Source organism: Serratia sp. PL7 (assembly GCF_945957435.1).
Window position 1 is genome coordinate 455,437 of sequence record NZ_CAMFLB010000001.1, and the last position, 229,204, is coordinate 684,640.

Below are 229,204 nucleotides of genomic sequence, written 5' to 3' on the forward strand. Positions count from 1 at the left end.
GCACCCTTATCCTTTCGCCCGCAGATTGTCGACGCTTGATCACCTGACCAAGGGGCGTATCGGTTGGAATATCGTCACCTCTTACCTGGAGAGCGGCGCGCGCAATATTGGCCACCGGGCGCAGACCGATCACGATGCGCGCTACGACTACGCCGATGAATACCTGCAGGTGGTTTACAAGCTGCTGGAGGGCAGTTGGGAAGACGGCGCGATTTTGCGCGATCGTCAGCGGCGCATCTTCAGCGATCCGGCGAAAATTCATCCGATCAACCACAAAGGCGAGTTCTTCCAGGTGCCGGGCATTCACCTGAGCGAGCCTTCGCCGCAGCGCACGCCAGTGTTGTATCAGGCCGGCGCTTCCAGCCGTGGCAAGCAATTTGCCGCGGAGCACGCCGAATGCGTGTTTGTCGCCTCTCCTTCGAAAACCTTGCTGAAAAAAACCGTGGCCGATATCCGCCGCCGCGCCGCCGAGGCCGGGCGCGACCCGCGCAGCATCCTGATCTTCAACCTGCAGACGGTGATCGTCGGTGAAACTGACCGGCAGGCGCAGGAAAAATGGCGGGAATACAAATCCTATGCCAGCTACGAAGGCGCGCTGGCGCTGGTGTCCGGCTGGACCGGCATCGATTTCGGTCAGTATCAGCCGGATCAGGTGCTGAAGCATCTGCACACCAATGCCATTCAGTCGGCGGTGGAAACTTTCTCCAGCGCCGATCCCAGCCGTGAATGGACCGTACAGGGCATCGCCGAATGGGTCGGCATCGGCGGTTTCGGCCCGCTGTTGGTGGGCGGCCCGCAAACCGTGGCCGACGAACTGCAGGCGTGGGTGGAGGAAACGGATGTTGACGGTTTCAATTTGGCCTACGCCGTTACCCATGAAACCTTCACCGACGTGGTGGAACTGCTTATCCCCGAGCTGCAAAAACGCGGAGTGTATAAGCGCGACTACACAGCGGGCACTCTGCGAGAAAAATTGTTCAATCAGGGGCCGCGCCTGGCAGAGCCGCACCCGGCGGTGGGCTACCGCTGGCCGGCCGGCGCGCTCTTGGCCGATGCACTGAGCGTCAAGTGAGGATGCGATGATAGAGATTGAAGGATTGCACAAGGCTTACCGCGCGCCGGACGGGCGACGGATTGAGGTGCTGAAGGGCGTTTCGCTGCAGGTGCCGGCCGGATCGATTACCGCCGTGGTCGGCCCCAGCGGGGCGGGCAAATCGACGCTGGCGAAATGCATCAGCCTGCTGGAGCGGCCGAGCAGCGGCAGTATCCGGGTGAACGGCCAGGACTTGTCGCGGCTTGCGGGCGAGGCGCTGCGCAGGGAGCGGCGGGCGATAGGCACGGTGTTCCAGTCTTCCGCGCTGCTGCAGCGTAAAACCGCCTGGCAGAATGTGGCGCTGCCGTTGACCTATCTGGGCGTGGTGCCGCGCGATATCGACAAGCGGGTAAAGAGCCTGCTGGCAGCGGTAGGGTTGGCGGACAAGGCGGAGTTTTACCCGGCTCAACTGTCCGGCGGCCAGCGCCAAAGGGTCGGCATCGCCCGCGCGCTGGCGCTGAATCCGTCGGTGCTGCTGGCGGATGAGGCCACCTCCGGGCTGGATCCGGACGCCACCGGGGCCATTCTCAGCCTGCTTAAACAGCTGCGCGATCGGTATGGCCTGTCGATCATCCTGATCACCCACGAGATGGATGCGGTGCGCGACGCCGCCGACGCGGTGGCCGAGATCCGCGACGGCGTGATTGTGCAGCAAGGGCCGGTGCGCGAGCTGTTGGCGGCGCCCGATTCCTCGCTGGGCCGCCAGCTGTTCCCGCTGAAGACGCTGGCGTCCGACGCCGCGTTGCGGTTGCAGGTGACCTATTCCGCCCGTCAGCCGGCGGCCACCGACTGGATCAGCCGCATCAGCCGCCAACTCGACCTGCAGATCGATCTGCTGGGCGGCCACGTTGAAGTGGTGGGCGGCAGCCTGGCCGGGCGGTTAGAGATTGCGGTGCGTTTTGGCGGCGGTTCGCGTTCGGTGGCTGAACTGCAGGGCGAGCTGCGGCGGTTGGGCATTCTCGCCGAGGTGCTGGAACAGCCGGCGGCCTTGCAGGAGGCGGTATGAAAAATCTGTCTGACAGCGTGATGAGCCAGGACACACCCTGGCGCGAGATCCATCGGTTGATGCTGCCGGCCTACGGCGAAACCTGGCTGATGGTCGGCATCGTGATGCTGTTTGTGGTGGCGATCGGCGGCGCCGTCGGCGTGGTGTTGTTCAACACCTCATCGCGCGGCTTGTTTCCGCGTCCGGCGCTGAATCGCGCGCTGAGCTGGTTAGTGAACATGGGCCGTTCGCTGCCGTTTCTGGTGCTGATGGCGGCGATTATTCCGTTCACCTTCTGGTTGACCGGCACCACCATCGGCATTCCGGCGGCGGTGATCCCGATGATCGTCGCCGGCATTCCGTTCTTTGGCCGGCTGGTGGAGAACGCGCTGCGCGAACTGCCGCCGGAGGTGACGGCGGTGGGGCTGGTGTCCGGCGGTTCGATCTGGCAGATAGTCACCCGCGCGCAGCTCAGCGAGGCGCTGCCGGCGATCGTCGCCGCCATCACACTGAACGTCATCTCGATGATCGAGTATTCGGCCATCGCCGGCACCATTGGCGCGGGCGGCATCGGCTATCTGGCGGTGGTGTACGGCTACCAGCGTTTCGACAATCACATCATGATCGCCACCATTGTGGTGCTGATCGCCACGATTCAACTGATTCAGTTTATTGGTGACCGCCTGGTCGCCGCGTTGCGTCATCATCAGGAAACCTTTTAATCATGCCTAATCACGATTTTGAGATAGTGAAGAAGAAACGCTGGCCGTGGCCGGTGGGTATCGCGGCGGTGGCAATTATCGCCGCCGCGGTTTGGCACTTCAGCGCCGGCCAGCAGCAGACGGTGCAGTTCGGCAGCACGTTGAAAGTGCACTTTGAGCCGGCGATGGCCGGAGAGCAGCGGGTGATCGAGTACGTCGGCGACCATATCGCGCCGGATTACGGCCTTAGGCTGGAGGCGGTTGGCCTGCAGGATCCGGTGCAGGCCGATCGTGCGGTGGCGCAGGGGCAGTACGCCGCCACGATCTACCAGCACCAATGGTGGCTAAAACAGGTGGTAGATGCCAATGGTTTTAAGCTGACCCCGACGCTGCCGGTGTTTCAGTGGGCGTTTGGCATTTATTCCGACCGCTATAGGTCGATCGCGGAGTTGCCGGACGGCGCGGAGATCGTGGTGCCCAACGACGGCGCCAATCAGGGGCAGGCGTTGTGGCTGCTGCAGCGCATTGGACTGATCGGGCTGGATCCGGCGATCGAGGCGCGCACCGCCAGGCTGAAAGACATTCGCGAGAACAAACGCCATTTTAACTTCAAGGAGCTGGATTTGCTGACCATGCCGCGCGCGCTGAATTCGGTAGATGCGGCCATTGGCTATGTGTCGCAGTTCGACGCCGGCAAGGTGCCGCGTGAGAAGGGCATCTTGTTCCCACCGGCGCCGAAAACCTTCGCCTCGCAGCTGGTGATTGGCACGCCCTATCTGCAGGACGAAAATATTCGCAAGCTGCAGCGGGCGTTTGCCGATCCCAGGTTGCAGGCGTGGCTGAAAAGCACCGACGACCCGCTGGTGAAAGGCGTGCTGGTGCCGGTCTCGGCAGAATAATCCCCGCCCGAAATGACCGTGATAAAGACCGGATTAACGCGCGTTAATCCGGCGTTTTTGTTACGCTGTAACTGTGTTTAATTTATTGATATTAATGATATTTATAGAAGAAATTGTTGTTTGTCGGCGTAATTTTTTCACCCTATAAACGAGGTGTCACCTGCCAATTACAACGAGGAAGCTATGAGTACCTTAAATATCGATACCGCGCCGCCGTTATCTGCGCCCATCGGCTCGGCCAGCGATGTGGCGCGTTTGATTAACCAGCGCAGCGAGAAAAATACCCATGCGCGCATGATCGTGCTGTTGGCGCTGGGCGGTGTTTTTCTCGATGCCTATGACCTGACCACGCTGTCTTACGGCATCGATGACGTGGTGCGTGAATTCAGCCTCAGCCCGCTGCTGACCGGGGTGGTAACTTCTTCGATCATGGTCGGGACCATTCTCGGCAACCTGGTCGGCGGCTGGTTGACCGACAAGTACGGCCGCTATCAGGTGTTTATGGCCGATATGCTGTTTTTTGTGGTTTCCGCCATCGCCGCCGGGCTGGCGCCCAACGTCTGGGTGCTGATCGGCGCGCGCTTTTTGATGGGGATCGGCGTTGGCATCGATTTGCCGGTGGCGATGGCCTATCTGGCCGAATTCTCCAAATTCACCGGCAAGGCCAACAAGGCGTCGCGCCTGGCGGCCTGGTGCCCGATGTGGTACGCCGCTTCGTCGGTGTGTTTTCTGATCATCTTTGCGCTCTATTTTCTGTTGCCGGCCGAATATGCGAACTGGTTGTGGCGCGCATCGTTAATTTTCGGCGCCGTGCCGGCGTTGCTCATCATCATGGTGCGCAGCAAGTTTATGAACGAATCGCCGCTGTGGGCCGCTAACCAGGGCGATCTGAAAGAGGCGGCGCGCATCCTGCGCGAGTCATACGGCATTGCCGCCCATGAGGCGGAACCTGACGCCGCCCAACCGGCGGCGCCGCCGAAGGTCAGCTTCCGCGTGCTGTTCCGCAAGCCGTACCGCGAGCGCACGCTGGTCGCCAGCGTGATGAACGTTTGCATTTCCTTTGAATACACCGCCATCGCCTTCTTTCTGCCGTCGATTCTGGCGCAGTTTCTCGGCGCCGGGGTGTTTGAAACTATCTCCGCTTCGCTCGGGCTGAACGTGCTGTTCGCCTTTACCGGTGGCCTGCTCGGCATGCGTCTGGCATGGAAGTATCCGTCGCGCCAGGTGGCGATCGCCGGATTTGCGCTGCAGTTTATCGCGCTGATTGCCCTGGCGTTGATCGGACATCCGCAGGCGGCGTTCGGCGTTGGGCTGGCGATCCTGATGTTGGGCCTATGGCTGTTCGCCGAAGGATTCGGCCCCGGCGCGCAGATGATGATTTACCCGGCGCTCTCTTACCCGACGGCGATCCGCGCCACCGGCGTCGGTTTCGGCCGTTCGCTGTCCGGTATCGGCAGCGCGCTGGCGCTGTTTATTCTGCCGATTTTGCAGGCGCGCTTCGGCACCGACATGTTTTGGATTGTTTCACTGGCGGCGGCGATCCCCATCGTCTTCCTGCTGATCATTCGCTTTGAACCGACGGCGCACGATATCGACGATCTGGCCGATCGCGCTTAACCACAGAGGACACTGACATGACGCAACACCTGTTATCCACCGGAGCAGACTACGCACAGCTGGCCGCGCGTTTTCGGCCGATCTTCGCCGAAATCGCCGCCGGGGCGGTGGAGCGAGAGCTGTCGCGCACGCTGCCGCATGAACCGATCCGTTGGCTGAAAGAGGCGGGGTTCGGCAAGGTGCGCCTCCCGCGTGAAAAGGGCGGCGACGGCGCTTCGTTGCCGCAGCTGTTCGAACTGCTGGCCGAACTGGCGGAGGCGGACTCTAACCTGCCGCAGGCGCTGCGGGCGCATTTCGCCTTCGTGGAAGATCGGCTGAACGCGCCGGACGGCCCGGAACGCGATCGCTGGTTCGAACGCTTTCTCGACGGCGAGCTGGTCGGCAGCGGTTGGACCGAGATCGGCGGCGTGAAGCTGGGGCAGGTCAATACCCGGGTAACGCCGCAGGCCGACGGCTGGTCGCTCAACGGCGAGAAATTTTACAGCACCGGCAGTCTGTTTGCCGATTGGATCGACGTGTATGCCGAGCGTAGCGACAACGGCGGCCCGGTGATCGCTTTGGTGAACGTCACCCAGCCGGGCGTAGAGCGCGACGACGACTGGGACGGATTTGGCCAACGCACTACCGGCAGCGGCACCACGCGTTTTATTGATGCACAGGTCGAGCAGGCGCACGTCTACGCCTTTGCCGAGCGCTTCCGTTACCAAACTGCGTTCTATCAGCATGTGTTGCTGGCGACGCTGGCGGGGATCGGTCGCGCGGTGCTGCGAGACGTCGGCGAGGGCGTGAGGCAACGTAAAAGGATCTATAGCCACGGCAACGCCGGTTGGGTGAAGGACGACGTGCAGATCCAGCAGGTGGTGGGGCAAATCAGCGCCTGGGCCTATGCGGTTGAGGCGACGGTGCTAAAAGCGACTTCCTCGCTGCAGCAGGCTTACGAGGCGCATCGATCCGGCGATGAAGCGCTGCTGCAGGCGCTTAACGTGACGGCGGAGCTGGACGCCGCCAGGGCGCAGGTCATCGCCGGGGAGTGGGTGCAGCGCGCCGCCGGTGAATTGTTCAATGCGCTCGGCGCTTCAGATACCCGTACCGGCAAGGCGTTGGATCGCCACTGGCGCAATGCGCGCACGCTCTCTTCACATAATCCGGTGATCTACAAGGCGCGCAATATCGGTGACTGGGAAATTAACCGCCATACGCCGACCTTTATCTGGCAAATCGGCAGTGGCGGTTGAGGCCGTGGCTATTCCGTCCAAACTTGCGTGCTGCGCGGGCTGTCCATCTGATAATCCGAGTAGGGGCGGGTGAAGAACTCGCGCCCCAACTCGCGGGCGGCCTGCAGCGGGTTGCGCGGATCGCGGGCGATCTCACCGCGCTGGTTGCCGGTGCCGTGCACCAGCCCGACGAAGGCGGAATGGGTGTAACGGCTGAACTCCTGGATCTGATGCACGATGCCCAGCGCCGCGCCAGGATAAGTTTCTTCCGACGCCACCGCCAGCCCGATGCGTTTGCCGCTCATGCGTTGGTGCACCTGTTCCGCCTGAGGGTAGGCGTTGGAATAGAAGCTGAACGAGCGATCGAAAAAGGCCTTGGTTTGCGCCGACATGCCGTACCAGTAAATCGGCGTGCAAAATACCGCGCCGTCGGCCGGCAGGAAGTGCTCCAGGAACAGCTCGGCGTAGCGATCGCCCGGCGGCGGCGTATGGCGTTCATCGCTCAGAAAACCGCTCAGGTAATCATCGAGAAAATGCAGGCTGGCGACGGTGCCGGCTTCGGCGGCGCCCACCAGGATCGCCTGCGCCAGCGTGGCGCTGTTGCCGTCACGGCGCGGGCTGCCGACCAGCACAACCAGACGTTTGGATTGATGAGTTGTATTCATGTCATGTTCCTCGGTATGAAGTGAATTCAACCCTACTTTAGAAACAAGTGACGGCAGGCGACAAATGACGGCTTTTCTGCCAGGATGAATTCAACTCACCTAGAGGGATTTCGCCATGTTCGCTACGCTGCCCGTCAACGCATTACGCACCTTTGAATCCGCCGCTCGCCTGCGCAGCTTCAAGTTGGCGGCGGCCGAGCTGGCGGTGACGCCGACGGCGATCTCGCACCAGATCAAAGCGCTGGAGCAGCAGTTGGGGTTTGCGCTGTTCGAGCGAGTGCCGCGCGGCGTGCGGCTGACGGCGAAGGGAAAAACGCTGTTCGCCGGGGTGCACGGCGCGCTGCTGGACGTCGCCGCCACGCTCGAAGGCCTGCGGCCGCAGCCCAGCAGCGGCTCGCTGTGCGTCTCGGTGACGCACTCGTTCGCGGCGCTGTGGTTGGTGCCGCGCCTGGGGCGTTTCTACCAGGCGTACCCGCACTATCTGGTGCGCCTGGAGGCCTGCGCCGAGGTGATCGATCTGCAGCAGGACGCCAGCGTGGATGTGGCGGTGCGTTACAGTCGCGCACACTATCCCTCGCTGCATCAGACGGCGCGGCTGGAGGAGAGCTTTGGCGTTTACGCCGCGCCGGGGCTGGCTGCCGCCGAACCGGAAAATCCGGTGCTGATCACCGTGAAGTGGGGGGATTCTGCGCTGTACGACAGCGGTTGGCATGACTGGTGCCGGGCCGCCGGCGTGGACTGGTGGCAGCGCCATGCGGCGATGCGCAGCTATCACGAGGAACATTACGCCCTGCAGGCGGCGGTGGCCGGGCAGGGGTTGGTGCTCGCCAGCTCGGTGATGGTGTCCGAGATGGTGGACAACGGTCTGCTGGTGGCGTACCGGCCGGAGGTGCGCGTTCCGGGTGCCGCGTACAGCGTGTTGTGCGCGCCGGGACGCGAGCGGCACCCGCCGGTCAGGGCGTTTCTCGCCTGGCTGCAGCAGGAACTGCCGCAAGGCAATGGCACGAAATAAAAGTTTTACCGTCCTAAGCTGTGGGAATATCAGCGAACTTTTGTTTTTACTTCACTGCGAGAACCTATCATGAGCCAGCCAAGAACCTCCGATTACCCGATTGACGCGCAATTTATCGAGCGCTGGTCGCCGCGCGCGATGACCAACGACGCCATCGACGATCAAACGCTGCTGAGCTTCTTTGAAGCGGCGCGCTGGTCGCCTTCGGCCTACAACATTCAGCCGTGGCGCTTTGCCTACAGCAAGCACGGCTCCGACAGCTGGGAGAACTACCTGGAGTTCCTGATCGACTTCAACCGCGGCTGGGCGCAGCACGCCTCGGCGCTGGTGGTGATCGTCTCCAAAACCACCAGCCTGAACGGCGAGCGGCTGGTGGACAACCCGACCCACGCGTTCGACACCGGCGCCGCCTGGGCCAACCTGGCGCATCAGGCGCACCTGAAAGGCTGGCTGACCCACTGCATGAGCGGCATTCACCACGACAAGATCAAAGCGGCGTTGCAGCTGCCGGACGACTATGCGGTGCACGCCATGGTGGCGATCGGCAAACCGGGCGACAAAGCCCGCCTGCCGGATTTCCTGCAGGAAAAAGAGGCGCCGTCGGGCCGCCTGCCGCTGGGCAATACCGTCAGCGAAGGGCTGAATTTCACGCTGTGATTGCCCGCGTTCTCGCCGAGGCCCGCTTTGCGGGCCTTTTTTATGCGGCGAGTAAAACTTTGGGAGTATGTTCGCGTTCGCTTATTCGCTGTATATTTTGTTATATAGCGATTGCGTTAATGAGGAGGAACCCGTGGGAGATCATTTTGGCAAAGGGTTGTTGGCGGGGTTAAAGGCGGAGAACCTGAAGCCGGAGGCGGAGCTGTCGCGCTTTTGCTCCGACTACAAGCGTGGCTTTGTGCTCGGCTATGCGCACCATTTAGCGCAGCGCTGCGGCGACGAGAACCGGGCGGCGTTCGAAGCCGGTCAGCTGAGCCGTGCCTATGGCCTTGGCAGTGAGCCGATGAGCGAGTTCTTTTCCGGCGGCGACAGCCGGCTGGCGGAGAAGTTTTTCCGCGCCGGCTATAACCGACCGGCGCAGGGGTAGCGCAGACGGCCGTCAGGCGGCGCTCAGCACCGCCACCATATACACGCACGGTTGGTCGCTCTGGTTTTCAAAGCGGCAGTCCGCCGGTGGGCCGAGCTCCAGACAGTCGCCTTCGGCCATTTCATGGCGCGCCTCACCCTCAAGAAAGACCAGCTCGCCGGATAAAACCCAGATCAGCTGACGTTTGAACGCGTACACCGAAGCCGGCATCGGGATCGCCGCGCCGGCCGGCAGTTCAATGCGCACCAGATCGAGCGGCAGATCGGTGCGCGGCGACACGTGGCGCCGCACGTAGCCGCTCTCCGGATCGACCCAGACCGGTTGATCTTCCCGGCGCAGCAGCCGGCCTTCCTGCGTTTCCGCCCGGGCGATCAGCTTGGACATGCTGAGGCCGAACGCCCCCGCCAGCCTGCCCAACAGCATCGCCGTCGGGCTGCTCTCGCCGCGCTCGATCTTATGAACCATCGCCCGTGAGACGCCCGCCCGTTCGGCCAGATCGGACAGCGACCAGTGGCGCGCCTCGCGCTCAATGCGAATGCGTGCGCCGATCAGCTGATTTAGATTGTCTAATTTAATATTCATATCGTAGTATTATAGTGGACAATTGGCCGGGGTAAACCATGATTATACGAAATGCGACGCTCAACGATAGCGCGGCGATTGCCGCTATCTATAACGACGCGGTGTTGAACAGCACCGCCATCTGGAATGAACAAACCGTGGATGCGGCCAACCGCGCGGCGTGGATCGGCGAGCGGCAGGCGGCAGGTTACCCGGTGCTGGTGGCGGTGAACGGCGCGGACGAGGCGATCGGCTACGCGTCGTTCGGCGATTGGCGAGCCTGGGACGGCTATCGCCATACCGTAGAGCACTCGGTGTATGTCCACCAGGCGCATCGCGGCGCCGGGATTGGCAAGGCGCTGTTGATCGCCTTGATTGCACGGGCGCGGGAGATCGGCAAGCATGTGATGGTGGCCGGCATCGAATCCGGCAATCAGGCGTCGATTAAGCTGCATCTGGCGCTGGGGTTCCGCGACGTGGGGCGCATGGAGCAGGTGGGCGCCAAATTCGGCCAATGGCTGGATCTGACGTTCCTGCAGCTGACGCTCGACGAGCGGGTAGCGCCGCCGACGCGCTGACCCCGGGAGGCAGGGCGATGAATATGCTGTTACTGCTGATCGCGGCGGGGATGGGGCTGGTGGTGCAGAATCTGTTGATGGTGCGTATTACCGAAAGCGTTTCGACCATCCTTATCACGCTGGTGATCAACTCCAGCGTCGGTTTGTTGCTGCTGGTGGGGTTGCTGCTGGCCAAAAACGGCCTCGGCGCGGTGGCGGAAGTGACCGGCGCCGCCAGGTGGTGGATGCTGTTACCGGGGCTGCTGGGATCGCTGTTCGTGTTCGCCGGCATCCTGGGCTACCAAAAACTGGGCGCGGCGGCCACCATCTCGATCCTGGTCGCCAGCCAGCTGTGCATGGGGCTGCTGGTGGACGTCTACCGCGCCGGCCCGGCGGCGCTGCGCGAGAATCTGCCGGCGCTGTTCGGCGCCCTGCTGCTGGTGGCGGGCGCTTATCTGGTGGCGAAACGCAGCTTTTGAGGGCGGCTGACATGCAAAAAGCCCGCTCAGGTTTCCCTGAGCGGGCTTCTCTAAATATGGCTCCTCTGACTGGACTCGAACCAGTGACATACGGATTAACAGTCCGCCGTTCTACCGACTGAACTACAGAGGAATCGTGTGAACGGGGCGAATAATAGCGGGGCGGTTGCGGCTTGTAAAGCGCGAAAACGTCCGAGGCGCCCGTTTGCTGCAAGATTGCCCAACCTGCTGCTTTTTCTCGCTTTTATCGCTTATCCCGCGCGCAGCACCGCCGGGTTGCCCGTTGTTTGGCGCATTTGCCTGCCGATGGTGCAACGCCTGCCCTACGTTGTGGCGCGCGCCGTCCGGCGAACGGCCGTTTGCCGCCGTGTATCCCGCCTCCGTGGCCGTTTACCGACTCTGGCCCGGATCTTGCTGCGCTTGAATAACCGGATTTCGGCATTCTCAATTTAGCGGCTCGCTGGAGGCACTATGAATTTCAGACGTCTGAAGTACTTCGTGAAAATCGTCGATATTGGCAGCCTGACCCAGGCGGCGGAAGTGTTGCACATCGCCCAGCCGGCGCTCAGCCAGCAGCTGGCGACGCTGGAAGGGGAACTGAAGCAACAGCTGCTGATCCGCACCAAGCGCGGCGTGCAGCCGACCGAGGCCGGCAACATTTTGTATGCCCATGCGCAGACCATTCTGCGCCAGTGCGAGCAGGCGCAGAGCGCGGTTAACAGCGCCGGACAGGCGATGAGCGGCCAGGTGTCGCTCGGGCTGGCGTCGGGCAGCACCGCGGCGCAGCTGGCGCTGCCGTTGCTGCAGACTCTGCGCGATCAGCAGCCGGGCATCCTGCTCAGCCTGCATGAAAACGGCGGCACGACGCTCACCGGGCAGGTGGCTAACCAGACGCTGGACATGGCGATGGTCTACGGCGCCAAAATGCCCGCCGGGCTGCACGCCATCGCGTTGATGCGGGAAGATCTCTATCTGGTGGCGACGCGCGCGGTGCCGCATCCCGGCAACAGCGTCGAGCTGCTGGACGTGGCGCGGCTGAACCTGTTCCTGCCGCGCGAGGGCGATGCGGTGCGCAACCAGCTGGAGGAGGCGATGGCGCTGCGCAAGCTGGCTGCCAACGTGGTGGGGGAGATCGAATCCTCGGGTGCGTTGAGCGCCGCGATCGCCAGCGGGCTGGGGGCGACCGTGCTGCCGGAATCGGTGGCGCGCGCGATGATCGGCCCGGCCAAGGCCTGGATGGCGCGCATCAATGCGCCGACGATGTCGGTGCCGCTGGCGCTGTGCATGTCGGGTCAACAGGCGCTGTCCGCCCCGGCGCTGCTGGTCAAAGACCTGCTGCTGTCGATCGCCGGCGGCAGCAGCCAGGAAAAACGCGCACTGGCACTGGTGCGTTGAGGAAAAAACGGCCCGCCGCAGCGGGCCTGAGCACCGTTACCGGAACGGCGGTTCGTTGAAGGTGCGCAGCTTGCGCGAGTGCAGACGATCGCCCTCGGCGCGCAGCAGATCGATGGCGCAGATGCCAATCTGCAGGTGCTCGGAGATCGCCCCTTCGTAGAAGCGGTTGGCCTGGCCCGGCAGTTTTATTTCACCGTGCAGCGGTTTGTCGGAGACGCACAGCAGCGTGCCGTACGGCACCCGGAAGCGGTAACCCTGGGCGGCGATGGTGGCGCTCTCCATATCGACCGCCACCGCGCGGCTGAGGTTGAAGCGCCGCGCCGAAGCGGAGTAGCGCAGCTCCCAGTTGCGATCGTCGGTGGTGACCACGGTGCCGGTGCGCAAACGCTGTTTGACCTCTTCACCGGGCATGCCGCTGACCATCTTGGTGGCGTCGTACAGGGCGCGCTGCACCTCGGCGATGCTGGGGATCGGGATATCCGGCGGCAGCACCGCATCCAGCACGTGATCGTCGCGCAGATAGGCGTGGGCCAGCACATAATCGCCGATCTTCTGGCTTTCGCGCAGGCCGCCGCAGTGGCCGATCATCAGCCAGGCACTCGGGCGCAGCACCGCCAGGTGATCGCAGATGGTTTTGGCGTTGGACGGCCCGACGCCGATGTTGATCAGCGTGATGCCCTGACCGGTGCGTGAAATCAGGTGATAGGCCGGCATCTGGTGGTTTTTCCACGCCAGATCGGACACCGCCTGCTCGGGCGCACTGGTTTCCGGCGTGATGTAGGTACCGCCGGCGCTGGAGAGCGCGATGTACGGGCTAGCCGGATCGGCGATCTGCGCGCAGGCCCAGCGCACGAACTCATCCACATAGCGGGTGTAGTTGGTGAACAGCACGAACGGCTGGAAATGCTCCACCGGGGTGCCGGTGTAGTGCCGCAGACGCGCCAGCGAGAAATCCGCGCGCAGCGCATCGAAATGCGACAGCGGGAAATGGTTGTCGGTGGTGTGATACAGGCCGTCGGCGGTCTCGTCACCGATCTGCGCCAGCTCGGTGGTGGGGAAATGCTGCGCGATGCCGGCGCTCATTGAGCGATCGAGCGCCAGGCTGGAACCGTCGATCACGTAAGGGAACGGGATCTCCTGCTGCGACGGCGCCACTTCAATATGGGCGGCGTAATCGTGTTCCAGCATCGCCAGCTGTTCGGCCAGATAGTGGCGGAACAGCTGCGGCCGGGTCACGGTGGTGCTGTAGCTGCCGGGATGGGTAAAGCGGCCGAAGGCGCGGGTTTTGTTTGGGCCGGATTGCTGCCCGTCCCAGCTGACGCGCAGCTCGGGATACACGAACAGCCCGGCGGCGCGCGCCTGCGCATCCGGCAGGGTGCCGTGGCTGATAAAGTCGCTGACCGCCTGACGCAGCGCGTCTACCGCGGCGTCATACAGGGCTTCCAGTTGATCGAGTGCCTGATCGGCGCTGAGGCCGCTGCGAGGTGGGGCATAGCTCATACTTTCTCCTTCGATGTCCCGGCTCTGGCGGGATTGGCGGCGTTTCACCGTCACAGGTTAGCCGAAGAAGGGCGTAAAAGCTTGGTCGAAATGACGGGCGCGGCAAAGAAAACGCCGCGCCCGTAGCGTGCCGGGGGTCAGGAGGCGGGCGCGGCCGCTTCGACCTTCAGCGACACCAGCCCGATGCCCAGCTTCTTCGGCGTGAAGCCGCCGCTGGCGCTCTCTTTCGGCTCGGTGGGGGCCGGCGGGGTAATGCTGATCTTCTGCGCGCCGCGCGGGTTGTCGAAGCGCAGGGTGACGGTGCTGTCCTGCTCGCCGAGCGACACGAAGCGCTCTACGTCGCCGACGCGCACCGAAATCGGTTCGCCGACGTTGTTGCCGTAGGCGCGGGCGCGCAGCACCAGATCAAAGGTCTTCGGCAGCGGGTCGACATAATCGATGTCGACCGCCGGCGCCAGGTTGGCGTCGGACCAGCGGCCCCACTCCTCGACGGCGGAAACGCCGGTAATGGCTTTCACCTGTTCCGGCAGGCCGGGCAGCATGAACTCGATGGCGTCCGCCCGGTATTTCACCGCCGCATCGTCCACCTGCAGGCGAGCGACGGCGTTTTGGTACTCGGCGACGCTGTCCGCCGCCGGGCCGGTGAAGTTCACCTTGCCGTTGAAGCGTTCGCCGCTGGCCTGCGCGATCTGCGGCGGCGAGGCCAGGGTGCCGGAGGCCACGCAGATGTCGGTGCTCAGCGCCAGCTGCGGCGCCCAGACCCGGCCGATCTCGTAGCATTTATCGACCCAGACGAATTTCTCCCCCGCGCCCAGCCCGGCCAGCTGTTTGCGCAGCGGGGTGGAGAGGTAGACGTTGAACATCGGTTCGATGCGGTTGTCGCCCACCCGCAGGATGAACGGCACCTTGTAAGTGACGCCGGAGAAGCTGAAGCTGCGTTGGCGCGTGTCCACGCTGTAGTCGCTGATGCGGTTCGGCAGGCCCCACTGGTTGATCACCGCCGGTTTCCAGCCGTTAATTTTCTCTTCGATATTCAGGAACACCGTAGACAGCGACGGCGCCGACAGGCTGCTGCGGCCGAGGCCGATGTAGTTGTCGCCGCCCATCACGTCCAGCACCGTGGCGCCGTTGTCCAGCGTGCTGCGCTTCTCGTTGCGCTGCTCCGCCTGCGGCCGGGTGCCGTCGATGATGAAGAACAGGTTGCGGCGCTTCTGTTTGGTCAGAATGTCGTAGGCGGTGTTGTTCATCGCCAGATGATCGGAGGACACCACGATCACGGTGTTGCTGAAATAGGGCGAGCGTTTGATTTTGTCGATCAGCGCGGCGATGTGTTGCTGGCTGCAGGCCACCGCGCTCAGCGAGCGGTTTTCCTTGTTCTGCCAGGCGTAACTTTTCTTGCTGCAGCCGGCGGAGATAAAGCCGTCCGGGTGATGGGTATCGACGGTCAGGGTAAACAGCGAGAACGGTTGGCGCTGCTTGGACAGCTCGACGAACTTGCCGTACACCACGTCCAGCACGCTGTCGTCGTACCAGCCCCAGTCGTTTTTGTAGCTCGGATCGGCGACCTGTTCGCGCAGCTCTTTGAAGCCGTAAACGTGGTCGAAGCCGTGGGATTTCAGGAAGGTGTCTTTGCCGGCGAACGCCAGCTCGGCGCCCTGATAGAAAGAGTTGCTGTAGCCGGCGGCCTTCAGCACGTCGCCCAGGCAGACGTTCTCCGGATAGAAGGTGGAGACCGCGCTGGAGGCGTTGCCGTCGAAGGGCGCGAACAGCGGAATGCCGCACTGTGAGGCGACCATGCCGGCGATGGTGTAACCGGTGCCCGGCAGCTGCTGGGTGTTGCTGAAATCGATGCTGTCCGCGCGCAGGGCGTTCAGCTCGTCGGCCAGGCCGGGAAACAGCTCGGTATCGAAGTAGGTGCGCTCCAGGCTCTCGGCATAGATGTACACCAGGTTCGGCCGCTTGCCCTGCACGGTCTTTTTCGGCGCCTTGTAGTAGGTGGTGAAATCGGCGGTATCGCCGACGATCTGGCTCTTGACCAGCAGCGAGATGTCCTGAAATGCCGGGGTGGTGCCGACCGAAAACAGCGCCAGCAGCACGGCGACGAGGCTGTAGGCCACGCTGCTGCCTTTGGCTTTGCGGCGCAGCAGGCTGCGGGCCAGCACCGCGAAGATAAGCCCCAACGCCGCCAGCAGGCCGATGAACGGCAGCACGTATTTGCTGATGCCCGCGCCTTTGAGGCTGCTGGTGACGGTGTAAATCACCGCGTCGGTGATGCCGTCGCCGGTGAAGTAGTTGCTGGCGATCAGGATGACGTTCAGCACCAGATAGCTGCCGAGCAGCGTCAGCAGAATGGCGAACCACCAGCGGTTGGCGGCGGCCCGGGTGCGATAAATCAAAATCGACGCCAAAAAGAGAACAAAAGAAACGACTGCTAAAACCATCCGCCAAACCCTGTCTGATTGAAAAAACGTTGCTGCCCTGGTCTGCGCCGCCGACCGTGCCGCGGCGCGAAAAGTGAAGGGTATAGCCTATTGCCGGCGGCGGAACAACGCGCGATCTCCCGCTACGGCCGACGAACGGCGGCTATTGTACATTTTTATGACAATAGTGTGACGTTAATCACGCCGACGGCGGCCTCGGCGGCGAAAGCTTGCTGGTCGGAGGTTTCGCTCTACGCTTAATGAGCGCCACGAACGGTGCGCCCATCAGCCCTTCACAGGAGGAAGTATGCAGACGATTCCCGCCGCGGTACTCGACGATCTGGCCCCGCAAGGCGTGTTGCGCGCGGCGATCAACTACGGCAATCCGGTGCTGGCGCAGGCCGGGGCCGGCGGTAAACCGCAAGGCGCTTCGGTGGAGCTGGCCGCCGCGCTGGCCCAGGAGCTGGGCGTGGCGCTCGAACTGGTCACCTATGACGCGGCGGGCAAGGTGTTTGCCGACCTGGACAGCGGCGCCTGGAACCTGGCGTTTATGGCTATCGAACCGGTGCGTGCGGCGCAAATCGCCTTCAGCGAACCCTATGTGATCATCGAGGGGACTTACCTGGTGGCGAACGACGCGCCTTACTTTGAGGTGGCGCAGCTCGACAGGCCGGAGGTGCGCATCGCGGTCGGCCAGGGGGCGGCGTACGATCTGTTTTTATCGCGCACGCTGCAGCAGGCGCAGCTGGTGCGGGCGGCAACGTCCGCCGAGGCGATCGCGCTGTTTTTCGAACGGGGGCTGGAGGCGGCGGCCGGCGTGCGTCAACCGCTGCTGGCCGCCGCGGCCGCCCATCCCGGCTACCGGGTGCTGGACGGGCATTTCACCGCCATCCACCAGGCGATGGCGGTGCCGCGGCAAAAAACGCAGGGCGCCGCCTACGTGAACGCGTTTATCGAACGCTGCAAGGCCAACGGGCTGGTGAAGGCGGCCTTGCAGCGCAGCGGCCAGGGCGAGGTGACGGTGGCGCCGCCGGCCGCCTCGGCGTGATCAGTCGAGCTCCACCGCGTACTGTTCCACCGGGGTGATTTTCTTGATCAGCTTGTTGTCGAACAGGAACTGTTCGTAAGCCTGGTAGCGCGCGCGATCCAACTTGGCCGGATCGCGGGCGAACAGCGGCAGGCTGGCTTGCCACGCCTGTTTGTTCAGCTCGGTATTCAGCTCTGGGTGCGCCTTGGCGAATGCCAGCCAGGTGTCCTGCGGGTGGGCGTGCAGGTAGTCACTGCCTTGCTTCAGCGCGGCGAGAAATTTGCGGATTTTCGGCTCGTTCACCGCATCGCGGTTGGCGACGATGATCAGCTCGTCATAGGCCGGCACGCCGTAGTCTTCGACGTTGAACACCACCGGTTCTTTACCCTGCAGCTTCAGCTCCAGCGCTTCGATGTTGCGGTAGCCGCCGATCACCGCATCGACCTGGCCCGCCAGCAGGGCGCTGGTCAGCTGGAAGTTGACGTTGATAAGCTTGATGTCCTGCGGCTTGAGGTGCTCGTGTTCGACCATGGTGGCCAGCGTCGCCTGTTCGATGCCGCTGACCGAGTAACCCACCGTTTTGCCCTTGAGATCCGCCGGCGACGTGATGTTTTTGTCCAGCGCGATCACCGTATTCAGCGGCGTGTTGATCAGGGTGCCGACGCGCATCAGCGGCAGGCCCTGATCGGCGAAGAAGTGCAGCTGCGGCTGATAGGTAATGGCGAGGTCGGCCTGTTTGGCGGCCACCAGCCGCGGCGGCAGCGCCGGATCGGACGGCGGCACGATCTTGACGTCCAGCCCTGCGGCCTTGAAGGCGCCGATCTGCTCGGCCACCATAATTGGCGCGTGATCGGGGTTGATGTACCAGTCGAGCACCAGCGTCAGCTTCTCGGCCGCACCGGCCTGGCCGGTGAGGGCAGCGCCCAGCAGCAGTCCGCAAACGGTTTGTTTGATCATGGTCGTTCCTTTATCCCTGGTTATGGTTGCAATCATCAGTCGTTTTCCGGCGCCCAGGCGATCAGACGCCGCAGCAGCGCATCCACCGCGGCCCACAGCAGCACGGTCATCAGCACCAAAATAAACAGCGCGGCGAAGCAGACGTCGGTCTGCATGCGCGCGTTGGCGTTCAGCATCACGTAGCCCAGCCCTTCGGCCGAGCCGACCCATTCGCCGATGATGGCGCCGATCGGCGCGACGGCGGCGGCCATGCGCAGGCCGGAGCCGAAGGCCGGTAGCGCCGCCATCAGCCGCACGTGCCGCAGCTGCGCCCAGCGCGAAGCGCGCATCGTGCGCGCCAGATCGAGATAGTCGTTGTTGACCCGGCGCAGCCCGTCGAAAAAGGCCGACACCACCGGGAAGAAAATCACCAGCACCGCCATCGCCACCTTGGCGCTCATGCCGAAGCCGAACCACAGCACCAGCAGTGGCGCCAGGGCGAACACCGGTATCGCCTGGCTGGTGAGCACCAGTGGCATCAGCCAGCGCTGCAGCCGCGGCGAGAAGATCATGCACAGCGCCAGCGCCGCGCCGAGCAGCACGCCCAGCACCAGCCCGCTGACGATCTCCGAAGCCGTGACCAGCGTGTGCCAGGCGAGATAGCCGCGCCCGTCCCACAGCGCCTGCGCCACCGCGCCCGGCGTGGGCAGCAGAAAGGCCGGAATGCCGCTTTGCGCCGCCAGCCACCACAGCAGCAGCAGGCCAGCAAACACCGTCAGCCCACGCCGCAGGCGGGTGAGGCCACGCTCTTCGGCAATCTTCATTGCGCGGCCCTCACCAGCTGTTGCAGCAGCTCGGCCTGGCTTTTCAGCAGGTCGGCGTCATCCGGCGCGCGCGGCGGTTGCCCGCTGATACGGTGGGTATCGTCGAGGCCCAGCGGCCAGGGCGACAGTACCAGCAGCCGGTGGCTCAGGCGGCAGGCCTCCATCGGATCGTGGGTGATCAGCAGTACGGTATTTTGCGCCAGCAGCTCGGCGGCCAGGCTTTGGATCTCGGCGCGGGTAATGGCGTCCAATGCGGAGAAGGGTTCGTCCATCAGCACGATCGGCTGGCGTTCGTAGAGCGTGCGGGCGATGGCGGCGCGCTGGCGCATGCCGCCGGACAGCGCGGCGGGCAGGCTGCGGCCATGCGCGGCCAGGCCTACGCGTTCGAGCAGATGCGCCACCCACGCCCGATCCGCCACTTCGCCGCGCAGCCGCGAGCCGAGGGCGACGTTCTCTTCGACGGTTAGCCACGGGTAGAGCAGGTCTTTTTGCCCCATGTAGGCGATGCGCCCGGCGATCGGCAAACCGTCGCTGCCGGTCACCGTACCCGAACTGGCCTGCGCCAGGCCGGCGATGATCTTCAGCAGGCTGGTTTTGCCGGCGCCGCTGGCGCCGAGCAGGGCGACGAAGCTGCCGCCGGCGATGTCGAAGCTCAGCCGGTCGAAGACGATTTGCTGACCGAAACGCAGGCTGAGATCCCGCACCTGGATGCCGGGCGGGAGAAGCGGGGAGGTCATGAGGCGTTCAGCCCCATCTGCCAAAATGCCGATTCCAGCTGGGTGGCGGTGGTGAAAATCTGCGCCAGCTCGGTGAAGCGGCCTTGTGCGCCGCGCTGGTGGCCGACGGTTTCCAGCAGTTCGATGGCGGCACGCACGCCGGCCAGATAGCCCTCGTCGCCGTAGTTGCGGATCCAGGAGGCGTAAGGATTGCCCTCCATCTGAGTGGCGGGATCGTGCAGCAGCCGCAGGCCGATTTCGGCATAGCCGGCCACGCAGGGCAGCAGGCCGGCCAGCAGATCGAGGGCGTCGCCGGCATGGCCGATATCCAGCACGTAGCGGGTGTAGTTCATGGTTTCCGCCGCTTCCGGCTGGGCGGCGATCTGCGCTTCGCTCAGCCCCCATTCGGCGCAGTAGGCCACGTGCAACGGCAGTTCGGCGACGATGCCGTTGAGCGAGGCGGTGGCGGCGCGCATCTCCGGCAGGGTGCGTAGCTTGCTGACCAGCAGCGCGTAGGCGCGGGCGAAGTGCAGCAGAAACAGATAGTCCTGGGTCAGGTAGCGGCGAAAAGCGCGTTCAGGCAAGGTGCCGGCGGCCAGCTGCTGCAGAAATGGATGATCGACGTAATCTTGCCAGTGGCTGCCGGCATGGTGGCGCAGCCGGCCGTAAAGACCGCTTTCGAACAGGGTAGTGATGGACATGGGACCTCCTTGAGTCAGTGGAGATCCGGGCACGCTGGGGTATGAACAGGCAACGGGTGAGAGCGTTGTTGCCTAACCGTCCCTTCGCTGGCATGACCCAGATCAGGTTCAAAGGGTTCGGCTTGCGCCATCTCAGCCCGTAACAGGACACCCCTCGGAGCTGCTTGTTATACGACATTTGTTTTTTGATTACAATCGCCGGGCGGTGCGGCGGCAATCGGTTCGTTTAGTGCGATCGAGGGTGATTTTGCTGGCGCAAGGCGCGCGGTTTTTGTCACTGTAGGCTCATGTTTTGCCTCTGAGGATGATGCCCGATGAAAAAGATTGGTTTTCTCTCGTTTGGCCACTGGTCGCCTTCCGCCCAGTCCGGCACCCGTTCCGCGGCGGATGCGCTGCTGCAGTCCATCGATCTGGCGGTCGCCGCCGAAGATCTGGGGGCGGACGGCGCCTATTTTCGCGTGCACCACTTCGCGCGCCAGCTGGGATCGCCGTTCCCGCTGTTGGCCGCCATCGGCGCCAAAACCCAACGCATCGAGATCGGCACCGGCGTGATCGACATGCGCTATGAAAATCCGCTGTACATGGTGGAGGACGCTGGCGCGGCGGATCTGATCGCCGGCGGGCGGCTGCAGCTCGGCATCAGCCGCGGCTCGCCGGAGCAGGTGATCGACGGCTGGCGCTATTTCGGCTATGCCCCGGCCGACGGCGAAACCGATGCGGACATGGCCCGCCGCCATACCGAAGTGTTCCTGGAAGCGCTGCGCGGCGAAGGGTTCGCCGAGCCCAATCCGCAGCCGATGTTCCCGAATCCGCCCGGGCTGCTGCGGCCGGAACCGTTTTCCGCCGGGCTGCGCGACCGCATCTGGTGGGGCGCCGGCTCCAATGCCACCGCCGTCTGGGCGGCGAAGCTCGGCATGCACCTGCAAAGCTCGACGCTCAAGAACGACGAGACCGGCGAACCCTTCCACATCCAGCAAGCCAAGCAGATCCGCGCCTACCGCGCCGCCTGGCAAGAGGCCGGCCACACGCATGAGCCGCGGGTTTCCGTGAGCCGTAGCATCTTCGCGCTGGTGGATCAGCGGGATCGCAACTACTTCGGCGGCAGCGGTAAGGAAGGCGACCAACTGGGGTATATCGATGCGCAAACCCGGGCGATCTTTGGCCGCAGTTACGCCGCAGAACCTGACGCGCTGATCGAACAGCTGGCGCAGGACGAGGCCATCGCCGAAGCGGATACCTTGCTGCTGACCGTGCCTAACCAACTGGGCGTGGATTACAACGCCCACGTTATCGAATCGATTTTAACCCATGTCGCGCCGGCGCTTGGCTGGCGCTAAACGGAGGAGCTGGATGTCACGCATTTTCATTACCGGCTCGGTGGACGGGCTGGGCCGCGCCGCCGCGCAAACGCTGTTGGACGAAGGACATCAGGTGATTCTGCATGCGCGTGAGCCCGGCCGTCTGGACGCGGTGCGCGATCTGCTGGATCGCGGTGCACAGGCGACGATCGGCGATCTGTCCGATGTGCAGCAGATCCGGCAGCTCGCCGAGCAGGTCAATCGCCTCGGTCGCCCGGACGCGGTGATCCACAATGCCGGTATGTTTACCGGACCGCAGGTGATGCCGGTGAACGTCATAGCGCCCTACCTGCTGACGGCCCTGATCGAACGCCCCAAGCGTATCGTCTATCTGAGCAGCAGTATGCACTTTGACGGCGTGGCGGAACTGAACGGCGTGGATTGGCTTGGCGGCGCCGCAGGCTCTTATTCGGACAGCAAACTGTTCGTCACCGCGCTGGCCGCCGCCGTGGCGCGCCTGTGGCCTGACGTGATCAGCAGCGCGGTCGATCCCGGTTGGGTGCCGACAAAAATGGGCGGCGCGGACGCGCCCGACGATCTGGCGCTGGGGCATGTGACGCAGGCGTGGCTGGTGAGCAGCGATGAACCGCAGGCCCTGGCGTCCGGCGGATATTGGCACCATCAGCAGCGCCTCGAACCCCATGCAGCGGTACACGACGAGGCGTTTCAAACGGCGCTGCTGGCGCAATTGGCGCGCGCCGGCGGGGTGAGCTTGCCGCAGGTTTGAATGGTTATTCCTTCCAGGCCCGTCGAGGTTATCGGCGGGCTTTTTTATGCCCGCAGGGTGAACCCGTGGCGCTTTTCTTATACAGTGGTTGTCTGGCCTGTTTTGCTCTTTCTTGTAATTATCGCCATGCATACATTCCTGATTATCGTCCCTGAAGGGGGCATGCTGTTCGAAGCGGCGGGCATCGCCGATATCCTGATGCAGGCTAATCGCCTGAGTTCCGCCGAGACGCCGCTGTATCAGATCGCGGTCGCCACTACGCAATCTCACCGGGTGGTGCACGGCCTGTCCGGGCTGAGCCTGTTGGCTGACCATCGCCTGGCGGATCTCGATCCGGCCCAGCCGCGCGATACCGTCATTGTTGCCGGCAAGGGGGCAACCGAAGAAGAGGGCGCCCTGGTGGCGGATTGGCTGCGCCGCGCGGCGCCGCAGACGCGCCGTATCGCCTCGGTTTGCGGCGGGGCTCTGCTGCTGGCCGAAGCCGGATTGCTGGACGGGCGGCGGGCGACTACCCACTGGCGGCTGGCGGAAACGCTGCAGGCGCGCTTCCCGCGGGTGCAGGTTGAAAACGGCCCGATCTACGTGCAGGACGGGCCGATTTGGACCTCCGGCGGCGTCAGTTCCGGCTTCGATCTGACGCTGGCGCTGGTGGAGGATGATTACGGCTTCGTGCAGGCGCGCGAAGTGGCGCAGGATCTGGTGATGTTTCTGCGCCGCCCCGGCGGGCAGGCGCAGTTCAGCCGCTACCCGCTCAACCAGGCCAAATCGCCGGGCCCGATCCGCGACCTGCAGTCCTGGATCCTGGAAAACCTCGCCGACGATCTCAGCGTCGATCGGTTGGCCGAACGCGTGGCGATGAGCCCGCGCAACTTTACCCGCGTATTCACCCGCGAGACGGGCATTTCTCCCGCCAAATTCGTCGAAGAAGGCCGGTTGCATACCGCCAGGCAGCGCCTGGAGCAGAGTGCGCAAGGCATCGAGCAGATCGCCCTGGCCACCGGCTTTGGCAACGGCCTTAACCTACGGCGGGTGTTTGAGCGCAAACTGCAGCTGACCCCGAGCGAATACCGCGAACGCTTCCATGCGCGCAATTTGGCGTAAATTGATCGGTAAACGTCATTTACGCCGCCTCGGGGCAGGGCTAGAGTCGAGGCAAAGCCCAAAACGAGGAGTGCATCATGGTGAGAGTAGGCATTAATGGATTTGGCAGGATCGGACGCAACGTGCTGCGCGCGGCGCTGGGGCGCAGCGATTTTGAAGTGGTGGCGATCAACGATCTGACGGACAGCAAAACGCTGGCGCACCTGCTGAAATACGACACGCTTTCCGGCACGCTGGCGGCCAGGGTGGAAGCCGGCGACAACCAACTGCTGCTGGACGGCCGGCCGATTCAGGTGTTTTCGCAGCGCGACCCCGCCGAGATCCCCTGGAGCAGCGTGGGCGTTGACGTGGTGATCGAAGCGACGGGCTTCTTTACCGACAAGGCCAAGGCGGAAGTGCACATCACGCACGGCGGCGCCAAGCGGGTGATTATCTCGGCGCCGGCCAAGAACGACGACATCACCATCGTCATGGGGGTTAACGACCAGCTTTACGATCCGGCGCTGCATAAAGTGGTCAGCAACGGCAGCTGCACCACTAACGGGCTGGCGCCCGCCGCGCAGGTGCTGCATCAGGCGTTCGGCATCGAATACGGGCTGATGAACACTACTCACGCCTATACCAATAGCCAGGCGCTGCACGATCAGCCGGAAAAAGATCTGCGCGGCGCGCGGGCGGCGGCGGAATCGATCGTGCCTTATTCCAGCGGCGCGGCCAAGGCGCTCGGCAAGGTGATCCCGGATCTCGACGGCAGGTTGACCGGTTACTCGCTGCGGGTGCCGGTGCCGGTCGTCTCGATCGTCGATCTGACGGTGACGCTGAAACGCCCGGCGACGGTGGAAGAGATTAACGCCGCTTTCCGCGCGGCGGCATCCGGCCCGCTGAAAGGGATCCTGGGCTACAGCGATGAACCGCTGGTGTCGAGCGACTACCGGGGTGATGCGCGTTCGTCGATCATCGACGGGCTGTCCACGCTGGTGATCGGCGGCAATCTGGTGAAAGTGCTCGCCTGGTATGACAACGAATGGGGCTTCTCCAATCGGTTGGTCGATCTGGCGCTGCTGATGGAAAAACGCGGGCTGTAAACGCCCCATAGCAAAAAGCCCGCTTAAGTTTCCTTAAGCGGGCTTCTCTAAATATGGCTCCTCTGACTGGACTCGAACCAGTGACATACGGATTAACAGTCCGCCGTTCTACCGACTGAACTACAGAGGAATCGTGTGAACGGGGCGCATGATATCCAGCGGCCCCGGGTGTGTCAACGCTAAATTGCCCCAGGCGGTGCGACTGCTCGGTATCTGAGCAATAAGCCCGTCAATCAGCCCATTGCGCGTCGTTTTCCACCTGGCCGCGCAACAGGCGCGCCAGCGGATCCTGGCGGTAGAAGCGGCAAAAGTGCTGATACAGCGCCGGGAAGCGTTCGGCCAGCAGCTCGGGAGCGCTGAAGAAATACTCCGACAGCACGGCGAAGCACTCGGCCGCATCGGTGGCGGCATAGGCATCCATGCTGGCGGCCTCTTCACCGACCATGTCGATCTCGTCCTGCAGGCTTTCCATCGCGGCGTGCAGATCGTGCTCCCAGGCGGCCACCTCGCGCAGTGGGATCGGCGGTACGCCGGTGGCGACGCCGCCGTTGCGCATATCCAGCTTGTGCACCGCTTCGTGGATCACCAGATTGAAACCAGAGAGATCGAAAGAGTCCTGCACGTCTTGCCAGTTGAGCACGATCGGCCCCTGTTCCCAGCTTTGGCCAGACTGCACCACTGGCCCCGAGTGCACCAGGCCGATCTCGTCCTGCCATTCGTCTTCCACCACGAACGGGGTGGGGTAGAGCAGAATTTCGTTGAAGCCGTCGAGGCACTCCGCGCCGAGTTCCAGCACCGGCAAGGCGAACAGCAGGGCGATGCGCGCCTGCATTTGCGATGTGAGCTGCAGCCCCTGCAGCGGCACGATGCGCTTTTGCTGCAAGATCTGCCCGGCAACGGCCACCAGCCGCTGCTGCTCCTGCTCATTCAGCGGCGAGAGCAGCGGGATCGCCAGCGCGTCCTGCCACTGGGCCTGAGTGTCTGCCTGGGGTTGAGAGGGTTGAGTCGCTTTCCACGGCCATTTAATCATCAGGTTGCTCGTAAAGTCGTCACTTGAACGTTCAGCGGTGTGCTAATGCTGTAAAAATGCCGTAAAAGCGGGCATGATAGCAAGCGTTGTTAGGAGAGATGCCGGAGCGGCTGAACGGACCAGTCTCGAAAACTGGAGTAGGGGCAACTCTACCGGGGGTTCAAATCCCCCTCTCTCCGCCACTTTACCCCTCGTTGTTCCCTATCGAATCAAAATCCTTTTCTTTCGCTAATGCTTGTAAACCGTTCGATCTGAAACCGGTTTGCGTTGGCCGAGATCCTTTTCCGCATTATAACCCGTGCAATATCAACGAATAGCATTTTGCGATTATGTTCTTCATTTTGTGAGCCATGTTGCGCTTAAACCCGGTGCGGCGCTTGTGGTAAGCCCAGTGCCAGGCGCAGGCCAATCATGCTGAAGGTGTGAAACCGCCACGGTGATAATGCCTGCCGGCAGGGGCGTGCATGGCCTGACTCCGCTATCCCTTGAAGAGTTTGCCAGACTGACAACATGCCCAACATCTCCAGGGTAGCGTGTATTTACACGCGATTTTTCGTGCACTAATATGTGTGCACATGCACATAAAAACGGTCTCCTCTCCGCCGCGATGGGAATAGAAGGGACTGAACGCCCGGAAACTGGAGGATTTGCCATGAGTTTGCTCGATTGCGCACTGGATTTTCGTCACTTCATTGAGGAGTTGCGTCGCCGAAACGATTTGGTCGACGTGCATCAGCAAGTTTCCGCCGACCTGGAGATAGCGGCTGTCTGCCGCCGGGTCTATGAGCAACGGCTTTCGGCTCCGCTATTTCATCATGTGGCGGGCGCGATGCCGGGGGCTCGCATTCTTGGCGCGCCGGCCGGCATGCTCGCTTCTGCGGAACATGCCTATTCTCGCCTCGCCCTCCATTTTGGCCTACCGCCAGAGAGCTCCCCGCGAGATATCGTGGCGGCGATTCGCCGGGCGGTGAAGGCGGAACCGCTTGCCCCCGATTACTGTTCGACCGGCCCGGTGAAAGAGAATATTTGGCGAGGTGACGAGGTTGATCTGGCACGCTTCCCGGTGCCTCTGCTGCATGAACGGGATGGCGGGCGCTATTTCGGCACCTACGGGTTCCATGTCGTGCAATCCCCGGACGGGAAGTGGCACAGCTGGGGCATCGGCAGGCTCATGATGCTCGATCGCAATCGTCTCACCGGCCCGGCAATCCCCACCCAGCACATCGGCATGATCCGTGAAATGTGGCGTCGGGAAGGGAAACCTACGCCGTGGGCGATGGTGCTCGGGGCGCCGCCTGCCGCGGTGGCGGTCGCGGGGATGCCGTTGCCGGCCGGCGTCAGTGAGCCTGACTATGTCGGCGCGTTGCTCGGTAAAAGTGTCACGCTCACCCAAGCGGAAACCAACGATCTCTGGGTGCCGGCCAATGCGGAAATTGTGCTGGAAGGTGAAATCAGCCTGACGGAGACGGCGCTGGAAGGGCCGATGGGGGAGTATCACGGCTATCAACACCAGCAGGGCCATGAACAGCCGGTGTTCCATGTGCACGCGATGACGTTTCGCGATGACCCCATTTTGCCGATTTGCGTCGCCGGCACGCCGCCGGAGGAAAATCATACGATCTGGGGCACCATGATATCGGCCCAACTGCTGGAAACCCTGCAGAGCGCGGCATTGCCCGTCGACTTTGTCTGGTGTTCCTATGAGGCGGCAACCTGTTGGGCGGTGGTGTCCGTCGATATTGAAAAACTGGCCGACATGAGGACCAACGCGGCGGATTTTGCCGGTAAGGTGGCGGAAGTAGTCTTCGGTTCGCATGCGGGCTACCTGATCCCCAAACTGATTCTGGTCGGCAATGACATTGATATTGTCGATATCAATCAGGTGGTTTGGGCGTTGGCTACGCGCTCACATCCGGCGCGCGATCATTTTATTTTCCCGGACGTACGCGAGTTCCCGATGGTGCCGTACCTGTCGGAAGAAGACAAGGCGCGCGGCAGCGGCGGCAAAGCCATCATCAACTGCCTGTTCCCCGAGCAGTTCAGCGGCGTAACACGTGCGGGTACCGCCTCTTTCAGGCACTCGTATCCGGAACAGGTCAGGGTAAAAGTCGAGGCTAATTGGAAACAGTATGGGTTCTGAAAAAAAAGACAGGCATAGCGGCCGACAGGGAATGGGATTGCCCGACGGTGCGCTTTACAGGATGACGGAGGTGGTGCGTCACCGCGAAAAACGGCTGTCTGCGTTACTCGCATTGCAAGGGCTCAGCCTCCATGAGTGGCGCGCGTTGCGTATTCTCTACAGTTTTCCGGGCGACGTGGCCATGAGCGAGGTGATAGCGCATTCGCAGACCGATCGCACCGCGCTAGGCCGTACGATCACCCAACTGGTTAATCGGGGGTGGGTCGCGCGCTTCCCCGATCCGGAAGATAAGCGCGCGGTATATCTGCGCGTCATGCCGGCGTCTCGCCCCATTTTTGACCAGGCGAGGCAATGGGTGGCGGATTATGACGCCCAGCTGATGGCCTGCCTGGATGACGCGGGGCTCAGTGCCCTGGATGACGCTTTGCAACGCATGATGTTGTTTATCGATACCCCTTAGCTATTCCGGTCCCAGTTGCGGAGAAAACGCTCGGTGGCGGGGGCGCCGTTTTATCCCGCTTGACCGCATTCTGCTGCACGATGCGGTGTTGTACTGTTGACCGCAGGTAAGGTAATTTGCTGATGGCAATGATGACTGACGCGGGGGCAACGGACATGAACGAAAGAATCGACTACCACATCGAGAAATACCATTTCGCGCCGCTGGATGAAGCCCCGCGGCTCGCGCACCAGTGGAGCGAGGTGTTGAACGAGTGCCGCGAGACGCAGGCCGGGGCGGAAGAGCGTCTGCGCATTGCGCTGCTCAATGTGGACTACGTGACCAGTTTCGAATTGCCATTTCGCTTATTGCTGGTGCGGGCACCGCAGCTGATTGCCGGCCTGCGTGATGAGTTGTCGATCAGTCAAAAAAATGTGGTGTTCAACGGCAAGCGCTTTGGCTGTGTCTACAGCCTGAAAAGCGATTTGAGCGGCGTGCCGGAGGCTTTCCAATACGGCCTGTCGACCCGTATTCACCGAACATCTGCGTCGGGCGTGGATGCGCTGCCTTACCGGGAAATTGCCAAAGCGCTCAAGGCGCCGCGTGAGCGGCTTAAGCTGGCGCTGGAGCAAGGGTTGCCGGTGACGGCGCTGGATGGCTTGTTCTGGTTCGGCATCCAGCGCATTGCTGCCGAGGTGCGCAGGCTAAGAAAAACTGGCATGGCGATCGTGACGGCGGAAACGGAGATCTTCGACACCCTGACCGGCACGACGCGCAAGGTCCCAGTGTACCGCCTGGCCGAGAGTTAAACGCCGTGTCCGCACCGAGGAGGTTCAAACCAAAAACCTCCTTATGGAATGCGCGGCTTACCGATAGGCTTCATTACGCGCGATCGTGTATTTGCCGCTGCCCAGCAGCAGAATGGCGAGCCCGCCCATAAAGAACACCAGTTCGTTTTCAATGCCCCAGGCGCCGACGTCAGTGACGCTGAACACCTTGCCGGTGCCCACCATCAAAAATGCCACCACCAGCGTAAAGGCGTAAACCAGCGCGGCGGGGCGGGTGAACAGTCCCAAAATGATCAGTATCGGCGCCAGGATCTCCCCTACATACACGCCGTAGGCGATGAAGGCGGGCAGCCCCTGTTCCTGCAACGCACCGGCAATCCAGCCGACGCCGTGCTGAATTTTCGCCACGCCGTGAAACAGCATCAGTCCGCCAAAGGTCAGTCTGAGTGCCAGCTTGCCGGCGTCCGGACGATCAAAAAGGCGCGTGAACACTGCATTCAATGACTTAACCATGGCCCTTCCTCCTGAATAGGAATGATTTTCAATCAATATATCAATAAGGTGAATGCGAAAGATGTTCTGGATCAGTAAAACGGCGGACTTTACGCCGAATCACCGGGTGAGATTTAGCGGGCGCTTCACACGGCAACGCAGGCTGTCCCCGCGACCCAAATCGGGGTAAAATGCAGCAGTTCACCTTATCGCACGTCATCAGGCTGTCGTACTCGCTATGAAAATGCGCAAACCCCGTCGTCCGCCCGGGCGGTGGATTTATTACATCCTGCATGAAGACATGCTGTGGCCCTGCCCGGTCAAATGGGAGTGGGAGAGCGGCTATAACGCCTGGCTGCCGTTTTATTATTCCCCTACGCTGGAATTCGTCGCCGGCAACCCCGCTCGCGCCACCAAGGTCAGCAGCGGCCGGCGCTAAGCGCGCTGCCCGCCTTGCCGCCCGGCATCCGCTCACCTAAGATCATTGCATCACCCACAGGTTTCCGGGAGCGCCCATGTCTACTCTGTTTCGCACGTTTCTTTGCGGCGCGGTGGCGTTGCTGCTGCTTGCGGGTTGTCAGCAGACGGCGCATCGACCGGCGCCGCCGCTGCAGGCGCAATTGGATCACATCGCTCTGATGCTGGCCGGCGGGCATTTCCTGCGCGTGGACTGCGGGCGCAGCGACGTGCCGGACGACGTGAAATTGCAACGCACCGCGATGCGTGCGGCGCAGCATCGCGGCTGGGATACGCATGCGGTAGGGTATCGACAGTTGCCGACGCTCACCCAGGCGCGTTACCTGACTCTGCAGCAGGACAATCAGCTGCTGACGGACAAATGCGCCACGCTCAGCCGCAGTACCGCGCGTTTTATCGCGGCGGCGCAGGCCGATCAGGAAGACTACATGGAGTAGCGTTGGGTAAGCCTGTCGGGCGCTCGTTACGGGCGCCTAAAAATTCTTTGCAGGATAACGATTTATCGATCATCATTTGAAATGATGTTTCACTTTTATCCATCGAGCCCACCTTGAATCTGTATGCCGCACTGCGTCAGCGCGTGGAAAATACGCCCAGGTACGCCAAACGGAAAAGCTACCGCGTGCTGTTCTGGCGCGAAATCACGCCGCTGGCGGTGCCGATCTTTCTGGAGAATGCCTGCGTTTTGCTGATGGGGGTGCTGAGCACCTTTCTGGTGAGCTGGCTCGGCAAAGAGGCGATGGCCGGGGTGGGGCTGGCGGACAGCTTCAACATGGTGATCATTGCCTTTTTTGCCGCGGTGGATCTCGGCACCACCGTGGTGGTGGCCTTCAGCCTCGGCAAGCGCGATCGCCGGCGTGCGCGGGCGGCGGCGCGTCAGTCGCTGGTCTTGATGACCGGCGTGGCGGTGCTGTTGGCGGCGGGCATTCACCTGGCGGGCGAATCGATCATCGATGTGATCGCCGGCGCGGCGTCGCCGGAGGTGAAAGCGCTGGCGCTCTCTTACCTGCAGACCACGGTGTGGAGCTACCCGGCGGCGGCGATTGCGCTGATCGGCAGCGGCGCGTTGCGCGGCGCGGGTAATACCAAGATCCCGCTGCTGATCAATGGTGGCATGAATATCCTCAATATCATCATCAGCAGCATCCTGATTTACGGCATGCTCGGCTGGCACGGGCTGGGCTTTGTCGGCGCCGGGCTGGGGCTGACGATTTCCCGCTATATCGGCGCCATCGCCATCCTCTATGTGCTGGCGATCGGCTTTAATCCGGCGCTGCACATTACGCTGAAAAGTTATTTCACGCCGCTCAAGATGAGCATCCTGTGGGAAGTGTTGGGGATCGGCATTCCCGCCAGCGTCGAATCGGTGCTGTTCAACGGCGGCAAGCTGTTGACGCAGATGTTCGTCGCCGGCATGGGCACCAACGTGATCGCCGGCAACTTCATCGCCTTCTCCATCGCTTCGTTGATTAACTTGCCGGGCAACGCATTGGGATCGGCCTCGACCATCATCGTCGGTCGGCGGCTCGGCAAGGGCGAGATCGGTCAGGCGGAACGGCAGCTGCGCCATATTTTCTGGCTATCGACCCTTGGGCTGACCGCCATCGCCTGGGGCACGGCGCCGCTGGCCGGGGTATTCGCCGCGTTTTATACCTCGCAGGATGATGTGAAAACGGTGGTGAAAACCCTGATTTGGCTCAACGCTGCTTTTATGCCGATCTGGGCCGCTTCATGGGTGTTGCCCGCTGGGCTGAAAGGCGCGCGCGACGCCCGCTTTGCCATGTGGGTGACGATGCTCGGCATGTGGGGCTGCCGCGTGGTGGCTGGCTATGTGCTGGGTATCGAACTGGGCATGGGCGTGGTGGGCGTCTGGTTGGGGATGTTCTTCGATTGGGCGGTGCGCGGCGCCTTGTTCTACTGGCGCATGATCAGCGGGCGCTGGCTGTGGAAATATCCGCGGGCCAAACGCCGGGAGGCCGAGTAACGTCGGCCGCGGGGCACCGGCGAGATGGCCTCAGTATAAAAGCGTCATCGCGCTGAAGAACAACAGCGTCAACGCGATAATAATGACGTTTTGCGTGGCCTTGCGCACCAGTCTGCTGGCGCTCAGTCGGCTGTCGATGACGTAGAGCAGCGGCACCATCAGCAGCACGTAGGCGAACATCAGCATGGCGGTAAAGGGTTGCAGGTTCATTTATGCTTCTCCTGTACGTCATCATGGCCGACCAGGTGCACCAGCACCGCCTCCGTCTGATGGGCCAAGCCAATAAAGGGCGGGGCGACAGGGGGATCCGCTGCGAACGGCAGGCCGGCGCGCCGCGTGTTCACCGCCGCTTGCAGAATTTTCTTTCTATGCTTCCGAGTATGGTCGACCATGCGCCTCCGAATAAGGCCGCCCGCAGGCGGCTGATCGTAGTATTACCATTAAGCTGGAGTAGGATTGCAGGCCGCTGCCGGGGCCATGCATTCATAATATTGCGAATGATAACCATTATCAATAATGAAAGTGAAAAAATTAAGGGTATTGCGAGAGGGGTGTCAGCGGGGAGGGAAAAGAAAAAGCACGCCTTGCGGCGTGCTTTGCGAGGTACTAACGGCGGTGGTTACTTCTGATCGGGCAGGGCGTAAGCGATCACATAGTCGCCCAGCTTGGTGCCGAAGGAACCGTGGCCGCCGGCGTAGATCAGCACGTACTGCTTGCCATTGACCTCATAGGTCATCGGCGTCGCCTGGCCGCCGGCCGGCAAGCGTGCTTCCCACAGTTTTTCACCGTTGGTCACGCTGAAAGCGCGCAGGTAGTTGTCAGCGGTGGCGCCGATGAAGAACACGTTACCGGCGGTGGTTACCGGGCCGCCCAGCATCGGCATGCCCATTTTGAACGGCAGTGGCAGCGGTGAGCTGTCGCGCACGGTGCCGATGCGTTTTTTCCACACGATGTCGTTGGTTTTCAGATCCACGGCGGAAATGTAACCCCAGGCCGGCTGTTTGCACGGCAGGCCGAACGGTGACAGGAACGGGTTCAGGGTAACGCCGAACGGCACGCCATATTGCGGCTGTACGCCGGACTCGGTGCCGCTGCCGCCTTTGTCGCCTTCCGGCGGCTCAATCGGGTTGCCTGGGCCGCGCGGGATCAGTTTAGAGACGAACGGCAGCGCGATCGGGTTGGCGATGGCGATTTCGCGATCGGTATCGACGGCCAGGCCGCCCCATTCGAACATGCCCAGGTTACCCGGGAACACCAGCGTGCCCTGCTCGGAAGGCGGGGTGAAGGTGCCTTCATAACGCAGGCTGTGGAACATCACGCGGCAGACCAGCTGGTCATAGATGGTCGCGCCCCACATGTCCGCACCGGTCAGCTTCTTCTCAGGACGGAAGGTCAGCTCGGAGAACGGCTGGGTCGGTGACAGGCGGTCGCCTTTGGCCGGGCCCTGAGGTACCGGTTTCTCCGGCGCCGGCACCACCAGCTCGCCGTTGGTGCGGTTCAGCACGAAGATGTTGCCGGTTTTGGTCGGCACATAGATCACCGGCACTTTTTTACCGCTCTTGTCGGTAATGTCCGCCAGGGTCGGCTGCGCCGGCACGTCCATATCCCACAGGTCGTGGTGGACCGTCTGATAGAACCAGGCCAGTTTGCCGGTGGAGGCGTTCAGCGCCAGCAGGCCGCTGGCGTAGCGCTCCATTTCCGGGGTGCGGTTGCCGCCCCAGATGTCCGGCGTGGCGACGCCCATCGGCAGATAGACGATATCCAGCTTGGCGTCATAGGCGGCCGGCGCCCAAGAGTTCGGCGAGTTCGGCACGAAATGGTGCTCGTCCGCCGGGATGGCGTTCGGATCTTTCGCGCCCGGATCGAAGGCCCACAGCAGCTTGCCGCTGTTGATGTCGAAGCCGCGGATCACGCCGGAAGGCTCACGGTTGGAGTAGTTGTCGGTCACGGCACCGGCAACGACGATCACGTTATCGGTGATCACCGGCGGCGAGGTCGGCTCGTAGTGGCCCGGCGTCGCATACGGCATGTTGCTCTGCAGGTTCAGCTCGCCGTTGTTGGCGAAGTCCGGGCACGGTTTGCCGGTTTCGGCGTCCAGCGCGAACAGGCGGCCGTCGTTGACCGGCAGAATGATGCGGCGTGCGCACATCGCCGGTGCGGCATCGCCGGCGGCGCCCGCGGCTGCAGCGGTTTCGTGGTAAGACACGCCGCGGCAGGTGATGTGCTGGAAGGTCGGGTTGTACTTCAGCTGCGGATCAAATTTCCACTTTTCTTTACCGGTGGCGGCATCCAGCGCGAACAGCTTCTGGTGCGGCGTACACATGTAAAGGGTATCGCGGATCTTGATCGGCGTGACTTCGTTGGTGATCTCACCCGGATCGTTGGCGGTCTTCAGATCGCCGGTCTGGAAACGCCAGGCTTCTTGCAGCTGGCCAACGTTTTTGTCGTTGATCTGGCTCAGCGGCGAGTAACGGGTGCCTTCCTGGGTGCGGCCATAGGCCGGCCAGTCGGCGCCGGTGGCGTCTTTCGGCTGGACCTGCGCGGCGTCAAGGGTGCCGTTGATCTCTTGCGGATCGTTGAATACGGCATAGGCCAGTGCGATGACGGTGATCGCCAGCGCCGCGCTCAGCGCACCGTAGGCGAATTTGCCGTTGGCGACCAGCTTACGGTAGATAAACGGCAGCACCAGCCACAGGCCGAAGAAGAAGGTGACGTCCAGGCGCGGCGTCAGCGCCCAGAAGTCCGGGCCGACTTCCCACAGGGCCCAAATAGTGGTGCCCAGCAGGAACACCGCGTACAGCAGCAGCGCGGTGGCGCGGCGGCGGAACAGCAGCCAGGAGGTCGCCAGCAGCACCAGCCCGGCGATGATGTAATACAGCGAACCGCCCAACTTGGCCAGCCAGATGCCGCCGCCGAGCAGATAAAGCCCGCTCAGCGCGGCAAACAGCGCCGTTATGACGATAAGCGGCGATAGTGACGCTTTATTTTGCATAGCAATACCCTTACCAAAAATGAAAGTCCCCGATTTAGAGATTAAGCCAAATCGGAAAAAACACGCGGTTTCTCCCTATTATTTCAGCGGGAAGCCGCTAGGGTGACGTAAAACCCATCCCGTCTTTTAACCTTAAGGTGCTTTGCCTTATTCAAAGCGGTAAGACAAGGTGGCGCCGCCACCCCAGTTGCGACCCGGCGCCGGCTCGAAATAGCGGCCATTGCCTTCGTTGACGATCACCGAACCGACGTAACGGCGGTCGAAAATATTGTCCACCCGGCTGAACACGTCCAGCGCCCAGCGGTTCCAGGTAAAGCGATAACCGGCGTTTACGCCGGCCACGGTGTAAGAGGGGGCCTGCGCGCTGTTGGCGTCGTTGGCCTGAATGTCGCTCATGTAGCGCAGCTCCGCGCCGGCGTGCCAGCCTTCCGGCGGTGCAAAGGCCAGCGAGGCGTAGCCCATGTTGCGGGCGATGCCTGGCAGGTGATTGCCGGCGGGGGTACAGCCGGATTTACCGCACATTTCGCTGCGGTAGGTGGCGTCCAGCAGCGTCCAGGCCATATGCAGGCGCCAGTCCAGTGCGAACTCTTGATCCAGCGCCAGCTCCAGGCCGCGCCGCCGGGTTTTGCCGGCGTTGGCGTAGCTGGTGCGTCCGCCGCTGCTTTCCGCCACCACCAGCTCGTTGTCGGTATCGGTCTGGAACAGCGCAGCGCTCACCAGGCCGTTGCCGAGGCGCAGCTTGCTGCCCAGTTCGACGGTATCGCTGGTGGACGGCTGCAGGCCGATATTGAGGCCCGTCTGGCCGTCGGGGCGGTAGGAGAGTTCGTTGATGGTCGGGGTTTCAAAGCCGCGGCCGGCGGAGATATAAACGTTCCACGCCGGGTTGATCTTGTAGTTGAGCGAGCCCATCGGCAGCCACTGGTGGTAGCGTTTGCTGCCGCTGTCGTCGCCGTTGCGCGGCGTGATGTAATAGTCGGTCGAGTCGAAGCTGACGGTGCTGTAGCGCAGGCCGGCGTCCAGCGTCCAGCGCGGCGTCAGTTGCCAGGAGGTTTGCAGGTAAGGATCCAGGTTCCAGATACGGTTCTTCTCGTTGCGCCGCTGGTCGCCTTTCTCGCCGTAGTCCACAGTGCCGTCTCGCAGAATAAAGTTTTCGAACCCCTGGCGGCGTTCGGTCATGGTTTCATAATCCAGACCGCCGATCAGTGTTACCGGTAACGATGCGAGAGTATCCTCATGCTTCCAGCGAGTGTCAATGCCCTGATATTTTCTTTCCAGCACGATCACCCCGCCGGCGTGGGTGGGGTTGAGCTGCGGCCCCATCGGGATGGACTGGTACTGCGTGGTGTGGCGCTCGCCGTGGTAGGCAGTCAGCGTCAGTTCGTCGCGCTCGCTCATCTGGCGCTGATAGCGCAGGCCGGCCTGGGTCTGATCGAGCGACTTGCGGGTGTTAAATTGATCCGCGCGCGGCGCCTGGCGCGGGTTTTCCTTCCACTCTGCCTCGGTCAGGCCGCCCGGATCGCCGGCATCGATTGAGACGCTGTTGAACATCAGCGTCAGGGTGCTGACGTCGTCCAGCCGCACACCGAGCTTGCCGTTGCCGAGGTTTTTCCGCGCGGCGCTGTGATCGCGGTAGCCCTGAGTGGTGAAGCGGGTGCCCGAGATGGCGTAGTTGACGTCGCCGGCCTGGGTACCGTCGCCGGTGGCGCCGGTCGCTTTCACCCCATAGCGCCAGGTATTGTCGCTGCCGAAATAGCCGCCGGCCTCCAGCGTTGGCGGCTGGGTGCCGGTCTGGGTGTCAACGTTGATCACCCCGCCCGAAGCGTTGCCGTACAGCGCGGAATAGGGGCCGCGCAGCACCTCGATGCGCTCGACGGAGTTGATGTCGATGTTGGAGGTTTGTCCCTGGCCGTCGGGCATGGTGGCGGGAATGCCGTCGACGTACATGCGCACCCCGCGCACGCCGAACATCGATCGGCTGCCGAATCCGCGTATCGACAGCTGCAGATCCTGCGCATAGTTTTGCCGGTTTTGGAGCTGCAGGCCCGGCACGCTGCCGAGGTTTTCCGACAGGTTAATCTGCGGTGCGGCGTTGCGCAGGTCCTGGCCGTCGATCACGCTGACGGACACCGGCGATCCCAGCTCGGTCAATCCGGTGGGTTGCGCCATCACCACCAGGGTGTCGCTTTTCTCTTCATTATTTTCTGCCGCCAGTGCCTGACTGGCAAACATGGGATGTAGCAATAGCATTGCAGCCGGGGTAAGCACGGCGCTTTTCTTATTGGTCATGGAATAAATCTGCCACTGGTATTGAAAGGGAATTGCAAGTCGATTCAGAGTTAGCCATCTGTCGCTCCATCTACATGACGCTAAACGAAAAGGGTAAGGCATCCTGATATCAGTATAGAGTATCTCGGGCAGGAACGTTCCCGCAAAAACTCCGGTCCCAGCGACGGTTAACGGATTCATGAGCCTGGCTCATAAGCTCAAGCGTATTTCGCCCCATAGTCATGGCGGCAGTCGCGTTTTACAGTCACCACACCGGAACGGCTCCGCGTCACGCGGGGCCGGTATCAATCAGTGGGAGAGTGAAGATGCAAACACGCAAATTGGGGCGCGAAGGGCTGGAAGTCTCGGCGTTGGGGTTGGGCTGTATGGGACTGAGCTTTGGCTACGGCCCGGCCACCGACAGACGGCAGGCGGTCGATCTGATCCGTGCCGCGGTTGACGAGGGCGTGACGTTCTTCGATACCGCCGAGATTTATGGTCCGTTCACCAACGAGGAATTGTTGGGCGAAGCGCTGGCGCCGGTGCGCGACCGGGTCGTCATCGCCACCAAGTTCGGTTTCGATCTGCCGCAGCCGGCGGGGCAACAGGTGTTGAACAGCCGTCCGGAGCATATTCGCCAGGCGGTGGAAGGCTCGTTGAAGCGCCTGCGGATAGAGACGATCGATTTGCTGTATCAGCACCGTGTCGATCCTGAGGTGCCTATCGAGGAGGTGGCCGGTACGGTGCAGCAACTGATTCGCGAAGGGAAAGTGAAGTATTTCGGCCTGTCGGAAGCCGGCGCGCAAACCATTCGGCGAGCTCACGCGGTGCAGCCGGTCACGGCGCTGCAAAGCGAATATTCGCTGTGGTGGCGCGAGCCGGAGCGTGAAATCTTGCCGACGCTGGCAGAGCTGGGTATCGGTCTGGTGCCGTTCAGCCCGCTCGGCAAAGGCTTTCTCACCGGCGCCATTACCGAGGACACCACCTTTGACAGCGGCGATTTTCGCAACCTGGTGCCGCGCTTCAGCGCCGAAGCGCGCCGGGCCAATCAGGCGCTGGTGAGCGTGCTGGGGCAGATAGCGCAGCGCAAAGGCGTGACGCCGGCGCAGATCGCCCTGGCCTGGCTGCTGGCGCAACAGCCGTGGATCGTGCCGATCCCGGGAACCACCAAACGCCATCGGCTGCAAGAAAACCTTGCGGCGGCGTCGGTGGTGTTGGCGGCGGACGAACTGGGCGCGATCGAGCGTGCGCTCTCCGCTATCGACGTGATCGGCGATCGTTACCCGGCGCATCTGCAGAAGAACGTCGGGCGTTAAGCCCCGCGCCGCAGCGCCTCAATCAGCAGCGCAAAGGCGGTAGTGTGTTGCCTGCGGCTTGGATAATAGAGGTAATAACCGGGAAACGGCGGGCACCAGTCGTCCAGCGCCATCAGCAACCGACCGTCGGCCAGCGGCTCGGCGACGGTATCTTCCGGCACAAAGGCGATGCCGAGGCCGAGCTGCGCGGCGTCGATTCGCTGGCGCAGGCTGTTGAAGGTCAGTTGCCCCTCCACCCGCACTTTAATCTCCCGGCCATCGCGGGCAAATTCCCAGGCGTACAGCCCGCCGAGGGTGGGCAGGCGCATGTTGATGCAGCGATGGTTTTGCAGCGCTTGCGGCGTAGCGGGGAGGCCGTAACGGGCAAAATAGTCAGGGGAGGCGACGGGCACCATGCGCATGTCCGGCCCGATGCGCACCGCGACCATGTCCTTCGCCACCTGTTCCCCCAGGCGGATTCCGGCGTCGAATCGCCCGGCGACGATGTCGGTCAGGCTGTTGTCGACGGTGATTTCCACGTTGATATCCGGGTAATCGACGAGAAAAGTGCGCAGCACCGGCCACAGTACCGCATCCACCGCGTGTTCGCCGGCGGTGATGCGGATATTGCCGGCGGGCCGATCGCGCATTTCACCCAGCGCGTTCAGCTCGCTTTCAATCTCCGCCAAGCGCGGGCCAATGCTGTTGAGCAGCCGCTCACCGGCCTCGGTGGGGGCGACGCTGCGAGTGGTGCGCGTGAGCAAACGCAGCGCCAGGCGTTCTTCCAGGCCGCGAATAGCGTGGCTGAGTGCCGATTGGGAAACCCCAAGCTGCGCCGCCGCTTTGGTGAAGCTGCGCTCCCTGGCCACCATCAGGAAAGCGATCAGATCGTTAAAGTTTTCTTTCAACATACCGGCACCGGAGAGCAAAGTTGGGGCGCTGTCGCGCGTAGATTTATGAATTGAGCTCATAGCTCCTTGCGCATTTTACCCGCTAGTCGCCGGAAAAGCATGGCGCTATCTTGGCATCACTCACTCATGATTATCAGCGCCGGCTGTGAGAGCCGGCGCGGAGGACACGGCAGATGAAAATACAACGCAGCGGTTCTATCCCATCACAGCGCGGTTCGGCGGATTACTTTACCGGGCAGGTACGCATCGACGCGCCGTTCGCCGGTGACGCGCCGGCCAGGGTGGGCGGCGCGACCGTCACCTTCGAACCCGGCGCCCGCACGGCATGGCATACGCATCCGCTCGGCCAGACGCTGATCGTCACTCAGGGGCGCGGGTGGATCCAGATGTGGGGCGAGAAGACGCAGGAGATGCATCCCGGCGATATCGTTTGGATACCGGCTGACGTCAAACACTGGCACGGTGCGACACCGGACACTGCCATGACCCATATCGCCATCGCCGAAGCGGTGGACGGCAGCCCGGTGACCTGGCTGGAGCCGGTCAGCGAGGCGGACTACCGGCCATAACGCCGATCAGGCCGGGGGGCTCTGTTCGCAAAACCGCAGGCGGTTGCCGAACGGATCGGTGAGGTTCAGCTCTTTGCCCCAATCGACAATCTCCAGGCCCGGCCGGGCATAGCGATAGTTTTTGGCCGTGAGCTCCCGGTGCAGCGCGTCGATATCGTGCACCGGGATGAAAATGGCGGCGCCGGGCGTGCTGTCGCCATAGTGTTCGCTCAGGTGCAGCGTCAGCCCGGTGCGGGTCACCTGCATGTACAGCGGTAGGTCTTCGCTGAAGCGGTGCTCCCACGCCAGCGTGAAACCGAGAAAATCCAGATAAAACTCTTTGGCCTTGTCGACGGAAAAGATACGCAGGATCGGAATGGCGGGGGAGAGCGTCATCATTGTTGACCTCACTGTCGCGTTAGCGGCAGCCGATATGGATATCGACCGCGTCGGGGCCGGTATAGGCTTCGAAGTCGGTCAGGAAGCGACGTTCGATTTCCGGGTGTTGCTCGAAGTAGGCCCAGATGGCTTGCCAGCCTTCGATGACCGCCGCCGGCATGGCGCCTCGGGCCTGGAACACCAGATAGCGGCCAGGTTGGATGTGCAAACCGCTCTGTGCCTCACTGCCGGCGGTGACATCAAACGGCCCGCTGGCGTCGGAGGCGTAGTTGGAGTAGACCCCGTAAACCGGCATGGCGGGCGAGGTGGCGAAAAAGTCTGACCACAGCGCGGGGATTTTAGCCGTCTCGGGCTGGGTTTCGTCCTGATTGGTGGTTCTGATTGTCTGGCCGGCGACGTAAAAACCGGGCAGGTGTACCGAGAGGGGCTGCATAGAGGCAATTCCTTTTAACCGCTGAAAAGATGCCTAAAGGTAGCAAAGGCTCCCCAAAACCGCCAGACAGGGCCCCCGCAGGCGCGGAGGCCCCTCACATCAGGCGCCCAAACCGCCGAGGCACAGGTATTTGATTTCGAGATAGTCCTCGATGCCGTATTTTGAGCCTTCGCGGCCCAAACCGGAGTGCTTCATGCCGCCGAACGGTGCCACCTCGGTGGAAATCAACCCTTCGTTGATACCGACAATGCCGTACTCCAGCGCTTCGGCCACGCGCATCACCCGGCCGATGTCGCGGCTGTAGAAGTAAGCGGCCAGGCCGAACGGCGTGTCGTTGGCCAGTTCGACGGCGTCGGCCTCCTGGCTGAAGCGGATCAGGGGCGCCACCGGGCCGAACGTCTCCTCACGGAAGATTTTTGCCGTGCGCGGTACATCGGTCAGGATGGTCGGGGTGAAGAAATTACCGCCCAGCGTGTCAGGCTTACCGCCCAGCAGCACCGAGGCGCCGTGCTCGACGGCGTCGGCGATATGCTCGCGCACTTTCTCCACCGCGTCCGGGTTAATCAACGGGCCGATGGTGACGCCGTCATCCAGGCCGTTGCCGACTTTCAGCTTGGCGACGGCGGCTTTCAGCTTGGCGGCGAAGGCGTCGTACACGCCGTCCTGCACCAGAAAACGGTTGGTGCAGACACAGGTCTGGCCGGCGTTGCGGTATTTCGAGGCGACCGCGCCGGCCACGGCGGCGTCCAGATCGGCGTCGTCGAAGACGATAAACGGCGCGTTGCCGCCCAACTCCATGCTGGTTTTCTTGATGGTGGGCGCACACTGGGCCAGCAGCTGCGCGCCGACTTCGGTGCTGCCGGTGAAGGAGAGTTTACGCACATCCGGGTTGGCGGTGAGTTCGCCGCCGATGCCTTTGCTGGGGCCGGTGATTACGTTGCACACCCCGGCGGGCAGCCCGGCGCGCTCCGCCAGCACGGCGATCGCCAGCGCCGAGAACGGGGTCTGGCTGGCGGGGCGGATCACCCCGGTACAGCCCGCCGCCCAGCCGGGGCCGGCTTTACGGGTGATCATCGCCGCCGGGAAGTTCCACGGGGTGATGGCCGCGAACACGCCGATCGGCTCTTTTTGCACGATGATGCGGCGACCGGCCTGCGGCTGTGGAATGGTGTCGCCATATACCCGTTTGCCTTCTTCGGCGAACCATTCGATAAAGGAGGCGGCATAGGCGATTTCACCGCGGCTTTCGGCCAGCGGTTTGCCCTGTTCCGCCGTCATGATGCGCGCCAGATCTTCCTGATTTTCCATCATCAATTCAAACAGCCGCCGCAGCTTGCCGGCGCGCTCTTTGGCGGTCAGCGCGCGCCAGGCGGGCAGCGCTTTTTTGGCGGCGGCGATGGCGCGAGCGGTTTCTTCGGCGCCGAAGGCCGGTACGTGGCCGACCCGTTCGCCGTTGGCGGGGTTATGAATGGCGATCGAACGGCCTTCCTGGGCCGGCAACCATTGCCCGTCGATGTAGTTGGCCTCGCGGAACAGCGTGGGATCCTTGAGGGTAGCGCAGATGCTGGTGCTCATGAGTCTCTTCCTTCTTTCCTGAGTTCAACAGAGTGGTCTATCCCATACGGCTACCCTTTACCCTAGCAAATTTTGCCGCCGCCGTTTGCCCGCGCGGCAACAAGATGGTCGTTTTCTTTATGCGCACCTTCTGTACAAAAAATATCCTCTGTCGGGCCGATACTGAAAGAGCAGGCATATGACCCTTTTCGATGTAATTAAAAGGAGTGTGCGAATGATGAAATCAGTGGACAGACATCTCGCGGCCTACGGCAGCGAAATGGATTTTTTGGCGTCGAGCATCGCTCTGATGGAATGGCAAGGGCGGCAGATTGACGCCGGGCAGGTGGCCGGCAATATGTCGGAGCAGCAAAGCCGCCTGTTCTTTGCGCGGTTGAATTATTTTCGTCAGCTTTATCAGGCCGCATCGGCGGCCGAACACAGCCTGTAATTTCCGATCCAGCCCCGCCGCAGCGGGGCTTTTCATTTCAGCGGTGCCACACCCCGGTCGCCAGCGTTGCCGGCGAATACTCCAGATTTCGTCCCCGCCACGGCAGCGCTGCCGCAAAACGCCAGGCGCGGCGCACGTCAAACCGCCAATAGCGTTCTGCGCCTTCAACGGCGGGATGCCCCTCCGTTTGCCAGAGGATCTGCGTTTCCCCCTGCAGATGCAGCACGTCGCCGCGTTCAAAATCGATGAACAGCAGCGCCGCCCGCGGTTCGGCCAGCAGATTACCCAGCGTGTTCATGTAGCGGTTGCCGCGAAAATCCGGCATCCACAGCGTGTCGCCTTCCAGATGGATAAAGCCGGGGCGGCCGCCGCGATGGGAAATATCCACGCCGCCCTGCGCCAGTGTCAGGTGCGCGCCGCTGGCGACGAAGCAGGTGTCCGCGGCGCGGATCAGCGCCTGCGCCGCCGCATCCAGCGAGGCTAAATGCTCAACCGGCTGCGGCCGGCTGTCCACCGGGTAGAGTTCTCGGCGCTGAATGTACTGCGGGCAGTTGCCGAAGCTTTGCTGAACGAGGATTTCCACCCGGTTTTTGTCGGTGCGGCTGACGGCGCCGTTGGCGCGGTTGCGCCGCCGGTTGCTGAAATCCAGCCCCAGCGCGCCGACCGGCTTGCCGGGCAGCAACAGCGCCTGGGCGGGATCGTCGCTGCGGCGCGGCGCGCTGATGCGTAAATGCGTGTCGTCCGGCGTGCGTAAAAATCCGGGCGGGCCGGTAAACAGGGTGGCGATGGGCCAGCCTTGTTCATCCAGCGTGGCGACGAACAGGTAGGGCAGCGCGGCGAAAAACGCGCGGTGCTGATCCGGCATCGCGGGGTAGATGCCGCCGCCTACGCCGCCAAACCCGGCCAGCGTCTGTGCGCGCAGCTCATCCGGATGGAACAGTTGCGGGATCATGGCGTCAGCTCGCCGCCGGTTCCGGCAGGGCCGGCATGGCAAAGAAGCCGGGCAGTGCAACGATGCGCGCCGCCCAGCGCCGTATCGCAGGGTAAGGCGCCAACGAAATGCCGCCTTCGGCCGCGACCGCTACGTAGCTGTGGCAGGCCAGATCGGCGATGGTGGGCTGTTCGGTGGCCAGGTAGTCCCGCTCGCTCAGATGCTGTTCCATCTGCGGCAGAAAACGATCGCTGACCGCCCGCGCCGCCTGATAATCCTCCGGCACCGCGAATTGGGCGATCAGTCGGCAAGAGGCCGGGCCGTAGCGAACTTCACCGGCGGCTTTGGAAAGCCAGGCCTGCACCCGCGCGGCCGCCGCCGGCTGTTCCGGCAGCCAGTGACTGTCCGCCGCATAGCGCTTCACCAGATAGACCAGAATGGCGTTGCTGTCGGCCAGCGTCAGATCGCCATCCTGTAAGACCGGGATCTGGCCGAACGGATTGAGCCGGCGGAAGGCTGCGCTCTGCCGTACGTCCGCCGAGGCTTCGACCCATGCATAGGGCAGCGCCAGCATACGCAGCAGCAACGCCACGCGATGAACGTGGCCGGAAAGCGGGGTGCCGTAGAGTGTGATGGTGGACATGGCGTTTCTCCTCAGTGCTTTTTGTCAGCATACTCTTGCGTTGAACGAGCGAAATCCGGCAATGTGGAAATTGATAATTTCACTTTTCGGAAGAATCTATGGATCGGTTAGACGAGTTGGCGATCTTCGTGGCGGTGGTGCAGCAAGGCAGCCTGGCGGCGGCCGGGCGCAAACTGCGGCGTTCGGCGCCGGCGATCACCCGGGCGATCGCCGCGCTGGAACAGCGTTTCGGCATCCGATTGGTGGAGCGAACGACCCGGCGGCTGGCGCCCACCGAAGCGGGTATGCGGCTGTTGGAACGCGCGCAACAGCTGCTGCAGGATTATCAGGCGGTGGTGCAGGATACCGCCGAAGCGCAGCTGAGCGGCTTGCTGCGCGTCACTTCGCCGGTGCAGTTCGGCCGCCGCTACGTGGCGCCGGTGGTGATGGCGTTTCTCGATGATTACCCGCAGATGCAGATCGAAATGGTATTGAACGATCGCAATCTCGATCTGATTGACGAAGGGTTGGATATCGCGGTGCGCATCGGTCATCTGCAGGACTCTTCGCGCGTGGCGCGGCGGCTGGGGCAGGTCAGCCGGGTGACGGTCGCCAGCCCGGATTACCTGGCGCGCTGCGGTGAACCGCGTTCGCCGGCGCAACTGGCGGATCATGCCACCATCGTCGGCACCCAGCGGCCGTCGCTGCGCGAATGGCGCTTCGGCCCGCAGGAAAACGGCGAGCGCGTGCGATTGGCTCCCCGGCTGTTGCTCAACGACGTGGAAGCGCAACTGCTGGCGGTGCGCGCCGGCAAGGGCGTCGCCCGGTTGCTCTCGTATCAGGTGGCGGACGATTTGGCCGCCGGTACGCTGGTGCGGCTGTTGACGGATTACGAGCCGTTGCCTATGCCGGTACAGCTGGTGGCGCAGCAGGCGCAGCACATGCCGCTGAAGGTGCGCGCCTTTTGGGATTATGCATTTGAACGGCTCAGCGCCTTGCCGCAAATTCATCCGGGTGTGCGGGGGAAATAAGCGCAAAAAGTTTCATGGGTTAAACTTTTTCATTATTCATCAGGTTTTATTTTACCGGGCGCGCATTGCTGATGCGCCCGTCTTGACAATAATGTTGCCGGTGCTAATAGTTAATTCACATCTTAAATAATAAACGAAGTTTAATATATGAAACCACTTGCGGGGAGTTATGACAACGGCGCCACGGTGGATAATGAATCGGCTATTTTGACTTCATTTCAAACCCGCAGTGCGGCTGTTTATAAACAGACGCGCCATGAAAACAATATTGCTTATGGCAACGGCGAACGCGAAACATTGGATTGGCTCTATTCTGCAAAGCAGCATCAGGGGACGTTAATTTTTATTCACGGCGGCTATTGGCAATTCTGCGATAAGGCAGATTTCGCCTTTATCGCCGCCGGGCCGTTGGCGTTGGGTTTTGACGTGGTGTTGGTGGAATATGCGCTCGCGCCGGCGGTGGATCTCGACGAAATATGCCGACAGATCGGTGTGGCGTTGAATGCCATTCAGCGCCGCCTACCGCCGCACTATGCCTATCCGGTGCATCTGTGTGGCCATTCCGCCGGCGGCCATCTGGCGGCGTTTTGGCAGCAGCATGCGTTGGTGGATGCGGTCTTTCCCATCAGCGGCCTGTTCGAGCTGGCGCCGCTGCAACAAAGCTATGTCAATCGGGCGCTGCAGCTGACTGCGCGGCAAATTGAAACGCTCAGCCCGGCGCGCCACCTGCCGACGCGCGGCAAGCCGCTTACGCTGTATTACGGCGCATTGGAGCTGCCGGAACTGAGAGGCCAGTCGCAACACTATCATGCGGCGCTGCGCCAACGCGGGTTGTCGGCAGAACTGGTCGCGGTGCCCGGCGCCAATCATTTCACCATTCTGGATGCGTTGTTCGCCGCCGACGGCGCGCTGCTTCGCCAACTTAACCACCACGGGAACCACTGACATGCGCGAGATCGTAGATACCGGGCTGCCGGAGATCGGCCAGCCTTTTTCCTGGGCCACCCGGGGCGGCGGCATGCTGTTTACCGCTCACGGCCCGGTGCGGGCGGACGGCAGCATCGACACCGGCGCGCCGGAGCGACAGATTACGCTGACCTTCGATAATCTGGCGCAGACGCTGAAGGCGGCGGGCAGCCACAGCGATAAGGTTCTGCAGGTGATCGTGTATCTCACCGACGTCAACGACGTTAAATGTCTCGATGATATTTACCGGAAATACTTTAATTATCCTTATCCCAATCGCTCCACGGTCATTGTCGAAAAATTGGTGGTGCCGGGAATGAAAATAGAAATTACCGTCAGCGCCATCGCCTGATTTAATTTCTTCTTAAGTTCGCCTTTATATTAATTCAATAACGAGTTAAGGATGTGTCATGTTTAAACAGATTGCACCTTCCGCGGCCGATCCTATTATGTCGCTGATGGAAGCCTATTTGCAGGACCCCAATCCGCAAAAAGTGAATTTAGGCATTGGTCTGTATTACGACCGACAGGGGAATATTCCGCTGATGCGCGCGGTTGAGGCGGCCGAACAGCGATTGTTGGCGCTGCGTCGCCCACATGGCTATCCGCCGATCGAGGGTTCGTCGCAGTTTGCTCGCCAGGTGCAGACGCTGCTGTTCGGTGAGCAACAGGCGGCCGAGATCGCCACGGTGCAGACCGTCGGCGGCTCCGGCGCGTTGAAGCTGGCGGCGGATTTTTTGCGCCACTTTCTGGCGCGCGGTGAAATTTGGGTGTCCGATCCCACCTGGGCCAATCACTGGGCGATTTTCGAAGGCGCCGGGCTGCGGGTGAATACCTATCCCTACTTTGATGAAGCGGCGGGCGGCCTGCGTTTCGCCGCCATGCTCGACGCGTTGGACAGCCTGCCGCCGGGCAGCGTGGTCCTGTTGCATCCTTGTTGCCATAACCCGACCGGCACCGATCTGACGGCGGAGCAGTGGCGCGCCACGCTCGCCGTGCTGCAGCGACGCAGCCTGCTGCCGCTGTTCGACATCGCCTATCAGGGCTTCGGCGACGGGCTGGAGGAGGACTGCTTTGCGTTGCGCGAAGCGCTGAAAACCGATCTGCCGTTTTTGGTCTGCAATTCGTTTTCCAAAAACGTCGCGCTGTACGGCCAGCGTCTGGGCGCGCTGTCGGTGCGCTGCGCCGACGCGGAAAATGCCGCCAACGTCAAAGGGGCGTTAAAAACGCTGATCCGCCGCAGCTACTCCTGCCCGCCGACGCACGGCAGCCAGATCGTGGAAACCCTGCTCGGCGACGCCGAACTTGGCGAGCTTTGGCGCAATGAGCTGGCAGAAATGCGCTCGCGCATCAAGCAAATGCGTGAACAGCTGGCCGCCGGGCTGGCGCAGGGTGGCTCTTCGCTGGATCACCGGCGTATTCGCGATCAGCGCGGCATGTTCAGCTATACCGGCCTGAACGAAGCGCAGCTGCAGACCCTGCGGCAGCGCTATGCCATCTATCTGGTCTCGCCCGGCCGCATGTGCCTGCCGGGGCTCAATCCCGGCAACATTGACTATGTGACCGCCGCCATTCTCGACGTCACCCGTACCGCCTAACTCCGCTCGGGAACCCAGCCATGCCACAGATGAATGATTTTGAGCATATCGCCCGCCGTCAGGGCGGGTTGAACAAGCATCTTACCGCCGGGCAGATGTCGATGCTGGCGATCGGCGGCGCCATCGGCACCGGGCTGTTTCTCGGCAGCGCCTACGCCATTCAGATGGCGGGGCCGTCGGTATTGTTGAGCTACCTGATCGGCGGCGTCATTGCGCTGCTGCTGATGGGCAGCCTGGCGGAGATGACCTCCGAACACCCGACGCCCGGCTCGTTCGGCGACTACGCCGAATTCTATCTCGGCCCGCTGTTCGGTTTTCTGGTGCGTTATTCTTACTGGTCCTGTGTGGTGCTGGCGGTGGGTACCGAAGTCACCGCCATCGGCATGTACATGCAGTTCTGGTTCCCGGCGACGCCGACCTGGCCGTGGGTGCTGCTGTTCTCGGCGGCGGTGATCGTCGTCAACGTGATCGGGGTGAAGTCGTTCGGCCAGGTGGAATACGCGCTGTCCACCGTCAAAGTGACGGCGATCGTGGCGTTTATTCTGATCGGCATCGGCATTCTGGCATTCTCGGGCAACCCGGCCTACGGCCTGCGCAACCTGACCGCCGGCGGCTTCATGCCGTTTGGCGTCAAGGGCATGTGGTTCGCGGTGATCGTGTCCATCTTCAGCTACCTGAGCATTGAAATGATTGCGGTGGCCGCCGGCGAGGCGAAAAATCCGGTGATTGCGGTGAAGGCGGCGTTCAAGGGCACCATCGTGCGGCTGTTCATCTTCTACATGCTGTCGATCGCCCTGATGCTGGCCATCGTGCCCTGGCGCCAGTCCGGCACCGGCGAAAGCCCGTTCCTGATGGCGATGAACGTGATCCATCTGCCCGCCGCCGCCGGTATTTTCAACTTTATCGTGCTGGTGGCAGCGCTGTCGGCAATGAACAGCCAGCTGTACATCACCACCCGCATGATGTTCTCGCTGTCGCGTGCCGGGCAGGCGCCGGCGGCATTGGGGCGCGTCAGCCGGCGCGGCATTCCGGTCAATGCGTTGGCGATGTCGTGCATCGGTATCGTGGTGTCCATCGTGCTGAGCCTGGTGGCGCCGGAAACCTCGTTCGCCGCCATGATGTCTATCTCGGTGTATGGCGCCTGCTTTACCTGGCTGATGATTTTCGTCACCCACCTGTTCTTCCGCCGCCGGCATCGGCAGACCCACCTGAAGTTCCGCATGTGGGGCTTTCCCTATACCACCTTGCTCGGCGCCGGGCTGATGGCGGCGCTGATGATCTCGACGGCGTTTACCGAATTCTTCCGCATGACGCTGTGGTTCGGCATTCCGTTCACCTTGCTGCTGGTGGTGGCTTATCACTTCCAGAGCCGCCGCGCGGCTACACCGTCGCCGTTCAAGGCGCCGGAGGTGGAGTAATGAGGTGGAGTAATAAGGGGAGGGGCTGAGGCGCATCTCAGCCCCGGGGATTAAAGCTGGCTTTTCGGGATCAGGTGGTCGCCGAAGCTCAGGCGTTGGCGGCCCGGTTCGATTTCGGTCAGCGGCGCCACTTCGTGCAGCGAGGATTTGCAGCGCTGTACCAGATCCTGATACTCGCGGGTGCCGGCGATCTTCCAGGCCAGCTCCTGTTCGGTCAGATCGCGCAGCACGCGCGCCGGGCTGCCGACCACCAGCTTGTTGGCTTCGATCACCGCCGCGGCTTTGACGAACGCCATCGCGCCGACGATGGTGTTCTCGCCGATCTCCGCACCGTCCATCACCACCGCGTTCATGCCCACCATCGCGTTGCGGCGAATGCGGCAGCCGTGCAGGATGGCGCCGTGGCCGATATGGCCGTCTTCTTCCACCACCGTGTCCTGCTGCGGGAAGCCGTGCATCACGCAGTTGTCCTGAATGTTGGCGCCGTCGCAGATTACCAGGCGGCCAAAATCGCCGCGCAGGCTGGCGTTCGGGCCGATATACACGTGTTTGCCGACGATCACGTCGCCGATCAGCACCGCCGTCGGGTGCACGTAACTGCTGGGGTCAACGACCGGCGTCAGGCCGTCAATCTGATACACAGGCATAGCGTGAGTTCCTTAAAATGTAGGGTCGCGCGGCAGGCCGCCGAAGCGCCGATAGTAGCCGGCGGCCGGCGCGGGCAGGGCGCCGATGGTGGTCTCCGCCAGCGCACTGACGTACTCCGTCGCGGCGCGATCGACCTGCTGATAGAGATTGATGCACAGATTACGGGCGATTTGGCCCTCCCACTGGGCGGGCAGCAGCGCGTCCGGCAGCAGCGGATCTTTCAACACCACGCGACGGAAGAAGTGAATCAATAATAGCTTAATCTGGAAACCGCGCAGCGGCGTCAGCGCCGCCGGGTCGACTTCGCGCAGCAGCGCCATCAGCGGCCGGAAGGAGACGATAAACTCGTGATAGCCGGCCGCCACATCGCTGAGCGACCAGCAGTCGGCCACCAGTTTCTGCAGCGTTTGCTCGGAGCGGTTGTAGGGGTAATCGGCGCGAAAGTAGATCACCTGCTCACTGGCGTTCAATTCGCCGAGCAGCGCCGTCACGTCGGTTTGCGCATGGGTGGGGGCGGCCATCAGATTGTTGGCGATCTGCCCGAACCCGAGCCAGCCCAGCTCTTTTTTCAGCCGCGCGCGCGCGTTTTTTTCGGCGCATTCCAGCAGCAACAGCTCCCACTTGCCGTCCCAGGCGGGCTGCTCGCGCAGATAGATTTTCGATTCGGCGTGGCGGAACTGGCGCATTCCCTGCTCGGTCACGCGGTAGAAGCTGCGGCGGCCGATTTTCTCCACCGCCAGCCAACCCTCTTTCTGCAGGCGGAACACCGAGGTGCGCACGAAGCGATCGCCGAAACCGAAGGCCTCCAGCAGCGCGCTCAGGCTGCCGAGCCACACTTCGCCGCCGCGGTGGCTGAGCGCGTCGCCGTACAGCGAAATGATCAGCGAGGTGCCGCTGATCGGCTGCGCGTCGACGGCATGGCGAATGAACTCATCCAGTTTATGTTCCATATTTTTCCATGGGTTAGCCTTCGATGAGCCATAACATTACGCCTAATTTGGGGCGGCGTCATCCGTGACGCCGTGCGCCTCAGCGCGGCCGCAGATCGACCACGCGCTGCGCCTTGCCTTCCGAGCGCGGAATATCGCCGCAGTTGGCGATGCTGACGTCGGTGCTGACGCCCACGATCGATTTGATGTGGTGGCGCAGCTGGTGGCAGATATCGCAACGCTGCTGGTGGCTGAGGCTGAGCGCCGACTCCTTGAGCTCGACGCGCACCGCCAGCGTGTCCAGATGCCCGCTGCGGCTGACCTGCAGCTGGTAGTGCGGCGACAGCTGCTCGAACTGCATGATCTGCTCTTCCACCTGCGACGGGAAGACGTTGACACCGCGAATGATCAGCATGTCGTCGGAGCGGCCGGTGATCTTGCCCATGCGGCGCATCTGGCGCGCGTCGCCCGGCAGCAGCCGAGTAAGATCGCGGGTGCGGTAGCGGATAACCGGCAGCGCCTCTTTAGTCAGGGTGGTGAACACCAGTTCGCCGTGCTCCCCGTCCGGCAGGGCAATGCCGGTTTCCGGGCAGATGATCTCCGGCAGGAAGTGGTCTTCCCAAATGGTCGGGCCACCGCCGCTCTCCAGACACTCCATCGCTACGCCCGGCCCCATCACTTCCGACAGGCCGTAAATATCCAGCGCCTTGATGCCCATGCGGGTTTCGATTTCGTGGCGCAGGGCTTCGGTCCAGGGTTCGGCGCCGAACACGCCGAGCCGCAGCGAGCAGCCGCGCGCATCGCCGCCCATTTTGCGCTCCAGTTCGTCGATCAGCGTCAGGCAATAGGACGGCGTCACCATGATGATGTCGGGCTTGAAGTCGAGGATCAGCTGCGCCTGGCGCTCCGTCTGGCCGCCGGACATCGGGATCACCGTCGCGCCGAGCCGCTCTGCGCCGTAGTGCGCGCCGAGGCCGCCGGTGAACAGGCCGTAGCCGTAGGCGACGTGCACCTTGTCTTTGGCGGTGGCGCCGCCGGCGCGCAGGCAGCGGGCGACGATATCGGCCCAATTGTCGATGTCGCGCTGGGTGTAACCGACCACCGTCGGGCGGCCGGTGGTGCCCGAGGAGGCGTGGATGCGCACCACCTGTTCCATCGGCACTGCGAAGGTGTCGAACGGGTAGTTGTCGCGCAGATCCTGCTTGGTGGTGTAGGGGAAGCGCGCCAGATCGCTCAGCTGTTTGAGATCGTCGGGGTGTACGCCGGCCTGGTCGAATTTGCGTTTGTACATCGGCACATTGTCGTAGGCGTGGTGCAGCGTCCACTTCAGACGCGCCAACTGCAACGCTTCAATCTCATCGCGCGAGGCGAATTCGATCGTTTCGAGGGGCTGTGGATTTATTGTCATGGTTAGCCTCAGGGGTCAGACACGCTCAATGATCATGGCGATGCCTTGGCCTACGCCGATGCACATGGTGCACAGGGCGTAGCGGCCGGCTCGCCGTTCCAGTTCAAACAGGGCGGCTAGCGCCAGGCGCGCGCCGCTCATGCCCAACGGATGCCCCAGAGCGATCGCGCCGCCGTTGGGGTTAACCTGTGGGGCATCGTCCGGCAGGCCAAGCTGGCGCATCACCGCCAACGCCTGGGCGGCGAACGCTTCGTTCAATTCGATGACGTCCATCTGCGCCAGGCTCAGCCCGGCGATCTCCAGCACCTTGCGGGTGGCCGGCAGCGGGCCGATGCCCATCAGCCGCGGCTCTACGCCGCAGGTGGCGGTGGCGACGATGCGCGCCCGCGGCGTCAGCCCCTGGCGTGCTGCCATCGCTTCAGAGGCGACGATCAGCGCCGCCGCGCCGTCGTTCAGGCCCGAGGCGTTGCCGGCGGTGACGCTGCCGGGCTGACGGAACGGGGTTTTCAGCGCCTGCAACTGCTCGAAGGTGGTGTCGGCGCGCGGGTGTTCATCCTGGCTGAACAGGGTGACCGCGCCTTTTTTGCCGGTGAGGCTGACCGGCGCTATCTCCTGCGCCAGGTGGCCCAGCGCCTGCGCCCGGGCGGCACGCTGCTGGCTGCGCAGCGCAAAGGCGTCCTGATCGGCGCGGCTGATGTTGAACTGCGCCGCGACGTTTTCGGCGGTCTCCGGCATCGAATCGGTGCCGAACTCGGCCTGCATCCGCGGGTTGACGAAGCGCCAGCCGAGGGTGGTGTCGTACAGCTGCGCCTGGCGGCTGAAGGCGCTGTCGGCCTTGCCCATCACCAGCGGCGCACGGGTCATCGATTCCGCGCCGCCTGCCAGCAGCAACCCGGCGTCGCCGGCCTTGATGCTGCGCGCCGCCATCGCCAGCGCATCCAGGCCCGAACCGCACAGGCGGTTCACCGTGGTGCCGGAAACGCCGATCGGCACTCCGGCCAGCAGCAGCGCCATGCGTGCCAGGTTGCGGTTGTCTTCCCCGGCCTGGTTGGCGCAGCCGAGGATCACGTCGTCCAACTGCGTCCAATCCACCTGCGGATGGCGTTCCAGCAGCACGCGCAGCGGCAGGGCGGCGAGATCGTCAGCGCGCACCTGGGCCAGCGCGCCGCCATAGCGACCGATCGGGGTGCGCACGCCGTCGCAGATAAATGCCTGATTCATGCCTGATCTCCTAAAATACTGTGGCCGAGGCGGTGCGCACGGCCGCGGAACCAGGCGACGGTTTTGCCCAGTTGGTTGACGATCTCGACGTCGTACAGCCCGGTGGCTTTGCCCTGGTGGCGCACCGCCGCGCTGGCGGTGAGGCGATCGCCGGCCAGTGCCGGGCGGACGAAATCGATGCTGCAGCCGGAGGCCACCGCCGCCAATCCCTGGCTGTTGCAGGCGTAGGCGAAGGCGGTATCCGCCAGGCTGAACAGCTGGCCGCCGTGGCAGGTCTGGTGGCCATTGAGCATCTGCGGGCCGACGGTCATGCTGACCTGTGCGTACCCGGCGTCGACGGCATCAATATGCATCCCCATCGCCTGAGCGCAGGTATCTTGCTGAAACATCTGTTCGGCGCAGCGCTGAGCCAGCGCGCGCGGCGTATTGGCGTTCATCGTTCGGCTCCTGGGAAAGTGGCGGGGGAAGCATAGCAGCGCAGCAGCGGCATCGGGCGATAGCGCGCCTCGCCGTAATAGCGTTGCAGGTTTTCCAGCGTCGTCAGAATGTGGCGCCAGCCGAGCGCAGCGCCCCAGGCCAGCGGGCCGCGCGGATAGTTGACGCCGCGCAGCATCGCCAGATCGGTATCTTCGGCGCCGGCGACGCCTTTGTTCACCACGTCGAGCGCTTCGTTGGCCAGCATGGCCAGGGTGCGCATCGTCAGCAGGCCGGGATAATCCGGCAGTTGAATGACCTGCTTGCCGAGGGACTGCAGCAGGCGAATCGCGTTGGCATTGTGTTGCGCGCCGTTTTGCGCAGCGCAGCTGATGGCGATGGCGGAGGCATGCGCATAGTCGGCACAGAGATCGAACAGCACCACGGGCGTTCCACGTTCGTCGGCCAGTTGGCCGGCGGTTTTACCATTGGTTAACATCATTGTAACGTCGTCGATCGTGAGGTACGGGCTGGTCTGGCCAGGTTGTTTGATCCCCCCCGCATTTTCGATCAACAGTTCCGCCAAATCGGCCAGCGAAGACCAGTCGCCATGCAGCGTGACGCGTTGCGGCGGCGCGGCCTGCGCCGGCGGCGCAAAGGCGATCATCTCTGCGGCGGGCCGTTGCGCGTCGTAGCGGTAGAAGCCGCGGCCGGATTTGCGGCCGAGATGTCCGGCGGCCACCAGCTCCTGCTGCACCAGTGAGGGGGTGAAGCGCGGATCCTGGTAGAAGGCCTGATACACCGAGTCGGTCACGGCGTAATTGACGTCCTGGCCGATCAGATCGGTCAACTGCAGCGGGCCCATGGCGAAGCCGCCGGCGTCGCGCATGACTGCATCCAGGGTGGCGGCGTCGGCCACCCGTTCCTCCAGCGCGCGCAGGGTTTCGGCGTAGAATGGCCGCGCCACGCGGTTGACGATGAATCCCGGCGTCGAGCGGCATACAACGCTCTGCTTACCCCAGCGCTGCGCCAGGGCCTGCAGCGCGGCGAGGGTCTCTACCCCGGTCTCCAGACCGCTGACGATCTCCACCAGCTTCATCAGCGGCGCCGGGTTGAAGAAGTGCAGCCCGGCCATGCGCGCCGGGCGCTGCAGTGCCCCGGCGATGGCGGTGATTGACAGCGAGGAGGTATTGCTGGCGAACAGCGCCGTGGGCGAGCAGACCGCTTCCAGATCGCGGAACAGGCTCTGCTTGATCGCCAGATTTTCCGCCACCGCTTCAATCACCAGTGCGCAGTCGGCCAGCTGCTCGAGCGAATCGGCGCATTCGAGGCGCGCCAGCAGCGCTTCGGTGGTCGCGGCGTCGGCCTTGCCGCCGTCTACCCGCTGGCGCAGGCGGCGAGCGAGATCGTCGATCGCGCGCTGGGCGGCGGCGGGCGCGATATCGAACAGCCGCACCGGATGGCCGGCGGCAGCGGCCACCTGGGCGATGCCGATGCCCATGGTGCCGGCGCCGATCACCGCCATCTGGCCGTTAAGAAGGGGCGCGTTCATGGCTATTTCCCGCTGAAATTTGGCGTGCGTTTGGCGAAGAACGCGCTGACGCCTTCGCGATAGTCGTCGCTGCGGCCCCCCAATCGCTGCAGATCGCGCTCCAGATCGAGCTGCTGATCGAGGCTGTTGGTGGCCGAGCTGTAGAGGGCTTTCTTGATTAGCCCCAAACCGTAGGTCGGCTGGGTGGCCAGATGGCGCGCCAGCGTTTGCGTGCGGTCGGCCAATTCATCCGCCGGCACCACCTGCCAGATCATGCCCCACTCCAGCGCCTGCTGGGCGCTGATTTTGTCACCCAGCAAGGCCATGCCCATCGCGCGGGCGTGGCCGGCCAGCCGCGGCAGGAACCAACTGCCGCCGGAATCCGGCACCAACCCCAGACGGCAGAACGACTGAATAAAGCTGGCGTTGTCGGCGGCGATGACGATATCGCACGCCAGGGCCAGCGCGGCGCCGGCGCCGGCCGCCACGCCGTTGACCGCGCATACCACCGGTTTGGGCAGGGCGGTCAGGCGACGGATCAGGGGGTTGTAGAAACGTTCGACCGACAGGCCGAGATCCGGCGCCTGTTGATCGGCGCTGACGTTGCGATCGTTGAGATCCTGCCCGGCGCAGAAACCGCGCCCGGCACCGGCGATCAGCAGGCAGCGCACGCTGTCGTCGCGCTCGGCTTGCGTCAGCGCTTCGCTCAGCTGGCGATGCATCTCGTCGTTAAAGCTGTTGAGCCGATCCGGCCGGTTGAGGGTCAGCGTCAACACGCCGGCGTCGAGATGGCTGAGAATCAATGCGTTATCCATAAATCAGCGCCCCTGATAGTTTGGCGTACGTTTTTCGAAAAAGGCGGCGATGCCTTCGCGGCGATCGTCGGTGGCGGCCAGGGTGACGAACTGCTGACGCTCCATCGCTAGCCCCTGGCTAAGGCCGGTTTCCTCGGCCTGTTTCAGCGCCTGCTTGGCGGCGCGCAGCGCCAGCGGCGCCTGACGGCTGATGCGATCGGCAATCTGCTGCGTGCGCTCCAGCGTCAGGGCATCGACGCACACTTCGCTGATAAGGCCAGCCTGCAACGCAGTGCGGGCGTCGATGGCTTCGCCGGTCAGCACCATCTGGCTGGCGCGCGCCTTGCCGACGCAGCGGATCAGGCGCTGGGTGCCCCCGGCGCCCGGCATCAGGCCGAGGGTGATCTCCGGCAGGCCGAAGCGGGCGCTTTCGCCGCCGATGGCGATGTCGCAGGCCAGCGCCAGCTCGCAGCCGGCGCCCAGGGCATAGCCGTTCACCGCCGCCAGCAGCGGCTTGCTGAACTGCGCCAGCCGCTGCCACAGCTGCGGACGGCGATCCGCCAGCGCGGCCGGCAGATCCTGCTGCTGAAGTTCGCGCAGATCGGCGCCGGCGGCGAAGAAGCGCGCCGCGCCGGCGATCACCACGGCGCCCACGCCGCTGTCGGCATCTGCCTGCTCCAGACGGGCAACCAGCTGTTCCAGGCACGGCGTGCTCAGGGCGTTGCGCGCCTCCGGGCGGTGCAGCGTCAGCGTGACCACGCGGTGTTGCTGCTGATGCAGAATAAAGGGGGTGTCCATCGCGGCTCCTAGACGTCGAAGTCCAACACCACGCCGTCGCCTTTCGGCCACGACTGGCAGCTCAATACGTAGCCCGCCGCCAGCTGATCCGGCTCCAGGCTGTAGTTGACGCCCATCTCCACCTGGCCGGCCTTGAGACGGCATTTGCAGGTGGCGCACACGCCGCCTTTGCAGGCGTAGGGCAGATCGGCGCCCTGGCGCAGCGCGGCGTCGAGAATGCTGTCGTCCTGTTCGCTGACCTCGATATCCAACCGGCGGCCGTCGAGCAGAATGGCCACCCGGGTAGCGTTGCGATCGCCGCTGTGGCGCGGGCGGGCGACCAGGCCGCCGGTGTTGAAGCGTTCACTGTGGATGTGGTTGGCTGGGACGCCGGCTTGTTCCAGCACGGTTTGCGCGTCGTCCATCATCGATTCCGGTCCGCAGATAAAGGCGTGGTCATAGTCGCGGAAATCCAGCAGCGCGCCGCCGATCGCCGCCAGGCGTTCACGGTCGATGCGGCCGCTGAGCAGCGGGCTGTCGAGGCTCTCCTGGCTGAACAGGTACAGCGGCTGAAAACGCTGCGGGTAGCGGTTTTTCAGATCCGATAGCGCTTCTTTAAACATCATCGATCGGCTGTTGCGGTTGCCGTAGATCAGGGTGAAACTGCTGCCCGGTTCGAGCTGCAGCGTCGCTTTGATAATCGACAGCATCGGCGTGATGCCGGAGCCGGCGGCGATCGCCAGGTAGTTGCCGTGGCGCTCCGCCTGCGGCTGATAGCCGAAGCGCCCCTGCGGCACCATCACTTCCAGCGCATCGCCGACTTTCAGCATGCGGTTGACGAAGCCGGAGAAACGGCCCTGATCAATCGCTTTTACGCCGATCTGCAGCAGGCCTTCCTGCGGCGAACTGCAGATGGAATAGCAACGCCGCAGTTCTTCGCCGTTGACCAACGCCTTGAGCGTCAGGTGCTGGCCGGGGGTATAGCGGTATTGGTTTTGCAGCTCGTCGGGCACCCGCAGGGTGATGGCTACGGCGTCCGGCGTTTCGCGCTCGATGGCGGCGACGCTCAGGCGATGAAAGACCGTCATGGTGTCAGCGCTCCTATATGCATTTGAAATAGTCGAACGGTTCCCGGCAGTCGCAGCAGCGGTACAGCGCTTTACAGGCGGTGGAGCCGAACTCGCTGATCTTCTCGCTGTGGGTGCTGCCGCAGCGCGGGCAGGCGACCGGGCCGTGGGCGTGCGGCCGATCGCAGGTGTGGCCCTGCGGCGGCGCTACGCCGTATTGCCGCAGCCGTTCGCGGGCGTCGGCGTTCATCCAGTCGGTGGTCCAGGCCGGGCTGAGGCGAATGTCCACCTGCACCGGGCTGAAGCCGGCGGCCGTCAGCCGCTGCTCGATGGCGTTGAGCAAAAATTCGGTAGCCGGGCAGCCGGAATAGGTTGGGGTGAAGGTCACGCGCCAGCCGCTGCCGTCGCGTACCACGTCGCGCACCATGCCCAAATCGGTGATCGACAGCACCGGCAGCTCGGGATCGCTGATCTGCTGCAGACAGTGCCAAATCTGCGGGATTTCGGCGGGTTGCAAACGAGTGACGTTCATCGCGGCCTCCTACCACTGACTGTTTGGGTAGGCGCGCTGCAGGAACTGCATCTCCGCCAGCAGCGGGCCGAGGTGTTCGCTGTGCTGACCTTGTTTGCCGCCGTGCCGGAACGCCTGCTCGGCGGGCAGCGCCAGCGTCGCCTGGCGCAGCGTCTCCTCCACCTGCGCTTGCCAGGGAGCCTGCAGCTGGCGCGGATCGACGGCGATGCCCTGTTCCGCCAGCTCAAGCTCCAGCGCGTCGGCGTGGAACAGCTCGGCGGTGAAACGCCACAGGTTATCCAGCGACTGTTGGATCTTGCGGTGGCTGATATCGTTGCCGTCACCGAGGCGGATCATCCAGCCGTGGCTGAAGCGCAGGTGATAATCGGCCTCCTTCAACGATTTGGCGGCGATGGCGGCGATCTGCGCATCGTGGCTGCGGCTCAGCGCCTGGTGCAGCTGTACGTGGTAGGCATCGAGCAGGAACTGACGCACCAGCGTGTCGTTGAAACCGCCGTTCGGCTGTTCCGCCAGCAGCAGGTTATGAAACTGGCGCTCGTCACGTCCGAAGGCCAGGCTGTCTTCGCTGCAGGGCGGGCCGGCCAGTTCGGCGGCGTAGCCCAGGAAGTGGCGCGCCTGGCCGAGCAGATCGAGACCGATGTTGGCCAACGCCAGATCGATTTCCAGCTCGGGCGCGTGGCCGCACCAGGCGCACAGGCGCTGGGCGAGGATCAAAGGCGTGTCGCCCTGGCGGAGCAAATAGCTGATGCGCGGATCGTTAACCGTCATGGTCGCCTCTACATGTTCTTGATGCCGTCGGGGATGGTGTAAAACGTCGGATGACGGTAGATCTTGTCTTCGGACGGATCGAAGAACGCGCCGCGATCTTCCGGCTGCGAGGCGATCAGATGGCGCGATTGCACCACCCAGATCGAGCAGCCTTCGTTGCGGCGCGTGTAGGCGTCGCGGGCGTTTTCCAGCGCCATTTGGTCGTCGGCGGCGTGCAGGCTGCCGACGTGGCGATGTGCCAACCCTTGTTTGCTGCGGATAAACACTTCATACAGCGGCCATTCAACGTGGCTCATGATCTCGGTTCCTTATGTTGGCTATGCGGCGGAAGCGGCGTTTTTCGCAGCGTGGGCCATGGCGCCGTCGCGCACCCAGGCGCCGTCTTCCCAGGCGCGGCGTTTGGCCTGCAGGCGTTCGTGGTTGCATTGGCCGCGTCCTTTGATCACTTCATGCAGTTCGCTCCAGTCGATCTCGCCGAAGCGATAGTGGCCGGCGGCCTCGTCCCAGGTAAGACTCGGGTCTGGCGCCGTCATGCCCAGCGCCTCAAGCTGCGGCACGGTGTTGTCGACGAATTTCTGCCGCAGCTCATCGTTGCTGTGGCGTTTGATTTTCCACGCCATGCTCTGGGCGCTGTGAGGGGAGTCGGCGTCGCTCGGGCCGAACATCATCAGCACCGGCCACCAGAAGCGATCGATGGCGTCTTGCAACATCGCGCGCTGCGAATCGCTGCCGTGGGCCATCGCCATCACCGCCTCGTAGCCCTGGCGCTGGTGGAAGCTTTCTTCTTTGCAGATTTTCACCATCGCCCGCGCATAGGGGCCGTAGGAGGCGCGGCACAGCGCTACCTGGTTGACGATGGCGGCGCCGTCGACCAGCCAGCCGATCACGCCGATATCCGCCCAGTTGAGCGTGGGGTAATTGAAGATGGAGGAATACTTCATCTTGCCGTCGAGCATCTTTTGGTAGATGTCCTGGCGCGAACAGCCGAGGGTCTCGGCGGCGCTGTAGAGGTACAGACCGTGGCCGGCCTCATCTTGCACTTTGGCCAGCAGCACCGCCTTGCGGCGCAGCGTGGGGGCGCGCGTCAGCCAGTTGGCTTCCGGCAGCATGCCGATGACTTCCGAGTGGGCGTGTTGGCCGATCTGCCGAATCAGGTTCTGACGGTAGGCGTCCGGCATCCAGTCTTTGGCCTCAATGGCGATATCCGCCGCGATCTTGTCGTCGAAATGCTGCTGATATTGTGCGTCAGTTGTCATGCTCGCCTCTTGGTGATTCGTGTTTTTCACATTAGATATAAAAATGTGAATCACTTTAACTAACCATAAGGCTACAAACTGATAACAAAAAGATCAAACGAGATTCATGTGGTTTTGCGAGTTCACTCACAAGGTTTTTTGTTATTTTGTTGATTTAATTTGATAAATAAAACCATCAATTCCGTATTAATGACAGGGTAAGCGGCTTGAAAACGGGTTTTGTTCTGTTTTTGTTAAAATTTGATTTGGCGTTGACTGGCATTTATGTGATACGTAATTAAGCTGTAGGGTGAAAATTTATGAATTTTGGAGGGCACATGCAGCAGTTACACAGTTATCTATCTGGCGCCTGGGTGTATGGGCAGGGAGAGGGCCGCGAGATCCGTCACGCCGTGACCGGCGAAGCGCTGTACCAGGTCTGCTCCGACGGCCTGCCGTTAGCGGCGAGCCTGAGCTATGCCCGCAGCCACGGCGGCCCGGCGCTGGCGAACATGACATTCCAGCAGCGCGCCCAGATGCTGAAAGCGGTGGCGAAACACCTGCTGGCGCATAAAGAGGCGCTGTATCAGATTTCCTATCAAACCGGTGCGACGCGCAGCGACGGCTGGGTCGATATCGAAGGCGGCATCGCCACGCTGTTCGCCTATGCCGGCATGGCCGGCCGCGATCTGCCGGATGATACGCTGTGGCCGGAAGACGAGTTGATCCCGCTGTCGAAACAGGCGCAGTTCGCCGCCCGCCACGTGCTCACTTCGCGCCCTGGCGTGGCGCTGCACATCAACGCCTTCAACTTCCCGTGCTGGGGCATGCTGGAAAAACTGGCGCCGACCTGGCTGGCGGGCATGCCGGCCATCATCAAGCCGGCCACCGCTACTGCGCAGCTGACGCAGGCGATGGTCAGGCTGATCGTCGACAGCGGGCTGGTGCCGGAAGGGGCGCTGCAGTTGGTTTGCGGCGGCGTCGGCGACATGTTTGCGCACCTGGATTATCAGGATGCGGTGACTTTCACCGGCTCGGCGCAGACCGGGCAGCGGCTGCGTGCGCATCCGCGCCTGCTGGAAAAATCGATCGCCTTCACCATGGAGGCGGATTCGCTCAACTGCTGCGTGCTGGCGGAGGACGTGACGCCGGAGATGCCGGAGTTTGCGCTGTTCATCAAAGAAGTGTGCCGTGAAATGACCGCCAAGGCGGGGCAGAAATGTACTGCGATCCGCCGCATCATCGTGCCGGCGGCGCAGGTGACTGCGGTGCGTCAGGCCTTGTTGCAGCGCCTGGCGGGGGTGACGGTGGGCGACCCGCAGCTGGAGCCGGTGCGCATGGGGGCGTTGGTCAGCCACGAGCAGCGTGAGGATGTGCAAAGCAAGGTAGAGTTCCTGCTGCGCAATGGTTGCGAACCGCTCTGTGGCGCGGCGCTGGATAAGCTGGAGATCCTGGGCGACGGCGCGCGCGGTGGGGCGTTTTATCCACCGACCCTGCTGTATTGCGCCGATCCGTTCACCCATCAGGCGGTGCACGGCACCGAGGCCTTTGGGCCGGTGGCAACGCTGATGCCGTATGCGGATACCGAGCAGGCGATCGCATTGGCGTTGCTGGGGCAGGGCAGCCTGGCGGGATCGCTGGTGACCGCCGATCCGGCGTTGGCCAAGCGCTTCATTCGCGCGGCGGCCTGCGCCCACGGCCGAATGCTGATTTTGGATGAACAGGCGGCGGCGGAGTCCACCGGCCACGGTTCGCCACTGCCGATGCTGGTACACGGCGGCCCGGGGCGCGCCGGTGGCGGGGAAGAGCTGGGCGGACTGCGTGCGGTGAAGCACTATATGCAGCGCACGGCGATCCAGGGCAGCCCGGCGATGCTGGCGGCCATCGGCGGTGAATGGGTGCGCGGCGCGCCGGTCGCCGAGCATCCGGTACATCCGTTCCGTAAATACTTCGAGCAGCTGCAGCTGGGCGACAGCCTGTTGACCGCGCGCCGCACCGTGACCGAAGCGGATATCGTCAACTTCGCCTGCCTGAGCGGCGATCATTTCTACGCGCACATGGACAAGATCGGCGCCGCCGATTCCCTGTTCGGCGAGCGAGTGGCGCACGGTTACTTTGTGGTGTCCGCCGCGGCCGGGCTGTTTGTCGATGCCGCCGTCGGGCCGGTGATCGCCAACTACGGCATGGAGAATCTGCGCTTTATCGAACCGGTGAAGATCGGCGACACCATTCAGGTGCGGCTGACCTGCAAGAAGAAAATCCGCAAGCCGCAAAAAACCGCCGAGGATCGGCCGCACGGCGTGGTGGTGTGGGATGTGCAGGTGTTGAATCAGGAACAGCAGCCGGTGGCGCTGTACAGCATCCTGACGCTGGTGGCGCGCCAGCAGGGGGACTTCGAGGCGTAATACGCGTTTGCCGCCGCCGGCAGGCCCGGCGGCGGCAATCTATTCAGATCAGCGGCTGACCGCGCAGCTGTTCCAGCACTTTCAGCGGCGAGCGCTGCGGATCCTGCATCTTGTTCACCGGCAACAGGAAGGTCTGTTCCAGCATAAACTGGCCGCCCATCGCGGCGTGCGGCGTTTGATCCGAGAAACAAATCCAGCTGCTGCCCGGCGGAAACGCCAGCGCCAGCTGCGGCCCCTGCTGCTGATAATCGCCGTCGGCCTTCATGGCGTCGTGCAACTGCAGCATCAGGTGGTCATAATGGCTGCGGCGGGTCTTGGTGATGCGCACCTGATGCTGCAGCCAGCTGCTGAGGGCGGAGTAGCGTGCGAGGCGCGGCATAAAGCGTGCCGCCAGCTCAGGGAACGGTTCACCGACACGCCATTGGCGGTGCTCGCCGTGCGGGTTGATGTTGGTAAAAATGCGCAGAATGCGTTCGCCGTAGTTCGGGCGCGACGGGAAAGCGTCGACGTGCAGCCGGCTGTCGTCTTTGCGCCAGGAGCTGCTTGCGCGCCAGGCCGAAACCGGATGCAAACGCAGGCTGCCGGTCGGATGGTGCAGCGCCTCCTGATACTCGGGCAACAGCCCGGCGATCAGCTGGCGGCACGACTGGTAATAACGTTCCAGCAGTTGCTGAACCTGCTGCCGGCGTTCCACGACGGCGACGCCGGTCAGCTTGCCGGACAGCGGCTGATAGCTGATGTTTTTGCGCTTCGGATCGACCAACGTCGGATCCAGCAGTGGCATTTCTTGTTCAGACAGGGTGAAGGCCAGCTCAGGCAGAAACAGTACCTTGCCCTGTTCCAGTTCGCTGACCGCGCTGGATGCTTCCGCTGCCGCCCATTGTCGCAACGGCAGCGTCAGGACGGCCTGTTCACGCATAATATCGCCAGTAGGCATGAGATCTCCTCGCAAATCTATATCGCTTTATTCCCGTCTTTCAGGTTGCCGCGTGATTGGCTGCACTGGCTTGCGCAGTGGCTGGCTGGAGCGGCGTCAGCAGGCCGCTCAATTGCAACGTGAAATTTGTGGGTTCTATTATGGATGTATCAGCAGGGCGCAGTGCGCCGAAGCGTGCGATGGCTTCCTGATAGAGAGAATATTCCCAATAAGGATATCACCGGCAATACCAATGAAAAGTAAACGAGGGCTAAACGGGGCTGCGCGTAGGCACGAATAATCAAAAATGGCACGAATTGTCTGCGGAATGGTGTGTTTTTTATCTTATTGAATTGTAATGGAAATAAATATGCTGCTTATTTATTGGCGTTATTTCATTCAAATAGCAGGGCAAACCGGGGAAATAATGTTGCGGAGTGGAATTATTTCATCTTGTCGGGAATAAATCGGGCCGCCAAATTTGGAGACCCGATTATTGATTAAGCACCGTAAATGCAGTTTTTGCCTTTTTTCTTGGCCTGATACAGCGCGCTGTCCGCCTCATTGATAAAGCTGATCGGCGTATCGTTATACATATGTGGCACTTTGGCGCAGATGCCGATGCTGATGGTGACGATACCGTGCGGGTTGCCCTGATGCGGGATCTTCAGATCGCGTACCGCCTGGATGACGCGTTCGGCGAAAATCAGTGCGCCCTGAATGTCGGTATCCGGCAGGATAATCCCCATCTCTTCGCCGCCGTAGCGCGCTAAAACGTCGTTGCTGCGGCATGCCAACCCTTTGAGCGTTTGGCCGATCTGCTGCAGGCACTGGTCCCCGGCGACGTGGCCATAGCTGTCGTTGTACTGTTTGAAATAGTCGATATCCAGCATCAGCAGCGCCACGCTGCGGTAGTTGCGCGAAGCCCGCGCCAGCTCGTTCTTCAGCGCGATATCAAACTGGCGGCGGTTGGCCAGCCCGGTCAGGCCGTCCAGCAGCGCCAGTTCTTCGAGCATCTGGTTGATGCTGGTCAGCTGATCGCGGGTGCGCATCAGCTCGGCTTCGGTTTGCATGCTGTGCTTGATTTGCCGCAGCAGCACCATGCCCATCGCCAACAGGATCATCAGCAGCGAGAGGCCACCGGCGGCGAACAGCCCGGCGTCGGTGCGCCAGTCCGCCAGCGCGTCGCGTTTCGATAGCCCGGCGGCGATCACCAGCGGAAAGCGGTTGACCCGCGAATAGCCGTAGATGCGCTCCACTTTGTCGTACAGCGAGGTGATGGTGGCGTTGCCGAATTCCGAATGCGGCAAAATTTCGCTGAACAGCACGCCCTTGGCGATGTTTTTACCGATCGACGCCGCCGAGTAGGGGCGGCGGTAAAGGATGGTGCCGTCCGCCAGCAGCAGGTTCAGCGAGGCGTCAGTGTTGAGGGCGAAGCTGTCGTAAAACTGGCGGAAATAATCGACGTACAGCGTCGCCAGCACCACGCCGCCAAAGCTGCCATCCGGGTGGTTGAAGCGCCGCGAAACGGGAATGATCAGATCGCCGGTGGTGCGGCTGCGGATCACCTTGCCGATGTACAGGCCGCCGCCGTCGCGGTTTTGATGGTATTTGAAGTAATCGCGATCGGCGTTGTTGGCGTTCTTGATGAATTTGCCCGAGGAGGTCGCCAGCCAGCGGCCGCGCGCATCGTAGAGAAACAGCCCATGCAGCTGCGGCAGGTTGCCGACCTGCGTCTGCATGACGCGCTGCAGCCGCGTCAGCTGCGATGGACCCAGCCCGTCGTTCTGGAGACGTTCGGTCAGATCGAGCAGATTGCCGTCCACCTGCATGAAAGTATCGTCGGCATGCTGCGCCAGCGAACGGGCGAGGTTGGCGGATTCATGCTCGGCGCTGCGCAGATCGCGCTGGTGCGCGTTCCAGATTTGCCAGCTGTTAAAGAGGATCAGCGTGGCGGCAACGATGATGACAAACACGCCGGCCTGAAATAATAATGGGGAGCTTTTAACGCTGCGCGGCGGCACGGCATCCTGTATGGGTTGCTGCTGAGTCATGTCACCCTTGTTGTTTGATTACTATTTAGTTCGAGTTAAGAGCAATCTTATATTTTATGCATAAACGCGCCAGACCTCTAGCCCTTAACGAGGCGATAAGGCGAAAGGGCGATCGCAACCCGCATTTGCGGCGGCGTGAACGCGAAGGAGTAAAAGGGCCATGTCGGATTACATCATTATCGCTTTACTGACGCTGGCGGTGTATTACCCCCTCACGCTGGGGGGGCTGGCGGTGATGATGTTCTTCGCCTGGCGGCGGCGCCGGTCGCCCTATTGGCGGTTGGGGTTGGTGCTGTTGACGGTGCTGTTCGTGCTGTTCGCCAAGGTGGCGTATGACTGGCACCGCTACAGCTAGCGGCGCCATGACGGGTTATTCGACGTTGATCATCCAGTTGACGCCGAATTTGTCGGTCAGCATACCAAAGCCTTTGGCCCAGAAGGTGGCTTGGTAAGGCATCGTCACCTGGCCGCCCTGCGCCAGATTGTCGAACAGTTTGCGTCCTTGCTCCGCATCGCTGGGGTTCAGCGACAGCGAGAAGCCTTTGTGAGAAGCGCCGCCGCTGTCATCTTGTGGGCAGCCATCGGAGGCCATCAGTACACCGTCGCCGATCAGCAGACGCGCATGCATGATCGCTTCAGGATTGGCGTCCTGCGGCCCGCCTTGGCGGGCTTCTTCGGGCATGTCTTTGAAGCGCATGACCATTTCAATTTTGGCATTCAACTGCTGTACATAGAAGTTAATCGCTTGCTCACAGTTACCGCTGAAAAACAAATAGGGTTGTACCAGCATGACATTGACCTCGGTTGTGGCCCGACAGGCAACGACCGGCCCTCGGGCAGGAAGAAATGGTTGCTGGCGGCAATAATTGCCGTCGGTGACTTATTAGTGTAGTTCCCCTGACGCAGAATGCTCGTGCGAGGTGAGCGCCTTCGCCGCCGGCAGGGCGGGCGAAGGCGCGAAGGCGGTTAATACAGCGAAAGTTCGCCGGGTGGGCGGGTTTTAAAGCGGCGGTGCAACCACATGTATTGATCGGGTGCCAGCAGCACCTGTTCTTCCACCACGCGGTTCATCATGGCCGCCGCGCGCGTTTCATCGTCCAGTGGGAAGTCCGTCAGCGGTGGCTGTACGATCAGCTCATAACCCTGCGCATGCGGCAGGCGGCGCGGCACGAATGGCACGATCGACGGTCGCCCCATGCGCGCCAGGATATAGGTGCCGGTCGTCGTGGCGGCGTTTTCCACGGCGAAGAACGGTACGAACACGCTGCTTTGCGGGCCATAATCGTGGTCCGGCGCATACCACAGGATTTCACCCTGTTTCAGGTTGCGGATCATGCCTTTGATATCTTTACGATCGATCATAAATTTATTCGAGCGTAGCCGGCCGCGGGTCTGCACCCATTCCATCAGTTTGTTATTGTGCGGGCGATGCACGCCGATGCCGGGGTTTTGCATGCCGAAGATGCGCGCACCCAGCTCCAGAGTGAGGAAATGCAGGCCGATCAGCAGCACGCCTTTCCCGTCCTGACGCGCCAACTGCATGTTTTCCATGCCGCTCACCTTAAACCAACGGGCGATGCGCCAGTCAGGCCAGAACCAGGCCATGCCGACTTCGAACAGGCCCATGCCGACGGACTCAAAATTTTTGACAATCAGCGCCTCGCGCTCGGCGGCGAGCATCTCAGGGAAGCAGAGTTCTACATTGCGGCGTGCTATTTTTACCCGGCGTTTCATCAGGCGCATGGCGATTCTGCCAAGGCCGTGTCCGAGTCGATAAATGAGCGGGTAGGGCAGTAACACCAAGAGATAGAGTATTCCCAGCCCTATCCACAGCAACCAATAACGAGGGCGCAAGAATTTGCGCTCAAAGCGTTGGTTAGAAAGCATTTTTTCTATGATTCCTTTTCTTTCCCAATGGGACCTTAACCCAAATTTTTATAAGGCGAATAGTAGAACATTTCGTGCTAAATAGGATTTTCCATTAATGCTTTTTTTTCACTTTATTTAAGCGCAGGCGAAAAATGGAGTGAGATAGGATTTTTACCGAGGGAAGGGAAGATATTTTCCGCTATTTCAACCGGCTGGTGCAATTGAAAAATAAAGACACAATTAAGCGCATCGCAAAAGTGACAACTGCTATGTAACCTTAATGAAACAGTAACGCGATGGAACCGTCCCAAACGGCGGCCAGTGCGTACAGTAGCGCGAGAATCAGAACAAAGGGGGCATTGAACATGGATGTTTCCTCCATGAGGATTTGTTTAAAGTTTAGCCTCTCGAGATGACGGTAGGATGAAGTTAGATCGTTTTTTGTACGGTGAAATTCAGACGGACGGAAATGGGTAAACCGCTGATTTTTTACTATAGTCATAGTGTGAAGTTGTGCGTTTGTCGGCGTACGCCTCTGCATTGAGCGGCAGCGGGCAGGTTGCCCAGAGCAAGATCGCGGAGCGGACGGCGCCTGGCGCGAAACATGTGACGAGATTCTCAGAGGGTTGGTCTGTAAGGATTTGACATGTCATATGAAAATGACGAACTAAACGGTGTTGAGCAACCGAGCGACTACGTGAAAGCCACCGCCTGCGAAGTGCGCAGCGGTGTAAAAGCGGCGCTCGAGCAATCATGTGCCTGCCTTAAGGATAACCCTTGGGCGGGGATAGGCGCCGGCGCCGTCGTGGGCCTGGTAATAGGATTTCTGTTAGGCAAAAGGTAATAGGGAGAGTAAAGATGGGCATCATTTCCTGGATCATTTTTGGTTTAATCGCCGGTATCCTGGCCAAGTGGATTATGCCGGGCAAAGACGGCGGCGGCTTTATTGTGACCGTTATATTGGGGATCGTGGGCGCCGTCGTCGGCGGCTATATCAGCACCTTCTTCGGTATGGGCCGCGTTGACGGTTTTAACCTGGGCAGCTTTGTGGTGGCGGTAATCGGTGCCCTGGTGGTGCTTTTTGTCTACAGGAAGATCAAAGGCTAAGCAGCCGTTGCTCAACAGGGTCGCCGCGGCGGCCCTTTTTCGTGAAATCAATCCGGCGGTGCGGCGCGGGCCGTACCGGCTGAAAGGGGAATATCATGGGTCTGTTCGATAGCGTATTGGGTAACATTCTGGGTGGCGGCGCCAACGGTAAAGGCATCGACTACATCGCCATTATGCAGTGGGTTGAGCAACAAGGCGGCCTACAGGCCATTTTGGACAAATTCCGTCAGGGGCAGTTCGGCGATATCGTCGGTTCCTGGCTCGGCAATGGCGAAAATCAGCAGATTACCGGCGATCATGTGCAGCAGGCGTTGGGTAGCGATGCGATCAACCAACTGGCTGAAAAGCTGGGCATCGATCCTGCACAAGCCTCCAGCACCATTGCACAGTTCTTGCCAACGGTCGCGGATGCCGCCTCGCCAAATGGTGAAGTGCAGCAAGACAGCAACGAACTGGGCGACATGGTCGGCAAACTGTTCAAATAATGATTAGGCTCCCGGCATCTGGCCGGGAGCATTCACTCCGCTAATTCCCTCGATCGCCGTCAACGCTTGCTGCAGATGCGCCACCCAGGCGCGCACTTTCTCCGGAATAAATCGTAAGGCGGGATAGACCGCGTGCAGCGCCATGGGCGGGTAGCGGTATTCCGGCAAAACGGGCACCAGCGCCCCCGTCGCCAGCTGCTCGGCGATTAAAGGCCGTTGGGCGCCGCCGATACCGGCTCCAGCCTCGATGGCGGCCAGCAGCGATAGCGTATTGTTGGCGCGGAACGTGGGCCGCAGAGCAACCATCTCGGGGCCGTGCGGCCCGAACAGAGTGAGCGTATCGCCGTCGTTCAAGCCGCTGTAACGAATGTGCGCATGTTTCGCCAACTCCGCCGGCGAACGGGGCGTGCCATGCTTGTCCAGATAGGCCGGCGATGCCACCAGCAGGCGTTGCAGCTCGCCCAAACGTTTCGCCACCATGCCGGGCGCATGGAGTTCACCGAAGCGCAGCGCCACGTCGATGCCTTCGCCGATCACGTCGGCGCGGCGATCGTCCAGCAGCAGTTCGATGGCGAGGTTCGGATGACGTTGCTGGAAAGCGATGGCCAGCGGTGTGACGTGCAACTGCCCGAATCCGGTAGGGGCGTGAATGCGCAGATTGCCCTGCAACTGGTGGTGCTGGTCGTGCAGTGCGTCTTCCGCTTCGTCGACCGCCGCCAGAATCGGTTTGAGGCGCTGATAATAACCGCTGCCGGCATCGGTCAGCGTGACCGCCCGGGTGCTGCGAAACAGCAGCTGGGCCCCCAGTTGCTGCTCCAGGCCGGCGATTTGCTGACTGACCGCCGGCTGCGTCAAACGCAGATCGCGAGCGGCGGCCGATAGACTGCCCAGTTCGGCCACTCGCATAAAGGTTTTCATTGCGTTCAGCTTATCCATGTCGATCTTGCCTATAGATTTTTCTTATAAGTGTTAGTGAAAATCCTCTTCTACCGCAAGTATTACTAATCAATAACACTCAGGGTATCGATAACCTGAGGAGTGGCAAGATGAATGCAAAGCGACAGGCATTGGTGATCGGCGCCAATGGCGTGATTGGGCGCCGATTGATTGAGGAGCTGATTGATCAAGGTTGGCAAGTGGTGGGCGTCTCGCGCCGGGGGGGCGAACCGGCGTCTGGGGTGCGCCACCTTCAGGTTGATCTGCTGGATGCGGCGGCGACGCGGGACGCGCTGCGGCCGCTGAGCGCGATTAGCCACGTTTTCTATGCCGCCTATCAGGATGCGCCGGACTGGGCGGGGCTGGTGGCGCCCAATCTGCAGATGTTGCAACACGTCGTCGAGGGGCTGGAGCCGGTCGCGCCGGCGTTGGAGCATATCAGCCTAATGCAAGGTTACAAAGTGTATGGCGCGCATTTGGGGCCGTTTAAAACGCCGGCGCGCGAAAGCGACGCCGGGCATATGCCGCCGGAGTTTAACGTGGCGCAGCAGCAGTATCTGGCGCAGCGGCAGGCCGGCAAGCGATGGCGTTGGAGCGCCATTCGTCCGAGCGTGGTGGGGGGCTTCTCTCTTGGCAATCCGATGAACCTGGCGTTGAGCATCGCGGTTTATGCCTCAATCAGTAAAGCGCTCGGGCTGCCGCTGCGCTTTCCCGGTAAGCCAGGCGCTTACCACAGTCTGCTGGAAATGACCGACGCCGGGCTGTTGGCGCGCGCCACGCTTTGGGCGGCGACCGAGCCGGCGGCGGCCAATCAGGCGTTTAATATCAACAACGGCGATCTCTTTCGCTGGAGCGAGATGTGGCCGAAAATCGCCGCTTACTTCGGGCTGGAATGCGCGCCGCCGCTGCCGATGCCGCTGGAGAGCACGATGGCGGACAAAGCGCCGCTGTGGCGAGAGCTGGTGCAACGGCACCAACTGGCCGAGCCTGACTATCGCGCGGTGGCCGGCTGGCGTTTCGCCGACTTCGTCTTTTCCTGGGACTATGACATGTTCGCGGATGGCAGCAAGGCGCGGCGTTTCGGTTTCCATCAGTTTGTCGAAACCGAAGCCATGTTTTTCTCGCTGTTCGAGGAGTTCCGCCGCCGCCGCATCATTCCCTGAGCGTGGCATCGGTTTCCCCGCAGCACAGGCTGCGGGGAATGGCCTCAGAACGTCAGCATGATCTTGCCGATGTGCTCGCTGGACTCCATCAGCGTATGCGCGGCGGCGGCCTGCTCAAGCGGGAAGGTTTTAAAAATTTGCGGTTTCAGCACGCCGCGCTCCAGCAGCGGCCAAACCTTCTCGCGCAGCTCGGCGGCAATCTGCGCTTTGTCCGCCACGCTGCGTGAGCGCAGCGTCGACCCGGTATGGGTCAGGCGTTTCAACAGCAGCGGCATCAGATTGAGCTCTTTTACCACGCCGTTTTGCGTGCCGATTTGCACGATGCGGCCTTCCATCGCCGCAGCCTGATAGTTTTTGGCGACATAATCGCCGGCGATCAGGTCGACGATGACGTCGGCGCCTTTGCCGTTGGTGGCGTCTTTGGTACGTGCGACAAAGTCTTCGCTGCGGTAATTAATCGCCACGTCGGCGCCCAGCGCCAGGCTGGCCTGACGTTTCTCTTCGGATCCGACGGTGGTGATCACCTGGGCGCAGAAGGCTTTCGCCAGCATGGTGGCGACCGTGCCGATACCGGAGGTGCCACCATGGATCAACACGGTTTCGCCGGCTTTGAGATGACCGCGCTGGAACACGTTGACCCAGACGGTAAAGAAGGTTTCCGGCAGTGCGGCGGCCTCGGTCAGGCTCAGACCCGCCGGTACCGGTAGCGCATTGCTTTCATGCACGGTGCAGTATTCCGCATAGCCCCCCCCGGCGATAAGGGCGCAAACCCGATCGCCGAGCGCGAAGTGGGTCACGCCTTCACCGATGGCCACCACTTCGCCGGCAATTTCCAGGCCGGGGATATCCGAGGCGCCGGGCGGTGGCGCATAGTTCCCCTGGCGCTGCAGCACGTCGGGACGGTTAACGCCAGCGGCGGCGATTTTCACCAGCAGTTCGCCCGCCTGTGGCTCGGGTACCGGGCGTTCGGTGACAACCAGAACCTCGGGGGCGCCCGGTTGGCTAATCTCAATCGCTTTCATCGTGCCGGGCTGCGCTGCATTTGTTGACATGGTCACTCTCCTCATCGTGGCGGACGTGGTTATCAGGCTGAACGCCCGCAATAAAGTCTGCTATTAGCTTAGCGAAATCGAAGGAGGTGCGCGTGGTCGAATAGAGCGGTTTTGCGAGGAGGAGAGGACGCCGCCGCGATGGGCGGCTGGATATCAATCGTTAGGGGGGATGCGGAAGCCTTTCAACGAGACGATAAAATGTTCTTTCCCTTTGGAGATCTTGGCGCCTTTATCGCACCACAGGCTGGCAAGCTGGAAGAAGTCATCGCTGCCGATATCGTAGGCCAGTTCGATTTTCTTGGCTGTGCCGGCGCGGATGAGCTTTTCTGCTTCCTGATGGTTTGCAGCTTTAATTATGGTCATGGGCGAAATCCTTGGTGTTAAGCCAGAGCGGATAATCGCGAATCATCATATGGCCATAGTGTGACAATTTTGTGATGAAAACATGACGGTCCACGAAGGTGCGGCGTGCGGCGTGCCGCGCCTTCGCGGTGAAAATGCGTTATCGATTACCGATCGTGCGGGCGAACGAATGTGCTTTTTTTCTGAGATTTGAAATGCTTATAGAGCGAATAGCCCGCAATGCCGGCTAAGACAGCCAAGAGGGCAAGGGATCCTGTGGCCATGAACATCACCTCCGAATAAGAATGGCAAGGAGGCGTATTTGTGACATTCATCACTTTACGGGGCAATGAGAGCAATCTGTAATCGGGAAACTGGCATGAGGGAGGAGCAAAAAAAAGCGCCTATAGGGAGGCGCATAAAGATTTGCAACACAGCTTGTTGTGTTCAACACCAGGAGGAGTGGTGAACTGGCGCTATTCTATGCAGCGGCGAGGGCGGCTGATATAGGTATTACTCCGAAAGCGGCGCTACCACTCATAGCCCAACTGGATGTTGTAATCGGGATCCTGGTTGGTGGAGTAAGGATCGGATTGGCGGCGGCGATCGGTTTTCTTCACCGGGCCTTCATACGCGGGATAAGGTTTGGTGCGCGGTTTGCTGCAGCCCGGATGATCGCATTCGATATCGACGCGAAAGCCGTTCTTGTCGCGTGCCTCTGCCCAGGTAATCGGCGGTTTCGCCGCCTTAGGGGCTGGCCCTGACGGTGCTGTCGGCTTGGGAGCGGGAGTCACGCTGGGTTCTGGAGCTTGATAATTCAGCTCCAGTGCACTCTGCGGAGCGCTGTAAGCGGCAAAGGCCAGCAGGGCGGCGGCACTGGCAGTTGGTAAGGTAAGCCATCTCGGCATGATGAATCTCCCTGAATGATTTCTGTAGGCAACTATAAAACAGCAGAACGAGAATTACTATCATTTACCTTGGCTGTTACGGGGGGGCAGGCGGTGATTCCATCGTCCGACAGGGTCAAATCCTGTGCGTTTAGCCGAGATTCACGCCCCATCACGGCGAAAAAGGTTGCTATTGCCGCTCGCTCATGAGTTAATGATGTCGGCCTGTGGTACAGACCTATTTATGCACGACATTTTGAGTAAAGTAGTTCAAATTTAAAGCGTTATCCCGGATAGCCCTTCTCTGACGAATTTCCTTTCCAGTGCCTCCATAAGTAACTGATGACCGGCTATCTCGCCCATGGCGGCTAACATTATTATTGAAGGAAATTAGACATGTCCAACATGATCAAAGGTCAAGTGAAGTGGTTCAACGAAGCTAAAGGTTTTGGTTTCATCACCCCAGCAGACGGCAGCAAAGACGTATTCGTACACTTCTCTGCTATCCAGGATCAAGGCTTCAAGACCCTGGCTGAAGGCCAGAACGTACAGTTCTCTATCGAGAACGGTGCGAAAGGTCCATCTGCGGCTAACGTTACCGCTATCTAATTGGCGTCTACCGCTGATTGAAAAGAACCCGCTGCGGCGGGTTTTTTTATGCCTGCAATTTGGCAGCGCGTAAAAAAAGCCCGCAAGTCTGCGGGCAAAAGTTCCTTGTTACTTCATTTGCGAGCGCTTCTCTGGGGGGGAAACGCCTGAAGACAGGCTACGCGAGACCGGCTTAAGATTCTGCGGCCAAACCGTTAAGAAAGTGAAAATCCAGGCGGCTGCTACGCTGATAGCAGAGGCCGGCAGGGCTGGAGTGGTGTCCATCGCCCTCGCTTTTGTAATACACTGACGGCAATCGCAAATAATGGGGAAGGGTATGCAGGTTAACGATCGAGTGACGGTAAAAACAGACGGAGGCCCGCGGCGTGAAGGCGTGATTTTGGCCGTAGAGGTGTTCAACGAAGGCACCATGTATCTGGTTTCTCTTGACGACTACCCGGCGGGCGTATGGTTTTTTAATGAAATCGACAGCCGTGACGGCACGTTTGTGGAGCCCTGCCGCGAGCACGGGCAGTAACTTAGGTTAATCTCATTAATTTGCTAATGAAATTGTCCATTTTGAGATTATTTCATTGCGGTAAGATTTTTTTTATCGGCGGCAAAAAAATACCCGTTGCGCTAGCGGGGGATAACGCAGCAGGTATTTTTTTGTGGTTCCAGCGGCTGCTATCCAGATGACATTATCACCGGGTATTTAACGGCTGGTAAAACAGAGCGGGGGCGTTCTCTGTGGTTCAGCGGCTATTGACGAATATTCCACTGGTCAATGTATCGGTCAAACGAACAACGTGATAAATGATCTGCTTGTTGTGCGTTTTTATTTTCCGCTTGATGTTTCCCTTGTGGGAAGAGACCGTTTTGGCCTTTATTTGCATCTGGTCTGATATCTGGATGGTACCTTGACCGGACATCCACATGCGTAGCATGTTCGATTCAGTCTGGCTCAGCGTTACCGGCGTTTGATCCAGAGAGGATTTCTCCGTACGGAGGGACGTTCTCTCGAGATAGTGACTAAGTAGCTGATTCATAGTCTCTGGTTTGATGGATTTTGACGATATGATGACGTTCTTGCGAACATATAAATAATCGTCGAAATGTACGTTGGTAATGGCCATGAAGATGAAGAATAACGTATCCGGGTGCAGTGAAATCACCCGTTTTATTCGCTCGGTGGCGTTTGCTTCGTGGATGAAGCAGTCCTCGTTAATAAACACCAGGCTCGGATTTAACTTGCTGCATTTTTCATGCAGGCTGTCAATGTCCTCGATGGCATTAATATGGCGCCTCTTCACGCCATGCGAAGTCAGATAGTCGGTTAACCCCAATCTGGTATAGCTACATGAATCCATGATAATCGTTGGCATATCGCACCCCCACTTAAATCCGTTTTACTGCGGTAATATGAGAAAAAGCCTAAAAAGCCGAAAGGCAAAATGGAACAATAATTCAGTGTAGCGAGTGTTCTATCAATAAACACGACGGCACTCAATGATATTTTCATACTAAACTTATTAATTGCATGAATCTATAAGTTTGGCTTAAGTCAGGGCGATCTGCTGCTCGTCCAGCTTAGGCATGTTGAGCCTGATTTGCGCTTGGCGCCCGTGCCTGTCTGCATTGCTTGCCGCTAATCTGTTCATCATGTCACGAAACAAAATTTTAGTTTGCTAGGAAAAGTCTTAAAAAAAATTCATGTGTCGTTTTTTTGATGTCTTTCAGCGCGTTTTTTGAGTGGTCAAAAAGCGCTCCCTCTGGTGTTTTTGACTTTTTACATATAAAAATCATTATCTTATAGGTGTTTTTGCTCTCCATGCTAATGATAAGCACTTCTTTTTTTATCATAACAACAAACAAAAGTTAACATTATGACCGGAATGTGTAGCTTAATTGTTGCTATAAATCACCGTTTTACAATGAGTTATATAGATATTTATTTCGCATGAAATAGTTTTCGTGAATGTTTAACGGTGATTGAGTGATTTCTCTAAACTATCATCCTGCAGTCCGATCCACGGGGAGGAATGGCAGGTCGGAGTTGTCTCTGGCCCGCGTTGGTTTTAACTTGCCTCTCCACCTTTCAAAAACAGGATGTCGCGGTGAGACAGAATCAGTATGGGCAGCCGATAGGTGAGGCCCTTCCTCATTGGCAGCCGGCAGGCATACCCGGGCACACGCCGCTGCAAGGGCGGTTTTGCCGCCTCGAACCGCTTAACCTCGCGCGCTGGGGGGATGCGCTTTATCAGGCTTACCAAACCGCTGAGGACGATCGTGACTGGACCTATCTGTTTTGGGAACGGCCGCAGTCGCACGCAGATTTCCAGCGTTATCTTCAGGCGCAGGTGTCCAGCGCAGACAGAAACACGATGGTGGTGATCGATCAGACGAACGGGCACGCCGTGGGAACCTGCGCTTTTTTACGCATCGATCCTGGCAACGGCGTGGCTGAACTGGGCACCATCAACTGGTCGCCGCTGATGAAGCGCAGTGCGCTGGGCAGCGAGGCGATTTTCTTGATGCTGCGGCATCTTTTCGACGATCTTGGCTACCGGCGCTGCGAATGGAAATGCGATAGCCTCAATCTGCCTTCACGCCAGGCCGCCGAGCGCTTGGGTTTCCGCTATGAAGGCACGTTCCGCCAGGCCGTCGTTGTTAAAGGACGCTCGCGCGACACCGACTGGCTGTCGATCGTTGATGGAGAATGGCCGGCACGATACGCGGCGTTTGCCGCCTGGCTGTCGCCGGATAACATCAGCGATGACGGGCGGCAAGAACGTCGTTTGCAGGCCTTCCAACGCGGGTAATCGCCGCGCGCGTTAGGCCGTTTCCGCCAGGCAATGGCGCAGCGAGTCCAACGTCAAGCGGATGTCCTGTTCCTCTGTCATCCAGTTGACCAGCGCGGCGCGGATCCCCGGCTGGCCGTTGTAACGCGTAGGGGTGCAACGCACCACGCCATGCCGGCTAAGGCGTTCGAGAAAGCGATCGCGCGCCGCTTCGCTCTCACCCTGTGGATGACTGAGGGCGAAGCACACCACGTTCAAATTCACCGGCGCCAGCAGATGGAAACCGTCATCGGCCGCTAACGCCGCCCCCAGCGCCTGCGCCAGTTCGACGTTGCGCTCGACGATATCTCGTATACCGCTGCGGCCATAGGCTTTCAGCGTCAGCCAAAGCGGCAAGGCGCGGAAGCGGCGCGAATTTTCTGGCGTCAGATGCAGATAGTTGTCTGGCCGCAGCGTCGGTGCTTCCAGGTAAGCCGAATGGTTCTGAAATACCTGCATTTGCAGATCCAAATGGCGGGTAAATTGGATCGCGCTGTCATAAGGCACATTCAGCCATTTATGCGCATCGACGGTGATGGAATCGGCATGCTGCCAGCCCTCGAGCTTTGAGGCGTATAGCGGTGAGCAGGCCGCCACGCCCCCGAATGCCGCATCGACATGCAGCCAAAATGGATAACGCTCCCGCAGCGCCAGCAGCTGCGGCAGATCGTCGAAAGCGACAGTGTTGACCGTACCGGCGCTGGCCAGTACCAACGTTGGCTGGCCAGCGCCGGCGGCGAGCTGCCGCGCCAGCGCTTCCATATCCATGGCTTCAGACTCCGGCAGGCTGGCGACGATCGTCAACGCCTCGCGGCCGATGCCGAGCATGCTGAGCGCCTTCACGCTGCTGGAATGCGGATTGGCCGCCAATACCCGGATGGGGCCCAGCGCCGCCAGGCCTTGTTGGGCGATATCCACGCCTTGCTGTTGTCCCAGCCACTGCCGGCCAATGGCCAACCCGGTGAAATTGGCCATGGTCGCGCCGCTGACCAGGCTGCCGCTGAACGTTTCCGGCAGGCCCAGCAGGGATTTCAACTGCGTCACGGCCGCCAGCTCGATCGTGGCTGCAATGGTATCATGGCTGAGCAGGCTATTTTGGTCTGTCACGCTAACCAGCCAGTCCGCTGCGACCGCCGCCGGGGTGCCGCCGCCGGTGACGAAGCCGAAATAACGCGGGCCGGCGCTGGCGGAAATGCCGGCCTGATAACGTTGCCAAAAGCGCTCCAGCGCTGCCAGGGCGCCTTCGCCGTTTTCCTCCAACCGATCGTCGCCCGGTTGCATTTGCTGATGCTCGAGCGGTGGGCAGACCGAGCGTTGCTGCAGCCCGGCCAGGAAATCCTCCGCCAACTGGCGGGTGTGGTCGAGGATCTGCGGAAACTGCGCGAGGTCCTGTTGTAAACGTGGGTGCATGGTGGCTCCGAAAGCGTCAGGGATGATGGGGTAAACATAGAACATTTGCCTGCCGCTCAAAATCGATGAAAAATAACCTTTTTGGATAGCCTGGTTAACCAATGATGAATGAACGCATTCCCTTGCATGTCTTGCCGACCTTTGCGATCGCCGCCAGGTTGGAAAATTTGCGCGCTGCGGCGCAACAGGTGCATTTGACGCACGGCGCGGTCAGCCAGCAAATTCAGTTGCTGGAGCAGGCGGTCGGCTATCCGCTGTTTGAACGGCGCGGGCGCGGTGTACGCCTGAATGCCGCCGGGCGAGAGTTGTTGGCGGCGGTAGAGCCGGCGCTGCAGGCACTGCTGCAGGGCGTCGCCCGCGCCCGGCGTGCGGCGACAAGCCAGACGCTGCGTATCAGCGTGTTGCCGTCTTTTGCCCATTATTGGCTGTTGCCGCGTCTGCCTGCTTTTCATGAGGCCTGCGCCGATATTGCGCTGGATATTGATGCGTCGCTGGCGCTGCAGGATCTGTCGCAGCGAGGGTTCGATGCGGCGATCCGTATCGGCAGCGGTCAATGGACGGGGCTGCAGGCGCAGCGCATCGCGTCGGGTGACGTGCTGCCGGTCGCTTCGCCGGATATGGCGCGAGAATGGAGGGCGGCGTTCGAGAACGGTGGCGATATTCCGTTGCTCGAGCACGACGTCAGTCCTTGGCGCGACTGGTTCAACGCGCAGGGGCGGCCGTTATGCGGGCGACAACAGGCGTTATTCAACGATGCCGGATTGTTGATTCGCGCGGCGGAGCAAGGGTTTGGCATCGCGTTGGCGAAAAAGCTGCTGGTGCAGGATGCGCTTGACGCGGGGAGACTGGTGGCGTTGGCCGCGCCCCGTCGTCTGAGCGATGACGACGTTTACCTGGTGTGGCCGCAGACCGCCGGGTTGACGCCGGCGGTTACCCGCTTGCTGCAGTGGCTTCAGCGACAGTTGGCGGCGATTTAGCGGCGTAGCCATTCCGGTTGCGAGGTGCCGAGCGTAGTCGCCGGCAGCGCCCATTGCAGCGCCGTACCCTGCAGGCTTAACGGGGCGCGCAGGCGTTGCGCGGCCCCCCAGTAAGTCAGTTCTGTTTCCGGGTTCTCGTCGGCGGGGCCGGCCGGTGCCAGCGGTTCCGGTCGATAATCTGCCGAACAGGGGTGCGCTAGCAGCAGTTGCGCCGTGCGCGCCAGCGACAGCCGCGCGTGGTAGCCGGTACCGCGGCTCAGGCGCTGTGTCATACCGGTCAGCACCGCTGCCGCCATCAAATAGCCGGTGGCGTGATCCAGAGCCTGTACCGGCAGCGGCACCGGCAAACTGGCGCTGCGCCAAACCATACCCGCCTCCGCCAACCCGCAGCTCATCTGTACCAGGCTGTCGAAACCGCGCCGGGTCCGCCACGGCCCGCTCCAGCCGTAGGCATTCAGGCAGACGTCGATCAGGCCCGGCGCCAGCGCGCGTCTTTCCTCCGCGCCATAGCCCAATTTCTCCAACGCACCGGCACGGTAGCCGTGCACGAGCACGTCGGTGTTTTTCAGCAGATGTTCAAACGTATGGCGATCGCGCGCATTGGTCAGGTTGAGGCGTGCGCTGCGCTTGCCCAGCATCACCTCGTGCTCGACGCCGGGTTCATCCCAGCCGTAGGGATCGATGCGCAGCACGTCGGCGCCCAAACCGGCAAGAAAACGGGTGGCGATCGGCCCGGCGAGAATGCGCGTCAGATCCAGCACCCGCACGCCGTGCAGCGGCCGGGCGACGGGTAGCGCCCAGCCCGGCGGTGGCGCTTCCGGCTGCAGCGAGGCGTGGATAAGCGGTTCGAGCGCTACGCTTTTGCCTTGAATATGTTGTCGCCACGCGGCCGCCGAGCGCATTTGGGCCGCGCAGCCGCCGGCCTCGATCACGGCTTCCTCCAGCTCGCTTTTTTTCCAGTCCAGCACACGTTCCGCCAGCGTGCCTTTATCCGATGCCGAACCCAGCACCTGTTCCACCGCTCGCCGATGGTGCGGCGCATTGGTATGCAGACGTATCCAGCCATCCGCCGTCGCGTAGTCGCCGGCCAGTGCGTCCCAGGCCGCAGGCAGCGTCCATCCCAGCGGCCGCAGCGTCCAGCCAAACCAGAGCGAGGCCAGGCGTTGATCGATCCAGACCTGCGGCGCGTCGGCGGCCTCGCAGCGAAGCAACTCGGCGCAGGCCAAACCGGCGGCGCTCCAGGCGGCGGTCGCCAATTCTGTGACGGGAAAAGCCGAAGGCAATGCGCCAACGCCGCTAACGGTTAACCGGTCGGTAGGGGCGGGGCGCTGCCCCAGGCTTTGCCAAATCTCGTCGAGCAGAGTGTGGATCAGAGGCGTCATCGGCCACTCCTTGCGGATCATCGGAAATATAGCCTAGCGTAGCCCACCGTCGGCGACCTTGCTAAGGCGTAACGTCGAATGTGCGGCCGTCGGCCAGTTTGGCGCGCAGGCTGTGGGCCGCGATGACAGTGAAAGGCTGCGCGTAAAGTTGGCGGCCAGCGTCGAACCGTCGCTGAAGGTCGTCTGCTGCACCCAGCCGTCCCGATCGAGCCAGCGGAAGTCCAACAACGCTTTGTCCCACAGGGCCTGATGCAGCGGCCGGAAGGCGGCGTCGGCGCCCAATGTCGCCACCTTCTATTTGTGACATCGAAATATAATCGCCGTATTCCAGTTTATTTTTCGTTTAATAAATTAGCCTTTACTTCATTATCCGACGTCACTATACTCAGCCAAAATTTCGGTGGAGAAACTCAATTGGACAGTTGTAGTTGTAATAAAACAAATAAGGCAAGCTGACCAATTCTCTTCTGATTTGTTGCTTGCCGTTATCGGCGGGCAGCACCCCTCTCCAGTTATTTCTGAGCTGTGCATACCCGAGTAATAAACGTTTCCTGATGCCTGACGGTTTCAGGTGAATCGAGTTGGACGTTATTATGGTATTTTGCAGCCACAGCCTTTTCCCTCCAGGCACGACACGCTGATTCGCTGATTTATTTTCAGCGCGCTTTCGCGTGTGCTAAACAGCACATGATTTTATCTCCTGCGGTTAATTAAGGGGACAGTCATGGCTATGACTCCTTTCGTTTTAAATTTATTGCTGGCGATGTGCCTGGGCGCGGTCATTGGCGCCGAGCGCCAGTGGCGCCAACGCATGGCCGGCCTGCGCACCAATGCGCTGGTGGCGACCGGTGCGGCGGTCTTTATTCTCAGCTCCATGTCCACCGATCCGGCCAGCGCCGGCCGGGTGGCTGCGCAGATCGTATCCGGTATCGGTTTCCTCGGCGCCGGCGTTATCATGCGTGAAGGGCTGAACATTCGCGGCCTTAACACCGCCGCCACGCTGTGGTGTTCGGCGGGGATCGGCGTCCTGTGCGGCCTGGGCCAGCATTGGGATGCGGTGGTTGCTACGCTGGTGATCCTGTGCGCCAATATCCTGCTGCGCGAAGCCGCGCAGCGTATCAATCTGCAGCCGCACCAGCAGGCAACCGATCTGGAACTGTGCTATCGCATTCAGGTGACCTGCGGCGAGCAGGACGAAATTCTGGTGCGCACCCTGATTCTGCAGGCGCTGAACGGCGTGGCCTTGCGGCTGCAATCCTTGCGCAGCGCCGATATCTCCAGCCCGGGGCAATTGGAAGTGTGCGCGGAAATTACCGCCACGCCGGCCGCGCAAAAAGAAATTGAGGGTATTGTCTGCCGCGTCAGCCTGGAGAAAAGCGTGAGTGCCGTTCGCTGGCGAGTCGCGTCCGAATTACCGGTCTGATTAATTATATAAATATTTATTAACTTGATTATATGCTCAGGTTATTCGGGCTCGCCTGAATAACGCGGAGCATTAAGGAGGCGTTATGGACGATGACCCCGGAAGGAAAATGATTCCAGCGTGGCTGACAGGATAATTCCGCCATTTAGTCACGCTAATAAAAAATTCCAAGCTGCGCAGAGTCACCTGTTTATCGGGCGGGGCTTCGCTGTGCGCAGAACGAAAATAAGAGAATAGCGTTATGACTCAGATTAATGAAAGAACGCGTCGCCGTGATAAAGACGCGGTGACCTACGCCATTGCGCAAGAGGCGACCAACAGCATCGCTCAAACGCTGGCGAACCTGAAGTGCAACCGCAACGGCTTGACCCAGGACGACGCCGATGAGCGGCTGGAACAGTTCGGCGCCAATCAGGTCGCCCATGACAAGGCGCCGCATGCCCTGATCCAGCTGATCAAGGCCTTCAACAACCCGTTTATCTTCGTGCTGATGGTGCTGGCTGCGATCAGTTTCTTTACCGATTATTGGCTGCCGCGCCAGAGCGGTGAAGAAACTGAACTCACCGGCGTCATTATCATCCTGACCATGGTCACGCTGAGCGGGCTGCTGCGTTTCTGGCAGGAATACCGCACCAACAAAGCGGCGGAAGCGTTGAAGTCGATGGTGCGCACCACCGCCACGGTGCTGCGCCGCAGCAGCTACAGCGCGCATCCGCTGACGCTGGAAGTGCCGATCCGCGAACTGGTGCCGGGGGATATCATCCAGCTCTCCGCCGGTGATATGGTGCCGGCCGACGTACGCCTTATCGCCTCGCGCGATCTGTTCATCAGCCAGGCGATTTTGACCGGCGAAGCGATCCCGATCGAGAAATACGATGCCATGGGCAACGTGGCGCAGAAGTCGAGCGAAGGGGAAGTGTCCAGCGAGAACGCGCTGCTTGAGCTCTCCAACATCTGCCTGATGGGCACCAACGTCGCCAGCGGCACCGCTACGGCGGTGGTGGTGGCGACCGGCGGGCGCACCTACTTCGGCTCGTTGGCCAAGTCAATCGTTGGTTCGCGGGCGCAAACCGCGTTCGATCGCGGGGTGAACAGCGTCAGCTGGCTGTTGATTCGCTTCATGCTGGTGATGGTGCCGGTGGTGTTGCTGATCAACGGTTTCACCAAAGGTGACTGGAGCGAGGCGGCGCTGTTCGCGCTGGCGGTGGCGGTCGGCCTGACGCCGGAAATGCTGCCGATGATCGTCAGCTCCAATCTGGCTAAAGGGGCGATCGCCATGTCGCGTCGCAAGGTGGTGGTGAAGCGTCTGAACGCCATTCAGAACTTCGGTGCTATGGACGTGCTCTGCACCGACAAGACCGGCACGCTGACCCAGGACCGCATCATTCTCGAGCACCACATCGACGTCACTGGCGCCAGGGATAACGAAGTGTTGCACCTGGCCTGGCTGAACAGCTTCCATCAGAGCGGCATGAAGAACCTGATGGATCAGGCGGTGATCCGTTTCGGGCGCGGCAAACCGGGGATTGAAGCCCTGGGGCGTTTCAGCAAGGTGGATGAGCTGCCGTTCGATTTCGTGCGCCGCCGTCTGTCGATCGTGGTGGCGGATGAGAATGGCAAGCAGCAGCTGATCTGTAAGGGCGCGGTGGAGGAGATGCTGGAGATCGCCACCCACGTGCGTGAAGGCGACAAGATGCTGGAGCTGGACGACGCGCGCCGTGCGGCGTTGCAGGCGCTGGCCCGCGAGTACAACGAAGACGGTTTCCGCGTGCTGGTGCTGGCGACGCGTGAGTTGGATGCGCAGCGCCCGGCCGAACCGCTAAGCGTGGCCGACGAGCGCGATATGGTGGTGCAAGGGCTGCTGACCTTCCTCGACCCGCCGAAGGAGAGCGCGCAGCAGGCGATCGCCGCGCTGCAGGAAAACGGTGTGACGGTGAAGGTGCTGACCGGCGACAACCCGGTGATCACCTGCAAGATTTGCCGCGACGTCGGGCTGGAGCCGGGCGAGCCGCTCTCCGGGCTGCGGATTGAACAGATGGATGACGAAGAGCTGGCGCGCGAAGTGGAACAGCGCACGGTCTTCACCAAGCTGACACCGCTGCAAAAATCGCGGGTGCTGAAAATGCTGCAGGCCAACGGCCATACCGTCGGTTTCCTCGGCGACGGCATCAACGATGCGCCGGCGCTGCGCGACGCCGACGTCGGCATCTCGGTCGACACCGGTACCGATATCGCCAAGGAATCGGCGGACATCATCCTGTTGGAAAAGAACCTGATGGTGCTGGAAGAGGGGGTGATCAAAGGGCGCGAGACCTTCGGCAATATCATCAAGTACCTGAACATGACCGCCAGTTCCAACTTCGGCAACGTGTTCTCGGTACTGGTGGCGAGCGCCTTCATCCCGTTCCTGCCGATGCTGGCGATCCACCTGTTGATTCAAAACCTGATGTACGACATTTCTCAGCTGTCGCTGCCGTGGGACAAGATGGACAAAGAGTTCCTGCGCAAACCGCGCAAGTGGGACTCCAAAAACATCGGGCGCTTTATGCTGTGGATTGGGCCGACCTCGTCGATCTTCGATATTACGACGTATGCGCTGATGTGGTACGTGTTTGCCGCCAACAGCGTGGAACACCAGGCGCTGTTCCAGTCCGGCTGGTTCATTGAGGGGCTGTTGTCGCAAACGCTGGTGGTGCATATGCTGCGCACCCAGAAGATCCCGTTCATTCAGAGCACCGCGGCGCTGCCGGTGTTGCTGACCACCGGGTTGGTGATGGCGCTCGGCATCTACATTCCGTTCTCGCCGCTCGGCGCCCTGGTTGGCCTGCAGCCGCTGCCGTGGGAATACTTCCCGTGGTTGGCCGCTACGCTGGTCAGCTACTGCGTGGTCGCGCAGTTGATGAAGCGTTTCTACATCCGCCGCTTCGGCGAGTGGCTGTAAGCCGCCTCGGCGTTCACTTCGGGGGCGAAATTCTTCGCCCCTGCACTACTACAGCAGTTTGTTGACCAGCAGGCCGAGCATGATGGTCAGCGTGAAGGAAAACAGCGTGCCGAGCAGCACATACTCGGTGCGCATCTTATCGTCGCTCTGGCGCAGATCGCCGAAACGGAAGATAGATTTGGCCGCCAGCAAAAAACCGATCGCCGGAATTTGCCCCAGCAGCACGAAGGTCAGGATCAGCGTTCTCTCCAGATAGCCAATCTGTTTGCCCGCGCGCAGCAGCGAATCGTTGTCGGCCTTGGCCGAAGGCGGCATTTGCGGCGTCCAGTGCGCCAGTAGTTGCCCGATCAGCAGGCTCATCGGCAGATAAATCAGGCTGTAGGCCACCAGCACCAGGCCAATTTGCCAACGCCCCAACTGCTGCCCCAGCGCGGCGAGCAGTTCACCGGCATTCGGCGTCAGCCCCAGCCACAGCAAGGCGATCACCGCCAGATGCAACCCCTGATCGAGCAGGAAACTGCGGGCCGGGCTCAGGCGGGTCATGACGGTGACTTTCAGCAAATCGATCAGGTAGTGGCTGACGGCGATGACCAGCAGGCTGACCAGCACCTGAAGTGAAGAAAGCCCGCCGTGCAGCAGGCCGAACCCGGCCACCACCCAGGCGGCCAGCACCCCGTGCAGCAACGCGTGCAATACCAGAAAACGCGAACGCGCGCGATGTTGGATTTTGTCTTCCACCCAACTCAGCGGCTGCAGCGGAAAATCCGCCAGCAGATGGACGAGCAACAGCCAGGCCAGCAAAGGCGCATAGGTCAGATCCATAGTCAGACGATCCTGTTAATGGCGTGAATAAACCGCATGATTTCCTCGTAGGCCGCGCGTTTCAGTGCGGCGGAGACCGTGGAGGCGGCTTTTTGCAGCTGGTCCGCCACGGCGGCGCCGCTGTCGGCGAACATTCTCATCTGGACGATGCGCGCTTCGGTCTGCGACAGGCGGCCAATCACATGATCTAACATCGGCAGCAGATCGCTGACAATGGCGTTTGTCCGATCGTTGTCGGTTTTCAGAGCCAGGCGGCAATTTTTCGCCATGGCGTCCAGCGCGCTGCCGGAGTTGATAAAGGCACTGCCGTAACCCGCGGCGTCGGGCCGTTGGCTGCCCAGCCCGACGGCGACGCGCGCATCCCAGTGCGCGGCGCCCATCGCCCGCAGCGCGAGGCGAATATATACCGCCAGCAGCAGCCCGTCCTCCGGGGCGGCCTGCGCCTGGAAGGCGTCGCCGCGAAAGATTTCCACCTGATGAAGCTGCCCGTCGCGCTGCAGCCGATCGAGCAGGCTGTGCAGCTCGTTGAGGTAGTTGACGGTATCTGATCGGCGAGAATCGACCAGATCGCCGCTGATTACGCTGATTGGTGTCGACATAGCGTGTTCCGTTGCTTACCGAGGGATGACTATAAATTCGCACCTGGATACGAATATGTCAATAATTCGTCTTTGGATACGAATTTGTAGGGAATTCGCCTGTGAGAACGAAATGCGGTGGCGTGAGGAAAGGGGACGAACGGCCGGGAATGCGCGGGCCTGTCAGGCTCGCCACCGGCGGCGTAGAGGGAAAATGGCCGGCAACCGGCCGTTCAGAAACTTTTAACCAGCACTTCACGCGGCATTTCGCTGCCGTGCTTCAGCAGGTGCTCAAACGATCGTTCGCTGCTTTTCAGCTGTTGCAAAAACTCCTGCGGCGACAGATCGTGTTTTTTGCCGCTCATGTAAGCCAGCGCCAGTTCTTTTGCCTGATAGCGGGAGAAGTTGTACATGGTGTCCTCGATACGGTGAATGTCAGTGCTCACGATTGTAGCGAAAGAGCACATAATGAACAGTGGCTTTGGCGTATGGAATCGATAGCCGAAACTTAACTTGCCGGTTGCAACAGCTCATCGCACAGGCGTTTGATCACCTGAGCCTGCGGCAGGCCGTTGTGCAACATCTGACGGATATGCTCCGAATCGCTGATGCCCTGGCGGACATGGCGCTCGACGGCCTGTAACACGGCCCGATCCTCCCGCCGCTCGGCGAAATCGCTCAGCGCCTCGAGGGTGTGCAGGATGTGGGCGGTCAGGCTGCGGCGGCGCAGCGTCGTGGGATCGACGTATTCGGCGGCAAAACCGCTGCGATAGGCGTTGATCTTGTTGTAGTGGGTGAAGGCATCGTATTCCGGCGCGATCGGCGTCCGGCGTTGCAACAGAAAATCGGCCAGCAGACGGCAGTAACCGACCAGCAGCACGGCGTGCGCGAGGCGCAGCGGCGTATCGCAGATGCGGATCTCCACCGTGCCCAGCTCCGGTTTCGGCCGTGCATCCCAGTAAATATCCTTGACGCTTTCAATCACGCCGGCGGCGTTCAACCGTTCGTAGTAAGCGTTGAATTCGCGCCAGCTGTAGATGTGTTCCAGGCACCCGTAGTTGGGGAAAGAATTCTGGGCGCTGAAGCGGGAACTGGCAAAGCGCGTGTCGACCCCCTGATACAGCGGCGACGAGGCGCTGAGCGCGATCAGCTGCGGAAAATAGGGCGTCAGCGCATGGCACAGGTACATCGCCTCGTCCCCGTCGTTGACGCCGAGGTGAATGTGTTGGCCGAATACGCAGGCCAGCTTGGAGAGATAGCCAAAACGGCTGGCCAGCTGCCTGTAGCGCGCGCTGTCGCTGATGACCTGCTTGCGCCAGTCGTTGCTCAGGTGCCGACCACCGCCGCAGACGTCACAGCCCAGGCGCTGCGCGCTGCGCCGGACGGTATGGGTCAGGGCGCGCAGCTCGGCGTGCAGCTCATCGAGATCGCGGTGCACCGAGCTGTTCAGCTCCACCATCGATTGGGTGAGCTCATGCTTGACGCGCCGGCGGTCGCCGACCGCGCTGACCACCCGGTCGGCCCGATCCGCCAGATCGTAGTGCTCGGCATCGACCAGCTGTAACTCTATTTCGGTGCCGATGGAGAGCCTTTCCGAACGTTTGAATGTGAGCGGCATGGTACCTCCTTCCTGCAAGAACGGTATAAAGATAAGTATATGTCTCGGTGAGGAGGGCAACGTTTTGCATTTTATATTTGTTTTTTCGAATATGAAGATGGTATCTTCACGAGCGATTTGTGGAGAAGATAAAGGTTAACGGGAGTGCGACATGACGTCATTGACGCCGCTGAAGCTGTTTAAAAACCTGTCTGACGAGACGCGTCTGACGCTGGTGCTGTTGCTGCGCCACGCCGGCGAGCTGTGCGTTTGCGAGTTGTCGGGCGCACTGGCGCTGCCGCAACCCAAAATCTCAAGGCATCTGGCGATGCTGCGCGAAAGCGGGCTGTTGCTCGATCGGCGCGATGGTAAATGGATACATTATCGCCTGTCGCCACATATGCCGGCTTGGGCCGCGGCGATTATTGAGCAGGCTTATCAGTGTCGGCCAGAACAGATGACGAAGTTAGCGCAACGTGTGGCGAAAGGTTGTCCGTAACGGTAAAAAAATTTACGTAAATACATATGAAAAATCGAATATGTAAACTTAAAAGGGCGAAAGAGCAGCGATGATAGTGGCAGGGGCGATCTTTATTCTGACGTTGATCTTGGTCATCTGGCAACCGAAAGGGCTGGGCATCGGTTGGAGTGCGTCGTTCGGGGCGGGATTGGCATTATTGAGCGGCGTGGTGCACGTCGGCGATATTCCCGTGGTGTGGCAGATAGTCTGGAATGCGACCGCGACCTTTATCGCCGTCATCATCATTAGCCTGTTGCTGGATGAAAGCGGCTTCTTCACCTGGACCGCCTTGCATGTCGCACGTTGGGGCAACGGCAAAGGTCGATGGCTGTTTACCTATATGCTTCTACTGGGGGCCGTAGTGGCGGCGCTGTTCGCGAACGATGGCGCTGCGTTGATTCTGACGCCGATCGTGATCGCCATGCTGTCGGCGCTCGGTTTTCGTCCTGCTGCCGTGCTGGCTTTCGTCATGGCGGCGGGCTTTATCGCCGATACTGCCAGCCTGCCGCTGGTGGTGTCCAACCTGGTAAATATCGTTTCAGCGGATTTCTTCCGGCTGGGCTTTACGGAGTATGCGGCGGTGATGGTGCCGGTCAACCTTGCCGCCGTCGCGGCGACGCTGGTGATGTTGCATCTGTTCTTCCGCAAGGATATTCCGCAGCGCTACGCATTGACGCGTTTACCGGTGCCACGGGAAGCGATTCGCGATCGTGCGACTTTCCGAACCGGCTGGGCGGTATTGGCACTGTTGCTGATTGGCTTCTTCGCCCTGGAACCGCTCGGTGTGCCGGTAAGTTTGGTCGCTGCCTGCGGCGCGCTGGTTCTGTTGGCGGTGGCGAAACGCGGGCTAGCGATCGATACCGGTAAGGTGTTGCGCGGAGCGCCCTGGCAGATCGTCATTTTCTCACTGGGCATGTATCTGGTGATCTACGGGCTACGCAACGCAGGCTTGACCGATTGGCTTTCCGGTGTGCTGGACGCATTGGCGCGGCAGGGGCTGTGGGCAGCGACGTTTGGCACCGGCTTCCTGAGCGCATTTCTCTCTTCCATCATGAATAACATGCCGACGGTATTGGTGGGGGCGTTGTCTATCGACGGCAGCAGTGCGGAAGGCGTCATCAAACAGGCGATGATTTACGCTAACGTTATCGGCAGCGATCTCGGCCCCAAAATTACCCCGATTGGCAGCCTGGCGACGTTACTGTGGCTGCATGTGTTGGCAAAAAAGAACATCGTCATTACCTGGGGCTATTATTTCCGCGTGGGACTGGTGATGACGCTGCCGATCCTGTTCGTCACCCTGGCCGCGCTGGCGCTGCGGCTGTCCGTTTTGTCCTAACCGGAGAAACCGTCATGAGCAGTATCAAGATTTACCATAACCCGGCCTGCGGCACGTCGCGCAACACGTTGGCGCTGATCCGCAACAGCGGCGCTGAGCCTGAGGTGATTTTGTATCTGGAAACGCCGCCCAGCCGCGAACGGTTGATTGCGTTGCTGGCCGAGATGGGCATGACGCCGCGCGCGTTGCTGCGTAAAAACGTCGCGCCTTACGCCGAGTTGAAACTGGACGAGACTCGTTGGAACGATGATCAACTGATCGACTTCATGCTGCAACAGCCGATCCTGATCAATCGCCCCATTGTGGTGACTCCGCTTGGTACGCGTTTGTGCCGTCCGTCGGAGGCGGTGTTGGAGATTCTGCCGGATCCGCAGCGTGGCGCTTTCAGCAAAGAGGACGGAGAGCCGGTGATTGATGCGCAGGGCCACAGGATAACCAACGGCTAATCGCTGTGGCCCCGCATTTCATTCAATCAGTGCAGTTCGGCGCCGCTGCGGTCGGCCAGCGCTTCCAGCAGCGGGGCGGAAGGCACGAAGAACAGGGTGCCGGTCACCGCGTGGCTGAAATCGAGCAGCCGATCGTAGTTGCCGGCCGGGCGGCCGATGAACATGTTTTCCAGCATCTGCTCGATCGGCTGCGGGGAGCGTGCATAGCCGATAAAGTAGGTGCCGAATTCGCGCAGGCCGGGGCGGCCGAACGGCATGTTGTCACGCAGAATTTTCACCTCGTTGCCTTGCTCGTCGGTGATGGTGGTCAGCGAACTGTGCGACGACGACGGTTTGACCGCTTCATCCAGCTCGATGTTGGACTGCTTATGGCGGCCGATGATCTTCTCCTGCGTTTCCACGCTGAGCGAGTTCCAGCCCTGCATGTCGTGCAGGTATTTTTGCACCAGCACATAGCTGCCGCCGCTGAACGCCGCGTCTTCGTCGCCGATCACCGTGTAGTCGAAGGCTTCGTGCCCCTCCGGGTTCTCCGTGCCGTCGACGAAGCCGATCATGGCGCGCTGATCGAAATAACGGAAGCCGTGCACCTCTTCTATCACCGTCACGGCGTCGCCGAGTTTGGCGGTCAACTGAGAGGCCAGTTCAAAACACAGATCCATTTCATCGGCGCGGATGTGCAGCAGGATGTCGCCGGGCGTGGCGACGGCGACGCGCTCCCCGCTGCCGATCGGGCTGAACGGATGCAGCTGGCGAGGGCGCGGCGCGCCGAACAGCGTATCCCAGGCTTCGGAGCCGAAGCCGCAGACGCAGGTGAGATTGCCTGCCGGCGCGCGTTTGCCGACCGAACGCACCACGGCGGCAATGTCGCCGCACCAGGCGCGCACCGCCGCCAGATGGGCGGGAACGGGCGACAGGGTAGCGACGATGAAGATGGCATGGCGCGTCACCGGTGTGAATACGGCTTGCGGCAGAGGGTTATTTGCATTCATTGCATTCGGCTCCAGTGTGTTCGGGTGAAATAGATCAGATCAAATTAAAGTGCTCGTCGGGTTTCATCGGCGGTGGCAGCGGGCTTTGGTCGTTCATTTCCAGCAGGTTGCGCTCGATGGTGTTGCAGATGGCGTTTAACGGCAGATGGTTAGCCGACACGCCAAACGGATCCTCCAGCTCTTCGGCCAGTGAGTCCCAGGATAAGAAGGTATAAGAAATGAACACTGAAACAAACGGTGTCATGTAATGCAGGTCGGTCACCAGGGCAAAAGGCAACAGGCTGCAGAACAGGTAAACGGTGCGCTGCAGGATCAGGGTATAGGCGAACGGCACCGGCGTGCTGGCGAGCCGTTCGCAGCCGCCGAGGGCGTGGGACAGTTCGCTCAGCTTGTTGTCGAGCAGCTCGAAAGTGATGTCGCTCAGCAGCCCCTGTCGGCGCAGCTTGCCGATCTCCTGGCCCAGCATCAGCAGGATGCGGTTGGTCGGCATCGGGCTGGCGATCACCTCGGCCAGCTCTTGGCTGCTGAGATTGTGGTACAGATCGGCGGTCGGGTCGGTGCCGCGCAGCTGATGCTTCAGGCTCCAGCTGAAGGCGATCAGCAGCTTGGCAACCTTTTGCTGCACCGCCGATTCGTCCGGCAGCAGGCTTTTGATCTGGCGCAGCAGGGAGCGCTCGGTAATCAGCAGCGAGCCCCACAGGTTGCGCGCTTCGACAAAGCGGCTGTAGCCGGCGTTATTGCGAAAGCCGAGAAAAATGGCGATGGCGATGCCCAGCAGGCTGAATGGTGCGATGGTTAAATGCACGCCGAGCTGTTCGTACCATTGGTAGCTGATCACCGCCACTATCGACATCAGCACATTCAGCGATAGGCGAAAGGTGATCTTTGATAGCACGGAACCGTGCCAGGCGAACAGGCGAAAAAACCAGTTCTGATTCGGGCGAATTATCATGACGTGGGTGCTTCCTGGTGTCCTGCTATTGAGAATAGTCGATTCTTATCCGGCGGCGTTAGGCCGCCGTTGTCGATTGCCAGAGCCGCTGCGGATGCGTATAGACGGTGGCGCGCCCCGGTTTGCTGAAGCCCACCAGCGTCAGGTTGCTGCGTTCGGCCACTTCCACCGCCAGGCGGGTGGCGGCGGAAACGGCGAACAGGATCTCGACGCCGCACATGGCGGATTTTTGCACCATTTCATAGCTGGCGCGGCTCGACACCAGCGCCGCACCCTGCAGCCACGCCTGTTGGCTGCGGTAGCCCAGCAGCTTGTCGAGCGCCACGTGGCGGCCGACGTCTTCACATCCGCCGCTGAGCGCGCCGTCCGGCTGGATCCAGGCCGCCGCATGGGTGCAGCCGGTCAGTTTTCCTACCGTTTGCACCTCCTGCAGCTGCGCTAACGCCCGGTCGAGCAGCGCCAAATCGAAACGTTGCGTGAAAGGCAGTGGTGCGATGGGCTGAGCAACCTCCTGCAGCTGTTCCACCCCGCAGACGCCGCAGCCGGTGCGGCCGGCCAGGCTGCGGCGCTTCTCTTTCAGCTGCATAAAGCGGCGGCTCGAGAGTTCCACATGCACTTCAATGCCGTTGCAGGCCGGTTGCTGGCGGATGTCGTAGATGTCGTCGGGGGAGGCGATAATGCGTTCGGACAGCGAAAAACCGATGGCGAAGGCCGCCAGATCTTTCGGCGTCGCCATCATCACCACGTGGGAAATGCCGTTGTACACCAGGGCGACCGGTACTTCTTCCGCCAGCCAATCCTGTTGCGCCTGAGCCAGATCGTTGCGCTGCCAGACCGCGTGGCGCGACAGGCATTCCTGTTTGATATCGTCGGTTTCTGCGAGGAGTAGGTGCTTGTTCATAACGTTCTCGTGACTGTCGGTGACGAGGCGCCGACGGGGATGAATTCTTATTAGCAGGTGTGGGGATTATACAGGATTCTGATCCCGCTCGCGTAGGGAATCACGCCCTGCAGGTTATCCACAGTTTTGGTGGATAACGTGTGTGCAAGGCAGAGTGAAACCGTTAGCAGGCGTAAAAAAATCGCTAAGAAAATTATTATATTACGCAGAGGACTGCAGCGTATGGCGACTTTTGGCGATGGATGCCGCTTTGCGCCACGAACACAATGACGGTATTAAAATACAGTGCTTTAGAAAGTCAGGGGGCATGGAGAAGAGGCGCATTTTTTAATCAGCAGGTTTATCCTGTCGTCGTTTGCTCTGGCAATGAGCCTTACGTGATTAAGCACCGGTGCAAAAATGTCAAAATTGGTACTCGACGATGCGGCATTGCGACGAGTCTGCGCTTGAACAGCCGCGGCACTTTTTCTTCTGACAAACCACCAGAGTGAACATAACCCTATCGATATATTCACCGTGATTTCAAATGAGCCGCTGACTTATCAAATTGAAACGTTGTCGGCATTTTATGTGGGTTTTTACGTCATGGAATTTTTGGCGTTATTAATAATGACTTGTGACTTGTGACTTGTGACTTGTGACTTGTTATTGGTGTAAGTGATTTTTTTATTATCGCTGAGGTCAGCCTCTGTCTGATTGCTGCTTCTGTCTTTTTCTCATCGCCCCCTATTGTTGTTGTTTAGTGAAACAATACGTTTATATTTTTGCTATTTATCGCAAACAATATCCTTACTAGTATCCATCTCAGCTAAGCAATACAGCGCATCTGCGAACTATTGATTAACTAATATGCACTTTAACCAATATATTATAAATGGAGCACAATATCATGACACAGACAACGTCTACGCCAAGCCGTGAAGAAGCCGATGCCATCGTTGAAAGCATGGTTGCTATTTTCAGTAAACCTATCCGTTCTCCGGTCATCGGCAAACCCACTGACTTCGGTTTGCAGTATGAAGACGTCTTTTTCCCAGCGTTGGACGGCGTGCCGCTGGAAGCGTGGTTCATCCCTTGCGTAGGTTCCGACAAGGTCATCATCTGTAACCACCCTGTGTGGTGCAGCCGGACTGGCCTGCCTGCCGACCGCGAGCCGTGGCGTTCCATCGGCGCTGCAGGCGGTAACGATTTTGCTTTCAGCTTCCTGCCGGACTATAAAATTTTGCACGATGCAGGCTACAACGTACTGGCTTACGACCTGCGCAATCTGGGTCTGAGCGGCGAAGCTAACGGCGGTATCGGCAGCATAGGCGTGCTGGAAGCGCGCGACGTCGTGGGGTCATTGAACTATGTCCGCAGCCGTCCTGACCTGAAAGGAAAGAAAATCGGTTTGTTCAGTCGCTGCATGGGCGGTAACGCGACGTTCTTTGCGATGGCGAAATATCCGGAGCAGTTCAATGATGTCCGTTGTGTGGTTATGCCACAGCCGATTTCCATGCGTGCCGCCGTCGGCGTCGCGACGGAATTGGCCGGCATCCCGGACCGTCTTGATGAAATTGACGAACGTCTGGCGATGGTCACCAGTTTCCATCTGGATGAGATGGACCCTTCCGTGCCTGCGCGGACCAACACCAGCGTTCCCACTTTCATCTATCAGGTACATGACGACGTGATGACCCGGCCATCCGATGTGCAGAACATTTTCGACAGCATGCCGGTTAAAGAGAAACAGCTGCACTGGATCCGTAATACCACCCACCGCTGGGATGGTTATCTGTACTTCCAACGCGAGCCAAAGCTGATGTTGGACTGGTTCAATAATTACATGAACTGAGGGTGAATGGATCTTTTAAGCAATATTTATTTTTAATGTGATGAATAAGTGAGTGTGTCCACATGGAGTTATAAAAACTGCATTTCACCATCACCTTTTTATTTCACGGAATTCTCCTAGGGCATCGCTCGTTTTGGCGGTGCTTTTCTTTCTTTTTTTTGTTATTCAATTAATATATTTATTTCTGGTTGTGACGGAATAGTCGTTCTGGATAATATTTTGCGGTGGCATAACGTCTGGACCTCCCCATGAATATGCAAAACGTTAGGAGATATCGCATGAATACCCTGGAAAATCTGAGGATTTTTTTGCGTGTGGCCCAGACCTGCAGCTTCACAAAAACGGCAGACGATCTGGGGGTGAATAAGAGTCGAATTTCCATTGTTATCCGCCAGCTGGAAGACGTGCTTGGCGTACGCCTGTTACATCGAACCACCAGGGCAGTGCATCTGACGGAAGACGGCTTGGCGTTTTACGAACGCGCAGTAGAAATACTCTCTTCGGTAGATGACCTGCAGACGATGTTTGTCGAAAGGACGGAACTGAAAGGCAAGCTGAGGGTGGATATGCCTACGGATATAGCCAACAGCATTATTATCCCTAAACTCCCCGATTTTTTTTCCCGCTATCCCGGCATTACGCTGGAATTATCTTGCACCGACCGGCGGGTGGATCTGGTACAGGAAGGCTTCGACTGCGTTGTCCGGGCGGGTGCCGTTTACGATAAGAACCTGGTGGCGAAACTGATTGGAGAAATGCCCGTATTCAACCTCGCCAGCCCGGATTATCTGGCGAGAAAAGGCACGCCATACAGTATCGATGACCTTCTCAAGTATCAGCATGTGGCCGTGCACTATACGCCGAATATTGGTAGTAAGCCGATGGGCTGGGACTACCTGAAAAACGGTAAATATGAATATTTAAATCTGCCAGGATCGCTGAAGCTGAACAATGCGCAGTCGTTTATTGCTGCTGGGTTGGCGGGGATTGGCTTAATCCAGTCACCGATGCTTGGCGTGCATAACCACGTCGAGCGTGGCGAGCTGCTGCAGATTCTGCCTGATTGTGAGCCTGAGCCGATGAAGTTCTGGTTCGTCGTCGCGCATCGTCATAATTTGTCCCGTAAAGTTAACGTATTCATGGATTGGATAACCGAGCAGCTCGCACCGTGGCTTACGAAGAAGGGCGCGGTACGGGATAACACGCCAATTAATCGCTGAATATCACGGTCTTCGGCACCGTTCGCCATGACAGTGCATGACTCACCATGGCTATCGATATGCCGTGGGGTCGAGTGCCAGGTTATCCACAGGTTTGGTGGATAACGTGTGTGCAAGGGGCAGTAAAACACTTAGCAGGCGTAAAAAAAAATCGCTCAGAAAATTATTATATTACGCGGCAAAGCGCGATCCGCAGGGGGATAGGGGGGGTGCACGCGTTCGCGTTTTGTTTATGCCTTACTGTATAAATATACAGCTTGGTTATGATTATGCTGAGTACTTTAAGGTTGTATGCTTTTTCACCAGTTGAGCCCCTGACGTTACCGCTGTTTGCCGATCGCGTGGCCTGCGGTTTTCCCTCCCCGGCGCAGGACTATGTCGAGAGCCGGCTGGATATCGGCAAACTGCTGGTGCGGCATCCTAATGCCACTTATTTCGTGCGCGCCAGCGGAGAGATGGAGCGAGCAGGATGGATCAGGCACTGAATTTTTCACTCAGCTATGCGCAGCTGACCCGGGAAGCAGAAGATGCGATTAAAAAATGCAATCTGAACCAGGGCGGGATGGGTTACACCCTAGAGTTGGGTAAGGCTTCTGTCATTCTGAGTTTCTGGTACGGTCTGGCGCTGCAGGGCTATCCAGGCACAATAATGGATGAACGTGTTGATGCCGACCGGCTGCGCCTGCATGTCCTCATCTATAAGAGAGAGGAGTGACATCGTGGCAACGGTTAACGTTCGCCGGCCGTCGCCGCTGCAGCGACGGATGCTGATTGTGCTGGCCGCCCCCAAACGGTAACTGATATTTTGCTGGTTGAGCAGATAGACCGCCTGACCCGTCTCAGCAACAGTGACTGGATGACGTTGAAAAAGCAGATTGAGCAGCATGAGTTACGGATTGTCAGCCTGGATGTCCCTACCTCATGGCAGGCGCTGTCAGAGAAAGATCCTTCACAGGCGGGCCCGATCACCCGTGCAGTAATAACCGCCATCAATAACATGCTAATCGACCTGATGGCCGCGATGTCACATAAGGACTGGTTGAGTCGCCGCTAACGGCAAAAGCAGGGAATTGAACGGGCGCATACGTTGGGTAGATACCGGGGAAAACAGGCAGATCAGGAACGACATCAGAAAGTCCTGTACTACCGACAGATTAAGAAACTGAGCATCCGAGAAACAGCAGACGCGACAGGCTACAGTACTTCCCAAGTTTGTCGTATTCAGGCCTTCTATAAAGAAGTTGAGACTGATTAAAAAGCAGCCTTAATGTACAATAATTTTCGATATCCCAACTGACCCCATGAACAATCAATGAGTTAGAGGTGAAAGATGATTTCATACAAAAAAATCATACCTGCTCTTGTCATATTCGCTTTATCTAATGCTGTGGCATATGCGAATGATTTCGACAAATCAAATGAAGCGATGGCAATTTCAGCAATAGGTTTTTCTGGCTCAAATGCTCGTGTTGCACATGATGTTTGTGGGGCAACCAATGAGAAAATTGATAAATATAAAAAACAAATAAAAGACTCATTAACTAGAACATTAAAGTATGAACAGTCAGGATTCGATACGCATTGGGATAATGGTTGGAAAAATGCTGATTTTTTGGTTAAGTCATTAAGTAATGATGAAGCCTATAAAAAAGAATATTGCCGAGAGGTTTTAGATGGAATTAATAATCCTGAAATGAATTAAGGATTATTCCTTATTCGGGGTTCTACGCCGGAACCCCAGATTTTTCCGTCCGCTAAAATTATCCCCGGTTGAGCAGCTTTATACCGTCAGCTCGCAGTGGACCATCAGGGGAAATGTGGCGGTACAGCGTTTGTCGGGTTATCCCAAGCTCCTGGCATAACGTACTGACTTTCGTCTCTGGCCGTCCCATTGATGCCATTGCCAGTCGCAATTTTATTGGCGTCATTTTGTAAGGCCGTCCGCCGTTCCTCCCGTGGGCTCTTGCTGAGGCAAGGCCTGCCGCTGTTCTTTGCGGCGCTGTACGCAGCAGAGACCGACGGCCGCGCGCGACTGGCTCGACACCCGATTAGTCCCGCCCTCTGGTCAAATGCAGGCTGACGTGTACAGCCTGCAGGCAGAGGATTTCGTCTGGCAACCGGTATCGCCCGCCGTCGGCGCCGTTCGCAATGACAATCCCTCACTCATCCTGCCCATCGATACGCCAACGGTCTGAGTGCCGCATTATCCACAGTTTTGGTGGATAACGTGTGTGCAAGGGGCAGTAAAACACTTAGCAGGCGTAAAAAAAAATCGCTCAGAAAATTATTATATTACGCGGCAAAGCGCGATCCGCAGGGGGATAGGGGGTTGCACGCGTTCGCGTTTTGTTTATGCTTTACTGTATAAATATACAGTTTGGTTGTGATTATGCTGAGTAATTCAAGGTTGTATGCTTTTTCACCAGGTGAACCCCTAACGTTACCGCTGTTTGCCGATCGCGTGGCCTGCGGTTTTCCTTCCCCGGCGCAAGACTATGTCGAAGGTCGGCTGGACATCGGCAAGCTGCTGGTGCGGCACCCCAACGCCACCTATTTCGTGCGCGCCAGCGGCGAATCGATGATCGACGGCAATATCCGGGATGGCGATCTGCTGATTGTCGACAGCGCCCTGACGCCGGAGCACGGCAATATCGTGATCGCCGCGGTGGACGGCGAATTCACCGTCAAAAAACTGCAGCGTCACCCCGATGTGCGGCTGTTGCCGATGAACCCCGCCTACGCGCCGATCGTGTTCGACGACGAAGCGCAACTGGAGATCTTCGGCGTGGTGACCTTTATCGTCTACGCGGCCCGGTGACTTCGGCCCTTTTTTTCATTTTTTTTCTGCCCGATCTTTTCGTTGGCGTGACCTCTCTACTGAGTTTCCAGTTCATTACACTCAGGGGAATCCTTCATGGCCATAAAAAACAAGAACGGCGCAGGGCGTACGTTCACATCAGCCAAACGTACCGCCGGGAAGCGGGTCGCTATCGGGGTAGGGTGCGCATTATCGGGCATGCTCACCTCCGCGATGGCGGCGCCCGGTGCGTCGGTGCCACCGGCGGCGGTCGAGCAGTCCGCTATCCTGCCTTTCGCCATTCCCGCCGGTGACCTGGCGCCCGCCTTGCAGACGGCGGCCGCTAAGGCCGGCGTGATAGTGATTTTCACGCCCGAACAGACGCGTGGAAAAAACACCGCGGGCCTGCAGGGGCATTATCGCCTCACCGACGCGTTCGATACGCTGTTGGCGGGCAGCGGATTGCGCGCTCAGCAAACCGCACAGGGATATCGGTTGGTCGACGCCGGGCCGGTTCAGCCGTTGACGATACCGGAACTGTCGGTGGTCGGCGGTTTGTCCGACAGCGTCGCCGCCGGCCGTTCGGTGTTGGATAAAGAAGACATCGAACGCGTGCAGGCTGACAATATCGCCAGTTTGCTTGATCGCTTGCCTGGCGTAGGGATGGCGGGCTCGCCGCGCCCGGGTGGCCAAAGCCTGAATATCTGGGGCATGGGGGACATGGAAGATGTGAAGGTCGTGCTGGACGGGGCGCCGAAGGGATTTGAGAAATATCGGCAGGGCTCGGTATTCATCGAACCCGAACTGCTGAAAAAGGTTGAGGTCGATAAGGGGCCGCACAATCTGTTGAACGGCAATGGCGGCTTTGGCGGGACCATTACGCTGGAGACCAAAGATGCTGGGGACATGCTGCTGCCGGGCGAAGATTTTGGCGGCTTGCTGAAGTACAGCTACCACACCAACGATCGTCAGGGCATTTACAGCGGTGCCTTGTACGGTCGTACGCCGGAAGGATCCGCCGACGGTTTGCTCTACATGAGCAAGCGTGACGGCGGCAACCTGAAGCGGCCGGACGGCACGCGTTTTGCCTATTCTGCCAACGATCAGGCTTCCTACCTGTTAAAAACCAATATTTATCTGAGCGAGGCGCAAACGCTGACGCTGTCGGCGATGCGATCCGATTCCGATGGCTGGCAGCCTTTCGCCGCCAAGCGGGACGATATCGCCGCGCCCAGCCAGGCGGACATCGATAAATATGGCCGGGAAGAAGCGTGGCGCCGCATTCTGGTGTATCGCGACCAGACAGACACCAATTATTCGGTGAAATGGAATCTGGCGCCGGAAGCGCAGCCGTTGCTGAATCTGACGCTGTCTTACGCCTATTCGAAGACCGAGCAGCATGACAAGCGGCCGGATTCCGCTTCAAAGTTCAGCTATCTCGGTACGCTGGGCAATGAAAGTTGGGTGAACTATACCGATCGGCAGTTTGACGTCAGCAATGAAAGCCGTTTCGCCAGCGGTCCGCTGGAGCACAAGCTGTTGCTCGGTGCGCGTTGGCATAAACATCAGCGCGATACCCTGATGTATTACCCTTCGCAGGTGAAAAACGCCAGTTACAACTACGGCTATTTCCAGCCGTACTACATGCCGGCGGGCGAACAGGAAACCCGCAGCGTTTATCTGCAGGATGCGGTCAGCTTCGGCAGCCTGACCGTGACGCCGGGCGTGCGTTACGATCATGTGACCAATACCGGGCAACCGAACCGGGCGCCGCGCTATAACGACAGCGATCCGCTCGTGGGCCATGATTACAGCAGCGTGACCTATACCGGCTGGTCGCCGCATTTGGGCGTGATGTGGAAAGCGACGTCGAATCTGTCCCTGTTTGCCGACGTTAGCCGCACCTGGCGCGCCCCGGTGATCGACGAACAGTACGAAGTACAATACGCCGCTTCCAGCGTGCCCGGTACCAGCCGCGGCCTGCAGGTGGAACGCATGACGGGCGTTCGTCTCGGCGCGGTGCTGGACTTCAACGATGTGTTGATGGCGCGGGACAGCCTGCAGATCCGCACTACGCTGTTCCGCAATCGCGGCAAGGACGAGATTTTCTATCGTCGCGGCGTAGTGTGTGACGCCGCACGGCACGGGGGCCAATGTGGGCAACCGTTGTCGAACTATCGCAACTTGCCGGGCTATACCATTGAGGGCGTGGAGCTCGAATCGTTTTATGACAGCGAAAGCCTGTTCGGCAGCCTGTCGTTCTCCTCGATCCGCGGCAAACGCGACGCTTCACCGCGCGATCCGTGGGGCAACGAAACCTGGATTGCCGAAATTCCACCCGTTACGGCACACGCGATGCTGGGCATGAAAGTGCCGCAGTGGGACATGGCCTTCGGCTGGACCGGCGATTTCGTACGTAAACAGGATCGTTCACCGGCCGACGGCGATCCGATGGCCGTTGTCTGGGCCCTGCCGAAAACCTCGGGTTATGCATTGCACGGCCTGTTCGCCTCGTGGCAGCCCAGCGGCTTGCACGGCTTCGAAGCCCGCGTGGCGGTGGACAACCTGTTCAACCGCGATTATTACCCTTACCTGGGCGAATCGGTGTCCGGCGTAGGGCGCAACATCAAGTTCAGCGTCAGTCAGCGTTTTTGACGATCCTGTCTGCAGGGGTCATTTAGGCCCCTTTTCACGTTTCCTCCCCCGTATTTCCCTACTTTTTCGCCGTTTATAAATCATCAGCAATCGCTTGACACAGAAGTTACAATTTTAAAATAATAATAATTATCATTTTCAATCTCATTATCAATTGGTGTCACCGAATGGCGAGGAAAGAGGCCGCGGCAGCCAACGGGTTTGCTCAACAGCTTTACCTTGAGCATCACAGTTGGCTATGCCATTGGCTGCGACAGAAGGTTGGGTGTGCGCATCACGCCGAAGACCTGGCGCAGGATACTTTCATCAGTATTTTACTGAGCCCGCAGTTGCTCGCCATTCGGCAACCACGCCCCTTCCTGGCGACCGTAGCGCGCCGGCTGGTGGCGAATTATTACCGGCGTAAAACAATCGAAGAGAGCTATCTGCAGGCCTTGAGCGAGTTGCCGGCGATCGAGGCGCCCTCGCCGGAAGTTCGTCAACAAACCCTCGAAATGCTCGAACAGTTGGATCAGGCGTTGGACGGATTGCCGGCGCACGTCCGCGAGGCTTTCCTGTTGGCGCACCTGCAGGGCATGCGTTATTGCGACATCGCTGAACGTTTACGGGTGTCGACCAGCTCGGTGAAACAATATCTGCAGCGCGCTAATTTGCACTGTTTCTTTGCATTGGCGGCGTAACGGCAGGTGCGGAACCCATGATGGAATCGGATATCGATCGGCAGAGCGCGCGAGAGGCCGCCGCGTGGTTAACGCAGCTGATGTCGGAAGAGGCAAGCGACGCGGATAGGGAAAACTGGCGACGTTGGTATCAGGCGAAACCGGAAAATGAACGCGCCTGGCGGCATATCGCCGCGTTTTCATCCCGTTTTTCTCTGCTTAACGGGGCGGCGGCGCAGCGTAGTCTGTCGCAGTTGCCGAACCCGCAACGTCGCCGGTTATTGAGAAGCCTGGCGGCCATCGGCGTGGTGGGGACGGTTGGTGTCGGTTCGGGCGCGCTGCCATGGCGCCCCTGGCTGGCGGATTACTGTACGGCGGTGGGGGAACAGCAAACCGTCGCGTTGGCGGATGGCGCGCAGTTGATGCTGAACACGCAAACGGCGGTCAACGTCAGCCGTCAGCAGGCCACATTGCTGGAAGGCGAAATGATGGTGAATCTGCCGCCGGAAAGCGGTGCGTTGACGGTGAGATTGCCGCAGGGCGAGCTCATGGTGCAGGCTGCTCGCTTCAGCATTCGCCTGTGGGAAACTTACAGTGATATCGCCGTTTATCTTGGCCGGGTCACGATCCTTTCACCGGCGCATCGGAACGCGGTGCTCAACGCCGGTCAGGGCGGCAGGTTAAGCCGGCAAGGCATTGGCGAACCGTATCGCGTGACGCAAGAGCCCGGTTGGCGGCAAGGCATGCTGCTGGCCGACAACATGCGGCTGGACGACTTCCTGATGGAACTGGGGCGTTATCGTCAGGGCGTTATTCGCTGCCGGCCGGAGGTCGCCGGCCTGAGGCTCTCCGGTGCGTTCCCGCTGGCTGACCCCGAGCGCGTCATCGCGGCACTGCCCGGCGCGTTGCCGGTTAGGGTAAATATGCTGTCAAAATACTTCATCACCGTATCCTAAAGTTTTTTACTCTGCCATTAGGGCATTTCCTTTTCTATTGACCTGTTCTTTTTCGTTACCTGCCCGGTGCCGCGTGCCTAAACGACCTTTCTGACATACCCCGACTGCCGTTGACCGCTGCGTACGTTGGTCTGTTTTACGCTTAACCTGAGTACCGTTCCCTATGTTCAATCACAACGTATTATCTGGCGATTTCTCTTTACCCCTTACAGGCGGGCGATGGCGCTGGGCTACCGCCAATGTGTTAGCGTTGGGTCTGCATGGTGCGTTGTGGTTTGGGCTCGGTTATCACCTGATGTCACCGTTGCTGCCCGCTGCACAACCGATGGTGTTGATGATGGTTGCCGAGCCGGCTGAATCGACACCCAACACGGAGCCGATGCCAACCGGCGTGCGCCAGGTGCAGGCGGTGGCGCAACGGCAGGCCAATCGGGAACCGGAGGCGGCGATGCCTCCGCTGATTCATGCACCGCGTGCAACGGAGCGGCAGAGCAAGGCCAAAGGGCAACGGAACGACCCCATCAAACCGAAGACGGAACCGCCGCGCCCAAGGCAAGAAGAACAGGAAAAAATGGCGTCTGCAAACTCAAGAGCATCAAGCACCAGCGCGCCGCCGTCTCTGGATGGAAAGCGTGTTGCCGCGCCGCAAACCAGCGTGGCGTCGCAGCCGAGTCAGGATGCCTCGGTCTGGAGCGGCCTGCTGTTGGCGCATTTGAGCCGTTTCAAACGCTATCCCGCCCTGGCGGTACGCCAGCAGCGCCAGGGTATTGTTCAGGTTGCCGTGACGTTGGATCGACAGGGGAACGTGCTGGGCGTGAAGCTATTGCGATCGAGCGGCGTTGCTTCGCTCGACCGGGAGGCGCTTCAGTTACCGCAGCGCGCTTCTCCACTGCCCGCACCCGGCAACGAGATCGCAGCGGGGCAGGCGGAATTCAGCGTGACCATTCCGATTCGTTTCGATCTGCGTGAAGTTCGCCGTTAATGAAAAACTCGGCTCCAGGTAAACGGAGGGCTGAGTTAAAAGCCAAAGTGCATCAAACGGATAGCAGCGATGAGGTGGTTTCTACTTGATCGTCGCCAGAAAAATACAAATACTGTATGTATGAACAGTAACCTGGTGCCGTTATGAATAACAACCCACTGACGATAACGCCGGTCTGGCCTCTGGCGATGAAGGGGCAGTAGCCATGTTCGCCCTGGTAGATGTCAACAGTTTCTATGCTTCCTGCGAGACCATCTTTCGGCCCGATCTGCGGGGGCGGCCGGTGATTGTACTGTCCAACAACGATGGCTGCGTGATCGCCCGTAGCGCCGAGGCGAAGGCATTGGGCGTGCCGATGGGGGCGCCTTATTTCAAAATCAAAGAGGAGATGCGCCGCCGCAACGTTGCGGTGTTCTCCTCCAACTACGCGCTGTACGCCGACATGTCCCGCCGGGTGATGGACACGCTGGAAGAGATGGCGCCGGCGGTGGAGATTTATTCGCTGGACGAAGCCTTTCTGCGGCTGGACGGCGTGGCGCACTGCGAGGCGCTGGAGCCATTCGGCCAGCGGGTACGTGATCGCATCCGGCGCGAGCTGCATTTGACGGTCGGGGTCGGCATTGCGCCGAGCAAAACGCTGGCCAAGCTGGCCAACTTCGCCGCCAAGAAATGGCGCGGCACCGGCGGCGTGGTGGATTTATCCGATCCGGCGCGCCAGCGCAAACTGCTGGCGTTGCTTCCGGTGGAAGAGGTGTGGGGCGTGGGGCGCCGCCTGACTCGCCAACTGCAGGCGATGGGTATTCACACCGCGCTGCAGCTGGCGGACTGCGATACCCGGCTGGCGCGTAAAACCTTCAGCGTGGTGCTGGAGCGCACGATACGCGAGCTGCGCGGCGAATCGTGCCTGCAGTGGGAAGATGAGGCGGCCGCCAAAGAGCAGATCATCTGTTCCCGCTCGTTCGGCCAGCGGCTGACGCACTACCCGCACATGCGCGAGGCGATCTGCAGCTACGCCGAACGCGCCGCCGAAAAGCTGCGGCAGGAAAAGCGCTATTGCCGCAACGTGTCGGTGTTTATCAAAACCAGCCTGCATTCGGCGGGTGAAGGGTATTACAGCAATATGGGCACCGCCCGGCTGCAAACCCCGAGCAATGACAGCCGCGACATCATCGCCATGGCGGTACGTGCGCTGGAAAGCATCTGGCAGGAGGGGCGACGCTACCTGAAGGGCGGCGTGGTGCTGGGAGATTTCAGCGCCGCCGCCATGGCGCAGATCGATCTGTTCGACGACTGCCCGCCGCGCCGCAACAGCGAGCGGCTGATGGCGACCCTCGATCGCCTGAATCAGGAAGGGCGCGGGCGCGTGTGGTTCGCCGGGCAGGGGATCGTCAAGCCGTGGCAAATGAAGCGCGACATGCTGTCGCCGGCCTACACCACCCGGCTGGCGGACATTCCGGTGGTGCGGCTGGGGGAGCGGGCGCCGTGCTCCGCCGAATCGAAGGAAGAAAAACGCCGCGGGTGACAACCGGCGGCGTGGGTAGGCTGAGTGTTACTTCACCGCCGCCGGATCCGGCTTATCGGGGGCGATGCCATACAGCGCCATGGCGCGGTTGACCTCGCTGCGGGCGATACGGCCTTCGTCAGCCAGCAGTTTCAACGCGGCGAGCGCGATGAAATGGCGGTTGACCTCGAAGAACTCACGCAGCGCCTCGCGGGTGTCCGAGCGACCAAAGCCGTCGGTGCCCAAGGCGATAAAGGTGCGGTCGGGCAAGAACGGTTTGATCTGATCGCCGACGATCTTCATATAGTCCGTCACCACCACCACCGGGCCGGGATGCGCCGCCAGTAGGCTCTGAATATAAGGAACTTTCGGCGGATCTTCCGGATGCAGCAGGTTCCAGCGTTCGGCCGCCATGCCGTTGCGGCGCAGCTCGCTCAGGCTGGTGGCGCTCCAGATATCGCTGGCGACGCCAAAGTCCGCCGCCAACAGCTCCGCCGCCGCCAGCGCCTCGCGCATGATGGCACCGCTGGCGACCAGCTGAGCGCGCGGGCTCTCTTGGTTTGTCGTTTCGCTCTGTTTGAGCAAATAGGCGCCCTGGATAATCCCGTCCTCCACGCCCGCCGGCATCGGCGGCTGCGGGTAGCCCTCGTTGAGCAAGGTGATGTAGTAGTAAATATCCTCTTGTTCAACGAACATCCTGCGCATGCCGCTCTGGACGATCACCGCGAGTTCATAGGCATAGGTCGGATCGTAGGAGACGCAGCTGGGGATCACCGAAGACAGCACGTGGCTGTGGCCGTCGTCATGCTGCAAGCCTTCGCCCATCAGGGTGGTTCTGCCGGAGGTGGCGCCGAGCAGGAAACCCTTGGTGCGTGCGTCGGCCGCCGCCCAGGCGAGATCGCCCACCCGTTGCAGCCCGAACATGGAGTAGAAGATATAGAACGGGATCGTCGCGACATCGTGGTTGCTGTAGGCGGTGCCGGCGGCGATCCAGGTCGATATCGCACCGGATTCGTTGATGCCTTCCTGCAAAATCTGGCCGTCTTTGGCCTCTTTATAGTAGCTGAGCTGCCCGGCGTCTTGCGGGGTATACAGCTGGCCGAGCCAGGAATGGATGCCAATCTGGCGGAACAGGCCTTCCATGCCGAACGTGCGCGACTCGTCCGGCACGATGGGCACGATCAGTTTGCCGATGTTGACGTCTTTGAGCAGCGTGCCGAGGATATTAACGAAAGCCATGGTGGTCGACATGTTGCGTTCGCCGCTGCCCTTCAGGAGGCCGTCGAAGCGCGATAGTTCCGGTATCGCCAGCGGAGCGGATTGGCCGAAGCGGGCAGGGATGTAGCCGCCCAGCGCGGTGCGCGTCGCGGTGATGTACTTCGCCGCCGCGCTGTCGGGTTCGGGCTTCAGGTAAGGGATCTCTGCCAGTTGGGCGTCGGAGATGGTCAGCCCTAAACGGTCGCGGAAGGCTTTCACCGCATCCTGGCTCATTTTTTTCAGCTGGTGGTTGATGTTCTGCCCTTCACCGGCTTCCCCCATGCCAAACCCTTTGACGGTTTTGGCCAGCACCACCGTCGGCCTGCCCGGGGTATGCACCGCCTGATGGTAGGCGGCGTACACCTTTTGCGGATCGTGGCCGCCGCGGTGCAGCGCCCAGATCTCATCGTCGCTCAGGTCGGCGACCAGCTCGAGCAATTCCGGATACTTGCCGAAGAAGTGCTCCCGCACATAGGCGCCGCTTTGCGACTTGAAGGTTTGGTAATCGCCGTCGACGCACTCCATCATGCGTTGCATCAGCAGCCCGGAGCGGTCTTTTTGCAGCAGTTTGTCCCAGCCGCTGCCCCAGATCACCTTGATCACCTGCCAGCCGGCGGCTTTGAAGGTGCCTTCCAGCTCCTGAATAATCTTGCCGTTGCCGCGCACGGGGCCATCCAGCCGTTGCAGGTTGCAGTTCACGACGAAGATCAGGTTATCGAGTTTTTCTCGCCCGCCCAGCGCAATCGCCGCCAGCGATTCCGGCTGATCCATCTCGCCGTCGCCGAGAAACGCCCACACCTTTCTCCCCTGGTGCGGTTTCAACTCGCGGTATTCCAGATAGCGCATGTAGCGCGCCTGGTAGGCGGCGGTCAGCGGCCCCAGCCCCATCGAAACGGTGGGATATTGCCAGAAATCCGGCATCAGCCGCGGGTGCGGGTAGGAGGAGAGGCCGCGGCGCGCGGATTCGCGGCGAAAGTTGTCGAGCAGCTCCTCGTCGATGCGGCCTTCGAGATAGGCGCGGCCATAAATGCCGGGGGCGGAATGGCCCTGGATATACACCATGTCGCCGGCGAAATCATCGGTGCGCCCACGGAAGAAGTGCGTGAACCCCACATCGTAAAGCACCGCGGCCGATTGGTAGGTGGCGATATGCCCGCCGACGTTGGAATGTTTGCCGGCACGCAGCACCATCGCCATGGCGTTCCAGCGAATAAACGCATTGATGCGCGCTTCAGCGGCCAGATCGCCGGGATACGTCGGTTGCTTATAGGCCGGGATCGTATTCACGTAGGGCGTGGTGACCATGCTGAAGAAATCACCGTGTTTTCGCTGATCGGCTTCGGCCATTCTTTCCAACAAAAAATGCGCGCGTTCACGGCCGTCGATGTCAGTGACACCTTCAAATGCCTCAAGCCATTCAGCCGTCTCTTGTGGGTCAAGATCTGCTTTTACCGCGGGTTGGTTCATAAAAGCTCCAAATGTACTTACCTGATAAGGCGCTGAGCGATACAGGGATTCAGTGAATTGCAAATGCAAGAGTTGCAAATGCAATAATAGCGAAAGCCACTCTATCCCTTTACAATTGCAATTGCAACTCACCGGTTTTGACGAGAAAAATGACATGACAGATAAACAACCCGACCTGTGGTTCTCCTTTGTGCGCGCGCATCGGGCGATGATCAGAAAGATAGAGGCGAAGTTGTCGGAAGCGGGGCTGCCGGTTTACGCCTGGTATGACGTGTTATGGGGATTGGAAAGCGGGGAAAACGGCACACGCCGCATGCATGAGCTGGCGGACGTGTTGGTGATTGAGCGTTACAACCTGACCCGCCTGATGGATCGCCTGGAAAAAGAGCGGCTGGTCACGCGTTTTCGATCGGATGACGATCGCCGGGCCTCCTTCGCGACTATCACCGAGGAAGGCAAGGCCCTGCGGAAAAAGATGTGGGAGATCTACCGTTCGGTGGTCAACACCCACTTTCTCAACCAGTTCAGCGAAGAAGAGGTCGCACGCTTCTCCGACGCGTTGAACAATGCGATGCAGCTGGCCAGAGAGTGATCAGGCATCGGGCGTGATGTGCAGAACGCGCAGCGCATCGGCGATCAGCGCCGAAGGGATTTTCTGCTCGTCGGCCAGCAGTTTAAGGGCGCAGAGCGCAATCCATTCCGCCTGCGGGTAGTGGATTTCGCCGCGCACCCGTGAATCTGAGCCCACCGCGGCAAAGCGCGCGGGAATGAATCGCCTGAGCTGATTGGCAATCAGGTGCGAGTAGTCGGTAACGGCGACGACGGGGGTATTCCCGGTACCCAGGCACGTTTTCAGATGGCATTCGCCGCCGCTGTCCTGGCGCTGCATGTCGGCGAGTTCGGCGTCCTGCGCCAACCGCGTGTAGCTGGGGCAACTCCAGATTTCAGACGCAATCCCCCAGTTTTTCAACACCTTGGCCGCCTGCTGAACGCGGGCGAGCGCTCGGCCAGCGCCGCACAGACGAACCTGCAACGGCGAGTCTGCCGCGGCGGCGACACGATACATTCCCTTGAACGCCTGTTCTGCGACAAACGGTTCCCCTGAAGAGAGGGGGCCATTGTCTGCGTTGGTCGCGAGATACACCATCTTCCTCGTTCCCTCCAGATAGAGCGCGTGGAGGGCGTGATGGAGTATCGCGCCGGTTTCTCGGGCATTGGCCGGATCGAAAGGCAACCAGCCCGGCATGGCCGTGAGCTGAAGCGGGAACCAGGCCTGAACGCCTTTCGGCAAATCGGCACTGCCAGTATCCGCATCGCTGATGAAAATCCCTTTACGATTGGTTTCCGGCTCAAGCCCGCGAAGCATGTCCACCGAGGGCGTGTTGACGAAGTAAAACAGCGGCTTCTCATAACGCTCTGATTGATGGCCAAACCAGAGCGGCCAGGCGGTGGCGTAGTGGGAACTCGGTGGCTCGGTGCGCCTTCTGCCGTCGATAAGCCAGATGTCGCCGCTGGCGTTAAGTTCGTCCAGCGTTTGCGCCGTCCAGGCGCTGGAAGAAGGGCGCGAGGCGCCGGCTTTTTGACTGACGGAGGTCATCTTGCGGATACAGGCTTCGGCCAGGGTTTGGGTTCTGGCCGAAGCGGCGGGCAGTGTTATACGTTGAGGCGACATGCGGAGTACCCTTTTTTAGTTGCAAGTGCGATGATTGTAATTGCAATTCATGACGTATGCCAATGACTTCTGAACAGGCCGCCGCCGTCCAGGCGTGACCTGCGGCGGTATATTCAGGTTCTGCGGAAGGGAGCCTATTTGTTTCACCGACCAGACAGCCGTCATCCGTTGTCCTTATTTCTGCGGTTTTTTATAAATGGCGGGCAGCTAAAAACGGTTTGCCAATATTACTCAGGCACGCGTTAGTGAACGCTAAACGAGGATATCGGCATCTTAAAAATAAAACGAAATAAGGATGAAAGCATATGCCTGGATTTAATTATGGTGGCAAAGGGGATGGGACTAATTGGAGTTCTGAACGCGGTACGGGCCCAGAGCCGGGGGGCGGCGATAAAGGCCATTCCGGCGATCGCGATCGCGGCGGCGCCGGCGTTGGCAACAGCCCGGAACAGCAACAGATAGCGGCGATCCAAAACGATCCGGCGCTGCGCATGAAGCTGGCGGCGGTGATTAAGGCGGCGCGCAGAATTAACCCGGATGCGAAATTGCATATTGAAAGCGTCAGCCCATCCGGCACGCTGAGCCTTTCCGCCACCGGTTTGACGGCCGATCAGGCGAAGCACATTGGCCTGGGGGGACTGGTTATGGGGGTCAACGCCAAGGGGGTGACAGTGGCGATCGGGGATATCGAAACCGGCCATGCGCGCAAGCCCTCAACGCCTGGCAAAGGCGGCAACAATGGCCTGAATGCCGGGCAGATCGGCGCCTCTTCGTTAGGCAGTTTCGTGACAGACTCGCATCGCGATCGGCCCGTCAGCGGCTGGCATGGCAACGGCAAAACCGGCGAATTCTCGACGACCCGCACGACCGGGAGTTACTACGGTTTTCATCATTTGAAGGTGGAAAAGCAAGACGGAGTGGCGACCTACAGCCTCTACTATAAGGCCAATAAGAACCGGCCCGCGTTTATCGCCGTGGTGAGAGGGGATAACCTGAATGCCATGGAGGTGAAATATGCCAACGGCAAGCCGGTAAAATCGCCCGGCTCGGTAAAAACGATCGTTAAGGACTTCGTCGAATATCAAAATGCGGAATTAAAAGCCATCAAGGATGGCGTCAGCCTGGCCGCAGGTATCAATAAAGATATCGCGGAAAAGATCGGCGCGAAATACGCCAAACTCGCCAAGGATTTGGAGGCGGGAATTCAAGGAAAATATATCCGCAACGTGCAAGATGCGGAGAAAACCTACGAGCAATTGACGAAGGGCCTGAACAAAAAGCTCAAGGCGCAGGACAAAGCGGCGATTGTCGCCTGGCTGAAAATGATCGATGCGGAACAGTATGCCCGCAATGCGCGGGTATTGGGCAAGGTCTTCACTGGGGTGGACTGGGCGATCAAGGGCGCGGATCTGGTAAACGCTGCGATTGAAGGTTTCTCTACCGGCAACTGGAAAGCGTTCCGCAACCAGCTCGAAGCGCTCGGGTTGTCGATCGGCGCAGGGTATACGCTCTCCGTTATCGCCGCGTTTTTCGCGCCGACGCTGGTGTCGTCGACGGTGGGCATTTTCGCCTTCGCTTACCTGTTTGGCTGGGCCACCAGCTATATCGATGCGGCCCTTGCAGGAGAACTGGAAAAATTCATCCTCGAGATGTAACAAGCTCATGACAGAAGAGGGGGCATGCCCCCTCTTTTATGGGGTATGAACGCGCCCTGAACAATGCATTAGCATGTCTCATGTAGTTCTTAAGTTGATGATTTTTATCTGTGTAGTTCGTCTTATGTAGCCATCTCCCCGTCATCGGATAATTTCATTATTTTTCTTCCTGTTATGTGATTTTCTTCACGTAAAACACTATTTATCATCCTTTATTCATTAGTGATATTTACATATAACAATTGTTCTCCTAGTTTGTTCATGGTTATTAACATTCGGATTAATGTTCTGTTGGAGTATGGATATGTTGACAGGAAAGTGGGTGCCTCTGCCCTTTATCCTTGTGGTTTCCTTATTGGCTGGGTGTATTGAAGTGGATATGTCCGTTCCCAGCTTTCCGGATATGGCTGCCAGTTTCGGTGTTTCTGAAGGGCATATTCAGCGTACGATCACCTATAACTTCTTGGGATTTGTGTTTGGCGCGTTGATTTATGGCCCACTGTCAGAGTCGATTGGTCGACGCAAAACCATGTTGATCGGTGGGGCTATCATGCTGTTAGGTGCTCTGGGATGTACCTACGCCACTTCAATCGATCTTTTGATGTTGTCCCGCTTTATTCAGGGGTTGGGGGCTTGCACGCCGGTGGTAGTGGCTTACGCGATCATCGCAGACCGTTATCAAGGGGCGGCCATGTACAGCATGATCGGTCTGGTTAATGCCTGTATCTCGATTTTCATGTCGCTAGCGCCAATCGCCGGTGGTTGGATTAATGAGCATTGGGGGTGGAGAGGAAACTATGCGGTTGTCGCGGTGATCACCGCAGCGGCGGTACTGCTGGAATTGTTGTTCCTGCCGGAGACGAAGAAAGAAAAAACGCCATTCGATCTCAAAGCCATTGTGGGAAGCTATGCCCGGCTGACGGCGAGTTTCCAATTCATGCGATTATCGTTGATTCCTTCACTTTTCTTTGCTGCTTATATGGTATTCATAGCCTCCAGCGCTTTTCTTTACCGTGAAACCTTTGCGTTCTCGCTGTCGGCATTTGTCGTTCACTTTTTTATTATCGTGGCGTCATTTTCAATCCCTAGCCTCTTTTCCGCCCGTATTATCGCCGCGTTTGGTGGCGATCGGCGCGCTGAGAAAATCGGTATGGCGTTAGCCATCGTCAGCATTCTCGCTCTACTGACGGCGACAACGCCTTGGGCTATTACCCTGCTGATGAGCCTGTTCTGCTTCGGTTTTTCTATCTGCTATCCGACGCTGTTCGCACGTTCCATGAGTGTCTACCCGGAAATTTATGGTGTGGCGGCCTCCTATATCATGAGCATGCGCTCGCTGCTGGTTGTGGCTATCACGGGGATGGCCAGCTACGTCTTTATCGGGCGGCCGGAGGAAATGAGCTATGTGATGGCGAGTGTGATAGGCGTTGTCGTGTTGTTGTCTATGTTGAGTATCGTGGCATCCCCAAGCAAAGCTGAAGAATAAATAATCGTTTTCGCGTGACCCCCGGCTAAATATTTATATTTGGCCGGGATCGGCATGACTTTTTTAAATACATGTATTCCTTCATCTGGAGAATATCTATGGAAAACGAAACCATGGTTTCGAAGGGCGGTTTGTCTGCCGCCTATACTGATAAATGGGAACAGCGCGCATCAATAAGAACCCGCCCCGGTAAATTTATCGACTTTACTATTCCTGGCGCATTTTTCCCCGAGGAGAATCAGCCGATATTTTTGGCTGACATGATGAGCGGCATGGACAATGAGAGGAAGTCAAAAATACTTACTCAGTCATTGTTTAAATACCTCAATGATATCGTTAATCTTGAGATCAAACTCATTAACTCAGCATGCAATAAAATTATCTACGGCGATCTCGCTGTCAAATTTGACGAACAGATTAAATTGAATGCCTATACCGTCATCATCGATGAGTATTACCATGTTTATATCGCCAGACATATGATCAATCAACTTAGAGAGCATGATGCCGATCTCGGTGCGCTGAGTTACCCGGATTCTGACGCCTATGTTGCCGTTACAGAGGTGATGAAACGGTTACCTGAGCGCTGCCATGACATTTTCGAGATCATTGCGGTGTGCATTTTTGAAACGACCCTGGTGAGAGAGCTGGTGGAGTTCTTTAATAGTGACGGCGTTCATCCATCGATTAAATACTATGTTAATGACCATATGAACGATGAGTCCAGACACTATATTTTCTTTCTCGAATTACTTGGCTATATCTGGACGAGGTTGGATGAAAACGATCAGGCGATGATCGGCGGGCAGATCGCTGATTTCGTAAAAATGTATTTGAATGTTGAATCAGAGAAACAGTTTAACATTGAGCTGTTATCGAAGATAACTCATGATTGCGAAGCCAGCCGGGAGTCAATCAATAAGGTTTATCGCGGTTTTGAAGTGACGCCTGATGTCCCCATTGTTAAAAACGTGCTAATGGCTTTGAAACGAACCGGCATTCTGAATTCGCCGATAGTGCGCCAGGGATTCGAAAATATTGGTTGGATAATTTAATCATGGAGATGGGTATGGATAGTTTCGCCTCGCATAAAACACATTCTAAACTGGCCTATTTGACTGAAACAAAGATGTTGGCCGATGAAATAAAAGCGCGTTTACGGAATAGCAATTCGCTTATTCTTCCATTAGAGAGAAATCTTGAACTGGTCGATCAATTGACGGAGTTTGAGCTTGGTCGTTTCCTCCTGCATAACCGCGGCCTCAATGGCTACTGGACGTCTTACATTTTCCAGCATCCCGCCGGAAAACCCGCCGAACATGTTTTGGAAGACTGGCTTCTGAATCGCTCGTTGCTGTGCCGGGCGCGCGAGCGTTACTACCGTTATCAGACCTTGCTGGCTGAGTTGATTACGCAGGCGGAGACGCTGGCTTCAATCCCGTGCGGGGTGATGGATGATTTATTGGATTTGGATTACAGCGGCCATGGCGCGGTGCAATTGACCGGCATTGATCTTGACCCGGAGTCACTTTATCACGCCAACGAAAAGGCCAAGCGCGTTGGCATGGCGAACCGTTGCCGATTCTCGCAGCAGAATGCCTGGGAGTTAAAAGAAAAAAACGCTTTCGATGTGATTACCAGTAACGGCCTGAATATGTATGAGTCTGACCCGGACAGGCTGGTGGCTTTGTATCGTCGGTTCTTCGAGGCATTAAAACCAGGGGGAACCTTGTTGCTCAGTTTCCTCACGCCACCGCCGGAAAAGAACGCGCCCACCGGTGAGTGGGATAAATATGAAACGCCAATGGCGGACCTTTTGCAGGAGTTTGCGATCTTTGGCGACATTATTCAGGCTACCTACCTTAATTTCACTTCAGAAGCAGAGATCAGGCAACAGATAACCCAGGCAGGGTTCACGGTTAAAGATATCAACTACAGCTCACGCGGCGTGTTGCCGATCCTCGTGGCGGTAAAACCCTGATAACCCAAAAGAGTAATATCCATGAAGATTCTGAACATTCTTGTCAACCACACCGTAGAACCGTTGCGCAGCCATATTGTCCGTTACTTGCTGGATGCCGGCCACTTTGTCTACTTAATCGGTCTGAGCGACGCTGAGCGAACGCGCTGGACAGGTTCGCAGCACAACCTCTTTTGCTATTCCGACGTTGGCGATCAGCGTATCGACTATGAGCTCTGTCTCGAAGAAAGCGCCTCGGTGAGAGGCCCCATCGTCCGGTTAGCCGTTTTCGCCGATCGACAAAATGTGTTGTTCCAGATTCATGCTGAAGAAGACGGGAATATCAGGGCGTTAGCTGAGCGTGAGCTGCCGTGGCGGGAAGCCCGCCGAGCGTTGTCGCAGACGGTGTTGGGCGAGTTGTTCATCGATGGCGTGGTCATGCTCAGCCGTGAGGCGAAAGATCTGGATATTGCTCTGCCTGAAGGGCCAAACCGAGTTACGGATTGGCTGGTTGCCCAGCAGAGGGTACAGCAAGAGCAGCGAGCGCTGGAAAACGATGAACCGCGTTATGGCTGCTTCAACCTGAGGGATGAAGTGTCTGCCGTTAACGATGCTGCAGTGGTTCAACGGACCATCGATGGCGTTGCGCAGCCGCAACAGGCTTTGCTGTTGGCTTTCCAGTTGCAGTTTCTGCTCAACGCACGGCGGCCTGGGCTTTATGCTCTGCAATTGCAAGATAGGCAACGCAGCAGCAAAGTATTACGGTTACTCAACGGAACGGAAACATACGCCGAGCTCTCTCCTTGGTTAGTGCGGGTACTGCAGGGGGACCCGGCGAACCCATTCTACGAATCCCATCATGACGGCCGTTTTTTATCTGTGGTTGGTGTAGATGTCATCATGGATGAGGGGGATGTCGACGCGGCAGCGGCCCCGATCAGGATCGTATGGAACAGCACGCGCTGTACGCTCAGTTTGCAATTTTACGGCGAAAACCCCTTTTTCGACGTTGTAGCCGCAAATATCGATGAGTTTATGGCGGCGCTCGCCACATTCATGCGTAATGAAGGGGATATAGATGCGTTGACCGGCGTGTCTGAAAATAGCTACCAACGTTATTATGCGAAAATTAATACCACGCAATGTGAATATCCGAGACAGACTATCGTCGGGATGTTTGAACAACAGGCAAGGGCGCTTAACGATCACCCTGCAGTGATAACGAAAAATGAAACGCTCAGTTATCGAATGCTGCAGCAACAGGCCAGTCGCCTGGCCGACTATCTGCAACGGCAATATGGGGTAGCGGCAGGCGACAAAATTGCCTTGATGATGCCGCGTGAGGCGGAGTTGGCAGTATGCCTGATGGCCGTGCTTAAGCTGGGATGCGCCTATATTCCGATCGACAAAAATGCGCCCGTAGTGAGGACCTATTCTATTTTGGCCGATGCCCAGCCGGCGTTAATCATCGGTGCGCATGCTCAGTCAGCTGGCAGCCTGCCGCAAGGGCTGAGTTATTTGGATTGGCGTGAATATGCCGCTTCTCCTTTCGCTGGGGCCGACGGTTGCAACGAATTCCCCTCCCAGGCTGAGGCTTCAGCATTGGCCTATATTATTTACACCTCGGGAACGACAGGTAAGCCTAAAGGGGTTGCCGTAGAACATCGCAGCTTTGTGAATATCGCCAGCGATATTTCTCGACGCATGTCTGTGACGCATCAGGATCGTTTTCTGGCGATCACGACGTTGGCATTTGATATTTCAACTCTGGAAATATTTATGCCGCTCATGTTTGGCGCCACGGTGGTATTAACCGACCAGAAGACGTTGTTGGCGAATAATGACTTGCCGCACTTTATCGCGAGTCATTCCGTGAGCCTGATGCAGGGGACGCCTTCTTTTTGGCATCAGGTCGCGCAGCAATATGCCGAGACAACGCTACCCGTTCGGGCATTGTGCGGTGGGGAAGCGGTGCCGCATGCGGTGGCGCGTTGGTTGTCAGAAAACACCGAGCGTGCGTGGAATGTGTATGGGCCAACCGAAACGACGGTTTGGTCTACCGCGGATGAACTGTTGCCTGGGGTTGATAGCGTCACCATTGGGCGCCCGCTGGCGAATACCCAGTGCTTTATCTTGGACGAACGGCGGCGTTTACTTCCTCCCGGCGTGATCGGGGAAATGTATATTTCGGGGTTGGGTGTTGCGCGCGGTTACTACGGCAATGCGCGTCAGACGCAAGCAAGCTTTTTGCCGAACATATGTTCCAGCACGCCGTCAGCCTGGTTCGGTCGCATCATGTACAAGACGGGCGATCGCGTGCGTTGTTTGCCCGACGGCAGATTTGAATACCTCAGCCGATGGGATAACCAGATAAAATTGCGGGGACATCGGATCGAACTGGGTGAAATAGAGTCGGTTTTGCGAACCTACCCAGGGATGCAGCAGGTTGTTGTAAATTTACAGCCGGCCAAGGAAGAACAACAGGCGTTCCTGGTTGCCTATTATCAGGCCAAATCGCCGGTGGCACGCCAGCAACTGCAGGATTATCTGGTGACGCTGCTTCCGGACTACATGCTCCCCAGCGCTTATATGTACCTGCCTGAGATCCCCTTGAATATGAATGGCAAAGTGGATCGTAAAGCCTTGCCGCAGGTACAAGCGCAAGATAAAGCGCATTACGTAGCGCCGGGAAACGAGTTCCAGCGATGCCTGTGCCAGCTATTCCAGGATGTATTGGGGAGCGAAAGCGGACGAATCGGCATTACCGACGACTTTTTTGCTTTGGGAGGCAACAGCCTGTCGGCCATTCGCTTGGTAAATCGCATAAACGGTACGCTTCAGTGCGATCTGAAAGTTAAAGATATTTTCGAAAGAAAAAATGTGGCCAGGTTAACGCCATTGGTGGCCGCCGGGCGCGGCAGTTTTCTTTACCAAGACTACCAGATTGCACAATGTGATGAGACCCATCTGTACCATCCTTTCCCGCTGAATAATGTTCAGCAATCTTATTATCTGGGACGAATGAAAAGTTTCGATCTCAGCGAGGTCTCTACCCATATTTATAATGAATTTGTTTTCGACCATATTGATCACGAAAAATTGGAGCGTGCCTATAATCAACTTATTGCACGCCATCCTGCGTTGCGCACCGTATTTGAAGAGGGAGAACAGCGATTTTTAAGTGCGGCAGCGCATTACAAAATAGGCTACCACCCCCTGAGAAATGAAGACGAGCTATTGGCTTTGCGCGCCGAGTACTCGCACAAGGTTTACAAACCGGATTGTTATCCGCTGTTCGATATTTTCCTGAGCGAGTATCAAGGGAAATACCTTCTGCATGTCAGCTTTGATGCCATTATCATTGACATGACCAGTTTTGAAATATTATTCGGCGAGTGGATTGCGTTATATCACGACGAAAATCTGGCGCTGCCGCCGCTGGATATCAGCTACCGCGATTATCAGCTGCAGTACGAGCGCCTGCGCGGCAGCGCATTATTTGAGCGGGCGCAGCAATATTGGCTGCAGAAAATCGATGATTATACGCTGGAGGTCGGATTGCCGCTGGCCGCGCATCCCGCCAGGATCGATAAGCCGAGCTTCCGGCGTTTGTCTGCGACGATACCCATGTCGAGTTGGCAAAAGATCGTCGACAAATGCCAGCGCTTCAATATTAGTCCGACCGCTCTGATCCTTGAGCTCTACAGCAGAACGTTATGTTATTGGTCTGGTCAAGAGAGCCTTTGCCTTAATTTAACGCTGTTCAACCGTTTGCCGTTACATTCTCAGGTCGAGCAAATTATTGGCGATTTTACCGTTTTAAGCCTGTTCAATTACCAACGTCAAAATGGCGTTGCGATGAGCGAACAGCTATCGGCTATCCACCGCACCTTGCTTAATGACGTCGATAATAATTTATTTGACGGCATTGACGTACAGCGTTTGTTGAAACAGCGGCGGAATCTGCCCGCCAATACGGTTATCGCGCCGGTGGTGCTGACCAGCGTGCTTGGCATGAACAATAAAGCGAGCATGTTTGAATTGCCGCTTAATGAAGGATATCGCGGCGTTCAATACGCAATCTCCCAAACGTCTCAGGTGTGGCTCGACCATAAAGCCTACGAAAACGATGAAGGGTTCGTTGCCGAGTGGGATTATGTCGAACAATTGTTTGATGAGAAAACCATCAAGGCCATGCACGAAGGCTATTGTTCTCTGATTCGATGGGTGGCAGAACACGATTGGGAAACCATGTCATTCCCGCAGCCTGAACTGCCGGCGGAACATGCGGAAGCGGTCATGCGCTGGAATGCCACGCAAAGTACGGTGTCGGAGCAAACGCTGCACGGGTTGTTCCTTTCCAGTCTGGAAACGCCGCAAACGGCCGAGCGCATTGCGGTGATCGAAACCGAAGGCGAACGCCACTTTACCTACGCCAGGCTGGAACAGGACAGCAACACGCTGGGGCGTGCGCTATTGCGGCATACCAAGGGCGAAAAGGGACGTATTACCGCTATTCTGCTGGAGAAAGGGTATGCGCAGGCCGTCTCAACCCTTGGGATCATGAGAAGCGGCGGCGCTTATCTGCCGTTGCACATCGAATGGCCATGGGAGCGCATACGCGACATTCTGCAGCAAGCCCGGTGCGATATCTTGCTGCTCTCTGCTCAGCAGCGTCATGACCTGGCACATGAGCTGTCGGCGTTGCCTTCGGATATCACGATTTTGGTGTTCGACGAGATAGTGGCGCCGGCGCAGGAACGTGCGTCGACGGAGGTTGCCTGGCCGATCGTCAGGGCTGACGATCTGGCCTACATTATTTTTACCTCTGGCTCTACCGGTAAACCGAAAGGGGTAGCGATCGATCACCAGGGGGCGGTCAATACCATCCTGGCTGTTAACCAACGTTGGTCGGTCGGTCGGGAAGACCGGATACTGGCGCTGTCCGAGCTGAGCTTTGATCTGTCCGTTTACGATCTGTTTGGCTTGTTGGCCGTGGGGGGCGGTGTGGTGATCCCTTCCCAGCGTGAGACCAAAGCGCCGCAAGCTTGGGTGGCCGCGCTGCGCCGACATGACGTGACCCTCTGGAACTCGGTGCCGCAATTAGCGGGCCTGCTGGTTGACGAAGTCGAACCTGCGACGCAGGCGCTAACCCGGTTACGGCTGTTCCTGTTGAGCGGCGATTGGTTGCCGCTCAATTTGCCTCATCGCCTGAAAACCCAATCGCCAGACAGCAAGATGGTGAGCCTGGGGGGCGCGACGGAGGGCAGCATCTGGTCCATTTGGCATGAAATCGATCGGGTAGACGCGAGGTGGAAAAGCATTCCTTATGGCGTCGCCATGCCGAATCAACAGATGTGGGTGCTGGATGAGTGGGGGAGTGCTTGTCCTTTCGGCGTAACCGGAGAAATACATATCGGTGGGCTCGGCGTTGCTCAGGGATATTGGCAGGCTGAAACGCTGACTCGAGAACGCTTCATTTATCATCCAACCTATGGACGCCTGTACAAAACCGGCGATCTGGGCCGCTGGTCGGCGGAAGGCTATATCGAGTTCCTCGGCCGAAGAGATGCCCAGGTCAAGCTTAACGGTTATCGCGTGGAGCTGGAGGATATCGAGAATAACTTGAGCCAATTACCTGGGATCCGGCAGACGATCGTGCGGCTCAGCGAGGGTGACCTCATGGCTTACGTTGTTCCCGAGGCGCAACAGCCGGTGCCGCTCTATTTTGCTAACCGCGACGCATTCGTGCTTTCGCTGCCGGCGTTACGTCAAGATCTGCAACCTTCGCGAGCGATACCCTATCCGCTGGATGAAGCGGTTTACCGTGCCCGCAAGAGCACTCGCCAGTTTACCGCGGAGGCGTTATCCGCCGAAACCATCAGCAGTCTGTACGAAGCGCTGCCGGGGTGGTTGACGCAACAGATGGCGCAAGAGGGAAGCGCGCTGCCGCCTGCGTCTTTGGCCGGGCTGTTGGCCGTATGCGCCGCTTTCCGTTCGCCGCAGCGCGCGTTGCCAAAATATCGCTATCCTTCGGCCAGCAGCCTCTATGCGGTGCAAGTGTATCTCGGGCTCCCGGCGGCGATGGGAGAATATGCCGCGGGTTATTACTACTACCATCCGCTGGAACAGCATTTGTACCAGGCAGAAGCGTCGGGAGAACACACCGGGCCTTATCTGGACTTGGTGGTTCGGTGGGAAACCATCACCGCGTTATATGCCGAGCGCGCATTCGCTTTGGCGCAGATAGAAGTCGGCCACATGTTGGCCTTGCTGACTGAGCATCTCCAGTCTTTGGGCGTCGCTTATTACGTCAAGCCCGCTGACGCCGTTTCACCTGACGAGGGTGCATTAGCGTGTCGGATCCACCTCGGCGTTTGCGCCGTCACTTCACCACCGCAAGTCAGCGTCGATTTCAGCGTGATGGAAAACGAGGGGGGAACCTATGTCGCTCGCGCGTCAGGGCGACACTATTGCCTCGGTGAGACCTCCGTGCTGGCCGAATCATCAGACGTGTACGGGGTGTTGCAGTCGTCTCAGGTGTTGTTGCAGGCCCATGGCGCTAAGAACGCGTGCCATTATCAGGCCAGTGGCTGGATGATGCAGCGATTTGGCGCGCTCGCCGCCCAGCGGCGAATTGGCGGCTGCATTCTTGGCGTCACGCCGGCCGAGGACACGTTGTGCAGCATGGCGATAGGGTATGCGCGGGCCGAGGATGAACCGGTCTTTGACGTTCCTGCGCTCACTGTCTCGATGACCCAGGCGATCAGACGGCATTTGGCGCGTCGTTTGCCGGACTATATGTTGCCGCAGCACGTTACTTTGATCCCGGAAATCCCCTTGTCTAACAACGGTAAGGTCGATACATCACGCTTGCCGAAAGTCGTCAAGCACAGCGAATGTCTGGCTCCGCGCAGCGATGATGAGATACGGATGCGCCGACTTTGGGCGGAGCTTCTGGACAAGCGTGAAGAGCGAATCGGTTGTGACCAAAGCTTCTTCACTCAAGGGGGGAATTCGCTTCTGGCTATGCGACTGGTACGCAAGATCAACCTCGCGACGGGAACCGAGATGCGTCTGGAAGACCTCTACAACAACAATACGATTCAGGAAATGGCGGCGTGGGTCGCCGGGCAACCTTGTGGCAACGGCAGAGAAGAAGGGGCGCTGTAATGATGTTGACGGATTTATTGAACAACCTGAAAAAAAATAACATTTTATTGTGGGCTAAAGCGGACGATCGGTTGGGTTTTTCTGTCGACAAGGATATCGGCTTTGATGCCGATCTGAAGGCTGAAGTGGCGGCACGCAAAGACGAATTGTTGGCGCTGTTACAGGACAATGGCGTGACCAGCGAACAATTCGCGAAGGAAACGTCTTTTCTGAGGCTACCGCCAAGTAGCTGGCCACTTGCGCTGGACTCAATTCAGCAAGGCATGTATCTGCAAAGCGACATCGACGGCTTGCCGTATACCTATACGGTACCGTTGTTCATTGGATTGCCGCAGGTGGATATCGCGCGGTTGCGAAACGCGCTGCAAACCTTTTTACGGCATCAGCCCCTGTTGCGTCAGTCGATTGATAGCGATATGAAGCGCGTTTTTCTGGCGCCTGAGCAGTTTGCACTGGAAGTAGAAAGGATTTCCTGGTCCGAGCTGGAAAGTAAGAAACGGGCGTTGGCACAACAAACCTTCCCTATGCCGGAAGGGCAGTTTGCGCGCTTTGTGCTGCTGGTGCGGGCTGAGACGCAAGAGGCCGTTTTGGCGTGCGTTCACCATCATATGCTGTCTGATGCCCCTTCCGTCCAGCATTTTGCTCATCAACTGTTGAGTGCGTACGCCACACCGTCTGTATCTGCGCAGCCTGAAGCGGGGTACCTGGATTACTCCGCATATCAACAGTGGCGGGTGCGGCAAGATGATGTTCAGGCGTTCAGAACATCGTTGGCCGCCCGTTTGAATCAGGCGGAACCGCCGGCATTGCGACAGCGCCATCTCTCTGGCGTGGAGAATCGTGCCTTTGCCGTGCAGGCAGGATTGACGTCGGAGGTTGTCGAGCGTTTGACGCAGGCATGCGGCGAACGGGGACTGACGCTCTATTCTCTGTTGTTTACGACGTTCGCCCATGTATTACGGACCTTTAGCGGCCAGGACAGCGATTTCCCTATTGGACTGACAGTGATGAATCGCCCCGAGGCGTTCAGCCGCGCCATTGGGCCGTTTATCAGCACCCTGCCGGTTATCGCCGCATTGCGCGCAGACCAAAGCGTGTTGAGCAATGTCAAAAGCATTCAGCACGATATTTTGCAGTTGCAGGAACATCCGTGGGTGAACATTGGGCACTTGGCGCCGGAGATCGACGGTGGCGCGGTGCGCATCAATGAACTGGTTCAGCTGCTATTTACCTTCCATAACTTTGAAAACGGCGATATCGCCGTCCCCGGCGTGGAATATCGTCTGGAGTCTTATCCCGATCTGGCGGAAAAGTTTGGCATGTCCTTATTTGCCGCTCAACGAGACGGTCAAATCGATTTCACGTTAACCGCGGCGGAGAATCGTTACGAAGAGGACTACGTTCGCAATATTCTCGAGGCGTTAGTTTATGCGCTGGGCCAGTTTGATCGGCAATCCTGGGAGACGCCGCTTGAACAAATCGATTTAATCACGCCAGCCCAGCGTCGGCAGGTGCTGTCTGAATGGAATGACACGCGCTGCGATTATTCAGAAGATGAGCATATCGCGTCTTTATTGGAAGCGCAGGTAGCGCTGACGCCGGACAATATCGCCTGTGCGGATCGGCATCGGCAATTGACGTATCGCCAGTTGAATCTACAAGCCAATCAGTTGGCGGCCGCCTTATCGTCACGTGGGGTGGGGCATGGCGCCTGCGTTGCGCTGTGTCTGGATCGCAGCGTCGAGCTGTTGGTCGGTATTTGGGCGATCCTGAAATTGGGGGCCGCCTATTTGCCTGTCGACCCGGCATTCCCCGACGATCGTCTCGATTACATTCTACAGGATAGCCGGGCCGACGTAATTATCTGCCATCAGGCCTACCGACACCGGGTGGCGGCGCCAGGGCGGCGGCTGGTGGTGTTGGATGATGAATCGCTGCGCCACGAGCTTGAGTTGTTGAGCGATGAAAACATGGCGCGTCAGATATCACCGAACGATCTGGCCTATGTCATCTATACCTCCGGGACCACAGGGCAGCCCAAGGGCGTGATGTGCACGCACCGCGGTTTGATCAACCGTATCCAATGGATGAATAAATCCTATCCGCTGACGGCAGCCGATCGGGTGTTACAAAAAACGCCGTACATTTTTGACGTCTCCGTATGGGAACTGATTTGGGCCTCTCTTTACGGCGCCAACATCGTTTTTGCCGATCCGGATGGCCACAAGGACGCGGATTATCTGATTGAGCTGATCGAGCGCGAAACCATCACCGTACTGCATTTTGTGCCATCCATGCTGGCGGCTTTTACCGAGACATTACAGGGCATTCAACGCGATCGAAACGTCAGCTTGCCGAGCTTGCGCTACGTGTTCTGCAGCGGTGAAGAGCTCAAACTGACCCAGGTCAAAGGGATTAAGCAGTGTTTGCCTCATATCGCCCTGCACAATCTTTATGGGCCAACCGAAGCCTCCATCGATGTGCTGTATTTCGACTGTAACGATCCGGATATAGATAACGTCCTGATCGGGCGGCCGATTGATAACATGAAAGTGTTGGTCCTGGACAAAGGGCAGCGGCTTTTGCCGCCCGGTGCGGTGGGTGAACTCTACCTTTCCGGCGTCGGACTGGCGCGCGGCTATCTGAATAAAGCGGCGCTGACGGCGGAGAAATTCATCGTCAATCCGTATTGCACCGAATGGGATGAGCGGGCGGATGACTATGCCTGTTTGTATAAAACCGGTGATTTGGTGTATCAGCGGAATGATGGGCAAATCGTTTATGTTGGCCGCAATGATTTTCAGGTGAAAATACGCGGATATCGCATTGAGTTGGGTGAAATCGCCCAGCGTCTCGAAGCGTTTGACTTGGTGCGCCAGGCGGTAGCGCTGGTTTATCAACAGCCCCATCCCCGCCTCGTGGCCTATTACACGGCGCAGGCACCGTTGCCGGAGGCGACGCTACAACACTTTCTTGCCGCCGCCTTGCCCGAGTACATGGTGCCGGAGACCTTTATCTGGTTGAAAGAATGGCCCGTCACGGTGAATGGCAAACTGGATCGGCGTGCGCTTCCTGAACCGTCTCTGCCGGTCGTACAGGAACGTGTCGCACCGCAGTCGGAGAGGGAAGCGCAGATCGCCGCCATTGTTGCGGAAATGATGGGGATCGATGAAGCGCATTTCAGCTGTGAGGCTAACCTGTATCAGTTGGGGCTGGACAGCATCATGGCGATCAAGCTGGTGAGCAAATTGCGCCAGGCGATGGGCGTATCGATCCGGGTGAAAGACGTGTTCGCCAGCAAAACCGTGCATGCACTCCATTTACGTCTCGCTCAGCATCAGCAGCAGGTGATGATTGAAGGCAAACGGGAGCAGGGCGTATTGGTTGGCGAGCTGCCGCTGCTGCCTGTCCAACGCTGGTTCTTTGACTGCGCATTCCCTTATCCGAGTTATTGGAACCAGGCGTTTCTGCTGGATGTGCCGGCGCTGGACGTCGAACGCCTGCGCGAAGCGCTGCACGCATTGATTCAACATCACGATGCGCTACGCCTGACGTTTACGTCTGAGGATTCGTCGCATTGGCGCCAAGGCTATCAACCGATGACGGACGCCATCGAACTGCGGTGTCATCATGTCGAACGCTCGGCACCGCAATGGCAAGAGGCCCTGTCCGCCGTGCTGACCGAATGGCAAAGCGATATCGATCTGGCCGACGGGCCGCTTTATCGTTTTGGTTATGTCACGGGGTTCGACGAGGGGCGAGCCCGTATTTTCTGCGCTTGCCACCATTTGGTGCTCGATAGCGTCAGCTGGGGCATTCTGGCCCGCGATCTGGCGAACGCCTACCACGGTGAAAGCCTTGGAGATAAGGGAACGAGTTATCGTCAGTGGACTGAGCACTTCGAGCAATATTGTGCCAATCACGCGGAAGAGGCGTCTTACTGGCGGGCCAGGATGGCGGACTACCGCCCCGTTGCGTTGCCGGCTGCGCGCGGCGCTACGATGGCATGCAGCCGCCTCGCGTTATCAATAAAAGTGACGCAGGCGCTGCAAACCGAGGGTTTACGTGCCTTCAATGCGAAAGTCGACGAATGTTTGCTGGCGTGTGCAGACGGCATGCTCGCTCACTGGTTTAACGGAGAGCTGACCCATGTCACCGTTGAAGGGCACGGACGCGAAGAGATTGATGCCACTCTGGACGTTCATCGTTGCGTCGGGTGGTTCACGTCACTTTATCCCTGTGCGCTCTCATCCTCTCCCGATCCGGCAATGCGTTTGCAGGCGGCCAAAGCGCAACTGCGCGGCGTGCCTCATCAGGGCGTAGGATTTGGCGCGTTTGCCCGTGAGCTAGGGTTGCCGCTGCCCAATGTTTGTTTCAACTACCTGGGACAGCTGACTTCGCCGGATGAAAAGGATTGGGCGCTGGTCATGTCGCCGGTCGGTGAGACGCGCCATCCTGACAACGGCTTGCCTTTCGGTATTACGCTCTTTAGCTACATAGAGCAAGGTCGGTTGCAGCTCGAAGTCGTCAGCGGTCTGTCCGGTGAGCAAAATCAACAGTTGCTGGAGGCCTGGGAGGCGGCTATAGACACGCTGATAGCGTGCTGTGAACGGCAGGGAAGAACCCAATACGGCCTTGGCGATTTCATCAATGTTGCGGATGAACGCGACTTACAGCATTTACCTCTGCAGGGCGGTGCCGAAAACGGCGACTGCTTTGCCATGACCGAGATTCAGAAAGCCTATCTGGTTGGGCGCTTTGAAAACTATGAGATCGGCAACGTCGCCAACCACATCTACAACGAGTTCGTGTATCCGCGCCTTGATGACGAACGTCTGGAGCTGGCGATTAACCGATTGATCGCCCTCTGTCCGGTGCTGCGCACCGTGTATGACGCGGAAAGCATGACTCAGCGCTTCATTTCGGTGTCGCAGGCCGGCCATTATGCCTTGGCGGTGAATGACCTGCGCCTCGACGATGAGGCTACCGCGCTGGCGCGCGTGCGCAAGCGCCTGTCCCATCAGGTCTATCAGGTCGACCGTTTCCCGTTGTTCACTTTTGAAATCAGCCGGCTGCGCGAGCGCGACGTGCTGCATATCAGTCTCGATCTGATTTTGCTGGATGTGCAAAGCCGTCTGGCGCTGTATCAACTGCTTAATGCGCTGTATCGGGGGAATGTCTTGCCGCCGCTGGCAACCGTGAACTTCAAAGACTACCAGGAGCATCTGGCCCATCTGAAGGCCTCCCGTTGGTATCAACGAGATTGCGCTTATTGGCAGGACAAGCTGGCCGATATGCCGCTGCGGCCAAACTTACCGCTCAAGGTACCGTCGGCCACGGTTGAACACCCGCACTTTGCAGAGCATACGCTATATATAGACAAACAAATTTGGCAGGATTTCAAACGGCAAGCGCAGCATTATCAGGTCTCATACTCGTCGGTATTGCTGAGCCTCTATGGCTACCTCATCGCGCGATATTCCGGCAACAGCGAGTTTCTCATTACCATGACGCTGTTCAACCGCTACGCGGTTTGCGAGGACGTAAACGACATTTTGGGTGATTTTACCTCGACCAACCTGTTCCACTTTCGCGATGCCGGCGAGGATCTGTTCACCACCATCGAGACGACGCATAAGCGCATGTGGGACGACATTCAGCATGCGTTGTACAGCGGGTTGGATGTGCAGCGCGATCTGGTGAAACTGCACGGCCTGGATCGCCATTCGGCGGTGTCGCCGTTGGTCTTCACTGGCGTCGTAGGGCAACAAACCGGCGATTGGGATAAACAGGCGTATCTGGAAGACAGCGAGGCGCGCGAGCAGCGATATTGGTGTGCGCAAACCTCTCAGGCTTGGATCGACCTGCAGGCTATTGAAGTCGATGGCCGCTTTATGAGCAAGTGGCTTTATGTCGAACAGCTGTTTGATGAAGAAACCATTGCGCATCTGAATCGCGCCTATTGCCGTCTGATCTCGCTATTAGCGCAGCAGCCTTGGGAAACGCCGGTGGGATGCGAAAACTATTTGCCTGAAGCGCAAAGAGAAATGATGCAGCGGGCAAATGCCGTCACTCAGCCTCTCAGTGAAGAAACCCTGTTCAGCGCGTTCGATCTGTTGGCGACGCAAGCACGGCATCGAGAAACGATCGCGGTGTATGACGGGGAAGCGGCGATCGGCATGACCTATGGCCAATTGAAACAAGACAGCGATGCGTTGGCGCAGCAGGGGATGGGCTCATCTGCGCCGCTGATTGCCGTATTGGCGGAAAAAAGCTACGCCCAGGTCTGTGCCTGTCTGGCGATCATGAAGGCCGGCAAGGGCTATCTACCGTTGCATGTGGAGTGGCCGGCGGGGCGCATCGCCGATATTTTACAACAGGCCGGTGTAGAACAGCTTTGGCTGACCCGGGCACAGTCGGCGCGTGTGGATATCCGGACACTGAGCGAAGCGGGTTATCAACTGCTGGTCATCGAGGATATGCTGGATGAGGCGACCGCTTTGCCACCGTGTTTCGGCTTGCCGCACGTCAGCGCCGCCGATGTGGCCTATGTCATTTTCACTTCCGGTTCCACCGGGCGGCCAAAAGGGGTCACCATCGATCACCGTGGCGCAGTGAATACGCTGCAAGCGGTAAATCGACGCCTCTCGCTGACCGCTGAAGATGCCCTGTTCGCGCTGTCTGAATTGAGCTTCGATCTCTCCGTCTATGACATCTTCGGCGCGCTTAGCGTCGGTGCGGAGATCGTCTTACCGGCTCAAGAGAGCGTAAAAGATCCGGAGCGGTGGTTGCCGCTGCTTGCTGAGCGTGAAGTCACCGTCTGGAACAGCGTTCCACAGCTTGCCGGGCTGCTGGCCGATGCCGTGGCACGGCAGGGATGCTCACTGCCAAGGCTGCGCGCATTTTTAATGAGCGGTGATTGGATCCCGCTGAATCTGCCGGAGACGTTGCGCACACTTTGGCCGCACGCTGACTGCATCAGCCTGGGCGGGGCGACTGAGGGCAGCATTTGGTCCGTTTGGTACCCAATAGAGGCGATCGATCCGGCCTGGCGCTCCATCCCTTATGGCACTGCGATGCCTCATCAGGCGCTTTATGTTTTGGATCCGCAGGGACAGATGTGTCCGGTTGGCGTGACCGGTGAGCTCTATCTTGGCGGGATGGGGGTGGCATTAAATTATTGGCGAAATCCACAGCTCACGGCGGAGCGTTTCATTTCGCACCCTCGTCACGGACGCCTCTACAAGACGGGCGATTTAGGGCGCTGGCATGCGGCAGGTTATGTCGAATTCCTGGGGCGCAACGACTTCCAGGTCAAGCTGCGCGGGCATCGCATTGAGCTCGGGGAGATTGAAAGCCGGCTTCTGCAATGCGGCGGGATCCACCAGGCCGTGGCACTGGTGATGGCGCAGCCGGCACCGATGCTGGTGGCTTATTACGTCGGCGAAGCGAACGCTGACGAGAAAATGCTCCGTTCGCGACTGGCTGAACAATTGCCGGAGTATATGGTACCGGCGCATCTTATCGCTTTGGATGCCTTGCCGCTGACGGCGAATGGCAAACTGGATCGCAACGCCTTGCCGCTACCCGCAGCCGAAGAGCAGGCGACTTATTGCCCGCCGCGTGACGACCGTGAACATCAACTGTGTCGGCTGTGGGGCGAGATCCTGCACGTGCCGGCGGATGAACTCAGTACCCAGGCGGATTTGTTCCAGTTGGGCATCGACAGTATCGCCAGTATCCAAATGGCGGGGCGGTTAAGGCGCGAATTGCAGCTGGATGTCACGCTGAAAGAGTTGCTGACGTATCGCACCATCGCATCGTTCTACGACACTCTGCTCGGCCATCAAACCGTTGGCGGCATCCAGACCGTGCAGCGCGAAACAGGGGCCTTGAGCGGCGCAGTTCCGCTGCTGCCCATCCAGCAATGGTTCCTGGCACATGATCTGCCGCATCCGCAGCAGTGGAACCAGTACGGGCTGTTGGTGGCGCCTGGCATGACAATGGCCCGTCTGCAATGCCTGTTGCCGCGCCTCGTGGCGCAGCACGACGCGTTCAATCTGCGCTTCGAAAAAGATACCCAGGGAGAATGGCGCCAATGCTACCAGCCGCAGGCTGCGCTGCCGCCATGCCACGCTTTGGACATTCGCGCATTGTCGCTGCCGGAAGACCACCCGGATTTTGACGCCGCGCTGTTGCAGCGTTTTGCCGACTGGCAGCAGGCGTTCGATCTGCAGAGCGGGCCTTTGGCCGCGTTCGCCGTTCTTGAAGGGTACGCGGACGGCAAGGCCAGGGTGTTCGTCGCTTGCCATCACCTGATTGTCGATGCGGTCAGTCTGCAGGTGATCGTCGACGATTTACGACGCCTGAGCCAAGAGGAAACGCTGCCGGAGAAGGCCAGCAGCTATCGCCAATGGGTGAACCATCTGCGGCAACGTGCGCAAATTACCTCTCATGAACGTGAAGAGTGGCTGGGGCAATTGCCGGGCAGCGAAGTTCATGCGTTGCAAGCGCTGGGCGGAACCGCGACGACGCGTCATGCCCTTGCGTGGGGGGAAGGGCCATCCTGTCGCTTGATGCAGCACCTCGCCATGTTCGGCATGCAGCCGCAGGACATGGTGGCCTGGGCGGTTGGCCGCGTTTTGTATGATTTGACCGGACAAACCGCCTTTAGCCTATGGTTTGAGGGGCACGGTCGGCAAGCGGATGAGCGAACGCTGGATATCTCCAGGACGATGGGCTGGTTCACCAGTCGTTATCCCGTGCGTTTTAGCTATCAACGCGATGCCAGGGAGCATTTGCTCGCGGTGAAAAATAATCTGAGACGTTGGTCGCAGCGGGCGGAAAACTTCGGTGTCCTGTGTGGTTTGCCCGTGGTGAAAGAGGACGGCATCAGCATCAACTACCTGGGCAAGATGGAGGCGGCGGGAGACTGGGCGCTGGATCACCACTTTGTGGGGCTGCATCGCCATGCCTCCCAGGAAGGGACGCATCTGATCGATATCGTCGTGTTGAACGTTGGCGATCGTCTTGAATTGCGGGTCGAAAGCCGGCTGCGGGAGCATGACGCGGCCTGGTTGACGCAGCGGCTTATTCGAGAGTTGGAAGATGGCCTGGTATCAATGAATTGGCCATCCTGGCGTTGGTTAACCGAATCGGATGTCGATTTCGCCCTCCCGCAACCCCATCTGGATCGGCTGCAACATGCGCAGGCGGTTGATGCGGTCTTCATGGCCAATAGTCTGCAGCAAGGGATGTTGCACCATTCGCTGGCCTTTGGCGACGCCGATCGGGTGTATCGCGTGGCTACGCGCTGGGATTATCACTGTGCGATCGAGCCCGAGACGTTCAAGCGGGCGTGGCAATGGGTGCAACAGCAGTTCTCCTGCCTGCGGTTGCGGTTCGATTGGCGCGGTGAAATCGTGCAGGTCGTGGATCATGAAGGGCGCTTCCCTTGGCACGTCCATGACATCAGCCATCTGTCGCCTGAAGAGCGGGAACACGCCTTGCACAGGCTGCAGGAAAGTGAGCAGCAGGCCAGCTTCGATCTCCAACAAAGCGGACTGTACCGTGTCTGCCTGGTCAAACTGGCGGATGATCACTTCGCTTGCCTGTTCTGTGTACATCACGCCATCCTCGATGGTTGGAGCAGTCCGCTGCTGGTGGGGGCGCTGCATGACGCTTACCTGGCGTTTTCTCACGGACGTGAGCCGGCGGACAGACCGGATCTCTTTGCTTCAGTGCAGCGCTACATTCAACGGCATCGCGATAGGGACACGGATTTCTGGCGCGACTACCTGAGATCGGTCGACACCTCGCCGGATCTGAGCGGATGGCGCCGTCCGGATGCGGAGTCATCGGCGTTAGCAGCCATTAAGAGCGTCTCTGCTGCAGGGATTTGCCGCTGTGAACTGAGCGCCGAAGAGCGCCGGTGCGCGCTCGAAGCTGCCCAGCGCCAAGGCATGACCCTGAACGCCTTGCTGCAATACGCCTGGCACAAGGTGCTCGCACTCTACTCCGGTGCTGCCGTGACCGTGGTGGGCACCGTGGTGGCGGGAAGGATGCTGCCGTTGAATGGTATCGAAAACACGCTGGGCATGTTCCTCAATACGCTACCGTTGAAGGTGGAGCATCAAAGCGATGTGCCTCTGATTCAGCAGGCACATCGGTTGCAGCAAGATATTAATGAAGCCAATACCCGATGCCTGGTCGATCTGGCTCATCTGCAGCCTGCGGGCCAGCGCCTGTTTGACTCGTTGTTCATTTATGAAAATTACCCGCAGCCTGATGAAGACCGCCACCGCGAACTGCGTCATCAATTCGTCGGTCGCAATGAGCAGAGGGATTATCCATTGGTCGTCAGCGTGGAGGAGGAGCCGGACGTTCTGCTGATTAAGCTGGAATATGCGGCAGAGTACTTTGATGCGGCGATGATGCGGCAAGCGATGGCACTGTTAAAGGACATCGTCGGCCACATGGCGAAAGACGCGAGTACGGAGACGGTGGCGATAGCTCCGGTTTATTGTGAGCCGGAGCAACCTTTGATGCTTCCTGCGCCGGGGAATGCCGCTACCTTATCGCAGGTGTTGGCGCACTATGCATGCAGCCGGTCAGACGCTTCGGCGCTGAGTGACGGCGAGCGCAGCTGGAGCTACGCCCAGCTTGACGCAGAAGTGACGCAACTCGCCAATCTCATCGCCGGCCGCCTTGAGAAGACGCCGCACGCGCCTATTGCCTTGCGACTGCACAGCAAAGTCTTGACGGTCATGGCCTTGTTGGCGATAGGACGACTGGGCGCAGCTTATGTGCCGCTGGACAAAGACTATCCGCAGGAGCGTATCGATTTCATTCTGCGTGACAGCCAGGCTATCGCCGTATTGACGATGTCTGGGGATGAAGGGGCCGAGTACGGTATTCCGTCTATTCCCTTGTTCGGCACCGCGGGAGAAGCGCTGTGGCGCAAACAGGCCACGATGCCGACGTTCACACCTGCGGCGGAGAAGACCGCCTACATACTTTACACGTCCGGCACGACGGGTAAACCCAAAGGGGTTAGCGTGGGGCATGGGGCGCTGCTCGCCACATTGCGAGGTTTCTGGCAGCAGTACTTCCAGGGCAGGGAAGCGCTGAAAACGTACAGCATGACCAACCCCGTTTTCGACATTTTCGGTCTTGAATACGGTTTGCCGTTATTGAGCGGCGGCTGCGTTACCTTGGGAACTCACCATGTCACTGGGCTGGATTGCCGTAAGTTCGATTTCATCCAGTCAACGCCCAGCATGCTGGAAATTGTCCTACCGGTATTGCAGGGGGACGAGGAATGTTTACTTCTGGTCGGCGGTGAAAAGCTTGAGCCGCATTTGGCGCAGAAGGCCCTGGCTGTTTTCACGGGGCTCGTCAATGCCTACGGTCCGACGGAAACCTGCATTTGGTCAACCGGTAAACATTATCGGCGTGCCGCGACGGATCGCGTTTTAACGATAGGCCGCCCTTTGCCGGGAGAACGTTGTCTGGTGTTGGACCCGGCCGGCAGACCTTTGCCTGTCGGGGCCATCGGCGAGCTCTATATCGGGGGCAGCGGCGTGGCCGAGGGTTATCACAACCAGCCTGAGCTGACCGCCTCACGCTTTGTCTCACTGTCGTTTGCTGAGGGGATATGGTATCGCAGCGGCGATCGCGCGCGCATTTTGCCAAATCGTGAAATAGCATTCCTTGGGCGGCAGGATCAGCAAGTCAAGTTGCACGGCCATCGTATTGAGAAGGGCGAGATTGAGCAGGTTATATTGCAGCACGAGTCGATCTTGCAGGTTACCGTGCAAATATGCCAAGTGGCGGGGGATGGGAACGTCGGTCAGGCGTTGGTTGCCTATTATGTGGCGCAGGGCGAAATTAACGCCGGGCAGTTGAATGAACACGTCGGTCGACAACTGCCGGATTATATGGTGCCTGCCTATTGGATTGCGTTGTCTGCCTTGCCGCTAAACGCTAACGGCAAACTGGATGTGCGTGCGTTGCCGTCGGTTGACGCCGGTGAGGCATCACCAGCGGCGCAGAGCGAAATCGCTACGCCGCTGGTGAAGCAGTTGCAGGTTATCTGGCAAGAATTGCTCGGTTGCGAGGCGGTGGGCGTCAATACCTCGTTCTTTGAACTGGGTGGGAACTCCATCATGTTGACCCGGCTCTATGGCATGTTACCCGACCAGGTTCAGCAAAAAATCGGTCTGATAGATCTCTTCCGTCTGCCGACCATTGCCCGCATTGCCGCGCATATCGAAGGTCGCCAACATGAAGCGGCGCCGGCACCGACGACTGGACCGATCAATGCCCGGGACGATATCGCCATTGTGGGGATGGCGGGCCGTTTCCCAGGCGCGCAAACGCTGGCGGCATTCTGGCAACGGTTATGCGATGGCGAGGCGTTTATTACGCATTACTCGCGCGAGGCGCTGGCGGCATCGGTTGACTCCGCACTGCTGGATCATCCGCATTATGTTCGCGCCCAGGGGATGCTCGACGATATCGATCGCTTTGACGCCGATTTCTTCGGCTGTACGGCTCAGGAAGCGCGTCTGATGGATCCGCAGCAGCGAATTTTCCTGGAATGCGCCTGGCATGCTTTGGAAGATGCGAACTGCGATCCGCAGCGCTTTGCCGGTGATATCGGCGTCTATGCGGCCATCGGCAACAGCAACTACGAAAGAGACGTTGTTCTACCGAACATGCCTCAGGCTGATTTGATCGATCATTACCAGTTGATGATTCATAACCAATCCCACTTCCTGGCGACAAAAACGGCGTACAAGTTGAATTTGACCGGGCCGGCGATGACGATCCAAACGGCTTGTTCATCCTCGCTGGTCGCTGTTCATCAGGCTTGTCGCGCCTTGCAGGCGGGCGACTGTCAGGTCGCATTGGCAGGCGGCATCTCCATTGGTCAATTAGCGCGCGGTGGTTACCTGTACCAGCCAGGGATGATCTTCTCACCTGATGGTCACTGCCGTCCGTTTGATGCGCAAGCGGCGGGAACCATTGAAGGACAAGGGGTAGGTGTTGTCGTGCTGAAACCTTTGGCGCAAGCGCTGGCGGACGGTGATGCTGTGTATGCCGTTGTGAAAGGGTCGGCCGTAAATAATGACGGGCGGGATAAAATGGGATTCACTGCGCCAAGCGAGAGCCGTCAACAGGCGGTGATTGCCAAGGCATTGGCCGATGCCGATGTCACGCCGGCGGACATTTCCTATGTCGAAGCGCACGGCACCGGCACGCCATTGGGCGACCCTATTGAAATTGCCGGGTTGAAAGCGGCCTTCGCCGGACAACAGGCGGAACACGCCTGCGCAATCGGCTCGGTGAAAAGTAACCTGGGGCATTTGGATGTCGCGGCAGGCATCGCCGGCTTGATTAAAACGGCGTTGTGCCTGCAGCATCGCACGTTAGTTCCCACGCTACATATGCAGCGTGAGAATCCGGCATTAAAACTGGCTGAAGGGCCGTTTTATGTGAATGTTGAAACCCGCAACTGGGAAAGCGCCACAGGGCTCCGCACCGCCGGCGTCAGCGCTTTCGGCATTGGCGGCACCAACGCGCACGTTATCCTTCAGCAGGCGCCGAACACGCCGACAACCGCACCTCAGTCCGCTCAGCGCAATATGCTTTGCGTTTCTGCGGCGGATGACGCAGCTCTCGAACGGATGAGTGAGGCTTTGGCCGATCATTTGGCAACGCATCCTGAGCATTCGATGGAGGCGGTTGGCTATGCCCTGATGGCGCAGCGACACCGCTATGCATGCCAACGGTGGGTATCCGGAGATTCACGGGAAGCGGTCGTCGCGCGGTTGCGCGAGAAGGGCGAAACGATGGCCCGACCTGCGTTCGAGGCGCAGGTGGCCTTTATGTTCCCGGGCCAGGGCGCACAATTCGTCGGCATGACACAGGCGTTATATGACGCCGAACCGCAATTCCGAGTGGAGGTCGATCGTTGCCTCGCATTGCTCGAGCCGATGATGGGCGGTGAAATAACGCGGGAAGACGTATTGGCGAACGGGGAGAGCGTACACCACACCGCAATCACTCAAGTGGCGCTGTTTGTGTATGAATATGCGTTGGCGCAGTGGTATCGCTTCCTCGGTGTTGAGCCGACGGTGATGATTGGTCATAGCCTGGGCGAATATGTTGCCGCATGTATCGCCGGCGTATTTTCACTGGAGGATGCGCTCAAGTTGATGCTCAAACGCGGTGCGCTATTGGCGCACACCGCACCGGGGGCGATGCTGGCTATCAAACAGTCGGCGGAGGGCGTAAGCGAACAGGCTGCCGCGTTGGGCGTCGATATCGCCGTCGTTAATGATTCGGGAAGCTGTGTCATTTCCGGCGCGGCGTCGGCAATCGCCTCTTTGCAGGCGAGCTTGATCGCCCAAGGGGTATCTTGCCATCCGGTTAAGGTTTCGCACGCGTTCCATTCGCGTTTATTGGAGCCTGTGTTGGCAGAGTTTAAGGCCGCGCTGCAAGAAATTGCCTTCAACGAGCCGCAGTTACCGTTTATCTCCAATTTGACCGGCCAGTGGGCAACGGCGGAACAGGTTTGTCAGCCCGAATATTGGGTGCAGCACCTGCGGCATACGGTGCAATATGACGCCGGCCTGCGTACCTTGCTTGAACGCCGTGCCGATGACAACTGGGTATTGCTGGAAGTAGGGCCGCGTCAAATTCTGAGTACGCTGGCGTCGCGCCATCCGGCATTGGGGAATGCGGCCGTTGTCGTTTCTTCACCGCGCAACGCTACGGATGAGCGGCAGGCTGCGCAGATGCTGTGGCGTTCCGTTGGCGTGCTGCATATGTCAGGTGTGGAAATCAACCAGGAGCGTTTCTGGCGGTGTACGGGGCAAGCGTCTTTGCGTCTACCGGCATATCCTTTCGCGCCTCAGCGGCATTGGTTCGGTGTGATGAATTCACCCGCTCATTCGCGGCCGGCCCCGGTTCCGGCGGAGGCAGCCGTGCACCAAGGGGATATGCAACAACGGGTGGCAATGTTGTTCAACGAGGTTCTGGGGTGTGAGTCGGTCGATCCACAGCGCGGGTTCTTCGAACTGGGCGGCGACTCGCTGAGCGCATTGCAACTGATTGGCCGCCTGCAAAAAATGACCGGTATACGTCTTGAGCTTATGGCCATGGAACAGCCGAGCGTCGTGCAAATAGCGCAATCGCTGGAGGCTCATGCGACAGCGAAGCCCCAGGGTGAAAGCGGTTTGGTGAAGCTGCGCGACGGTGAGGATGAGGGGATGATGCCACTTGTGTTGATCCACCCCATCGGCGGCGACATCTATTTCTACCGGGAGTTGGCTCAATGCTTGGGAAGCAGCAGAACGATTTATGCCATACGTTCACCTCTGCTGAATGGCTCGGGCGCCTTCGAGAGCATCGAACAATTGGCGGGAGAGTATCTGGCTTTGCTGGAGCCGCATCTTGAGCGAGGCGAATGTTGCCTGGCCGGTTCTTCGTTCGGCGGTATTATCGCGTTTGAAATGGCGCGGCAGTACCAAGAGGGAAAACATGTGTCTCTGCCGGTAGTGATGATTGATTCCCCAGGACAGGGAAATCTGCCTGCGGCCATGACGGATGAACAGATTTTGGACTACCTGCTTTCATTTGGCCTGGTGTCACTGGACATTGATTGGGATGCCTGGAAGGCGATGACCCAAATGGCGGATAAAATCCATTATTTATCTGAGATCACCAAAGGAACTGCGGCCGAAACGCTCTTTTCCTCGGCGTTCTTACCTCGTTACTTGAGCACCTGGCAACGGCATAACGTGATGATGCAGCGTTACCACCCGCATGCGTTGATGAGTGATGTGCTGTTTTTCTCTCACCGTGAGGTGATTGCAGATTTTCCTGAAAATCAAAGCAAGTTCTGGCATCCCTGGGTGTTGGGCCGCTTCGAGGTGCAGGTAATTCCGGGGAACCACCTGACGATGAACGCGGGAGAAGGCGCGGCAATGATGGCGGAAAAAATGACTTCGTGGTTAGGGCATTGGACGCTGGCTTGATGGCGCAGCGTGTTCGCTATACCTGAGGGGAAATCAGCGGGATAAACTATCCCGCTGATCCCGCTACGGTATTGATTTTGATTACGCCGCTCCCGTTCTCCGCGGTGGCGGATAGCGTCATATTCTTGCAAAGCAGAGGAAGCCGTATGTGGTTTGAGCAAATAAAAAGGGGTACCGGTGGGGATGATGAGCATATTTTATTTTGTTTCCCTTATGCTGCCGGAAATGCCGAGGTATTCGTGCCATTCTCTCACTACGTCAATAGCAATACGTCCGTGTACGCCATGCAACTACCCGGCAATGGGCGCCGCTTTTCAGAGGCGTTGTGCAATGATGTCTACAAAATTTTGGATGAGGTGGAACGAGAAGCCACGAGCCTGATGTCGGGAAAACCGTACTCATTTCTTGGTCACAGCAATGGCGGATTATTCGCCTTTGAATTGGCGAGTCGTTTTATCGCTCAGGATAAACCGCCGGCGCGAATTTTTATCGCCGCAGAAGCACCGCCGCACATTACGGATTTTAAGCATGATCCGATGCATTCAGATGATGATGAAATGGCCGAAGTATTGCGTCGTTATGGCGGAACTCAACCTGATATTTTGGATGACGTTGATTTCAGAAGCTTATTTTTCCCTATTATACGCAACGAGCTGTCGATTAATTTTCATATGAAACGGGCGTTGAAGGAGAAGACAATCAATTATCCTTTGGTGTTGATTCACGGCAGCCGCGACAGCACTGTTTCCAAGACGGACATGGCGGCTTGGGCGCGCTATACAAGCGCGCATATCGGTCTGCACACCGTTTCGTCGGATCATTTCTTCATCAATCATCAGCCGAAAGAAGTGGCGGATATCGTGAATCAGCAGCTGGCGTAAAGCGCAGGTATGGCGGTTGGGGCACAACCGCCATTAACGCAATGGCGTCATCACACCACCGGCGCCACCGTCAGCAGCAGGTTGGCGAAGCGGCGCTGTTCGCCGGAGGCGATCACCAGCAACGTCCGATCCGATTTGACCGCGGCGTAAAACGCCTCGCGCGGCAGGTATTCGATCGGGCAATGTTCAGGCAGCAGCTGCCGGTATTCGGCTTCGATAGCGTTGGTGAAGTCCGGCGGGCAGGCCATCAGCGCCGCGCTTTCCACGTTGATGCAGGCCAGCAGTTTTTCCAGGATTGGCGGAGCGGCGAGCGTGCCGGGCGCCAGGTTCAGATAGACCACGGTGGCGTCTTTCGGCGCGTGGGTCACGCAGGCGTAGTTGCCGTCGGCGATCAGCACCTGGGTTTTATGCCCGCATTGCGCCAGCACGGCGAGCAGCGGCGGGTGGGTGATGGCGGATTTAATCATAAGGCGATACCTGAATAGGGGGCGGCAGCCGTGCCGCCCGCAGCTGAATTACATGCGGTAGATGCCGCCGTTGATATCAAGAGTGGCGCCGGAGATGAAGCCGTCGTATTCCGCTGCCAGAAAGGCGATGGCGCGCGCCACGTCGTCCGGCGTGCCTGCGCGGCCCAGCGGGATGGCGCGAACGGTTTCCTCCGCCGATTCTTGGGTGGTGTGGCGATTATGGAAGCGGGTGCCGAGGATCAGGCCGGGCGCCACCGCGTTTACCCGGATGCCGTGCTCGCCCAGCTCCGCCGCCAGCGAGCGCGTCCAGGTGAGCACCGCGCCCTTGGTGGCGGAATAGACCAGCGAGCCGGAGTGGCCGCCGGCGCGGCCGGCCTGCGAGGCCAGGTTGACGATGCTGGCGCCGTTTGCCGCCGCCTTCAGGAACGGTAGCGCGCTCTGCGTCACGTTCAGCATGGTGGTCATGTTCACGTCGATCACGGTTTGCCAGAAGGCGCGGTCGATCTCGCCCAGCCATTTGCGCCCGACGATGCCGCCGACGTTATTGACCAGAATATCGATGCCGCCGAGAAACTCGGCGCCGGCCGCGACGCAGCGCAGCGTTTCGTCGGTATCGATGAGATCGGCGTAGCCGTAAGCGGCTTTTTGCCCCAGAGAATGGGCCAGCGCCACCAGCGCCTTGGGGCCGCTTTCGTCGCTGTGATAGTGAAAATAGATGTCGCAACCGGCCTTGATCAGCCGCTCCGCAGTGGCGCGGCCAATGCCCTGTTCCGCTCCGGTGATAAAGACCTTCTTGCCCGCAAGATCGCCCATGATTGACTCCTTATTGGTTCGTTAAGAATTGATGACGCCTTCACGCTGTTTGGCGCAGTAGAAAATGCAGATCAGCCCGGTGGCCAGCAGGCACGAGGCCAGGAAAAACAGCCCCGGCGCGCTGCTGCCGGTCAGATCGTTCAGCACGCCCACCGCATAGGGGGCGACAAAACCGCCGATATTGCCGATGCAGCTGACCACCGCCAGCCCGGCGGCCGCAGCCGCGCCGGTGGAGATATTGGCGGGCATGGATAAAAACGGCGGCACGGCGGTGTAGATACCGATGGCGGCGATGCACAGGAACGACAGCGCGACGAGCGGGTCGTATTTAAAAAACGTCACCGCCCCCATCAGGCCGATGGCGGCAACCACCATGCTGAGGCCGGCAAATACGCCGAGCTTTTTGGTTTTGCTGGCCCACAGGCTCCACGGATAGACCAGCAGCGCGGCCAGGCCGTAGGGAATGAGCGCCAGTAGGCTGACGCGGAAGATATCGCCGCCGGAGAGGGCGCTGATGATCGACGGCAGCCAGGTGCCGAAGCCATAAATGCCGCACACCATGCCGAAGTTGAGCAGCGCGTAGAGCAGGTATTTCTTGTTTTTAATCCCCTTCAGGAAGTCAGCCAGCGTGATTTTAGAGCCGGATTTGGAGCGGCCGGCGTTGCTCATCAGCCAGGCTTTTTCCTCCACGTTCAGATAGCCGACGTCTTTGGGGGAGTTCTTGATCAGGAACGGGATCAGCAGGCCGATGACGATCGGCGGCAACCCTTCGAGGATAAACAGCAGCTGCCAGGGGGCGAACCCGAACCAGTCATGCTGAATATTGAGAATAAAGCCGGAAATCGGCGAGCCGACCGCGTTGGACAGCGGCTGGACGATGATAAACATGCCGAGAATTTTGGTGCGGTATTTCTCCGGAAAGAAAACCGTGAAGTAATACACCACCGAGGGAAAGAAACCGGCTTCGCACACGCCCAACATAAAACGGCAAATATACAGCTCCAGCGGCGTGCGCACAAAACCGAGCAGGGTCGCGAAGATGCCCCAGGAAATTAATATTCTGGCGAACCAGATACGCGGGCCAAATTTAATGGTGCCGGCGTTGCTGGGTATTTCAAACAGGAAATAGCCGATAAAGAAAATCCCGGAGGCGAAGCCGAAAGCCGAGGCGGTCAATCCCAGATTATCTTCCAGCGCTTTGGCGGCGTAGGCCATATTGTTGCGGTCGAGAAAGGCCAGGAAATACAATAAGATCATGAGGGGGACGATATGCAGCGTCAATTTCCTGATGGCGCTGCGTTCAATATCCGTTGGCATTGTTTTTTTCATCATGGTTTTTCCCATGTGGTTAATCGGAATAATAGCGGCCCAGCCCAAAGTCATGAGCGGCGTGCTGAATAACGACGTTGCGTGCATAAAAGTGTCGCGCCGTTTATTTATTGCGACGATTCTATTTTTTCTGCTTTTAGCTGCGACGATCCGGACGATGCCGGCTGCGCATCGTCTGGGAAAGTCGTTTTTACCGTATTAACCGGCGGTTTTGACCGAGCGCCGGCTGATGACCGACGGCGGGAAGAGAAACTCGCCGGGCGGTTGCAAATCATTGTTGATACGGCCGATCAGGCGTTCGACCATCAGCTGCGCCATCTCCGCCAGCGGTGGGCCAATCGACGTCAACCCCGGTTCGGCCAGGCCGGCCAGCGCGATATTATCGATGCCAATCACCGAGATGTCTGCGGGCACCTGGATGCCGGCGGCGCGCAGGCCCACCATCAGCCCGATGCCCAGCGCATCGTTAATCGCCACGATGCCGTCCGGACGCGGTGCCAACGCGAGAACGCGCGGCGCCAGCGTCAGCCCCAATTCGAACATTTCCGTGTCGCCGTAGGCGCTGTTGGCTTTGCCTTCGATCACCCGTTGGCGTTCGCTCAGGCTGTGCCCCAGCGCGCTCAGAAAACCGTCGATCTTGTGGCTGCGCCCGACGGTCAGCGTCGCTTCGGTGGCGAACACGATGTGTCGGCAGCCGCGCTCGAGCAGGTGCTGCGCGGCCAGGCGCCCGGCGGCGATATTGTCCATCGACACGCTGTCGAACAGTCGGGTATCGGTGGCCATCGGCTCGGCGAACGGGCTGTCGTAGCTGACAATCTTCATGCCTCGCTCGGCGGCCCGAACAAAATGAGTCTGGCGAATGTCGCTCGCCGCTACGATGATGCCGCGCACGCCGTGCAGGAACATATCGTCGATAAACGCGGCTTCTTCCTGTTCCTGGCGGTAGGCGTTGCCGAGCAAAACGCGGTAACGGTGAACCCGCGCCGCGCCGTCGACCGCATGCGCCAGCGCCGAAAAGCTCGGGTTAACGATCGACGGCAGCAGCAGGCCGATGATCTTCGCCTGCGGCGCGGGCACCGCCGCTCGGGCCGGCCGGTATCCCAGGGTTTCCATCGCCCGTTCGATACGCTCACGGGTCTGCGCGCTCATCTGGTGGCTGCGATTGTTCAGCAGGTTCGACACGCTGCTGATGGACACGCCGGCCAACCGCGCCACATCACGAATATTTGCCATTTGCCGATACCTTGCTGCCTGCCGTTAGCCTGCAATCTATAAGGGAAGCCGGCCGCAGGCAAGCCGGAACCGGGGCGCTGCGCGCATGGGATTGCGCATTTGTGAGAATCGTCAGGCGGCAGCCGTGTTGTTTACTAAACAACACAGGGGGAGAGGGGCAATGTGTTAACGCAGATGAGTGAGATCTGCGAAGCACCTCTCGTTTATCGCCCTTCGGGGCGGCGGGTTCTGTACTATTGTTTTCTCTTTGCGGCACGTTCCAGGCCGATCGGGCGCTGGGCGCAACGGAGAGAACAGATGAACAAACGGGAATTAGAAAGCGCGATTGTCACCGATTTTTCCAAACGCATGAGCTATGGCGACTACCTGTGCCTGGACTCGCTGCTGGACTGCCAGCACCCACTCTCCAACCCGCCACATCATGACGAAATGCTGTTCGTGATACAGCACCAAACCTCCGAACTGTGGATGAAGCTGATGCTGCACGAGCTGCAGGCGGCGGTGCGGCTGGTGCAGCAGGACAAACTCAGCCACTGTTTCAAAATCCTCGCGCGCGTCAAACAGATCCAGCGGCTGCTGTTCGAACAGTGGGCGGTGCTGGAAACGCTGACGCCGTCGGAGTACGTCGAGTTTCGCGACGTGCTGGGCAGCTCATCGGGCTTCCAGTCGCACCAATACCGATCGATCGAGTTCCTGCTCGGCAACAAGAACGCCGCCATGCTGGCGGTGTTTAGCAGCGATGCGGAAAAGCACGCCGCGCTGAAGGCGATCCTCGAAGCGCCGAGCCTGTACGACGAATACTTGCTGTACCTGGCACGCCACGGCCTGCCGATCCCGCAGGAGTGCCTCGAGCGTGACTGGACGCAGCCCTACCAGCGCAATCCGGATCTGCTGCCGGCGTTCAAAGTGATCTACGACAACCCGCAGACCTACTGGGAAGCCTATGAAATGGCGGAGAAGCTGGTGGATATCGAGGAGAGTTTCCATCTGTGGCGTTTCCGCCATATGAAAACGGTGGAGCGGATCATTGGCTTTAAGTCAGGTACCGGCGGTTCCAGCGGCGTCAGCTTCCTGAAAAAGGCGTTGGATCTGACCTTTTTCCCCGAGCTGCTGGACGTGCGCACCGAAATCGGCGCCTGAAATAACGTGGGAGGATAAGGGCGATGAGCGTGAGGATTATCGATAAAGCGGCGGAGAAGGTGGTGGGAGTGAGAGTCGTGGGGCCGTATCCGCAGACCATCCCGCAGGGCTCGCAGCAACTGCTGGCATGGCGGAAACGCCACGGCGTGCCGTTTGGCAAATGGCTGGTGCTGTATTGGGACGATCCGGCGGAAGTGGCGCCGGAAAAGCTGCGTGCCGACGTAGTGATAAGCGTGGCGGACGATTTCGCGCTGCCGGCGGGCAGCGAGGGCGTGACCGTGCAGACGCTGCCCGCCGGGCAGTATGCGGTCTACCACGTGCGCATCAGCGATGGCGATTTCGAGCAGGTGTGGGGCGAGTTCTATCAGAAGCTGCTGCCGGCCAGCGGCTACCAGCCGGTTGAGGGGGTGAGCTATGAGCACTATCTCAACGACTGCGAGGCCGACGGCTATTTCGACCTCGAGATTTACCAGACGGTGAAGAAGTGGTGAGACGGCGCGGTAGCGTATCAAAAGGCTCTTTGGGAGCCTTTTGATGGGATATTTAAAGATTCATTTAAAAGAGGAACAGTCATAAGATAATTATTCCATGTCTATATCATAGAATGTATATTTAAGGTTTTTATAAACCTACTGTTTTCAGCAAGTGCCCCTAATAGAGCGCCAGTGAAAAATGAAACCCAGCAACTTTATCTTATATCTTGCTGGTTGTGATTCACCCGTCGCCGTGATTATTGTTATTCTGTTTTTGTGCATTTCCGACTCTACATTCTGAATGTAGATATCCAGATTTTCATTTTTATATGAAGGTATTGGGTCATATGGGTACTCTATGACTTTTATCCCGCTTATTTTTTCTGCGATCGCCTTCCTGATGTTTTCATCTATATCCCATATGGGTATCGCAGAGCTGTTATCATAAAGTACTTTTTCGTTAGAGTTAGGGATGGATACTTCTTTTTTAAATAAACGAAACTGCTCTTCGTTACCATCAAATAGTTGCCTGTTTGATGGGGTAATGACAATTTTCTCTTTGTTCATAATATTTAAATAGATCTAGTGAATAAATGATTCATGCCTTTATTGATTGTTAGTGTGCGAAGTGAAGATGTAGTTATTTGCGATATTCGAGGGGGGGGGGTGAAAAATCACACACACTCTGCATTATGGAATGAGTGTGTGAATTTTTATATAATAATGTGGATGAGTTTCCTCTTTTTTAATAAATTATGTTATTCCTTTTGCAATATTTTCGCCATTCATCCTCAGTATGAAATGCACTGCGATAGTTGCACACTATTGTTCCCGTTAAATTATGTGGGTCATAAGCAGCGTCAATATGCCCCCATGAACCACTAACTGGAAGTTGTATATGAGTTTTTTCATAAAACCATGTTCGAAGATTTTTGGTAATAGCACCTTCTACTTTTTTTTGTATTCCCATCATGAGTTTTTCAGGCGCAAAACGCCAACTGCAAAGCACTGCATCTGTAATGAAGGCCCCGGAGAAGTCGGCAATTATATATATATCGCCGGCTTTTTCTTTTTTTGTACTGATTATTGTTCTGTATGATGTAGTCCTACCATCTGACTTTTCTGGCCAACCCTCCCACAATCTGGAGCCTTTTATTAGCATTTCTCGGGTTGTCGCTGTACCTAGCGTTATTCCCGCGAGTTCTAGTGTTCCGTCATAAGTATCTAGTTGCATTTTACAATCCAATTTCAAAAGGCTTATCAATTGGCTCAAGGACAGTTTTATAGTTAGAAAGGAAAAATTGAGTTCCTCCGCCTTCGCCGAATCTCGTTGGGTCTTGAGATATCGCTTTACCTGTTCCTGCAATCGTTTCTCTTTTTACTCTATATGCTTGTATTTTAGATCTATAACCAAATTTTTCATGTGGAAGCACCTGCAAACTTTCCCATAGCTTGGCTCTACTGCCACCTGCAGCATCTAGCGTCGCCTTGTTGAAGTAAAAACCAGATTGCCCTGGAGCGCCGCCATAAACAATGTCACCTTCTTTCAACATGATATTTGACCAAGAGTCTCGTCCTTTGTAGATACCTCGACCTTGCCATTGTCGACCAAAAGCTGCCTGATTATGATCGTTGGCTTTGGTTGCTGCGCATCGTGGCTTCCATCCCCAAGGATCCACCCAACCCAGCGGATTCGGCGCGTATTGGTACAGGTTGATCCCGCCGGCCAAACCTATCGGATCGTGCTGGGTAAATCTGCCGATATCCGGATCGTAATAGCGGAACAAATTGTAGTGCAATCCCGTTTCCCGATCCAGGTATTGCCCCTGCAGGCGCAGGTTTTGGGAATAATCCAGATCTTGCTGATTTTCCTCATACTTTATGCGGCCCCAGGCGCTGCTGTGACTCTGCCAGCGCAGCGTTCCGTCGCTGTCGGTCAGGCTTTCCGGTTCGCCGTTCGGCGCCGTGTGGAAGTAAAATACTTGGGCCGGCGTGTGGCCGTCGATGCGCGCCAAAGGTTCATAGCTGCCCTGATCGGCATAGACATAGGTGAGGGGCATGCCGTCGCGAGTTTCCTGCAGCAGCCGGAAACCTTCCCACAAAAACGTGGTGGTTTGGCATTTGCCGGCCGGTTGGCGCAGATCCTGACTTTGCTGCCACACCCGCTTTTGCGTGCGCCGCCCGAGCGGATCATAGTGGAACTGCACATGCTGCTGGGCTTCGCTGCGATGTTGGCTGTAGCGCACCACCTCGCAGAGGCGATGATCGGCGTCGTAGAGATATTGCCAACGGTAGTGGCCTTTGCGTTTTTCCACCGTGCGGCCAAAGACATCGTATCGGTAATCAATTCCCTGATAATGCAGTACGCGGTTGTGCCGCTGGCGGAATTGCCCCTCATCCAGCAGGTTGGATGCCGGATCGTACCGGTAGCGCTCGGTATCCGGCAGCGTGCCGTCCCGGCTCAGCAATCGACCGGTGGCATCGTACTGATAACGCTGGTAGGAGAACGGGTTGGCGTTGTGTTCTTCGCGCGTCAGGTTGTTTTGATAGTCGTAGGACCACTGGCGCGAGCTGCTGGCCGGCGCCGGGCGCTGGCGGTTGTCATTGAAGATCTCCCGCCGGTCTTTGCGCCCCAGCCGATCATAATGCACTCGGCTGGTCAGGCGACCCTGCGTACGGCTCAGCTCGCGGTGCAGATTGTCACGCTCGAACTCGCTGAGGGTGATATCGTCCAGCGCCAGCTGCAGCAGGTGGCCGCTGCCGTAGTACAGCGCGCGCAGCGCGCGTCCGTCGGGCAAGGTGGTTTGCGTGCGGTTACCCATCGGATCGTAATCATAGCGCAGCGTACCGTTGGCACCTTGTTCACGGGTTACCCGCCCCAGCAAGTCATAGTCAAAACTGACCTCGCTCTGAGCCGTTGTCGGCTCGTCATGCCATGCGTTGCCGCGGTCACTGGCGGCATGCAGCAGTTGGCCGAGCGGACTGTAGCGGTAGCGGGTTTCTCCATCGGGCGTCTGTTTGCTCACCAGTTGGCCGGCGCCGTCATGGTTGAAATAGTGCGAGAAGGCGGCGGAGGTATTGGCGGCGAAGCGGCGCTCGACGACCCGGCGGCATTCGTCGTAACGATAGCGGGTGCTGACGCCGTCCAACCCGATTTCTTCCTGCAACAGATTGCAGGCCGTCCAATGGAACAGGTAACTTTCGGCATTCTCGTTGCGCAGCGCCGTTAATCTGCCGCGGGCGTCGTAGTGGCGCACCACCTCGCCATCGAGCGGATTGCGCGTGGCCAGCAGGCGGCCGGCTGCGTCATAGCGATAATGCGTCAGGCGCCCATCGGCCCCCTGATAGCGATCCAGCTGGCCCTGCGCGTTCCAGCTCAGCGTCTCTTGCCAGCCCTCGGCGCGCTGCAGCTGTGTCAGGCGGCCGGCGGCATCGTAGCTGTAATGGACGCGTTCGCCGGCGGCGTCGGTCACCTCGCTGAGCCAGCCTTGAGCCGTATATTTGTAGAGGGTTTGTTTGCCGGAGCAATCGCGGGCGCGCAATAATTGCCCGTGCTCATCATAAGCGAAATGGCTGATGCCGCCGTTGGCGTCGACGGCTTGCACCACCTGGCCATAGCCATCGCGCAGGTAGCGCTGGGTATGGCCGAGCGCATCGATCTCGGCAATCAAGGCATGGCGCTCGTCGTAGTAGAAATGCTGTGTGGCGCCGTTGGGCTCCTTGACGCTGATCGGCAGTGCGCGCTGCGGTAGCCAACCGGTGAGGCGGATATGGCCGAGCGGATCCTCTTCCTCGACCAGATTACCGGCTTCATCGTAGCGGAAATGCCAGCCGTGGCCGAGCGGATCGCGCGTGGCGATCAGCATGTCTTCGTCATTCCATTGGTAATGCCAGACCTCACCACGCTCGTCGGTATATTCGACGATCAGCCGTTGGGCGTTCCAGCGGTGCTGGTGCCGCAAGCCGTCATTCTCGGTGACCGTCGTTAACCCGGCGGCCAAATCGTAGTCGATTGTACAGCCGCCGCCGGCGCTGTCGCGGTGTTCCACCACGCGCCAGTCGTCGAACATCGCCCAGTGATACTCGAAGCTGGGCCCACCGGCCTGTTGGTGGCGGGTCAGCAGGTGTTGGGCGTTATAGTGAAATTCGCGTGTGACCAGGCCGCCGGCGTCGATCACCTGATGCAGATCGCCGCCGTCGTCATAACGGTAGCGCACGCGTGGTTCGTCGTTATGCCGCAAGGCGGTGACGCGATCGTCGAAGCGCGGATCGCCGTATTCCAGCCGCAATGTCATGGTGCCGGCGCTGTCGACGATGTGGCTCAGGCGCTGTCGTTCGTCGTAGTTCAGCAGCAGCGCATTATCGTACTCATCGCTCAACGACACCAGCCTCAGGCGGGAAGGGGTCTGCGGCAGCGGCACGAACAGCCGCCAGACGCTGCCGTCGGTGTCGGCGATCAGCAGCTGTCCCTCTTCACCGCGGCGGAACATCAGCCCTTCACCGGCGCTGAAGCTCGGCTGGTTCACCTCAGGCAGCGGGAAGCGTAGCTCACGACCGGTTTCATCATGCAGGCAACACTCAATGACGCCGTCCCGGTCGTTAAGATCGACCCAAATTTCAAAAGGCGTGCGCCAGCCGTGGCCAAACAGTCCCTGATAGCCATTGCGGCTGTTGTAATTGCGCTGCCAGATCAGCGGAAAGCGCGCCGGCAGCAACAGGTCCAGATCTTCTTCGTCGTTCAATACCTTGGCGCCGGTGGCGGCATGCACCGGGTTAAAGGCGGCGTGGATCGCTTCGCCGAGGGCGTTAACGCCCGCCGCCGCCAGACCGCCGCCGATCATGCAAGGCAGGTTCTTAACCAGCTTGGCCGGATTACCGAGCAGCAGCGGCAGCACGGTCAGCGCCAAACCGATACCCGGCAGCTTGCCGCTCTTGATGTCGCGTACCACCACCGTGCCGCCGCCGATCTGCACATTTTTGGAGACGTCGGTCGAGACTTTCGCCTCGCAGGTTGAACGGTCATTGCTGCGTACGGCCGGTTGGCCGTTGATAAATACTTTACTGGAGCCTTCCGCCAGGTATTGCGGAAGCGGGTGTTTGTCGCAGCTGATTTTATCTTCTTCCAGCGGTTGGCTGGGCTGGCTGGGGCCGGCGACGCCGGGCTGCCATAGCTGCGAGAGGATATTACCGCCGGCGGCCAGCAGCTCGGCGCCATAATCCCAGAAGCTTTGCGGCGGCTGTGGCGCCGGTAACGCTTTGATCTCTGCGGGCGTGAGTAAACGACCTGCGGCGCGTGCCGCCGGTTTGGCGTTGGTGAAGACGTTGGGGGAGCCCGTGAGAATGACGCCGGAGACGGAAGGCGGGAAGAGCCAGTTGGCCACGGCGTCGCAGCCGTTGCTGATATGTTCTCCGACGCCGGTCAGGCTGGTGGCAAAACCGACGATCAGCCCGGCGCCGACGCAGCCGGAGGCCGCCGTCGCCGCTGCGCCGAGCACCGCCACCCCTGCCAATGCCGGCGCTGCGGCGGCGGCTGCTGCGGACACGGCGGCGGTCGCCACCGCATACACCGCGACTTCGGCGACGGCGCTGGCGATGTCCGCCAACGCGCTGGTGTGGATCAGTTCATCATCCTTTCTTGCTGCCCAGATCTCAGCCATGGCTATTGTTCACTGTGTTCGGTCAAGACCAGCGACGCTTTCACCTGCTGCCAGTGAGCGTCATCCCCGGGGGTGAAGGGGCGCATGGCGGCATAGGTGACGATCAGTAACGTCTGGCTCTCGTCCGGCTGCACCGCCAACTGATGCTGATGATGGTGGTGTCCGGCGCGGATAAAGCGACTGGTGACTTCAATCGCCTTGAGATGGCCCTGCGGCCCGGCGCTGATGCGCCGGCGCGGCGACTGTTGCAAATCGCTGATCTGTGGCAGCAGTGCTTGCCACTGCTTCTCGAATTCGTCCTCCAGCGTGGCACCTTGCGGAATGATGCCGCGGGTGATGACCAGCGAGGCGCCGGTTTGCGGGTTTTTGAGAATATTGACCGTGCAGTCCTGCCAGGCGATGGCGGGGAGGGTGAAATGGCCTTCCTGGAAAAGGTAATCCATGGATGTCCTTGCAAGTAATCAGGGGAAAGGACGCGGCGCAGGGCCGCGTCGGCATCAGGATTTCGGGAACAGCTGATCGACGGCGCTCTGGATTGCCGCCTGATGGCCACCGCCCGGTGCGGCGGTGCGCGCGGCGCCGCCAGGCTGGTTGAGATCCAGCTGGCCGCCGGTATTGATCTCTCCGTCCTCTTTCACCGTGATATTGAAGCTGGTGCCGGTGATGTTGATTTGGCCGTTCGCCAGCAGCTCGATCACGCTTTCGCCGCACTCGAGCCGCAGCGATTCGCCGGAGCCGAGGGTAAAGGCGTTAACCACGGCGTCGCTGCGCGTTTTGCCGGTCAGCGCGGAGGATTCGCCTTTGACGCCGGTTGCCTGATTGAGCACCACCCGTTTGATCTGGTTACCGCCCACCAGATGCGTGTGGTCGTTAGCGATGGTGTGGCTTTCATCGTTTTTCACCTGGGTGTCCATGTTGCGCTCCGCCTGGATCCACACCTGTTCGGCGCCGGCCTTGTCTTCGAAACGCAGGGCGTTGGCGTTGTCGGCGGTGCCGTCCTTGGTGCGGCTCATAAAGCCCATCTGGGTGGCGGCGGCCGGCAGCGCCCACGGCGGCATGCTGGCTTCGTTATAGACGCGCCCGGTGACGATCGGTCGATCCGGATCGCCGTTGATAAAGTCCACCACCACTTCGTCGTTGACGCGTGGGATCTGCACGCCGCCATAGCCCTGGCCGGCCCAGGCGCTGGAGACGCGCACCCAGCAGGAGCTGCCGTCGTCTTTTGGCCCGAAGCGATCCCAGTGGAATTTCACCTTGATGCGGCCGTATTTGTCGGTCCAAATCGATTCGCCGGCCGGGCCGACCACCCGGGCGGTCTGCGGCCCGTGGGTTTTCGGCCAGGTGGCCTGCTGCGGCGGGTGCCAGGGCACGTCCGCCGGTAGCACGATGAAGTCGATACGGTGTTCGCTGCTCTGATCGTCGCCGCTGGCATAGCGGTTCTCTTTCAGATGGTAGTTGGCCTGCAGCGTCAGGTACTCGCGGTTGTCGTCGGCGTGCGGGGCGTTATACAGCGTAAAGGTGCTGCCGGGAGCAATGCCCAGCGCGGTGGCGGTACCGCGGATCTGCTGATGTTCGGCCTGCCAGGCCTCCTGGCGCACGCGGGCGTAGAACTCCCCCTGCTGATGCTCGGTGTAGCGGCCCGGCCAGTCGTAAACGTCGATCTGCCCCGGCGTCGGCGAGACCGGGTTTTGCCGTGCCTGGAACAGCCAGGCGTTCGGCTTGCGGAAATCGTAGTCGTCCAGGCTGTAGATACCCGGCGTGACGCGATCGGACAACGTCCACTGGCTGATGCCTTCCTCGCTGGTGCTGCCGCCGGACGGCGTCAGGTGGTAGGGGATCATCTCATAGCCGGGATAGGGCTGGTGGTGGTGGGGGGCGTCCCCGAGCACCAGCGTGTGTTTGCCCATCTCGTGTTTGAAATAGTAATAGATGCCCTCCAGCTCCATCAGGCGGCTGATGAAGTTGAAACTGCTTTCGTTGTACTGCACGCAGTAGCCCCACAGGCGATAGTCACCGGTCAGCTGATCTTCCAGCTGCACGTTGTGCTCCGCCAGCAGGGTCTTGACGATCTGCGGCACCGTCTGTTCCTGGAAGATGCGGAAGTTACGGTCCTTGGTCATCGGCCAGAGATCCGGCTGCACGTGCAGGTTATACAACGCGTAGCGCGTGCCGCCGATCTCTTCGCTGCTGACGGCGATGGCGGTGATCTTGCCGTTCAGGTAGCGCGGGGCGCTGAGGAAGCCCTGGGTTGGGATCTCCAGCGTCAGCGGTTGGCCGAGCAGCGCTTTGCGATCGAGCCGCGCGTCGGTGCTCAGCAATTCAAGAGAGAAGTCAAAAGGGGTGGAAAGCGCTTCGATACCGTCCAGTGAGCGGAACAACAGTTGCTCCTGGCCCAGCGGCGTGTGCGCAATAATGCGGTCCAACATGAGAACGTCCTCTGTGATTGACGTCATGCCCTGCATACTCCGGCTTTGCAGCGGCCTTGCCGCGCGGCCAATGAGGATGGGCAGTGGTGCGTCAGTCTCATGAAATAGGGAAACCCCGCCGAGGCGGAGTTTCAGAACGGGATTAACCGGCGGTGGCCGGATTGACCAGCCAGGTGCCGGCGGTGTCGATGCTGAGTTGCTGCCGGCGGAGTCGATCGTCGTGGCGGATTTCCAGCTGATAGCGGCCTGGCGCCAGGTTCAGGCTGGCGAAGCCGTTTGCGCCCGGCGTCACCTGCTGCGGCTTGCCGTCGAGGCTGACCTGTTCGCCCGGTTGCAGTTTGAAGTACACCAACGCCACCGGCTGCGGTGGCGGTGCCACCTTTTCAGGTTCCGCGGCTGCAGGCTGCGCGGTTTGCGGCGCGCTCGGCTGCTCCGTCAGGGTTTTCTGCGCCGGCGACGCCTCAGTGTTTTGGGTCACGGCCTGGGTATCGTCCTCGCCGCCGCTCAGCCTGGCGACGGCACCGATCACCAGCAGCGCCGCGACGCCGGCGCCGGCCATCATCGGGCGCGAGAATTGGGTGCTGCGCGCGGTAACGGCGCCGGCGGCGGCTGCAGCGGCAGCCGGGTTGGCGGCGACCAGCAGGTTCTCCGGCGCAGCCGCCGGGGTGCTGATGATTTCGTTCTCATCGGCGATTGGCAGATGCAGCAGCTCGGCCATTTCATCGATGGTCTGCGGGCGGTCTTCCGGCTTCAGCGCCAGCGCGCGATCGACGGTGCGCAGCAGCTCCGGCGAGTAACCGGCGGGGCGGCGCTCGGCCAGCGGCTGGTAGCTGTCTTCGATGCTGCGCACCACGCTGACCGGCGGCGGCGAACCGACGATCAGCGTGTGCAGCACGGCGCCCAGCGCGTAGATATCGGTCCAGGGCCCCTGTTCGCCGTCGCTGTTCTCGGTGTACTGCTCGATCGGCGCGAAGCCCGGTTTGAGCATGATCTCCGTTTCGTCTGACAGGTTGCCGATCTCTTTACGTGCCGATCCGAAGTCCAGCAGCACCGGCAGCTGGCTTTCCTGGATCTGGATGTTATCCAGCGAAATGTCGCGGTGCAGATAGCCTTCCTGGTGGATGGTGTTGATGGCGCTGAACAGCGGCGGCAGCAGCCGCCGGATCCACGCCTCGTCGATTTTCTCCGGTTGCTGCGCCTGCAGGTTCTTCAGCGTGGTGCCGCTGTAAAACTGGGTGCCCATGTAGGCGGTGCCGTTCTCTTCCCAGAAGCGCAACACGTGCAGCAGACCGGGGTGCGAGAAGCGCGCCAGCAGACGCGCCTCCTGAATAAAGCTGTTCAGCCCGGCCTGGAAGGTTTTGCTGAAGCGTTCACCGCGCAGCCCGATGCTGAGATCGTCGTTGCGTTTCGCCAGCGAGGTTGGCATGTACTCCTTGATGGCGATGGTGCGTTCCAGTTGGTGATCGTAGGCGCGGTAGACGATGCCGAAGCCGCCTTCGCCGATCGCTTCCTGGATCTCGAATTCATTGAATCGATAGCCGCTCGGCAGGCTGTTCGAATTCGGTTTGGTTATCCCGGTTCCCGACATAGTGATGACTCTCTGTGTTCAAAGGGCCGCCGTCTCGGCGGCCGCGGCGTTATGCCTGAAATTGACAAATGAATTCGTGGTTCTGCAGCGCGATATGCAGCTGGCGATAGCGCTGGTCGTTGGCGCTGCCGGTCAGCAGGGTGTGGCTGATCTGTGGCAGCAGGGTGTTGGTCAGGATGGCGTCGACCATGCGGCCGCCGGACTCCACCTCGGTGCAGCGGCTGACGATCTGCTCGATGACCGCGTCGTCGAAGGTGCAGACGATGTCGTGATTCTCCGCCAGGCGACGCTGGATGCGGCCCAGCTGCAGGCGCACGATGTTGCCCAGCGTGGCGTCGGTCAGCGGGTAATACGGCACCACCAGCAGGCGGCCGAGCAAGGCGGCCGGGAACACCGACAGCAGCGGTTGGCGCAGCGCGCCGCTCAGCGCTTCCGGCTCCGGCAGCAGCTCCGGATCGCTGCACAGCCCGGCGATCAGATCGGTGCCGACGTTGGAGGTCAGGATGATAATGGTGTTGCGGAAATCGATATGGCGGCCTTCGCCGTCCTCCATCCAGCCCTTGTCGAACACCTGGAAGAAGATCTCATGCACGTCCGGGTGCGCCTTCTCGATTTCGTCCAACAGCACCACGCTGTAAGGGCGGCGGCGCACCGCCTCGGTCAGCACGCCGCCTTCGCCGTAGCCGACATAGCCGGGGGGCGCGCCTTTGAGCGTCGAAACGGTGTGCGACTCCTGGAATTCGCTCATGTTGATGGTGATGACGTTCTGCTCGCCGCCGTACAGGGTTTCCGCCAGCGCCAGCGCGGTTTCGGTCTTGCCGACGCCGGACGGCCCGGCCAGCAGGAACACCCCGACCGGCTTGTTCGGATCGTCCAGCCGCGCCCGCGAAGTGCGCACCCGGCGGGCGATCAGATCCAGCGCATGGCGTTGGCCGATCACACGCTGGTTCAGGGTGTCGGAGAGCTGCAGCACCGCCTCAATCTCGTTTTTCACCATGCGGCCCAGCGGGATGCCGGTCCAGTCGGCCACTACCGCCGCCACGATGTTGGCGTCGACGGCGGCGAAGATCAGCGGCGCTTCGCCCTGCAGCGCGCTCAGCTGCTGCTGAAGTTCGCCCAGCTGGGCGCGCAGCGCGTCGGCGTCAGGGGCCGCCTCTGTTTCTTCGCCGGTAGGCTCCGCTTCCTGCTGGTGCAACTGGGCGCGTAGCGTGATGATCTCTTGGATCAGCGCCAGCTCCTGCTGCCAGCGGTCGGTCAGCTGTTCCAGCGCCTGGCGCAGCGCGGTCAGCTGGGTTTCAATTTCCTGCGGGCGCAGGGGATCGCCAATGCCGACTTTGGCCTCGCGGCGGGCGATATCCAACTCTATCTGCAGCGCATCGATGCGGTGGCGGCAGTCTTCGACCTGGGCAGGCTCGGCGTGTTGGCTGACCGCCACGCGCGCGCAGGCGGTATCCAACAGCGCCACCGCTTTGTCCGGCAGCTGGCGGGCAGGAATATAGCGATGCGACAGCCGCACCGCGGCGTCCACCGCTTCATCCAGCAGCAGCACGCGGTGGTGTTGTTCCAGCGGGCTGACGGTGCTGCGCAGCATCAGCAGCGCTTTGTCTTCGCTCGGCTCCTGTACCTGGACCACCTGGAAACGTCGGGTGAGCGCCGGGTCTTTCTCGATGTATTTCTTGTATTCCGACCAGGTGGTGGCGCCGATAGTGCGCAGCTGGCCGCGCGCCAGCGCCGGTTTCAGCAGGTTGGCGGCGTCGCCGGTGCCCTGGGCGCCGCCGGCGCCGATCAGGGTGTGAATTTCGTCGATAAACAGAATGATCGGCGTCGGGCTGGACTGCACTTCGTCGATCACCGCCTGCAGCCGTTTTTCAAACTCGCCTTTGACGCCGGCGCCGGCCTGCAGCATGCCAATGTCCAACAGGCACAGTTTCACGTCGCGCAGCTGCGGCGGCACGTCACCGGCCACGATGCGCAATGCCAGGCCTTCCACCACCGCGGTTTTTCCGACGCCGGCCTCGCCGGTCAGCAGCGGGTTATTCTGGCGGCGGCGCATCAGGATATCGATGATTTGCCTGATTTCCTCATCGCGGCCGGCCACCGGGTCGATCTCGCCGTTGCGCGCTTTGGCGGTCAGATCCTGGGCATACTGCGCCAGCACGCTTTCACCGCTGCGCGGTGCGCCGGATACGTTATCGGCGGCGCTTTCCGCCGGCGCATCCAGGATATTTTCCGCCGAGTGGGCAGTGATGGCGGCGAACTGCTCCATCAACAGATCGGCGTTGATGCGCTCGAACTGCGGGGAAATGGCCTTCAGCAGATGGCGCAGGCTGTAGGTTTTCAGGATACCGAGCAGCAGGTGGCCGCCGCGGATGCGCGCCGCGCCGAATTTCAATGAGCCATAGACCCAGGCGCGTTCTACCGCGCTGTCGATGTGCTCGGACAGATCGGAGATGGCGCTGGCGCCGCGCGGCAGGCGATCGAGCGCCTCGACGATGTCGCGCGCCAGTTGCGCCTCGTCCAGCGCGAAGTGGCGAACGATTTGCTGCAGATCGCCGTCCGGCGATTGCATCAGCTGATGCAGCCAGTGCGCCAGTTCGACGTAGGGGTTACCGCGCAGCTTGCAAAACGCCGTCGCACTTTCCAGAGAGGTGAATAACAGGCTATCCAGTTTGCCAAATAATACCGAGCGGCTGATTTCAGACATGGTTTTCCTCAGGTCTCAGAGTGGCCTGGCGCCGCAGGGCGCCGGCCGAAATAGGGTCAGAACGGGTTTTCCAGCGGTTCAGGGCTGAAGATCAGATCGTCGAGATCGCGCTGTCGCCGATGGTCGGCCAGCCAACTGCTCAGGCCCAACCGCTGCGCGCCGCCGAGCTGGATGCCGTGCGCCTGTTCCTTCGCCAGGATCAGGCGCACTTCCCAGACGAACTCGATGCCCAGGTATTGGCGCACCCAGTCGCGCAGTTGCCGGCACAGATCGGCGCCGGGCAGAAAGCGGTCATAGTCCCGCTGCGGCATCGGCCCCAGCTCGATGCGGAACTTGTGCTGGATATCCCGCACCGCGATGCCGAGAAAAGCCGACTCGCCGAGCCGTGGCGCGCCGCGTCCGGCCTTGAGCCGCGCCTGCTCGCGCGGTTCTACCCGCAGCCAGTGCGGCACGTTCTCGACGATGCGCACCGGCACCTTGAAATACTGCTGCAAAATCTTGCTCAGGCCTTCCGGATCGCGGCTGTGGCGAATCAGATGACCGGCCATAAAATGTTTAGCGTGGGCGTTGATGCTGTCGCGTTCCTGCTGCGCCGGCTGGCCGAGGCCGATCAGGCTCGACAGGTACTCGTCGAAGCGCCGGTTGTCCGGGCGATCCAGCGATACCGTCGGTTGCGCGTCGGCCCAGGCGCGGTAAAACAGCAGCGTCAGCCGGTGATGGAACAGATTGGTGAACGCCAGCAGGGTGGTGTCCTGATGGTGATACACCCGTTCGCGCACGTATTCGGTCAGGTGCAGCGGCAGCGGCCCGTTGGGGCCGAACAGACCGAAGCTGAAGATCGAAACGTCGTGCAGCGGGCTGTTGGCGCGCGGCGTCACCTGCGCCAGCGTGGAGGGTGCGAACGACAGCGAAGGTTCCTGCCCCAGGCGCAGCATCTCGTGGCGCGGCAGCGGCGCGCGTCCCAGCAGGTAGGGCTGGCCGCCCTGGGCGTCGATGCGGCGCAGCAGCTGAAACAGATCGTGCTTGTAAGGCGCGCTGCGCAGCCGCGGCCAAAAGTCGTCCGGCAGGCGATACAGCGCGTTGATCTGCGGCGGCGCCAGTTCGGTGGCGATCATCTCCGCGTTCATATCAGCGTCCTTTTGCCCATGCGCGCCTGCCAGTGGGCGATTTCGCCGCGTTGCTGGCTGGAGAGCGTCATCTCGGTGAAGGTGTTCATCGCCACCAGGCGCGAGAACAGGCGCTCCAGCACGCTGCCGAGCAGGTAAGGGCTGTTGCCCGAGAACGCCTGCTCATCGACCGTCAGATCGATGGCGATGCCGCGCGCGAACACGATGGGGCCGGGTTCAGGCACTCGCCGATAGACCGGCCGCAGGTTACAGTGGCGCACGCCCTGAATTTGTTTGGCGATCGCCGGTTCGCTCAGGTTGCCGTACAGCCCCAGCAGCTGGCGCAGGCTGGCGGCACCCTGTTCCGGATCGCCGTCCATCATGCTGAGGTAGTTCAGCTGCAGCTGGCTGATCAGCCGCCAGGTGATCATCCCTTCGGCCAGCGCCGGGCGCGGCGGGGTGGGGCCTTTGCGCAGCGAGACCTGCTTGATCGGGATCGAGTCGGGCATCACGAAGTTGCCCTGATCCTGCTGCAGCAACATCAACGGCAGGTCGCGGCTGGTGCACAACACGTCGGCGGTGAGGTATTTCAGATCGCTGTGCCACGGCGATTGCCGTTCGTCCACCAGCGATACGAACACTTCCGAACCGGCATAGCCGGTGCGGGTGCCATAGCGGCGGGCGTGCTCCGAGAGCGTGCGCTGTTCGCGCCGCAGCGAGAAGTAGGCGCCATAGTTGCCGTCGTCCGCGCTCAGGGTGCTGTAAAACGGCCGAAACTCTTGCTCGTAGCGTTTTTCGCTGGCGCTGCCGCCGAGCCGCTGCACCGAGAACACTTCGTAATCCAGCGGCCGGATATTGTCGACCACCAGATGGTATTCGTGGTTTTTTTCGTTGATCGCGATGCGTTCGGCGATCTTCGGAAACAGGTTGATCACCGGCGTGCAGTGCAGCGCCAAATGGGCAACGTCGACCACCCGTTCTAGCGCGGCGTCGTGCCGATCCAGCAGCACCACGATCTCGAACTGGCGCAGCGCTTTTTTCCCTTCGCGCACGCTCTGCAGCAGCGGACGCAGGCCGTTGACGCTGAAAAACTGGAAGCGCGCCGGGAAGGCGAAATACTCCTGCAGCAGCCGGTAGCCTTCAAAGTTGCGCAGGTCGTTGGGCAGCAGCGCCTGCTCGGCGGCGAAGCCCTCCTGCCGCAGCCCGTCCAGCGCCAGCGCCCGCCGCTGCGGCTGCGGTTCCACCGTTTGGCAGACAAGCCCGACGCTGTGCTGCATCAGCAACTCCAGCAGCTGCTGCGCCTGCATGTCCGGCCCGGCCAGGTAAAACATCAGCTGATCCAGCCGCAGGTTGTTGAGCGTTACGCTTTCGTAGCACTCAAGACGAATGCGCAGCGCGCTGACGCAGCCGCTGTGCTGCAGCCCCAGCGAGGCCAGCGGGATATCGGCCGGAATGCCCCCCAGCTCGACGCCGGCGATGCGCACCGGCTGTAGCGTGACGTCATGCGCCGTGGTGTAACTGCAGGTAATGCCGCTTTTCTTCAGCGTCTGGCTGTCCATCATGGTGCCGCGCGGCACCACGAAGCCGTTGCTGATGTCGCCTTTACTGCTGTCCGGCTGCAGCTCGGCGATCGCCATCGACGGCGTCGGCGACAGGTAGTTGGGGTAGATGATCTCCAGCAAGCGCTGAGAAAAGCGCGGGAACTCGGCGTCCATTTTTAGCTGCACGCGGGAGGTGAGGAAGGCGAAGCCCTCCATCAGACGCTCGATATAAGGGTCCGCCACGTCGATGCCGCGCATGCCGAGACGGCCCGCGACCTTCGGGTACTGTTCGGCGAACTCGGCGCCCATCTCACGCAGATAGGCCAGCTCGCGGTTGTAATAATCTAAAAGTTTACTGTCCATCGCCTTACCCTATGTCTTTCAGATCGAAGTGGCCGTTTTCCAGATCCACGTCGGTACGGAACAGAAACTCCAGCGGATAGGGCACGCACCACAGGCGGCCCTTGATTTCGATCGACAGCACGTTGTGCAGTTCCAGCGAGCCGGTGTCCGAGATGCAGCGCACCTGCAGCCCTTCGGGCAGAATGCGCGGTTCGAAATGGAGGATGGAATCGGTCAGCGCGCGCTGAATGTCGAGCCATTCGATGTCCGACATGCGCTTGCCCGCCAGCGAGGCGATGCCGTAATTCAGCGTGGAGCGCCGCACCTGCGGAAAATCGCCGAGATCCAGATTGGATTCGCTGTTGACGCAGTTGAACAGCCACTGCAAATCGCGCAGCACCCGACGGCGCAACTCGCTGTGCGACACCAGGTTGCGCACCTGCGCCTCCTGTTTTTTCTGCGGTTCGTCGTCGGTCAGCATGTCGAGCAGCACCGGCTGCATTTTGTCGCGTGAAGTCAGGCGCTCGCTGTCCTGACGATTGCGATAGCCCTGGCGGCGCAGATCGCCGCCGTCGTAGTGGGGTGGGCGTTTATCGTTCATGTTCAGGCGCTCGCGTCGAAGCTCAGCTGCCGCAGGCTGTGCAGCGGGAATTCGTCGCTTTCGCTGAGCCAGGTCTTCAGGCCTAGCCCCGCATAGTGGGTGCCGTCGCCCAGCGGTTGCCATTCGGTGCGTTTGCCCAGCAGCAGCGCGTCGTCGCTGCCTTCGGCCAGCGGGTAACGGGCGGGCAGTTGGCATACCTGTTCGCGGCCGTCGGTCAGACGCACCAGTGCATGGCTCCACACCAGATCGATGGCGCTCTGCGGCGCCTGGAACTGGATCGCGGCGATATCGGCGAACGGCAGCCAGTAGTAAACGCCGTTCAGCGCCAGCTCGCATACCGGCCCGAGGCGGCCGTCACCGTCGGTCAGCCAGTCGAAACTCAGCTGCCGCTCTTGGTTCCCTTCAGCCAGCGTTAACTGCCCGGCGCCGGCCGGTGCGGCCTCCAGCGCTTCGTCGCGCAGCGTCTGGGCCTGTTCGGCCGCCCCTTGCGCATCCTGATGCAGCGCCTGCACCAGCAGTTGCAGCCAGGGCTGATCCTGCCGCAGCAGCGCCGGCGCGGCCGCGCCGGCAAACACCGCCTGGCGTTGCAGCTCGGCGTTGACCGACTGCATCAGCAGCAGCGTGGTCGGTTGAGCGATCGGTTTCAGCGCCTGCCAGGATTTCAGCTGCGCGTTGGCGCGCGTCCAGTTGCCGCTCAGGCACAGCAGTTGCACCAGCGCAGCGCGCAGGTCGGCATCCGCCGGTTTCGCCTTGATATCGTTTTCGACGGCGGTGATGGCCGCGGCGATCGACTGGCCTTGCAGCATGCTTGCTAATGATTTCACAGGCTTTCCTTATAATCAGTGAGTGGCGCCGTTAACCGACAGGTAGCTGCCGCTGGCAGGATCGACGCGGTTTGCGGCCAGCTTTTCCACCAGCTTGAAGGTCAGCGGGGCGGGGGCGCTTAGCAGCGGCTGCCAGGCGGTTTGCGCCTGCTGTACGCGCTGTTTGACCTTGTTCTCGTCGGCGGCATCGACGCGCGGCATTTCAACGATCGCTTCACCGTTGAACGCCCAGGCGTGCAGCTTCGGTTCGAAGCTCAGCAGCAGGAAGCTGCCCGGCGCCTGCGGGTTGCCGCCCAAAACCAGCCGTTGGGCGTTGGCGCTGACGACGGTCAGCGCGCGATCGCCGCCGTTCACCTTCGCCAGCGGGTAACCTTGCAGGAACCACAGCGTCGGCGAGAGGGTTTGGCCGCCCTGTTGCAGCGTGACCGCGCCGCTGCCCTGCAGCCAGCCGTCCTCGCCGCAGCGCAGCGCCTCACCAGCGGGAATGAATAGCGCGCCGCCGTTGGCTTCGTCACCCCAGAAGGTGCGGAAGTGGCAGCCCTGCGGCAGGCTGAAACGCTGAGGCGGCGCGGTGTCCGCCTGCGGAGAAGTCACGGCCACTGCAGCAGGGATAGCCGGCTGCGGCGGGGTTTCCGGCTGCTCGACGGCCTCCTGTTTGACCACCGGTTTCCAGCCGCGCACTTTGGCGGCTTCGCCGCTGGCCAGCTTCTCACCGCGCTTGTCGGTCAGCGTCCAGGGCAGGTGGCCGGCTTTCGGGCACTGCTTTTCCAACAGATTGCCGACGCGCGGCAGGAAGTCGTTCAGCACCGCCGGATCCTGGCTTTGCGCCGAGACGATGCGCAGCGGGATGCTCTTGCCGCACCAGCTTGCCGGATTGCTGTTTTTGACGTTATCGATAAACACTTCCAGCTTCTGGCTGGGGGAGTAAACCAGGCGATAGTTCATCGCCTGCGCGGTCGGCACCGCCATCAGGGCGACGAGCCCCGGCATCCAATATTTCATAGTGAACCTTGCTGTGAATGTGCGCTGCTCAGTCGCGGCTCAGAAACCGCTCCGCATCCGCCAGCGAATGCAGCAGGGTGGTTTCCTGCGGTGAGCCAATCCAGACGGCGATAGCGCTGTAGTTATCGCTGTTATTGTTTTTCTTCCATGCCTGCTGCATCAGGGCGATCCACTCGCTGGGGGAGTTGACCATATGCAGCGACTGTTCCAGTTCGGCCTGGCTGAAGCTGTGCCAGAAGCCGTCGGTGCACAGCAGGAAAACGTCGCCGTCTTCCAGCTGCAGCACGTCGCTGTAGGTGGCGTCGCGCTCTTCGTTGAGCCCCAGCGCGAAATACAGCAGGTTGCTGTTGATGCCGTTGGTCTGGTAGCCGGCGTCCTGCATCTGTTGGATCAGGCTGTGGTCGGTGGTGACGGTATGCAGGTAGCCGCGGCGGAACAGGTACAGGCGGCTGTCGCCGGCGTGCGCCCAGTAGGCCAGCTGGTAATCGCGATCGATAAACAGACTGACCAGCGTGGTGCCCATCTTGCTGTATTCGTCCGACTGCCGCTGCTGCTGGTGGATGGCGGCGTTGGCGCTGGTGATGTGCTGGCGAATGCTCTGGGCGTTCAGGTGCTTTTCGCCGTCGAAGTTTTGCAAAATGGTGTCGCGTGCCAGTTTGGCGGCGATATCGCCGCCCGGAAAACCGGCGATGCCGTCGCACACCACGAAGCAGGCGGCGCGGTTGCCGAGCACCTCGCCGGTCTGATCCTGGTTGGAGGCGCGGCCGCCCTGGTTGGAGGTAGAGGCTATGGTGATATTCATTACGCGTCCGGTTTGGTCTGTGAGTCTTTGTATTGATTCACTTCAACGTCATAGGCGTGCAGGAAGGCTTCGCCGAACAGGGTGTGGAAATCGTCCTCGATTTCGCCGGAGGTTTGCTGATAGTTCTTCACGAAGTAGTCCCACAGCGCGGCCTTGCGGTTGGCGGGCAGCGACAGACGCGGCGCCACGCCTTCCTTGCGCGCTTCTTCTTCGAGGCGCTCCGGGTTGAACGACTGCAGCATGGCGGCGATGATGGCGCGAATACCGGCGATCATCCCCAGCTGGTGCGCCTGCAGGTCGATCAGCGCGTCACGCACCGCCTGTTCCGGCGGCATAAAGCCCGGCATCTGGCTACCGAACATCTGCATCAGCACCGTTTTTCCCGAAGGCAGCAGCTTGAACGGGTTGTTGGCTTCGTCGAGGATCATGGTCATCTCGGCCTTCACGCCGCGCTTGAGGATCGAGCGGGATGAGAGCAGGGCGACGGTGCCTTGCGAGAACAGGCTCAGCAGGCGACCGGCCTGGCGGATCTGTTGTTCGTCAAAGTGAGGCTGCGGTTGCAGATCGTCGAGACCGATGCCTTGCAGCAGCGCCGCCAGCAACGGCCCTTCCAATGCGTCGCCACTTGGCGCGGCGGCGTGCTGCCGCTGGGCAGACTGGTAGGCAACTGGATCGATGCCCAGGCGGTTGCCCTGGCGCGGGCGCGGCGGCTGTGCAGGCGGTTCCTGCTGGCTGAACTGCGGCGCAGGTTGGGGCTGTGGCTCAGGCGTCTGCACGGGCGGCGGCGTCGGCTGTGGGCGCTGCGCTACCGGCTGTGCGGCGACCGGAGCCGGTGCTGGCGGCGGGGACGGCGGCTGTACCGTTTCCTCCGGCTGAGCCAGCGGCACGGCGCCGCCCATCAGCAGCCCCAGCGGATCGTTGCTGTTTAACGTCTCTGGCGAAGCGGGCGCGGATGAACCGCCGAACAGCGCCAGCGGATCCAGCTCTTGCTCCGGTTGCTGCGCATTCTGGACGGGGGGAGCCGGGCGCGTCGGCGCAGCCTGCTCCGCCAGCAGCGCGCTGGGGGTGGTGTCGGCCAGGATATGCTCACGCTCAAAGGTGGTGTCGGTGTTGAACAGCGCCGCCGGATCGGTTTGTTGCTGCTGCAGCTGGCGCAGATCGACCTCGCCCGCCAGCTGCGCCAGCGGATCGGCCGGGTTCAGCTCGCGAGCGGGGGTCTCCAGCAGCGGATGATTGTCCGGATTGGTGATCGGCGGCGGTATGACGGCGGCCGGCGCGTTCGGCGTAAATTCTTCCACCAGGCTGTCCCAGATTTCGTTGGGGATCGGCGCGGCGGATTTTTCTTTGGCGGCGGCTGCAGGGGCCGCAGCCGCGGCAACGGCCTTGGCCACCGGTTGAGCCTGCGGCGCGGCGTGCTGTTGCAGCGCGCTGACTTCAATCTGGTAATCGTCGATGCCGAGCACGTCGCCGTCCTGCAGTTCAACCTGGCGGCCACGTTCCAGCGGAATGTCGTTCAGCAGCACGCGGGTAACGTTGCCGCGATTGGTGATGCGGCATTCGCCGTCAGCGGAAATGTGCACGATCGCCTGCAGGCGGGAAATGGCGCGCTCTTCGTCCGGCAGCACCAGGTTGTTGTCCACGCTGCGGCCGATGGTGCCGCCCGGCGGCAGAAAATCGCAACTGCTCTGCGGCGGAACCTGGCCGCTTTTATTTTTTACAATGGAAAATCGCATAAGGCATTCCTGCTGATAAGATCTTATGGCTAGACAGTGGAACTCAATAACGGGATGAGTTCGACTTTATTTCTTTCCTAAGAGAGAACTTTGAACGTGAGTGACTAAATTTTTTTTGGTTAACGCATTATATGGTCGAAAACTTCAATGTAATAACGTGAGGCTGTATGTGTCAGGTGATGCCTTTGCTATTGCTAGCATTATTCTTACCCTTTTTCTTGTAATAGAGATTAGTCGGTAGTTGAGACAAGTAAATTAGGGCGAATATAATACTGGCGTACCATACCTCGTCATAATCTTGGAATTTTATATTGAGCATTGAATCCAGTATCTCAGAACCATAGTTAAATATTAAACCTTGGGTGATGCTTGTAAATAGATTTACTATGGTAACTATCACAAAAAGAGAATAAGATTTTTTATTGTTAACTTTCTTTTTTAGGTGATACAGCCCGACAAAAACTACAACTGACAGGAAAAAGTATAAAAACACAAATGAGTAAGAGTAGGTGGAAAGCGTGACGTCATCGCTCACTGTTTTGTTTCCTCATCGATTAATTTGTAAATTCCATAGCCGGTTATGGCATTGGAAAAAACCTCTGTGCCTAATGGAACCGTGCCAAGCTTTTTCCATCCAATAATATAATCGCTATTTATGTGTTTAAACAACCGCCAAGAGTCTGGTCTTAATGACTTGCTAAATATACCGTACCCAGATAGTGAGATGTCAACGGAACTATAAACGATGTCAGCTTCATTTTTATTATAGCCTAGATAGTTAGCCGCGTAGTGGTATGCCTCTCTTATACTGCCAACCTTATCTTTTCTGAAAAGTAAATAATAGCCACTTTCGTAAAAATTATTTGCTCCTTGAGCCATTAACGGTACGCCAACGCCCCCGCAGGCCATGCCTGCAGAAAGTGCACAGGTTCCGATTCCGGCAAATATCTGAGAGCCGCCACTGACAAAACCAACTTGTTTCATCACCAGGTTTGAAAATCTTTCTCTTTTTTCTTTTTTTATTGCGACAAAGAGCTTGGCTTTACCTGTATTAATGTTGAATTCTTGTCGTCTGAGATTGTTGATTTCTTCTTCGATTATACTGATTGCCCCAGCGTAGGATGTGCAGTGTATACTGATATCCCTTTTTGCAAACTGAATAAGTTGGTCTATTTCCAGTGAGAAATTAGCTCTTGATTCGTTGGTGTATAGATACTGTCGTGAAAACGTTCTTGATAGTTTTTTGAGTTCATCGATAGATCTATCCAGATCTACTTTTGTTTTGTATTGTATAAGGATTCCTTTCCTATTCTTTATACCAATATTTACTCTGTGAAGGGATGCGGATTTACTCTCAGTTGTCGTCTTTCCCTTGGTATTTCTTGATGATGGCTTGCAGCGCTTGGCTGTGTACAAGATCGATGCACTTGGCCATCGTCATCGGCTCCCCTGACATACTGTCATAGGGCTTTGCCAGAAATTCTTTTGCCAGCGCCCTGACGGCGGTATGCGCTTCCAGAGAATAATCGCCGAATTCCGTGTAACCCCGAGCGGCGGCGGCGGCATCGTTTTTGACTTCTTTTGCTGAGTACCCCTCGGCGATGCAAACGCTAAGCGCGTAGTTTTTGAGGTACTCGGCAGAGGAGTACTTTCCGTTGGCGGAAGCTTCAGTATTCAATACCGCCAACGTGAGTAGGAATACAGTTTTAATCGTATGATGTGAGTTCATCGATTCGTTTTTGCATCGTATCGGCCAGGCAGTCTTTGTCATCTCGGCATTTATCCCTTTGCAGTAACCAAGATTTTTGCGTGCTGTTTAAAGAGGCTGCCAGCTTTTTATCTCCTGCATCGGTCGCCTGCTTTTTTGCCAACAGCCAAGCTTGGGAAACGCTTTTATCATAGGCGGATAAATTGAAATCTGAGCAGATAGTTTTTTCAACAATACTTTTAGATTTAGCGCAGTCGAAAGACGCTGCAGGTTTAGGAGCTTTCGGTAACCGTTCTAATTGCAGTAGCGAGCCATCGTACCAATTAACCAGCATTTTTTGTGGATTGAGAGCAGCAAAACTGGAGCCTACACCATTATCGGATGGGCCGAATGATCCGGAGTGACACGCGATCTTGAAAAGAGAGGCTTCTGCTTGGCCGTTTTCTTTCAATGAATAGTTTTTAGCCGAGATGCTTTTATCTCCGCCCATCGACTTGCCGATGAATTGATTTAGCGTGCTTCTCTCAATACTTAAGGTTGGCGCTGTGCAGACGTCTTTTTCCGGCAGATTGTTTTCTATTGATTGAGTGGAAATAGTGATTACCCTTCCTAGTAATCGAGGGTCGTTGAGTTGATAGTTAAGTGTGCGGGTAGTCTCATTGTCTATGTTGACCTGAGTTACTTGCCATAAGCCATCAATAGTTGATGATGTTGGGGCATTAACGTTTTTTTCTGCTGCATATGCACTGAACGATAATAAGACGCCGCTGATTAGAAGTTTATTTTTTTTCAATAGAGTGATGCCCTTCTTTCTGCAGAGAACTGTCCTTTGCTTGCTAATAAACCTCCCCATAACGGGGAGGTTGTATAACAATTAAGCTTCGCGGTTTTCCTTGATGTTCCAACCTGCGCTGCTTTCGGCGCCTTTGCCGCCTTTGTCGCTCTGCTCCCAGTATTGCTGTTTCACTTTCGCCGCCTGGAAGGAGTAGGTGACGCCCACGGTGTCTTCGCCGCCTGCGCCGGTGTACTGCACGGCGGTGACCAGCACGTCGTCCAGGGTGATTTTAACGTACTCAACCTGAGTACCGCCCGCCTTGCAGACAGACAACTCAACCTTGGTCAGATGCTTACCGCTGGAGCAGTGCTTCAGCAGCGCCGGGGTTGACTTGTCGACCAGCGCGTTAACGTGCAGATCGTTGAAGCACACTTTGCCGGCGCCACCGCCGCCGCCAACGCCCATATTGCCCGGTTGAGAAGCGCCCCAGGAGAAAGAAGTAATGTCGGTCCAGCCTTTGTGATTCGAATCTTTGGATTCGCCGCTGGCACCTTCAACTTTCAGGAACATATCAATAGCCATAGTTTCTTCACTCTTTATTAAGGGTTAACAGTAGTATTAACGTTACGTTGAAAAACTCAGGTAATAGCAGCAGGAATTGCAAGTGTGGTAATGCATTACCAATTTATATCCTTGTGCCATGCACCTTCTTAAATACCGAAAACTATCGGTACGGGTTACCGAGCCACTATTAAGTGCTAATGGCTCAATGCTTAATTATTTCGCGTTATCTTGATTCCACGTGCGATCTGGGTTGCCTGCTATGAGCTGTCGAGAAAGCTTGTCCAATTCAGGGCTATGGTACAACCGCAGGCAGTTTAGGGTGACACCTTGACTCTTGTCTTTAGTTTCGCTGTGAAACTCATTGATTCTGGATTTATATTTGTCGATGAGAACATTGATTTTCTCATCACCTGATTCGATATCGAATGGCATCCATTCTCTCATCGCATTCGCCGTTCTGGCTGCATCAAGAGAGAATGCTTTATCCGAATCGGAGACCTGTGCCAGGCAGCGTGATAATGCCAGTTCTTTTACGACCTGGTGATAAGGCATCTGTTTGATAAATGCCACCGGATCCTGAATCGGCGCTGCTTGCAGCCTTAATGAGGTGATAAGCAAGCATGCAGTTAAACCAAACCTCATGCATTTACTGATAAGCCGATGGAACACTAGCTCAACTCCCAAAACCAGACCTCTTTGCAGTTAAAATAGCAATGGGAATGGCAGGTTAATAGCGAGTTTTCTGGTTCGATAAGATCAATGTGTCCGCCATCATAGTTGGTGATCTTATTGAAGAACACGACTCCTTTTTTATTGCCAATACCTTTCTCTGCATCTGGAGCATTAAAGAAAATTTTGGCTTTGCCAAAACTACTGGAGCGATGCAACTGATCGGCCAGCAATTTGGCTCCCGGTTCAATCGTTTTACCCTTATAGGCGCCTTTCTTGATTGGCAGGCGGCCTTTGAAGCTGATACCGGTTTTCAACAGCGCCAGGCTCATGCGGACGGCACAGGTATTGGCATAACCAGGATTTTGCTTTAGAAGCGTATCAAGCTCATAGCCAATCTCAGCGTAAACGGCTTCTGCTGCCAAATATCCCGGGCTAGAGTAATCAGAGGAGTAATGGCTGCTTTTTAGCTGACGATATAAAGGTTTCATGCTTTGCCTCCTTTGCAGGGGAAGCGAGTCGCCAGAGCCTCTTCAATCAGGGGGGCAGCCCTTTCGTGCAGGCGCGCAGCGGGAAGTTTATTAAAGAATTCGAACACAAACTCCTGCAGAGTGACGGTTTGTAGCTGGCTGTATTGGCACCAGCTTTTTCCTTCCGTCGCGTCCAGCACGCCCAGCAAATAAATCCGCGCTTTCTCTTTTTCCTGTTTATCTGCACTGCGATAGAAACGGAAAAAGTCGCTGCCTGGCAGATTGACATCATCGGACGTCAAATGCGCTATCGATGTCTGCTCTGCGAAAGCTGGCGGCGCGGCGGAGAGCGAGCAGACGACTGCCAACAGCGATGCCAGATAAAACCGTTTTGTCTTCATCTTTCTTTCCCTGTGATGAGGTTAATGTATCAGCCAGGCCGCACTACCGCGGCCTGACTTCAGCCCATCAGGACGCGTCGTTTTGTTTCAGCGAAGGCAGCTTCGACACCAGGCGCAGGGAGACGGTCAGGCCTTCCAACTGGTAGTGCGGGCGCAGGAAGAACTTGGCGCTGTAATAGCCCGGGTTGTCTTCGATCTCTTCCACCTGCACTTCCGCCGCGGCCAGCGGTTTGCGCGACTTGGTTTCCTGCGAGGAGTTGGCCGGATCGCCGTCCACGTAGTTCATGATCCAGTCGTTCAGCCAGCGCTCCATGTCGTCGCGCTCGCGGAAGGAACCAATTTTGTCGCGCACGATGCACTTCAGATAGTGCGCGAAGCGGCAGCAGGCGAACAGGTACGGCAGGCGCGCGGAAAGCTGGGCGTTGGCGGAGGCGTCGGCGTCGTAGTATTCCGCCGGCTTCTGCAGCGACTGCGCGCCGATAAAGGCGGCGAAGTCGGAGTTTTTGCGGTGCACCAGCGGCATAAAGCCGTTTTTGGCCAGCTCGGCTTCACGGCGGTCGCTGATGGCGATCTCGGTCGGGCACTTCATGTCCACGCCGCCGTCGTCGCTCGGGAAGGTGTGGCACGGCAGGTTTTCCACCGCACCGCCGGATTCCACCCCGCGAATGGCGGTGCACCAGCCGAACTCTTTGAACGAACGGTTGATGTTGGCGGCCATGGCGTAGGCGGCGTTGGTCCAGGTGTAATTGCCGTGGGTCGCGCCGTCGGTGTCTTCTTCGAAGTCAAACTCGTCTACCGGGTTGGTGCGGATGCCATACGGCAGGCGCGCCAGGAAGCGCGGCATCACCAGCCCCAGGTAGCGCGCGTCTTCCGATTCGCGCAGGCTGCGCCAGGCGGCGTACTCGGTGTTCTGGAAAATCTTGGTCAGATCGCGCGGGTTGGAGAGCTCTTGCCAGGACTCCATCTGCATCACGCTCGGCGCGGTACCGGCGATGAACGGGCAGTGCGAGGCGGCGCCGATCTTGGCCATTTCGCCCAGCAGCTCCACGTCCTGCGGGCTGTGATCGAAGTAGTAGTCGCCCACCAGGCAGCCGAACGGTTCGCCGCCGAACTGGCCATACTCTTCTTCGTAGACTTTCTTGAAGATCGGGCTCTGGTCCCAACCCACGCCTTTATAGCGCTTCAGCGTGCGGCCCAGCTCCTGCTTGGAAATGCTCATGAAGCGGATCTTCAGCATCTCGTCGGTTTCGGAGTTGTTGACCAGATAATGCAGGCCGTGCCAGGCGCCTTCCAGCTTCTGGAAGTCGTCGTGGTGAATGATCTGGTTGATCTGCTGCGACAGCTTTTCGTCGATTTCCGCGATCAGCGCCTGGATGGTGCGATAGGCGTCGGAAGAAACGGTGACGGTGTTTTCCAGCGCCTGCTGCGCCAGGGTTTTCACCGCGTTCTCGACCGCTTCTTTGGCCTGATCGGTCTTCGGCCGGAACTCTTTGTTCAGCAGCGCGCTGAACTCATCGCTGGAAAAAGTCTCGGTGGTTTGCAACGCATTCTGTTGCTGAGGCGAGTTGCTCATCGATTAATCCTCACGCTCGTTGTTGTCGTCGTTAACCGCCGGCTTCGGCGCGTCGGTCAGGGATTGCAGCAGCGCCGGGTTTTGCAGGATCTTGGAGATCAGCTCTTCGGCGCCGTTCTTGCCGTCCATGTAGGACAGCAGGTTGGAAAGCTGGGTGCGGGCATCCAGCAGATTGTCCAGCGCGTCGACCTTGCGGGCGATAGCGGCGGGGGAGAAGTCTTCCATGCTTTCGAAGGTCAGATCGATGTTCAGCTTGCCTTCGCCGGTCAGGGTGTTGTCGACCTGGTAAGCGACGCGCGGCTTCAGCGATTTCATACGCTCGTCGAAGTTGTCGACGTCGATTTCCATGAATTTGCGCTCTTCCACGCTGGCTTGCGGGTCGACCGCTTTCCCCACCAGATCCGCCATCACGCCCATCACGAACGGCAGCTGGATTTTGCGCTCTGCGCCATAAATTTCGACATCGTATTCAATCTGTACGCGCGGCGCGCGGTTGCGGGCGATGAATTTCTGCCCGCTGCGGGATTTCGAGTTTGACATGATTTACTCCATCTAATGGCGATTGGGAACGCGCCTCGTCCGGCTGGGAGAGTCAGGTTCTGATTCGGGTCTGCGCAGGGCAGACGGTATCGGATGCGTCAAGAGAACAAAGGTCGGCGGCTAGCTGTTCTCCTCGTTGTCGGGGCGACCGAGAATGGTCTCCAGTTGGTTAAGCCCATCGGGCGCCAAATCGCGGACGATTTGCATAAAGTCCAGCGTAATCAGTCGCTGGACTCGATCGATCATCAGTGGCGCCGGGTGGCTCGGTTCATGAAGACGAAAATAGTTTTTCACCTTGTCCAGCATCAACTGGGCGTCGTCGCGCGACTGGATCTGCGCGCTGCGCCAGTTGAGTGGAGCGGTGGCGCTCTGTACGGCGGCCGGTTGCTGCATGGCAGCCGCTTCAGGCGTCGCGTCTGGTTCGTCGGCGGCCGGGGCATCGCTCTGGCCGGCGAGCGCCACCAGAGAAAACACCTTGGTCAGCGCGCTCATTTCCGGCAGCGCGCTTTCCCCCAGATGGCGGGTCACTTCGCTGCGAATGGCGCTCAGGGTGTTGGCGATGCGCGTCACCAGGGCGCCTTCGGGGCGATCCTGCTGCGCCAGTTCATCCTGCAGCCGCGCACGGCCGCCGGGAAAGTTGGGGCACTCCTGTTTGCTGCCGTCGAGCAGGGCGCCGGCATCGCGCAGCGAGATTTCTCCGGCGGCGCTTTTCAGCAGCGGCGCGGCGCGTACGCTGGCGGCCAGCGCCGCTTTGTCGCCAAGGTCGGCCAGCGCGTTGATGCGAAACAGCGGATCGGCTTCTCCATCGAACTCCAGCGGCGGCTGCAGGGTGTTCCAGTAACGGGTCATCGACTGGTGGACCAGCGTCAGCCCGTCGGCGTAGCCCGGCAACCCGCGCAGCTGGGTCCAGGCGCGGGTGAGATACAGCATGATGCGCAGGTCTTTGGTGCGCGTTAGCAGCGAGGTCGCGAGGCGCTCGACCTGCACCCAATCCGGCGCTTCTTCCGGAATGATGGTGCTGCCGAACTGTTGTTCGGCCTTGCCGGTGGCGGCTTGTTCCATCGCCAGAAAGTCGGCGTCGTATTCCAGGTTGTCGCCGCAGGGATTGTCCGCGTCAACCGGGGCCAGCAGGGTATCGGTATCGATAGCCATAGAATTTCCTTCAACGAACGATGTTAATCAAACATTTGCGGGTACTGGCCGCCGCGGCCGGGGCGCGCCCAGCCGTTGGGTTCGAACAGCAGTGAAAACAGCTGCACGGTGAGGTTGCCGCTGTGCACGTGGGTGTAGAGCGGATGTCCGTCGGCCTGATTGGTCCACCAGAAGCTGGTGTACTGCGCCGGATCGAAGCAGTCGGCGGCCTGTTGCCAGCCGAGGCCCGGTACGTCCGGATGCTGGAAACCGATAATCGACAATATCTCGGAATCCGCTTCCGCCGGTGGGCTGGGCAGCGCCGGGATCGCCTGCAACGTGCGATCGATCTGCTCGGCGGAGAAACCGTTGCGCACGCCGTTCAGCAGGGTATGGCCGAGCTGTTGATACCAGCTCGCCGCCATGTTCAGCTGTTGCGGGCGCCATTCTTGCAGGCTGAACAGGCGCAGTGCGCAGATGGGGTAGCGCCGCCCGACGCGATCGCGCGCCGGCAACAGGCAACCCATCTGCACGTACGGGCTGCCGAGCGTGGCGGGGATCACGAAGTTCCACACCGGTGCGTTGCTGAACGGGTGGCCGTTCGGCCCCTGTGCATCGCGCTGTAAATTCACCAGCCCGTTATGGAACCAGTGGGCCCAGTTGTTGACCACCGGGTCAGGCAAACGGCGTTGCAGGAAGTCACCGGCGGAAGGAAGTTTGCCGTACCAGCCGATGCTCGTCGGGGCGCTTGAATCAGTGCTCATGGTCATGTCCTTTCGGGGCTACGGGCACGAGAAGGCCGGCAGTTGGAACGGATTGCGGATGCTGTTGGGCGTGAACTCCAGCGTGACGCGGTGGCCGTCGAGATTGAACGTCGCCTGGCGGCCGAGGCCGCCGGTGCCCGACGATTGCGCCATGTCGACCAGGCGATTCAGCGCCCATGGTCCGCTGGTCACCAGGCTGGCGGTGGTGCCGTTGGCCAGCGCCAGCTGCAGATGCACCTGGTTGGTATTGCGGGTGCCCGGCCAACTGACCACCAGCGGTACCTGTGGGCCGTGGCTGTATTTGAACAGCTGCCCGTCGATATCCAGCGTCAGGTTGAGGATGTCGTTATCCATCCGCACCGGCCGCACGGTCACGCGGTAGGAGGGCGTCGCCGTGCCGTTGGCGAAAAAGGCGTCGCGGATGCGCTGCGCCTGCTGGAACGACCGCAGGATGCCTTCGCCGCCGGGCAGCGTCTTGCCGTCCACGCCGGGCGTGAAACGCCAGTTGGCGCGGGTGGTATCGACCTTGCCCTGCAGATTGTCGCGGAAGAAGCTGTCCATCAGCCCGCTGTTCGGCGCGAACATGCGCGCCAGATCGTCCGGCGTCACTTCCTGCCGCGCCCGGGCCACCAGCGGATAACGGCCGGCGATCGCCTGGCGGCAGAAGCTACCGACCTCGAAGCTGATGCGCTTTTTCACGTTCTCCATCTCTTTGCGCTGGGTATCGCTGCTGGCGCCGATCGCCAGCGACAGCAGCATCTGTTTGAACGGCACCGGCAAGCGGCCGGATTCGGCCTGCAGACGCGGGATAATGTCGCTCGGCGGCGCCGACATGCCGCTGTTGGCCGCGCCCTGCACCGCCGTCAGGTAACTGTACAGTTCATCGACCTGTTTCAGCACGCTGTCGAAAGGGATCGCCTTATTGCCTTCGCCCTGGCTTTGCGCCAGCTCCAGCAGCGGCGCGAAGTGCGCCATCACCAGCTGTTCCGGCTGGGCCGACACGTCACCGTCGGCGTTGGCCGGTCGGTTGGTGAACAGCGCTTCCAGCGTGCGGTTGGCATTTTGGTTCAGCTTATCTTCGGTTTTTGCCAGCAGCGAGCGCGAATCGGCGTCGTTTTTTTCGTCGCGCAGGGTGACGTTTTTGCTGACGTTGACCAGCAGATTGCGCATTGGCGACGGGTTGCCGGACAGCAGGCGCGCGCTGCTGATGCGCTGGGTCAGGTTGCCGATGTTGGCCAGTTGGATATCCCCCAGCAGCTCATCCCAGGCGCTGATGAAATCTTGCATGTACAGCTGGCGGATGGTCTTGGTCAGATCGGCGCTTTTCTGCTCCGGCGTCTGGCTGTTCAACACCCAGACGTCTTCCTTGCGCAAGGTGTCGGTCACCGGGTCGATGTTGTCGTTGAACGCTTTCCAGTACCCTTGTGAGGTGAACAGGCCCGGTACGCCGTCGGTGACCGGTTTGCCGCTTTTGCGGCTGAACGCCAGTTCGGTCTGCGGGCCGGCCAAATCGACCAGGCTGACCGGCTTGATGTCGGTCTGTTTCAGCAGCAGGCGCTTGAGGCGGCCATAGACGCGCTGCGACAGCGGCGCCCGATTGAGTGCGGCCTGCGCCTGCGCCACCAGCTGTTCGTCTTTGGCGTAAGGCGAGGCCTGGATCTGCGCATCCAGCAGTTGGCTGAGGTGCCATTCGATCTGCTGCAGCTGTTTCTGCGTGCTGCCCTGCGGCAGGTTGCGTTGCAGGTTGAGCATCACCCAGGCGCGCAGGAATTTACCGTCGTACTGCTTTGGCAGATACAGCATCTGATAGGCCTTCAGCGCTTCGTAGCTGAAGTCCGCGTCGCCGTGGTTGTCGTTGCGCAGCGTGGTGGCGATCTGTTGCGCCACCTGCGGCAGCAGCAGCTCTTTCAGCGCTTTTTGGTACAACGCATTGCCGGCGTCGCCCACCTGATCGCCGCGGAACAGCCCCATGCGGTAGGTGAACGGCGGATCGTCCAGCGAAAAGTTCTGGCTGTCCGGCAGATGCAGCAGGCTGTTGAGGAACGGCAGCAGCGAGAACATGTCGCCGTTGCCCAACTGGGTCAGGCTTTGCCCCTGTCGCTCGACGCCGGGCACCTTGGCGGCCACTTCCGCCAGATAGGCCTTGTTGTTGCCGTAGCTGGTGAACCACAACATCGCCAGCACCGCCAGGATCACCGCCAGCGCGATGTACCCTGCCCAGTGCAGGGCGCGGTTGCGGTATTCCCACCAGCGGTTGCTGCCCGCCAGCCCGGACTCCTGGAAGACCACCGATTCCAGCGTCTCTTTCAGGAAGAAGCTCTGGCCTTTGGCTGCCGGGATCGGCGTTTCCTGCCCCACGCTGTCCCAGGCCGCGTTGGCCTGCACCCCTGAGTTGGCCGTCGGCAGCTGCAGGTAGCGGTTCAGTTCGCCCATCACCCGGTCAAACGGCAGACCTTCCTGCGTGCCGCTGGTGAAATAGATGCCGCGCGGGGTAAAGCGGGTTTCAAAACTGGAGGTGGCGAACACCTGTTCCAGATATTGGCCGAGCAGCGGGCGCAGCGCGGCGAACTCCTGCGGGAACAGGTAGCTTTCGGCGCGTTGGCGCGCGTCGTGCTCCATCAGCAGCGTATCCGGCAGCGCCGCATCCAGCCGTTGTTGCAGCAGGGCGTATTGTTGTTCGAAGGCGGCGTTCAGGTTGAAGTCCGGCTGCCGTGAGCGCTCGTAAGGGAAGGTGAATCCCCAGATCTGGTCGCGCTGCGCTTTATCGAAGCTGCCGAAGTAGGCCATAAAGCCGTTGAGCAGGTCGGTTTTGGTCACCAGCACATAGACCGGGAAGTGAATGCCCAACTGTTCGTGCAGTTCAATCAGGCGTTTGCGCAGCGCGCTGGCCTGGGCGGCGTGTGCTTCGGCGCTGTCGCTCAGCAGATCGGCGACGCTGATGGTCACCATCACGCCGTTGATCGGCTGGCGGGTGCGGTATTTTTTCAGCAGCGCGACGAAGCTTTGCCATTCACCGGCGTCTTCTTCGCGCTGGCTTTCCTGGGTGGTGTAGCGGCCGGCGGTGTCGAGCAGCACGGCGTCGTTGGTAAACCACCAGTCGCAGTTGCGGGTGCCGCCCACGCCGCGCAGCGCGGCTTTGCCGAAGCGATCCGCCAGTGGGAAGTGCAGGCCGGAGTTGACCAGCGCGGTGGTTTTGCCGGCGCCGGGTGCGCCGATGATCACATACCACGGCAACTGGTACAGATATTGACGGCTGAAGCGGGTCATCCAGCGATGTTTACCGTCGCCCTGGCCCGGTGCGAAGCGCGCCTTTTTCAGCAGCTGCGCCGCTTCGTCGAAACGCTGCGCCAACTGATCGTCTTGTTTGACCTCGGGCTTGCCGTCTTCCGCCGGCACCGCTTCGGCGGCGCGCAGATTGCTCAGCAGGCGGCTGTTGAACCAGGCACTGTAGAGGCGCGGGATCAGGCGGCACAGGAACCAGATCAGGTAAATCACGCCGATGGCGATCTGGCGGTTGAGTTCCGGCTCCAGCGGGCGATAGTCGCCGATGGCCACCAGCGGGCCGATCGTCCAGATGATGAACGCCAGCGCGGTGATGCCGACAAAGCCCCACAGCAGGCGGCTGGTGATGATGGAGAATAACGTACTGAGCATTACTTTCCGGTTCCTTGCGGCAAGCCGTTGATTTCCGCCTGGGTGTTTTCAGGGGCGACCAACAGCGTAATTTCTACCCGGCGGTTCAACGCGCGGTTCACTTTGTTATCGTTCGGCGCGACGGGGTTGCTCTCGCCGCGGCCCTCGGCCTTGACTCGCTGCGGGTTGGCGAGGTGTTTTTGCAAGCGGGCGCTGACCGCTTCGGCGCGCGCCAGCGACAGCTCCCAGTTGGAGGCGAAACGGGCGCTGCGGATCGGCACGTTGTCGCTGTAACCGGTGACCAGGATCTTGCCGCTGACGCCGTTCATGGCGGCGGCGATGCGGTCGATGACCGGAATATAGTTGGCGCGTACCGTGGTGGCGGCAGAGTCGAACAGCCCGTCGCCTTTGAGGATCACCACGCTTTGCTGCGCTTCGTCGCGCACCACCACCAACCCCTCGGCGATCTCTTTGCGCAGGAAACTTTTCAGGCTCAGCGTCGGCGGCGCAGCCGGCGCCGGGTTACCGATCGCCACCTGCGGCAGATTGGTTTGGTAAATCGCCGCCAGCACCGGGCTGGTGTTGTCGCCCAGTCGCCAGTTGAGGGCGATGAACAGCAGCGAAGCCAGGAAGCCGGTCAGCGCCACGCAGGCCCACAGCGGCACCAGCGGCCGCCACAGCTTCTGCTGTACCGGCAGATCCAGCGCATGAGGCGACAGCGGCGGGGCATAGCCGCCACGCACCGATCGGATCAGCTGCAGCAGGCGCTGCTTCATGGTTTCCAGCTGTGAGCGGCCGTTTTCCATCACCCGGTAGCGGCCTTCAAAGCCCAACAGCAGGCAATAATTGATCAGCTCCAGCAGGTTGATGTGCTCGCGCGGGCTTTGCGACAGCTTGGCCAGCAGCTGGAAAAACTTCTCGCCGCCCCAGGTTTCGTTATGGAAAGTCACCAGCAGCCCGCTGCCGGACCACACGCTGTTGCTGCCCCACGGGGTCAGCGCCGCCGCTTCATCCAGCGCGGTGCACAGACAATAACGCGCGCCGATGATCACCTCGTAAGGCAGGTTGGCGCGTTGGCCGCGGATCTCGAAGCGGCGCATTTCGTCAATCAGCTGTTGGCGCAGCTGCGCCGGGTTGGCGTGCGTGGCCGACTGGCGGATCTGCGAAATGGCGTTCAGCAGCGGGTTGGCGGCGTCTACCAGCGGGTTGGCCGCCGGCGCCATGCTATTTTCCTGAGTCATAGGTTACCGGTCCGTATGGCTGCGAATCGCCCAAAATTCCATATCCAGCCCCGGGAATTCGCCGGCCAGGTGCAGGGCGAAGGCGCTGGATTTCTCCATCTGTTTCCACAGGTCGCCGCCTTTTTCCAGCTCGAAGTAGGTGTAGCCGGCGTGATAGGGGATCTGGCGCGGCGCAGCGGGCATGGTGCGCAGACCGATGCCCGGCAGCTGCAGCTGCACCAGATCGCGGATGCGCGTGACCGGGGCGATCTTCATCTGCGCCGGGAAGTGGGTCAGCAACACCTCGGCGGCCACATCGGCGCGCACTGCCAGCACGAAGCCGAAGTCGCGCATCATTTTGGCGTCCTGCACGGTGGCGACGTTCAGCCCGTGGGAGCGTTCGACCAGCGTCAGCTGAATGGCGTTGTCTTCCAGCACCACCGACAGCCCCTGACGCAGCAACAGCATCAGCTTGCCGAAGCACAGCGCCAGGTTGTCGTGGTCATACACCGGCAGGCGGCCTTCCGGGGTGCGCTGCGCCGAGAAGCTGGCGAGCTCGGTGGCGAACTGCAGCCAATCGGCGAACAGGCGCTCCGGGTGCAGATGATCGAGGTGGTAGGCGTGGCTCACCTGGCCGAGATGGCGGTTGATCAACTGCAGCAGCATGAAATCGACCATTTCGGAACTGCCGCCGCGGCCCGGCTGCAGCAGGCGCTGGCTCATCTGCTGGCTGCGCTGTTGCAGCAGGCCCTGCAGATCGTTGATGAAGGTTTTCAGTACCGGGTTGCCCTGGCAGTTCAGCATCGGCGGGATCTGCGTGGTATCGAGACGCAGGCTGTTGTCACCGCGCTTTTCCAGCACGCGGGTAACGCCGAGCGCCGTCCATTCGGCGTTGAGCTCACTCTCCAGCATCAGCCGCAGGCGCAGGCGACCGAACTGCAAGGCCGCGCTGCCCACCGAGACGGCGTTGAGATCGTCGACTTCGTTCTCATAAGCCAGATAGCGCGCCAGCGCCTCCGGGCTTTCCTGAAAGATCACGTCTTCACGCCCCGCGCGGTAGGTCGGCAGAGCCAGCACCACGTTTTCACCGGTCTTGTTTTCAGCGATGGTCAGCGGCGTGGGCGCCTGCTGGGCGCCGGAGAAGCGAAACGGCGTGCCGTCCGGCATGATGCCGCTGGCGGCGTTGAGCGCAATCTTGCCCTGGCGCAGCAGCGTTTGGTCCAGATCCAGGGTGAGGAACCCCCAGAAACAGCCGCTGTGGGCCTGGCCCCAGTTGCGCATATAGCCTTCGAGATAGTTTTCCGCCTGCTGGAAATGGTGAGGGCGCAAAAACATCCCCTCAGTCCAGACAACCTTATGAGCATCTTTCATCATCACACCTATAGTTACTTCGCTTCAGCGCAGCGGTAGGTCAGTCGACCTTTTTTACGGGGCGCAGGCCACTCACGCCCGCGACGATATGCGCTTCCAGCTCATCCGGCGAGAATTGCCATACCTTGTAGAAATTGGTTTCGGTAGGTTCCGGCAGCGGCAGTGACATGCGCCAGGTCTTGCCGTCCAGATTTTGATATTCGGCGATCACGCCGATGTAACGTGCGTCCAATGCGCTTTGCCCACCGAGCTTCTTGCCGGTCTGGCCCGGCGTCAGGAAGAACTGATCGCTGTCCAGCAGGCTGTTGCCGAGCACGCTTTTGGCGTCGTTTTGCAGACTGAAGAAGTCGGCATCCATGAATTCCGCATCCGAGCGCAGCAGCAGCACGCGAATTTTGATCGGCGCCGGTTGCGCGCCGGCGGCGGCGTTGACCTGGCGGTCAGCGTCAAACACCAGACTGTAACGCGACGGCACGCTTTTGGCGGAAGACATGCAGCCGCCGAGCGCCAGCGCGCCCAGCAGCAGAAACAGCATCCCGCACCAGCGGGAAGCGATAGGGGTCGTCATCATAGGAATCTCGTCGCCCGCAGGCGTGCTGACTACTGGAGGATCCAGGTGGCTGAGCCGGCGTTTTTACACGCCTTGCTGTCGCCGCCGACTTTGACGCAGTCCTGTTTGGCGGCGCGCGCGCGACGCGGCAGATCTTTGCGCAGCGTTGATTTGTAGCGCGCTTCCGGCACGCCGGCGTTGGCCTGGATATACCCCATCAGATCGCCCCCGCGGATGGCGGAGATCGCCAGCCAGTTGTTTTCCACTTCGCCCAGCGCGTAGAACGCGGCGGCGTTGTCCAGGCTGCCGACGGCGGTGCCGGTATAATTCGGGCTACTCATGATGCTGGCGGCATACAGGCTGCGGTACTCCTCACCGATCGGCTTGAACTGTTTCGGCGCGCTTACCGCGGCGCGGTGCTGCAGGGTGACGCCGTTGACTTCACTGCTGATGAGGGCGTCGTTATTGAGCGCCGGCGGCGGTGGCGGCGGGGTGGAACAACCGGCAAGCGTCAGGGCGGTCAGCAGCGTCAGGGTAATCCGTGTTTTCACAATGTCCTCTTTTTCTTGATTGAATGGCTGTGTAATAAGGCGCCGTCATCAGGGCGCAAGCAGCAACACTTTTAATTGGCTCGGCACGATGCGCATGCCGAGCGCGTTGGTGGAATTCTGCAGGCTGAGGCTGGTCAGCCGGGTGGCCGGAGTGCCTTTGAGCAACACGGTAAAGGCGCCGGTCAGGTGGCGGGATGGCCCCATCACCGTCCCGGAAGCGACACCGGTGGCTACGCCGGGGTTGTCGCCGTTGGTCAGGGGCGTTACCGTCGCCATGTTGTGCGCCGGGGTACCGACGAACAGAATGTTGAACGCGTTCGGGATGGCGGTCGGCGCGAGGGCGATATCCGGGTAGGGTACGGGCACCGGCGCCGGGCTTGGCGTCAGACAGACGTCGGGAAACGCCAGGTCCACGCCGATCATTTGGCTGTTGGCAAACATAAAAGGCCTCCGCAGGTTATCCGACGTGGATTTGTTCCGAATCCAGCTTGGTGATGTCTTTTGAGGTAATGAGCGTGTTGCGGGCATGAATGCGGGCGTAATCTTCCGCCTGATAATCCAGCTGCCCGGCGCGCACGTGCTCGGTTTGGCGCACTTTGCGGAACAGCGAATGGCTGATCTGGCTGACCGAATGCCACAGCGACTCGCAGCGTTTACCGACCAAACGGCTGATGCTGACGAAGGCCGACAGCTCTTCGCCGCTGTATTTCATCTTGTCGACGTGGCAGTCGCCGCTGTTCGCCTGCAGCGTCATGGCGTCGCCGCTCAGTTTCAGCGCCTGTGCGCTGTGCAACGACAGCGAGCCGTTCGGCGTTTCAATCTGCAGATCGCCTGCGACGCAGAGCCGCGCCGTGCTTTGCGGCTCTGCCCGCTCGAGGACGGCGATCGCCCACAGCTGGTGGCCGCAGCCGGCGACCAGCACGTTATCGCCGAGGGCCGGCGTCAGCAGGCAGCTCGCCGCCCGGCGACAATGCCAGCCACGACCTTCACATTCCACCACCAGACTGCCGTCCGGCAACAGGTTGACGACCTGGCCAGCGGCCTGTTGGGGCGGTGCGATGTTGACGGCGCGAGTTGTGTTGGCAACGCTCATGGTGATCCCCTCGTGAAGTGGTCAATGCATTCAGATTCGGCTCTGGCGCTGTGCGCTCCAGGTTTCGGCGGCGTACAGCTCTTCGTCGCTCTCGAGGATCCCGCTGCGATCGCTCCAGCGCGTTTGCTGCTGGTGGGCGCGATGCATACGGGTGCGCATAAAGCGCGCGCGCCGGAAATCGGCGGCGCCAATGTCGGCATAACAGAAGTCGGCGTAGGTCAGGTCGCTGTCGCTGAAATCACAACGCGCCGATCGGCTGTGCTGAAATACGCATTGATACAGGCGCGCCTGGCTGAAGTTGGCGGCATCCAACGTCGCTTCGCTGAAGATCGCCTGATCGAACTGCCCGCCGCGACACTGCGCCTGAGTCAGATTGGCCTCCAGCCACAGCGACTGCTGCGCCTGTACGCTGGTCAGGTTGGCGCGCCGCAGCGAAGCGCCCTTGAAATTGCTCTGGCGCAGCGTCGCCTGGCTGAAGTCGACGTCGTCCAATTGGTTATCGGTAAACTGGCAGGCGATCAGGCTCTGCCCGGCGTAACTTTTGCCGCGGTGGTCACATTCGAAAAACGTGACGCGGTCGAAGTTCACGCCTTCAAACTGCGTTTTACAGAGATTTAATCGAAAGAACGTGACAAGGCATAAGCGCGCCTGATTCAACATGGCGCCGTCGAGCGGGCTTTCGTAAAAGGTAGTGCGATCGTGCTGAGTGGCGGAAAAATTCGCGCCGGCCAATTGGCACGACATCCAGTGACTTTGGTTGAGCGACAGCCGGCTGAAGTCGCTCTGTTCAAGCCGACAATCGTTGAACATCGTCAGTTCGATATGGCTCTCGCTGAAGCGGTTGGCCGACATGGCGCACTGATTGAAGGCCGTTTGCTTCAGATCCGCCCGCGTAAATTGTGCGTGTTCGAGCTGGCAATCGCTGAAAACGCTGTCGCGCAGATCGCAGTCAGAGAAGTTCACGCCGTTCAGGTTCAGTTCGTTGAACATGCCGCCGGCCAAATCCAGACCGGCGAATGACAGACCGTGCAAGTCCTCTCCGGCGATCGGCTCGCCGCGTTTTACGCGCTGGCGTATCTGCTCTGGTTTTGAGGTCATACTTCCTTCCCGTTGTGGCGAGGCAATGTTTTCACCCTGGCGGTATAGGCTCTCTCTAGCCGGGTTGCCTGATCCACTTGCGACTGCGACAGGTCAGCCCGGAACAGATTGGCGCCCTGCAGGTCGGCGCCTGACAGCACGCATTTTTGCAGGATAGCCGCAATGAAATTGGCATCGCGCAGGCTGGCGCGAGACAAATCGCTGCGGATGAACAGGCTGCCACTGCCGTTGGCCTGGCGGAAATCGGCCTCGTTCAATCGGGTTTCCGACAGATCGCAATTATTGAGACGCGCCCGGCTAAAATTGGCCCGCTGCAACGGCATCTGGCGTAAATTGCACTGGTTTAGCGTCGCGTCGCTGAAATCCGCCTGCGGCAACAGTGTCTTCGCTGCAAAGGCGCAGGCCGTGAGACGTGCGGCGTGGAAGCTGAGGCTTTGCGTCTCGGTGTCAACCCAGGCGCAACTTTCCAGCCGCGCCTGACTGAAGTTCACCGCCAGCAACCGGCATTTGACGAAGCTGACTTTGTCGAGCCGGGCGTGGCTGAATGTCAACTGCTCCAGCTGCAGTTCCATCAGGGTAATGTTGGCCAGCGTGGCGCGGCTGAAATCACATTGTCCGAGCAAGGTTTCGTATCCCAGCAAATCGCGTAATGACGCCATCGTGAAATCGCAGCGTTGAAACAACGTTTGCTGAATATTAGTCTCATGCAGCTGCGCGCCGCCGAAATCTGTCGCTTCGCATTTCGCCAGGGCCAAAGAGGCGTGGCTCAGATCGGCCTGCTGCAAGACGGCGCCGCTGAGATCGGCGCGCGCCAACATCGCCTCGCGAAGATCGCAACCCGCCAGTCGGGTTTGGCGTAGATTGGCGTTTTCCAATAACGCGCCGCGTAAGTTAGCCTGGCAGAGATCCATGCCGGACAGATCGGCGCCGGTGAGATCAAGGCCGCTGAGATCTTTATCGCGCAGCATGGCGGCGGCGACGCGTTGGCGAATGATTTGCGCCAGATCGCCACTTAAGCGCAGTGAAGGGCTTTGCGCCTGCGCTGACATTAAATACATTTGGTGCAGCGCGCGCTCGCTTTCCCCCAGCTGCTTCTCGCTGAACGCGTCGGGATGCTGGCGCGCCTCCTGGAACAGCAGATCGCGCTGCTGCTGGTAGCTTTCCGCACCGGAGGGCGACACGTGATCCCCTCCGGGGTTAAGCGGGTCGATACCCTCGGCTTGCGCCAGCTTGAGCATGTCCTGATACTGCACCTCGGCCTGGCTTTCCAGACGCTCGACGAATTCGGCGAGTTGGTCCAGCTTCGGCGGCGCTTCTTGCGACGGTAGCGGGAACAGTTCATCGATGTCCTGGCCTTCACGCAGCAGGCGCTGGCGATGCTCTTCGCGCTGCTGGTGCTCGTAGGCGGCGATATTTTCCGCCATTGGGCTTTGCTGCGTCGGCGTTTCCGTATCCAGCCAGGCACCGATGCACGCCTCCGGCAGCAATTCTTGTTCGCGAAAAGCGTGCAAAGCACCCTGTTCTTTATCCAGCCGCTGGGCCAACACCTGCCGATAATGCGCTGTGGAACGGGGCTCCCCTTCGGTTTCCAGGGCCGGCATCAGTTGCATCACGTCGGCGGCATCGTCCTCATTGATGCGCGCGCTACCCTGATAGATCAACAGCATCTGTTCCCGATGCGGGAAGAACCAGACGGTGGTATGGCGCATCGCGATCTCTTCGAAATGCGTTTCACCGCCGCGCAGTCGGTTGATGAAGCAGCGCGCGCGCCACGGCGGTAAATGCCCTTGCTGCACCGGTTCTGAAGGGTGCATATTCCAAATCCGATAGGCAGCCCGCGGCGGCAAGCTATCACGTTGAGGAAACTGCTGATCGCTTTCTGCCATGTTGAACAGGCGCCAGTCGATATCGTTGGCGAAGCCGGGAAAGCCGTGCTTCAACCAGTCGGCGTCGTAGTTTTTACCGATGCGAGAGAAGCGACGCGGCCAGGTGATATCCAGCGCGTCAAAGCTTGCCGGCTGGGCGCTTTGCCGAGGAGACGCAAGGCGTCCCTGCAGCGGTTCAACATTGGGTAGGCGATGGATGCGGCCCTGCGGAAATGTTTCGGGAGTGGCGCCGATGCCGTGCGGATTATCGGCGAACTGAGTACCGCCGTAAGCCCGGCGCCAGTCCAGACGCATTTCTGCAAAGGGTAGAGGCGTGGAGGGACGATCGTTGATCCAATGGCGATCGCCGAAAACCACCAGCGTTTTCTCCAGCGAATCAAACTGGATCTTCACGGCGCAGGCGTTTTTGTCTTGTTGATGGTGGGTGTAGGCGTTGCCAGTGGCGAGAAACTCCGCACAGGCTTTTGGGATAGCCAGATCGAGCACGCCGCCACTTAACGTAAGTTCGTCGGCGGCCAACTGCCACAGTTCCGGTTCGGGGCGCAGACGCGGGGAGGCCCCCATGTCGGCCAAGGCCAAAACGGAAACGCCCAGATGATTTTGCCCTTGCCAAGAGAAGGGGCGATGAAGCGCGCTGAGGCGCAGAGGTTTTACGACTTTCATTGTGTGTGTAAAGCTTCCTGTGGATATCAGCTGGCAGCCAGGCTGCTTGCTCAAAAACAATCCGTTTTTCGGTTTAATAGATATCAGGCTATGTCACAACAGATGAAGAAAACGATGCGGCGTTCAGCGCCGATCGCTAATGCGGGGAGAGTCCCACTTCGAAATGGATGATCAAGAGGACAGTGCGTTGTCCTTCCCGTTTATTCCGCGAGCCAGCAGCACGGCGGCGACGGACAATGACGCGGCGATCGCCTTGGCGGTAAATTGGCCGGTGCTCTCCAGGTGATAGGGCGCAAAAAATCCGACGCCGGCGGTGCTCAGAACCAGCAGCGCGACGAGCGCCGCAAAACAGGGCAGCTCTATCGCCAGCGTCAGTCTGCCGGGTGTCGCCGCACCGAGGTAACGCATCAAAAAACCGGGCAAAATCAGGAACCCGATCAGCTCTGCGGGAGCATTCACCGCAGACATCACCTGCTGATTGTATTTCAGGAGCGCTAGCATCAGCGCGACAAAGATCAGCAACCGCATGGGTAAGGCGGCCGCTCGGCTTGCCGACAAAAAGGTTTTGCCGATCGCAGCGAGCAATACGCAGCCGACCAGGATGCCAAAGACGGTAAACAGGATCTGTCCCCAGAGGCTGTCCTGCGTCGAAAAGGCAATGAACGCGCCCATCGTGACACTTCCTTATGCAAGGTGATTTAGCGAACTGATGAACGATAAGCCGTTTGCAGAACGTTGAAATCGGATCGCGTGATTGAGGGATCCTTTTCGCTTAAAGCCGGGAAAGCTCTTCGATCACCGCTTTTTTGGGGTTCTTCGGGTCGTACTTTATCGCGGTGAAATGGCCCGGTTGATAACGCGGCAGATCCACGACGCTGATCGGGCCTTTCGCCACGGCCGTATGGTTTTTTCCGTCTTGGGCGATGTACTTGACTTCGACTTCGCAGACCGGCCGATTTCCGTCCCACAGGTTGGTCTGGCGAATGCTGACGATTTGCCCGGAAGCGGAAATACCGTTCTCCATCACGCTGAGGGAAGAACCGATATGTTTGAAATAACCCCAGATATCGACCGTGATGAATTTGAAAAAGCCCACCAGACTGAGGATGGGAGCCAATAAAATCAACCCGATAACGGTGAAAACATTTTTGGCCTTCGACATGGGAGTCCCTTTACAAGAAGATCGCCAGCGCCTTGGTGCTCAGCCGTAAGGCGCCGTTGGTGACCAGCGCGCCAAGCTGAGTGAACGTCATGGGATCATTACTGAGCTTGAAATTGGTTTTGCTGATCGACAGCGGGTTATGCGAGATATCCAGCATCGTGTGTTTAAGGCTGGTCGCCGTCAACGAAAGATTGGAGCCGTAGAAGGCAAAATTGGCCCCGGTCGCCACCCATTTCCAGCCGTGGCAGTTATCTTTCCAGTTCGGCGTTTGTACCGAGACGCCGTCCGCACTGGTGATATCAATGGTTTTCGCCTTGATGGTCAGCGTGCCGGTGATCGTTGTGTTCTGGTTATTATTATAGGTTTCGGTGACATCCCCGGTCACGGTAGCGGTCTGGCCGCCCGCTTCAATCGTCAGGACTTGCCCGCCGGCAGTAATGGTGGTGTGCTGACCGCCGGCGGTGATGTTGACGGTCTGCCCCTGCTTGATGGTGCTGGTCTGTTGCCCTTCGGTAATGTCGAGGGTCTGGTTGCCTTTCACCGTGACATGCTGGGTTTGCGTAATGTTTTGCGTCTGCGCGCCGTCAAGCTTGAAAGACTGATTGCCGGTGATGTCGATTTTATCGCCGCCGTCGATAATCGTCAGGTCGCGGCCGCCTTTGATGTTCACCGTCTGGTGAGCGTTCAGGTTGGCGGTGTCCAGCCCATTGACGGTCGTCGTGCGTTTCGCTTTGTACAGGAACGTGGCGTCGCCGGTGACGGTGTCGTCCTGCTGGCGCCCGATGGTGGTGGTGCGACTGCCGTCAATATTGACGTTCTTGTCGTTTTCCACCGTCATGTTCATGTTGCGTTCGGCATGCATGTCGAACGATTCGTTGCCGGGCGAGTCTTCCAGGAACAGGAAGCTGGCGTTGTCGGCGCCGCCGCCTTTACTGCGGCTCATAAAGCCCATTTTAGTGGCGTCGCCGGGCAGATCCCACGGCGGCATGCTGTCTTCGTTGTAAACGCGGCCGGTGATGATAGGGCGATCCGGATCGCCGTTGATAAAGTCGACCACCACTTCCTCACCCACGCGCGGGATCTGGATCCCACCGTATTTCCAGCCGGCCCAGGCGCTCGAGACGCGCACCCAACAGGAACTGGTTTCATTGCCGCTGCCGTGGCGATCCCAACGGAATTTGAGTTTCACCCGGCCATATTTATCGGTCCAGATGCTTTCGCCTTCCGGGCCCACTACTTCGGCAGTTTGCGGGCCGTGGGTTTTCGGCCAAGGCGTGGTGCGCGCCGGGCGCCAATTGATGTCCGCCGGAACGACCTGAAATTCGGTTCGCTGCTCGCCAACATCATTATCGTTGCTGGCGTAGCTGTTTTCCTGCATGAAGTACTGCGCGCTGACCACCAGGTAGGCGCGGTTGTCTTCCATACGCGGCGCCTGGGTCAGTTGAAAACGGTAGCCGGGCGCAATGCCCTGCGAATTGCCTTCGCCGCTCATCTGCTCGTGCTGCGCTTCGAACTCCTGTTGGCGAACCTTGACGTAAAACTGGCCGTGGGCGTGATCGGTATAGCGACCGGGCCAGTCGAACACCTCGGCTTTGTCCTGCGCGAACGAGGCGGGATTCTGCCGGGCCTCCAGCAACCGCGCGCGCGGCTTACGAAAATCGTAGTCATCCAGGCTATAGAGGCTGGGCGTGATGGCGTCAGAAACGCTCCAGCTATTGATGCTGTCCTTGTTTTCCACCAGGCCGCCTTCCGCGAGCTGGTAGGGAATGCTGGCGTAGCCGGCGAGTTCCTGATGGGCCGCCGGCGCGTCAGCCAGCACCAGCGTATGGCCGTCTTGCTGGTGCGTGAAATAATAATAGATGCCTTCGTGTTCCATCAGACGGCTGATGAAATCGAAATCGCTCTCCTGATACTGCACGCAGTATCCCCAGATGCGGTAGTCGTAACTCAGGCGGTTATCGATTTTCACCTGATACTGCCCCAGCACCTGAGTCAGGATGTCGGGAACGGTTTTTTCCTGGTGGATGCGAAAATCGCGGTTTTGCGTCAGATACCACAGCGTGGGGCGCAGCACGGCGCGGTAGATATAGTAACGGTTGCCGCCAGCTTCTCGGCCGGAGAGGGTCATGCGCGTGATATTGCCGTTGAGATAACGCGGTGCCAACGGATTGCCCCGCAGCTCCAGCGTGATTTTTTGTCCCAGCAGCGCTTTCAGATCGAGCCGATTGTCGGGGCTGAGCAACTCGACGTCGAACTCGAACAATCCGGCCAGTTTTTCCTCGCCGGAAAGGCTTCTGAACAACAGCTGATGGGAGGGCAAGGGCGTGTGCGCAATGATAAGACGATCCATACTATTCCCCGCTTTAGGCATAGCTACCGCACGAGAATTGACGCGCGATCCCGATGGCGTATCTGTCACGAATAGAGACAGGAACTGACGAAAGATTTAACAAAGTTTACACAAAGGCACGATTTGTGCAGTCTACAATAGAGCTCTGCATTTGCAAAATAGCCTTGTGGATCAATGCTCAATTCGTTAACTTGCTCACGATCTTGTTTTTTATTATCTAAAACATATAGATGCGAGCAGATCATTTTTTATCTCAAATTATTGGGAAATTGGTAATACCAAAGAATAAATGTGTAACACATAAGTCAACGTGCTTATAAAACAACTCTTTTTTTACGTAAAAAAAGTCGCTGACTGTTTTTTATCCTTACCATTTGCCAGTTAAAGATGATCAAATATATAAATTTGGCGAATGTTAATTCGGATGATTCCTATTTGGTGGGCGTCCCAGGGCCCACCGACGGGCCTGGGAACATGCGTTTGAACGGTTGAAAATGCAGCGAATACCGTCGTTAACGTGGAGAGGAGTCGAAGGAGAGTTGACCTACCAGCTCGCAGAGCCAGATTAAAGCCGGGTCGCGTTGCGCCTGCCGGCCGGCGATCAGCTCAATGGGGAAAGGCGCGATGGCCAACTCGTCAGGCAGTGGGAGAATGCGTACGCGTTGCGGATCGGAAAAATGCCGGGCCGCGCTGGCGGCCAGCGTGGCGATCAGATCGCTGTCGGCGACCACGGCCGGCAGAGCGGCAATATGTGAAAAGGTCACGGCGACTCGCCGCTGACCGCCGATTTCCGCCAGACGCCGGTCGACCAGCCCTCTGGCAGAGCCATCGTCTGCCGGTGCGTACAGCCCATGCGGCAGGCTGAGGTAGCGTGCCAGATCCCAGCGGCCATCCGCCAGCTGGGGGTGTGAACGGCTGGCGATACACACCAGGTGCTCTTCAAACAACGTGCGCACATAGTGGCTTTCCGCACCGGAAAGGTGCCCTCCCAGCGCGATATCCACCTCGCCGCGATCCAGTTGCCGGTAAATATTGCGGCGATCCAGACGCGAAACGCGAATATCGATGCCGGGGGCAGTCTGACGCAACCGGCTGATGAGGGTGGGCAGCAGCAAGATATCGGCATAGTCGCCGGCCGCCAGCGTAAAACGCCGCTGCCCGGCGGTAGCCGGATCGAAACGGGCAGGGGGGGCCAACGCCAGATGGATCTGTTCAAGCACCTGCTGTATTTGCGGCATCAATTGGTGGGCGCGCGGCGTGGGTGACATGCCGCCGCCGCTGCGCACAAACAGGGGATCGTTGAGAAGAATGCGCAGCCGCGCCAATGCATTGCTGACGGAGGGCTGAGCGCGGTTAAGACGCCGGCCTGCGGCGGTGACGTTGCGCGTCTGATACAACGCCTCAAACACCACCAGCAAGTTGAGATCGACGCTGGCTAAATTCATTTTATGAATACTCTATATACAGATAATCCATTTCCAGAATCATACTGTGTTCTTTAGGCTGAAAGCACACAAATTTAGCCTTCAATCAGGGGAAATGATGAACAAAGTCTTGGTCACTGGCATTGAGCCGTTCGATGGCGATACGGTGAATCCTTCCTGGCAAATTGCGCAGGCGCTGGCCGGTGAACATATTGCCGGCGCGGAGATCGCGGTGCTCGAGCTGCCCTGCGTATTGGGCGTGGCCAATCAGCAATTGATCGCGGCGATTGAGGCGCTGCAGCCGCTGGCGGTGATTTGTCTGGGCCTGGCCGGCGGCCGGGCCGAGATTTCGCTGGAACGGGTGGCCATCAATCTGATCGATGCCCGCATTCCCGACAATGCCGGTAAACAGCCGATCGACGTACCGGTGGTGGCGGGCGGGCCGGTAGGGTATTTTAGCACGTTGCCGGTGAAGGCCGCAGTGCAGCAGCTGCGCCGACAGGGGATCCCGGCGGCGGTCTCTTATACGGCAGGTACCTATAACTGCAACCATATTTTTTACGGTCTGCGGCACTATCTGGAGACGCAGCACGTGAGTGTCAGGGGGGGATTCGTACATATTCCGTACAGTCATGAACTGGCGGCGTCCCATCCGGGCAAGCCGAGCATGGCGCTGGCGACGATGGTGGAAGCGGTGCGCACGGTCGTACAGGTGACGCTGACGGTAGAGGAAGATGTGCGATTCGGCGACGGCGCCGTACATTAAAAGCAGGGCGTGGTGTACCACGCCCTGCTACGGGTTATTCGTCGGCGACGCGGATCACCAGTTTGCCGAAGTTTTTGCCCTGCAGCAGGCCGATAAACGCCTGCGGCGCCTGCTCCAGCCCATCAACGATGTCCTCGCGGAACTTGATTTTCCCCTGTTCGACCCAACTGCTCATTTGTTGCAAGAATTCGTCAAAGCGTGAGCCGTAGTCGTCGAAGATGATAAAGCCCTGCATGCGGATGCGTTTGCGCAGGATCAGCCCTTCCAGCAGGGGCAAGCGGTCCGGCCCCGCAGGTAATCCGGTGGCATTGTAATGGGCGATGATGCCGCACACCGGAATGCGTGCTTTGGTGTTCAACAGCGGCAGTACGGCGTCGAACACCGCCCCACCGACGTTTTCGTAATAGATGTCGATGCCTTTTGGGCAGGCGGCCGCCAGCTGTTCGGCAAAGTCAGGGGCGCGGTGATCGAGACAGGCGTCGAAACCCAACTCTTCCACCACATAGCGGCATTTTTCCGCACCGCCGGCGACGCCGACGACGCGGCAGCCTTTCAGCTTCCCGATTTGGCCGACCACCGAACCGACCGCACCGCTGGCGGCGGCGACCACCAGCGTTTCACCTGCCTGCGGTTGGCCGATGTCGAGCAACCCCATGTAAGCGGTAAATCCCGGCATGCCCAGCACGCCCAGCAGGCGGGAAGGATGCGGCAGGTGCGGGCCTAGGTTGCGCAGGCCGCTGCCGTCAGACAGGGCGTAATCCTGCCAGCCGTCATAACCCAACACCCAATCGCCGACGTTGAAATCGGGATGCTGTGAAGCCGCCACGCGCGATACCGTACCGCCCACCATGACCTGACCGATCTCCACCGGCGGCGCGTAGGAGGGGGCATCGCTCATGCGCCCGCGCATATAAGGATCCAGCGACAGATAAACAGTGCGCAGCACCAGCTGCCCGGCGGCGGGCTGCGGTGCGGGGACGGTATCGAGACGGAAGTTGGCCGCCGTCGGTTCGCCGTGCGGACGCGAAGCCAGTAGGAAGCGGCGGTTCTGTTGAGAAGGGGACATCGAAAGCTCCTTTGCGTTGCGACAAACAAGATTCGTTAAGCCTAGTCCAGGGGCGGCAAGGCAACGTTACCGAATGTGCTTAGCCTTAGAGCGGAACGATCAGCACGTCGATATGGCTGATATTGATAAAGCGGGCGGCGGAACAGGAGACCTTATTCATCATGCCGTCGCGATGGTTGCCGCAGAGCAGCAGGTCGAACGGCTGACGGCGGCTGGCGTATTCCAGGCTATCACCCAGCTCGCCGTGCACGATCAACGTATCGGCGATCGGGTAACCGGCGCGTTGACGCAGTTCCTCCATAAACAGCCGGGTTTCCTCCTCCATCAACGTGCGTAAATCGCCCAGCATTGGCCCGGCGAAATTATTGTACATTTCCGGGTTGGCGAGCGTGCTCAGCAAGGTGATGCTGCCGCTGTAAGGGCGGACGATGGAGACGGCCTTTTCCACCAGACGGTGGCTGTCAGGGGCAACGGCAACGGTGACCAGAACGTTTTGATACCCCATATCCTACTCCTTGTTGTATCCATCGTGTTTCAGGCTGCCGCATCGGTGGCCTTGGTGGAAGTCTTGCGTCGGATAAAGGGTAGAACCTGGCGGGTGGAATAAATGTGTTTCGCATCACGCGCGGCAATAAAAGCTGAATTTGCACCGGTTATATAGCAATAAAAGATAAAACCGTTGCCGCACGTAATTTCACTGAATTAAAGCACCTGCGTCCACAGCGTTTTCGGCACCTTGCCCAGATCGAACAGTTTACCGGCAACCAGCTCAGCGCGACGGTGGTCGGCAGCGCGGTACATATTGCTCATTTCTGTATCATTTTCAATGGAGTAGTTCAGTTTGTCGTACACCTTCTCCAGGCTGTCCAAAGAGGAGCATTTACGGAATGTCAGCAGATATTCGAGCGTATCGGTCATGATTAAAATATAGCCTGTTAATAGTTAAAGCCGGGTGAATAACACATCGGCGGCTCACGGCGACGCCGTCGAGGTAGCGATGTACGACCTGACAAAAATCATTTCAAGTAGATAAATTGCACTGGGTAATGATGTCACGCCGCCCGTAGCGGCGCTTTGATAAATCATAATATGCCCGTGCGCCGTCAGCAATCTCATCCTGCTGATAAATGGAGAAATAGGGAAAGTCTCAGGGCGGCTGACGGCAGACGCGTCGTCGTCGCTGCTGTGCACAAGCACGCGCCGCCGTGCCAGGCCTCATTCTGCAGTGATTTTTTCACCCGGCCGCGGCATTGGGGGGTGTTTTTCGCCGCCGCTGACGTTAAAACGCCGTTTTTCTCGATGGAGAAATATGAAGAGTAAAACAAAACTGCGTTTTATTTTATGACCATCAGGGGGATGAAATCGTAAGCCATGTAAATAATCATCTGGGGATGAGGGGAAATTATCACGACGACAAAAAAGAAATAAAAAGCATTAAAGATTTATGGCGTGCTGCCGATATATCGTTTTGGCGGAATTTAACGCAAAAAAAGTATTCTTGCATCGTGCTAATACGGAAACATATCGTTACGTCTGTGAGCTTGTTCACTACGCCCGCGAATCATTGATAAGCCATAATCACCTGATGTTGAAAATTAAAACAGCCTCAGGCTGGGGGCTTAAGTCAAATCCGATAGCTAATAACCTTATAGTTTACACCGGTTATTTTTCAGCTTGGATATTTTTTAGTAACTCAAATGGTTATTTATACTGAGTTTGTTGCCTATATGCAGATTTTTGTTCTGTTATTTTGGTTTGGTGATGCTTTTGTTCGAATTGATCTAAAAAAGATAATTTTTTGGCGGATAAACATTGTTTTTAAGACGTTTTTTTACCTATGGTTGTTTTGTGTACAAAATGACGGTCAATAAGTGAGCGTATTTGGGGGTATTTGGCTTAATTATTTTTTATTTTTGTGATCTATGTCACATTGTATTTAAAATTGCCTCTCACTTACATTGTGTGTGCTAATGGTTCGGGGGTAGAGTTGCGCTGCTTTAGGAATAATCTTATTAAATTTGTAAAAATAGTTTCATGGTGACTAAACACTATCGAAGCAGAATGCTGTACATCCATACACGTAGGTTTACGCTCGTAGCAAATACTGAACAGTGGTCGAATTTAGCGATTGTAGAAAATTATAGCAGTCGTTTTTGAGAGATTAATTTGCCAACTTTGGGAAACAACCCAAGTCACGGGCGATAAAATTTATCACCCAGCGTATGTTTTTAAACATAGTCTGTCGGGATGGGGAATATGGGTACGTCTGAATTACTTAAGCATATTTATGACATCAATTTGTCATATTTACTTTTAGCACAGCGTTTGATCAACGATGAAAAAGCGTCCGCGATGTTCCGCCTGGGTATTGATGAAACCATGGCCGATGCGCTGGCGCAGCTGACTTTGCCGCAAATGGTCAAACTGGCCGAGACCAACCAGCTGGTTTGCCACTTCCGCTTTAACGAAAGCCAGACCATCGAACGCCTGACCAAAGAGTCGCGCGTCGACGATCTGCAACAAATCCATACCGGCATTTTGCTATCAAGCCATTTACTGCAAGAGCTATCGAGTAAAGACGCTAGCCCGACGAAGAAAAGAGCCTGATGATGGTTGAGAAAAGTATCGTTCAAGAAGCCAAGGACATTCAGCTCGCTATGGAGCTGATTTCGCTGGGAGCCCGACTGCAGATGCTGGAGAGTGAAACTCAGCTCAGCCGTGGGCGCTTGATTAAACTTTACAAGGAGTTACGCGGCAGCCCGCCGCCAAAAGGAATGTTACCGTTCTCAACCGACTGGTTTATGACCTGGGAACAAAATATTCACTCGTCGATGTTTTACAACGCCTACCTGTTTCTGATGAAAAGCGGGCAGTGCAGCGGAGTGGAGGCGGTGATCAAAGCCTATCGCCTCTACCTGGAACAGTGCCCGCAGCAGGCCGGCGAGGCGCCGCTGCTGGCGCTGACCCGTGCCTGGACGCTGGTGCGTTTCGTCGATAGCGGCATGTTGCAGCTCTCCGCCTGCAGCTGCTGCGGCGGCGCATTTATCACTCATGCGCATCAGCCGCTGAATGGTTTCATCTGCAGTTTATGCCAACCTCCATCCCGCGCCGTAAAAAGACGTAAACTTTCGCCGCAACTGGCCGATATTATTCCTCAACTGCTGGACGAGCAGGTCAAACGCGCCATTTGAGCCGCCACGTTGCCGGCTCTCGGCAATGAATACCGACGTGTGATACGCAGGGGCGGCATGCCGCCCCCAGACACGCAGCCTGGTCTGTCGCGCCAGGGCGCGTTTGCCCCACCTTCCATCCACATTGTTAATTTAAGGAATGCGTGTGCTAGTTATTTTGGGTTATCTCGTGGTATTGGGTGCGGTGTTTGGCGGCTATCTGATCGTGGGCGGTCATCTCGGTGCGTTATACCAACCGGCGGAGTTTCTGATTATCGGCGGGGCGGGTGTCGGCGCTTTCATCGTCGGCAACAACGGCAAAGCAATCAAAGCCACGCTGCGCGCGCTGCCGCGGCTGATGCGCCGTTCCAAATACAACAAAGATCTGTATATGGATCTGATGGCGTTGCTGTTCCGCCTGCTGGCCAAATCGCGTCAGCAAGGCATGCTGTCGCTCGAGTTCGATATCGATAATCCGCAAGAAAGTGAAATTTTCTCTAATTATCCGCGCATCCTTGCCGATAACACCCTGGTGGAGTTCATTACCGACTATTTACGGCTGATGGTGAGCGGCAATATGAATGCGTTCGAGATCGAAGCGCTGATGGACGAAGAGATCGAAACCTACGAGCAGGAAAGCGAAGTGCCCGCCGGCAGTTTGGCGATGGTGGGTGACTCCTTGCCTGCGTTCGGTATCGTCGCGGCGGTGATGGGGGTGGTACACGCCCTGGCTTCGGCCGATCGGCCGGCCGCGGAACTGGGGGCGCTGATCGCTAACGCCATGGTCGGCACTTTCCTCGGTATTCTGTTGGCCTACGGCTTCATCTCGCCGCTGGCCACGTTGCTGCGCCAGAAGAGCGCCGAAAACGTCAAGATGATGCAGTGCATCAAGGTCACGCTGCTGTCGAGCCTGAACGGATACGCACCGCAGATCGCGGTCGAGTTTGGCCGCAAAACGCTGTATACCACCGAACGTCCTTCTTTCGTTGAGCTGGAAGAACACGTGCGCCGCGTGAAAGCGCCGGCGCAGCAGGCGACGGAAGAAGAAGAAGCATGAAACAGAATCATCCGGTCGTTCTGGTCAGAAAGCGCAAGTCGCATCATGCCGCCCATCACGGCGGCTCCTGGAAGATCGCTTATGCCGACTTTATGACGGCGATGATGGCGTTCTTCCTGGTGATGTGGCTGCTGGCGATCGCCAGCCCGCAGGAGCTGACGCAAATCGCCGAATATTTCCGCACGCCGCTCAAGGTTGCCCTGACCAGCGGCGACAAGAGCAGTTCCGAAAGCAGCCCAATCCCGGGCGGCGGCGACGATCCAACGCAACAGCATGGCCTGGTGAGAAAGCAGGTCGACTCGCCGGACTCGCGCGCCGAAGAGCTGCGCCTGAACAAGCTGCGCGAAAAGCTGGATGAGTTGATTGAGTCCGATCCGCGCCTGAAGGCGCTGCGTCCGCATCTGTTGATCAACATGATGGATGAGGGGCTGCGCATTCAGATTATCGATAGCCAGAACCGGCCGATGTTCAAAACCGGCAGCGCGCAGGTCGAGAGTTATATGCGCGATATTCTGCGGGCGATAGCGCCGATCCTCAACGACCTGCCGAACAAGATCAGCCTGTCCGGCCACACCGATGATATCCCTTACGCCACCGGCGAGCGCGGCTACAGCAACTGGGAACTGTCGGCCGATCGCGCCAACGCCTCCCGACGCGAGCTGATTGCCGGCGGCCTGGCGGAAGGCAAGGTGCTGCGGGTGGTGGGCATGGCGGCCACCATGAGCCTGAAACAGCACGGCGCCGATGATGCGATCAACCGTCGTATCACCGTGCTGGTGCTGAACAAGCAAACGCAAGAGGGCATCGAACACGAAAATGCCGAAAGCAACGCGATGGATATCGCCCAGCCGGATAGCCTGAAGCAGCTGGCGCCTTCGGCGACTGCGCCGGCCAGCCAAACGCCGGAACCCCAGGCGGTAACGCCGACCGATCAAGCGACGCCGCCGGCGATGGACCCTGCCGCCCAATCGCAGACATCCCCGGCGATAGCCCCGGCCGGCCAAACGCCGGAACAATCGGCGGCTGCGCCCGCACCGACTAACCGCGACTCACAGCCAGAGGTGACCCCGTGAGCATGGACATTAGCGATTTTTATCAGACCTTCTTTGATGAGGCGGACGAGTTGCTGGCCGACATGGAGCAACACCTGCTGGAGCTGGATCCGCTGGCCCCCGATATCGAGCCGTTGAACGCCATCTTCCGCGCGGCACACTCGATCAAGGGCGGTGCGGCGACCTTTGGCTTTTCGGTGCTGCAGGAAACTACCCACCTGCTGGAGAACCTGCTGGACGGTGCAAGACGCCAGGAAATGAGCCTGAGCACCGAGATTATCAACCTGTTTCTGGAAACCAAAGACATTATGCAGGAGCAACTGGACGCCTATAAAACCTCGCAACAGCCTGACGCCGAAAGCTTTGAATACATTTGCCAGGCGCTGCGCCAGCTGGCGTTGGAAGCGCAACAGCAGCAGGAGGCGCCCGCGGTTCAACCGGCCGTTCAGCAGCCCGTTGTTCAGCACGCAGCCGCGCCGGCGGCGATCGAAGGCGGCATGCGCATCAGCCTGAACGGGCTAAAAGCCAGTGAAATCCCCTTGATGTTGGAAGAGCTGGGCAACCTCGGCGAGGTTAAAGATCCGCATCAGACGGAACACAGTCTGGACGTGACGTTGCTCACCTCCGCCAGCGAAGACGACATCAGCGCCGTGCTGTGCTTCGTGTTGGAACCGGAACAAATCAGCTTCTCGACGCCGACGCAAAGCGAACCGGCCGCCGTGGAAGCGAGCTTACCGGAAGCGGTCGCCGTGCCGGAACCTGCGCCAGCGCCGGTCGCCAGCGCCGTGCCGCCCGCCACTAAACCGGCCGCCGCAGCGGCGGAAGCGCCAAAAGCGCGCGCCAAGGCGAGCGAATCCACCAGCATTCGCGTGGCGGTGGAAAAGGTGGATCAGCTGATCAACCTGGTGGGCGAGCTGGTGATCACCCAGTCGATGCTGGCGCAACGCTCCGGCACGCTGGATCCGGTGAACCACGGCGATCTGCTGAACAGCATGAGCCAGCTGGAGCGTAACGCGCGCGATCTTCAAGAGTCGGTCATGTCGATCCGCATGATGCCGATGGAATATGTCTTCAGCCGCTACCCGCGCCTGGTGCGCGATTTGGCCGGCAAGCTGAACAAACAGGTGGAACTGACGCTGCAGGGCAGCTCCACCGAACTGGACAAGAGCCTGATCGAACGGATTATCGATCCGTTGACGCACCTGGTGCGCAACAGCCTCGATCACGGTATCGAAGAACCGGCCACCCGCATCGCCGCCGGTAAATCGGCGGTGGGCAATCTGGTGCTGTCGGCCGAACATCAGGGTGGCAACATCTGTATTGAGGTCATCGACGATGGCGCCGGCCTGAACCGCGAAAAAATTCTCGCCAAGGCCGCGTCGCAAGGGCTGGCGGTGAGCGACAGCATGAGCGACGAAGAGGTCGGCATGCTGATCTTTGCTCCGGGCTTCTCTACCGCCGAGCAGGTGACCGACGTTTCCGGCCGTGGCGTCGGCATGGACGTGGTGAAACGGAATATTCAGGAGATGGGCGGCCACGTCGAGATCCGTTCACAGGCCGGTAAGGGCACCACCATCCGCATCCTGCTGCCGTTGACGCTGGCGATCCTTGACGGCATGTCGGTCAAGGTGAACGACGAAGTCTTCATTCTGCCGCTGAACGCGGTGATGGAATCGCTGCAGCCGCAGGCGGAAGATCTTCATCCGTTGGCCGGCGGCGAACGCGTGCTGCAGGTGCGCGGCGAATACCTGCCGCTGGTAGAACTGTATCGGGTATTTGAAGTGGAAGGCGCCAAAACCGACGCTACGCAGGGCATCGTCGTCATCCTGCAAAGTGCCGGCCGCCGCTATGCGCTGCTGGTGGATCAGCTGATCGGCCAGCATCAGGTGGTGGTGAAGAATCTGGAAAGCAACTACCGCAAAGTGCCGGGCATCTCCGCCGCGACCATTTTGGGCGACGGCAGCGTGGCCTTGATCGTCGATGTCTCGGCGTTGCAAACCTTGAACCGTGAAAAGCGTCTGACGGACGCCGCCGCATAATAATGAGTTTATTGATTTAAAAGGTGAATGATATGGCAGGATTGGCAGCCGTCAGCAAATTGGCTGGCGAAACGGTAGGGCAAGAGTTTCTGATTTTCACCCTGGGCAACGAGGAGTACGGCATCGATATCCTCAAGGTGCAGGAAATTCGCGGCTACGATCAGGTGACCCGCATCGCCAACACCCCGGCGTTCATCAAGGGGGTCACTAACCTGCGCGGCGTGATCGTCCCGATCATCGATCTGCGGGTGAAATTCTCGCAGCAAAGCGTGTCTTACGATGAGAACACCGTGGTGATCGTACTGAACTTTGGCCAGCGCGTGGTGGGCATCGTGGTCGACGGCGTCTCCGACGTGCTGTCATTGACCGCCGAGCAGATCCGTCCGGCGCCGGAGTTCGCGGTGACGCTGGCGACTGAATACCTGACCGGCCTCGGTTCGCTGGGCGAGCGCATGTTGATCCTGGTGGATATCGAAAAGCTGCTGAGCAGCGAAGAGATGTCGCTGGTCGACAGCGTGGCGAAAAGCGTCTGATCCAAGACTCAAGGGGGCAGGGCGCTGCCCCCTTCATCCATCACTCTTCCTGACCTGTCGCGATGCCGCAGACCGTACCAGTAACCCCCACTAAAAATAGTTACTTTCCCGCATAAAGTTTTGCCGCGCGGCGCCGATAACTCTCACATTCAACGTCATCAGAGCCTGTCTGCGCGGGCTTCAACAAGGGAAATCATGTTAAATCGTATGAAGGTGGTCACCAGCCTGTTGCTGGTGTTGGTGCTGTTTGGCGCCTTGCAGTTGATTTCGGGCGGACTCTTTTTCTCCTCGCTGAAAAGCGATAAGGAAAACTTTACCGTCCTGCAAACTATCCGCCAGCAGCAGCTGCAGCTGAGTGAAAGCCGCGTTGACCTGCTGCAGGCGCGCAACTCCCTGAACCGTGCCGGTATTCGCTACATGATGGATACCAACAAGATCGGCAGCGGCGCCACCATTGATGAACTGCTGGCCAAGGCGAAAGAAGAGCTGGGCGAAGCGGAAAGACACTATGCCGCTTACGAAAAAATCCCGCAGGATCCGCGTCAGGACCCCCAGTCGGCGGAACGCGTTAAACAGCAATACGACATTCTGTACGGCGCGCTCTCCGAGCTGATCCAACTGCTGGGCGAAGGCAAGATCAACGCCTTCTTCGATCAGCCTACGCAGAGCTACCAGGACAACTTTGAGCAGAGCTACAACGTTTACCTGGAGCAAAACGGCAAGCTCTATCAAATCGCAGTCGACGGCAGCAACAGCTCCTATAACTCGGCCATCTGGACGCTGATCGTGATCCTGGTGGTGGTGCTGGCGGTGATCGTACTGGTCTGGACCGGTATCCATCACATCCTGGTGCGCCCGCTGAACCGCATGATCGATCACATCAAACAGATCGCCGCCGGCGACCTGACTCAGCAAATCGTCGTCAACAGCCGCAACGAAATGGGCGTGCTGGCGGCCAGCCTGAAACACATGCAAGGCGAACTGATTGAAACCGTCAGCGGCGTACGTCAGGGCGCGGATGCCATCTACAGCGGCGCGTCAGAAATCGCTGCGGGCAACAACGATCTCTCCTCCCGCACCGAGCAGCAGGCCGCGTCGCTGGAAGAGACCGCCGCCAGCATGGAACAGCTGACCGCGACGGTGAAACAGAACGCCGAAAACGCCCGTCAGGCTTCACAGCTGGCGTTGAGCGCCTCCGAAACCGCACAGAAAGGCGGCAAGGTTGTGGCCAACGTGGTGCAGACCATGCATGACATCGCCGGCAGCTCGCAGAAAATTGCCGATATCACCGGCGTGATCGACGGTATCGCCTTCCAGACCAACATCCTGGCGTTGAACGCCGCGGTGGAAGCGGCGCGTGCCGGCGAGCAGGGCCGCGGCTTCGCGGTGGTGGCCGGCGAAGTGCGTAACCTGGCGCAGCGCAGCGCGCAGGCGGCGAAAGAGATCAAAGGCCTGATCGAAGATTCGGTCAGCCGCGTCGATATGGGCTCTGTGCTGGTCGAAAGCGCCGGTGAAACCATGGGCGACATCGTCAATGCCGTCACCCGCGTGACCGACATCATGGGCGAAATCGCCTCGGCGTCGGACGAGCAGAGCCGCGGTATCGATCAGGTTGGCCAGGCGGTAGCGGAAATGGACCGCGTCACCCAGCAGAACGCCTCGTTGGTGGAAGAATCCGCCTCGGCGGCGGCGGCGCTGGAAGAACAGGCCAGCATGCTGACCCAGTCGGTGGCGGTATTCCGCCTGAGGTCGGAAGGCCAGGAAGAGTTTAAAGCGCCTGTCACCAACAAGGCGACGGTAACACCGGTAATCAATCATAAGAAAATGAACGCCAGCGATCTGCAGGATAACTGGGAAACGTTCTGACCGGTATCGGGCCTCTCTCGCAGGGGCCCTTTTCCCTACGTAGGCCGGTCGCCGGCCGGCTGCAAGGAGGTTCACAGTGTTTAACCGAATCCGTATCTCTACCAGCTTATTCCTGTTGTTGATGACCTTCTGCGTTCTGCAGTTGGCCAGCAGCGGCCTGTCGTATTCCGCGTTTCGCTCCGATAACCACAACCTCGACATCATCACCCTCGGCAGCCAGCAGCGCGATTCGCTCAGCCTGAGTTGGGTGTCGCTGTTGCAGGCGCGCAATACGCTGAACCGCGCCGGCACCCGCGCGGCGCTGAAGCTGCCGCAGGAGCAGGTGAACGAACTGATGAGCAGCGCCCGCAGTTCGCTGCAGAAGGCCGATCTCTATTTCAATCAGTTCATGGCGGTTGAACGCAGCAGTGAACAGCAAAGCCAGCAGACGGCCACCACCAAGGCCAGCTACGAGCGGCTGCGCGGCGCGCTGCGTGAACTGATCGGTTTCCTGGAAAAGGGCGAGCTGCAGGCGTTTATGGATCAGCCGACGCAGAAAACCCAGGACCTGTTCGAGGCCGACTTCGTGCAGTACCTGCAGTTGGTCAACGGCGACATCAGCGAAGCCAGGGACGCCAACCAGTTCTCCTTCACGCTGGCGGGCCTGATGCTGGCGGGGGCGGTCTTAATGCTGATCGTGGTGACCGGCAGCGCCATGTGGTGGTTGCGCACCATGTTGGTACAGCCGTTGAACCAAATCCGCAGCCACTTTGAACGCATCGCCGCCGGCGATTTGGCGACGCCGATTCAGGTGTACGGCCGCAATGAAATCAGCATGCTGTTCGCCAGCCTGCAACGCACGCAGCAGTCGCTGATCGGCACCGTCGGCGCGGTGCGCGACGGGGCGGAGTCGATTCTGATCGGCCTGCAGGAAATCTCCGAAGGCAATAACGATCTGTCTTCCCGCACCGAGCAGCAGGCCGCTTCGCTGGAAGAGACCGCCGCCAGCATGGAACAGCTGACCGCGACGGTGAAACAGAACGCCGACAATGCGCGGCAGGCCTCTCAGCTGGCGCGTGACGCCTCGGCCACCGCGGCCAAGGGCGGCGAGCTGGCCGGCGATGTGGTCACCACCATGCACGATATCGCCAACAGTTCGCAGAAAATCGGCGCCATCACCAGCGTGATTGACGGCATCGCCTTCCAGACCAACATTCTGGCGCTCAATGCGGCGGTGGAAGCGGCGCGCGCCGGTGAACAAGGACGCGGTTTCGCCGTGGTCGCCGGCGAAGTGCGCAACCTGGCGAGCCGCAGCGCGCAGGCGGCGAAAGAGATCAAGGGGCTGATCGACGAATCGGTCAGCCGCGTCAAACACGGCTCGGTGCTGGTGGAAAACTCCGGCGCCACCATGCAGGACATTGTGCGTTCGGTGACCCGCGTGACCGACATCATGGGCGAGATCGCCTCGGCGTCGGATGAACAGAGCCGCGGCATCGAGCAGGTGACGCAGGCGGTGACCCAGATGGATCAGGTCACCCAGCAGAACGCCGCGTTGGTGGAAGAGTCCGCTTCTGCCGCCACCGCGCTGGAAGAGCAGGCCATTACCCTGGCCGACGCGGTCGCGGTATTCCGTCTGGCGGACGATAACTTCGTCGCGCCAGGTAACAGCAGCAACGCAGTTTCACCCGTGGTAAAGGAAGCCCAAGATTGTTAAACCGCATAAGCAGCACGTTTTTCTCCGGTGAAGCGGCATGAAACAGGCGCCGTCAACTTCTAACCGGGATACAGCGTCGATGTTGACGCAAATGGTGCAGCGTCTGCCGCTGTCGGACGTGCATTTTCGCCGTATCAGCCAGTTGATTTATCAACGCGCCGGCATCGTGCTGGCGGAGCATAAGCGCGAGATGGTTTACAACCGCCTGGTGCGCCGGCTGCGGCTGTTGGGATTGCACGATTTCGGCGACTACTTGGCGCTGCTGGAAAGCGATCCGAACAGCGCGGAGTGGCAGGCGTTCATCAACGCGTTGACCACCAACCTGACGGCCTTTTTCCGCGAGGCGCATCACTTCCCGATCCTGGCGGAGCATGCGCGCTCGCGGCCGAACGGCTACAGCGTCTGGAGCACCGCGGCCTCGACCGGTGAAGAGCCGTATTCGATCGCCATCACGCTGAGCGATGCATTGGGCCAGCGGGCCGGCAGTTGCCAGGTCTGGGCCAGCGACATCGACACGCAGGTGCTGGAAAAAGCGGAAGCGGGCGTTTACCGCCAGGAAGATCTGCGCACCCTGACGCCGACCCAAATGCAGCGCTATTTCCTGCGTGGCACCGGGCCGCATCAGGGGCTGGTGCGCGTGCGGCCGGAACTGGCGGCGCGGGTGAACTTCCAGCCGTTGAACCTGCTGGCGCCAGAGTGGGCGCTGCCGGGGCAATTCGACGCCATTTTTTGCCGCAACGTCATGATCTATTTCGATAAGGCGACGCAGGAGCGCATTCTGCGCCGCTTCGTTCCCTTGCTTAAGCCGGGGGGGCTGATGTTCGCTGGCCACTCCGAGAACTTCAGCCAGATCAGCCGGGATTTCTACTTGCGTGGGCAGACCGTGTATGGGCTGACCAAGGAGAGGTAATGAGTAAAATCAGAGTGTTATGCGTAGACGATTCGGCACTGATGCGTCAGCTGATGACGGAAATCGTGAACGGCCATCCCGACATGGAAATGGTGGCGACCGCGCCGGATCCGCTGGTGGCGCGCGATCTGATCAAAAAATTTAATCCCCAGGTGCTGACGCTGGACGTCGAGATGCCGCGCATGGACGGGCTGGATTTCCTCGAGAAGCTGATGCGCCTGCGGCCGATGCCGGTGGTGATGGTCTCTTCGCTGACCGGTAAAGGGTCTGAGATCACGCTGCGCGCGCTGGAGCTGGGCGCGGTGGATTTCGTCACCAAACCGCAGCTCGGTATCCGTGAGGGCATGTTGGCCTACAGCGAACTGATTGCCGAGAAGATCCGCACCGCCGCCAGAGCGCGCCTGCCGCAGCGTTCCAACAGCCCGGCGCCGGCGATCCTCAGCCACGCGCCGCTGCTGAGCAGTGAAAAATTGATCGCCATCGGCGCTTCCACCGGCGGTACCGAAGCGATCCGCCAGGTACTGCAGCCGCTGCCGGCCACCAGCCCGGCGCTGCTGATCACCCAGCACATGCCGCCCGGTTTCACCCGTTCGTTCGCCGAACGGCTGAACAAACTGTGCCAGATCACGGTGAAAGAAGCGGAGGACGGCGAGCGCGTGCTGCCGGGCCACGCCTACATCGCACCGGGGGACCGCCACCTGGAGCTGGCGCGCAGCGGCGCCAACTATCAGGTGAAGCTGCATGACGGTCCGGCGGTCAACCGCCATCGTCCGTCTGTCGACGTGCTGTTCCGTTCGGTGGCGCAATATGCCGGCCGCAATGCGGTGGGGGTGATCCTCACCGGCATGGGGAACGACGGTGCGGCGGGGATGCTGGAGATGCACCGCGCCGGGGCCTATACCCTGGCGCAGAACGAGGCGAGCTGCGTGGTGTTCGGCATGCCGCGCGAGGCGATCGCCAGCGGCGGCGTCAGCGAAGTGGTTGAGTTGGACAGGATGAGCCAGCGCATGTTGGCGCAGATTTCCGGCGGCCAGGCATTGCGCATTTAATTTTAGTCCGCAGGGTTTACCCGGCGGCGATATGACCCTGGTTCGCCGCGCGGCGGCCTGCGGTTTTGCATCATTAAACGGTTAACTATTTCAGGAGTAACAATGGCAGACAAGAACCTCAGATTTCTGGTTGTGGACGACTTTTCCACCATGCGCCGCATCGTCAGAAATTTGCTCAAAGAGCTGGGCTTCAACAACGTCGAAGAAGCTGAAGATGGCGCGGATGCGCTGAACAAGCTGCGCGCCGGCGGTTTCGACTTCGTGGTGTCCGATTGGAACATGCCGAACATGGACGGACTCGAACTGTTACAGACCATTCGCGCCGATAGCGCGCTGTCCGCGATGCCGGTACTGATGGTGACGGCGGAAGCCAAGAAAGAAAATATCATCGCGGCGGCGCAGGCCGGCGCCAGCGGTTATGTAGTGAAACCATTTACGGCGGCGACGCTGGAAGAAAAGCTCAACAAGATTTTTGAAAAATTGGGCATGTAAGGAGAGGGCGATGAGAGACATTCCAATGCCTGCCAGCGATGCAGCGACCGCGGGAGAGATCATCTCCCGCATCGGCCAACTGACCCGAATGCTGCGCGACAGCATGCGCGAACTGGGGCTCGATCAGGCGATCGCCCAGGCGGCAGAGGCGATCCCGGATGCGCGCGACCGTCTTGACTATGTCGTAACCATGACGGCGCAGGCGGCGGAACGGGCGTTGAACTGCGTGGAGGCGGCGCAACCGCGCCAGGCGGAGCTGGAATCCGGCGCCAACGCGTTGAAAGGGCGCTGGGACGAGTGGTTCGCCAATCCCATCGAACTGGACGATGCGCGTTCTCTGGTCAACGACACGCGCCAGTATCTGGATCAGGTGCCGGGCCATACAGCCTTCACCAATGCCCAGCTACTGGAAATCATGATGGCGCAGGACTTCCAGGATCTGACCGGTCAGGTGATCAAGCGCATGATGGATGTGGTGCAGGAGATCGAAAAGCAGCTGCTGATGGTGCTGATGGAAAACATGCCGGAGCAGCCGGTGAAGGAAAAACGGCCGAACGACAGCCTGCTGAACGGCCCGCAGCTCGACCAGAACGGCGTCGGCGTCATCGCCAACCAGGCGCAGGTCGACGATCTGCTCGACAGCCTCGGTTTCTAAGGCTTTTCGGGGCGCGCGACGGCGCGCCCCGAAAGTTGCGCGGTGTCCCGCAAAGATTAATGTATATAGCATTACTATATACATCATGGCGGTTATAATTTGTACTCCAATTTAAGGAGGTCGCCATGACGTTAGGTTCTGTCTTTACCAATAATCGGACACAGGCTGTACGCTTGCCCGCAGAGGTGCGTTTCCCTGATACCGTTTCTAAAGTGACCGTTCGCGTAGTGGGCAAAGAGCGCATTCTTGCCCCCCTGGAGAATACTTGGGACAGTTTCTTCTGTGCGGCAAATGAGGTGAGCGATGATTTCCTCAATGAACGTGCAGGACAGCACCAGGGTGAGCGGGAAGATTTTTGATGTTCAGTCATATGCTGGACACCAACATTGTTATCTATGTCATCAAGCGCCGGCCGCTGGAAGTGCTGGAGGCATTCAATCGCTATGCAGGTAAAATGGTCATTTCGTCGATCACCTATGGCGAATTGGTTCACGGGTGGAGAAAAGCGCTCGTCCAGCGGTGAACGCCAGAGTCGTTGAAGATTTTGTCTCCCGATTGGACATTCTCGATTACAGCGCCAAAGCGACATCGCACTATGGCAATATCCGGGCTGCGCTGGAACGCCAGGGAACGCCTATTGGCGTAAACGATCTACATATCGCCAGGCATGCGCGCAGCGAAGGATTGATCCTGGTGACCAATAATCGACGCGAACTTGAGCGCGTTGAGGGTTTGCGGCTGGAAAATTGGTTGTAACGTCTCCCTGATGGTCTCATCCCCTAAATAACCCGCCTTTTTCCCCGTTGTTCCGCCAATGACATCGCCAATTTTTTGGCATGCTGACCGCCATTCTTTACCCTCCCGACACAGGAACGGCGTTTCGTGGCTGAAGACAGCGATCTGGAAAAAAGCGAGGCCCCCACGCCCCACCGGCTGGAGAAGGCGCGTGAAGACGGCCAGATCCCGCGCTCCCGCGAGCTGACCTCGGTACTGATGCTGCTCTCGGGCCTCGCGATCATCCTGATGTCCGGCAGCAACATGGCGCAACAGCTGGCGGCGATGCTCACGCAGGGGTTGAACTTCGACCATGGCATGGTCAGCAACGATAAACAGATGGTACGCCAACTCGGCATGTTGCTGCGTCAGGCGGTGCTGGCGCTGTTGCCGATCATGGCGGGGCTGGTACTGGTGGCGCTCGCCGCGCCGATGCTGCTGGGGGGCATTCTGTTCAGCGGCAAGTCGATTAAATTCGACTTGAAGCGGTTGAACCCGTTGTCCGGGTTGAAGCGCATCTTTTCCACCCAGGTGCTGGCCGAGCTGCTGAAAGGGATCCTCAAAGCGACGCTGGTCGGTTGGGTGACCGGTCTTTATCTGTGGCACAACTGGGCGGCGATGCTGCATCTGATGACTCAGCAGCCGCTCGACGCGTTGGGCAATGCGCTGCAGATGATCCTGTTCTGCGGTTTTCTGGTGGTGCTGGGATTGACGCCGATGGTGGCGTTTGACGTGTTCTACCAGCTGTGGAGCCACTTCAAAAAGCTGAAGATGACCAAGCAGGATATTCGCGACGAATTCAAAGACCAGGAGGGGGATCCGCACGTCAAGGGACGCATTCGCCAGCAGCAGCGGGCGATCGCCCGGCGCCGCATGATGGCCGACGTGCCTAAGGCGGACGTGATCGTCACCAACCCGACGCACTACGCCGTCGCGTTGCAGTACAACGACAAAAAAATGAGTGCGCCGAAAGTGCTGGCCAAAGGGGCCGGCGAAATCGCCTTGCGCATTCGTGAGCTCGGTGCGGAGCACCGCATTCCGATGCTGGAGGCGCCGCCGCTGGCGCGTGCGCTGTATCGGCACAGCGAGATTGGACAACATATTCCGGCCACCCTGTATGCCGCCGTCGCCGAAGTGCTGGCCTGGGTGTACCAGCTGCGCCGCTGGCGGCGCGAGGGCGGCCTGATCCCGAAAAAACCTGAACGTTTACCGGTGCCGGAAGCACTGGATTTTGCAAGAGAGAGTGACTCTGATGGCTAATTTGGCCTCCCTGCTTCGTTTGCCGGGCAATTTTAAAGATACGCAGTGGCAGGTGTTGGCCGGCCCGGTGCTGATCCTGTTGATCCTGTCGATGATGGTGCTGCCGCTGCCGGCGTTTATCCTCGATCTGCTGTTTACCTTCAACATCGCGCTGTCAATCATGGTGCTGCTGGTGGCGATGTTCACCCAGCGCACGCTCGAATTCGCCGCCTTCCCGACCATTCTGCTGTTCTCCACATTGCTGCGTTTGTCGCTCAACGTCGCGTCGACGCGCATCATCTTGCTGGAGGGCCACACCGGTTCCGCCGCCGCCGGGCGCGTGGTGGAAGCCTTTGGCCACTTCCTGGTGGGGGGCAACTTCGCCATCGGCATCGTGGTGTTCATCATCCTGGTGCTGATCAACTTTATGGTAATTACCAAAGGTGCAGGGCGTATCGCCGAAGTGGGCGCGCGCTTCGTGCTGGACGGCATGCCGGGTAAACAGATGGCGATCGACGCCGACCTGAACGCCGGGCTGATCGGTGAAGACGAAGCGAAGAAACGCCGCGCTGAAGTGACCCAGGAGGCCGATTTCTACGGCTCGATGGACGGTGCCAGTAAATTCGTGCGTGGCGATGCCATTGCCGGCCTGATGATCATGGTGCTGAACGTCGTCGGTGGCCTGTTGGTCGGTGTCGTGCAGCATGGCATGGAGCTGGGGGCGGCGGCGGAAAGCTATACGCTGCTGACCATCGGTGACGGCCTGGTGGCGCAGATCCCAGCGTTGGTGATCTCCACCGCCGCCGGCGTCATCGTCACCCGCGTCGCGACCGATCAGGACGTCGGCGAGCAGATGGTGGGCCAGCTGTTCAACAATCCGCGCGTGATGTTGCTGAGCGCCGGGGTACTGGGGCTGTTGGGCCTGGTGCCGGGCATGCCGAACCTGGTGTTCCTGCTGTTTACCGCCGCTTTGCTGGGCCTGGCCTGGTGGCTGCGTGGCCGTGAACAACAGGCACCGAAAACGGTGGAAGAACCGGCGATGCCGGAGAATCCGCAGGCCGCCGAGGCCAGCTGGGCCGACGTTCAGTTGGAAGATCCGCTGGGGATGGAAGTGGGCTACCGGCTGATTCCGATGGTCGATTTTCAACAGAACGGCGAGCTGCTGGGGCGTATCCGCGGGATCCGCAAGAAATTCGCGCAGGACATGGGCTATTTGCCGCCGGTGGTACACATCCGCGACAATCTGGAACTGCCGCCAGCCAGCTACCGCATCCTGATGAAAGGCGTTGAGATCGGCAGCGGTGAAGCGCAGCCGGGCCGTTGGCTGGCGATCAACCCCGGCAATGCCGTGGGCGAGCTGGCGGGAGACAAAACCGTCGATCCCGCCTTTGGGCTCGAGGCGGTATGGATCGACAGCGCCTTGCGCGAGCAGGCGCAGATCCAGGGCTTTACCGTGGTGGAAGCCAGTACCGTAGTAGCGACGCACCTTAATCACCTGATCGGCCAGTTCGCCAGCGAGCTGTTTGGCCGCCAAGAAACTCAGCAGCTGCTGGACCGTGTTTCACAAGAGATGCCGAAGCTGACCGAAGACCTCGTGCCGGGCGTGGTGTCGCTGACGACGCTGCACAAAGTGCTGCAAAACCTGTTGGCCGAACGCGTTTCTATCCGCGATATGCGCACCATCGTCGAAACGCTGGCGGAACATGCCCCGGCGCAAAGCGATCCTTATGAGCTGACGACCGTGGTGCGGGTGGCGCTGGGCCGGGCGATCACGCAGCAGTGGTTCCCGGGCAACGGCGAGATTCAGGTTATCGGCTTGGATACCCAGCTGGAGCGCCTGTTGCTGCAGGCGTTGCAGGGCGGCGGCGGTCTGGAGCCGGGGCTGGCTGACCGTCTGCTGGAGCAGGCGCGTCAGGCGCTGCAACGGCAAGAGATGCTCAGCGCGCCGCCGGTACTGTTGGTTAACCATGCTCTGCGTCCTTTACTGGCGCGCTTCCTGCGTCGCAGCCTGCCGCAGCTCGTGGTGCTGTCCAACCTGGAGATCAACGACGATCGCCAGATTCGCATGACCTCGACCATTGGAGCCGCCTGATGAAACGCTGTCTGTCCTTGTTGTGTTTGCTGGCGCCGCTAGCCGCCGGCGCGGTGTCCGGCTCCTGGGTGGCCGAAGGGGCGGGCGTGACGCTGGAACAGGGCGGGATGCGCGATGAATCCGCCGGTTTGCGGCCGCCGAACGCGCTGCCGGATGCCAATGCGCGCATCACCAGCGTCAGCTGGCGCTACCGTTTGCTGGGGCCAGAGCCCGTGGGGCTGCAGGCGCAGCTTTGCACGGTCAACCGCTGCATTCCGCTGGGCGGCGGCAGCGGCAGCAGCAACGGTCTGCAGGGCGAGCCGGCCAATGCGGAATTGCGTTTCGTCTATTACGTGCAGTCGCAAGGCGGGTTGAACCCGCCGCTGCGGGTGATTGGCAATCAGGTGATCGTCAATTATCAGTAAGATCAGGCCAGAATTTGCAGGCCGTTGCGTTCCACCAGCGTCAGCAGCTTCATCGCGGCGGAGTTCGGTTGCGCTTCGCCGCGCTCCCATTTCTGTACCGCCTTTTTGCTGACGTTGAGATACAGCGCAAACACCGGCTGACTGACGTTTTCCCGTTCGCGCAGCGCGCGGATCTCGGCCGGCCCGAACTGCTTCACCGGCCGCAGGCACAGCATGTCGAAAGTGCGCATGGTCACGTCGTCGACGAAACCGGCGCGGTGCAGGCCCTGAACTTCCTGGTGGATCTCGGCAAGAATTTTACTCATCGCTTAGCCTCCGTAACTCCCTGTTGTTGACCAGCTGGTAGAGTCTGAATGGCGAATAATCCAGATACAGCGCAGCCAGATGTTTCAATCCCTGTAACTCATCCACACTGATGTTTTCTCTCTCGCTTTTGGCAAAGCCGCGCATAAAAAACAGGCGGTCTTCATCGCGAAAAACGATCAGCACCCGATAGCCGCCACGTTTGCCCGCACCAGCCCGAGCGATGCGCTTTTTGTATACGCAACCGCCAAGATTGGCGTCGTACCGCTGATGCTGCATTTCTCGCGCCGCTTTCACTATCGTGGCGTCGCTAATGCGCTCGCGTGCGGCAAAACCCTGAAAGGTTTTGGTGAGATAGATATCAGCCATTCGCTCTCCCTGCGAATCTATACCCGTTAAGGGTATATTTCAAGTGATTTAAAAATCACCACAGGGTGACAAGTGGCCAAAGGGAAAGAAACAGCCAAATTCACGTTCTGCGCAGCCTGACGCATAACGTTAAGGGAACTCAGGAGGTGATGAGGTGAAAATGCGAGGGGATGCGCAAAAGTCGGCTAACGCGTGCCCGGTGATAGGCTCACCGGGCGAAATGAGTCAGGTCAGACGCCGATTTTTCTGCCGAGCAGGCTGCCGGCGTGCGACTGGCCGTCCGGGCCATACAGCGATTTGTTGTTCTTACTGAGGATAGCCAGCGCCTGAGCGTTGTGGTCGATCTGCTGATTGAGCAGCAGGCCGTTGTGCTGGTTCTTCTCACGCAGCGTTTGGCTCAGCAACTGAACGTGTTGCCAGCGATCGGCCAGAGGCGCATGGCTGGCATAGGGCGCGCGTTGCCCGCAGGTTTTTTCCTGCCCCAGGCGCTGTTGCTCGAGGTAAGCGACCGTCGCCAGCAGTTGGCTTTTGGCATCGGTGACGCGCTGCAAGGCCACGCCGGGCAACTGGCCGGAACACAGCAAGTCGTGCTCTTCCTCCAGCACGCCATTGAGCGCCTGCAGTGTTTCCAACAGTTTGTCCAGCAGTTGTACCAGCTTTTCCATAGTGATGACTTATCCTTTATCGCTACCCGCCGCCGCGTTGTCAGTCGCGTCCGGCGATCCATTGAACATCGCTCTGCGCGTCTTGCAGCAGTGCGTCGGCGATTTTGCCGGCGTCCATCTTCAGTTCACCGTTGCGGATCGCCTGTTTGATGGCCTCGACCCGGCCCATATCGATATCCTGGGTGCCCGGTTGCATCAGGCGCGCCTGCGCCTCGCTCAGTTTGACCTGCGTGCCGCTGACGGCGGTTTCGGCCACGGCGGCCTTGCGCGGTTGGAGCGGGTTGTCGGCCGGGGTTTCACGCGGTTGCACAGTGGAAACCGGCTGTAACCGCTGGGTGCGATCGATACTCATGGTCCATCTCCGTTTACGCCGTGGCCGCTCGGGGGCGACGACGCTGCAATGAAAGTTTTGCGGCCCTGGTGGCCAATAAAATGCTGCTTGATTTGTCTTATCGGCAAGGTTTGCGGAACCTTTACTTTTTTATAACGTAATGCGGATCGCGCCGTCGTCCCCGACCACGCCGCTGACGATCTGCCCGGACGCCATGCGCACCCGCACGCTGTCTTCGGCGGCGGCGTTGTTCATCGCCTTACCCGCACCGCTGATGCTGAATCCTTCGCCCTGTGCATTGACCTGTACCGATTGCCCGGCCTTGATAATCCAGGCGCGGCGCAGCATGGCGAGGGTCAGCGGCTGACCGGGGCTAATGTTGCGCAGGCTGACGGCGCCTAACGCTTTGCTCGCTTCGGTCAGCGCACGCGGCGGCAGGGTATCGAGCCGGCCTGCTTTCAACGTCAGATCCGCCGCCGTCAACCGGCTGCCGGCGCTGATGCCGCGCGCCGAAACGAGATAGCGGCCAAACACCTGCACCTGCGTCTGGATAAAACGCCGCTCCTGGCCACAGCGCGCCGAAATGCTGACGTTGCCGCCGATCCGCGCGTTGGGCGGCAGCGACAGCTGCGGCAGTTCGCAAGCGGGCCATTGGTTCGGCGGCGTGCGCACCCGCACTTTTACCTGTACCGGTTCGCCGCTGAACTTGCCTTGGATGAAGCTTTCGATTTGCGTCGCCAGATCGTCGGCGCGCGCGTTCAGACTGCACAGCAGGCCGATAAGCAGCAGCATTTTACCTTTCATCGTCATCTTCTCAAGCTTCATCGGGATACGCGTAAGTGTACCCGCAGCGCGCGCAGGCTAAGCAGATAAATAGCGCCCCATTTTGCGTTTATTCCCGCGATAGGGTAGCGCGGGGGGCGTTTATGCTGTCGACTCCAAATTCTAACCTCGCGGAGGGAGCATGCTCGACAAACTGGACGCGGCTCTGCGCTTTGGCCAAGAGGCGCTGAACTTGCGCGCCCAGCGGCAGGAAATTCTGGCCGCCAACATCGCCAACGCAGACACACCGGGTTATCAGGCGCGGGATATCGATTTCGCCAGCCAATTGAACAAAGTGATGGAGCAGGGGCGCGTCAGCGGCAACGGCATGTCGCTGAACCTGACGGCGGCGCGCCACATCCCGGCGCAGACCCTGCAGCCGCCGCAGCTCGATTTGCTGTTCCGGGTGCCGGATCAGCCCTCGATGGACGGCAACACGGTGGACATGGATCGCGAACGCACCAACTTTGCCGATAACAGCCTGAAATATCAGACCGACCTGACGCTGCTCAACGGTCAGATCAAAGGGATGATGTCCGTGCTGCAACAAGGATAAGGCGCATGTCTTTACTGAATATTTTTGATATCTCCGGCTCGGCGTTATCGGCGCAATCCCAGCGCATGAACGTCAGCGCCAGCAACATGGCCAACGCCGACAGCGTGACCGGCCCGGACGGCGAGCCTTACCGCGCCAAGCAGGTGGTGTTCCAGGTCGCGGCGGCCCCCGGGCAGCCGACCGGCGGCGTACGCGTCGCTCAGGTGGTGGACGATCCGGCGCCCGAGCGTCTGGTCTATCAACCGGGCAACCCGCTGGCGGACGCCAAGGGCTACGTGCGCATGCCGAACGTCGACGTGGTGGGTGAAATGGTCAACACCATCTCCGCTTCCCGCAGCTACCAGGCCAATGTCGAGGTGCTCAACACCACCAAGTCGATGATGATGAAAACCCTGACGTTGGGTCAGTAACCGGAGGTTCCCATGGCTATCGCCGCAACCACGAACGAGTCGTTGGACAACACCGTCATCGGTAACAACAGCAAAAATACCAACAGCCAGGATCTGCACAACAGTTTCCTGACGCTGCTGGTGGCGCAGTTGAAAAACCAGGATCCGACCAATCCGATGCAGAACAACGAACTGACCTCGCAGCTAGCGCAGATCAACACCGTGCAGGGCATCGAAAAACTCAACACCACGCTGGGGTCGATCTCCGGCCAGATCAACAGCAACCAGTCGCTGCAAGCCACTGCGCTGATCGGCCACGGCGTGATGGTGCCGGGCAATAACATTCTGGTCGGCAGCAAGGACGGCAAGGTCAGCACGACGCCGTTCGGCGTGGAACTGGAGCGCGCTGCCGATCAGGTGACCGCTACCATCACCAACGCCAGTGGGCAGGTGGTGCGCACCATCGAAATCGGCGGCCTGACCGCCGGTGTGCATGCCTTCACCTGGGACGGTTCGTTGGATGACGGCTCTACCGCACCCGACGGCGCCTACAAAGTGGCGATTAACGCCAAAGGCAATGGCGAGCAACTGGTGGCGCGCAGCCTGCACTTCGGCCTGGTGAACGGCGTGATCCGCGACGGCAACGGCGCCAAGCTGGATCTCGGTCTGGCGGGCAACGCCACCCTGGAAGACGTGCGACAGATCTTATAACCCTAAGCATCAGGCTCAATCGGACGATAGCCTGACCACTATTCGGAGAATAACATGGCCTTTTCTCAGGCAGTCAGCGGCTTAAACGCGGCAGCAACCAACCTGGACGTGATCGGTAACAACATCGCCAACTCCGCGACTGCGGGCTTCAAATCCGGCAGCGTCTCCTTTGCCGATATGTTCGCCGGTTCACAGGTCGGTCTGGGCGTCAAAGTGTCCGGCATCACTCAGAACTTCAAGGGTGGCACCACCACCGGCACCAGCCGTTCATTGGATGTGGCCATCAACGGCAACGGTTTTTTCCGCATGCAGGATAAAGACGGCGGCATCTTCTATACCCGCAACGGTCAGTTCAAGCTGGACGAAAACCGCAACCTGACCAACATGCAGGGGCTACAGCTGACCGGCTACCCGGCGGCCGGCTCTCCGCCGACCATCCAGCAGGGCGCCAACCCGGTGCCGCTGAGCATTCCTGAAGGTATGATGAACGCCAAGGCGTCCACCTCCGGCGAGATGGTGGCCAACCTGAAGTCCACCCATAAAGTGCCGGAGAACAAGACCTTCGATCCGACCAAGCAGGACAGCTACAACTACGTCAACACCATCACCGCTTACGACTCGCTGGGTAATGCGCACAACATCAACGCCTACTTTGTGAAGACAGCAGACAATAAATGGCAGGTCTACACCCAGGACGGCAGCGCCGCGCCGGTTGACGCCGGCACCATGGAGTTCAGCCCCAGCGGCAACCTGGTGAAAACCACCAGCACCAACGGCGCACCGGGCGAGTTCAGCATGGTGATCCCGATGACCGCCAAAGACGGTGCTCCGGCGCAAAACTTTACCCTGAGCTTCGCCGGCAGCATGCAGCAGAACGTGAGCAGCGACTCGGTGAGCAAGGTATCGCAGGACGGTTATGCCGCCGGTGAATACACGGGCTACCAGATCAACAATGACGGCACCATCGTGGGCGTCTATTCCAACCAGCAGACCCAGCTGTTGGGCCAGATCGTCATGGCCAACTTCTCCAACCCGGAAGGGCTGGCGTCGCAGGGCGATAACGTGTGGCAGGAAACCGGTGCGTCCGGTCAGCCGCGCGTTGGTCTGTCGGGCGGCGGCGGCTTCGGTAAGCTGACCAGCGGCGCGCTGGAGTCTTCCAACGTCGATCTGAGCCAGGAGCTGGTGAACATGATCGTCGCACAGCGTAACTACCAGTCCAACGCCCAGACCATCAAGACGCAGGACTCCATCCTGCAGACGTTGGTTAGCCTGCGCTAATAAGGCCGAGTTATGGATCACGCGATTTATACCGCGATGGGCGCGGCGCGCCAAACGCTGGAACAGCAGTCCATTACCGCCAACAACCTGGCCAATGCGTCGACGCCGGGCTTTCGCGCCCAGCTCGCCGCATTGCGCGCGGTGCCGGTCGACGGGCCGAGCCTGGCGACGCGCACCTTGGTGACCGCGTCGACGCCGGGCGCCGATATGAGCCAGGGGGCGCTGAACTACACGGCGCGTCCGCTGGACGTGGCGCTGCAGCAGGACGGTTTCCTGGCGGTGAGCCTGCCGGGTGGGGGGGAAGCCTATACCCGCAACGGCAACATTCAGATCTCCTCCACCGGGCAGTTGACGGTGCAGGGATTGCCGGTGATGGGTGACGGCGGCCCGATCGAGGTGCCGCCGTCGGCGGAGATCACCATCGCGGCCGACGGTACCATTTCGGCGCTGAACGCCGGCGATCCGCCGAACACCATCGCGCAGATCGGCCGTCTGAAGCTGGTGAACGCCGATGCGCGCGAAGTGATGCGCGGTGACGACGGGCTGTTCCGCCTGACGCCGGAAACTCAACAGCAGCGCGGCAATCAGTTGCAAAACGATCCGCAGGTGCGGGTGATGCCGGGCGTGCTGGAGGGCAGCAACGTCAAGCCGATGGAGACCATGGTCGACATGATCGCCAACGCCCGCCGTTTTGAAATGCAAATGAAAGTCATCCACAGCGTGGATGAAAACGAACAGCGTGCCAACTCACTGCTCTCAATGAGTTAAGCAGCAAGGAAATAACCGATGATTCCATCCTTATGGATTGCCAAAACCGGTCTGGACGCGCAGCAGACCAACATGGACGTGATCGCCAACAACCTGGCGAACGTCAGCACCAACGGCTTCAAACGCCAGCGTGCGGTATTTGAAGATCTGCTGTACCAGACCATGCGTCAGCCGGGGGCACAGTCTTCCGAGCAGACCACGCTGCCTTCCGGTCTGCAGATCGGCACCGGCGTGCGTCCGGTGGCGACCGAGCGTCTGCACAGCCAGGGCAACCTGTCGCAGACGAACAACAGTAAAGACGTCGCCATCAAGGGGCAGGGTTTCTTCCAGGTGATGCTGCCGGACGGCACCCAGGCCTACACGCGCGACGGCTCGTTCCAGATCGATCAGAACGGCCAGCTGGTCACATCCAGCGGTTTCCAGGTGCAGCCGGCGATCACCATTCCGGCGAACGCGCTGTCCATCACCGTCGGCCGCGACGGCATCGTCAGCGTCACCCAGCAGGGGCAAACCGCCGCCCAGCAGGTGGGTCAACTGACGCTGACGACCTTTGTCAACGACAGCGGTCTGGAGAGCGTGGGCGAGAACCTGTATCAGGAAACCGAAAGCTCGGGCGCGCCGAACGAGAGCACGCCGGGGCTGAACGGCGCCGGTCTGCTGTATCAGGGCTACGTGGAGACCTCCAACGTTAACGTGGCGGAAGAGCTGGTCAACATGATCCAGACTCAGCGCGCTTACGAGATCAACAGCAAAGCGGTTTCGACTTCCGATCAGATGCTGCAAAAGCTGACGCAACTGTAATCTGTCATTGACGGGCCCGGCTTGCCGGGCCCGTCATTCTCTTTCGTGAAACAAAGGCGATACCCGTGGTAACCACATATTCGATGGCAATCCTGCCGCGGCAGGGACAACGCTGGCTGGCGGGAATGGTGATGCTGACGCTGAGCGGCTGCGCTTATATTCCGCATAAACCGCTGGTGGACGGTGCGACCACGGCGCAGCCCGCGCCGGCCAGCGCGCCGATGCCGAACGGCTCGATCTTCCAGACGGTGCAGCCGATGAACTACGGCTATCAGCCGCTGTTCGAAGACCGCCGTCCGCGCAACGTCGGTGACACCCTGACCATCGTGCTGCAGGAAAACGTCAGCGCCAGCAAGAGCTCTTCCGCCAACGCCAGCCGCAACGGCGCCAGCAAGTTCGGCGTCGCCACCTCGCCGCGTTACCTCGACGGTCTGTTGGGCAATGCGCGCGCCGATATGGACATTTCCGGCGACAGTACCTTCGGTGGCAAGGGCGGCGCCAACGCCAACAACACCTTCAACGGCACCATTACGGTGACGGTCAACCAGGTGCTGGCCAACGGCAACCTGCACGTGGTGGGGGAAAAGCAGATCGCCATCAACCAGGGCACCGAATTCATTCGCTTCTCCGGCGTCGTTAACCCGCGCACCATCAGCGGCAACAACTCGGTCACCTCGACGCAGGTGGCGGACGCGCGTATCGAATACGTCGGCAATGGCTATATCAACGAAGCGCAGACCATGGGCTGGCTGCAGCGCTTCTTCTTAAATGTTTCACCGTTCTAAGGATTGACTGATGCTGAAAAAATGGTTTATCGCGCTGTGCGTCGGGCTGGTGTGCTTGCCGGCGGCGGCGGAGCGCATCCGCGATCTGGTGACGGTGCAGGGCGTGCGAGACAACGCCCTGATCGGCTACGGCCTGGTGGTGGGGCTGGACGGTTCCGGCGACCAGACCATGCAGACGCCGTTCACCACCCAAAGCCTGAGCAACATGCTGTCGCAGCTGGGCATCACCGTGCCGCCGGGCACTAACATGCAGCTGAAAAACGTGGCGGCGGTGATGGTGACCGCCAAACTGCCGCCGTTCTCGCGCGCCGGGCAGAACATCGACGTGGTGGTTTCATCGATGGGCAACGCCAAGAGCCTGCGCGGCGGCACCTTGCTGATGACGCCGCTCAAAGGCGTGGATAACCAGGTCTATGCGCTGGCGCAGGGCAACGTGCTGGTCGGCGGCGCGGGCGCGGCGGCCGGCGGCAGCAGCGTGCAGGTCAACCAGCTGGCGGGCGGGCGCATCAGCAACGGCGCCACCATTGAGCGCGAGCTGCCGACCACCTTCGGCAGCGGCGGCGTACTCAACCTGCAGCTGAACGACGAAGACTTCACGCTGGCGCAGCAGATCAGCGACGCCATCAACCGCCAACGCGGCGGCGGCACCGCGACGCCGCTCGACGCCCGCACGATCCAGGTGCTGGTGCCGCAGGGCAACAGCTCTCAGGTGCGTTTCCTGGCGGAGATTCAAAACATCACCGTCAACGTCGGCGCGATGGACGCCAAAGTGATCATCAACTCGCGCACCGGGTCGGTGGTGATGAACCGCGATGTGATCCTCGATTCCTGCGCCGTCGCCCAGGGCAACCTGTCGGTGGTGGTCGATCGGCAGAACACCGTCAGCCAACCGACGACGCCGTTCGGCGGCGGCCAGACGGTGGTGACGCCAAACACCCAGATCTCGGTGCAACAGCAGGGCGGATCGCTGCAGAAGGTGAACGCCAGCGCCAACCTGAACAACGTCATTCGCGCGCTGAACGCGTTGGGCGCCACGCCGATCGATCTGATGTCGATCCTGCAGGCGATGCAGAGCGCCGGCTGCCTGCGCGCCAAGCTGGAAATCATCTGATGGCCGGCGATCTGATGGCAATGTCGGGTGCGGCCTATGACGCCCAGGCGCTGAACGGTCTGAAGCGCGATGCGGCGGCCGACCCGCAGGGCAACCTCAAGCAGGTGGCCCAGCAGGTAGAAGGCATGTTCGTGCAGATGATGCTGAAAAGCATGCGATCCGCCTTGCCGCAGGACGGGGTATTGAGCAGCGATCAAACGCGGCTCTATACCTCGATGTATGACCAGCAAATCGCCCAGCAGATGTCGCAAAAAGGGCTGGGGCTGGCCGACATGATGGTCAAGCAGATGAGCAACGCCAACGCGGTGCCGAGTGAAACGGCGGGCCTGTCGCCGATGGCGCTGGACAACGAGGTGCTGCAAACGCTGCCGAACCAGGCGCTGGACCAGATGGTGCGCCGCGCGATGCCGAAAGCCCCGCCGGCCGCCGCGCCACTGTCGCTCAACAACGGCAACTTCGTCGCTCGTCTGTCGATCCCGGCGAAGGTCGCCAGCCAGCAGAGCGGCATTCCGCATCAGCTGATCGTCGCGCAGGCGGCGCTGGAGTCCGGCTGGGGGCAGCGCGAGATCCCGACCTCAGACGGCACGCCGAGCTACAACCTGTTCGGCATCAAGGCCGGCGGCAGCTGGAACGGGCCGGTGACGGAGATCACCACCACCGAGTTCGAACAGGGCGCGGCGAAGAAGGTGAAGGCGAAGTTCCGCGTCTACGGGTCGTATGTCGAAGCAATTGCCGACTACGTCAAACTGCTGACCAACAACCCGCGCTATGCCGACGTGGCCGCCGCGCGCAGCCCGGAGCAGGCGGCGCATGCGCTGCAACGCGCCGGGTACGCCACCGATCCGCAGTACGCCAGCAAACTGGTCAGCGTGATTCAGCAGATGAAGAACGCGGGGGAACAGGCGGTGAAAGCCTATACCCACGATCTGAAAGATTTGTTCTAAATCCCCGTCATTCTTGACGCCGCAGCGGCGTTGACTGCACAAGCTCGCCCCGGTCACTTGGCTTAACCAAGCGCCCGGGGACGCCCTTGCTTGTCGCCTTGCTGCGACGCCAATTATTTAGGGGATAGGCGGTAACGAAGGCTAGCTGGATGCTGACCGCGTTGCCGCTTTTTTTCCTCAAGTTCTTCTCATTTTGGCCGATAACCGAAACAGGCTGAGCGAACAGGCTCAGCAGCTCAATTAAGAACCCTGTGGGCCACCGGCGCCGCAGCATAAGGAATTCCGATGTCCAATAGCTTAATCAATACCGCGATGAGCGGGCTGAATGCGGCTCAGGTGGCGCTCAGTACCGTCAGCAACAACATCTCCAACTACAACGTGGCGGGCTACAACCGCCAGACCGCGATCCTGGCGCAGAACGGCGGCATGGCCACCATGAGCGGCTTTATCGGCAACGGCGTGACCGTCACCAGCGTTAACCGCGAGTACAACCAGTTCATCACCAACCAGCTGCGCGGCGCACAAAGCGCGTTCGGGGCGCAGAACGCCTATTACGAGAAGATTTCGCAGATCGACAATCTGTTGGCGAGCAAGACCAACCCGCTGTCGACCAACATGCAGGATTTCTTCACCAACCTGCAGAACCTGGTGAGCAACGCCGGTGATGATGCCGCGCGCCAAACGGTGCTGGGCAAGGCCAACGGCCTGGTGAACCAGTTCAACAACACCGACAAATTTCTGCGCGACATGGACAACGGCGTCAATCAGCAGATCAGCGATACGGCGCAGCAGATCAACAGCTACGGCCAGCAGATCGCCAAGCTGAACGACGAGATCACCCGTTTGCGCGGCAGCGCCGGCGGCGAGCCAAATGCGTTGCTGGATCAGCGCGATCAGCTGGTCACCGAATTGAACCAACTGGTGGGCGTACAGGTCACGCAACAGGACGGCGACGCCTATACCGTCTCCTTCGCCAACGGCTTGACGCTGGTGCAGGGCAGCAATACGTATCAGGTGGAAGCCGTGCCTTCCAGCAGCGATCCTTCCCGTCTGACTATCGGCTATAACCGCGGCAACGGCGCCAGCGAAGTGCCAGAAGGCCAGATCACCAGCGGCACGCTGAGCGGCGTGCTGAAATTCCGCAGCGAAACGCTGGACGGCGTGCGCAATCAGCTGGGCCAGTTGGCGCTGGCGATGGCGGACAGCTTTAACCAACAGCATCGCGCCGGCTTCGATCTGAACGGTGACGCAGGCGGCGACTTCTTCAGCTTCAGCGGCGGACGGGTGGTGGATAACACCCGCAACACCGGCGACGCGTCGCTGTCGGTTTCTTACACCGATACCGGCAAGGTGAAGGCTAACGATTATCGCGTTGAGTTCGACGGCAGCAACTGGCAGGTCAGCCGCCTGCCGGACAATGTGAAAGTCAACGCCACGCCGGGCACCAGCGCCGACGGCAAACCGACGCTGAACTTCGACGGGTTGGAAGTGAGCATCGACGGCAATGCGCAGGCCAAAGACAGCTTCACCGTGAAGCCGGTCAGCGACGTGGCGGGCAACCTGAAAGTGGCCATCACCGATTCGTCCAAGATCGCCGCCGCCGGTAAAGACGACAGCGGCCGCGGCGATAACGAGAACGCCAAGAAGCTGCTGGATCTGCAAACCAAAAACCTGGTGGACGGCAAAGCGACCCTGAGCGGCGCTTACGCCGGCATCGTCAGCGGCGTCGGCAACCAGACCGCTGCCGCCAAGGCCATCGCTACCTCGCAGGCCAAGATCGTCACGCAGCTGGGTGCGCAACAGCAGTCGATGTCCGGCGTCAACCTTGACGAAGAGTACGGTGAACTGCTGCGTTTCCAGCAGTACTACATGGCCAACGCGCAGGTGATTCAGACCGCCAGCTCGCTGTTCGACGCGCTGCTGAATATTCGTTGATTTCATTGTTAATCGGCGCCGATAACGGCGCCGGTCGCTCAGAGTAAGGAACCCACAGCATGCGCATGAGCACCAGCATGATGTACCAACAGAACATGAACGGCATCACGGGCAACCAGTCGCTGTTCATGAAGGCGGCCGAGCAGCTTTCCTCGGGCAAGCGGGTGATCAACCCGTCCGACGATCCGCTGGCGGCGTCGCGCGCGGTGATGTTGTCGCAGTCGCAGGCGGAAAACAGCCAGTACACGCTGGCGCGCACCTTCGCTCGTCAGAACGTGTCGATGGAAGAAACGGTATTGGCCGGCGCGACCTCCACCATCGCGGATATGAAGGCGCTGATCGTCAACGCCGGCGGCACCGAAAGCGATAACGATCGCCAGTCGCTGGCCACCCAACTGCAGGGGCTGAAAGATCAGCTGCTGAACCAGGCCAACAGCACCGACGGCAACGGCCGCTATATGTTCGGCGGATATGTGAACGACAAGGCGCCGTTCGTCGATAACGGCGGCACCGTCAGTTATCAGGGCGGGGACAAGACGGTTCAGCAGAAAGTGGACGCCAACCGCACCATGACCATCGGCCATACCGGCAACGCGGTGTTCATGTCGTTGACCAGCAATCCGAAGCCCGAGCCGGACGGCAGCGCGCCGGTCAGCAACGTATTCGAGAGCATCGATATTGCGCTGAACGCGTTGAAAACCCCGCTGCAGGGCGCCGACGAGGCCACCAAGCAGCAGGTGAACGATGCCTTGGCGAAAGCCAACCGCGGTCTGGACAACTCCTACAACAACGTGTTGAGCGTGCGCGCCGAGCTGGGCAGTCAGCTGCAGGAAATGGATCAGCTGGACAGCATCGGTAAAGAGCGTGACATGACCAACCAGATCCAGATGAGCGCGTTGACGGATGCCGATCTGGCCGAGTCTATCTCGTCTTATTTCATGCAGCAGGCAGCACTGCAGGCGTCGTATAAAACCTTCAGCGATATGCAGGGCATGTCGCTGTTCCAGATGAATCGTTAAGAGCAATACCCCGTTGCCTGACCGCGACGGGTTTCCCTTTAGTGCGCTTAGAAAATGCCTTCTCCGCCTCGCGGGGAGGGAGGCTTCTTGAAACCGGGTGCACTCGTTTGGCGCGTCGCTCGTTCTCCCACTACTGACTGAGTGACGCGCCTTTTTTTCATCAGGAAAGAAATAATACGATTGTCACCCCTGTTTAATGCGCAATGGCATTATTGAAATCAGCGGTGGAAGAATCGCGATGGATATTATTTCCCTGACGATAAATAGCGCTACTATTTCTTTTTCTTCTCCACTTTCCATTTTCCGCCGTCGGCCGTCTCGGTAAACGAAACTCTAAACTTGTTGCTTTTCCAGTGGGTCAGACCGAATAACCGGCGTGCTTTGCGGTTGCTTTTCGCTTTAATCATTTTCTCGCTCCTGTGGTTAGCAAAGGTCGATGCTGCGCCCTGCAGCCGGTAGGCGCCGGACGCATTTATTCAGGGTGTAAGTTATCTGTCGCGCATTTTACCCTGCGTGACTGCGTTATTTTTTATTTCCAATTGGGAGCCAGCGTTTTTATCGCCGCTGATGGCTAGCGTGGTACAAGCGATATTTCTGTTGCCGGGTCTATTCTAGGTCGGGGTTTTATTTATTCAAGCCGCCGGAGACATTTGAACCTTAATCCGGATAAAAGGCGTTTCTCAGGCTTTTGTCCCAAGAAAGCGTTTTTATTGCCATTTTGTCTCAGGCAGATAAGGGGGAAAGGGAGGGGCGTTGCAGGGGCTTAGAAGGTCATGCCGCCGATTACCGCCGCCAGTCGATCGAAGATTTCACCGAACAGATGTTCACAGAACGGCGCCAGCATCGGCATCATCATACCCAGCGTCATGATGCCGAAGGTCATGGTGACCGGGAAACCGATCACGAAGACCGACAGCTGCGGGGTCATGCGATTGAGCAGGCCGAGCGCCATGTTCAGCGTCAACAGCAGGCAGATCAGCGGCAGCGCCAGCATCATGCCGTTGATGAAAATCAGCGAGCCAACCTGGGTCAACACCAGGAAGCCGTTGCCGTTCAGCGGCTGCGTTTGGATAGGCAGGGTATGGAAGCTGTCCGCCAGCAGTGAAATCAGCCACAGATGGCCGTCGAAGCTGAGGAACAGCAGCATCGCCAGCAGGTTAAGCAGGCGCGCCAGCACCGGCATGTTCGGGCCGCCGCTGGGATCGAAGAAGGTGGCGAACGACAGGCCCATCTGCATGCCGATCACTTCGCCCGCCAGGCGCACCGCCGCGAAGGCGAACTGCATGGTCAATCCCAGCGCCACGCCGATCAGAATCTGTTGAACCGCCAGCCACAGGCCGGCGGCGGAGAAGATCGGGATATTGCTGGCGGGCAGCGTCGGCGCGATCAGAATGACGATCAGCCCGCCAAGGCCGATTTTGACCTTTTTGCTGATTTGTTTTTCGCTGAATATCGGCGCGGTGCTGATCAGCGCCAGAATGCGCAGCAGCGGCCAAAAGTAGTGGCTGAGCCAGACGGTGAGCTGGGCGCTGTCGAAGGTGAGCACGGTCAGCCGATCAGGGTGGGCAGGTTGCTGAACAGAGTGCGCATGTAGTCCAGCAACAGATTCAACATCCAGGGACCGGCGATGATGATGGTGGCCACCACCGCCAGAATTTTAGGGATGAACGACAGCGTCATTTCGTTGATCTGGGTGGCGGCCTGCAGCAGGCTGACGACCAGGCCGCTGATCAGCGCCGCCAGCAGCAGCGGGGCGGCCAGCGCCAGCGCGACTTTCATCGCTTCGGTGCCGAGCGCCATAACCGATTCAGGTGTCATCTCGCGTTCTCCGGTCAGGGGTTACGAATAGAAGCTCTGCGCCAGCGAGCCGAGCAGCAGCTGCCAGCCATCGACCAGCACGAACAGCATCAGCTTGAACGGCAGCGAGATGGTGGCGGGCGGCACCATCATCATCCCCAGCGCCATCAGCACGCTGGCGACCACCAGGTCGATAATCAGGAACGGAATGAACACCGTAAAGCCGATCTGGAAGGCGGTTTTCAGTTCGCTGGTGACGTAGGCGGGCAGCAGGATGCGCATCGGCACCGCCTCCGGGCCGGCCAGCGGCGGCTGATTGGCCAATCTGGCGTACAGCGCGAGATCGGTTTCGCGCGTTTGGCGCAGCATGAATTCGCGCAGCGGCTGCGCGCCTTTATCCAGCGCGACTTCCAGCCCGATTTTGTCCTGGCTGAACGGCAGGTAGGCGTCCTGATAAACCTTGTCGAACACCGGCGACATGATGAAGAAGGTCAGGAACAACGCCAGCCCCAGCATCACCTGGTTCGGCGGCGCCGAAGGCGTGCCCAGCGCGTTGCGCAGCAGGCCGAGCACGATGATGATGCGGGTGAAGCTGGTCATCATCAGCAGCATGGCCGGCAGGAAGGTCAGCGAGGTCAACAGCACCAGCGTCTGCACCGGCAGCGACCAGCTTTGGCCGCCGTTGGCCAGCGGCTGACTGATCAGCCCCGGCAGTTGTGCCAAAGCCGCCGGGCTGATGAACAGCAGGGCGGCAGGGAGCCAAACCGCCGGACGGCGGACGAGGGTATGAAGAGTCGAGGTCATGCCGATTTTTCCGGGCGTTTCAGAACTTTTTGCATCAGTTGGCGGAAGTCCGCCGGCGTCGCCACGTCGGCCGCGCCCTCGTCTTTCGGCGGGGCGGGCAGGGTGTGCAGCGGGGTGATCTGCTGGGCGGTGACGCCCAGCACCAGCAAGGTGTCATCGACTTCCACCACCACCACGCGCTCGCGCTGCCCGACCTGGCAACTGGCGCGCAGGTTGAGCAGTTTGTTGTTGCGCGCCTGCGGGGCGAAACCCAGCCGACGGAACAGCCAACCGGCCAGCAGGATCAGCAGCAGAATGCCGCCGAGCGCGCTGCTGACCTGCATCAACACCGAACCGGCCGGCAGGGCCGGCGCGGCGGGGGATTGGCTGCTTTGAACGGTTACGGGCGCCGCAACGGTCATCAGCGGCTCAGTCGACGCATGCGTTCGGACGGGGTGATAATGTCGGTGATGCGCACGCCGAACTTGTCGGCCACCACCACCACTTCACCTTGTGCGATCAGGTAACCGTTGATCAGGATGTCCAGCGGCTCGCCGGCCAGGCCGTCCAGCGCCACCACCGAGCCTTGCGACAGGCGCAGCAGCTCTTTGATGGTCATCTTGGTGCGCCCCAGTTCCACGGTCAGCTTGACCGGAATATCCAGGATCAGGTCGATATCCTGCAGGCTGCCGAGCGCATCCTGAGCTTCCAGCGACTTGAACACCCCTTCGGTGCTCGCGCCGGATTTCTCTGTCGACTGCTGCTCGTTAAACGCATCAGCCCACAGATCGTCTACGGATTCCTTTCCTTCGCCAGACGGTTGCTTAGGATCACTCATTGGGCTGTTCCTCACTCAGAGCATTCAAAATAGGGTTAATCAAATGTTCAACACGCAGGGCATATTGCCCGTTTAACGTGCCGTATTGGCTGGTCAGAACCGGTACGCCGTCCACATGGGCGATCAGGCGTTCCGGCTTGTCTATCGGTAATACATCGCCCGGTTGCAGCTTCAGGACTTTCGACAGCCGCATCGGGATATCGACGAAGTTGGCGATCAGCTCCAGTTCGGAGTGCTGCACCTGCTTCACCAGCGTTTCGCGCCAGTGGCTGTCTTCCTGCCGCGAATTTTCCAGCGGCGGGTTGGTCAACAGCTCGCGCAGCGGTTCGATCATCGCGAACGGAATGCAGATGTTGAACTCGCCGGTCAGCGCGCCGATCTCCACCTGGAACGGCGTGGTGACCACGATGTCGTTCGGCGAGGTGGTGATGTTGGTGAACTTCACCTGCATTTCGGCGCGCACGTATTCCACGTCGATCTTGTAAATGGCGCTCCAGGCGTCGCCATAGGCGTCCAGCGCCAGGCGCAGCATGCGTTTGATCACCCGCTGTTCGGTCGGGGTGAATTCGCGGCCTTCGACTTTGGTCGGGAAGCGGCCGTCGCCGCCGAACAGGTTGTCGACGGCGATGAACACCAGACTCGGCGCGAACACGAACAGGGCAGTGCCGCGCAGCGGATTCAGATGCACCAGGTTCAGGTTGGTCGGCACCGGCAGGTTGCGGGCGAACTCGTGATACGGCTGGATTTTGATCGGGCCGACGGTAATGTCCGGGCTGCGGCGCAGCAGGTTGAACAACCCCATGCGGAACTGCCGGGCAAAACGTTCGTTGATGATTTCCAGCGCGTGCAGACGCTCGCGCACCACGCGGCGCTGGGTGTTCGGATCGTAAGGCTTGAC

Annotated in this window: 205 protein-coding genes, 3 tRNA genes, 5 pseudogenes and 1 riboswitch (2 of these 214 running past the window's edge); of the genes and pseudogenes, 99 read left to right on the plus strand and 114 right to left on the minus strand. The window is 59.5% G+C overall.

The annotated features are described in order from the left end of the window. From N6G83_RS02180 to N6G83_RS02205, 6 genes are all read left to right on the plus strand, one after another. Positions 1–1,072 carry the 3' portion of an LLM class flavin-dependent oxidoreductase gene (locus N6G83_RS02180; protein ID WP_260514530.1) on the plus strand. 335 nt of this gene lie to the left of the window's left edge, so 1,072 of the gene's 1,407 nt are visible here — the last part of the coding sequence; its start codon lies off the left edge, out of view; it ends in the stop codon at positions 1,070–1,072. Between the two features lie 7 nt (positions 1,073–1,079). Next, positions 1,080–2,099, plus strand: a complete 1,020-nt coding sequence (locus N6G83_RS02185) for a methionine ABC transporter ATP-binding protein (protein WP_260514532.1) — start codon at positions 1,080–1,082, stop codon at positions 2,097–2,099. Continuing rightward, the gene (locus N6G83_RS02190; RefSeq protein ID WP_016927110.1) at positions 2,096–2,800 is read left to right on the plus strand and encodes a methionine ABC transporter permease; all 705 of its coding nucleotides are present in this window, start codon (positions 2,096–2,098) and stop codon (positions 2,798–2,800) included. Before N6G83_RS02185 ends, N6G83_RS02190 begins: the two co-directional genes overlap by 4 nt. 2 nt (positions 2,801–2,802) lie before the next feature. Next, positions 2,803–3,678: a MetQ/NlpA family ABC transporter substrate-binding protein gene (locus N6G83_RS02195; protein ID WP_049203558.1), complete on the plus strand. Its 876-nt coding sequence runs from the start codon at positions 2,803–2,805 to the stop codon at positions 3,676–3,678. A gap of 183 nt (positions 3,679–3,861) precedes the next feature. Further along, a complete protein-coding gene (locus tag N6G83_RS02200; RefSeq protein ID WP_043143179.1) occupies positions 3,862–5,295 on the plus strand; it encodes an MFS transporter in 1,434 nt (477 codons plus the stop codon). A 17-nt stretch (positions 5,296–5,312) separates the two neighbouring features. Further along, positions 5,313–6,530, plus strand: a complete 1,218-nt coding sequence (locus N6G83_RS02205) for an acyl-CoA dehydrogenase family protein (protein ID WP_049203556.1) — start codon at positions 5,313–5,315, stop codon at positions 6,528–6,530. 8 nt (positions 6,531–6,538) lie between these two features. Here N6G83_RS02205 and N6G83_RS02210 read toward each other — a convergent pair whose 3' ends face one another. Beyond that, positions 6,539–7,174 (minus strand): flavodoxin family protein, encoded by a 636-nt coding sequence (locus N6G83_RS02210; protein WP_025303417.1) that lies wholly within the window; start codon positions 7,172–7,174, stop codon positions 6,539–6,541. Positions 7,175–7,289: 115 nt separating this feature from the next. Here N6G83_RS02210 and N6G83_RS02215 point away from each other — a divergent pair, with 115 nt between their 5' ends. The 3 genes from N6G83_RS02215 to N6G83_RS02225 all read left to right on the plus strand — a co-directional run bounded on the left by N6G83_RS02215 (position 7,290) and on the right by N6G83_RS02225 (position 9,270). Beyond that, the gene (locus N6G83_RS02215; RefSeq protein ID WP_089181068.1) at positions 7,290–8,186 is read left to right on the plus strand and encodes a LysR substrate-binding domain-containing protein; all 897 of its coding nucleotides are present in this window, start codon (positions 7,290–7,292) and stop codon (positions 8,184–8,186) included. Between the two features lie 69 nt (positions 8,187–8,255). Next, positions 8,256–8,843, plus strand: coding sequence for a nitroreductase family protein (locus N6G83_RS02220; RefSeq protein ID WP_049208748.1), 588 nt, complete (start codon positions 8,256–8,258; stop codon positions 8,841–8,843). 133 nt (positions 8,844–8,976) lie between these two features. After that, positions 8,977–9,270 carry a DUF2623 family protein gene (locus N6G83_RS02225; RefSeq protein ID WP_025303414.1) on the plus strand — a complete coding sequence of 98 codons (294 nt, stop codon included), beginning with the start codon at positions 8,977–8,979 and terminating at the stop codon, positions 9,268–9,270. Positions 9,271–9,282: 12 nt separating this feature from the next. Here the strand turns inward: N6G83_RS02225 and N6G83_RS02230 are convergent, their stop codons facing one another. Next, entirely contained in the window at positions 9,283–9,852 is a 570-nt protein-coding gene (locus N6G83_RS02230; RefSeq protein ID WP_025303413.1) for a helix-turn-helix domain-containing protein, read from the minus strand. A gap of 38 nt (positions 9,853–9,890) precedes the next feature. Between N6G83_RS02230 and N6G83_RS02235 the strand changes: the two genes are divergently transcribed. Further along, the gene (locus N6G83_RS02235; RefSeq protein WP_043143185.1) at positions 9,891–10,409 is read left to right on the plus strand and encodes a GNAT family N-acetyltransferase; all 519 of its coding nucleotides are present in this window, start codon (positions 9,891–9,893) and stop codon (positions 10,407–10,409) included. A gap of 17 nt (positions 10,410–10,426) precedes the next feature. Continuing rightward, positions 10,427–10,867 carry a DMT family transporter gene (locus tag N6G83_RS02240; protein WP_043143187.1) on the plus strand — a complete coding sequence of 147 codons (441 nt, stop codon included), beginning with the start codon at positions 10,427–10,429 and terminating at the stop codon, positions 10,865–10,867. Between the two features lie 57 nt (positions 10,868–10,924). Here N6G83_RS02240 and N6G83_RS02245 read toward each other — a convergent pair. Next, positions 10,925–11,000: transfer RNA gene (locus N6G83_RS02245), tRNA-Asn, on the minus strand. Between the two features lie 338 nt (positions 11,001–11,338). Between N6G83_RS02245 and nac the strand changes: the two genes are divergently transcribed. Further along, positions 11,339–12,262 carry a nitrogen assimilation transcriptional regulator NAC gene (gene nac / locus N6G83_RS02250; protein WP_260514540.1) on the plus strand — a complete coding sequence of 308 codons (924 nt, stop codon included), beginning with the start codon at positions 11,339–11,341 and terminating at the stop codon, positions 12,260–12,262. A gap of 36 nt (positions 12,263–12,298) precedes the next feature. Here nac and N6G83_RS02255 read toward each other — a convergent pair whose 3' ends face one another. Together N6G83_RS02255 and opgB are read right to left on the minus strand one after the other, a co-directional pair. Continuing rightward, positions 12,299–13,762 carry an AMP nucleosidase gene (locus tag N6G83_RS02255; RefSeq protein WP_025303406.1) on the minus strand — a complete coding sequence of 488 codons (1,464 nt, stop codon included), beginning with the start codon at positions 13,760–13,762 and terminating at the stop codon, positions 12,299–12,301. A 137-nt stretch (positions 13,763–13,899) separates the two neighbouring features. Then, positions 13,900–16,203 (minus strand): phosphatidylglycerol--membrane-oligosaccharide glycerophosphotransferase, encoded by a 2,304-nt coding sequence (gene opgB / locus N6G83_RS02260; RefSeq protein WP_197765274.1) that lies wholly within the window; start codon positions 16,201–16,203, stop codon positions 13,900–13,902. A 286-nt stretch (positions 16,204–16,489) separates the two neighbouring features. Between opgB and N6G83_RS02265 the strand changes: the two genes are divergently transcribed. Beyond that, complete coding sequence (locus tag N6G83_RS02265) at positions 16,490–17,230, plus strand: transporter substrate-binding domain-containing protein (protein WP_049205539.1); 741 nt, start codon at positions 16,490–16,492, stop codon at positions 17,228–17,230. Here N6G83_RS02265 and N6G83_RS02270 read toward each other — a convergent pair whose 3' ends face one another. The 4 genes from N6G83_RS02270 to N6G83_RS02285 are packed head-to-tail and all read right to left on the minus strand — an operon-like array spanning position 17,231 to position 20,386. Beyond that, positions 17,231–18,166, minus strand: coding sequence for an ABC transporter substrate-binding protein (locus N6G83_RS02270; protein ID WP_043139999.1), 936 nt, complete (start codon positions 18,164–18,166; stop codon positions 17,231–17,233). Between the two features lie 35 nt (positions 18,167–18,201). Beyond that, positions 18,202–18,969 (minus strand): ABC transporter permease, encoded by a 768-nt coding sequence (locus tag N6G83_RS02275; RefSeq protein WP_043140003.1) that lies wholly within the window; start codon positions 18,967–18,969, stop codon positions 18,202–18,204. After that, entirely contained in the window at positions 18,966–19,706 is a 741-nt protein-coding gene (locus N6G83_RS02280; RefSeq protein ID WP_025303401.1) for an ABC transporter ATP-binding protein, read from the minus strand. The genes N6G83_RS02275 and N6G83_RS02280 overlap by 4 nt, the downstream gene beginning before the upstream one ends. After that, on the minus strand, positions 19,703–20,386 hold the full coding sequence (locus tag N6G83_RS02285; RefSeq protein WP_043140011.1) for a TenA family protein: 684 nt from the start codon (positions 20,384–20,386) through the stop codon (positions 19,703–19,705). Before N6G83_RS02285 ends, N6G83_RS02280 begins: the two co-directional genes overlap by 4 nt. A gap of 62 nt (positions 20,387–20,448) precedes the next feature. Further along, positions 20,449–20,551, minus strand: a riboswitch (TPP riboswitch). Positions 20,552–20,700: 149 nt separating this feature from the next. Here N6G83_RS02285 and N6G83_RS02290 point away from each other — a divergent pair. The 4 genes from N6G83_RS02290 to gap all read left to right on the plus strand — a co-directional run bounded on the left by N6G83_RS02290 (position 20,701) and on the right by gap (position 24,657). Then, the gene (locus tag N6G83_RS02290; protein WP_025303399.1) at positions 20,701–21,723 is read left to right on the plus strand and encodes an LLM class flavin-dependent oxidoreductase; all 1,023 of its coding nucleotides are present in this window, start codon (positions 20,701–20,703) and stop codon (positions 21,721–21,723) included. A 13-nt stretch (positions 21,724–21,736) separates the two neighbouring features. Continuing rightward, the gene (locus tag N6G83_RS02295; RefSeq protein WP_043140014.1) at positions 21,737–22,471 is read left to right on the plus strand and encodes an SDR family NAD(P)-dependent oxidoreductase; all 735 of its coding nucleotides are present in this window, start codon (positions 21,737–21,739) and stop codon (positions 22,469–22,471) included. 126 nt (positions 22,472–22,597) lie between these two features. Next, complete coding sequence (locus N6G83_RS02300) at positions 22,598–23,572, plus strand: GlxA family transcriptional regulator (protein ID WP_025303397.1); 975 nt, start codon at positions 22,598–22,600, stop codon at positions 23,570–23,572. Positions 23,573–23,649: 77 nt separating this feature from the next. Further along, the gene (gene gap, locus N6G83_RS02305) at positions 23,650–24,657 is read left to right on the plus strand and encodes a type I glyceraldehyde-3-phosphate dehydrogenase (RefSeq protein WP_260514562.1); all 1,008 of its coding nucleotides are present in this window, start codon (positions 23,650–23,652) and stop codon (positions 24,655–24,657) included. Between the two features lie 54 nt (positions 24,658–24,711). Here gap and N6G83_RS02310 read toward each other — a convergent pair. Then, a tRNA-Asn gene (locus tag N6G83_RS02310) sits at positions 24,712–24,787 on the minus strand. 99 nt (positions 24,788–24,886) lie between these two features. Further along, positions 24,887–25,687, minus strand: a complete 801-nt coding sequence (gene mtfA / locus N6G83_RS02315; protein WP_025303395.1) for a DgsA anti-repressor MtfA — start codon at positions 25,685–25,687, stop codon at positions 24,887–24,889. A 92-nt stretch (positions 25,688–25,779) separates the two neighbouring features. On the opposite strand from mtfA, the gene N6G83_RS02320 reads away from it, so the two are divergent. From N6G83_RS02320 to N6G83_RS02335, 4 genes are all read left to right on the plus strand, one after another. After that, positions 25,780–25,869 (plus strand) — tRNA-Ser (locus tag N6G83_RS02320). Positions 25,870–26,339: 470 nt separating this feature from the next. Further along, positions 26,340–27,827 (plus strand): UbiD family decarboxylase, encoded by a 1,488-nt coding sequence (locus tag N6G83_RS02325; RefSeq protein WP_049203987.1) that lies wholly within the window; start codon positions 26,340–26,342, stop codon positions 27,825–27,827. Next, positions 27,817–28,287, plus strand: a complete 471-nt coding sequence (locus tag N6G83_RS02330) for a MarR family winged helix-turn-helix transcriptional regulator (protein ID WP_025303393.1) — start codon at positions 27,817–27,819, stop codon at positions 28,285–28,287. Before N6G83_RS02325 ends, N6G83_RS02330 begins: the two co-directional genes overlap by 11 nt. Positions 28,288–28,442: 155 nt before the next feature. Continuing rightward, positions 28,443–29,075: a helix-turn-helix domain-containing protein gene (locus tag N6G83_RS02335; RefSeq protein ID WP_025303392.1), complete on the plus strand. Its 633-nt coding sequence runs from the start codon at positions 28,443–28,445 to the stop codon at positions 29,073–29,075. 57 nt (positions 29,076–29,132) lie between these two features. Here the strand turns inward: N6G83_RS02335 and N6G83_RS02340 are convergent, their stop codons facing one another. Continuing rightward, complete coding sequence (locus N6G83_RS02340) at positions 29,133–29,567, minus strand: DoxX family protein (RefSeq protein ID WP_025303391.1); 435 nt, start codon at positions 29,565–29,567, stop codon at positions 29,133–29,135. Positions 29,568–29,784: 217 nt separating this feature from the next. Here N6G83_RS02340 and N6G83_RS02345 point away from each other — a divergent pair, with 217 nt between their 5' ends. The 3 genes from N6G83_RS02345 (at position 29,785) to N6G83_RS02355 (ending at position 32,007) form a co-directional block, all read left to right on the plus strand. Further along, positions 29,785–29,985, plus strand: a complete 201-nt coding sequence (locus tag N6G83_RS02345; protein WP_016927170.1) for a hypothetical protein — start codon at positions 29,785–29,787, stop codon at positions 29,983–29,985. A gap of 76 nt (positions 29,986–30,061) precedes the next feature. Continuing rightward, a complete protein-coding gene (gene gspS, locus N6G83_RS02350; protein ID WP_025303389.1) occupies positions 30,062–30,460 on the plus strand; it encodes a type II secretion system pilot lipoprotein GspS in 399 nt (132 codons plus the stop codon). A gap of 113 nt (positions 30,461–30,573) precedes the next feature. Next, positions 30,574–32,007: an EmmdR/YeeO family multidrug/toxin efflux MATE transporter gene (locus tag N6G83_RS02355; RefSeq protein ID WP_260514573.1), complete on the plus strand. Its 1,434-nt coding sequence runs from the start codon at positions 30,574–30,576 to the stop codon at positions 32,005–32,007. A gap of 30 nt (positions 32,008–32,037) precedes the next feature. On the opposite strand, the gene N6G83_RS02360 is transcribed toward N6G83_RS02355, so the two are convergent. The 4 genes from N6G83_RS02360 to pqqU form a co-directional block, all read right to left on the minus strand. Next, entirely contained in the window at positions 32,038–32,217 is a 180-nt protein-coding gene (locus N6G83_RS02360; RefSeq protein WP_019453466.1) for a hypothetical protein, read from the minus strand. Beyond that, complete coding sequence (locus N6G83_RS02365) at positions 32,214–32,399, minus strand: hypothetical protein (RefSeq protein ID WP_025303387.1); 186 nt, start codon at positions 32,397–32,399, stop codon at positions 32,214–32,216. Before N6G83_RS02365 ends, N6G83_RS02360 begins: the two co-directional genes overlap by 4 nt. A 227-nt stretch (positions 32,400–32,626) precedes the next feature. After that, positions 32,627–34,999, minus strand: coding sequence for a glucose/quinate/shikimate family membrane-bound PQQ-dependent dehydrogenase (locus N6G83_RS02370; RefSeq protein ID WP_025303386.1), 2,373 nt, complete (start codon positions 34,997–34,999; stop codon positions 32,627–32,629). Between the two features lie 147 nt (positions 35,000–35,146). Continuing rightward, on the minus strand, positions 35,147–37,285 hold the full coding sequence (gene pqqU, locus N6G83_RS02375; protein WP_373276031.1) for a TonB-dependent receptor PqqU: 2,139 nt from the start codon (positions 37,283–37,285) through the stop codon (positions 35,147–35,149). 305 nt (positions 37,286–37,590) lie between these two features. Here pqqU and N6G83_RS02380 point away from each other — a divergent pair, with 305 nt between their 5' ends. Then, positions 37,591–38,580, plus strand: coding sequence for an aldo/keto reductase (locus N6G83_RS02380; RefSeq protein ID WP_164063029.1), 990 nt, complete (start codon positions 37,591–37,593; stop codon positions 38,578–38,580). Here the strand turns inward: N6G83_RS02380 and N6G83_RS02385 are convergent. Next, the gene (locus tag N6G83_RS02385; protein ID WP_043140030.1) at positions 38,577–39,470 is read right to left on the minus strand and encodes a LysR family transcriptional regulator; all 894 of its coding nucleotides are present in this window, start codon (positions 39,468–39,470) and stop codon (positions 38,577–38,579) included. The genes N6G83_RS02380 and N6G83_RS02385 overlap by 4 nt on opposite strands. A gap of 173 nt (positions 39,471–39,643) precedes the next feature. On the opposite strand from N6G83_RS02385, the gene N6G83_RS02390 reads away from it, so the two are divergent. After that, positions 39,644–40,039, plus strand: a complete 396-nt coding sequence (locus N6G83_RS02390; protein WP_033643630.1) for a cupin domain-containing protein — start codon at positions 39,644–39,646, stop codon at positions 40,037–40,039. Between the two features lie 6 nt (positions 40,040–40,045). Here N6G83_RS02390 and N6G83_RS02395 read toward each other — a convergent pair whose 3' ends face one another. The 3 genes from N6G83_RS02395 to gabD all read right to left on the minus strand — a co-directional run bounded on the left by N6G83_RS02395 (position 40,046) and on the right by gabD (position 42,425). Beyond that, positions 40,046–40,414: a glyoxalase superfamily protein gene (locus N6G83_RS02395; protein WP_164063126.1), complete on the minus strand. Its 369-nt coding sequence runs from the start codon at positions 40,412–40,414 to the stop codon at positions 40,046–40,048. A 22-nt stretch (positions 40,415–40,436) separates the two neighbouring features. Next, positions 40,437–40,850 carry a GyrI-like domain-containing protein gene (locus tag N6G83_RS02400; RefSeq protein ID WP_164063031.1) on the minus strand — a complete coding sequence of 138 codons (414 nt, stop codon included), beginning with the start codon at positions 40,848–40,850 and terminating at the stop codon, positions 40,437–40,439. A gap of 99 nt (positions 40,851–40,949) precedes the next feature. Beyond that, positions 40,950–42,425: an NADP-dependent succinate-semialdehyde dehydrogenase gene (gabD, locus tag N6G83_RS02405; RefSeq protein WP_164063033.1), complete on the minus strand. Its 1,476-nt coding sequence runs from the start codon at positions 42,423–42,425 to the stop codon at positions 40,950–40,952. A gap of 214 nt (positions 42,426–42,639) precedes the next feature. Between gabD and N6G83_RS02410 the strand changes: the two genes are divergently transcribed. Further along, entirely contained in the window at positions 42,640–42,855 is a 216-nt protein-coding gene (locus tag N6G83_RS02410; protein ID WP_004935234.1) for a glycogen synthase, read from the plus strand. A 37-nt stretch (positions 42,856–42,892) separates the two neighbouring features. Here N6G83_RS02410 and N6G83_RS02415 read toward each other — a convergent pair whose 3' ends face one another. Then, positions 42,893–43,807, minus strand: a complete 915-nt coding sequence (locus tag N6G83_RS02415; RefSeq protein ID WP_260514578.1) for a pyridoxamine 5'-phosphate oxidase family protein — start codon at positions 43,805–43,807, stop codon at positions 42,893–42,895. A 4-nt stretch (positions 43,808–43,811) separates the two neighbouring features. Next, on the minus strand, positions 43,812–44,429 hold the full coding sequence (locus N6G83_RS02420) for a glutathione S-transferase (RefSeq protein WP_043140032.1): 618 nt from the start codon (positions 44,427–44,429) through the stop codon (positions 43,812–43,814). A gap of 98 nt (positions 44,430–44,527) precedes the next feature. On the opposite strand from N6G83_RS02420, the gene N6G83_RS02425 reads away from it, so the two are divergent. The 5 genes from N6G83_RS02425 (at position 44,528) to N6G83_RS02445 (ending at position 49,421) form a co-directional block, all read left to right on the plus strand. Beyond that, a complete protein-coding gene (locus N6G83_RS02425; protein WP_260514581.1) occupies positions 44,528–45,439 on the plus strand; it encodes a LysR family transcriptional regulator in 912 nt (303 codons plus the stop codon). A 147-nt stretch (positions 45,440–45,586) separates the two neighbouring features. Then, entirely contained in the window at positions 45,587–46,384 is a 798-nt protein-coding gene (locus tag N6G83_RS02430; RefSeq protein ID WP_260514582.1) for an alpha/beta hydrolase, read from the plus strand. A gap of 1 nt (position 46,385) precedes the next feature. Further along, the gene (locus tag N6G83_RS02435; protein WP_025303374.1) at positions 46,386–46,757 is read left to right on the plus strand and encodes a RidA family protein; all 372 of its coding nucleotides are present in this window, start codon (positions 46,386–46,388) and stop codon (positions 46,755–46,757) included. Positions 46,758–46,815: 58 nt separating this feature from the next. Further along, the gene (locus N6G83_RS02440) at positions 46,816–48,003 is read left to right on the plus strand and encodes an aromatic amino acid transaminase (protein ID WP_025303373.1); all 1,188 of its coding nucleotides are present in this window, start codon (positions 46,816–46,818) and stop codon (positions 48,001–48,003) included. A 20-nt stretch (positions 48,004–48,023) separates the two neighbouring features. Further along, positions 48,024–49,421, plus strand: a complete 1,398-nt coding sequence (locus N6G83_RS02445) for an amino acid permease (RefSeq protein WP_025303372.1) — start codon at positions 48,024–48,026, stop codon at positions 49,419–49,421. 50 nt (positions 49,422–49,471) lie between these two features. Here the strand turns inward: N6G83_RS02445 and paaY are convergent, their stop codons facing one another. The 13 genes from paaY to paaA all read right to left on the minus strand — a co-directional run bounded on the left by paaY (position 49,472) and on the right by paaA (position 60,766). Beyond that, positions 49,472–50,068, minus strand: a complete 597-nt coding sequence (gene paaY, locus N6G83_RS02450) for a phenylacetic acid degradation protein PaaY (RefSeq protein WP_021505794.1) — start codon at positions 50,066–50,068, stop codon at positions 49,472–49,474. 12 nt (positions 50,069–50,080) lie between these two features. Further along, the gene (gene paaX / locus N6G83_RS02455; protein ID WP_043140497.1) at positions 50,081–51,019 is read right to left on the minus strand and encodes a phenylacetic acid degradation operon negative regulatory protein PaaX; all 939 of its coding nucleotides are present in this window, start codon (positions 51,017–51,019) and stop codon (positions 50,081–50,083) included. A gap of 79 nt (positions 51,020–51,098) precedes the next feature. Next, positions 51,099–52,406 carry a phenylacetate--CoA ligase PaaK gene (paaK, locus tag N6G83_RS02460; protein WP_016927188.1) on the minus strand — a complete coding sequence of 436 codons (1,308 nt, stop codon included), beginning with the start codon at positions 52,404–52,406 and terminating at the stop codon, positions 51,099–51,101. Between the two features lie 15 nt (positions 52,407–52,421). Continuing rightward, a complete protein-coding gene (gene pcaF, locus N6G83_RS02465; RefSeq protein WP_260514585.1) occupies positions 52,422–53,627 on the minus strand; it encodes a 3-oxoadipyl-CoA thiolase in 1,206 nt (401 codons plus the stop codon). Beyond that, positions 53,624–54,064, minus strand: a complete 441-nt coding sequence (gene paaI / locus N6G83_RS02470) for a hydroxyphenylacetyl-CoA thioesterase PaaI (RefSeq protein WP_016927190.1) — start codon at positions 54,062–54,064, stop codon at positions 53,624–53,626. The genes pcaF and paaI overlap by 4 nt, the downstream gene beginning before the upstream one ends. Next, positions 54,061–55,593, minus strand: coding sequence for a 3-hydroxyacyl-CoA dehydrogenase (locus N6G83_RS02475; protein ID WP_260514586.1), 1,533 nt, complete (start codon positions 55,591–55,593; stop codon positions 54,061–54,063). Before N6G83_RS02475 ends, paaI begins: the two co-directional genes overlap by 4 nt. 2 nt (positions 55,594–55,595) lie before the next feature. Further along, positions 55,596–56,387 (minus strand): 2-(1,2-epoxy-1,2-dihydrophenyl)acetyl-CoA isomerase PaaG, encoded by a 792-nt coding sequence (paaG, locus tag N6G83_RS02480; RefSeq protein WP_043140507.1) that lies wholly within the window; start codon positions 56,385–56,387, stop codon positions 55,596–55,598. Between the two features lie 3 nt (positions 56,388–56,390). Continuing rightward, positions 56,391–57,164 (minus strand): 2,3-dehydroadipyl-CoA hydratase PaaF, encoded by a 774-nt coding sequence (gene paaF / locus N6G83_RS02485; RefSeq protein ID WP_025303367.1) that lies wholly within the window; start codon positions 57,162–57,164, stop codon positions 56,391–56,393. Positions 57,165–57,172: 8 nt separating this feature from the next. After that, positions 57,173–58,231 carry a 1,2-phenylacetyl-CoA epoxidase subunit PaaE gene (gene paaE / locus N6G83_RS02490; RefSeq protein WP_260514587.1) on the minus strand — a complete coding sequence of 353 codons (1,059 nt, stop codon included), beginning with the start codon at positions 58,229–58,231 and terminating at the stop codon, positions 57,173–57,175. A gap of 13 nt (positions 58,232–58,244) precedes the next feature. Beyond that, a complete protein-coding gene (paaD, locus tag N6G83_RS02495; protein ID WP_197836116.1) occupies positions 58,245–58,742 on the minus strand; it encodes a 1,2-phenylacetyl-CoA epoxidase subunit PaaD in 498 nt (165 codons plus the stop codon). A gap of 9 nt (positions 58,743–58,751) precedes the next feature. After that, entirely contained in the window at positions 58,752–59,510 is a 759-nt protein-coding gene (paaC, locus tag N6G83_RS02500) for a 1,2-phenylacetyl-CoA epoxidase subunit PaaC (protein ID WP_197836118.1), read from the minus strand. A gap of 8 nt (positions 59,511–59,518) precedes the next feature. After that, positions 59,519–59,806 carry a 1,2-phenylacetyl-CoA epoxidase subunit PaaB gene (gene paaB, locus N6G83_RS02505; RefSeq protein WP_004935173.1) on the minus strand — a complete coding sequence of 96 codons (288 nt, stop codon included), beginning with the start codon at positions 59,804–59,806 and terminating at the stop codon, positions 59,519–59,521. A 21-nt stretch (positions 59,807–59,827) separates the two neighbouring features. Next, a complete protein-coding gene (gene paaA, locus N6G83_RS02510) occupies positions 59,828–60,766 on the minus strand; it encodes a 1,2-phenylacetyl-CoA epoxidase subunit PaaA (protein WP_025303363.1) in 939 nt (312 codons plus the stop codon). 317 nt (positions 60,767–61,083) lie between these two features. Here paaA and paaZ point away from each other — a divergent pair, with 317 nt between their 5' ends. Beyond that, the gene (gene paaZ / locus N6G83_RS02515; RefSeq protein ID WP_049295901.1) at positions 61,084–63,150 is read left to right on the plus strand and encodes a phenylacetic acid degradation bifunctional protein PaaZ; all 2,067 of its coding nucleotides are present in this window, start codon (positions 61,084–61,086) and stop codon (positions 63,148–63,150) included. 43 nt (positions 63,151–63,193) lie between these two features. Here paaZ and N6G83_RS02520 read toward each other — a convergent pair whose 3' ends face one another. Next, on the minus strand, positions 63,194–64,087 hold the full coding sequence (locus N6G83_RS02520) for a Kdo hydroxylase family protein (RefSeq protein ID WP_169540981.1): 894 nt from the start codon (positions 64,085–64,087) through the stop codon (positions 63,194–63,196). Between the two features lie 479 nt (positions 64,088–64,566). Continuing rightward, on the minus strand, positions 64,567–66,120 hold the full coding sequence (locus N6G83_RS02525; protein WP_025303360.1) for a sensor domain-containing diguanylate cyclase: 1,554 nt from the start codon (positions 66,118–66,120) through the stop codon (positions 64,567–64,569). Between the two features lie 160 nt (positions 66,121–66,280). Here N6G83_RS02525 and N6G83_RS02530 point away from each other — a divergent pair, with 160 nt between their 5' ends. After that, positions 66,281–66,475: a hypothetical protein gene (locus N6G83_RS02530; RefSeq protein WP_060447861.1), complete on the plus strand. Its 195-nt coding sequence runs from the start codon at positions 66,281–66,283 to the stop codon at positions 66,473–66,475. Between the two features lie 15 nt (positions 66,476–66,490). On the opposite strand, the gene yjdN is transcribed toward N6G83_RS02530, so the two are convergent. Beyond that, positions 66,491–66,910 (minus strand): VOC family metalloprotein YjdN, encoded by a 420-nt coding sequence (gene yjdN, locus N6G83_RS02535; RefSeq protein ID WP_025303359.1) that lies wholly within the window; start codon positions 66,908–66,910, stop codon positions 66,491–66,493. A 176-nt stretch (positions 66,911–67,086) separates the two neighbouring features. Next, a complete protein-coding gene (locus tag N6G83_RS02540; RefSeq protein WP_025303358.1) occupies positions 67,087–68,007 on the minus strand; it encodes a Kdo(2)-lipid IV(A) acyltransferase in 921 nt (306 codons plus the stop codon). Between the two features lie 628 nt (positions 68,008–68,635). Here N6G83_RS02540 and N6G83_RS02545 point away from each other — a divergent pair. The 3 genes from N6G83_RS02545 to N6G83_RS02555 all read left to right on the plus strand — a co-directional run bounded on the left by N6G83_RS02545 (position 68,636) and on the right by N6G83_RS02555 (position 69,581). Next, a complete protein-coding gene (locus tag N6G83_RS02545) occupies positions 68,636–68,833 on the plus strand; it encodes a glycine zipper domain-containing protein (protein WP_025303357.1) in 198 nt (65 codons plus the stop codon). Positions 68,834–68,847: 14 nt separating this feature from the next. Beyond that, the gene (locus tag N6G83_RS02550; RefSeq protein ID WP_004935146.1) at positions 68,848–69,096 is read left to right on the plus strand and encodes a GlsB/YeaQ/YmgE family stress response membrane protein; all 249 of its coding nucleotides are present in this window, start codon (positions 68,848–68,850) and stop codon (positions 69,094–69,096) included. 95 nt (positions 69,097–69,191) lie between these two features. Beyond that, the gene (locus tag N6G83_RS02555; protein ID WP_025303356.1) at positions 69,192–69,581 is read left to right on the plus strand and encodes a YidB family protein; all 390 of its coding nucleotides are present in this window, start codon (positions 69,192–69,194) and stop codon (positions 69,579–69,581) included. 3 nt (positions 69,582–69,584) lie between these two features. Here the strand turns inward: N6G83_RS02555 and N6G83_RS02560 are convergent, their stop codons facing one another. Next, the gene (locus tag N6G83_RS02560) at positions 69,585–70,517 is read right to left on the minus strand and encodes a LysR family transcriptional regulator (RefSeq protein ID WP_060447859.1); all 933 of its coding nucleotides are present in this window, start codon (positions 70,515–70,517) and stop codon (positions 69,585–69,587) included. Positions 70,518–70,627: 110 nt separating this feature from the next. Here N6G83_RS02560 and N6G83_RS02565 point away from each other — a divergent pair, with 110 nt between their 5' ends. Next, the gene (locus tag N6G83_RS02565) at positions 70,628–71,680 is read left to right on the plus strand and encodes an SDR family oxidoreductase (RefSeq protein ID WP_049203963.1); all 1,053 of its coding nucleotides are present in this window, start codon (positions 70,628–70,630) and stop codon (positions 71,678–71,680) included. A gap of 44 nt (positions 71,681–71,724) precedes the next feature. Here the strand turns inward: N6G83_RS02565 and N6G83_RS02570 are convergent, their stop codons facing one another. The 3 genes from N6G83_RS02570 to N6G83_RS02580 form a co-directional block, all read right to left on the minus strand. Next, entirely contained in the window at positions 71,725–72,732 is a 1,008-nt protein-coding gene (locus N6G83_RS02570; RefSeq protein WP_049203962.1) for an NAD(P)H-quinone oxidoreductase, read from the minus strand. Between the two features lie 153 nt (positions 72,733–72,885). Next, a complete protein-coding gene (locus N6G83_RS02575; protein ID WP_004935132.1) occupies positions 72,886–73,095 on the minus strand; it encodes a hypothetical protein in 210 nt (69 codons plus the stop codon). A gap of 509 nt (positions 73,096–73,604) precedes the next feature. Then, positions 73,605–73,982, minus strand: a complete 378-nt coding sequence (locus N6G83_RS02580; RefSeq protein WP_025303352.1) for a hypothetical protein — start codon at positions 73,980–73,982, stop codon at positions 73,605–73,607. Positions 73,983–74,357: 375 nt separating this feature from the next. Between N6G83_RS02580 and cspE the strand changes: the two genes are divergently transcribed. Together cspE and dsrB are read left to right on the plus strand one after the other, a co-directional pair. Next, positions 74,358–74,570: a transcription antiterminator/RNA stability regulator CspE gene (gene cspE, locus N6G83_RS02585; RefSeq protein ID WP_004935122.1), complete on the plus strand. Its 213-nt coding sequence runs from the start codon at positions 74,358–74,360 to the stop codon at positions 74,568–74,570. Between the two features lie 316 nt (positions 74,571–74,886). After that, the gene (dsrB, locus tag N6G83_RS02590; RefSeq protein WP_004935117.1) at positions 74,887–75,087 is read left to right on the plus strand and encodes a protein DsrB; all 201 of its coding nucleotides are present in this window, start codon (positions 74,887–74,889) and stop codon (positions 75,085–75,087) included. 217 nt (positions 75,088–75,304) lie between these two features. Here dsrB and rcsA read toward each other — a convergent pair whose 3' ends face one another. Further along, positions 75,305–75,934, minus strand: coding sequence for a transcriptional regulator RcsA (gene rcsA / locus N6G83_RS02595; RefSeq protein ID WP_025303351.1), 630 nt, complete (start codon positions 75,932–75,934; stop codon positions 75,305–75,307). A 795-nt stretch (positions 75,935–76,729) separates the two neighbouring features. On the opposite strand from rcsA, the gene N6G83_RS02600 reads away from it, so the two are divergent. Further along, a complete protein-coding gene (locus tag N6G83_RS02600) occupies positions 76,730–77,371 on the plus strand; it encodes a GNAT family N-acetyltransferase (protein ID WP_197770735.1) in 642 nt (213 codons plus the stop codon). Positions 77,372–77,383: 12 nt separating this feature from the next. Here the strand turns inward: N6G83_RS02600 and N6G83_RS02605 are convergent, their stop codons facing one another. Then, positions 77,384–78,799 carry a pyridoxal-dependent decarboxylase gene (locus N6G83_RS02605; RefSeq protein WP_197825371.1) on the minus strand — a complete coding sequence of 472 codons (1,416 nt, stop codon included), beginning with the start codon at positions 78,797–78,799 and terminating at the stop codon, positions 77,384–77,386. 101 nt (positions 78,800–78,900) lie between these two features. On the opposite strand from N6G83_RS02605, the gene N6G83_RS02610 reads away from it, so the two are divergent. Next, positions 78,901–79,776, plus strand: a complete 876-nt coding sequence (locus N6G83_RS02610; RefSeq protein WP_164099744.1) for a LysR substrate-binding domain-containing protein — start codon at positions 78,901–78,903, stop codon at positions 79,774–79,776. Here the strand turns inward: N6G83_RS02610 and N6G83_RS02615 are convergent. Together N6G83_RS02615 and N6G83_RS02620 are read right to left on the minus strand one after the other, a co-directional pair. Further along, entirely contained in the window at positions 79,773–81,158 is a 1,386-nt protein-coding gene (locus N6G83_RS02615; protein ID WP_049295897.1) for a CoA transferase, read from the minus strand. The two genes, N6G83_RS02610 and N6G83_RS02615, sit on opposite strands and share 4 nt — an antisense overlap. Positions 81,159–81,191: 33 nt before the next feature. Further along, the gene (locus N6G83_RS02620) at positions 81,192–81,449 is read right to left on the minus strand and encodes a glycoside hydrolase (protein WP_260514601.1); all 258 of its coding nucleotides are present in this window, start codon (positions 81,447–81,449) and stop codon (positions 81,192–81,194) included. Between the two features lie 433 nt (positions 81,450–81,882). Here N6G83_RS02620 and N6G83_RS02625 point away from each other — a divergent pair, with 433 nt between their 5' ends. Both N6G83_RS02625 and mgtA read left to right on the plus strand, forming a co-directional pair. Beyond that, on the plus strand, positions 81,883–82,581 hold the full coding sequence (locus tag N6G83_RS02625) for an MgtC family protein (protein WP_025303346.1): 699 nt from the start codon (positions 81,883–81,885) through the stop codon (positions 82,579–82,581). A gap of 241 nt (positions 82,582–82,822) precedes the next feature. Then, the gene (gene mgtA, locus N6G83_RS02630) at positions 82,823–85,522 is read left to right on the plus strand and encodes a magnesium-translocating P-type ATPase (RefSeq protein ID WP_043140563.1); all 2,700 of its coding nucleotides are present in this window, start codon (positions 82,823–82,825) and stop codon (positions 85,520–85,522) included. A 48-nt stretch (positions 85,523–85,570) separates the two neighbouring features. Here the strand turns inward: mgtA and N6G83_RS02635 are convergent, their stop codons facing one another. The 4 genes from N6G83_RS02635 to N6G83_RS02650 form a co-directional block, all read right to left on the minus strand. Next, on the minus strand, positions 85,571–86,344 hold the full coding sequence (locus N6G83_RS02635) for a DUF3307 domain-containing protein (RefSeq protein ID WP_060447854.1): 774 nt from the start codon (positions 86,342–86,344) through the stop codon (positions 85,571–85,573). 2 nt (positions 86,345–86,346) lie between these two features. After that, positions 86,347–86,943 (minus strand): hypothetical protein, encoded by a 597-nt coding sequence (locus N6G83_RS02640; protein WP_025303343.1) that lies wholly within the window; start codon positions 86,941–86,943, stop codon positions 86,347–86,349. A 212-nt stretch (positions 86,944–87,155) separates the two neighbouring features. Beyond that, positions 87,156–87,335 carry a hypothetical protein gene (locus N6G83_RS02645; protein WP_019453520.1) on the minus strand — a complete coding sequence of 60 codons (180 nt, stop codon included), beginning with the start codon at positions 87,333–87,335 and terminating at the stop codon, positions 87,156–87,158. Positions 87,336–87,430: 95 nt separating this feature from the next. Beyond that, positions 87,431–88,540: a YbdK family carboxylate-amine ligase gene (locus N6G83_RS02650; protein WP_043140567.1), complete on the minus strand. Its 1,110-nt coding sequence runs from the start codon at positions 88,538–88,540 to the stop codon at positions 87,431–87,433. Positions 88,541–88,691: 151 nt separating this feature from the next. Between N6G83_RS02650 and N6G83_RS02655 the strand changes: the two genes are divergently transcribed. The 3 genes from N6G83_RS02655 (at position 88,692) to arsC (ending at position 90,824) form a co-directional block, all read left to right on the plus strand. Beyond that, complete coding sequence (locus tag N6G83_RS02655; protein ID WP_025303341.1) at positions 88,692–89,018, plus strand: metalloregulator ArsR/SmtB family transcription factor; 327 nt, start codon at positions 88,692–88,694, stop codon at positions 89,016–89,018. 70 nt (positions 89,019–89,088) lie between these two features. Continuing rightward, the gene (locus N6G83_RS02660) at positions 89,089–90,378 is read left to right on the plus strand and encodes an arsenic transporter (protein ID WP_025303340.1); all 1,290 of its coding nucleotides are present in this window, start codon (positions 89,089–89,091) and stop codon (positions 90,376–90,378) included. A gap of 14 nt (positions 90,379–90,392) precedes the next feature. Next, entirely contained in the window at positions 90,393–90,824 is a 432-nt protein-coding gene (gene arsC / locus N6G83_RS02665; protein ID WP_025303339.1) for a glutaredoxin-dependent arsenate reductase, read from the plus strand. A 26-nt stretch (positions 90,825–90,850) separates the two neighbouring features. Here the strand turns inward: arsC and N6G83_RS02670 are convergent, their stop codons facing one another. The 3 genes from N6G83_RS02670 to fdhD are packed head-to-tail and all read right to left on the minus strand — an operon-like array spanning position 90,851 to position 93,666. After that, positions 90,851–91,813, minus strand: a complete 963-nt coding sequence (locus tag N6G83_RS02670) for a Dyp-type peroxidase (protein WP_025303338.1) — start codon at positions 91,811–91,813, stop codon at positions 90,851–90,853. Positions 91,814–91,847: 34 nt separating this feature from the next. Further along, positions 91,848–92,765: a bestrophin family protein gene (locus N6G83_RS02675; RefSeq protein WP_025303337.1), complete on the minus strand. Its 918-nt coding sequence runs from the start codon at positions 92,763–92,765 to the stop codon at positions 91,848–91,850. Positions 92,766–92,823: 58 nt separating this feature from the next. Further along, positions 92,824–93,666, minus strand: a complete 843-nt coding sequence (gene fdhD / locus N6G83_RS02680) for a formate dehydrogenase accessory sulfurtransferase FdhD (protein WP_260514611.1) — start codon at positions 93,664–93,666, stop codon at positions 92,824–92,826. Between the two features lie 889 nt (positions 93,667–94,555). Between fdhD and N6G83_RS02685 the strand changes: the two genes are divergently transcribed. The 6 genes and pseudogenes from N6G83_RS02685 (at position 94,556) to N6G83_RS02710 (ending at position 98,422) form a co-directional block, all read left to right on the plus strand. Further along, on the plus strand, positions 94,556–95,500 hold the full coding sequence (locus tag N6G83_RS02685; RefSeq protein ID WP_193402915.1) for an alpha/beta hydrolase family protein: 945 nt from the start codon (positions 94,556–94,558) through the stop codon (positions 95,498–95,500). A gap of 278 nt (positions 95,501–95,778) precedes the next feature. After that, a complete protein-coding gene (locus N6G83_RS02690; RefSeq protein WP_025303334.1) occupies positions 95,779–96,720 on the plus strand; it encodes a LysR family transcriptional regulator in 942 nt (313 codons plus the stop codon). Positions 96,721–96,983: 263 nt separating this feature from the next. Further along, positions 96,984–97,175, plus strand: a pseudogene (locus N6G83_RS02695) (DNA polymerase V); the annotation flags it as partial. Positions 97,176–97,189: 14 nt separating this feature from the next. Further along, the gene (locus N6G83_RS02700; protein WP_049295892.1) at positions 97,190–97,435 is read left to right on the plus strand and encodes a hypothetical protein; all 246 of its coding nucleotides are present in this window, start codon (positions 97,190–97,192) and stop codon (positions 97,433–97,435) included. Between the two features lie 84 nt (positions 97,436–97,519). Further along, positions 97,520–97,975 (plus strand): annotated as a pseudogene (locus N6G83_RS02705) (resolvase); the annotation flags it as partial. Between the two features lie 75 nt (positions 97,976–98,050). Then, positions 98,051–98,422 (plus strand): hypothetical protein, encoded by a 372-nt coding sequence (locus N6G83_RS02710; RefSeq protein ID WP_126502249.1) that lies wholly within the window; start codon positions 98,051–98,053, stop codon positions 98,420–98,422. 58 nt (positions 98,423–98,480) lie between these two features. On the opposite strand, the pseudogene N6G83_RS02715 reads toward N6G83_RS02710, so the two are convergent. Then, positions 98,481–98,714: pseudogene (locus tag N6G83_RS02715) on the minus strand (resolvase); the annotation flags it as partial. Positions 98,715–98,735: 21 nt separating this feature from the next. On the opposite strand from N6G83_RS02715, the pseudogene N6G83_RS54900 reads away from it, so the two are divergent. The 7 genes and pseudogenes from N6G83_RS54900 to umuC all read left to right on the plus strand — a co-directional run. Beyond that, positions 98,736–98,915: pseudogene (locus N6G83_RS54900) on the plus strand (hypothetical protein); the annotation flags it as partial. Between the two features lie 194 nt (positions 98,916–99,109). Continuing rightward, positions 99,110–99,538, plus strand: a complete 429-nt coding sequence (gene umuD / locus N6G83_RS02720) for a translesion error-prone DNA polymerase V autoproteolytic subunit (protein WP_049209475.1) — start codon at positions 99,110–99,112, stop codon at positions 99,536–99,538. Positions 99,539–99,634: 96 nt separating this feature from the next. Then, entirely contained in the window at positions 99,635–102,172 is a 2,538-nt protein-coding gene (locus N6G83_RS02725) for a TonB-dependent receptor (RefSeq protein WP_025303330.1), read from the plus strand. A gap of 167 nt (positions 102,173–102,339) precedes the next feature. Then, the gene (locus N6G83_RS02730; protein ID WP_025303329.1) at positions 102,340–102,852 is read left to right on the plus strand and encodes a sigma-70 family RNA polymerase sigma factor; all 513 of its coding nucleotides are present in this window, start codon (positions 102,340–102,342) and stop codon (positions 102,850–102,852) included. A gap of 17 nt (positions 102,853–102,869) precedes the next feature. Continuing rightward, a complete protein-coding gene (locus N6G83_RS02735) occupies positions 102,870–103,787 on the plus strand; it encodes a DUF4880 domain-containing protein (protein ID WP_197770715.1) in 918 nt (305 codons plus the stop codon). 163 nt (positions 103,788–103,950) lie between these two features. After that, the gene (locus N6G83_RS02740) at positions 103,951–104,769 is read left to right on the plus strand and encodes an energy transducer TonB (protein ID WP_260523923.1); all 819 of its coding nucleotides are present in this window, start codon (positions 103,951–103,953) and stop codon (positions 104,767–104,769) included. A 205-nt stretch (positions 104,770–104,974) separates the two neighbouring features. Further along, positions 104,975–106,291: a translesion error-prone DNA polymerase V subunit UmuC gene (umuC, locus tag N6G83_RS02745; RefSeq protein WP_260514617.1), complete on the plus strand. Its 1,317-nt coding sequence runs from the start codon at positions 104,975–104,977 to the stop codon at positions 106,289–106,291. A 27-nt stretch (positions 106,292–106,318) separates the two neighbouring features. Here the strand turns inward: umuC and aceE are convergent, their stop codons facing one another. Next, positions 106,319–108,994: a pyruvate dehydrogenase (acetyl-transferring), homodimeric type gene (aceE, locus tag N6G83_RS02750; RefSeq protein WP_025303325.1), complete on the minus strand. Its 2,676-nt coding sequence runs from the start codon at positions 108,992–108,994 to the stop codon at positions 106,319–106,321. A 154-nt stretch (positions 108,995–109,148) separates the two neighbouring features. Between aceE and N6G83_RS02755 the strand changes: the two genes are divergently transcribed. Beyond that, on the plus strand, positions 109,149–109,586 hold the full coding sequence (locus tag N6G83_RS02755; RefSeq protein WP_025303324.1) for a MarR family winged helix-turn-helix transcriptional regulator: 438 nt from the start codon (positions 109,149–109,151) through the stop codon (positions 109,584–109,586). Here N6G83_RS02755 and N6G83_RS02760 read toward each other — a convergent pair whose 3' ends face one another. Then, the gene (locus tag N6G83_RS02760) at positions 109,587–110,666 is read right to left on the minus strand and encodes a transketolase-like TK C-terminal-containing protein (protein ID WP_164067365.1); all 1,080 of its coding nucleotides are present in this window, start codon (positions 110,664–110,666) and stop codon (positions 109,587–109,589) included. Between the two features lie 305 nt (positions 110,667–110,971). Here N6G83_RS02760 and N6G83_RS54795 point away from each other — a divergent pair, with 305 nt between their 5' ends. The 7 genes from N6G83_RS54795 to N6G83_RS02800 all read left to right on the plus strand — a co-directional run bounded on the left by N6G83_RS54795 (position 110,972) and on the right by N6G83_RS02800 (position 139,867). Then, positions 110,972–112,321, plus strand: a complete 1,350-nt coding sequence (locus N6G83_RS54795) for a colicin-like pore-forming protein (RefSeq protein WP_025303322.1) — start codon at positions 110,972–110,974, stop codon at positions 112,319–112,321. A 304-nt stretch (positions 112,322–112,625) separates the two neighbouring features. Next, the gene (locus tag N6G83_RS02775) at positions 112,626–113,807 is read left to right on the plus strand and encodes an MFS transporter (protein ID WP_049209473.1); all 1,182 of its coding nucleotides are present in this window, start codon (positions 112,626–112,628) and stop codon (positions 113,805–113,807) included. Between the two features lie 98 nt (positions 113,808–113,905). Beyond that, complete coding sequence (locus tag N6G83_RS02780) at positions 113,906–114,862, plus strand: diiron oxygenase (RefSeq protein ID WP_025303320.1); 957 nt, start codon at positions 113,906–113,908, stop codon at positions 114,860–114,862. A 14-nt stretch (positions 114,863–114,876) separates the two neighbouring features. Beyond that, positions 114,877–115,788 carry a class I SAM-dependent methyltransferase gene (locus tag N6G83_RS02785; protein ID WP_025303319.1) on the plus strand — a complete coding sequence of 304 codons (912 nt, stop codon included), beginning with the start codon at positions 114,877–114,879 and terminating at the stop codon, positions 115,786–115,788. A 21-nt stretch (positions 115,789–115,809) separates the two neighbouring features. Next, positions 115,810–122,940 (plus strand): non-ribosomal peptide synthetase, encoded by a 7,131-nt coding sequence (locus tag N6G83_RS02790; protein WP_260514619.1) that lies wholly within the window; start codon positions 115,810–115,812, stop codon positions 122,938–122,940. After that, positions 122,940–138,986 carry a non-ribosomal peptide synthetase/type I polyketide synthase gene (locus N6G83_RS02795; RefSeq protein ID WP_260514624.1) on the plus strand — a complete coding sequence of 5,349 codons (16,047 nt, stop codon included), beginning with the start codon at positions 122,940–122,942 and terminating at the stop codon, positions 138,984–138,986. The genes N6G83_RS02790 and N6G83_RS02795 overlap by 1 nt, the downstream gene beginning before the upstream one ends. 146 nt (positions 138,987–139,132) lie before the next feature. Further along, entirely contained in the window at positions 139,133–139,867 is a 735-nt protein-coding gene (locus N6G83_RS02800) for a thioesterase II family protein (RefSeq protein WP_075201387.1), read from the plus strand. A gap of 50 nt (positions 139,868–139,917) precedes the next feature. On the opposite strand, the gene N6G83_RS02805 is transcribed toward N6G83_RS02800, so the two are convergent. The 4 genes from N6G83_RS02805 to N6G83_RS02820 form a co-directional block, all read right to left on the minus strand. After that, complete coding sequence (locus N6G83_RS02805; RefSeq protein ID WP_197770712.1) at positions 139,918–140,334, minus strand: RbsD/FucU family protein; 417 nt, start codon at positions 140,332–140,334, stop codon at positions 139,918–139,920. Between the two features lie 48 nt (positions 140,335–140,382). Further along, positions 140,383–141,147, minus strand: a complete 765-nt coding sequence (locus tag N6G83_RS02810) for an SDR family NAD(P)-dependent oxidoreductase (RefSeq protein WP_043138736.1) — start codon at positions 141,145–141,147, stop codon at positions 140,383–140,385. Positions 141,148–141,168: 21 nt separating this feature from the next. After that, complete coding sequence (locus N6G83_RS02815) at positions 141,169–142,404, minus strand: MFS transporter (RefSeq protein ID WP_016927236.1); 1,236 nt, start codon at positions 142,402–142,404, stop codon at positions 141,169–141,171. A gap of 270 nt (positions 142,405–142,674) precedes the next feature. After that, the gene (locus tag N6G83_RS02820; protein WP_025303312.1) at positions 142,675–143,709 is read right to left on the minus strand and encodes a LacI family DNA-binding transcriptional regulator; all 1,035 of its coding nucleotides are present in this window, start codon (positions 143,707–143,709) and stop codon (positions 142,675–142,677) included. 297 nt (positions 143,710–144,006) lie between these two features. On the opposite strand from N6G83_RS02820, the gene kynA reads away from it, so the two are divergent. Further along, the gene (kynA, locus tag N6G83_RS02825) at positions 144,007–144,849 is read left to right on the plus strand and encodes a tryptophan 2,3-dioxygenase (RefSeq protein ID WP_025303311.1); all 843 of its coding nucleotides are present in this window, start codon (positions 144,007–144,009) and stop codon (positions 144,847–144,849) included. 23 nt (positions 144,850–144,872) lie between these two features. Further along, positions 144,873–145,340, plus strand: coding sequence for a DNA gyrase inhibitor SbmC (gene sbmC, locus N6G83_RS02830; protein ID WP_025303310.1), 468 nt, complete (start codon positions 144,873–144,875; stop codon positions 145,338–145,340). A gap of 147 nt (positions 145,341–145,487) precedes the next feature. Here the strand turns inward: sbmC and N6G83_RS02835 are convergent, their stop codons facing one another. The 38 genes from N6G83_RS02835 to N6G83_RS03020 all read right to left on the minus strand — a co-directional run bounded on the left by N6G83_RS02835 (position 145,488) and on the right by N6G83_RS03020 (position 191,265). Beyond that, positions 145,488–145,889, minus strand: a complete 402-nt coding sequence (locus tag N6G83_RS02835) for a hypothetical protein (RefSeq protein WP_197770711.1) — start codon at positions 145,887–145,889, stop codon at positions 145,488–145,490. A gap of 178 nt (positions 145,890–146,067) precedes the next feature. Next, positions 146,068–146,556 carry a hypothetical protein gene (locus N6G83_RS02840; protein ID WP_071826121.1) on the minus strand — a complete coding sequence of 163 codons (489 nt, stop codon included), beginning with the start codon at positions 146,554–146,556 and terminating at the stop codon, positions 146,068–146,070. 1 nt (position 146,557) lies between these two features. After that, positions 146,558–150,979, minus strand: coding sequence for an RHS repeat-associated core domain-containing protein (locus N6G83_RS02845; protein ID WP_260514630.1), 4,422 nt, complete (start codon positions 150,977–150,979; stop codon positions 146,558–146,560). Positions 150,980–150,981: 2 nt separating this feature from the next. Beyond that, complete coding sequence (locus tag N6G83_RS02850) at positions 150,982–151,422, minus strand: DcrB-related protein (protein WP_142590267.1); 441 nt, start codon at positions 151,420–151,422, stop codon at positions 150,982–150,984. Between the two features lie 54 nt (positions 151,423–151,476). Continuing rightward, the gene (locus N6G83_RS02855; RefSeq protein WP_260514631.1) at positions 151,477–153,405 is read right to left on the minus strand and encodes a type VI secretion system Vgr family protein; all 1,929 of its coding nucleotides are present in this window, start codon (positions 153,403–153,405) and stop codon (positions 151,477–151,479) included. Between the two features lie 142 nt (positions 153,406–153,547). Next, positions 153,548–154,993: a serine/threonine-protein kinase gene (locus tag N6G83_RS02860; protein ID WP_260514633.1), complete on the minus strand. Its 1,446-nt coding sequence runs from the start codon at positions 154,991–154,993 to the stop codon at positions 153,548–153,550. Positions 154,994–155,042: 49 nt separating this feature from the next. Further along, positions 155,043–157,697 (minus strand): type VI secretion system ATPase TssH, encoded by a 2,655-nt coding sequence (tssH, locus tag N6G83_RS02865; RefSeq protein ID WP_197827570.1) that lies wholly within the window; start codon positions 157,695–157,697, stop codon positions 155,043–155,045. 56 nt (positions 157,698–157,753) lie between these two features. Next, complete coding sequence (gene tssG / locus N6G83_RS02870) at positions 157,754–158,824, minus strand: type VI secretion system baseplate subunit TssG (RefSeq protein ID WP_049206010.1); 1,071 nt, start codon at positions 158,822–158,824, stop codon at positions 157,754–157,756. After that, complete coding sequence (gene tssF, locus N6G83_RS02875) at positions 158,821–160,707, minus strand: type VI secretion system baseplate subunit TssF (RefSeq protein WP_238969487.1); 1,887 nt, start codon at positions 160,705–160,707, stop codon at positions 158,821–158,823. The genes tssG and tssF overlap by 4 nt, the downstream gene beginning before the upstream one ends. Positions 160,708–160,711: 4 nt before the next feature. Further along, positions 160,712–161,287: a type VI secretion system baseplate subunit TssE gene (locus N6G83_RS02880; protein WP_043138711.1), complete on the minus strand. Its 576-nt coding sequence runs from the start codon at positions 161,285–161,287 to the stop codon at positions 160,712–160,714. Between the two features lie 2 nt (positions 161,288–161,289). After that, the gene (locus N6G83_RS02885) at positions 161,290–162,111 is read right to left on the minus strand and encodes a type VI secretion system accessory protein TagJ (protein ID WP_043138708.1); all 822 of its coding nucleotides are present in this window, start codon (positions 162,109–162,111) and stop codon (positions 161,290–161,292) included. A gap of 15 nt (positions 162,112–162,126) precedes the next feature. After that, complete coding sequence (locus tag N6G83_RS02890; protein ID WP_260514641.1) at positions 162,127–163,113, minus strand: type VI secretion system-associated protein; 987 nt, start codon at positions 163,111–163,113, stop codon at positions 162,127–162,129. Positions 163,114–163,141: 28 nt separating this feature from the next. Continuing rightward, positions 163,142–163,915 carry a PP2C family protein-serine/threonine phosphatase gene (locus N6G83_RS02895; protein WP_025303297.1) on the minus strand — a complete coding sequence of 258 codons (774 nt, stop codon included), beginning with the start codon at positions 163,913–163,915 and terminating at the stop codon, positions 163,142–163,144. Then, positions 163,915–165,648 (minus strand): type VI secretion system-associated FHA domain protein TagH, encoded by a 1,734-nt coding sequence (gene tagH / locus N6G83_RS02900; RefSeq protein WP_260514646.1) that lies wholly within the window; start codon positions 165,646–165,648, stop codon positions 163,915–163,917. The genes N6G83_RS02895 and tagH overlap by 1 nt, the downstream gene beginning before the upstream one ends. A gap of 531 nt (positions 165,649–166,179) precedes the next feature. Continuing rightward, positions 166,180–167,064 carry a DUF4225 domain-containing protein gene (locus N6G83_RS02905; RefSeq protein WP_260514648.1) on the minus strand — a complete coding sequence of 295 codons (885 nt, stop codon included), beginning with the start codon at positions 167,062–167,064 and terminating at the stop codon, positions 166,180–166,182. Continuing rightward, positions 167,003–167,377: a T6SS amidase immunity protein Tai4 family protein gene (locus N6G83_RS02910; RefSeq protein WP_049206018.1), complete on the minus strand. Its 375-nt coding sequence runs from the start codon at positions 167,375–167,377 to the stop codon at positions 167,003–167,005. The genes N6G83_RS02905 and N6G83_RS02910 overlap by 62 nt, the downstream gene beginning before the upstream one ends. Beyond that, positions 167,355–168,149, minus strand: coding sequence for a lysozyme inhibitor LprI family protein (locus N6G83_RS02915; protein ID WP_260514652.1), 795 nt, complete (start codon positions 168,147–168,149; stop codon positions 167,355–167,357). The genes N6G83_RS02910 and N6G83_RS02915 overlap by 23 nt, the downstream gene beginning before the upstream one ends. A gap of 81 nt (positions 168,150–168,230) precedes the next feature. Next, on the minus strand, positions 168,231–168,713 hold the full coding sequence (locus N6G83_RS02920) for an Hcp family type VI secretion system effector (RefSeq protein ID WP_004961372.1): 483 nt from the start codon (positions 168,711–168,713) through the stop codon (positions 168,231–168,233). A gap of 195 nt (positions 168,714–168,908) precedes the next feature. Continuing rightward, a complete protein-coding gene (locus N6G83_RS02925) occupies positions 168,909–169,337 on the minus strand; it encodes a T6SS amidase immunity protein Tai4 family protein (protein WP_025303294.1) in 429 nt (142 codons plus the stop codon). A 26-nt stretch (positions 169,338–169,363) separates the two neighbouring features. Beyond that, positions 169,364–169,855, minus strand: coding sequence for a T6SS effector amidase Tae4 family protein (locus N6G83_RS02930; protein ID WP_025303293.1), 492 nt, complete (start codon positions 169,853–169,855; stop codon positions 169,364–169,366). Continuing rightward, positions 169,852–170,235 (minus strand): Rap1a/Tai family immunity protein, encoded by a 384-nt coding sequence (locus tag N6G83_RS02935; RefSeq protein ID WP_025303292.1) that lies wholly within the window; start codon positions 170,233–170,235, stop codon positions 169,852–169,854. The genes N6G83_RS02930 and N6G83_RS02935 overlap by 4 nt, the downstream gene beginning before the upstream one ends. Positions 170,236–170,302: 67 nt before the next feature. Further along, positions 170,303–171,808 carry a type VI secretion system contractile sheath large subunit gene (tssC, locus tag N6G83_RS02940; protein ID WP_016927259.1) on the minus strand — a complete coding sequence of 502 codons (1,506 nt, stop codon included), beginning with the start codon at positions 171,806–171,808 and terminating at the stop codon, positions 170,303–170,305. A gap of 3 nt (positions 171,809–171,811) precedes the next feature. After that, positions 171,812–172,348, minus strand: coding sequence for a type VI secretion system contractile sheath small subunit (gene tssB, locus N6G83_RS02945; RefSeq protein WP_016927260.1), 537 nt, complete (start codon positions 172,346–172,348; stop codon positions 171,812–171,814). A 120-nt stretch (positions 172,349–172,468) separates the two neighbouring features. After that, complete coding sequence (gene tssA / locus N6G83_RS02950) at positions 172,469–173,500, minus strand: type VI secretion system protein TssA (RefSeq protein WP_038629525.1); 1,032 nt, start codon at positions 173,498–173,500, stop codon at positions 172,469–172,471. Between the two features lie 23 nt (positions 173,501–173,523). After that, positions 173,524–174,243, minus strand: a complete 720-nt coding sequence (gene tagF, locus N6G83_RS02955) for a type VI secretion system-associated protein TagF (RefSeq protein ID WP_025303290.1) — start codon at positions 174,241–174,243, stop codon at positions 173,524–173,526. Positions 174,244–174,261: 18 nt separating this feature from the next. Continuing rightward, positions 174,262–177,897 (minus strand): type VI secretion system membrane subunit TssM, encoded by a 3,636-nt coding sequence (gene tssM, locus N6G83_RS02960; protein ID WP_260514661.1) that lies wholly within the window; start codon positions 177,895–177,897, stop codon positions 174,262–174,264. Then, positions 177,897–179,099: a DotU family type VI secretion system protein gene (locus N6G83_RS02965; protein WP_049272050.1), complete on the minus strand. Its 1,203-nt coding sequence runs from the start codon at positions 179,097–179,099 to the stop codon at positions 177,897–177,899. The genes tssM and N6G83_RS02965 overlap by 1 nt, the downstream gene beginning before the upstream one ends. A gap of 21 nt (positions 179,100–179,120) precedes the next feature. After that, entirely contained in the window at positions 179,121–180,467 is a 1,347-nt protein-coding gene (gene tssK, locus N6G83_RS02970) for a type VI secretion system baseplate subunit TssK (RefSeq protein ID WP_260514662.1), read from the minus strand. A 40-nt stretch (positions 180,468–180,507) separates the two neighbouring features. After that, entirely contained in the window at positions 180,508–181,038 is a 531-nt protein-coding gene (gene tssJ / locus N6G83_RS02975; RefSeq protein ID WP_049209066.1) for a type VI secretion system lipoprotein TssJ, read from the minus strand. Between the two features lie 29 nt (positions 181,039–181,067). Next, positions 181,068–181,568, minus strand: coding sequence for a type VI secretion system accessory protein TagV (tagV, locus tag N6G83_RS02980; protein WP_025303285.1), 501 nt, complete (start codon positions 181,566–181,568; stop codon positions 181,068–181,070). A gap of 48 nt (positions 181,569–181,616) precedes the next feature. Beyond that, complete coding sequence (locus N6G83_RS02985) at positions 181,617–182,009, minus strand: DUF4150 domain-containing protein (protein WP_004934933.1); 393 nt, start codon at positions 182,007–182,009, stop codon at positions 181,617–181,619. Positions 182,010–182,025: 16 nt separating this feature from the next. Continuing rightward, entirely contained in the window at positions 182,026–182,661 is a 636-nt protein-coding gene (locus N6G83_RS02990; protein WP_025303284.1) for a DUF3540 domain-containing protein, read from the minus strand. Positions 182,662–182,691: 30 nt separating this feature from the next. Further along, complete coding sequence (locus tag N6G83_RS02995) at positions 182,692–183,759, minus strand: pentapeptide repeat-containing protein (RefSeq protein WP_260514665.1); 1,068 nt, start codon at positions 183,757–183,759, stop codon at positions 182,692–182,694. Continuing rightward, positions 183,756–186,308, minus strand: coding sequence for a DUF2169 domain-containing protein (locus tag N6G83_RS03000; protein WP_260514667.1), 2,553 nt, complete (start codon positions 186,306–186,308; stop codon positions 183,756–183,758). Before N6G83_RS03000 ends, N6G83_RS02995 begins: the two co-directional genes overlap by 4 nt. A gap of 171 nt (positions 186,309–186,479) precedes the next feature. Then, positions 186,480–186,980 (minus strand): hypothetical protein, encoded by a 501-nt coding sequence (locus N6G83_RS03005; RefSeq protein ID WP_025303281.1) that lies wholly within the window; start codon positions 186,978–186,980, stop codon positions 186,480–186,482. Between the two features lie 100 nt (positions 186,981–187,080). Next, entirely contained in the window at positions 187,081–187,470 is a 390-nt protein-coding gene (locus N6G83_RS03010; RefSeq protein WP_025303280.1) for a DUF3592 domain-containing protein, read from the minus strand. A 10-nt stretch (positions 187,471–187,480) separates the two neighbouring features. Continuing rightward, a complete protein-coding gene (locus tag N6G83_RS03015) occupies positions 187,481–189,820 on the minus strand; it encodes a type VI secretion system Vgr family protein (RefSeq protein ID WP_025303279.1) in 2,340 nt (779 codons plus the stop codon). Positions 189,821–190,332: 512 nt separating this feature from the next. Then, a complete protein-coding gene (locus tag N6G83_RS03020; protein WP_043138664.1) occupies positions 190,333–191,265 on the minus strand; it encodes a LysR family transcriptional regulator in 933 nt (310 codons plus the stop codon). 97 nt (positions 191,266–191,362) lie between these two features. On the opposite strand from N6G83_RS03020, the gene pcp reads away from it, so the two are divergent. After that, positions 191,363–192,010, plus strand: a complete 648-nt coding sequence (gene pcp / locus N6G83_RS03025) for a pyroglutamyl-peptidase I (protein ID WP_043138762.1) — start codon at positions 191,363–191,365, stop codon at positions 192,008–192,010. Positions 192,011–192,044: 34 nt separating this feature from the next. Here the strand turns inward: pcp and N6G83_RS03030 are convergent, their stop codons facing one another. The 3 genes from N6G83_RS03030 to ydgT all read right to left on the minus strand — a co-directional run bounded on the left by N6G83_RS03030 (position 192,045) and on the right by ydgT (position 193,994). Further along, positions 192,045–193,076, minus strand: a complete 1,032-nt coding sequence (locus N6G83_RS03030) for an NADP-dependent oxidoreductase (protein ID WP_025303276.1) — start codon at positions 193,074–193,076, stop codon at positions 192,045–192,047. 85 nt (positions 193,077–193,161) lie between these two features. Next, positions 193,162–193,581 carry a universal stress protein UspC gene (gene uspC, locus N6G83_RS03035; RefSeq protein WP_025303275.1) on the minus strand — a complete coding sequence of 140 codons (420 nt, stop codon included), beginning with the start codon at positions 193,579–193,581 and terminating at the stop codon, positions 193,162–193,164. 197 nt (positions 193,582–193,778) lie between these two features. Then, the gene (gene ydgT, locus N6G83_RS03040; protein ID WP_025303274.1) at positions 193,779–193,994 is read right to left on the minus strand and encodes a transcription modulator YdgT; all 216 of its coding nucleotides are present in this window, start codon (positions 193,992–193,994) and stop codon (positions 193,779–193,781) included. 1,338 nt (positions 193,995–195,332) lie between these two features. On the opposite strand from ydgT, the gene flhD reads away from it, so the two are divergent. From flhD to N6G83_RS03125, 17 genes and pseudogenes are all read left to right on the plus strand, one after another. Then, positions 195,333–195,683: a flagellar transcriptional regulator FlhD gene (gene flhD, locus N6G83_RS03045; RefSeq protein ID WP_004934891.1), complete on the plus strand. Its 351-nt coding sequence runs from the start codon at positions 195,333–195,335 to the stop codon at positions 195,681–195,683. Continuing rightward, positions 195,683–196,267, plus strand: a complete 585-nt coding sequence (flhC, locus tag N6G83_RS03050; RefSeq protein WP_016927281.1) for a flagellar transcriptional regulator FlhC — start codon at positions 195,683–195,685, stop codon at positions 196,265–196,267. The genes flhD and flhC overlap by 1 nt, the downstream gene beginning before the upstream one ends. A gap of 145 nt (positions 196,268–196,412) precedes the next feature. Beyond that, positions 196,413–197,303, plus strand: coding sequence for a flagellar motor stator protein MotA (gene motA, locus N6G83_RS03055; RefSeq protein WP_015378266.1), 891 nt, complete (start codon positions 196,413–196,415; stop codon positions 197,301–197,303). After that, positions 197,300–198,376, plus strand: coding sequence for a flagellar motor protein MotB (motB, locus tag N6G83_RS03060; protein ID WP_043138656.1), 1,077 nt, complete (start codon positions 197,300–197,302; stop codon positions 198,374–198,376). The genes motA and motB overlap by 4 nt, the downstream gene beginning before the upstream one ends. After that, positions 198,373–200,394: a chemotaxis protein CheA gene (cheA, locus tag N6G83_RS03065; RefSeq protein ID WP_049206033.1), complete on the plus strand. Its 2,022-nt coding sequence runs from the start codon at positions 198,373–198,375 to the stop codon at positions 200,392–200,394. The genes motB and cheA overlap by 4 nt, the downstream gene beginning before the upstream one ends. A gap of 32 nt (positions 200,395–200,426) precedes the next feature. Then, positions 200,427–200,927 carry a chemotaxis protein CheW gene (gene cheW / locus N6G83_RS03070; protein WP_025303271.1) on the plus strand — a complete coding sequence of 167 codons (501 nt, stop codon included), beginning with the start codon at positions 200,427–200,429 and terminating at the stop codon, positions 200,925–200,927. Positions 200,928–201,122: 195 nt separating this feature from the next. After that, complete coding sequence (gene tsr / locus N6G83_RS03075) at positions 201,123–202,793, plus strand: methyl-accepting chemotaxis protein (RefSeq protein WP_089195993.1); 1,671 nt, start codon at positions 201,123–201,125, stop codon at positions 202,791–202,793. A 76-nt stretch (positions 202,794–202,869) separates the two neighbouring features. After that, the gene (locus N6G83_RS03080; protein ID WP_038629515.1) at positions 202,870–204,486 is read left to right on the plus strand and encodes a methyl-accepting chemotaxis protein; all 1,617 of its coding nucleotides are present in this window, start codon (positions 202,870–202,872) and stop codon (positions 204,484–204,486) included. Between the two features lie 37 nt (positions 204,487–204,523). Continuing rightward, a complete protein-coding gene (gene cheR, locus N6G83_RS03085; RefSeq protein WP_025159837.1) occupies positions 204,524–205,396 on the plus strand; it encodes a protein-glutamate O-methyltransferase CheR in 873 nt (290 codons plus the stop codon). Beyond that, positions 205,396–206,445, plus strand: a complete 1,050-nt coding sequence (locus tag N6G83_RS03090) for a chemotaxis response regulator protein-glutamate methylesterase (protein WP_025303269.1) — start codon at positions 205,396–205,398, stop codon at positions 206,443–206,445. Before cheR ends, N6G83_RS03090 begins: the two co-directional genes overlap by 1 nt. Before the next feature lie 102 nt (positions 206,446–206,547). Then, positions 206,548–206,937, plus strand: a complete 390-nt coding sequence (gene cheY / locus N6G83_RS03095) for a chemotaxis response regulator CheY (RefSeq protein WP_089195991.1) — start codon at positions 206,548–206,550, stop codon at positions 206,935–206,937. Between the two features lie 10 nt (positions 206,938–206,947). Continuing rightward, positions 206,948–207,592 carry a protein phosphatase CheZ gene (gene cheZ / locus N6G83_RS03100; RefSeq protein WP_004934858.1) on the plus strand — a complete coding sequence of 215 codons (645 nt, stop codon included), beginning with the start codon at positions 206,948–206,950 and terminating at the stop codon, positions 207,590–207,592. Positions 207,593–207,717: 125 nt separating this feature from the next. Further along, on the plus strand, positions 207,718–207,951 hold the full coding sequence (gene vapB / locus N6G83_RS03105; RefSeq protein WP_089195989.1) for a type II toxin-antitoxin system VapB family antitoxin: 234 nt from the start codon (positions 207,718–207,720) through the stop codon (positions 207,949–207,951). Continuing rightward, positions 207,951–208,348 (plus strand): annotated as a pseudogene (gene vapC, locus N6G83_RS03110) (tRNA(fMet)-specific endonuclease VapC). Before vapB ends, vapC begins: the two are co-directional and overlap by 1 nt. 126 nt (positions 208,349–208,474) lie before the next feature. Beyond that, complete coding sequence (flhB, locus tag N6G83_RS03115; RefSeq protein WP_043138644.1) at positions 208,475–209,626, plus strand: flagellar biosynthesis protein FlhB; 1,152 nt, start codon at positions 208,475–208,477, stop codon at positions 209,624–209,626. Beyond that, complete coding sequence (flhA, locus tag N6G83_RS03120; RefSeq protein ID WP_127146020.1) at positions 209,619–211,697, plus strand: flagellar biosynthesis protein FlhA; 2,079 nt, start codon at positions 209,619–209,621, stop codon at positions 211,695–211,697. Before flhB ends, flhA begins: the two co-directional genes overlap by 8 nt. Beyond that, positions 211,697–212,101: a flagellar protein FlhE gene (locus tag N6G83_RS03125; protein ID WP_127146019.1), complete on the plus strand. Its 405-nt coding sequence runs from the start codon at positions 211,697–211,699 to the stop codon at positions 212,099–212,101. The genes flhA and N6G83_RS03125 overlap by 1 nt, the downstream gene beginning before the upstream one ends. Positions 212,102–212,103: 2 nt before the next feature. On the opposite strand, the gene N6G83_RS03130 is transcribed toward N6G83_RS03125, so the two are convergent. The 5 genes from N6G83_RS03130 to flgA all read right to left on the minus strand — a co-directional run bounded on the left by N6G83_RS03130 (position 212,104) and on the right by flgA (position 214,573). After that, the gene (locus N6G83_RS03130) at positions 212,104–212,406 is read right to left on the minus strand and encodes a helix-turn-helix domain-containing protein (RefSeq protein ID WP_015378258.1); all 303 of its coding nucleotides are present in this window, start codon (positions 212,404–212,406) and stop codon (positions 212,104–212,106) included. Then, positions 212,399–212,773 carry a type II toxin-antitoxin system RelE/ParE family toxin gene (locus tag N6G83_RS03135; protein ID WP_260514674.1) on the minus strand — a complete coding sequence of 125 codons (375 nt, stop codon included), beginning with the start codon at positions 212,771–212,773 and terminating at the stop codon, positions 212,399–212,401. The genes N6G83_RS03130 and N6G83_RS03135 overlap by 8 nt, the downstream gene beginning before the upstream one ends. Positions 212,774–213,003: 230 nt before the next feature. Beyond that, positions 213,004–213,438 carry a flagella synthesis protein FlgN gene (locus N6G83_RS03140; protein ID WP_127146018.1) on the minus strand — a complete coding sequence of 145 codons (435 nt, stop codon included), beginning with the start codon at positions 213,436–213,438 and terminating at the stop codon, positions 213,004–213,006. 40 nt (positions 213,439–213,478) lie between these two features. Continuing rightward, on the minus strand, positions 213,479–213,790 hold the full coding sequence (flgM, locus tag N6G83_RS03145; protein WP_004934832.1) for a flagellar biosynthesis anti-sigma factor FlgM: 312 nt from the start codon (positions 213,788–213,790) through the stop codon (positions 213,479–213,481). A gap of 129 nt (positions 213,791–213,919) precedes the next feature. Beyond that, the gene (flgA, locus tag N6G83_RS03150) at positions 213,920–214,573 is read right to left on the minus strand and encodes a flagellar basal body P-ring formation chaperone FlgA (RefSeq protein ID WP_025303264.1); all 654 of its coding nucleotides are present in this window, start codon (positions 214,571–214,573) and stop codon (positions 213,920–213,922) included. A gap of 160 nt (positions 214,574–214,733) precedes the next feature. On the opposite strand from flgA, the gene flgB reads away from it, so the two are divergent. The 11 genes from flgB to flgL all read left to right on the plus strand — a co-directional run bounded on the left by flgB (position 214,734) and on the right by flgL (position 224,888). Continuing rightward, complete coding sequence (flgB, locus tag N6G83_RS03155) at positions 214,734–215,147, plus strand: flagellar basal body rod protein FlgB (RefSeq protein WP_025303263.1); 414 nt, start codon at positions 214,734–214,736, stop codon at positions 215,145–215,147. Between the two features lie 5 nt (positions 215,148–215,152). Then, positions 215,153–215,557: a flagellar basal body rod protein FlgC gene (flgC, locus tag N6G83_RS03160; protein WP_004934826.1), complete on the plus strand. Its 405-nt coding sequence runs from the start codon at positions 215,153–215,155 to the stop codon at positions 215,555–215,557. Positions 215,558–215,569: 12 nt separating this feature from the next. Continuing rightward, on the plus strand, positions 215,570–216,247 hold the full coding sequence (gene flgD / locus N6G83_RS03165; protein ID WP_016927297.1) for a flagellar hook assembly protein FlgD: 678 nt from the start codon (positions 215,570–215,572) through the stop codon (positions 216,245–216,247). 54 nt (positions 216,248–216,301) lie between these two features. Then, the gene (gene flgE, locus N6G83_RS03170; protein WP_025303262.1) at positions 216,302–217,525 is read left to right on the plus strand and encodes a flagellar hook protein FlgE; all 1,224 of its coding nucleotides are present in this window, start codon (positions 216,302–216,304) and stop codon (positions 217,523–217,525) included. 12 nt (positions 217,526–217,537) lie between these two features. After that, entirely contained in the window at positions 217,538–218,293 is a 756-nt protein-coding gene (locus tag N6G83_RS03175; RefSeq protein ID WP_127146017.1) for a flagellar basal body rod protein FlgF, read from the plus strand. A gap of 18 nt (positions 218,294–218,311) precedes the next feature. Continuing rightward, a complete protein-coding gene (gene flgG, locus N6G83_RS03180) occupies positions 218,312–219,094 on the plus strand; it encodes a flagellar basal-body rod protein FlgG (protein ID WP_004934819.1) in 783 nt (260 codons plus the stop codon). Positions 219,095–219,177: 83 nt separating this feature from the next. Next, positions 219,178–219,879 (plus strand): flagellar basal body L-ring protein FlgH, encoded by a 702-nt coding sequence (flgH, locus tag N6G83_RS03185; RefSeq protein ID WP_004934817.1) that lies wholly within the window; start codon positions 219,178–219,180, stop codon positions 219,877–219,879. Between the two features lie 10 nt (positions 219,880–219,889). Continuing rightward, positions 219,890–220,990, plus strand: coding sequence for a flagellar basal body P-ring protein FlgI (locus N6G83_RS03190; RefSeq protein ID WP_004934816.1), 1,101 nt, complete (start codon positions 219,890–219,892; stop codon positions 220,988–220,990). Then, complete coding sequence (gene flgJ, locus N6G83_RS03195) at positions 220,990–221,934, plus strand: flagellar assembly peptidoglycan hydrolase FlgJ (protein WP_127146016.1); 945 nt, start codon at positions 220,990–220,992, stop codon at positions 221,932–221,934. The genes N6G83_RS03190 and flgJ overlap by 1 nt, the downstream gene beginning before the upstream one ends. A 285-nt stretch (positions 221,935–222,219) precedes the next feature. Next, complete coding sequence (gene flgK / locus N6G83_RS03200; protein WP_033643519.1) at positions 222,220–223,869, plus strand: flagellar hook-associated protein FlgK; 1,650 nt, start codon at positions 222,220–222,222, stop codon at positions 223,867–223,869. Between the two features lie 59 nt (positions 223,870–223,928). Then, positions 223,929–224,888 carry a flagellar hook-associated protein FlgL gene (gene flgL, locus N6G83_RS03205; protein WP_016927302.1) on the plus strand — a complete coding sequence of 320 codons (960 nt, stop codon included), beginning with the start codon at positions 223,929–223,931 and terminating at the stop codon, positions 224,886–224,888. Between the two features lie 272 nt (positions 224,889–225,160). Here flgL and sra read toward each other — a convergent pair whose 3' ends face one another. From sra to fliM, 7 genes are all read right to left on the minus strand, one after another. Next, positions 225,161–225,295, minus strand: a complete 135-nt coding sequence (gene sra, locus N6G83_RS03210; protein ID WP_087763075.1) for a stationary-phase-induced ribosome-associated protein — start codon at positions 225,293–225,295, stop codon at positions 225,161–225,163. A 356-nt stretch (positions 225,296–225,651) separates the two neighbouring features. Further along, positions 225,652–226,434: a flagellar biosynthetic protein FliR gene (gene fliR / locus N6G83_RS03215; protein ID WP_043138626.1), complete on the minus strand. Its 783-nt coding sequence runs from the start codon at positions 226,432–226,434 to the stop codon at positions 225,652–225,654. A 2-nt stretch (positions 226,435–226,436) separates the two neighbouring features. Further along, positions 226,437–226,706 (minus strand): flagellar biosynthesis protein FliQ, encoded by a 270-nt coding sequence (gene fliQ, locus N6G83_RS03220; protein ID WP_004934803.1) that lies wholly within the window; start codon positions 226,704–226,706, stop codon positions 226,437–226,439. 21 nt (positions 226,707–226,727) lie between these two features. Next, positions 226,728–227,489, minus strand: coding sequence for a flagellar type III secretion system pore protein FliP (fliP, locus tag N6G83_RS03225; protein WP_025303257.1), 762 nt, complete (start codon positions 227,487–227,489; stop codon positions 226,728–226,730). Then, complete coding sequence (gene fliO, locus N6G83_RS03230; RefSeq protein ID WP_025303256.1) at positions 227,486–227,890, minus strand: flagellar biosynthetic protein FliO; 405 nt, start codon at positions 227,888–227,890, stop codon at positions 227,486–227,488. Before fliO ends, fliP begins: the two co-directional genes overlap by 4 nt. Continuing rightward, on the minus strand, positions 227,890–228,306 hold the full coding sequence (gene fliN / locus N6G83_RS03235; RefSeq protein ID WP_038876868.1) for a flagellar motor switch protein FliN: 417 nt from the start codon (positions 228,304–228,306) through the stop codon (positions 227,890–227,892). The genes fliO and fliN overlap by 1 nt, the downstream gene beginning before the upstream one ends. Then, on the minus strand, positions 228,299–229,204 hold the 3' portion of the coding sequence (fliM, locus tag N6G83_RS03240) for a flagellar motor switch protein FliM (RefSeq protein ID WP_025303254.1). The gene runs 99 nt beyond the window's last position; the window shows 906 of its 1,005 coding nt (coding positions 100–1,005); the start codon falls outside the window, past its right edge — the gene reads right to left on this strand; the stop codon is at positions 228,299–228,301. Before fliM ends, fliN begins: the two co-directional genes overlap by 8 nt.

Excerpts from the sequence above, each read along its gene's own strand:
- N6G83_RS02280 (WP_025303401.1), bottom strand. The coding sequence starts at position 19,706 with ATGACCTCCCCGCTTCTCCCGCCCGGCATCCAGGTGCGGGATCTCAGC.
- N6G83_RS02190 (WP_016927110.1), top strand. The coding sequence starts at position 2,096 with ATGAAAAATCTGTCTGACAGCGTGATGAGCCAGGACACACCCTGGCGC.
- flhD (WP_004934891.1), top strand. The coding sequence starts at position 195,333 with ATGGGTACGTCTGAATTACTTAAGCATATTTATGACATCAATTTGTCA.
- mtfA (WP_025303395.1), bottom strand. The coding sequence starts at position 25,687 with ATGATTAAATGGCCGTGGAAAGCGACTCAACCCTCTCAACCCCAGGCA.
- N6G83_RS02880 (WP_043138711.1), bottom strand. The coding sequence starts at position 161,287 with ATGAACGATAAACGCCCACCCCACTACGACGGCGGCGATCTGCGCCGC.
- N6G83_RS03010 (WP_025303280.1), bottom strand. The coding sequence starts at position 187,470 with ATGTCGAAGGCCAAAAATGTTTTCACCGTTATCGGGTTGATTTTATTG.
- N6G83_RS02390 (WP_033643630.1), top strand. The coding sequence starts at position 39,644 with ATGAAAATACAACGCAGCGGTTCTATCCCATCACAGCGCGGTTCGGCG.
- tssJ (WP_049209066.1), bottom strand. The coding sequence starts at position 181,038 with ATGATGACGACCCCTATCGCTTCCCGCTGGTGCGGGATGCTGTTTCTG.
- flgE (WP_025303262.1), top strand. The coding sequence starts at position 216,302 with ATGGCCTTTTCTCAGGCAGTCAGCGGCTTAAACGCGGCAGCAACCAAC.
- dsrB (WP_004935117.1), top strand. The coding sequence starts at position 74,887 with ATGCAGGTTAACGATCGAGTGACGGTAAAAACAGACGGAGGCCCGCGG.
- tssH (WP_197827570.1), bottom strand. The coding sequence starts at position 157,697 with ATGTCTGAAATCAGCCGCTCGGTATTATTTGGCAAACTGGATAGCCTG.
- N6G83_RS02925 (WP_025303294.1), bottom strand. The coding sequence starts at position 169,337 with ATGAGGTTTGGTTTAACTGCATGCTTGCTTATCACCTCATTAAGGCTG.
- paaB (WP_004935173.1), bottom strand. The coding sequence starts at position 59,806 with ATGAGCCACGTTGAATGGCCGCTGTATGAAGTGTTTATCCGCAGCAAA.
- opgB (WP_197765274.1), bottom strand. The coding sequence starts at position 16,203 with ATGGTTTTAGCAGTCGTTTCTTTTGTTCTCTTTTTGGCGTCGATTTTG.
- N6G83_RS02965 (WP_049272050.1), bottom strand. The coding sequence starts at position 179,099 with ATGGCGCCGGCGGCCAACCCGCTGGTAGACGCCGCCAACCCGCTGCTG.
- N6G83_RS02525 (WP_025303360.1), bottom strand. The coding sequence starts at position 66,120 with ATGACTCAGCAGCAACCCATACAGGATGCCGTGCCGCCGCGCAGCGTT.
- N6G83_RS03190 (WP_004934816.1), top strand. The coding sequence starts at position 219,890 with ATGCTGAAAAAATGGTTTATCGCGCTGTGCGTCGGGCTGGTGTGCTTG.
- paaD (WP_197836116.1), bottom strand. The coding sequence starts at position 58,742 with ATGAACGTCACTCGTTTGCAACCCGCCGAAATCCCGCAGATTTGGCAC.
- N6G83_RS02220 (WP_049208748.1), top strand. The coding sequence starts at position 8,256 with ATGAGCCAGCCAAGAACCTCCGATTACCCGATTGACGCGCAATTTATC.
- flgL (WP_016927302.1), top strand. The coding sequence starts at position 223,929 with ATGCGCATGAGCACCAGCATGATGTACCAACAGAACATGAACGGCATC.
- N6G83_RS02570 (WP_049203962.1), bottom strand. The coding sequence starts at position 72,732 with ATGTCAACAAATGCAGCGCAGCCCGGCACGATGAAAGCGATTGAGATT.
- N6G83_RS02670 (WP_025303338.1), bottom strand. The coding sequence starts at position 91,813 with ATGAATGCAAATAACCCTCTGCCGCAAGCCGTATTCACACCGGTGACG.
- N6G83_RS02985 (WP_004934933.1), bottom strand. The coding sequence starts at position 182,009 with ATGTTTGCCAACAGCCAAATGATCGGCGTGGACCTGGCGTTTCCCGAC.
- N6G83_RS02530 (WP_060447861.1), top strand. The coding sequence starts at position 66,281 with ATGTCGGATTACATCATTATCGCTTTACTGACGCTGGCGGTGTATTAC.
- N6G83_RS02690 (WP_025303334.1), top strand. The coding sequence starts at position 95,779 with ATGAATACCCTGGAAAATCTGAGGATTTTTTTGCGTGTGGCCCAGACC.
- N6G83_RS02580 (WP_025303352.1), bottom strand. The coding sequence starts at position 73,982 with ATGCCGAGATGGCTTACCTTACCAACTGCCAGTGCCGCCGCCCTGCTG.
- N6G83_RS02730 (WP_025303329.1), top strand. The coding sequence starts at position 102,340 with ATGGCGAGGAAAGAGGCCGCGGCAGCCAACGGGTTTGCTCAACAGCTT.
- flgG (WP_004934819.1), top strand. The coding sequence starts at position 218,312 with ATGATTCCATCCTTATGGATTGCCAAAACCGGTCTGGACGCGCAGCAG.
- ydgT (WP_025303274.1), bottom strand. The coding sequence starts at position 193,994 with ATGACCGATACGCTCGAATATCTGCTGACATTCCGTAAATGCTCCTCT.
- N6G83_RS02610 (WP_164099744.1), top strand. The coding sequence starts at position 78,901 with ATGATGAATGAACGCATTCCCTTGCATGTCTTGCCGACCTTTGCGATC.
- paaK (WP_016927188.1), bottom strand. The coding sequence starts at position 52,406 with ATGACAATAAATCCACAGCCCCTCGAAACGATCGAATTCGCCTCGCGC.
- sra (WP_087763075.1), bottom strand. The coding sequence starts at position 225,295 with ATGATTAAAGCGAAAAGCAACCGCAAAGCACGCCGGTTATTCGGTCTG.
- N6G83_RS02815 (WP_016927236.1), bottom strand. The coding sequence starts at position 142,404 with ATGATCTTATTGTATTTCCTGGCCTTTCTCGACCGCAACAATATGGCC.
- flgC (WP_004934826.1), top strand. The coding sequence starts at position 215,153 with ATGTCTTTACTGAATATTTTTGATATCTCCGGCTCGGCGTTATCGGCG.
- paaI (WP_016927190.1), bottom strand. The coding sequence starts at position 54,064 with ATGAACGCCAATACGCCGCGCGCGCTGGCTCAGCGCTGCGCCGAACAG.
- N6G83_RS02650 (WP_043140567.1), bottom strand. The coding sequence starts at position 88,540 with ATGCCGCTCACATTCAAACGTTCGGAAAGGCTCTCCATCGGCACCGAA.
- N6G83_RS03175 (WP_127146017.1), top strand. The coding sequence starts at position 217,538 with ATGGATCACGCGATTTATACCGCGATGGGCGCGGCGCGCCAAACGCTG.
- tagH (WP_260514646.1), bottom strand. The coding sequence starts at position 165,648 with ATGCGATTTTCCATTGTAAAAAATAAAAGCGGCCAGGTTCCGCCGCAG.
- gspS (WP_025303389.1), top strand. The coding sequence starts at position 30,062 with ATGTCTACTCTGTTTCGCACGTTTCTTTGCGGCGCGGTGGCGTTGCTG.
- N6G83_RS02735 (WP_197770715.1), top strand. The coding sequence starts at position 102,870 with ATGATGGAATCGGATATCGATCGGCAGAGCGCGCGAGAGGCCGCCGCG.
- N6G83_RS02560 (WP_060447859.1), bottom strand. The coding sequence starts at position 70,517 with ATGGATAAGCTGAACGCAATGAAAACCTTTATGCGAGTGGCCGAACTG.
- N6G83_RS02340 (WP_025303391.1), bottom strand. The coding sequence starts at position 29,567 with ATGGTTAAGTCATTGAATGCAGTGTTCACGCGCCTTTTTGATCGTCCG.
- N6G83_RS03125 (WP_127146019.1), top strand. The coding sequence starts at position 211,697 with ATGAAACGCTGTCTGTCCTTGTTGTGTTTGCTGGCGCCGCTAGCCGCC.
- N6G83_RS02255 (WP_025303406.1), bottom strand. The coding sequence starts at position 13,762 with ATGAGCTATGCCCCACCTCGCAGCGGCCTCAGCGCCGATCAGGCACTC.
- N6G83_RS02635 (WP_060447854.1), bottom strand. The coding sequence starts at position 86,344 with ATGGATCTGACCTATGCGCCTTTGCTGGCCTGGCTGTTGCTCGTCCAT.
- paaC (WP_197836118.1), bottom strand. The coding sequence starts at position 59,510 with ATGACGGTTAACGATCCGCGCATCAGCTATTTGCTCCGCCAGGGCGAC.
- flgJ (WP_127146016.1), top strand. The coding sequence starts at position 220,990 with ATGGCCGGCGATCTGATGGCAATGTCGGGTGCGGCCTATGACGCCCAG.
- N6G83_RS02890 (WP_260514641.1), bottom strand. The coding sequence starts at position 163,113 with ATGAAATATTGGATGCCGGGGCTCGTCGCCCTGATGGCGGTGCCGACC.
- cheY (WP_089195991.1), top strand. The coding sequence starts at position 206,548 with ATGGCAGACAAGAACCTCAGATTTCTGGTTGTGGACGACTTTTCCACC.
- N6G83_RS03000 (WP_260514667.1), bottom strand. The coding sequence starts at position 186,308 with ATGAAAGTCGTAAAACCTCTGCGCCTCAGCGCGCTTCATCGCCCCTTC.
- nac (WP_260514540.1), top strand. The coding sequence starts at position 11,339 with ATGAATTTCAGACGTCTGAAGTACTTCGTGAAAATCGTCGATATTGGC.
- N6G83_RS02995 (WP_260514665.1), bottom strand. The coding sequence starts at position 183,759 with ATGACCTCAAAACCAGAGCAGATACGCCAGCGCGTAAAACGCGGCGAG.
- N6G83_RS02365 (WP_025303387.1), bottom strand. The coding sequence starts at position 32,399 with ATGGTCGACCATACTCGGAAGCATAGAAAGAAAATTCTGCAAGCGGCG.
- fliP (WP_025303257.1), bottom strand. The coding sequence starts at position 227,489 with ATGACCTCGACTCTTCATACCCTCGTCCGCCGTCCGGCGGTTTGGCTC.
- tssA (WP_038629525.1), bottom strand. The coding sequence starts at position 173,500 with ATGGCTATCGATACCGATACCCTGCTGGCCCCGGTTGACGCGGACAAT.
- N6G83_RS02555 (WP_025303356.1), top strand. The coding sequence starts at position 69,192 with ATGGGTCTGTTCGATAGCGTATTGGGTAACATTCTGGGTGGCGGCGCC.
- N6G83_RS02575 (WP_004935132.1), bottom strand. The coding sequence starts at position 73,095 with ATGACCATAATTAAAGCTGCAAACCATCAGGAAGCAGAAAAGCTCATC.
- N6G83_RS02755 (WP_025303324.1), top strand. The coding sequence starts at position 109,149 with ATGACAGATAAACAACCCGACCTGTGGTTCTCCTTTGTGCGCGCGCAT.
- N6G83_RS02625 (WP_025303346.1), top strand. The coding sequence starts at position 81,883 with ATGGCTATGACTCCTTTCGTTTTAAATTTATTGCTGGCGATGTGCCTG.
- N6G83_RS02785 (WP_025303319.1), top strand. The coding sequence starts at position 114,877 with ATGGATAGTTTCGCCTCGCATAAAACACATTCTAAACTGGCCTATTTG.
- N6G83_RS02230 (WP_025303413.1), bottom strand. The coding sequence starts at position 9,852 with ATGAATATTAAATTAGACAATCTAAATCAGCTGATCGGCGCACGCATT.
- N6G83_RS02990 (WP_025303284.1), bottom strand. The coding sequence starts at position 182,661 with ATGAGCGTTGCCAACACAACTCGCGCCGTCAACATCGCACCGCCCCAA.
- N6G83_RS03135 (WP_260514674.1), bottom strand. The coding sequence starts at position 212,773 with ATGGCTGATATCTATCTCACCAAAACCTTTCAGGGTTTTGCCGCACGC.
- N6G83_RS02520 (WP_169540981.1), bottom strand. The coding sequence starts at position 64,087 with ATGCCTACTGGCGATATTATGCGTGAACAGGCCGTCCTGACGCTGCCG.
- paaE (WP_260514587.1), bottom strand. The coding sequence starts at position 58,231 with ATGACGGTCTTTCATCGCCTGAGCGTCGCCGCCATCGAGCGCGAAACG.
- N6G83_RS02415 (WP_260514578.1), bottom strand. The coding sequence starts at position 43,807 with ATGATCCCGCAACTGTTCCATCCGGATGAGCTGCGCGCACAGACGCTG.
- flgK (WP_033643519.1), top strand. The coding sequence starts at position 222,220 with ATGTCCAATAGCTTAATCAATACCGCGATGAGCGGGCTGAATGCGGCT.
- N6G83_RS02845 (WP_260514630.1), bottom strand. The coding sequence starts at position 150,979 with ATGGCTGAGATCTGGGCAGCAAGAAAGGATGATGAACTGATCCACACC.
- umuC (WP_260514617.1), top strand. The coding sequence starts at position 104,975 with ATGTTCGCCCTGGTAGATGTCAACAGTTTCTATGCTTCCTGCGAGACC.
- N6G83_RS02440 (WP_025303373.1), top strand. The coding sequence starts at position 46,816 with ATGTTTAAACAGATTGCACCTTCCGCGGCCGATCCTATTATGTCGCTG.
- N6G83_RS03090 (WP_025303269.1), top strand. The coding sequence starts at position 205,396 with ATGAGTAAAATCAGAGTGTTATGCGTAGACGATTCGGCACTGATGCGT.
- pqqU (WP_373276031.1), bottom strand. The coding sequence starts at position 37,285 with ATGACCAATAAGAAAAGCGCCGTGCTTACCCCGGCTGCAATGCTATTG.
- tssM (WP_260514661.1), bottom strand. The coding sequence starts at position 177,897 with ATGCTCAGTACGTTATTCTCCATCATCACCAGCCGCCTGCTGTGGGGC.
- N6G83_RS03140 (WP_127146018.1), bottom strand. The coding sequence starts at position 213,438 with ATGGAAAAGCTGGTACAACTGCTGGACAAACTGTTGGAAACACTGCAG.
- N6G83_RS03030 (WP_025303276.1), bottom strand. The coding sequence starts at position 193,076 with ATGTCCCCTTCTCAACAGAACCGCCGCTTCCTACTGGCTTCGCGTCCG.
- N6G83_RS02195 (WP_049203558.1), top strand. The coding sequence starts at position 2,803 with ATGCCTAATCACGATTTTGAGATAGTGAAGAAGAAACGCTGGCCGTGG.
- N6G83_RS02615 (WP_049295897.1), bottom strand. The coding sequence starts at position 81,158 with ATGACGCCTCTGATCCACACTCTGCTCGACGAGATTTGGCAAAGCCTG.
- N6G83_RS02930 (WP_025303293.1), bottom strand. The coding sequence starts at position 169,855 with ATGAAACCTTTATATCGTCAGCTAAAAAGCAGCCATTACTCCTCTGAT.
- paaX (WP_043140497.1), bottom strand. The coding sequence starts at position 51,019 with ATGGAACATAAACTGGATGAGTTCATTCGCCATGCCGTCGACGCGCAG.
- motB (WP_043138656.1), top strand. The coding sequence starts at position 197,300 with ATGAAACAGAATCATCCGGTCGTTCTGGTCAGAAAGCGCAAGTCGCAT.
- N6G83_RS02285 (WP_043140011.1), bottom strand. The coding sequence starts at position 20,386 with ATGTCCATCACTACCCTGTTCGAAAGCGGTCTTTACGGCCGGCTGCGC.
- kynA (WP_025303311.1), top strand. The coding sequence starts at position 144,007 with ATGAACAAACGGGAATTAGAAAGCGCGATTGTCACCGATTTTTCCAAA.
- cheZ (WP_004934858.1), top strand. The coding sequence starts at position 206,948 with ATGAGAGACATTCCAATGCCTGCCAGCGATGCAGCGACCGCGGGAGAG.
- cspE (WP_004935122.1), top strand. The coding sequence starts at position 74,358 with ATGTCCAACATGATCAAAGGTCAAGTGAAGTGGTTCAACGAAGCTAAA.
- N6G83_RS02185 (WP_260514532.1), top strand. The coding sequence starts at position 1,080 with ATGATAGAGATTGAAGGATTGCACAAGGCTTACCGCGCGCCGGACGGG.
- N6G83_RS02710 (WP_126502249.1), top strand. The coding sequence starts at position 98,051 with ATGATTTCATACAAAAAAATCATACCTGCTCTTGTCATATTCGCTTTA.
- N6G83_RS02420 (WP_043140032.1), bottom strand. The coding sequence starts at position 44,429 with ATGTCCACCATCACACTCTACGGCACCCCGCTTTCCGGCCACGTTCAT.
- N6G83_RS02200 (WP_043143179.1), top strand. The coding sequence starts at position 3,862 with ATGAGTACCTTAAATATCGATACCGCGCCGCCGTTATCTGCGCCCATC.
- flgD (WP_016927297.1), top strand. The coding sequence starts at position 215,570 with ATGGCTATCGCCGCAACCACGAACGAGTCGTTGGACAACACCGTCATC.
- N6G83_RS02835 (WP_197770711.1), bottom strand. The coding sequence starts at position 145,889 with ATGAACAAAGAGAAAATTGTCATTACCCCATCAAACAGGCAACTATTT.
- pcp (WP_043138762.1), top strand. The coding sequence starts at position 191,363 with ATGAACAAAGTCTTGGTCACTGGCATTGAGCCGTTCGATGGCGATACG.
- paaZ (WP_049295901.1), top strand. The coding sequence starts at position 61,084 with ATGCAGCAGTTACACAGTTATCTATCTGGCGCCTGGGTGTATGGGCAG.
- N6G83_RS02290 (WP_025303399.1), top strand. The coding sequence starts at position 20,701 with ATGAAAAAGATTGGTTTTCTCTCGTTTGGCCACTGGTCGCCTTCCGCC.
- N6G83_RS02240 (WP_043143187.1), top strand. The coding sequence starts at position 10,427 with ATGAATATGCTGTTACTGCTGATCGCGGCGGGGATGGGGCTGGTGGTG.
- N6G83_RS02425 (WP_260514581.1), top strand. The coding sequence starts at position 44,528 with ATGGATCGGTTAGACGAGTTGGCGATCTTCGTGGCGGTGGTGCAGCAA.
- umuD (WP_049209475.1), top strand. The coding sequence starts at position 99,110 with ATGCTGAGTAATTCAAGGTTGTATGCTTTTTCACCAGGTGAACCCCTA.
- rcsA (WP_025303351.1), bottom strand. The coding sequence starts at position 75,934 with ATGCCAACGATTATCATGGATTCATGTAGCTATACCAGATTGGGGTTA.
- flgA (WP_025303264.1), bottom strand. The coding sequence starts at position 214,573 with ATGAAAGGTAAAATGCTGCTGCTTATCGGCCTGCTGTGCAGTCTGAAC.
- gabD (WP_164063033.1), bottom strand. The coding sequence starts at position 42,425 with ATGAGCACCAGCATCTGCGCTACCCTCAAGGATCCCACGCTGTTCCGC.
- tsr (WP_089195993.1), top strand. The coding sequence starts at position 201,123 with ATGTTAAATCGTATGAAGGTGGTCACCAGCCTGTTGCTGGTGTTGGTG.
- N6G83_RS02215 (WP_089181068.1), top strand. The coding sequence starts at position 7,290 with ATGTTCGCTACGCTGCCCGTCAACGCATTACGCACCTTTGAATCCGCC.
- sbmC (WP_025303310.1), top strand. The coding sequence starts at position 144,873 with ATGAGCGTGAGGATTATCGATAAAGCGGCGGAGAAGGTGGTGGGAGTG.
- N6G83_RS02760 (WP_164067365.1), bottom strand. The coding sequence starts at position 110,666 with ATGTCGCCTCAACGTATAACACTGCCCGCCGCTTCGGCCAGAACCCAA.
- N6G83_RS02740 (WP_260523923.1), top strand. The coding sequence starts at position 103,951 with ATGTTCAATCACAACGTATTATCTGGCGATTTCTCTTTACCCCTTACA.
- paaA (WP_025303363.1), bottom strand. The coding sequence starts at position 60,766 with ATGACAACTGACGCACAATATCAGCAGCATTTCGACGACAAGATCGCG.
- N6G83_RS02675 (WP_025303337.1), bottom strand. The coding sequence starts at position 92,765 with ATGATAATTCGCCCGAATCAGAACTGGTTTTTTCGCCTGTTCGCCTGG.
- N6G83_RS02840 (WP_071826121.1), bottom strand. The coding sequence starts at position 146,556 with ATGCAACTAGATACTTATGACGGAACACTAGAACTCGCGGGAATAACG.
- N6G83_RS02820 (WP_025303312.1), bottom strand. The coding sequence starts at position 143,709 with ATGGCAAATATTCGTGATGTGGCGCGGTTGGCCGGCGTGTCCATCAGC.
- N6G83_RS02380 (WP_164063029.1), top strand. The coding sequence starts at position 37,591 with ATGCAAACACGCAAATTGGGGCGCGAAGGGCTGGAAGTCTCGGCGTTG.
- paaF (WP_025303367.1), bottom strand. The coding sequence starts at position 57,164 with ATGGACACCCCCTTTATTCTGCATCAGCAGCAACACCGCGTGGTCACG.
- N6G83_RS02805 (WP_197770712.1), bottom strand. The coding sequence starts at position 140,334 with ATGATTAAATCCGCCATCACCCACCCGCCGCTGCTCGCCGTGCTGGCG.
- N6G83_RS03005 (WP_025303281.1), bottom strand. The coding sequence starts at position 186,980 with ATGGGCGCGTTCATTGCCTTTTCGACGCAGGACAGCCTCTGGGGACAG.
- fdhD (WP_260514611.1), bottom strand. The coding sequence starts at position 93,666 with ATGAACAAGCACCTACTCCTCGCAGAAACCGACGATATCAAACAGGAA.
- N6G83_RS02300 (WP_025303397.1), top strand. The coding sequence starts at position 22,598 with ATGCATACATTCCTGATTATCGTCCCTGAAGGGGGCATGCTGTTCGAA.
- N6G83_RS02370 (WP_025303386.1), bottom strand. The coding sequence starts at position 34,999 with ATGCAAAATAAAGCGTCACTATCGCCGCTTATCGTCATAACGGCGCTG.
- N6G83_RS02345 (WP_016927170.1), top strand. The coding sequence starts at position 29,785 with ATGAAAATGCGCAAACCCCGTCGTCCGCCCGGGCGGTGGATTTATTAC.
- flgH (WP_004934817.1), top strand. The coding sequence starts at position 219,178 with ATGGCAATCCTGCCGCGGCAGGGACAACGCTGGCTGGCGGGAATGGTG.
- tssF (WP_238969487.1), bottom strand. The coding sequence starts at position 160,707 with ATGGACAGTAAACTTTTAGATTATTACAACCGCGAGCTGGCCTATCTG.
- N6G83_RS02335 (WP_025303392.1), top strand. The coding sequence starts at position 28,443 with ATGAACGAAAGAATCGACTACCACATCGAGAAATACCATTTCGCGCCG.
- N6G83_RS02895 (WP_025303297.1), bottom strand. The coding sequence starts at position 163,915 with ATGAATATCACCATAGCCTCTACCTCCAACCAGGGCGGCCGCGCCTCC.
- N6G83_RS02445 (WP_025303372.1), top strand. The coding sequence starts at position 48,024 with ATGCCACAGATGAATGATTTTGAGCATATCGCCCGCCGTCAGGGCGGG.
- tssB (WP_016927260.1), bottom strand. The coding sequence starts at position 172,348 with ATGTCAAACTCGAAATCCCGCAGCGGGCAGAAATTCATCGCCCGCAAC.
- N6G83_RS02645 (WP_019453520.1), bottom strand. The coding sequence starts at position 87,335 with ATGTACAACTTCTCCCGCTATCAGGCAAAAGAACTGGCGCTGGCTTAC.
- N6G83_RS02325 (WP_049203987.1), top strand. The coding sequence starts at position 26,340 with ATGAGTTTGCTCGATTGCGCACTGGATTTTCGTCACTTCATTGAGGAG.
- tagF (WP_025303290.1), bottom strand. The coding sequence starts at position 174,243 with ATGAGCACTGATTCAAGCGCCCCGACGAGCATCGGCTGGTACGGCAAA.
- N6G83_RS02800 (WP_075201387.1), top strand. The coding sequence starts at position 139,133 with ATGTGGTTTGAGCAAATAAAAAGGGGTACCGGTGGGGATGATGAGCAT.
- N6G83_RS02205 (WP_049203556.1), top strand. The coding sequence starts at position 5,313 with ATGACGCAACACCTGTTATCCACCGGAGCAGACTACGCACAGCTGGCC.
- N6G83_RS02855 (WP_260514631.1), bottom strand. The coding sequence starts at position 153,405 with ATGTTGGACCGCATTATTGCGCACACGCCGCTGGGCCAGGAGCAACTG.
- N6G83_RS54795 (WP_025303322.1), top strand. The coding sequence starts at position 110,972 with ATGCCTGGATTTAATTATGGTGGCAAAGGGGATGGGACTAATTGGAGT.
- N6G83_RS02270 (WP_043139999.1), bottom strand. The coding sequence starts at position 18,166 with ATGATCAAACAAACCGTTTGCGGACTGCTGCTGGGCGCTGCCCTCACC.
- tssG (WP_049206010.1), bottom strand. The coding sequence starts at position 158,824 with ATGAACGCGGAGATGATCGCCACCGAACTGGCGCCGCCGCAGATCAAC.
- fliN (WP_038876868.1), bottom strand. The coding sequence starts at position 228,306 with ATGAGTGATCCTAAGCAACCGTCTGGCGAAGGAAAGGAATCCGTAGAC.
- N6G83_RS02275 (WP_043140003.1), bottom strand. The coding sequence starts at position 18,969 with ATGAAGATTGCCGAAGAGCGTGGCCTCACCCGCCTGCGGCGTGGGCTG.
- N6G83_RS02400 (WP_164063031.1), bottom strand. The coding sequence starts at position 40,850 with ATGCAGCCCCTCTCGGTACACCTGCCCGGTTTTTACGTCGCCGGCCAG.
- N6G83_RS02330 (WP_025303393.1), top strand. The coding sequence starts at position 27,817 with ATGGGTTCTGAAAAAAAAGACAGGCATAGCGGCCGACAGGGAATGGGA.
- N6G83_RS03130 (WP_015378258.1), bottom strand. The coding sequence starts at position 212,406 with ATGAGTAAAATTCTTGCCGAGATCCACCAGGAAGTTCAGGGCCTGCAC.
- N6G83_RS02780 (WP_025303320.1), top strand. The coding sequence starts at position 113,906 with ATGGAAAACGAAACCATGGTTTCGAAGGGCGGTTTGTCTGCCGCCTAT.
- arsC (WP_025303339.1), top strand. The coding sequence starts at position 90,393 with ATGAGCAGTATCAAGATTTACCATAACCCGGCCTGCGGCACGTCGCGC.
- tssC (WP_016927259.1), bottom strand. The coding sequence starts at position 171,808 with ATGAGCAACTCGCCTCAGCAACAGAATGCGTTGCAAACCACCGAGACT.
- N6G83_RS02235 (WP_043143185.1), top strand. The coding sequence starts at position 9,891 with ATGATTATACGAAATGCGACGCTCAACGATAGCGCGGCGATTGCCGCT.
- N6G83_RS02810 (WP_043138736.1), bottom strand. The coding sequence starts at position 141,147 with ATGGGCGATCTTGCGGGCAAGAAGGTCTTTATCACCGGAGCGGAACAG.
- N6G83_RS02685 (WP_193402915.1), top strand. The coding sequence starts at position 94,556 with ATGACACAGACAACGTCTACGCCAAGCCGTGAAGAAGCCGATGCCATC.
- N6G83_RS02700 (WP_049295892.1), top strand. The coding sequence starts at position 97,190 with ATGGATCAGGCACTGAATTTTTCACTCAGCTATGCGCAGCTGACCCGG.
- N6G83_RS02920 (WP_004961372.1), bottom strand. The coding sequence starts at position 168,713 with ATGGCTATTGATATGTTCCTGAAAGTTGAAGGTGCCAGCGGCGAATCC.
- fliO (WP_025303256.1), bottom strand. The coding sequence starts at position 227,890 with ATGACCGTTGCGGCGCCCGTAACCGTTCAAAGCAGCCAATCCCCCGCC.
- tssK (WP_260514662.1), bottom strand. The coding sequence starts at position 180,467 with ATGAAAGATGCTCATAAGGTTGTCTGGACTGAGGGGATGTTTTTGCGC.
- flgM (WP_004934832.1), bottom strand. The coding sequence starts at position 213,790 with ATGAGTATCGATCGCACCCAGCGGTTACAGCCGGTTTCCACTGTGCAA.
- flgB (WP_025303263.1), top strand. The coding sequence starts at position 214,734 with ATGCTCGACAAACTGGACGCGGCTCTGCGCTTTGGCCAAGAGGCGCTG.
- flhA (WP_127146020.1), top strand. The coding sequence starts at position 209,619 with ATGGCTAATTTGGCCTCCCTGCTTCGTTTGCCGGGCAATTTTAAAGAT.
- uspC (WP_025303275.1), bottom strand. The coding sequence starts at position 193,581 with ATGGGGTATCAAAACGTTCTGGTCACCGTTGCCGTTGCCCCTGACAGC.
- N6G83_RS02655 (WP_025303341.1), top strand. The coding sequence starts at position 88,692 with ATGACGTCATTGACGCCGCTGAAGCTGTTTAAAAACCTGTCTGACGAG.
- N6G83_RS02860 (WP_260514633.1), bottom strand. The coding sequence starts at position 154,993 with ATGTCGGGAACCGGGATAACCAAACCGAATTCGAACAGCCTGCCGAGC.
- N6G83_RS02410 (WP_004935234.1), top strand. The coding sequence starts at position 42,640 with ATGATGAAATCAGTGGACAGACATCTCGCGGCCTACGGCAGCGAAATG.
- N6G83_RS02790 (WP_260514619.1), top strand. The coding sequence starts at position 115,810 with ATGAAGATTCTGAACATTCTTGTCAACCACACCGTAGAACCGTTGCGC.
- N6G83_RS02395 (WP_164063126.1), bottom strand. The coding sequence starts at position 40,414 with ATGACGCTCTCCCCCGCCATTCCGATCCTGCGTATCTTTTCCGTCGAC.
- N6G83_RS02545 (WP_025303357.1), top strand. The coding sequence starts at position 68,636 with ATGTCATATGAAAATGACGAACTAAACGGTGTTGAGCAACCGAGCGAC.
- N6G83_RS02725 (WP_025303330.1), top strand. The coding sequence starts at position 99,635 with ATGGCCATAAAAAACAAGAACGGCGCAGGGCGTACGTTCACATCAGCC.
- N6G83_RS02435 (WP_025303374.1), top strand. The coding sequence starts at position 46,386 with ATGCGCGAGATCGTAGATACCGGGCTGCCGGAGATCGGCCAGCCTTTT.
- cheW (WP_025303271.1), top strand. The coding sequence starts at position 200,427 with ATGGCAGGATTGGCAGCCGTCAGCAAATTGGCTGGCGAAACGGTAGGG.
- N6G83_RS03015 (WP_025303279.1), bottom strand. The coding sequence starts at position 189,820 with ATGGATCGTCTTATCATTGCGCACACGCCCTTGCCCTCCCATCAGCTG.
- paaG (WP_043140507.1), bottom strand. The coding sequence starts at position 56,387 with ATGGATAACGCATTGATTCTCAGCCATCTCGACGCCGGCGTGTTGACG.
- N6G83_RS02385 (WP_043140030.1), bottom strand. The coding sequence starts at position 39,470 with ATGTTGAAAGAAAACTTTAACGATCTGATCGCTTTCCTGATGGTGGCC.
- vapB (WP_089195989.1), top strand. The coding sequence starts at position 207,718 with ATGACGTTAGGTTCTGTCTTTACCAATAATCGGACACAGGCTGTACGC.
- gap (WP_260514562.1), top strand. The coding sequence starts at position 23,650 with ATGGTGAGAGTAGGCATTAATGGATTTGGCAGGATCGGACGCAACGTG.
- mgtA (WP_043140563.1), top strand. The coding sequence starts at position 82,823 with ATGACTCAGATTAATGAAAGAACGCGTCGCCGTGATAAAGACGCGGTG.
- N6G83_RS02565 (WP_049203963.1), top strand. The coding sequence starts at position 70,628 with ATGAATGCAAAGCGACAGGCATTGGTGATCGGCGCCAATGGCGTGATT.
- N6G83_RS02550 (WP_004935146.1), top strand. The coding sequence starts at position 68,848 with ATGGGCATCATTTCCTGGATCATTTTTGGTTTAATCGCCGGTATCCTG.
- aceE (WP_025303325.1), bottom strand. The coding sequence starts at position 108,994 with ATGAACCAACCCGCGGTAAAAGCAGATCTTGACCCACAAGAGACGGCT.
- N6G83_RS02910 (WP_049206018.1), bottom strand. The coding sequence starts at position 167,377 with ATGAACTCACATCATACGATTAAAACTGTATTCCTACTCACGTTGGCG.
- N6G83_RS02265 (WP_049205539.1), top strand. The coding sequence starts at position 16,490 with ATGCAGACGATTCCCGCCGCGGTACTCGACGATCTGGCCCCGCAAGGC.
- paaY (WP_021505794.1), bottom strand. The coding sequence starts at position 50,068 with ATGCCTGTGTATCAGATTGACGGCCTGACGCCGGTCGTTGACCCCAGC.
- N6G83_RS02360 (WP_019453466.1), bottom strand. The coding sequence starts at position 32,217 with ATGAACCTGCAACCCTTTACCGCCATGCTGATGTTCGCCTACGTGCTG.
- N6G83_RS02605 (WP_197825371.1), bottom strand. The coding sequence starts at position 78,799 with ATGCACCCACGTTTACAACAGGACCTCGCGCAGTTTCCGCAGATCCTC.
- flhC (WP_016927281.1), top strand. The coding sequence starts at position 195,683 with ATGATGGTTGAGAAAAGTATCGTTCAAGAAGCCAAGGACATTCAGCTC.
- N6G83_RS02775 (WP_049209473.1), top strand. The coding sequence starts at position 112,626 with ATGTTGACAGGAAAGTGGGTGCCTCTGCCCTTTATCCTTGTGGTTTCC.
- N6G83_RS03020 (WP_043138664.1), bottom strand. The coding sequence starts at position 191,265 with ATGAATTTAGCCAGCGTCGATCTCAACTTGCTGGTGGTGTTTGAGGCG.
- pcaF (WP_260514585.1), bottom strand. The coding sequence starts at position 53,627 with ATGAATCAGGCATTTATCTGCGACGGCGTGCGCACCCCGATCGGTCGC.
- N6G83_RS02850 (WP_142590267.1), bottom strand. The coding sequence starts at position 151,422 with ATGGATTACCTTTTCCAGGAAGGCCATTTCACCCTCCCCGCCATCGCC.
- N6G83_RS02660 (WP_025303340.1), top strand. The coding sequence starts at position 89,089 with ATGATAGTGGCAGGGGCGATCTTTATTCTGACGTTGATCTTGGTCATC.
- N6G83_RS02935 (WP_025303292.1), bottom strand. The coding sequence starts at position 170,235 with ATGAAGACAAAACGGTTTTATCTGGCATCGCTGTTGGCAGTCGTCTGC.
- N6G83_RS02640 (WP_025303343.1), bottom strand. The coding sequence starts at position 86,943 with ATGTCGACACCAATCAGCGTAATCAGCGGCGATCTGGTCGATTCTCGC.
- N6G83_RS02475 (WP_260514586.1), bottom strand. The coding sequence starts at position 55,593 with ATGAACGCGCCCCTTCTTAACGGCCAGATGGCGGTGATCGGCGCCGGC.
- N6G83_RS02795 (WP_260514624.1), top strand. The coding sequence starts at position 122,940 with ATGATGTTGACGGATTTATTGAACAACCTGAAAAAAAATAACATTTTA.
- cheR (WP_025159837.1), top strand. The coding sequence starts at position 204,524 with ATGAAACAGGCGCCGTCAACTTCTAACCGGGATACAGCGTCGATGTTG.
- fliQ (WP_004934803.1), bottom strand. The coding sequence starts at position 226,706 with ATGACACCTGAATCGGTTATGGCGCTCGGCACCGAAGCGATGAAAGTC.
- N6G83_RS02295 (WP_043140014.1), top strand. The coding sequence starts at position 21,737 with ATGTCACGCATTTTCATTACCGGCTCGGTGGACGGGCTGGGCCGCGCC.
- yjdN (WP_025303359.1), bottom strand. The coding sequence starts at position 66,910 with ATGCTGGTACAACCCTATTTGTTTTTCAGCGGTAACTGTGAGCAAGCG.
- N6G83_RS02210 (WP_025303417.1), bottom strand. The coding sequence starts at position 7,174 with ATGAATACAACTCATCAATCCAAACGTCTGGTTGTGCTGGTCGGCAGC.
- N6G83_RS02540 (WP_025303358.1), bottom strand. The coding sequence starts at position 68,007 with ATGCTTTCTAACCAACGCTTTGAGCGCAAATTCTTGCGCCCTCGTTAT.
- N6G83_RS02430 (WP_260514582.1), top strand. The coding sequence starts at position 45,587 with ATGAAACCACTTGCGGGGAGTTATGACAACGGCGCCACGGTGGATAAT.